175 protein-coding genes, 3 pseudogenes and 1 riboswitch (2 of these 179 cut by a window edge) are annotated in these 230,686 nt (G+C 43.8%); of the genes and pseudogenes, 49 read left to right on the top strand and 129 right to left on the bottom strand.

From position 1 onward, the window contains the following. Nucleotides 1-1,907: the start of a DUF5695 domain-containing protein gene (locus QNO02_RS16170; protein WP_289389307.1), read on the bottom strand. Its footprint begins 5,410 nt before the window's first position; only the first 1,907 of its 7,317 coding nucleotides appear in the window; it begins with the start codon at nt 1,905-1,907; its stop codon lies beyond the left edge, outside the window. 295 nt (nt 1,908-2,202) lie between these two features. Between QNO02_RS16170 and QNO02_RS16165 the strand changes: the two genes are divergently transcribed. Further along, nucleotides 2,203-3,096 (top strand): helix-turn-helix transcriptional regulator, encoded by an 894-nt coding sequence (locus tag QNO02_RS16165; protein WP_091029796.1) that lies wholly within the window; start codon nt 2,203-2,205, stop codon nt 3,094-3,096. Between the two features lie 136 nt (nt 3,097-3,232). Here QNO02_RS16165 and QNO02_RS16160 read toward each other — a convergent pair whose 3' ends face one another. The 5 genes from QNO02_RS16160 to QNO02_RS16140 all read right to left on the bottom strand — a co-directional run bounded on the left by QNO02_RS16160 (nt 3,233) and on the right by QNO02_RS16140 (nt 10,015). Then, nucleotides 3,233-5,218, bottom strand: coding sequence for a glycoside hydrolase family 127 protein (locus QNO02_RS16160; protein WP_289389306.1), 1,986 nt, complete (start codon nt 5,216-5,218; stop codon nt 3,233-3,235). Between the two features lie 616 nt (nt 5,219-5,834). Continuing rightward, nucleotides 5,835-6,818 (bottom strand): family 43 glycosylhydrolase, encoded by a 984-nt coding sequence (locus QNO02_RS16155; RefSeq protein WP_289389305.1) that lies wholly within the window; start codon nt 6,816-6,818, stop codon nt 5,835-5,837. Between the two features lie 28 nt (nt 6,819-6,846). Then, nucleotides 6,847-7,665: a carbohydrate ABC transporter permease gene (locus tag QNO02_RS16150; RefSeq protein WP_397352003.1), complete on the bottom strand. Its 819-nt coding sequence runs from the start codon at nt 7,663-7,665 to the stop codon at nt 6,847-6,849. Between the two features lie 31 nt (nt 7,666-7,696). After that, the gene (locus tag QNO02_RS16145; RefSeq protein WP_062834705.1) at nt 7,697-8,593 is read right to left on the bottom strand and encodes a carbohydrate ABC transporter permease; all 897 of its coding nucleotides are present in this window, start codon (nt 8,591-8,593) and stop codon (nt 7,697-7,699) included. An 84-nt stretch (nt 8,594-8,677) separates the two neighbouring features. Further along, on the bottom strand, nt 8,678-10,015 hold the full coding sequence (locus tag QNO02_RS16140) for an ABC transporter substrate-binding protein (protein ID WP_289389304.1): 1,338 nt from the start codon (nt 10,013-10,015) through the stop codon (nt 8,678-8,680). Between the two features lie 262 nt (nt 10,016-10,277). Here QNO02_RS16140 and QNO02_RS16135 point away from each other — a divergent pair, with 262 nt between their 5' ends. Both QNO02_RS16135 and QNO02_RS16130 read left to right on the top strand, forming a co-directional pair. Next, nucleotides 10,278-11,342: a GntR family transcriptional regulator gene (locus QNO02_RS16135; RefSeq protein WP_289389303.1), complete on the top strand. Its 1,065-nt coding sequence runs from the start codon at nt 10,278-10,280 to the stop codon at nt 11,340-11,342. A gap of 143 nt (nt 11,343-11,485) precedes the next feature. Further along, entirely contained in the window at nt 11,486-11,818 is a 333-nt protein-coding gene (locus tag QNO02_RS16130) for a hypothetical protein (protein ID WP_289389302.1), read from the top strand. A 484-nt stretch (nt 11,819-12,302) separates the two neighbouring features. Here QNO02_RS16130 and ilvD read toward each other — a convergent pair whose 3' ends face one another. From ilvD to QNO02_RS16105, 5 genes are all read right to left on the bottom strand, one after another. Further along, nucleotides 12,303-13,994 (bottom strand): dihydroxy-acid dehydratase, encoded by a 1,692-nt coding sequence (ilvD, locus tag QNO02_RS16125; RefSeq protein WP_133384988.1) that lies wholly within the window; start codon nt 13,992-13,994, stop codon nt 12,303-12,305. A 15-nt stretch (nt 13,995-14,009) separates the two neighbouring features. Continuing rightward, complete coding sequence (locus tag QNO02_RS16120) at nt 14,010-14,675, bottom strand: GntR family transcriptional regulator (protein WP_289389301.1); 666 nt, start codon at nt 14,673-14,675, stop codon at nt 14,010-14,012. 234 nt (nt 14,676-14,909) lie between these two features. Continuing rightward, nucleotides 14,910-16,514, bottom strand: a complete 1,605-nt coding sequence (locus QNO02_RS16115) for an extracellular solute-binding protein (protein WP_289389300.1) — start codon at nt 16,512-16,514, stop codon at nt 14,910-14,912. A 132-nt stretch (nt 16,515-16,646) separates the two neighbouring features. Beyond that, complete coding sequence (locus QNO02_RS16110; RefSeq protein WP_029880772.1) at nt 16,647-17,537, bottom strand: carbohydrate ABC transporter permease; 891 nt, start codon at nt 17,535-17,537, stop codon at nt 16,647-16,649. A 28-nt stretch (nt 17,538-17,565) separates the two neighbouring features. Then, nucleotides 17,566-18,522 (bottom strand): ABC transporter permease, encoded by a 957-nt coding sequence (locus tag QNO02_RS16105; protein ID WP_062322050.1) that lies wholly within the window; start codon nt 18,520-18,522, stop codon nt 17,566-17,568. 223 nt (nt 18,523-18,745) lie between these two features. On the opposite strand from QNO02_RS16105, the gene QNO02_RS16100 reads away from it, so the two are divergent. Further along, on the top strand, nt 18,746-20,503 hold the full coding sequence (locus tag QNO02_RS16100; protein ID WP_289389299.1) for a cache domain-containing sensor histidine kinase: 1,758 nt from the start codon (nt 18,746-18,748) through the stop codon (nt 20,501-20,503). A gap of 68 nt (nt 20,504-20,571) precedes the next feature. Here QNO02_RS16100 and QNO02_RS16095 read toward each other — a convergent pair whose 3' ends face one another. The 9 genes from QNO02_RS16095 to QNO02_RS16055 form a co-directional block, all read right to left on the bottom strand. Continuing rightward, nucleotides 20,572-22,683, bottom strand: coding sequence for an alpha-galactosidase (locus QNO02_RS16095; protein WP_289389298.1), 2,112 nt, complete (start codon nt 22,681-22,683; stop codon nt 20,572-20,574). A gap of 180 nt (nt 22,684-22,863) precedes the next feature. Then, nucleotides 22,864-27,450 (bottom strand): S-layer homology domain-containing protein, encoded by a 4,587-nt coding sequence (locus QNO02_RS16090; RefSeq protein ID WP_289389297.1) that lies wholly within the window; start codon nt 27,448-27,450, stop codon nt 22,864-22,866. A 300-nt stretch (nt 27,451-27,750) separates the two neighbouring features. Beyond that, complete coding sequence (locus tag QNO02_RS16085) at nt 27,751-29,283, bottom strand: response regulator (protein ID WP_289389296.1); 1,533 nt, start codon at nt 29,281-29,283, stop codon at nt 27,751-27,753. Between the two features lie 100 nt (nt 29,284-29,383). Continuing rightward, nucleotides 29,384-31,717 (bottom strand): glycoside hydrolase family 95 protein, encoded by a 2,334-nt coding sequence (locus tag QNO02_RS16080; protein ID WP_289389295.1) that lies wholly within the window; start codon nt 31,715-31,717, stop codon nt 29,384-29,386. A 100-nt stretch (nt 31,718-31,817) separates the two neighbouring features. Next, on the bottom strand, nt 31,818-33,893 hold the full coding sequence (locus QNO02_RS16075; protein WP_289389294.1) for an alpha-galactosidase: 2,076 nt from the start codon (nt 33,891-33,893) through the stop codon (nt 31,818-31,820). A 370-nt stretch (nt 33,894-34,263) separates the two neighbouring features. Continuing rightward, nucleotides 34,264-36,312: a glycoside hydrolase family 16 protein gene (locus tag QNO02_RS16070; protein ID WP_289389293.1), complete on the bottom strand. Its 2,049-nt coding sequence runs from the start codon at nt 36,310-36,312 to the stop codon at nt 34,264-34,266. Nucleotides 36,313-36,513: 201 nt separating this feature from the next. Further along, nucleotides 36,514-38,085, bottom strand: coding sequence for a response regulator transcription factor (locus QNO02_RS16065; RefSeq protein WP_289389291.1), 1,572 nt, complete (start codon nt 38,083-38,085; stop codon nt 36,514-36,516). Nucleotides 38,086-38,088: 3 nt separating this feature from the next. Further along, nucleotides 38,089-39,927 (bottom strand): sensor histidine kinase, encoded by a 1,839-nt coding sequence (locus tag QNO02_RS16060; RefSeq protein ID WP_289389290.1) that lies wholly within the window; start codon nt 39,925-39,927, stop codon nt 38,089-38,091. A 78-nt stretch (nt 39,928-40,005) separates the two neighbouring features. Next, entirely contained in the window at nt 40,006-41,658 is a 1,653-nt protein-coding gene (locus QNO02_RS16055; protein WP_289389289.1) for an extracellular solute-binding protein, read from the bottom strand. A gap of 198 nt (nt 41,659-41,856) precedes the next feature. Between QNO02_RS16055 and QNO02_RS16050 the strand changes: the two genes are divergently transcribed. After that, a complete protein-coding gene (locus QNO02_RS16050; RefSeq protein WP_074095306.1) occupies nt 41,857-42,114 on the top strand; it encodes a GlsB/YeaQ/YmgE family stress response membrane protein in 258 nt (85 codons plus the stop codon). Between the two features lie 248 nt (nt 42,115-42,362). On the opposite strand, the gene QNO02_RS16045 is transcribed toward QNO02_RS16050, so the two are convergent. Both QNO02_RS16045 and QNO02_RS16040 read right to left on the bottom strand, forming a co-directional pair. Beyond that, nucleotides 42,363-42,731 carry a nuclear transport factor 2 family protein gene (locus QNO02_RS16045; RefSeq protein ID WP_289389288.1) on the bottom strand — a complete coding sequence of 123 codons (369 nt, stop codon included), beginning with the start codon at nt 42,729-42,731 and terminating at the stop codon, nt 42,363-42,365. 262 nt (nt 42,732-42,993) lie between these two features. Beyond that, nucleotides 42,994-43,422, bottom strand: coding sequence for a MarR family winged helix-turn-helix transcriptional regulator (locus QNO02_RS16040; RefSeq protein ID WP_091029863.1), 429 nt, complete (start codon nt 43,420-43,422; stop codon nt 42,994-42,996). Nucleotides 43,423-43,588: 166 nt separating this feature from the next. On the opposite strand from QNO02_RS16040, the gene QNO02_RS16035 reads away from it, so the two are divergent. Then, nucleotides 43,589-44,899, top strand: a complete 1,311-nt coding sequence (locus QNO02_RS16035) for an amidohydrolase family protein (RefSeq protein ID WP_289392801.1) — start codon at nt 43,589-43,591, stop codon at nt 44,897-44,899. Nucleotides 44,900-45,032: 133 nt separating this feature from the next. On the opposite strand, the gene QNO02_RS16030 is transcribed toward QNO02_RS16035, so the two are convergent. Beyond that, nucleotides 45,033-45,452 carry an ester cyclase gene (locus QNO02_RS16030; protein WP_091029868.1) on the bottom strand — a complete coding sequence of 140 codons (420 nt, stop codon included), beginning with the start codon at nt 45,450-45,452 and terminating at the stop codon, nt 45,033-45,035. A gap of 518 nt (nt 45,453-45,970) precedes the next feature. Between QNO02_RS16030 and QNO02_RS16025 the strand changes: the two genes are divergently transcribed. After that, nucleotides 45,971-46,327, top strand: coding sequence for a winged helix-turn-helix transcriptional regulator (locus QNO02_RS16025; protein ID WP_036613919.1), 357 nt, complete (start codon nt 45,971-45,973; stop codon nt 46,325-46,327). A 192-nt stretch (nt 46,328-46,519) separates the two neighbouring features. On the opposite strand, the gene QNO02_RS16020 is transcribed toward QNO02_RS16025, so the two are convergent. The 15 genes and pseudogenes from QNO02_RS16020 to QNO02_RS15950 all read right to left on the bottom strand — a co-directional run bounded on the left by QNO02_RS16020 (nt 46,520) and on the right by QNO02_RS15950 (nt 62,625). Then, nucleotides 46,520-47,353, bottom strand: coding sequence for an SPL family radical SAM protein (locus tag QNO02_RS16020; RefSeq protein ID WP_091029871.1), 834 nt, complete (start codon nt 47,351-47,353; stop codon nt 46,520-46,522). A 172-nt stretch (nt 47,354-47,525) separates the two neighbouring features. Further along, a complete protein-coding gene (locus QNO02_RS16015; RefSeq protein WP_289389283.1) occupies nt 47,526-48,653 on the bottom strand; it encodes a Ger(x)C family spore germination protein in 1,128 nt (375 codons plus the stop codon). Then, on the bottom strand, nt 48,650-49,744 hold the full coding sequence (locus QNO02_RS16010; RefSeq protein WP_289389281.1) for a GerAB/ArcD/ProY family transporter: 1,095 nt from the start codon (nt 49,742-49,744) through the stop codon (nt 48,650-48,652). Before QNO02_RS16010 ends, QNO02_RS16015 begins: the two co-directional genes overlap by 4 nt. A 3-nt stretch (nt 49,745-49,747) precedes the next feature. Then, a complete protein-coding gene (locus tag QNO02_RS16005; protein WP_289392800.1) occupies nt 49,748-51,223 on the bottom strand; it encodes a spore germination protein in 1,476 nt (491 codons plus the stop codon). Nucleotides 51,224-51,342: 119 nt separating this feature from the next. Then, nucleotides 51,343-51,711 (bottom strand): YhjD family protein, encoded by a 369-nt coding sequence (locus tag QNO02_RS16000; RefSeq protein ID WP_289389280.1) that lies wholly within the window; start codon nt 51,709-51,711, stop codon nt 51,343-51,345. Between the two features lies 1 nt (nt 51,712). Then, entirely contained in the window at nt 51,713-52,060 is a 348-nt protein-coding gene (locus QNO02_RS15995; protein ID WP_289389279.1) for a YolD-like family protein, read from the bottom strand. Then, a complete protein-coding gene (locus QNO02_RS15990; protein ID WP_502921885.1) occupies nt 52,057-53,274 on the bottom strand; it encodes a DNA polymerase IV in 1,218 nt (405 codons plus the stop codon). The genes QNO02_RS15995 and QNO02_RS15990 overlap by 4 nt, the downstream gene beginning before the upstream one ends. A gap of 366 nt (nt 53,275-53,640) precedes the next feature. Continuing rightward, nucleotides 53,641-54,528 carry an RCC1 domain-containing protein gene (locus QNO02_RS15985; RefSeq protein WP_289392799.1) on the bottom strand — a complete coding sequence of 296 codons (888 nt, stop codon included), beginning with the start codon at nt 54,526-54,528 and terminating at the stop codon, nt 53,641-53,643. Between the two features lie 190 nt (nt 54,529-54,718). Then, on the bottom strand, nt 54,719-56,650 hold the full coding sequence (locus QNO02_RS15980) for a fructose-1,6-bisphosphatase (protein ID WP_133384970.1): 1,932 nt from the start codon (nt 56,648-56,650) through the stop codon (nt 54,719-54,721). Between the two features lie 266 nt (nt 56,651-56,916). Then, nucleotides 56,917-57,633 (bottom strand): class I SAM-dependent DNA methyltransferase, encoded by a 717-nt coding sequence (locus QNO02_RS15975; RefSeq protein ID WP_289389275.1) that lies wholly within the window; start codon nt 57,631-57,633, stop codon nt 56,917-56,919. Nucleotides 57,634-57,699: 66 nt separating this feature from the next. Beyond that, nucleotides 57,700-58,359: pseudogene (locus tag QNO02_RS15970) on the bottom strand (LysR family transcriptional regulator). Between the two features lie 182 nt (nt 58,360-58,541). Next, nucleotides 58,542-59,582: an NADH:flavin oxidoreductase gene (locus QNO02_RS15965; protein ID WP_206105745.1), complete on the bottom strand. Its 1,041-nt coding sequence runs from the start codon at nt 59,580-59,582 to the stop codon at nt 58,542-58,544. 205 nt (nt 59,583-59,787) lie between these two features. Further along, complete coding sequence (locus QNO02_RS15960) at nt 59,788-60,363, bottom strand: TetR/AcrR family transcriptional regulator (RefSeq protein WP_091029895.1); 576 nt, start codon at nt 60,361-60,363, stop codon at nt 59,788-59,790. Nucleotides 60,364-60,459: 96 nt separating this feature from the next. Then, nucleotides 60,460-61,023, bottom strand: coding sequence for a GNAT family N-acetyltransferase (locus tag QNO02_RS15955; protein WP_133384968.1), 564 nt, complete (start codon nt 61,021-61,023; stop codon nt 60,460-60,462). A 1,173-nt stretch (nt 61,024-62,196) separates the two neighbouring features. Beyond that, a complete protein-coding gene (locus QNO02_RS15950) occupies nt 62,197-62,625 on the bottom strand; it encodes a nuclear transport factor 2 family protein (protein ID WP_091029903.1) in 429 nt (142 codons plus the stop codon). Nucleotides 62,626-62,966: 341 nt separating this feature from the next. Between QNO02_RS15950 and QNO02_RS15945 the strand changes: the two genes are divergently transcribed. The 3 genes from QNO02_RS15945 to QNO02_RS15935 are packed head-to-tail and all read left to right on the top strand — an operon-like array spanning nt 62,967 to nt 65,896. Then, entirely contained in the window at nt 62,967-63,929 is a 963-nt protein-coding gene (locus tag QNO02_RS15945; RefSeq protein WP_289389273.1) for a phosphatidylinositol-specific phospholipase C/glycerophosphodiester phosphodiesterase family protein, read from the top strand. Then, complete coding sequence (locus QNO02_RS15940) at nt 63,916-64,614, top strand: response regulator transcription factor (protein ID WP_091029908.1); 699 nt, start codon at nt 63,916-63,918, stop codon at nt 64,612-64,614. Before QNO02_RS15945 ends, QNO02_RS15940 begins: the two co-directional genes overlap by 14 nt. Next, nucleotides 64,589-65,896 (top strand): sensor histidine kinase, encoded by a 1,308-nt coding sequence (locus QNO02_RS15935; protein ID WP_289389271.1) that lies wholly within the window; start codon nt 64,589-64,591, stop codon nt 65,894-65,896. Before QNO02_RS15940 ends, QNO02_RS15935 begins: the two co-directional genes overlap by 26 nt. 123 nt (nt 65,897-66,019) lie before the next feature. Here QNO02_RS15935 and QNO02_RS15930 read toward each other — a convergent pair whose 3' ends face one another. From QNO02_RS15930 to QNO02_RS15920, 3 genes are all read right to left on the bottom strand, one after another. Continuing rightward, nucleotides 66,020-66,724 (bottom strand): hypothetical protein, encoded by a 705-nt coding sequence (locus tag QNO02_RS15930; RefSeq protein ID WP_289389270.1) that lies wholly within the window; start codon nt 66,722-66,724, stop codon nt 66,020-66,022. Nucleotides 66,725-66,849: 125 nt separating this feature from the next. Then, complete coding sequence (locus QNO02_RS15925; RefSeq protein WP_289389268.1) at nt 66,850-68,202, bottom strand: sensor histidine kinase; 1,353 nt, start codon at nt 68,200-68,202, stop codon at nt 66,850-66,852. A gap of 71 nt (nt 68,203-68,273) precedes the next feature. Next, a complete protein-coding gene (locus QNO02_RS15920) occupies nt 68,274-68,981 on the bottom strand; it encodes a response regulator transcription factor (protein WP_091029916.1) in 708 nt (235 codons plus the stop codon). A gap of 157 nt (nt 68,982-69,138) precedes the next feature. Between QNO02_RS15920 and QNO02_RS15915 the strand changes: the two genes are divergently transcribed. Next, on the top strand, nt 69,139-69,396 hold the full coding sequence (locus tag QNO02_RS15915) for a GlsB/YeaQ/YmgE family stress response membrane protein (RefSeq protein WP_091029919.1): 258 nt from the start codon (nt 69,139-69,141) through the stop codon (nt 69,394-69,396). 148 nt (nt 69,397-69,544) lie between these two features. Here the strand turns inward: QNO02_RS15915 and QNO02_RS15910 are convergent, their stop codons facing one another. Further along, the gene (locus QNO02_RS15910; protein WP_289389266.1) at nt 69,545-70,180 is read right to left on the bottom strand and encodes a TetR/AcrR family transcriptional regulator; all 636 of its coding nucleotides are present in this window, start codon (nt 70,178-70,180) and stop codon (nt 69,545-69,547) included. 124 nt (nt 70,181-70,304) lie between these two features. Between QNO02_RS15910 and QNO02_RS15905 the strand changes: the two genes are divergently transcribed. After that, the gene (locus QNO02_RS15905) at nt 70,305-71,873 is read left to right on the top strand and encodes an FAD-dependent monooxygenase (RefSeq protein WP_289389264.1); all 1,569 of its coding nucleotides are present in this window, start codon (nt 70,305-70,307) and stop codon (nt 71,871-71,873) included. Nucleotides 71,874-71,983: 110 nt separating this feature from the next. Here QNO02_RS15905 and QNO02_RS15900 read toward each other — a convergent pair whose 3' ends face one another. From QNO02_RS15900 to QNO02_RS15890, 3 genes are all read right to left on the bottom strand, one after another. Then, nucleotides 71,984-72,724, bottom strand: coding sequence for a pentapeptide repeat-containing protein (locus tag QNO02_RS15900; RefSeq protein ID WP_289392798.1), 741 nt, complete (start codon nt 72,722-72,724; stop codon nt 71,984-71,986). A 106-nt stretch (nt 72,725-72,830) separates the two neighbouring features. Continuing rightward, complete coding sequence (locus QNO02_RS15895; protein ID WP_289389263.1) at nt 72,831-74,459, bottom strand: hypothetical protein; 1,629 nt, start codon at nt 74,457-74,459, stop codon at nt 72,831-72,833. Continuing rightward, nucleotides 74,443-75,189, bottom strand: coding sequence for an ABC transporter ATP-binding protein (locus QNO02_RS15890; RefSeq protein WP_289389261.1), 747 nt, complete (start codon nt 75,187-75,189; stop codon nt 74,443-74,445). Before QNO02_RS15890 ends, QNO02_RS15895 begins: the two co-directional genes overlap by 17 nt. Before the next feature lie 567 nt (nt 75,190-75,756). On the opposite strand from QNO02_RS15890, the gene QNO02_RS15885 reads away from it, so the two are divergent. Next, complete coding sequence (locus QNO02_RS15885) at nt 75,757-77,313, top strand: glycine betaine uptake BCCT transporter (RefSeq protein ID WP_289389260.1); 1,557 nt, start codon at nt 75,757-75,759, stop codon at nt 77,311-77,313. A 206-nt stretch (nt 77,314-77,519) separates the two neighbouring features. Here the strand turns inward: QNO02_RS15885 and QNO02_RS15880 are convergent, their stop codons facing one another. Both QNO02_RS15880 and QNO02_RS15875 read right to left on the bottom strand, forming a co-directional pair. Then, nucleotides 77,520-78,371, bottom strand: a complete 852-nt coding sequence (locus QNO02_RS15880) for an alpha/beta fold hydrolase (protein ID WP_249913567.1) — start codon at nt 78,369-78,371, stop codon at nt 77,520-77,522. A 92-nt stretch (nt 78,372-78,463) separates the two neighbouring features. Further along, nucleotides 78,464-79,516, bottom strand: a complete 1,053-nt coding sequence (locus QNO02_RS15875; RefSeq protein WP_249913566.1) for an NAD(P)H-dependent flavin oxidoreductase — start codon at nt 79,514-79,516, stop codon at nt 78,464-78,466. A gap of 151 nt (nt 79,517-79,667) precedes the next feature. Between QNO02_RS15875 and QNO02_RS15870 the strand changes: the two genes are divergently transcribed. Continuing rightward, nucleotides 79,668-80,549 (top strand): LysR family transcriptional regulator, encoded by an 882-nt coding sequence (locus QNO02_RS15870; protein ID WP_091029940.1) that lies wholly within the window; start codon nt 79,668-79,670, stop codon nt 80,547-80,549. A gap of 227 nt (nt 80,550-80,776) precedes the next feature. Here QNO02_RS15870 and QNO02_RS15865 read toward each other — a convergent pair whose 3' ends face one another. Beyond that, nucleotides 80,777-81,175, bottom strand: a complete 399-nt coding sequence (locus tag QNO02_RS15865; protein ID WP_249913564.1) for a winged helix-turn-helix transcriptional regulator — start codon at nt 81,173-81,175, stop codon at nt 80,777-80,779. 136 nt (nt 81,176-81,311) lie between these two features. On the opposite strand from QNO02_RS15865, the gene QNO02_RS15860 reads away from it, so the two are divergent. Then, on the top strand, nt 81,312-82,346 hold the full coding sequence (locus QNO02_RS15860) for a zinc-binding alcohol dehydrogenase family protein (protein ID WP_091029944.1): 1,035 nt from the start codon (nt 81,312-81,314) through the stop codon (nt 82,344-82,346). 421 nt (nt 82,347-82,767) lie between these two features. Here QNO02_RS15860 and QNO02_RS15855 read toward each other — a convergent pair whose 3' ends face one another. Then, the gene (locus QNO02_RS15855) at nt 82,768-83,286 is read right to left on the bottom strand and encodes a DUF3231 family protein (protein ID WP_133384953.1); all 519 of its coding nucleotides are present in this window, start codon (nt 83,284-83,286) and stop codon (nt 82,768-82,770) included. A gap of 148 nt (nt 83,287-83,434) precedes the next feature. Here QNO02_RS15855 and QNO02_RS15850 point away from each other — a divergent pair, with 148 nt between their 5' ends. Further along, entirely contained in the window at nt 83,435-83,704 is a 270-nt protein-coding gene (locus tag QNO02_RS15850; RefSeq protein WP_289389255.1) for a WGxxGxxG family protein, read from the top strand. A gap of 94 nt (nt 83,705-83,798) precedes the next feature. Here the strand turns inward: QNO02_RS15850 and QNO02_RS15845 are convergent, their stop codons facing one another. Beyond that, complete coding sequence (locus QNO02_RS15845; protein WP_289389254.1) at nt 83,799-84,653, bottom strand: manganese catalase family protein; 855 nt, start codon at nt 84,651-84,653, stop codon at nt 83,799-83,801. Between the two features lie 284 nt (nt 84,654-84,937). On the opposite strand from QNO02_RS15845, the gene QNO02_RS15840 reads away from it, so the two are divergent. Beyond that, a complete protein-coding gene (locus QNO02_RS15840) occupies nt 84,938-85,783 on the top strand; it encodes an MBL fold metallo-hydrolase (protein ID WP_091029950.1) in 846 nt (281 codons plus the stop codon). Between the two features lie 240 nt (nt 85,784-86,023). On the opposite strand, the gene QNO02_RS15835 is transcribed toward QNO02_RS15840, so the two are convergent. From QNO02_RS15835 to QNO02_RS15825, 3 genes are all read right to left on the bottom strand, one after another. Continuing rightward, nucleotides 86,024-86,455 (bottom strand): universal stress protein, encoded by a 432-nt coding sequence (locus QNO02_RS15835; protein WP_091029952.1) that lies wholly within the window; start codon nt 86,453-86,455, stop codon nt 86,024-86,026. Between the two features lie 5 nt (nt 86,456-86,460). Beyond that, the gene (locus QNO02_RS15830; RefSeq protein WP_091029955.1) at nt 86,461-87,693 is read right to left on the bottom strand and encodes a CynX/NimT family MFS transporter; all 1,233 of its coding nucleotides are present in this window, start codon (nt 87,691-87,693) and stop codon (nt 86,461-86,463) included. A gap of 215 nt (nt 87,694-87,908) precedes the next feature. After that, nucleotides 87,909-88,469, bottom strand: a complete 561-nt coding sequence (locus tag QNO02_RS15825) for a helix-turn-helix domain-containing protein (RefSeq protein ID WP_289389252.1) — start codon at nt 88,467-88,469, stop codon at nt 87,909-87,911. Nucleotides 88,470-88,649: 180 nt separating this feature from the next. On the opposite strand from QNO02_RS15825, the gene QNO02_RS15820 reads away from it, so the two are divergent. Next, a complete protein-coding gene (locus QNO02_RS15820) occupies nt 88,650-89,594 on the top strand; it encodes an NAD(P)-dependent oxidoreductase (protein WP_289389251.1) in 945 nt (314 codons plus the stop codon). 31 nt (nt 89,595-89,625) lie between these two features. Here QNO02_RS15820 and QNO02_RS15815 read toward each other — a convergent pair whose 3' ends face one another. Genes QNO02_RS15815 through QNO02_RS15805 form a run of 3 tightly spaced genes read right to left on the bottom strand, consistent with a single transcriptional unit; the run spans nt 89,626 to nt 91,207 of the window. Continuing rightward, nucleotides 89,626-90,111 carry a nitroreductase family protein gene (locus QNO02_RS15815; RefSeq protein WP_289389250.1) on the bottom strand — a complete coding sequence of 162 codons (486 nt, stop codon included), beginning with the start codon at nt 90,109-90,111 and terminating at the stop codon, nt 89,626-89,628. Nucleotides 90,112-90,128: 17 nt separating this feature from the next. Further along, entirely contained in the window at nt 90,129-90,704 is a 576-nt protein-coding gene (locus QNO02_RS15810; RefSeq protein ID WP_289389249.1) for a nitroreductase family protein, read from the bottom strand. A gap of 20 nt (nt 90,705-90,724) precedes the next feature. Continuing rightward, nucleotides 90,725-91,207, bottom strand: coding sequence for a MarR family transcriptional regulator (locus QNO02_RS15805; RefSeq protein WP_017688279.1), 483 nt, complete (start codon nt 91,205-91,207; stop codon nt 90,725-90,727). 385 nt (nt 91,208-91,592) lie between these two features. Between QNO02_RS15805 and arr the strand changes: the two genes are divergently transcribed. Beyond that, nucleotides 91,593-92,009, top strand: a complete 417-nt coding sequence (arr, locus tag QNO02_RS15800) for an NAD(+)--rifampin ADP-ribosyltransferase (protein ID WP_127549338.1) — start codon at nt 91,593-91,595, stop codon at nt 92,007-92,009. 120 nt (nt 92,010-92,129) lie between these two features. Here arr and QNO02_RS15795 read toward each other — a convergent pair whose 3' ends face one another. The 7 genes from QNO02_RS15795 to QNO02_RS15765 all read right to left on the bottom strand — a co-directional run bounded on the left by QNO02_RS15795 (nt 92,130) and on the right by QNO02_RS15765 (nt 103,991). Continuing rightward, nucleotides 92,130-95,933 (bottom strand): GH32 C-terminal domain-containing protein, encoded by a 3,804-nt coding sequence (locus tag QNO02_RS15795; protein WP_289389246.1) that lies wholly within the window; start codon nt 95,931-95,933, stop codon nt 92,130-92,132. A 127-nt stretch (nt 95,934-96,060) separates the two neighbouring features. Beyond that, on the bottom strand, nt 96,061-97,653 hold the full coding sequence (locus QNO02_RS15790) for a glycoside hydrolase family 32 protein (protein ID WP_289389245.1): 1,593 nt from the start codon (nt 97,651-97,653) through the stop codon (nt 96,061-96,063). Between the two features lie 397 nt (nt 97,654-98,050). Further along, nucleotides 98,051-98,200, bottom strand: coding sequence for a hypothetical protein (locus QNO02_RS15785; protein ID WP_164783315.1), 150 nt, complete (start codon nt 98,198-98,200; stop codon nt 98,051-98,053). Between the two features lie 201 nt (nt 98,201-98,401). Further along, nucleotides 98,402-99,484, bottom strand: coding sequence for a nucleotidyltransferase domain-containing protein (locus QNO02_RS15780; protein WP_289389243.1), 1,083 nt, complete (start codon nt 99,482-99,484; stop codon nt 98,402-98,404). A 168-nt stretch (nt 99,485-99,652) separates the two neighbouring features. Then, nucleotides 99,653-99,919 (bottom strand): CD3324 family protein, encoded by a 267-nt coding sequence (locus QNO02_RS15775; protein ID WP_282321276.1) that lies wholly within the window; start codon nt 99,917-99,919, stop codon nt 99,653-99,655. 320 nt (nt 99,920-100,239) lie between these two features. Then, nucleotides 100,240-100,902 carry a thiaminase II gene (gene tenA, locus QNO02_RS15770; protein ID WP_289389240.1) on the bottom strand — a complete coding sequence of 221 codons (663 nt, stop codon included), beginning with the start codon at nt 100,900-100,902 and terminating at the stop codon, nt 100,240-100,242. Nucleotides 100,903-101,014: 112 nt separating this feature from the next. Continuing rightward, nucleotides 101,015-101,112, bottom strand: a riboswitch (TPP riboswitch). 206 nt (nt 101,113-101,318) lie between these two features. Beyond that, nucleotides 101,319-103,991 carry an endo-1,4-beta-xylanase gene (locus tag QNO02_RS15765; RefSeq protein WP_289389239.1) on the bottom strand — a complete coding sequence of 891 codons (2,673 nt, stop codon included), beginning with the start codon at nt 103,989-103,991 and terminating at the stop codon, nt 101,319-101,321. A 396-nt stretch (nt 103,992-104,387) separates the two neighbouring features. Between QNO02_RS15765 and QNO02_RS15760 the strand changes: the two genes are divergently transcribed. Then, nucleotides 104,388-105,608 carry a cytochrome P450 gene (locus QNO02_RS15760; protein WP_047843172.1) on the top strand — a complete coding sequence of 407 codons (1,221 nt, stop codon included), beginning with the start codon at nt 104,388-104,390 and terminating at the stop codon, nt 105,606-105,608. A 71-nt stretch (nt 105,609-105,679) separates the two neighbouring features. Here QNO02_RS15760 and QNO02_RS15755 read toward each other — a convergent pair whose 3' ends face one another. The 6 genes and pseudogenes from QNO02_RS15755 to QNO02_RS15730 form a co-directional block, all read right to left on the bottom strand. Next, a complete protein-coding gene (locus QNO02_RS15755) occupies nt 105,680-107,086 on the bottom strand; it encodes an MFS transporter (RefSeq protein WP_053061566.1) in 1,407 nt (468 codons plus the stop codon). A 288-nt stretch (nt 107,087-107,374) separates the two neighbouring features. Further along, nucleotides 107,375-108,148 carry an SDR family NAD(P)-dependent oxidoreductase gene (locus QNO02_RS15750; RefSeq protein ID WP_047844343.1) on the bottom strand — a complete coding sequence of 258 codons (774 nt, stop codon included), beginning with the start codon at nt 108,146-108,148 and terminating at the stop codon, nt 107,375-107,377. A gap of 440 nt (nt 108,149-108,588) precedes the next feature. Further along, nucleotides 108,589-108,858: pseudogene (locus QNO02_RS15745) on the bottom strand (alpha/beta hydrolase); the annotation flags it as partial. Nucleotides 108,859-109,186: 328 nt separating this feature from the next. Further along, entirely contained in the window at nt 109,187-109,393 is a 207-nt protein-coding gene (locus tag QNO02_RS15740) for a cytochrome P450 (RefSeq protein WP_047843171.1), read from the bottom strand. A gap of 55 nt (nt 109,394-109,448) precedes the next feature. Beyond that, nucleotides 109,449-112,289: an alpha-L-rhamnosidase gene (locus QNO02_RS15735; RefSeq protein ID WP_047843170.1), complete on the bottom strand. Its 2,841-nt coding sequence runs from the start codon at nt 112,287-112,289 to the stop codon at nt 109,449-109,451. 52 nt (nt 112,290-112,341) lie between these two features. Then, nucleotides 112,342-113,988: a type 2 periplasmic-binding domain-containing protein gene (locus QNO02_RS15730; protein ID WP_047843169.1), complete on the bottom strand. Its 1,647-nt coding sequence runs from the start codon at nt 113,986-113,988 to the stop codon at nt 112,342-112,344. 192 nt (nt 113,989-114,180) lie between these two features. Between QNO02_RS15730 and QNO02_RS15725 the strand changes: the two genes are divergently transcribed. Together QNO02_RS15725 and QNO02_RS15720 are read left to right on the top strand one after the other, a co-directional pair. Then, nucleotides 114,181-115,863: a sensor histidine kinase gene (locus QNO02_RS15725; protein ID WP_047843168.1), complete on the top strand. Its 1,683-nt coding sequence runs from the start codon at nt 114,181-114,183 to the stop codon at nt 115,861-115,863. Between the two features lie 60 nt (nt 115,864-115,923). Then, a complete protein-coding gene (locus tag QNO02_RS15720; protein ID WP_082219101.1) occupies nt 115,924-116,574 on the top strand; it encodes a TetR/AcrR family transcriptional regulator in 651 nt (216 codons plus the stop codon). 190 nt (nt 116,575-116,764) lie between these two features. Here QNO02_RS15720 and QNO02_RS15715 read toward each other — a convergent pair whose 3' ends face one another. Then, complete coding sequence (locus tag QNO02_RS15715) at nt 116,765-119,047, bottom strand: beta-glucosidase (RefSeq protein WP_047844342.1); 2,283 nt, start codon at nt 119,045-119,047, stop codon at nt 116,765-116,767. 341 nt (nt 119,048-119,388) lie between these two features. Between QNO02_RS15715 and QNO02_RS15710 the strand changes: the two genes are divergently transcribed. Then, nucleotides 119,389-120,990, top strand: coding sequence for a response regulator transcription factor (locus QNO02_RS15710; protein ID WP_047843166.1), 1,602 nt, complete (start codon nt 119,389-119,391; stop codon nt 120,988-120,990). 324 nt (nt 120,991-121,314) lie between these two features. Then, entirely contained in the window at nt 121,315-121,698 is a 384-nt protein-coding gene (locus QNO02_RS15705; protein ID WP_047843165.1) for a hypothetical protein, read from the top strand. Nucleotides 121,699-121,768: 70 nt separating this feature from the next. Here the strand turns inward: QNO02_RS15705 and QNO02_RS15700 are convergent, their stop codons facing one another. After that, complete coding sequence (locus QNO02_RS15700) at nt 121,769-123,508, bottom strand: ABC-F family ATP-binding cassette domain-containing protein (RefSeq protein WP_047843164.1); 1,740 nt, start codon at nt 123,506-123,508, stop codon at nt 121,769-121,771. A 307-nt stretch (nt 123,509-123,815) separates the two neighbouring features. On the opposite strand from QNO02_RS15700, the gene QNO02_RS15695 reads away from it, so the two are divergent. Continuing rightward, nucleotides 123,816-124,220, top strand: a complete 405-nt coding sequence (locus QNO02_RS15695) for a VOC family protein (RefSeq protein ID WP_047843163.1) — start codon at nt 123,816-123,818, stop codon at nt 124,218-124,220. A gap of 17 nt (nt 124,221-124,237) precedes the next feature. Here QNO02_RS15695 and QNO02_RS15690 read toward each other — a convergent pair whose 3' ends face one another. Beyond that, nucleotides 124,238-125,101: a LysR family transcriptional regulator gene (locus tag QNO02_RS15690; RefSeq protein WP_082219099.1), complete on the bottom strand. Its 864-nt coding sequence runs from the start codon at nt 125,099-125,101 to the stop codon at nt 124,238-124,240. Between the two features lie 151 nt (nt 125,102-125,252). Here QNO02_RS15690 and QNO02_RS15685 point away from each other — a divergent pair, with 151 nt between their 5' ends. The 4 genes from QNO02_RS15685 (at nt 125,253) to QNO02_RS15670 (ending at nt 128,925) form a co-directional block, all read left to right on the top strand. After that, entirely contained in the window at nt 125,253-126,092 is an 840-nt protein-coding gene (locus QNO02_RS15685) for an alpha/beta fold hydrolase (RefSeq protein ID WP_047843161.1), read from the top strand. 283 nt (nt 126,093-126,375) lie between these two features. Next, nucleotides 126,376-128,130, top strand: a complete 1,755-nt coding sequence (locus QNO02_RS15680; protein ID WP_047843160.1) for a methyl-accepting chemotaxis protein — start codon at nt 126,376-126,378, stop codon at nt 128,128-128,130. Between the two features lie 269 nt (nt 128,131-128,399). Beyond that, nucleotides 128,400-128,651, top strand: coding sequence for a (4Fe-4S)-binding protein (locus QNO02_RS15675; protein ID WP_047843159.1), 252 nt, complete (start codon nt 128,400-128,402; stop codon nt 128,649-128,651). Further along, complete coding sequence (locus QNO02_RS15670) at nt 128,644-128,925, top strand: GNAT family N-acetyltransferase (protein WP_047843158.1); 282 nt, start codon at nt 128,644-128,646, stop codon at nt 128,923-128,925. The genes QNO02_RS15675 and QNO02_RS15670 overlap by 8 nt, the downstream gene beginning before the upstream one ends. Before the next feature lie 104 nt (nt 128,926-129,029). Here the strand turns inward: QNO02_RS15670 and QNO02_RS15665 are convergent, their stop codons facing one another. The 8 genes from QNO02_RS15665 to QNO02_RS15630 all read right to left on the bottom strand — a co-directional run bounded on the left by QNO02_RS15665 (nt 129,030) and on the right by QNO02_RS15630 (nt 146,050). Continuing rightward, nucleotides 129,030-130,700 (bottom strand): glycoside hydrolase family 13 protein, encoded by a 1,671-nt coding sequence (locus QNO02_RS15665; RefSeq protein ID WP_047843157.1) that lies wholly within the window; start codon nt 130,698-130,700, stop codon nt 129,030-129,032. Nucleotides 130,701-130,752: 52 nt separating this feature from the next. Next, entirely contained in the window at nt 130,753-132,381 is a 1,629-nt protein-coding gene (locus tag QNO02_RS15660) for a glycoside hydrolase family 13 protein (protein WP_289389231.1), read from the bottom strand. A 22-nt stretch (nt 132,382-132,403) separates the two neighbouring features. Next, nucleotides 132,404-133,297 (bottom strand): carbohydrate ABC transporter permease, encoded by an 894-nt coding sequence (locus QNO02_RS15655; protein WP_100527586.1) that lies wholly within the window; start codon nt 133,295-133,297, stop codon nt 132,404-132,406. Between the two features lie 13 nt (nt 133,298-133,310). Continuing rightward, nucleotides 133,311-134,225 (bottom strand): ABC transporter permease, encoded by a 915-nt coding sequence (locus QNO02_RS15650; protein WP_047843154.1) that lies wholly within the window; start codon nt 134,223-134,225, stop codon nt 133,311-133,313. 61 nt (nt 134,226-134,286) lie between these two features. Next, nucleotides 134,287-136,023 carry a type 2 periplasmic-binding domain-containing protein gene (locus tag QNO02_RS15645; protein ID WP_289389230.1) on the bottom strand — a complete coding sequence of 579 codons (1,737 nt, stop codon included), beginning with the start codon at nt 136,021-136,023 and terminating at the stop codon, nt 134,287-134,289. A gap of 252 nt (nt 136,024-136,275) precedes the next feature. Beyond that, nucleotides 136,276-137,682, bottom strand: a complete 1,407-nt coding sequence (locus QNO02_RS15640; protein ID WP_289389229.1) for a response regulator transcription factor — start codon at nt 137,680-137,682, stop codon at nt 136,276-136,278. Next, nucleotides 137,679-139,391, bottom strand: coding sequence for a sensor histidine kinase (locus tag QNO02_RS15635; protein WP_289389228.1), 1,713 nt, complete (start codon nt 139,389-139,391; stop codon nt 137,679-137,681). The genes QNO02_RS15640 and QNO02_RS15635 overlap by 4 nt, the downstream gene beginning before the upstream one ends. A gap of 275 nt (nt 139,392-139,666) precedes the next feature. Further along, entirely contained in the window at nt 139,667-146,050 is a 6,384-nt protein-coding gene (locus QNO02_RS15630) for a rhamnogalacturonan lyase family protein (protein ID WP_289389227.1), read from the bottom strand. Between the two features lie 208 nt (nt 146,051-146,258). On the opposite strand from QNO02_RS15630, the gene QNO02_RS15625 reads away from it, so the two are divergent. Then, the gene (locus tag QNO02_RS15625) at nt 146,259-147,131 is read left to right on the top strand and encodes an AraC family transcriptional regulator (protein ID WP_289389225.1); all 873 of its coding nucleotides are present in this window, start codon (nt 146,259-146,261) and stop codon (nt 147,129-147,131) included. A gap of 130 nt (nt 147,132-147,261) precedes the next feature. On the opposite strand, the gene QNO02_RS15620 is transcribed toward QNO02_RS15625, so the two are convergent. Continuing rightward, nucleotides 147,262-147,999, bottom strand: a complete 738-nt coding sequence (locus QNO02_RS15620) for an SDR family NAD(P)-dependent oxidoreductase (protein ID WP_036615458.1) — start codon at nt 147,997-147,999, stop codon at nt 147,262-147,264. A gap of 176 nt (nt 148,000-148,175) precedes the next feature. Between QNO02_RS15620 and QNO02_RS15615 the strand changes: the two genes are divergently transcribed. Continuing rightward, complete coding sequence (locus QNO02_RS15615; protein ID WP_047843147.1) at nt 148,176-148,790, top strand: TetR/AcrR family transcriptional regulator; 615 nt, start codon at nt 148,176-148,178, stop codon at nt 148,788-148,790. Nucleotides 148,791-149,075: 285 nt separating this feature from the next. On the opposite strand, the gene QNO02_RS15610 is transcribed toward QNO02_RS15615, so the two are convergent. The 3 genes from QNO02_RS15610 to QNO02_RS15600 form a co-directional block, all read right to left on the bottom strand. After that, the gene (locus QNO02_RS15610; RefSeq protein ID WP_047843146.1) at nt 149,076-149,543 is read right to left on the bottom strand and encodes an Imm26 family immunity protein; all 468 of its coding nucleotides are present in this window, start codon (nt 149,541-149,543) and stop codon (nt 149,076-149,078) included. A gap of 66 nt (nt 149,544-149,609) precedes the next feature. Beyond that, nucleotides 149,610-150,341, bottom strand: coding sequence for a hypothetical protein (locus QNO02_RS15605; protein ID WP_289389222.1), 732 nt, complete (start codon nt 150,339-150,341; stop codon nt 149,610-149,612). 41 nt (nt 150,342-150,382) lie between these two features. Beyond that, nucleotides 150,383-150,685 carry an immunity 53 family protein gene (locus QNO02_RS15600; protein WP_289389221.1) on the bottom strand — a complete coding sequence of 101 codons (303 nt, stop codon included), beginning with the start codon at nt 150,683-150,685 and terminating at the stop codon, nt 150,383-150,385. A gap of 173 nt (nt 150,686-150,858) precedes the next feature. Here QNO02_RS15600 and QNO02_RS15595 point away from each other — a divergent pair, with 173 nt between their 5' ends. Next, nucleotides 150,859-151,215 carry a DUF3221 domain-containing protein gene (locus tag QNO02_RS15595; RefSeq protein WP_127549420.1) on the top strand — a complete coding sequence of 119 codons (357 nt, stop codon included), beginning with the start codon at nt 150,859-150,861 and terminating at the stop codon, nt 151,213-151,215. A 133-nt stretch (nt 151,216-151,348) separates the two neighbouring features. On the opposite strand, the gene QNO02_RS15590 is transcribed toward QNO02_RS15595, so the two are convergent. From QNO02_RS15590 to QNO02_RS15575, 4 genes are all read right to left on the bottom strand, one after another. Further along, complete coding sequence (locus tag QNO02_RS15590) at nt 151,349-153,049, bottom strand: glycoside hydrolase family 43 protein (RefSeq protein ID WP_289389219.1); 1,701 nt, start codon at nt 153,047-153,049, stop codon at nt 151,349-151,351. A 62-nt stretch (nt 153,050-153,111) separates the two neighbouring features. Next, entirely contained in the window at nt 153,112-155,088 is a 1,977-nt protein-coding gene (locus tag QNO02_RS15585) for a YjhG/YagF family D-xylonate dehydratase (protein WP_289389218.1), read from the bottom strand. 16 nt (nt 155,089-155,104) lie between these two features. Next, nucleotides 155,105-156,571 carry an alpha-ketoglutaric semialdehyde dehydrogenase GucD gene (gene gucD / locus QNO02_RS15580; RefSeq protein WP_289389216.1) on the bottom strand — a complete coding sequence of 489 codons (1,467 nt, stop codon included), beginning with the start codon at nt 156,569-156,571 and terminating at the stop codon, nt 155,105-155,107. 21 nt (nt 156,572-156,592) lie between these two features. Next, nucleotides 156,593-157,468, bottom strand: coding sequence for a fumarylacetoacetate hydrolase family protein (locus QNO02_RS15575; protein WP_289389215.1), 876 nt, complete (start codon nt 157,466-157,468; stop codon nt 156,593-156,595). 216 nt (nt 157,469-157,684) lie between these two features. On the opposite strand from QNO02_RS15575, the gene QNO02_RS15570 reads away from it, so the two are divergent. Then, complete coding sequence (locus QNO02_RS15570) at nt 157,685-158,599, top strand: AraC family transcriptional regulator (protein ID WP_289389214.1); 915 nt, start codon at nt 157,685-157,687, stop codon at nt 158,597-158,599. 123 nt (nt 158,600-158,722) lie between these two features. Here the strand turns inward: QNO02_RS15570 and QNO02_RS15565 are convergent, their stop codons facing one another. Further along, entirely contained in the window at nt 158,723-160,144 is a 1,422-nt protein-coding gene (locus tag QNO02_RS15565; RefSeq protein ID WP_289389213.1) for a family 43 glycosylhydrolase, read from the bottom strand. A gap of 135 nt (nt 160,145-160,279) precedes the next feature. Between QNO02_RS15565 and QNO02_RS15560 the strand changes: the two genes are divergently transcribed. Then, entirely contained in the window at nt 160,280-161,086 is an 807-nt protein-coding gene (locus QNO02_RS15560) for a helix-turn-helix transcriptional regulator (protein ID WP_289389212.1), read from the top strand. A gap of 194 nt (nt 161,087-161,280) precedes the next feature. Here QNO02_RS15560 and QNO02_RS15555 read toward each other — a convergent pair whose 3' ends face one another. The 10 genes and pseudogenes from QNO02_RS15555 to QNO02_RS15510 all read right to left on the bottom strand — a co-directional run bounded on the left by QNO02_RS15555 (nt 161,281) and on the right by QNO02_RS15510 (nt 172,720). After that, the gene (locus QNO02_RS15555) at nt 161,281-161,547 is read right to left on the bottom strand and encodes an ROK family protein (protein WP_289389211.1); all 267 of its coding nucleotides are present in this window, start codon (nt 161,545-161,547) and stop codon (nt 161,281-161,283) included. A 133-nt stretch (nt 161,548-161,680) separates the two neighbouring features. Continuing rightward, nucleotides 161,681-162,630: pseudogene (locus QNO02_RS15550) on the bottom strand (alpha/beta hydrolase). A gap of 56 nt (nt 162,631-162,686) precedes the next feature. Beyond that, a complete protein-coding gene (locus QNO02_RS15545) occupies nt 162,687-163,739 on the bottom strand; it encodes an LLM class flavin-dependent oxidoreductase (RefSeq protein WP_289389210.1) in 1,053 nt (350 codons plus the stop codon). Between the two features lie 29 nt (nt 163,740-163,768). Further along, nucleotides 163,769-164,638: an NAD(P)-dependent oxidoreductase gene (locus QNO02_RS15540; protein ID WP_289389209.1), complete on the bottom strand. Its 870-nt coding sequence runs from the start codon at nt 164,636-164,638 to the stop codon at nt 163,769-163,771. 159 nt (nt 164,639-164,797) lie between these two features. Next, nucleotides 164,798-165,382, bottom strand: coding sequence for a TetR/AcrR family transcriptional regulator (locus tag QNO02_RS15535; protein ID WP_289389208.1), 585 nt, complete (start codon nt 165,380-165,382; stop codon nt 164,798-164,800). A gap of 229 nt (nt 165,383-165,611) precedes the next feature. Beyond that, nucleotides 165,612-166,784, bottom strand: coding sequence for an MFS transporter (locus QNO02_RS15530; protein WP_076327522.1), 1,173 nt, complete (start codon nt 166,782-166,784; stop codon nt 165,612-165,614). A gap of 39 nt (nt 166,785-166,823) precedes the next feature. Beyond that, nucleotides 166,824-167,642 (bottom strand): MerR family transcriptional regulator, encoded by an 819-nt coding sequence (locus QNO02_RS15525; protein WP_289392796.1) that lies wholly within the window; start codon nt 167,640-167,642, stop codon nt 166,824-166,826. A gap of 251 nt (nt 167,643-167,893) precedes the next feature. Next, a complete protein-coding gene (locus QNO02_RS15520) occupies nt 167,894-170,362 on the bottom strand; it encodes an FAD-dependent oxidoreductase (RefSeq protein WP_289389207.1) in 2,469 nt (822 codons plus the stop codon). Continuing rightward, nucleotides 170,359-170,673 (bottom strand): ArsR/SmtB family transcription factor, encoded by a 315-nt coding sequence (locus QNO02_RS15515; protein WP_036615511.1) that lies wholly within the window; start codon nt 170,671-170,673, stop codon nt 170,359-170,361. Before QNO02_RS15515 ends, QNO02_RS15520 begins: the two co-directional genes overlap by 4 nt. A gap of 232 nt (nt 170,674-170,905) precedes the next feature. Continuing rightward, nucleotides 170,906-172,720 carry a glycoside hydrolase family 43 protein gene (locus tag QNO02_RS15510; protein ID WP_289389206.1) on the bottom strand — a complete coding sequence of 605 codons (1,815 nt, stop codon included), beginning with the start codon at nt 172,718-172,720 and terminating at the stop codon, nt 170,906-170,908. A 357-nt stretch (nt 172,721-173,077) separates the two neighbouring features. On the opposite strand from QNO02_RS15510, the gene QNO02_RS15505 reads away from it, so the two are divergent. Then, a complete protein-coding gene (locus QNO02_RS15505; RefSeq protein ID WP_289389205.1) occupies nt 173,078-174,436 on the top strand; it encodes an alkaline phosphatase in 1,359 nt (452 codons plus the stop codon). Nucleotides 174,437-174,550: 114 nt separating this feature from the next. Here QNO02_RS15505 and QNO02_RS15500 read toward each other — a convergent pair whose 3' ends face one another. The 4 genes from QNO02_RS15500 to QNO02_RS15485 are packed head-to-tail and all read right to left on the bottom strand — an operon-like array spanning nt 174,551 to nt 179,031. Beyond that, complete coding sequence (locus tag QNO02_RS15500; RefSeq protein WP_047843087.1) at nt 174,551-175,966, bottom strand: 6-phospho-beta-glucosidase; 1,416 nt, start codon at nt 175,964-175,966, stop codon at nt 174,551-174,553. 11 nt (nt 175,967-175,977) lie between these two features. After that, nucleotides 175,978-177,879, bottom strand: coding sequence for a glucose PTS transporter subunit IIA (locus tag QNO02_RS15495; RefSeq protein WP_289389204.1), 1,902 nt, complete (start codon nt 177,877-177,879; stop codon nt 175,978-175,980). A 27-nt stretch (nt 177,880-177,906) separates the two neighbouring features. Continuing rightward, on the bottom strand, nt 177,907-178,461 hold the full coding sequence (locus QNO02_RS15490) for a DJ-1 family glyoxalase III (protein ID WP_036615521.1): 555 nt from the start codon (nt 178,459-178,461) through the stop codon (nt 177,907-177,909). Between the two features lie 12 nt (nt 178,462-178,473). Next, the gene (locus QNO02_RS15485) at nt 178,474-179,031 is read right to left on the bottom strand and encodes a DJ-1 family glyoxalase III (RefSeq protein WP_289389203.1); all 558 of its coding nucleotides are present in this window, start codon (nt 179,029-179,031) and stop codon (nt 178,474-178,476) included. A 232-nt stretch (nt 179,032-179,263) separates the two neighbouring features. On the opposite strand from QNO02_RS15485, the gene QNO02_RS15480 reads away from it, so the two are divergent. The 4 genes from QNO02_RS15480 (at nt 179,264) to QNO02_RS15465 (ending at nt 183,033) form a co-directional block, all read left to right on the top strand. Then, the gene (locus tag QNO02_RS15480) at nt 179,264-180,223 is read left to right on the top strand and encodes a LysR family transcriptional regulator (protein ID WP_289389202.1); all 960 of its coding nucleotides are present in this window, start codon (nt 179,264-179,266) and stop codon (nt 180,221-180,223) included. Between the two features lie 165 nt (nt 180,224-180,388). Continuing rightward, nucleotides 180,389-181,765 (top strand): MmgE/PrpD family protein, encoded by a 1,377-nt coding sequence (locus QNO02_RS15475; RefSeq protein ID WP_289392795.1) that lies wholly within the window; start codon nt 180,389-180,391, stop codon nt 181,763-181,765. 250 nt (nt 181,766-182,015) lie between these two features. Further along, nucleotides 182,016-182,456 carry a CBO0543 family protein gene (locus QNO02_RS15470; protein ID WP_289389201.1) on the top strand — a complete coding sequence of 147 codons (441 nt, stop codon included), beginning with the start codon at nt 182,016-182,018 and terminating at the stop codon, nt 182,454-182,456. Nucleotides 182,457-182,562: 106 nt separating this feature from the next. Further along, nucleotides 182,563-183,033 carry a ferritin family protein gene (locus QNO02_RS15465; protein WP_127548746.1) on the top strand — a complete coding sequence of 157 codons (471 nt, stop codon included), beginning with the start codon at nt 182,563-182,565 and terminating at the stop codon, nt 183,031-183,033. 128 nt (nt 183,034-183,161) lie between these two features. Here QNO02_RS15465 and QNO02_RS15460 read toward each other — a convergent pair whose 3' ends face one another. The 12 genes from QNO02_RS15460 to QNO02_RS15405 form a co-directional block, all read right to left on the bottom strand. After that, nucleotides 183,162-184,049 carry a cation diffusion facilitator family transporter gene (locus QNO02_RS15460; protein WP_289389200.1) on the bottom strand — a complete coding sequence of 296 codons (888 nt, stop codon included), beginning with the start codon at nt 184,047-184,049 and terminating at the stop codon, nt 183,162-183,164. A gap of 329 nt (nt 184,050-184,378) precedes the next feature. Next, entirely contained in the window at nt 184,379-189,451 is a 5,073-nt protein-coding gene (locus QNO02_RS15455) for a golvesin C-terminal-like domain-containing protein (protein ID WP_289389198.1), read from the bottom strand. A gap of 271 nt (nt 189,452-189,722) precedes the next feature. After that, a complete protein-coding gene (locus tag QNO02_RS15450; protein ID WP_289392793.1) occupies nt 189,723-190,931 on the bottom strand; it encodes an SGNH/GDSL hydrolase family protein in 1,209 nt (402 codons plus the stop codon). A gap of 17 nt (nt 190,932-190,948) precedes the next feature. Next, nucleotides 190,949-193,180: an FAD-dependent oxidoreductase gene (locus tag QNO02_RS15445; protein WP_289389197.1), complete on the bottom strand. Its 2,232-nt coding sequence runs from the start codon at nt 193,178-193,180 to the stop codon at nt 190,949-190,951. Between the two features lie 97 nt (nt 193,181-193,277). Next, on the bottom strand, nt 193,278-194,888 hold the full coding sequence (locus tag QNO02_RS15440; protein ID WP_289389195.1) for a response regulator: 1,611 nt from the start codon (nt 194,886-194,888) through the stop codon (nt 193,278-193,280). Continuing rightward, nucleotides 194,888-196,627: a sensor histidine kinase gene (locus QNO02_RS15435; RefSeq protein WP_289389194.1), complete on the bottom strand. Its 1,740-nt coding sequence runs from the start codon at nt 196,625-196,627 to the stop codon at nt 194,888-194,890. The genes QNO02_RS15440 and QNO02_RS15435 overlap by 1 nt, the downstream gene beginning before the upstream one ends. Before the next feature lie 93 nt (nt 196,628-196,720). Further along, nucleotides 196,721-198,307, bottom strand: coding sequence for an extracellular solute-binding protein (locus QNO02_RS15430; protein ID WP_289389192.1), 1,587 nt, complete (start codon nt 198,305-198,307; stop codon nt 196,721-196,723). Nucleotides 198,308-198,372: 65 nt separating this feature from the next. Then, complete coding sequence (locus QNO02_RS15425) at nt 198,373-199,242, bottom strand: carbohydrate ABC transporter permease (RefSeq protein WP_036615551.1); 870 nt, start codon at nt 199,240-199,242, stop codon at nt 198,373-198,375. A gap of 13 nt (nt 199,243-199,255) precedes the next feature. After that, nucleotides 199,256-200,203 (bottom strand): ABC transporter permease, encoded by a 948-nt coding sequence (locus QNO02_RS15420; protein WP_036671347.1) that lies wholly within the window; start codon nt 200,201-200,203, stop codon nt 199,256-199,258. A 199-nt stretch (nt 200,204-200,402) separates the two neighbouring features. Beyond that, entirely contained in the window at nt 200,403-201,158 is a 756-nt protein-coding gene (locus QNO02_RS15415) for a class I SAM-dependent methyltransferase (RefSeq protein WP_289389191.1), read from the bottom strand. A gap of 20 nt (nt 201,159-201,178) precedes the next feature. Continuing rightward, nucleotides 201,179-203,464, bottom strand: coding sequence for a preprotein translocase subunit SecA (locus QNO02_RS15410; protein WP_289389190.1), 2,286 nt, complete (start codon nt 203,462-203,464; stop codon nt 201,179-201,181). Nucleotides 203,465-203,581: 117 nt separating this feature from the next. Continuing rightward, nucleotides 203,582-205,837 carry a copper amine oxidase N-terminal domain-containing protein gene (locus QNO02_RS15405; protein WP_289389189.1) on the bottom strand — a complete coding sequence of 752 codons (2,256 nt, stop codon included), beginning with the start codon at nt 205,835-205,837 and terminating at the stop codon, nt 203,582-203,584. Nucleotides 205,838-206,069: 232 nt separating this feature from the next. Between QNO02_RS15405 and QNO02_RS15400 the strand changes: the two genes are divergently transcribed. Genes QNO02_RS15400 through QNO02_RS15390 form a run of 3 tightly spaced genes read left to right on the top strand, consistent with a single transcriptional unit; the run spans nt 206,070 to nt 209,732 of the window. After that, nucleotides 206,070-207,533: a spore germination protein gene (locus QNO02_RS15400; protein ID WP_047843073.1), complete on the top strand. Its 1,464-nt coding sequence runs from the start codon at nt 206,070-206,072 to the stop codon at nt 207,531-207,533. Next, the gene (locus QNO02_RS15395; RefSeq protein ID WP_289389188.1) at nt 207,526-208,614 is read left to right on the top strand and encodes a GerAB/ArcD/ProY family transporter; all 1,089 of its coding nucleotides are present in this window, start codon (nt 207,526-207,528) and stop codon (nt 208,612-208,614) included. Before QNO02_RS15400 ends, QNO02_RS15395 begins: the two co-directional genes overlap by 8 nt. Further along, nucleotides 208,611-209,732, top strand: a complete 1,122-nt coding sequence (locus tag QNO02_RS15390; RefSeq protein WP_353959065.1) for a Ger(x)C family spore germination protein — start codon at nt 208,611-208,613, stop codon at nt 209,730-209,732. The genes QNO02_RS15395 and QNO02_RS15390 overlap by 4 nt, the downstream gene beginning before the upstream one ends. Nucleotides 209,733-209,826: 94 nt before the next feature. Here the strand turns inward: QNO02_RS15390 and QNO02_RS15385 are convergent, their stop codons facing one another. After that, complete coding sequence (locus tag QNO02_RS15385) at nt 209,827-210,309, bottom strand: GyrI-like domain-containing protein (RefSeq protein WP_289389186.1); 483 nt, start codon at nt 210,307-210,309, stop codon at nt 209,827-209,829. A gap of 105 nt (nt 210,310-210,414) precedes the next feature. Here QNO02_RS15385 and QNO02_RS15380 point away from each other — a divergent pair, with 105 nt between their 5' ends. Beyond that, nucleotides 210,415-211,383: a helix-turn-helix transcriptional regulator gene (locus QNO02_RS15380; RefSeq protein WP_289389184.1), complete on the top strand. Its 969-nt coding sequence runs from the start codon at nt 210,415-210,417 to the stop codon at nt 211,381-211,383. 95 nt (nt 211,384-211,478) lie between these two features. On the opposite strand, the gene QNO02_RS15375 is transcribed toward QNO02_RS15380, so the two are convergent. From QNO02_RS15375 to QNO02_RS15355, 6 genes are all read right to left on the bottom strand, one after another. Then, nucleotides 211,479-212,708, bottom strand: a complete 1,230-nt coding sequence (locus QNO02_RS15375) for a multidrug effflux MFS transporter (RefSeq protein ID WP_289389183.1) — start codon at nt 212,706-212,708, stop codon at nt 211,479-211,481. Nucleotides 212,709-212,846: 138 nt separating this feature from the next. Then, the gene (locus tag QNO02_RS15370; RefSeq protein WP_289389182.1) at nt 212,847-214,067 is read right to left on the bottom strand and encodes a macrolide family glycosyltransferase; all 1,221 of its coding nucleotides are present in this window, start codon (nt 214,065-214,067) and stop codon (nt 212,847-212,849) included. Between the two features lie 70 nt (nt 214,068-214,137). Next, nucleotides 214,138-215,502, bottom strand: coding sequence for an MFS transporter (locus QNO02_RS15365; RefSeq protein WP_289389180.1), 1,365 nt, complete (start codon nt 215,500-215,502; stop codon nt 214,138-214,140). Nucleotides 215,503-215,700: 198 nt separating this feature from the next. Then, nucleotides 215,701-216,093: a HesB/IscA family protein gene (locus QNO02_RS15360; RefSeq protein ID WP_289389178.1), complete on the bottom strand. Its 393-nt coding sequence runs from the start codon at nt 216,091-216,093 to the stop codon at nt 215,701-215,703. Further along, entirely contained in the window at nt 216,083-216,430 is a 348-nt protein-coding gene (locus QNO02_RS30295; RefSeq protein ID WP_353959064.1) for a winged helix-turn-helix transcriptional regulator, read from the bottom strand. The genes QNO02_RS15360 and QNO02_RS30295 overlap by 11 nt, the downstream gene beginning before the upstream one ends. A 12-nt stretch (nt 216,431-216,442) precedes the next feature. Continuing rightward, on the bottom strand, nt 216,443-217,801 hold the full coding sequence (locus tag QNO02_RS15355; protein ID WP_289389177.1) for an MFS transporter: 1,359 nt from the start codon (nt 217,799-217,801) through the stop codon (nt 216,443-216,445). 166 nt (nt 217,802-217,967) lie between these two features. Here QNO02_RS15355 and QNO02_RS15350 point away from each other — a divergent pair, with 166 nt between their 5' ends. Beyond that, nucleotides 217,968-218,627 (top strand): helix-turn-helix transcriptional regulator, encoded by a 660-nt coding sequence (locus QNO02_RS15350; protein WP_289389176.1) that lies wholly within the window; start codon nt 217,968-217,970, stop codon nt 218,625-218,627. Between the two features lie 205 nt (nt 218,628-218,832). Further along, entirely contained in the window at nt 218,833-219,234 is a 402-nt protein-coding gene (locus QNO02_RS15345) for a VOC family protein (protein WP_289389175.1), read from the top strand. 64 nt (nt 219,235-219,298) lie between these two features. On the opposite strand, the gene QNO02_RS15340 is transcribed toward QNO02_RS15345, so the two are convergent. After that, nucleotides 219,299-220,180: an AraC family transcriptional regulator gene (locus QNO02_RS15340; RefSeq protein ID WP_289389174.1), complete on the bottom strand. Its 882-nt coding sequence runs from the start codon at nt 220,178-220,180 to the stop codon at nt 219,299-219,301. A 155-nt stretch (nt 220,181-220,335) separates the two neighbouring features. On the opposite strand from QNO02_RS15340, the gene QNO02_RS15335 reads away from it, so the two are divergent. After that, the gene (locus tag QNO02_RS15335) at nt 220,336-221,268 is read left to right on the top strand and encodes a DMT family transporter (RefSeq protein WP_289389172.1); all 933 of its coding nucleotides are present in this window, start codon (nt 220,336-220,338) and stop codon (nt 221,266-221,268) included. A 36-nt stretch (nt 221,269-221,304) separates the two neighbouring features. Here the strand turns inward: QNO02_RS15335 and QNO02_RS15330 are convergent, their stop codons facing one another. After that, nucleotides 221,305-221,988, bottom strand: coding sequence for a TetR/AcrR family transcriptional regulator C-terminal domain-containing protein (locus tag QNO02_RS15330; protein WP_289389171.1), 684 nt, complete (start codon nt 221,986-221,988; stop codon nt 221,305-221,307). Nucleotides 221,989-222,124: 136 nt separating this feature from the next. Between QNO02_RS15330 and QNO02_RS15325 the strand changes: the two genes are divergently transcribed. Further along, entirely contained in the window at nt 222,125-223,477 is a 1,353-nt protein-coding gene (locus QNO02_RS15325) for an MATE family efflux transporter (RefSeq protein WP_289389170.1), read from the top strand. A gap of 129 nt (nt 223,478-223,606) precedes the next feature. Continuing rightward, complete coding sequence (locus QNO02_RS15320) at nt 223,607-224,758, top strand: glycosyltransferase family 61 protein (RefSeq protein WP_289389169.1); 1,152 nt, start codon at nt 223,607-223,609, stop codon at nt 224,756-224,758. A 111-nt stretch (nt 224,759-224,869) separates the two neighbouring features. On the opposite strand, the gene QNO02_RS15315 is transcribed toward QNO02_RS15320, so the two are convergent. The 5 genes from QNO02_RS15315 to QNO02_RS15295 all read right to left on the bottom strand — a co-directional run bounded on the left by QNO02_RS15315 (nt 224,870) and on the right by QNO02_RS15295 (nt 230,187). Continuing rightward, complete coding sequence (locus QNO02_RS15315) at nt 224,870-225,847, bottom strand: alpha/beta hydrolase (RefSeq protein ID WP_289389168.1); 978 nt, start codon at nt 225,845-225,847, stop codon at nt 224,870-224,872. Between the two features lie 164 nt (nt 225,848-226,011). After that, entirely contained in the window at nt 226,012-227,658 is a 1,647-nt protein-coding gene (locus QNO02_RS15310; RefSeq protein ID WP_289389166.1) for a DUF4179 domain-containing protein, read from the bottom strand. Further along, nucleotides 227,633-228,178, bottom strand: a complete 546-nt coding sequence (locus QNO02_RS15305) for an RNA polymerase sigma factor (RefSeq protein ID WP_289389164.1) — start codon at nt 228,176-228,178, stop codon at nt 227,633-227,635. Before QNO02_RS15305 ends, QNO02_RS15310 begins: the two co-directional genes overlap by 26 nt. Before the next feature lie 218 nt (nt 228,179-228,396). Then, the gene (locus QNO02_RS15300; protein WP_124114804.1) at nt 228,397-229,695 is read right to left on the bottom strand and encodes an NCS2 family permease; all 1,299 of its coding nucleotides are present in this window, start codon (nt 229,693-229,695) and stop codon (nt 228,397-228,399) included. 363 nt (nt 229,696-230,058) lie between these two features. Beyond that, nucleotides 230,059-230,187, bottom strand: a complete 129-nt coding sequence (locus tag QNO02_RS15295) for a DUF6254 family protein (RefSeq protein WP_219845137.1) — start codon at nt 230,185-230,187, stop codon at nt 230,059-230,061. A 181-nt stretch (nt 230,188-230,368) separates the two neighbouring features. Between QNO02_RS15295 and QNO02_RS15290 the strand changes: the two genes are divergently transcribed. Further along, nucleotides 230,369-230,686, top strand: partial view of an aldo/keto reductase gene (locus QNO02_RS15290; protein WP_289389160.1) — the beginning only. The gene runs 534 nt beyond the window's last position; only the first 318 of its 852 coding nucleotides appear in the window; the start codon lies at nt 230,369-230,371; its stop codon lies beyond the right edge, outside the window.

The raw sequence follows: 230,686 nt of genomic DNA, 5'->3' as shown, positions 1-230,686 counted from the left end.
AATCCGGTAGCTTCCATGATTTCGGAGAACGTACGTGTATAAGGTTTATCTTTGTCAGTGTACGCTCCAGAATCTTTCAGCCAGTTCGCAACGATGTAGCTATCCTGCGTATTCTTCATGTATCGTTCCCACATGAAGTCGATCAGGTATGTCTCGATAGAGCGAATTTCATCGGGACTTGGAGCCAGATAGTTCTTCATCGTCATGAAGTTGATGTTGTCATGGCTCCAGTCATCTCCCCAATGGCTTGTATTGAGATCCATGCCGCTTGAAAGATACCAGTCGAAATAGTTCCCGTAGGTGGGACTTTCCGGATCCTTATCCTGTGTTTGCTGGACCATGAATTCGGAATGGGCATCCGAGATTGCATCCAGCTCGGCTAGAACATTGAATTCAAATTGAGTGAATTTATCCACCCATTCGTTGCCGTCCTTCAGCTTATATTCGATACGCACGCTGTTATTGCCGATCGAATCAAACTGAAGCGAATAGATGTGATGCTGTTCCCCATTTAAGATCTTGGTCTCCACAAACTCAACCGACTCGTTGTAGTCAGGGTTTCCGCCAGGCAGTCCACGTCCAGCCCGCGAGTTGTCAACCATTTCCTTTCTGCTCTTCCCAGGCTTGATAACCGGAATATGCGCTTCGTCAAACGGATCATTCTCTGCCACATTTTGAATATCGATGGTTTGTACATCAACGATACTGTCGTCATAGTGCAGGTCTAGCTTGACAGGCATATTGATCGCTGTCTGGAAGCCCGGCACCGCTACTGCATCAATCATGCCTGATTTATATAGGATGGACCGCAGATTGGCTTCACGGTCTTCCATCGAGGTCGAACTGTTATTTGGGCTTTGGGCACTTTCCTGCGGCGTGTTGTCTCCTCCACGGACTGCTGAGAATTTGAACTTATATGTCTTGGACTCATCCGGTCCTAGGACGAGGCTGGAAGCATCAGTGAAGTATCCGCGTCCCGTTTTTTGGATTTCTTTGGAGTGAATATAGAGCACGTTCAGCCCCGGATACCAGCCGCCACTATCTCCTGTCCAGTTCTTAAAGGTGTCTGCAGCACGCCGCTCTCCTGCTTCATGCATCCAATAATCTACATACTCGATTCGAGCGCCGCTCTCCGGCACCGGAGTGAAGAGCATGAAGTTCCCCTCACCACTGGTGCGGATGGCATAAGAATACCCACTGTCAGCACCTGCGAAATTATGCACCGTCACACGGTCATCATAGGTATCGGATAAGGTCTGGTATTTGTTGTTCCAAGGCATCGGCAAGCCGATATCCCCGAATTCGATATACTGATTGCTTTTGTTCTTCACCGTAATTTCCCAAAGCATTGAACCATCATCGGTCTCCATATCAAAAACGGATTTCACATCGAAGCCCTTCATTACCCGCTGGTCTGTAGAATTTAGGTTCTGTCCAATAAAGTTGACTTCTACCTTCTTGCCGTCTGCTGATGCGGTCTTGTTCATATAGGGGTTATCCGGATTAATGGTCGAATATTGTGTAGAGCCACCGGCAGCCAATGTTTTATTGGTATCAACTTCTACAAAGCCGTCCCTGTTATCAGGGAATTGTCCATTGGCACCCGTACGGTAAGAGAAGATCATTCCCCCCATCCATTGGTGCTGAGTACCATTCTGCGGCGATGTAGTATTAGGCAGGACGAAATTGATTGGCTTCCCCTGTTTATTGGTAGGATTGTTGTTGATATAAAGCTCCTCAATCTGACCTAAGTCGCCAACTTTGGCCAACAGGCTGGCGTTGGAGATACCGGTCTTTACCGCAGCCGTCGCGGCCGCAGGCAAAGCGCTAACCTGCAGCGGCAGACTTGAAAATGTCAGGAGCAGCGCGATCATGAGCGGCTTCCACTTCTTCGAAATCATTGTCATTATAACCTCCTGTATATATGTGATCATATCCATTAGGGGTTTAATTCTCTTAAACCGGCAAGTATAGTTTCTTCTACGAAATACCTTTGACCGATCCATCGAAAATGACGTTCATTCTTTCGTCTAAAGTAGAATCTCTAAAGAGTGAAGATTAGGTTCTAAACCTGAATCCGTTGAAGGTTAAAACTGAATTTCGTAAGCGCTTTATTTTCTATGTTACTTGCTGTATCATAAAAAATAAATGCTCGATGCCAACATGAATTTTAAATATTTCAACCTGTTCGGAGGTGCCGGATTGGACTCGCCCATCCTTCATTTCATCACCCCGCCCATTCCCTATTTTATTGATTGCGGCCGTGCTTGTTACGAAGCCGGTGAATATCACATTAGCCGGAGTGACATCGGTGTCTTTGATCTAATTGTTGTTACACGCGGTTCGCTCGCCATTAGCGAGAACGGGACAGAATGGCTTCTGAACCAAGGAGAAGCACTGATCCTTAAGCCGGATGGACATCATTACGGCAGCGCAGCCTGTAAGGCGGAAACGGAAATGATCTGGATTCATTTTCAAACCTTTGGCAGCTGGAGAGAGTCTGCCAACATGGACGAATGTCTCGCCAATCAAGCCGAACTAATTGAGACACATAAGGTGAGCGCATATCTGAACCACTGTGATGTCTGTTCCATCTTCATTCCCAAACATTTGCACATTGCAATCAAAGATATGGAACTTCTGGAGCATTTCTCTCAGCTTGATCAGGAGCCTCAGTCCATGCGCAATTGGAAACGACAGGCGACCTTCCAGCAATTTATGCAGCATCTGGATCTTGGGCTGTCTTCACTGTCAGACGTTGCCGCAATCCGGATTGCCGAGAAAGTTGAACTCTACATCCGCCACAATTACCCGCTACCGATCTCCAATCCGATGCTGCAAAAGGAACTCAACTACCATCCAAACTATCTCGCACGCAGCATGCTGAAAGTGTATGGCATGACACCCATGGAATATCTGCTGCATTACAGAATCGAACAGGCCAAAAAGCTGCTGTTGCAAACCGCCTGGTCCGTTGCTCGCATCGCCGAAGAGATCGGCTTCAATCATGTATCCTACTTCTCTTCCTGTTTCTCGAAAAAAGAGGGCATCTCTCCTTCCAACTTCCGCAGCAAGTTTACCAACTCAGATAAATAAACTGACTCAATCAGAACTGATGCCGTGAAAAAATGTCCGCTCATCAAAGATCGCGTTATCCTACAGCGCGTATTGTGGGTCTATCGCGCGCTGTCCTTTTGCATACTTTTTTACAGCAGCACTAGTAGACTTCTTTTTATTCACTTTCGCGAATCCAAACGCTCATTTCTCCTTCATCCCGATTGGCCCAAGTGAAGTAAGGAATGAACCGAAGCTCGGCAGGCTGTGTATCCCAGTGAACATCACTGCGATACAGATGTATTCCCCAGTCTTCTTGGGATACGATTCTCTGCCCAATAGTTGTAAGAGCCGGAACCCCCAGAGGCATCTGTTCCCCGCTACCGATATGAAACTTGGCATCCCGGGGCAGCTGAATGCGATGCAATCCGCGGCCATTGTCGACTTCTTCGAGACAGTACATAAACGGTCCCCGCTGGATGGCTACTTTTCCGAAAGTGGCTTTGATGTGATCATGCCCTTTCATCCGCAGCAACTCCATAGGGAAGTGAAGTTTAATCTCATCACCGGCTTTCCACGAACGGGTCACTTTTATGTAACCGTATTCAAAAGTAAAACCATCTTGTTCGCTCTTCTCCCCATTAATCCACAGCTCGGGAATCTTGCACCAGTCCGGCTTTCTCAGAGCTATCGTAAACTGCATTCCCTCTGGGGAATCGGGCCGAACGATCAGCTTCACATCTCCAGTGGAGGTATAGTCAGAGTCCATGGTTACGGCTGCTCTCCTACCCTCAAGTGTGAATTCCCCATCCCCTCCGATGTACAATTGTACATACAACGTAGCCTGTTCCACAGCCGGGGTATATACATATTGATCCAATGAGGCAATTAATCGCGCAATGTTCGGCGGACAGCAAGCACAACCAAACCACCCTTGCCGGCGTGTTCGCACGTGGGCATAATTAGGATTCACACGTTGCATCTTCGGATCGACTTCAAGCGGATTCACATAGAAGAAACGTTGACCATCCAGAGACATTCCACTAATCACCGTGTTGTACAGGGCTCGCTCCATAACGTCTGCGTACCGGCTATCCTGCTCCATCTGCAGCATGCGCTTCGCCCAAAAGATCAGGCCAATTGAGGCACAGGTCTCTGCGTAGGCGGTATCTCCAGGCAGATCATAATCGCCTGTAAATGCTTCTTCTTTGGCTGATGAACCAATGCTTCCCGTAATGTACATTCGCTTGCTTACGATGTTGCTCCACAACCGTTCACAGGCTTCTTTCAGCGATGTATCCTCCTTCTTCGCAGCTACATCTGCCATAGCCGCGCACATGTACACCAGTCGAACCGAATGGCCTTCTGCTGTCGACTGCTCCCTAATAGGCAGATGGGACTGGGAGTACGTGTGTCGGTGAACCATATCCAACTCTCCAAAATGTATGGTACGGCCCCTTTTCTCCCATTCCTCTACAAAAAAATGCGGACTCGCTCCCCGCTGATCCAGAAAATAACGGCTCAGTTCCAGATATTTCTCTTCTTTTGTCGTCTCATACAATTTGAAGAGTGCAAGTTCAATCTCCTGATGTCCATCATAACCTGGCAATTGTTCCGGCTCTGTACCAAACACGGTGCCTATATGATCCGCCAGGCGAATAACCACATCCAGCAGCGTGCGTTTGCCCGTGGCATGATAGTACGCTACACCAGCCTCAATCATATGTCCTGCACAATAAAGTTCATGACACTCGGCGAGGTTCGTCCATCGCGCCCCAGGTTCACGCAAGGTGAAGTACGTGTTCAAATAACCATCGGCTTGCTGTGCCCGAGCTATGGTCTCAATAACAGAATCCACGAGGACTTCCAGTTCCGGGTCGGGCTTCGCGGAGAGCAGGTACGAAGCTGCTTCAATCCATTTCGCAACATCGCTATCCTGAAAAACCATGCCATAATGAACGCCCTCTTTATCCCCAGCAGCAATGCGGAAATTCCGAATGGCCCGGCTTGGTTCAGCTCCTTCGATACGGTCATTGAGCGCTTCCCATTGATAAGGAACAACTACGTTGCGGACCAGTTCAATATAATGCGACCAGAATGGATCATTGATTTTATGGCTATAACCTGATATCTGTGGATGGTGCGGGACGTCTGGCTTTGTCATGGGAACCTCTCCTAGTTCTTTTTTGATAAGCTTATTTTACAAATCATTACATCAGGTTGAAATCATCATTTCCAACTGAAATTTACATAATTACAACCTTGTTCATATGCTGACCTTGTAACAAATCAGAAACTTGCCCGTTACAGTTCCTCTCGCTATAAGTGACTCAAAGCCCGTTTTTGTATCTTATCGAGTTGTTTGTCCCATAAGAAATTCGAATACTGTGCAGAATTTATGCTGCCTGTTAAGATTTAAATTACATCTTATTCTTTAGATGTACTTCTTAACGGTAATAGGACAATGTTCTTGTCCATTCCGGCAATCGATAGAAGCTCTTGTCCTTGGCACGGAATAAAACTTGTACCGATAACATAAAAAAAGCCGCCGATCCTATTGATCAGCGACTGTTTTTATTTTTTTTGATATGATTTTCCGGGATAACTGGAGCGGCAATTTTTAAGGCAACTTACCACTACTTGTATTACGGTTCGACGTATTATCTGTTGAACGAAGTCGAAGGCACCCAGTAAGGTGCCTTCGATGTTCTAACTGTCTCTCTTTGGCAAGTTGGATAAACGAACTTAAATCCATCAACCAACCTTGTTGGGACACTCGTTCACTGTACAGAACGTGCAAGTGCTGCAACAGAGCCGCGGAAATCGGGTTTGCCGTCAGCCGTCCACAAAAGCTCCGTCACAAATGTATGGCGATTCGGATCGTACAGCGGATCTCCTATAATGTTCTTGTACGTTCTTGCGTGGAACACAAATAGCGTCTTTTCGTCGACCTCTGACACCATGAAGGAATTATGACCGGGACCATACATTGAGATGCTCTCATCTGTCGAGAGAACCGCTGTTTGCGACTTGCGCCATGAGGTGGCATCGAGCAAATCAGCATCCGCATCGGCTTCAAGCAGGCCCATGCAATAATTGAAATCGGTAGCGCTAGCCGAGTAAGAGAGGAATACCCGATTACCCTTGCGAAGAAATGCCGCGCCTTCGTTCACTTTATAACCAATGATTTCCCAGTCATATTCCGGCAGCGAAATCATCGTTTGCGGTCCAGTCAGCGTCCATGGATTGCTCATTTTGGATATATACAGATTAGAATTACCTTCGATATTCGGATCCTTTTGTGCCCATACGTAATAACGGCTGCCATTATGCTCAAAGGTAGTGGCATCGAGGGCGAAGCTTTCCCATTCGGTACGAACCTGCCCTCTTTCCATCCAACTGCCTTCGAGCGGATTGGTATTTTCATTCTCTAGCACGTACATCCGATGGTCGAACAAGCCTTCATTCGTTTCCGTCGTGTGTGCGGCAGCGAAATACACGTACCATTTGTCATCAATAAAATGCAGTTCGGGTGCCCAAATATTGGCACTAAGGATACCAGTCTCGCGCTTTCTCCAGATCACTACAGGAGTTGATGTAACAAGCCCCTCAAGGTTCTGGGCTCTACGGATTTCAATCCGATCATACTCCGGAACGGATGCTACGAAGTAATAATAACCGTCCGAATGTCGGTAAATAAAAGGATCAGCTCTCTGCTCAATTAATGGTTGAATGACGTGTGAAGCTCGTTGTTGAATTTCCATCTTATCACCTGTTTCATCATAATATATACTACCCCTTAACAGCACCTGCAGTCATACCGTCTATGAAATATTTCTGGAAAGCAATAAATAGTATGAAAATTGGAATGATGGAGAAGAAGGAGCCCACAATCAATAGGTCATAGTTATTGCCATAAGGAGTTAACAACGTTTTCAAACCGATTGGAAGTGTATATTTACTCTGATCTCCGAGCACCATGAATGGCCACAATAGATTATTCCAGCTATTCATACCATTCAGAATGGCCATTGCTGCAAAGGATGGCTTCATAATCGGCATAATTAGTCTGAAATAAATCGCATACTCGTTTGCGCCATCAACCCGCCCAGATTGAATAATCTCTTTGGGTATGCTTCGTAGATACTGCCTGAAGAAAAATATCGTCGCGGCATTGGCTATACCGGGCAGAATGATTGCCGAATAGCTATTCACCATTCCCAAATCATTAATTAGGCTGTACAAAGGAACCAGCAGTATTTCGAAAGGCACCATCATAATGAGCAAAACACATATAAAGAGGAAGTTCTTACCTTTAAAATGATATGCTGCAAAACCATATCCAACAAATGCGCTTACAAAAAGTGTTAAAACCACTTGAACGATTGTTAAAATCATACTGTTCCAAAACCACACAAAATAATCATGTTGTCCAGTAAACAGATAGATGAAATTATCAAAACTCATGATTTCAAAATCCAAACTTAGGTTAAGACCATATCTAACTAATGATTCACCGGGTTTAAAGGAAGATAGGGCCACTGCGTAGAATGGGATCATAATTATAACGAATAGTATAATGAATAAACAAATAATTACTATTCTAGAGATGAAATCACTCCTCGTCTGACTTCTGCCCACTTTAATCCTCCTCCTTTTTGAACATTCCACTAAATTTCAACTGCGTTAAATTGATAACCATAGCAATGACTAACAGAACGATTCCAACTGCAGCTGCGTAACCCAGCTTATTCTGCTCAATCCCTTGTCTATACAGGTATCCAACAATGGTTAAGCCAATATTTTTGGGTGAATTGTTACCGTTAAACATCATCAGGCTCTCGGTAAACATGGCTAAACCTGCATAAACACTAATTGTCGTAACATATACCGTGGTCGGCTTCAATAATGGCATTGTGATCGTTCTAAACTTCTGCCAAGCAGATGCCCCGTCAATTGAAGCAGCCTCATAATACTCATTGTCAATGCTTTTCAATCCGGATAGATAGTAAAGCATATTAACACCTGTCCATCTCCAACATGCGAGGATTAACAGTGCTGCCATACTCCAATTTCCGTCTTTCAAAAATTTAATAGGCTCTATACCAAATAGACCTAGGAAACTATTCATTAATGAACCTTCCATTTCACCGAATGTAAGGCGGAAAATGGTACCCGCAACTGCGACAGAAGTCAATGCAGGGAGAAAGAACGAAGATTTAAAAAATTCTCTTCCCTTCATTAACTTACTGTTGATCATAACGGCGAATAACATAGGAAAAGGAATTAACAGCACTAAGGTTCCTAACATGTACACAACGCTATTTTTAATAGATGTCAAAAACACTTTATCAGTAAGTAATTTCGAATAATTCGCTTCACCAATCCATTTAGGATCCTGTCCTAACATTCTATCTTGAAAGCTCATTACGAATGAATTTACAAGTGGAAAAAACCAGAATATCAAAAATATAAGTATAAATGGCAATACAAAAACATAAGGCGCAACTTTTTGAGAGTATACAAATTTCTTTATCATATTCTCAATCTCCCTTGACTAAGGTTAAACCTGCCGACCACTATACCTGCCGACAGGTTTAATCAAATCATTTACTTATTATATTTATTTCAATTCTTGTTCAATTGCTGCTTGTGCTTCATCCAAAGCTTCCTTCACGTCTTGGCCATCTTCAAAGATAGCATTCAAAGTTACCGTATTGAGTATATTGCCGATGGTTGGTGAGGCTTTAACGGACTTAATCGCTCTAATTTCGTCCTTGATTTCATTCAAAGTATCAAATGCATTTGTTTTAAAGTATTGGACGTATTCATTATCAGGGTTTTTCGTAACTGCATCATCTTTCCATACTTCCATGTTAATTGGGTCAAATCCAAGTGTATTCCAGATTTCAGTAGTAGCTTCTTTCGAAAGCTTAGCAAAAGCTACAAATTCTTTTGCCAACTGAACGTCTTTACCATTCTTAGTAACAACTGTGCCAGTACCGCCTAAGCCAACGGAACGAGGATTACCTTCTTCAAATACAGGCAATGGAGCTATTGCATACTTACCTTTAAGGTCTTTCATTTCGTTTACAAAGCGGGACATGTACCATTCAGGCATCAATGCACTTGCGTAGTTGCCTTTGTTGTATTCGCCTTTTGCTTCTTCTGTGTCGGGTTGTCCGCCAGGGATCGTATGAATAACATTGTTCTTCTGCAGATCGACTAACATTTCATACGCTTTAATCATTTCAGGCGAGTTAACTTTTGGATTACCATTTTCATCTGTAAAATCAGCGTTTTGCTGAGCTAGTAGCAGCGATGCTTGCCACGTAGCTGATGTATCAGCAGTACCTAAGTACTTGCCAGTCTTTTCATAAACCTTGATACCTGCTTGTTTGTAATCTTCCCACGTTTTAATTGTCTTGTAGTCAACACCTGCTTGCTCGAGAATTTCAGTATTGTAGAAAGCAAGCGTCGCACCTACGTGATAATCGAATCCATAAACCTGTTCGGCTTTGGAATAAATCTCGACACGTGAAGGAACAACAACGTCTTTGTATGGTGTAAATACATCATTCAAAGATTCCAGTGGAACGTTGTCACCTTCCAAGAATTTAGGAAATTGACCAAGCTCAATATCCGCGATATCAGGAGCACCTTTTCCGCTTGTAACTGCCAATAAGAGCTTGTTGTGCATATCATCGTAAGGCATAACCGTTACATTCAACTTAATCTGTTTGTCTGGGTTCTGTTGGTTCCATAACCCCAGCATTTTATCCAAATGCTTGCCGTGCAAATCTACGAATGTCCAAAATGATAATTCTGTTGCATTCTCACCGGCATTAGCGCCTAATTGCTGCGTTTCCGTTTTTGAACCGGAAGGATTACCACATGCAGTAAAAACAAGTGACATAATAAGGAGTGTAACGATGGAGATTAAAGCACTACGTTTTTTCATTTGTTCGTCATCCTCTCTTTTTTTGTTATGCATTTGAAAAGTCGGCTGACTAGTTAGTTCTGTTAATTTAAGCGGTTTCAATACACCTTGGCACCACCATCCTTAACATAATTCTAACCTTTCAAAGAAAAGACCCCTTCGCAACAATTTCTCAGATTCCATATTGTAAGCGCTTTACATGCCGTATTATAATATATATGAAATAAGCTTTATATAACCAATTGATTATAAAATCATAAAGTTTATGGGGAGATGCTACTCTTTGAAAAAGCTGGCGCTCTACAAACAAATTCGAGAAAACATTATACAGAAAATTAAATCAGGGCAACTTCGGCCAACGGATCGCATTCCTTCTGAGCAAGAACTAATGGACGAATTCAGAGTAAGTAAAATTACCGTCAAGAACGCCCTAACCCTACTAGCTGACGAAGGATTAATTATACGCGTACAAGGCAAAGGCTCATTCGTCTCTTCTAGTCTTGTTGTTTCTAGTATCAATTTCTCGCCATCCCCATGCAGCGCGTCCTCCATGCCGCTCATTGGCTTCATCATTCCGACGATGAGAACCCGTGTCATTCAGAAGCTCGTTGACTACACGGAACACTTTCTGCAAGAAGCCGGCCTCAGCATGGTACTAAGCATCACGCGCGAGTCCTCCTCTATCGAATCAAACGTCATTCGTACACTAACGGAGCTCGGTGTGAAGGGGCTGATCGTTTTTCCAACAGAAGATGAGAAGTACAACGAATCATTACTGCGTCTGTCGCTCGATAAATTCCCGTGTGTGTTCATCGACCGCTATCTGCGCAACATTGAGACGTACACCATTACATCCGACAATTACGGCGGTGCGTATAAGGCTGTATCCCATTTGCTATCCAAGAGTCACCAGCAGATTGCGCTCATCTCACCTGAAAATGCCAATACAGCCGTCGAGGACCGCACGCTCGGCTTCGAGCAGGCGTACACAGATCAAGGCATCTCGATTGACAAGAGCTTGTGGTGTCACATTCCTCTCGACATTCTACGTAGCGAGCAAGCATTGGACTATGTAAGCAACTTCTTGCAGAACCACAGTGGAATTTCGGCAGCCTTCTCCTTGACTGAAGAAACAGCACGCCTTACATCCGCCGCGATCAGTCTTCTGAACGATCACTCAAATATCGATTTACTATCTTTCGATAATCCACATCTTTCAGGCGTAGCTTATGTGCAGCAAGATGAACAGGAAATGGCACGAACAGCCGTAAAGCTGTTATGTGAACAGATGGAAGATATTTATTCTCCTAAGAACGCCGTCATCCCCGTGGAACTCATCTTCCCTTGACACTAATCTAAACTCAACTCTTTGCTTTTATGTTTAAATCAGGTCTTATTTTTTGTTGTAATGCGCTAAACTGAGATCTGAGGATTTAATTCCAGTCCTATATTTTGCTTTTAAACTTCAATCCTTTTATGGCGTTTATCTCTATGACCTTTGAATTAGAGAATAAAAAAAGATGTCGATCTTTATCAGACCAACATCTTCTAGCTCGCTTTCATCCCAAGAATCCCATCATTACTAAACCATATGTTCATGAAGACGTTGCTGTCGCTTTTGAGAACGTGAAGCGGGATGATGATTATGCCATTAAGCTTGGTTGGACTCACATCATCATCGCGCATCTAATACGCGAAATTGAATTTGAACAAGTACAGCAACTTCCCGTACAGGACTTATCCAAGAAGCTGATGGAATACTTAGCAACACATTTCACCGAACCCATCACCCTAATGCTGGTCAAGAAGCTGGAGATCCTCTAAAGGCTGCAGAATCAGCTTCTAGCATTAAAAATATTTTTATACTGAACAAGTATCTTGACTCTAAAATGGTTATGAGCATATTTGTTTACAAGCGGTACAGCACTAAGCAGATAATCTGCAGTTAATTGTGGGTTTCCAACTCCGTTGTGTAAGGCTGGAACACATGGTATAACAATAAACAAACATGTACTAAGAAAAAAACAGCCAGCGTATAATCAAAAATTCATATGGCAAGGAGTGTATCTATATTCCGTTCCTCAGTTAATATGAGTATAGTCACCGGCAACAAGAACTTGTACCGATAAAACAAAAAAAAGCCGCTAATATAGCGACTTTAATGGGAACATGTCTTATCCCTCGAAATCGTCTAATAAACTCAGTACACAGCCCATTATTAAACAAAAAAAACCCCCTTTAATTTTCAAATAATGAAACTAACGGGGGTATAAAAATTTAATCTTTACAAAAAGTATTCTTTATTTGTTTATTCCATCAAATCTGTTACTGCCCCTTTAGAAGCGGAGGAAACTAATTTAGCATATTTGGCAAGTACACCGGATTTCACTTTCAGTGGCGGTTGTACCCAAGCTTGCGCTCGAGCGGCCAACTCTTCTTCTGGCACTTCAACCTTAATTTCCTGAATGTCGCTATCAATGGTGATAATATCTCCATTTTGGAGCAAAGAGATCGGTCCACCTACTTGTGCCTCAGGGGATACATGGCCGACTACAAATCCATGCGAGCCACCCGAGAACCTACCATCTGTTATGAGAGCAACTTTCCCACCGAGACCTTTCCCTACAATGAGTGCTGTAACGGAAAGCATCTCAGGCATACCTGGTCCACCCTTCGGTCCACAATAGCGTATGACCAATACGTCCCCTTCTTGAATTTCATCATTCATGATCGCTTCTGTCGCTTCATCTTCGCTATCGTACACCTTTGTCGGTCCGGAAAACTGTTGTATCTTCATGCCTGACATTTTGGCAACAGCGCCTTCAGGAGCTAGGTTTCCTCGAAGCACAACCAGTGGTCCATTTGGTTTAAGCGGATTATTGAGTGGACGTATAATCTCTTGATCATTCTGAAGTGGAGCAGCTTCCGCTAAATTCTCCGCCAACGTTTTACCAGTTACGGTGAGGCAATCCCCATGAAGTAATCCCTCAGCGAGCAATAGCTTCATTACCCCGGAAACACCACCAATATCATTCAAATCCTGCATGACATACTGACCACTTGGCTTCAGATCTGCCAAATGAGGAACACGCAAGCGAATTCGTTCAAAATCATCCAAGGTTAAATCCACTTCTACGGAGTGCGCAATAGCTAGCAGATGGAGAAATGCGTTGGTTGATCCCCCTAGAGCCATAACAACGGTGATCGCATTCTCAAATGCTTTCTTCGTCATAATGTCTCTTGGGTAGATTTCCTGTTCAAGAAGTGAGATGACCTGCTTACCGGCTGCTTCGCATTCCAATGCTTTATCCGCTGAGATAGCTGATGTCGAAGAAGAACCAGGCAAACACATACCCATTGCTTCTGCAGCTGCGGCCATCGTATTAGCGGTATACATCCCCCCACAAGCCCCTGGACCTGGACAAACACTGCATTCGACCTTATGCAATTGTTCATCTGTTATTTTTCCATCTTGATATTGCCCAACGGCTTCAAAAGCTGAAACGATATCCACTTTTTTACCGTCGAGATTACCAGGTTGAATGGTTCCTCCATATACATAAACGGAAGGAATATTCATCCGTCCAATAGCCATCAAACATGCAGGCGTATTCTTGTCACACCCACCGATTGCAACAACGCCGTCAAAACGCTCGGCTCCGGTCACAATTTCAATCGAATCAGCTATAGCTTCCCGACTTGGTAGCGAGAACAACATCCCGCCATGCCCCATCGAGATCCCATCAGAAACGGTAATCGTATTAAAAATTAGTGGAGCACCGCCGTTATTACGTGCGCCCTGCTTAGCTTGCACCGCTAAATCATTGATGTGCATATTACACGGTGTTACTTCACTCCACGTACTTGCTATTCCGATCATTGGCTTTTTAAAATCCTCATCTTGAAATCCAACTGCACGCAGCATCGCTCTGTTCGGTACCCGGTTAGCACCTTCACTGATTACCTTGCTTCGAATGCGAAGATCTTTTTTATTTTCCATGTTTCTTCCCTCATTTCAAAGTATTTCGTTCAGTTCCTGCATCGGTCGAATAAAATTTTGTTTCATTAAATTATGGGCATCGTTGCTATTTTTGCCTTCAAAAGCTTTAATAATCTGATCATGTTCTTCAACTGAAGCTAGTGTAGCCGTAATAGGTTGTTTTAAAAATACGTATTTAAATCGCCTAATGTGAATCTGAAGAGATGTATTAAATGTAGCTACATAAGGATTATCTGAGAGCTCCACAATATGATTATGAAATTGCTCATCCACCTCCATAGCCTGATAAACTTGTCCATTTTTAATAGAACTTGCGAATTCCAAATTTATGGATCTTAGTTTCTCGATCTGTTCTGGAACAATAATTTTGGCAGTGATTTCAGCAGCTAAGGCCTGAAGAGCAGCCATTGTTGAATACATCTTAAAAATATCGTTTTTCTCAATATTCGTTACTTTTGTTTCTTTTCCTGGATGCATGGACACGAGGCCTTGAACTTCGAGTAACTGAAATGCCTCCCGAATCGGTGTCCGGCTGACTCCAAGCGATTCAGCCATTTCCGCATCAATAAGCTTTTCACCTGGTTGCAGTGTTCCATCAATGATCCATCGCTGAATCTGAGAAAACGCTCTTTCTTTTGCGGACATACGGACTGGTAAGGAAAAATCTTTAGGAATTGGCATTGTTTTCATCCTCATTACAATTATTCTTATATGCAATATATCGCATACACAATCGAGAAGCAATTATTATTTCATTTTTTACTCACTCCATTAAGGACAAAAAAACATTGCATTGCCGTACCCCATCTATTTTATCCCAATAAAAACCCGTTAATCTCATCAAATCACAGATTAACGGGTTTAAGAAAACTTAGGTTTTTTGATATAAGCGTTTATTTATAAGTTGATTTCCAATTATTTCGAAGACCACAGTTCCATACGCTGAGCATATTTCTCATTAATGATATCTTCCACTTTTTCATCGCCAGCCTTCTTCATATCCTCCAGCATCTTGTCAAATACAGAGTTAGCTTCAGCTTCACTTGGGGCAATAATGGCTCTCGTAATGCTCTGATCCATAATATCCTTCACTTTCTGGGCCGTCAGCGCTTGAGGTGTTCCCCCATCCGGATTCAGGTTGTCATACTGTGCTGTATCCCATACGGAATCGCCCAGACTCTTAATGGCCAGTTCATCCACTTCACTGCGCTGGAATTTAACCGCCATGTCATACGGCTGTCCGTTCGGGTCCAGACCATTTTTGATAAACCATAACCATTTGCGAACGCCGCTTTTCTTCACCGTATCATCCCAATTATCCTTGAAGCTTTGCAGGAATTCAGGTTTCGGTTGTCGCTTGCCATCCACCATGGTGTACTGTTCGCCTTCCTTGCCCCACAGCAGCAAATGCTGTCCTTCATCACTCGCCAGATAATTAAACAGCTTTATCGTTTCTTCCGGGTGTTTGTTGTTTTTGGTAATTGCGATCGCATCCCATCCAAGCGAACTTCTTGGACCAAACGTCGTTTGAGCCGGATCTACACCTGGAGCAACAACTTTGTAAGCAAAGAGTTGATTCTTTTCCCCGCCGTCCTTCTTCAGGGCCGCATTCCCGTTCCCCGGGTCCCAATATGCACCTGGGGTAGCGAATACCGCTCCAGTCGTCAGCTTTTGAATCCAGGTCTGTGTTTTGCTGATCGCAAATTCCTTTTCGATCAGACCTTCTCTATATAAGCGATTCATATATAACAGCATTTCGCGATATTTGGGGTCCTTGACATCATATTGCAGACGTCCGTTGTTGTCATAATACGTTTTTAAGCCCCACATGCCTTTGAATGTTCCCAGATTTGCGCCCATGTTCTCCCCGTTCATCGTCATCGGAATGGACTCTTTGCCATCAATCGTATTGTATTTCTCTTTAAAATTTTTCAGGAGTGATTCGAATTCATCTGTTGTGAGTGGCTGTGAACCATCTGCTTTATCCGGAAGGAACTCTTCCAACAGACTCTGTCTCATCAGCATACCGAAGACCGGATCACTGTCGAGTCCATACCAGTTTGCCAGATAGTAGTTCTTGCCGTCAGTATTACGTGTTTTGGTCAAGGTGTCTCCGTACATTTCTTTCAGATCAGAACCATATTTCTCAATTAACTCATCCAGTGGAATGAATGCCCCGCTTGAAATGTATTTGTCTAAGGAAGCATCTCCCCGGCTCATGACTACCACATCCGGATAGTCCCCACTGGCGAGCATCAGGCTCAGTTTTTCTGTTGGGTTACCTGTTGGCTGTTGGATGGAGATCTCTATGCCCGTCTTTTTGGTAATTTCCTGGGCAACTGCATCGGTAAATGGTTCTCCTTTGGTATTGCCATCAAACCAGGTCAGCGTAATCGGGCCTTGTTCCCCATCTTTACCTGCTGTTTTGTTCTCCCCATCGTTAGAGGAGCAGCCCGCTAACAAACCAACGACTAATGCAGCAGTCATACCCATCGTAATCCATTTTTTTGTCTTTATCATTGACACCCTGATTCCTCCCAATGAATAAATTCCTAAAGTGCATGATCGAGCAATTACAAAACAATCTTGGCCCACCCCCTTTCAGGAGAGGTCGCAGGACGAGTCCGTCCCACAACCGGATCATGGAATCGCTTAACTCTTTACCGCTCCCAAAGTCATACCTTTAACAAAGTACTTTTGCAGGAACGGATACACCATCACGATCGGTAATGTGGCTACCATCGTAGCAGCCATTCGAATGGTATCGCTGGAAACGGCATTTCGTTTGGCCGAGTTGGCCAGCATTTGCGTTTGCGAAATCATGCCACCGGTCTGAAACTGATTTAATATTTTCACGAGCACGGCTTGCAGAGTCTTCAGATCCGAACTATAGGTGAACGCATAGGAATCAAACCACGCATTCCAATGCCCGATCGCTTGAAAAAGTCCCACTGTTGCAAGTACAGGTGTTGTCAGCGGCATCACAATTCGGAAGAAAATGGTCAGATCGTTAGCCCCGTCTACCCTCGCCGATTCTTCAATCTCATGGGGTAGCTGTTCCATGAAGGTACGGACAATGATCATATAGAAGACATTCATCAAACTTGGCAAGATGAACACCGAAAAGGTATCAATCATATTCAGCGCCTTAAGCACCATGTAGAACGGAATCAGTCCGCCACTGAAATACATGGTAAAGATAAAGTACAGGTTCCATCCTTTGCGACCAATTAGATTCCGCCGACTTAGCGGATACGCAAGCATCGTAATGACGAGAACCGATAGCGGTGCGCCAATCAGCGTTCGTTTGACGGTTACCCACAGCCCGTTTAAAATCTCGCTATCTTTCAAAATCTGCTGATAGCTGTCCAAGGTCAGATCTCTGGGCCACAGATAAACGCCGCCTCGCACCGTATCCTCCGCGCTGTTCAATGAAAGAACGAGTATATTCCAAAACGGAAGAAATGTAACCAGTAATACGAGAATAAGAATGAAATATACAATAATTTTGAAAATACGATCCCCGAATCGGTTCAGAATCATTACAAGCGCTCCCCTCTGTCTTTTGTAGTTAGAACAACGCCTGGTCGTTCACTTTTCTGGAAATCCGGTTCACGATAAGGACAAGAATGAAGGCAACAACGGATTTGAACATTCCCACAGCAGCACCATAAGAGAACATGCTGTTTTGTAGTCCGTATTTGTAAGCATAAATATCAATAACTTCGGAGTATTCAAGCACGGTATTATTTTGCAGCAGGTATTGCTGTTCAAATCCTGCATTCAAAATGCCTCCGACCGCGAGAATAGCCAATATGACAATTGTAGGGCGCATGGATGGCAGCGTTATATGCCACATTTGCTTGAATCGGCTGGCTCCGTCCACCCTGGCCGCTTCGTAGAGCTCCGGATTAATGGAAGCGATTGCGGCCAGATACATAATGGCACTGAACCCCATCTCTTTCCACATGTTCGACAATGCGATAATCCACCAGAACAGAGGCCCGTTTTGCAAAAATGCAACTGGTTCTTTGACAATGCCCAGCAGAACCAGAATATTGTTAAGCATTCCATCCGAAGCCAGCAGCGTAATCACAATGTTGGCTGCAATAACCCATGAGATAAAATGCGGCAGATAAGAAACCGTCTGTACAAAACGTTTGAAAAATCCCTGTCTCGCTTCATTCAGTACAAGCGCAAGGATGATTGGCGCAGGAAATCCGAAGAACAGTGTCAGCAAGCTTGTCGCAAGCGTATTACGCATAACCCGATAGAAATCCCCTGTAGTAAAGAAATACTCAAACCACTGGAAACCTACAAATTCGGCATGGAAGAACTGATGTAAGAACGATCCCCCACCCGGCTGATAGTTTGTAAACGCCATATATAGTCCAAACATCGGACCATAGGAAAATAGCAATGTCGCAATGAAGGCAGGAAGCATAAGCACGAATAACCATTTTTGCTCTTTTAGTCTGCTTATCAGATTATTGCTCCTGACTGTTTTGATAGCGCTTACCTTATGCATTAAGTACCCTCCCTTTTTCTATACAGCAGCATGGCCGGCCATATCTTGATTCAACTTCTCTCCTATTCATCATAAATTTGACACGGATTACTCGCCATAGTTGAATTCTCCGAAAGATACCCCTTTTTAAAGATGTTTTTGTGCAAAGAGAGGATTGGATTTCCATATTCACTCTGCTATGATGAACTTTGCAACGAATATTCAGTCAAGAGAGGGCTTCCGGATGCGCCAATTTTATAGAAAATTTATGTACATGCCTTTTGTAAACCTGAGTTTTCGTTCCAAACTGTTTATGGTATTTGTTCTGGTCACGATCATTCCGATGATGCTGTTGGTTTATTTTTCCTATGAGCTCACCAAAACGAAGCTTACTGAGCAGATCTACATCAACATGACAAACTCAACGGCTCAGATTACTAAAAATCTGGAGAACAAACTGGATAGCTACGAACACATTTCCGCCTCCATTTATTTGGATAACCGCCTTGCCAATTACCTCACAAACGAGTATCAGGATGATCCATCTTATCTGGATGTCTATAATTATATTGGCAATCGAATCGACACCGTGATGGCTGCCTACCCTGATTTTGATAGCGCATTCATTTATTCGGATAATCCGTCGCTGCCCAAAGACAATTATTATATCCGGCCGATCACACCGGAAGTTCAGGACACGGAACTGTTTCACAAGCTGCAGCAATCCTATGGGAACATTATTCATCTCTCCACGCCGCAGACAGAGAACGGACCTGCCATGTTTACACTCGCCCGGCTGCTGAACAACAATAGTAATCAGTACCCCTACGGGATGCTGGTCTTTCAAATTTCCGAGTCGGTCATCTATTCTCTCATGGAAAAAGAAGCAGGTGGCAAAGATATTTTTATTATCAATGACAAGGGTATGATTCTGTCTTCAGCGGACAAACAGTTAATCAATACAAGTCTGCCCGAATTGCTTCATCAGAATTTGGACGAGACGCCTTCAGGCAGATTTGATACAACATATCAAGGCGTGAAGGCTCTAGCCGTCTATAACACGCTCAAAAATGGCTGGAGAACGGTGTCCATTTTCCCGTATGACAGTATTATCAAGGATGCTAAATCCCTCTCTCAGCTCATTATCAAAATTTCTCTGGGCTTCATCGGCGTGGCGCTGCTGCTCATCTATATTACTGCTTCGCTGTTTAGCAATCGCATCAGGACGTTAATTCGGATGATTCGGCGGATTGAGCGAGGGGATTTCAACCCTACTCATGAGGAGCAAATGGGCAGTGATGAGATCGGACAGCTTCACTTTGCATTCGAACAGATGACAACTCGGTTGAAAAGTCTGGTTACAGAAGTCTACCAGAAAGAGCTGCAGAGCAAGGAAGCCGAACTGGACCTGCTTCAAGCTCAGATCAATCCTCATTTTCTGTATAATACACTCGGTTCGATCTCTTCTCTGGCCGTGAAGCATCAGGATCCACAGATTCAGGATATGGTTCTTCATCTGGCCAAGTTTTATCGGATATCCCTGAACAAAGGAAAGAGCATCCTGACCATCAATGAGGAGCTGAAACTGACCAAGAGTTATAATGCCATTCAACTTATACGGTTTAAGGGCAAGCTGAACATCATCTACACGATAGATCAATCGATTCTGCCTTACTCGACCGTGAAGCTTGCGCTGCAGCCTTTTGTGGAGAATGCAGTGATTCACGCTCTTTGGAATCAGGATCGGCCTCTAACTATCCATATCAAGGGTGTCATCGAGAACAATAGTATCATCTTATCGGTTATTGACGATGGCATGGGTATGCGGCGAGAGAAGCTTGAGGCTTTGTTTGAAGAGAAAGAAGGACGGGGTTATGGCATTTCAAATGTGGATCGGCGGATTAAGCTGAAATTTGGTGAATACTACGGTGTTAAAGTGTATAGCAAACCTGGTATGGGAACTACCGTACAGATCCGTTTGCCACAAAAAGAGATCCAATAAAAAAGGAGTGCGCTGCAGCCGTTATCGGCCTGCAAAGCACTCCTTTTAAACCGTTCTACAACATCCTATTATACCTGCTCACGAATACGATACACCAGGCTGTCGAAATCGCCGCGCAGAGGCAACTCCACCCCGATGTTCATCAGCGCACGGCCACTGACCGTTAACCCCAGTTCTTCAATGAGATAGGTCTTGTCAGCCTGAAGGCCTGCCAAACGGAGTCTAGGCAACGGTTCACCCAGCTTCTGCGAGTGAAGAAAAGCGAACAGCACATGGTCACTTGCGGCGGCATCACTGTACTGGACAGCAGTAACTCCCTTATGGCGAAGCGAAGTCAGGCGGAATTGTCTGCCGAATTGCACCAGGTGGCGAATGGATTTGTACTGACCGATGAAATCCCCGGACTGTTCAATCCATTCATCACTCCACTCGTTCAGATTGGAGCCGATACCAAGCGTACCCATCATTGCACTGTGGAAACGATACTTCAGCGAGACGTTTCGACCGTTCATTCCTGTAGGTGACTCGGTTACCCAACAGGTCATCATACGTGGTGCGTACGTATACGAGAAGCCTTCCTGAATGCTCAGGCGGTCGAACGCATCCGTGTTATCACTCGGCCAGGACTGATCGGCATAACGGAAGATGCCCAGATCAATCCTTGAGCCGCCTCCTGCGCATGTCTCAAACTCTACATCCGGGAACTTGGCTCGGAGCCGTGCCCAGATATCATAGAGACTCTGGACATGCCTTACCCATACTTCTTTCTGGCGGTTATTGGGGTGACCCTTCATGCCCGGCTCCGTGATCGTCCGGTTCATGTCCCATTTAATGAACTTAATCTCATGATTACCAAGCAGTTCGGTCATAAAATCGATAATGTATTGCTTGACCTCCGGCTTGGAAATGTTCAGCAGCAGCTGATTGCGAAGCTCCGTCCGTCCCCGGGTCTCAAAATGATATACCCAGTCCGGATGTGCTCTATAGAGATCACTATCCGGGTTAACCGACTCCGGCTCCACCCATATGCCGAATTCCATCCCAAGTCCGTGAACCCGGTCAATCAGCTCAACAAGTCCGTTCGGGAACTTCTCTTTGTTCACGTTCCAGTCGCCCAACCCCGCACGGTCGGAATGCCGCTGCCCAAACCAGCCGTCATCCACAACGAATAGTTCCACACCCATTTTGGCTGCCCTTTCGGCAAGTGCCATTTGGTCCTGGGCGTTAACATCGAAATAAGTAGCTTCCCAGGAGTTGTACAGCACTTTTCCGATTTCACTGCGCGGCAGTATGTAATTGTATTGGTACTGATGCAAGCGATGGCTCATGCCGCCAAAGCCCTCAGAGCTGAATCCGCCGACAAAGACAGGCGTCTCAAACGTTTCTCCCACACCCAGCAACCATTCATTGTCAAAATCATGGATGCCACCTGTCACCCTCACATGTGTGAATGGCGTCTTCTCTGCAACAATCTTCCAGTTACCGCTCCAGGCAAGAGCACCAAACCATACCCCACCGCCGCTTTCTGTGGAAAGACCATCATCAATCGCAAACCATGGGTTGGCATGACCGTCCGTGAAACCTCTCCGCGATTCAAGTACCTTTTTTCCCTCTGTCAAAATGGTATTGCGCAGTTGGAATTCACCCGACCATTTCCCCGTAACATGCGTCAGGCGGTAATCCTGGAGATATGGCAAGGTCCAGGCTGCGGATTGCATGCTTTCCAGCACAATATACTCCTGCCCCGTATTTATGATATTGGCATAACGCTCCACCAGGTCGAATTCCGGGATGACCCGATAGACCAGCTGCGTTTCAAGTGCATACACCTGATCCTTCAACGTAATAATCAGCGTCTGTCTGGCATCCTGTTCAATGATCTCGTGACGGTCATACCTAACCTGAAGATCGCGGACACCATCAGGCATGCGCAGTTTCAGAGATGGCTCTGTATAAGATGCGCCTCCCCAGAAGCTGTACTCCTCCACCTCTCCTTCCACTTCCGCGTCAAAAGAGCTGTGGGATTGTAGATGGAGCAAAGGGACACTGTCCTCGATACTCACTGGATCTCCCCAATACAGATGCTGGAGGTGTTCTCTCTCATTAATTCCGAAAATATAGGATGAATGTTGTGTCTGTATTGCAAATATACGCAATTGTTCATGATATTGAATCGTCATGTTTACCCCTTTCAGGTTCCGTGTTTTGGTACCTATATGCTGTGTGTTGTGAACATACATATTATTGTAGGAAGCAGCAGGCGGATTAGCCATATCGCAATCTTACAATCCATAGGGGAAATCATCTGTCATCTCAAAATTATGAAAATAAGGCTGCGATATAATTCGCAGCCTTAAAGCTTACTTCAAAATCAGGTTATAAATGACCTGAGCCGCTTCTGCCCGGGAAGCAATCCCTTTAGGCACAAACTGTCCCTGTCTTTGGCCTTGAACCAGTCCCAATCGGGCTGCATCCTTCACCGAAGCCGTTGCCCATGAAGAAACCTGAGCCATATCTGTAAACAAGATGTCTGTAGAACCAACAGGCGGTACTTTCCCAACATTCCGCTCATAAGCTTTCATCAGCATCACCGTAATTTCTTCACGAGTAATCTGTGCGTCCGGTTGGAAACGGGCTGCGCTTCGGCCGTTTACAATACCAGCTTGGATCGCAATCGAGATGGGTTCCGCGTACCAGGCATCTGTCGCTACATCTGTAAAGTGTACTTCCCCTGCTACAGTCAGTCCCAGGGAATGAACGAGCATAGTGGTGAATTCAGCGCGGGTGACAGCGCGTCCTGGCTCAAATTGATCTACATGTGTGCCTTCAACATAGCCCTTTGCTGCCAACTCCTTGATTACAGTGCTGGCCCAATGATTGGCCGGAACATCGGTAAACGTCCGATCCAGTTCCAGAACGGCATACTTGCTGAAGTGGCTCACTTTAGTCGTTAATACGCCATTCACGTTATCTGATTTGAGAAATTCCAATGTCCCATTTTCGTTAATATAATATATTCCTCCCTGCTTAACGTTGAAGCCTTCAGCCGCTGCCAGGCTCAGCGTAACCGGGTGATTGAACGAAGAAAGTATTTCGGTTGTACCTGATTTGGTTGTTGCCGAAAGGCTGAATTCATAGATTTCTCCCTTAAGGGAAACCGTTGACCAGGAGGATGATTTCACTGCAGCAATGACCTCCTGGGCCTTGCTGCCAAGGGCAAGCATTTTCAAGGAAATCGTACTATCTTCCCGTTGCCCAGCTGGTAGCTTGCTCAACAGCTGTTGGAACAAACTTGCAGGTATTTGTAGGGTTAGCTTTACTGATTTTACTTCCAGTGTATGGTTGCCGAGTTGGCGTAAGACAGCCGATGACAGTTGCAGCTCCTGAGTACCAGCCTCGATGTCTATAACGACTTTCCCTGCCCCACTGTCCACCTTCAGCATATCGGCTGTGATGACCCGTGTTGCTGTATCGTTCTGCGGAGTCGCGCTGTTGCCCGAGTTCCCACTCCCGCTAGTATTACTGTTATTACCATTGTTGCCAGGATTACCTGGATTGCTTGGATTACTTGGGTTGCCTGGATTTTCTGGATTGACTGGTTTTTCGGTCACTTTAACCAATTTCGATTCAGCCGGTCCCAGCGAGATGGACCATGCACCCGTGGCTGACGAAGATTCACCTGTCCACAAGTCTTTTAACGTGTAGGTTTTGGATTCATTCAATCCGGCACGACCCGGATTAATCGTTTTGTTCGCTGAACTATTGGCGCTGTAATTAAATACGGCGAGGTAATAATCATTGCCGTCTTTCAGAACAAACGTATCTGCGGCATTTGCATTCGTATTTCCTTCAAGCGGCTTGAATACTTTGCCTTTCAGCGCCACCTGAAGAACATCCGTGTTATTGTACAATGCTGTCATGTATTCCTGTGCCTTGGGATCGTTCACATCATCGGAATCCATCATCACCGTGCCGGCAATTACACCGGAATTCACCCGGCTGCGGGCTTCCTCCAAGCTTGAAGCACGGCTTAATGCCAAATGATCTGGGTCTGTATAAGAATAGATCGTTCCATTTTGCCAGAAACCATATGTCAATGAATTGAGCATGTACTCCGTCTCATTGATTTTGCCATAGGTGTCACAAGAGATCCGTCTGCTATGCGCATATTGACTTGGAAAGATCGGTGCAATGGACGCACTAATAAACATTTTCCCATCCAATCGCTCTTCGACATAACGCATCCCTTCATTGTAAGCCTGGATTCCTGTCGTCACGGTTGTATCATAATGCTGACCTTCCAGTGAGCCGTGGGTTAGGAAATCCAGTTTGATGAATGTGAATCCAAGTGATTTAAACTTATCCAGAAAATAATTCATGCGCATTTGACTCCCCGGATGTGTCACATCCAGTGCATATGCTCCATCCAGTGTCGGCAGAGGTTTACCCTCAGCATCCTTGAGCACAATATCACCATACGTATATTGCCCGTTGGTGCCATCTACTTTTTGGCTCATATCGTTGCCCCAATACACAAATGGTCCCCAATAGATGCCTGCATGCTGACCATTATCCTTAATGACAGATACGGCTTGGGCAAGCTCAGCATCACTTAGATTGTCCCAGTAGGAATCCATATTAATGAATACATTGCCGTTATTGTTGAACTTCTTAAGATTGTTCTTGAAATAATTGGACACATCTACTACGTTTTGATACGAAAGCCCGCTATCATAAGCTCCCCAGCTATTCCAACCTACTGGAACACCTTGTGGCAGCTCCGGATTCAACGCCAGCGGAGGTGTAATAATCGCATTGGCTTTACCGTATTCTTCAAGTCCTGTACGGTAGTCACTGAAACCACCTACCATAATCAGTGGTGAGGACAGTTCAGTACCAGTCAGGCTGCCATGTGGCTGAGTATCGCGAGTAACGTCACTCGCTGCACCACCATACACAGCAAATTCATTCAGACGATTAGCTGAGCCTTTCCAGTCAATACCGGTCTTCCAGGTGTCATGGGTTACTGAACCGATCACCAGACCGTTACGTGTCGAGTTATTGAATACCGTTGTCATCTCATAGCTGGTATCCGCCCGGTTCATCGTTTGAGATTTGTAGCGAATCCAAGCGTCATTGTCAAATGGCACTGTCAGTACACGATTATCCGAGCTGACGCCGATATCCACACCGCCCGTATTTTTAACCGTAATTGGTGACATGTAATTACTCTGGATCTCTGTATTACTGATGGCGTCCAGACGGTTGAGGAAATACGATTTATCTTCATAAAACCGATAGACCTGCTTCATGGTTGGTTTGCCAGTTGACGTATGAACAAAGCTCAACTCAATGCCTTTGCCGAATCCATCCTGAATCTCCAGCGGTGCTCCACCGCTCGCATGACTCTCATAACCTTTGGTTTCCACAAGACTCTCACCAAGTTTAATGCTGCTGAAAATCCCCCGTATCTTCTGTCCTTCTGCCCAGCTATAGCCGACGAATCCAGTCTGGGTATTATAAGACACTTCGTATTGTCCGTTCGATACCAAAAGACCATGAGTGTAATCAGTCACCGTAATATCCCCGTATCGTTGCGAGTCACCCGGTGTTCCCAGATCGTCATCTCCTTCACCTGGATTTTCGGGTTCTGTCTCTATCGCAGGCTCTACGATAATCCGGTCCAGATCGGGAGAATAGCCATTGTTGTCTGAAAAGGTAATCGTATTCTCGCCTTCAGTTAATGGGAGTGTAAGATCATACGTACCTACCGTATCCCAATCCGGTGTTTTGGGCAGGTCGTGAAACTGCTCTTCCCCGTTATTTGCGCGGACATAGAAACTGCGCGGATCACCGGAAAAATAGGCAACCGTAACACGGTAATTACCTGTCATCGGGGCTATAATCTTATTGAATGTTAAGGAGCTCCCGCCATTCAGATATCCGACCTTTTTGCCACCTGATGCTGAGGGGCTGTCCGTTACACGCGCTTCACCAGTCAGCGTATTGTCCGAATCTTCGGCTTCATAACTAATTGTATACGGAATCACTTCAATTCGGTCCAAATCAGGGGAGTACCAGTCATGATCCGAGAACGTGATGGTATTGACACCCTTATGAAGAGATACCTCCACATCATACGTGCCAATCGTGTCCCAGCTTGCCGTTTTGGGCAGATCAATCATCTCGTCCGTGTCATTGTTCACCTGCATATATACAGGTCGCTGATCACCAGAAATATAAGATATTCGGATCAAATATGTACCATCTGCTGGTACGTTGATATTCGTAAATTGCAGTGAACTGTTTTTGTTCAGATCGGTTACTTTCTTCCCACCCGAACTAATGCTGCTGTCCACCACCTTGGCATTGCCTTTCAAAATATTGTCGGCCGCTTCTGCCTCAATAATTGCACCATGCAAATCTTTCTTCCAGTCGTCTCCGCCTCCTTCCTCTGGAGGACTACTGTCCAAACCGCGGATCACGATCTTGTCGATGTCGGGAGAATACCAGTTGTTGTCATCAATCAGGATTGTGTTGGTTCCAGCGTTCAACGGAAGGGTCACATCATAGGTTCCCACCGTATCCCAGTCGACTGTCTTGGACGGTTCTTCAAATTGTTTCTCCCCGCCGTTCGCACTAATATTGAATGGCCGCGAATCACCTGAAATGTAGTAAACGGAAATTTTATAATATCCTGTTTCACTTACAGTGACATTGTTAAATTGCAAGGAACTGCCTTGGTACATGCCTCCGACCTTTTTGCCGCCTGAAGCTGCCGGGCTATCAGAGATTTGCGCGTTGCCAAGCAAAATATTCCCCGCGGCCTCGGCTTCATAGGTATTCATATCATCGGCGTGAGCTGTTCGGGCGAACTGGCCTCCGCCAACTACCAAGCAAAAAATGATAAAGAACACAAATCCTTTTTTCATCATCCGTCCCAACATAACATGCCTCCATTTTCTAATGATTGAGTTAGATCTCCCTATGCCTATTCCTGCAGTGGTTCACAGCCATTGCCTGTAATCGCTTTCATAAAGAGCTGTTAAATCCCCTCTCTCCTCCTTTCTTTCCTATATGGTTAATTGTAAAAAGGAGGAGGGGGATGTTCCATACCACAATGTTACTATTCATACAGGAAAGCCTCTTTCATTTGCCATATCACAGGTTAGTAAGAGGGAGCCTATTCAAATCATGTTCAAGGAAAACAGAGCATCAATATCATCATTACCAGACAGTCTCTATCGTCACATACTTTTCCTGTATTCGTTGGGTGTTACGCCCTGTGTCTTCAGGAATAGAGAAATAAAATAGGATGTACTCTCATAGCCCACGGTCTGCGCGATATCGTGAATCTTGAGCGAGCCGTCTGCCAGTAGTTCCCTGGCTTTATCCAATCTGATGCGTGTCAGATAATCGTGAATTGTCATCCCTGTTTTGTCCTTAAAAATGGATCTCAAATAGTTCGGTGACAAATAGACCTGATCAGACAGGCTGTTGATGGTAATCGGCTGATTGTAATTCTGGTCGATGAGGGTACGGACCTTGTGAATCAATTTTGCATTTTTGTCCATAAACCGCTCGCCCAGCATGCTCACCGCATCTTCCGCAGTACCGAGAATCAGATCCTCGATCTCATGCAGAGTCAGCGCATTATAGATGGAATGATACAGCTCAGCCCGCTTCGGAACAGGTTTGTGAAGCTGCTCCAGCAGTTCATTCACGAGATCTATCGACCAGTCGCAGATGATTTTTTTCTTGACTCTCAGTGTTGCCAATCCCTCAATATACCCGTGCAGCTTCTGTGCCGCCCATTCAAAATCCAGTCGGTTAATGGAATCGAACCATTCCTTTTGGTCAAAAGGGGGCATATGCTCTGTATAAAACTGATTCGAAACGGTCCCAGCATGAATAATTGTGCCTGTACCTTCATAGAAACGCTCATTCAAGATGGTTCGTGTCTCTTCGTACAGACAGTGAATATGGGATAACGCGGTCTCTTGTCCGCCTACAGCAGCCGTCACCGTAAAATCCAGGGCACTACGGATAGCCTCAGCCAAGTCCTCCCACGCATAATGTCCCGGCTGCTGGGCCGCTTCCATAAATACACCGGTCTCTCCTTCCTTGTAATCCACAAAGATCGCTTTCAGGTTCTTCGCCTTGAAGAAATGATCGAGAAAAGACACCAGACGACCTGTACATTCCTCCAGACTTTGCTGTTCTCCTTCGGCCTCCTTGGGATCGATACTAAACAAGGCCATTGCATATCGGGTGGTCTCAGGTTGCCGGGTTAGACGGCTGAAACTAAAAGCGAGATCCATAGCACGATCCTCATTTTTTTCGTAAGATAACTCCTTCAGGATATTGGCTTTGGCCGCCTCCATGGAACGGTTCTTAATTCCAACTTCGTCACAGCGCTGTTTAACTTTACTGACAACGCTTTCAATTTCGTTTAAATCCAGAGGTTTTAGCATATATCCCACGGCGCCTACGTTGATAGCCGATTTTACATATTGAAATTCATCGTGTCCGGTCAAAAACATCACCTGGATCGAGTCGTAGCTCTCATGTATCTTTCTCGCCAGATCAATACCGTTCATGATCGGCATCTGAACATCGGTAAGAACGATATCAGGCTGGGTGGCCTCAATTTTCTCCATGGCCTCCCTGCCGTTACTCGCCGTTCCCATGATATAGATACCCATCTCTTCCCAACGGATATAATCCCTCATCATCTCAAGTCCCAGTTCTTCATCGTCTACCAAAAAAATACTGTACATCAAAGTCCCCTCCCTTTGTATCTTTCTGTCTCTATTATATGTTTTTCCCTCCGTGGGACCATGGTCCATATAAATGAAAGTTATTTTCAAGTATAGATCGTTATTTTACCAACTGTAGCTCGCTATTGAAATAGTAACTTTCGCCTGCTTCGGCATGAAGGATCGTTCTATGTTTGCCCCAACAAATGGTGAACGTTCCTGCAGAGAAAGTATGAATGTTCGTAGAAATTAACTGTCCGTTCTCCCAAACGATATCAACCTCGGCATTCCCTTTTGCTCTCAGCCCGGTTATCGAGCCTGTGCTCCATGCCTGTGGCAGCGCTGGGAGAAGGTGAATCTCGCCCGCATAACTTTGCAGCAGCATCTCCGCTACGACAGCTGTACCGCCGAAATTTCCATCAACGACAAAAATATTACTCTCTGCTCCAGCAATTCCGGATTTGGAATAGGTGAACAGATTATCGAAGCACAGGCCGCCAATCAAATGTGAGAGGTGTTTATAAGCCGTCTCCCCATCATGCAATCTCGCAAAACCCAGTCCCAACAAAGCAGCTGTAAATTCAACATCCTCCAACTCTTCCTGGACCATGCGGTTCTCCAACGTTATCCGTACTGCCGCACTGAGTTCCGGTGTATGGTCAGGTGTAATCTGATTGTCTGGATATAGCGCATACATATGAGACAAATGCCGATGCTCCGGCTGCGCCTCCTCATAATCCTCAAGCCACTCTTGTAACTGCCCTTTCTTGCCGATCTGTAGAGGTGGAAGCTTGCCAATTGCTTCTTCCAGCTTGCGTCCGAGTTCTTTGTCTTTGTTCAAAAGTTCAACTGAATTAAGACAAAATTCAAAGAGCCTGCGCACCAGCATCTGGTCCATTGTTGTTCCCATAGACAGCTGCTGTACCCCCTCTCTCGAATTATCGGGATAAAAATGATTCTCCGGCGAATTGGAAGGACCCGTCACCAGCCAACCGTTCCGAGGATGCTCACACATGTAATCCAGATAGAAGGCCGCGGATTCTTTAAGTACAGGATAAGCCACATTCTCAAGGAAAACACGATCCTGACTGTACTCATAATGCTCAATCAGGTGTGCAGCCAGCCATAATCCGCCTGTAACGTTCAGCCCCCACGAGGTTTCCCATCCAGGCAGCGTAAAGCCCCATACATTGGAGAAGACATGAGCGACCCATCCGTCGCATCCATACACATGACGAGCCGTTTCCCTGCCCGCCTGTGCCAGATCCTCAACATACCGAAACAACGGAAGATGACTCTTCCCCAGGTTTGTAATCTCTGTAGGGAAATAATTCATCTGAGTATTCACATCAAGGTGATAGTCACAGCTCCAGCCCATTCGGCACGCTTCACCATCATTCCAGATTCCCTGGAGATGGAGTGGCAATGGAGAGTTCTCGCGAGACCCCGCGATGGTCAGATACCTACCATATTGGAAAAACAAGGCGAACAGCTGCGGATCTTCATCTCCACCACTCTGTTCCAACAAACGAATACGCTGATCTGTAGTGAGGCCGGATTTCCCCGTGACCCCGAGCTGAATATCTATCTTGTCAAATTGCTCACAGTAATCGCGGATATGATCCTCTCTCAGTGAGGTATAACCTTTATTTAAAGCTTTCACCAGCGTATAATTGCTCTCTGTTTTCCAATCCGAATCTGTACGACGATAATCCGTGCTTACACTAAAATAAATCCAAGCCTCATCCGCTCCGTTCACGGTCAATCGGTTTCCATCTTTCCTAGCGATTGTCCCCCCGGATACAATCAACTTCAACAGGCCCTTGGCCCATACGCCGCAAGTTCCATCACTATGTACATTTTCCGTTGCCTGTCCTTGGAATTCAAGCGTGTTGTCATCTAAGGCTGCAACCTTGAATGATTCCGTTCCCCCTTCCAAACCTAGCGTAAAGGATACGCCACCAGGAGCTTCGCTCCAAATTCGGGAGGCCAGTATATCATCGGCGTGAGAAGCGAAAACTTCACGTCGAATCGTGGTGTCGTCATCTTTCCAGAACGCCCCAGCCAGTGCATGAGTCAGATCCAGCTCACGTTGGAAGCTTCCAGCTTCATCAGAACCCGGATTCCTCTTCTCAAAATCAATAACAACTTCACATAATCCAAGATGGGTGCCGAAATTACGCTTCTTTGGCTGCAGATGCTGTTTGGCAAGACGATCCCCTTCATCATAATCACCCGAGAAAAAATAGCTGCGCATCTCTTCCAAAGCAGCCTTGCCTCCCGCCGGAGGATACTCCGGGTCAATCTGTCCTGACCAGTAGGTAACCTCGCTCATACTCCACACCTCACGATGCGAAGACGCCATAACCACTGCTCCTATTCTACCATTGCCCAGCGGCAGGCCTTGAGACCAATCCGTAGCAGGAGTTGAATACCATAAAGTAAAATCGTTCATATCATGTCCTCCAGTCCCCAAACAAATAAACGCGCGATCTGTGAGATACAAAAGCGCGCGTTTGACTTTGTTTTTATTTTAAAATCGATCATGGTTCCGCTTAATTATTTGACTCCGATCCGTTTTCCTTCACGGTCAATCTGAAGATTTTGGATTCCGCCGGTTCCAGCGAGACAATAAGCTCTCCAGACGTTTCCCCTTGTGATCCTTCCCACAGATCTTGCACATTGTATAGGGCATTGGCGTTTAGCCCGGCCCGTTTCAGCGAGATGGATTTCTCCGCAGCCTGTGCAGAATCAAAATTGAAGACGGCGAGATAGGAACTCTTTTCTTCCGGCGATTCCAGGACAAACACGTCAGAAGACAGCTTCCCAAAATCGCTTTCAACTGGACGGAAGGTTTTGCCCATACGAGCAACGTTCAAAATCTCCTTGTTACCTAGCCATTCTTTTGCTCGTTCGGCAGCTTCCTCTTTACGGAAGTCATCCCCGAGTAAAAGCACCGTACCGGCAATGACTGAAGCAGTCAGGCGGCTACGTCCTTCATGCCAGCCTGTAGCTTCCTGGTTGAAGCTCTTGTATAACACCGAATGATCCGGATCATTGTAGCGATAGAGCGTATTGCTCATCCACCAGCCGTGTGTCAACGAGTTCAACAGATATTCCGTATCCGCAAGTGTACCGAAGACATCACAGGAAATACGGCGGCTGTGGGCAAAAGCATATGGAAATAATGGAGCGATGGACAAGTTTATGAAAAATGGTCTTCCGATTACTTCTGGCGAGAGTTTATGCTGCAAATAAGACATGCCATAGTGATAAGCTGCTATCCCTGTTGTAATACCCGAATTGTGGTGCTGTCCTTCCAACGAGCCATGCGCCAAGAAATCCAGTTTGATATATTCGAAACCTTCGGAGATGAATTTGTTCGTGAACCAGTCGATTCTTTGCAGGTTGCCAGGATGTGTCGGGTCTATCGCCAGACCACCGTCTACATCTGGCAGAATTTCGCCCTCACTGTCACGCAGCAGAATATCTGCATAGGTGTATTTGCCGTTCGTTCCTTCGACCGCCTGACCGAACTGATCGGGCCCTCCCCAGAAGGCAAATGGAGTCCAGTACGTTCCGGCTCTATGCCCGTTTTGCTGCACCCGGTCCAGCGCATTCTTCATTTCTTCCGGCGTAAAGTTGTCCCAGAACGCATCAAAGTTGATGTATAACGTTTCCTCATTCTCGAATCCAAGCGGTTGTACTTCATTTTTCAGAAAATCGCTGGTCGCTGTATACAAATCATAGTCCAGATCACTCATGGCTGCGGACCAGCTGTTCCATCCAACTGGGACACCGCCCTCCCACGGTAACTGAGCCTCAATCCAGGTATTCGCCTGACCGTAAGCTTCAAGACCTTCACGGTAGTCTTCATAGAACCCGACGAATACCAGGGGGGATTCAACTCTCGTTCCCTTCACATAACCATGAGGCTGGGAATCGCGAGTCAGTTCACTTACGGCACCGCCGTACAGATCAAGTCCCTCGATATGTCCACTTTGTTCGCTTTGCATACGGATCCCTGTTTTCCAAACCTTATGCGTAAGGGAACCCATCACAATTCCCATGCGGCTGTCGGGCGCGAACAAGGCAGTCACCTCGTAACTCTCCACATCCAGTGGCGGCTTGACCACCGTATATCTGACCCATTTGTCGTTATCAAACGGTACGCGCAGAATGCTCGGTTCATCCTGGCCGGATTCTCCACCGATTGATATGGTTTTGGATTGGATCACAGCCATCCGGTTCGCCTTAAGCTCTTCATCCCCGACTATAGCGGTCTGCACCAGTACAACCGGTGAGGATTCATATATATAGAAATGCTGCTCCAGTTGCGGCAGCAACGAGGCTGTATGCAGAACAACCAAGCGGATGCCTTTTCCAAATCCTTCTCGAACAATATCTTCCTGTTCCTTCAGCTCATGGTTCTGATAATGATCCGTGCTGTATTCCCGGCCCTGCCAGCGAAAAGCACTTCGAATGCCCTTCACATGGGAAGAATGCTTGCCGATGCAGGACACTTCACCATTTTCAAGATTGATCTCCAGGCTCACGTGCCCATTTGTAACGCTTACAAGACTAACATTCTGTTGCTGCACTTGTACGGCTGTATCGCTAGTTAGCATCATATGCCTCCTTATTGTTGCATGCTGTGCCCTGAGCGGAGCTGGTTATGTCTCTCCTGCCCAAGTCTGCCCTCATTATAAAGACCGAATAGAGCATTTTCCATGCAACGATCTTCCGATCCATAACGCGATTTAATTCAATTTAATCTTCTAGGGATGGTTGAACCCGGACTGACCGCTGTTACGCCTTTCGCTGTCCGGAATTTATGCTCCGATGAACCAAATTATCAAGTATAAATTTAAACAACCGATTCCCAGGTAGAAATATCGGGAATCGGTCGTAAGCCAATTTTAGAGTATGAGATTTCAGGTTCTCCGGTTTGCCCAGCATCTGTTCCATCTGCTCTTCATTCGCTCTACGCGAAATCGCAAATTACTGTTCTTTATACACGCGTACATAATCCACTTGCATAGTCGCAGGGATATCGGAGGCGTTCGGAGTACGACCACCGTCAAAGTTTCCGCCGATTGCCAAGTTCATAATAAGGTAGAACGGCTCATCGAAAGGTGCATTCGGATTATTCGGTGCAGCTGCGGAATACCACTGCTCGTTAGTGACTTTATAGAAAAACTTGCCGTCTACATACCATTTAATGTTGTCCTCTTCCCAGACTACTGAGTATACATGATAATCATTGGCAAAAGTTTGCCCCGCCGGGAAGTGATAATCACCGCCCGAATACTGGTTCCCTGGCCATTGTCCACCAAAGTGTATGGTACCACTTACTGATCCAGGCAGACGGCCTCTCGCTTCCATAACATCAATTTCTCCTGATGCAGCCCAAGTGCCGTATACCGAATCTTTTGGAAGCATCCATAGTGCTGGCCATACACCATCACCTGTAGGAAGCTTGGCACGAAAATCTACTCTGCCGTACTTCAAGGACAGTTTATCCTTGGTGTTAATCTTTCCTGAAGAATACTGTGCATACCGATTCGGGTCTTGTGGGAAAGATTTGCTGTCGTTCATGGCTTTGATATTCAGCTTTCCGTCCTGTACATATACATTTTGAGTGCTGTTTGTGTAGTGCTGCAGTTCTGCATTTCCCCATCCCCAAGTAGCGGGATCGTTGTTGAGATAATATCCTGTTTCATAGTTCCATTTGCTTGTATCCAGCGTAGTTCCGTTAAATTCATCTTGCCAAATGAGGTTCATGCCCGCGATTGCCGGGTCGGTTGGCGTTCCGATTGAGATATCCTCTTGATCGGATACATCCGGACGCGGGGCATTTGGATTGCCGATGAAGGTATAGTTGACGAAGTTGTTGCCAATATTTCCACCCGTCTGTCCATTCAGCGGATATCCAATACGGATCTGCATATTTTCTTGGATTGGCTGGAACCAAAGACCATAGACATAATCGGCCCAGTAACCCCACTGGTTGGCATCGGACATATTGTTATACCCATTACCGGAGTATACAAATTTGCTCTGGCTGGAGTTACTCAAATCAACCCACTGCCCATTGATGTTAATTTGGTATACAAAATTGCCCAGTTCCTTGGCGATTGGCGCCCCTCCATCAATTTTGGGAAGCGGAACCCCAATGGAACCATTCGCATCTGCTGTGAAAGTTGTTCCTTCGTATGGCGTAATGACATATGAATTTCTTGTAGGTTCATTAAACGTAATGGTATAAACAAGATTAGCCGAAGAAGTCTTTGATTCCAATTTGACATTGATCGACTCCGTTACGTTAAACCAGTACCCACCGCCGCCATCCGTGAATTGACCAAAATTGTGATCGTAGATCCAGCCGCTGGCTGCGTTATTGTCAATATCAATCCAGGTGTTACTGTTTACAGGTTTGACATACACCTTCAAATCATCCGCAACAGCTTCATAAGTGACCGCAGGATTATTGTTGAACGTTGGATATGTAAAGCCTGAACCGCCTGTGAAACTTGCTGTGATTTGTGGACCTTGTGTCGGATTCATCGCTGTGATGGTTGTTTTGTTGATGTTTTGGAATACAAGTTGATACTCCAACTTAACACCATTCGCTTTGGAGTACAGTTGAATCTCGGTTGTTGCGGAGAGGGTGAACCAATAGCCATTGAAGCCGCCATCGCTCCAGTGCCCCCAGTTTTGGTTATAGATATAACCGCCTGCCTGGTCGATATCAACCCAGTTGTTGCCCACTTTTACATTAACGCCTACATCACTGTAAACATCATTCCATGTCGCGGAGCCTCCATTGAACTTAGGCATAACAAATCCGTAGCTGGCCTTGCCAACCCCTGATTTTGAAATAACAGGCCCGTCTGCTGGTGAGAAGTACTCCATTGAGGTTACGGTAGTTCCCGCTGCCTGAACCTTTGAAGCTGGCAGTATGCCAATACTAGCTAGCATCACAACCACAAGAAACATACCGAGTACCTTTTGCATAAACTTTTTTGCCGTAAAGTGAGATGGTTTCATAATTGCCCTCCTTTAATAGAATAATAGCTTCTCCCAATCCATGCGCATTAAGGAAATCGCTTACAAGTGGGAATATCTTTATTCTATCGAATAGGTTAATTTGCTGAAAAGGTACAATTGTTTTTGTGGTATCCCATTTTTTTGGCTTTTGATTCAATTGGCATATTTAACAAGGGAGATGGTCCGTTTGATTATGCTGTTTCATGGTATAGCGTTATAGGAATGAGCTTTGTGCTCTGCCTTCTGCCGCATCATCTGTCGGTACTCTGTGGGTTGGATCTGCATCACAAGTCGGAACGCGCGTGTAAAGCTTTTGTAGCTTTCATAGCCAACCATAGCAGCCACCTCCACAATTTTATGGTCGGTTTCGGCAAGAAGCCGCCGCGCTTTATCCAGACGCACATCTCGTAGGTATTCAGCAAAACCTTTACCAATATTCTTCTTAAACAGATTTGAAAAATAAGCATAATTAAGCGATATATGATTGGATACCATCGCGAGGTCCAGCGGTTTGTGGTAACTCTCGTGTATAAAACGAATGGCTTCATTTAGATCCTGCGAATGGCGATAGCTGCACTTATAGTCATAATATAACTGATTTAGCCGAAGCAGCTGCTGTTGCAGTGCTTGTATATACTCACGCATCCCTGGATAATCAAAGAGGTTACGCAATGATTCAAGGTCAAGCTTTTCTTCCCCCATATAAGGGCGGATAACCCGTTCGTATTCCTCCATCATCTGAATAGTGGCGGCGCAGAGCTGTTGAGTATAGCGAATGGGATAACGTTGCAGCACCTTTTTGTGAAATATTGCAGAAATACCCTTCGTTATTGTTCCACTGTTATCTGTTCCAACCGACTGGAACAGTTCATATAAGTCTTCATAGGGAAGTTGCCACTGCTGTTCCATATGCTCAATATGCGCTGGGAAGATACTGGACTGATCAGGAAACAGGTAACTGTGCCGATAGAGCTCAAGCACTTGGGTATAGCTGTCGGGAAGTTCTTTTAACCCCTGAATCGGGTTAGTCATGGCCGTTATGGTATCGATCTTTCCTTCCTTTAGCGCTGCAGTCAAAACACTTGGATCTATGGACGCATCCACCGCAAGAATCAGGTATGGGCGATGTTGCAGGCAAATACAACCTTGTTTGCCAAACACACGATAAGCAATGGCTTCCATGCTATGGGCGCTGCTGGCTCCGGGCTGGTTCATGCAAACTTCTTCCCGTAGCAGGGCTAGGCGATAATTACGCCATAACGCATCATTTTGTTCCTCAATCTGAAGAATCCATGCGTCATCACTTAACGCACCCTGCATAAACATTCTTAATTCTTTACGATTGGTCTCTTGGGCGAGACGGGATACACGCTGCATATTATGCGTAAGTGCCTGCCGTGTCTGGATCTCTTGCCATACATGCTCCAGGGAATTTTGCAGATCCTCTCGCTTCAAAGGTTTGAGCAAGTAACCCTTTGCCCCAAGCCCGATAGCTTTTTGGGCATATGTAAAATCACGATAACCGCTGATAATGAGGTATTCCACATCCATGTATTCCTCTTTGGATTGAGCCATGAGTGCCAACCCATCCATATCCGGCATCATAATATCGGTAATAACAATATGAATGCAATGCTGCCGCAATAGGCCCAGCGCCTCAATCCCGCTCGCGGCACAGTATATGTTGTTCAGCTCCAGAGGAAATTGATGCAGCATGGCCTGCAGGCCGTCACGAATGTGTTTTTGATCGTCCACAATCAGGATATTAATCATGCTCTACCACCCTCCAAGATTTACATCTTCCCAAGGCAAGCGTATCGTTACGCAGGTATATGCACCTTGCACACTATCAATCCAAAGACCGCAATTCTTGCCATAATGAAGCTGCAATCGCTTATTCACGTTTTCCAAACCAAGTCCGCTCCTGCTAGTAACCATCGGTGTATCCGATTCGCTCCGCAGTACTGCCTGAAGACGGTGTAACATCTCAGGTTCTAACCCCTTTCCGTCATCTCTTATGTTAATGAAAAGCAGATTGTCATTCTCCACAGAAAAGGTAATCTCTATAGTTACCCTGCCGCCTGAAGGTGCCCCGTGATGAACTACATTTTCAACGATGGGCTGCATACACATCTTGGGAATGGTGTAGCGAAGGATCTCCTGAGGAAGATCTGCCGTCATAACGATACTACCGCCTTCCATAAAGTTGATAAATTCAATATAACTTTGGATATTGGCAAGCTCCTCACGAAAAGAAACGGTATCGCTACGCCACTGCATGCTGTAACGTAGCTGGGAGCCCAACGACACCAATGAATTGGCTATAGCAGGCTGCCTCTGTACCTCTGCCACCATACGGATCGATTCCAGGGCGTTATATAAAAAATGAGAATTAATCTGCGAATGCAGGGAGTGCAACTGTGCGTTTTTGGCAATTAACTGTTTATCCACGACCTGTGTCATTAGACGTTTGACCTCATGTAACATTTTATTGTAATTCACCGCCACCTCATCGATTTCATCCCCTCTTTCGTTCTCATCAAGGCCTGTATCAATCATTGCATCCAGCTCGCCTTTCCGTACCTGACGCATGGATACCAGTACGCTGTCCAACCGCCGGAAAATACGCCGCGTCGTTTGGGATACGAGTAGCATAATCAGCAGCAATACACATAATGTAATCGTTACCACAAATGCATACCAACTACGCGGCCCCTTCATCAATGCCTGATGGGAAGCAATATCAACCACATAAGTGTTCAACGGAGCAATGTATCGATACAATGCATAGAAGCTCTGATCTCCCACCTTAACCTGAAGCGGGCTTTCCTGCGGCAATATATCCAGCTGGCGATGAATACTGCCAAGGATCTCCTCCATCCCCTGCCCGTATTTCTCAGAAAACTCATGCTGGGGATTGTAAACATACTCGGGAGGATCGCTTGCGTTCATCAACACCGAAAAGAAGTCTCCCTTGCTCTCCTGGAGCAGGTCGCTGAAAAACATGCTGTGCGGGACTCGCACTTCCATAATACTAGGGCGTTTTTGTTCCTGCCCTTGAAGACGAACCAGACGATAGTAGGATAAAGTGTGTTCACCATCCCTAAAAGAAAATAAACGGTAAGCCGCACCACCTTCGTCCCGAAGCTTTACCCAATAATCCTGCGGCCAAAATTTCTTATAATGATAGATTTCAGGCCAGATTTCATACAAGTTTGGGTTATCGACGTAAAAGCTAAGCTCACTGATCATCGCATTGCTTTGAATGATATTAAGCATTTGCTCAAACTGGTTTTGCTTAAACTTCACCAGACGTAATCCATCTACAAGCATATTGGAATGAATAAAATCCACAAATGACTTTTGAGTGAGGGCTGTATTGGAAGCGTTCTCAATCATGTCCATTCTTCTGCGCAATTGTTCATTCAACCATGAAACGTGGCTGTTGCCCGTTGCCATAGCATCCTTATATAGCTGGGTTTCTTGCATGCGGATATACACAAAGGATATCAAAATAACAGGTATGGCAATCATCAGGCTAAATGCCAGAAACAGCTTTTGGGATATACGGGCATTGCGATAAAGCTTCCTCAATCTCGTTAGCAGGTATTTCATTCTGATGTATTCACCACCTTTGTTATACCATATACCATATATCACCAGTTAGCTGATAGTTAACAATGTAGGGAATGGTTATCTGGCTATCTTGGCTTTCCGCAGTTCCAGTTCATTCTGGCGATATTCCATCACCTGGTTAAAGCCGTAGTTCACACGACGTATCAGAAAATTTTCGAAAATTTTGTCAAAGGCAGCTTCATCCTTCGCTGTAATCAGTTCTGGCAGCACTTCTTCCCAATTCTGAGAAATACGTGACCAGGCTAACGCGATATCGGAATCCCCTATAGGATCTAGTCCCTTATAGATGCTGCTATCGAGATCGGCCTGTTGGTTGGCGAACTCCTCCATTTGCTTAATGGATGGGGCATTCTCTGGTCTCCACTTGTTAACGAAAGCAGGGTTTCGCAGCATCCAGTAGGTATCCATAATGCCATATTCCTTTTCCAGCCTCTCCCTATCCGTGTCATGCAACTGAACCATTGCCGCCGTCAACTGCGGTTTGCCGTTCTTCATCGCCCAGGTTTCACCTTCTTTGCCCAAAAATAAATCCCTTTGGCCTTCTTCGCTGGCCAGATAGGTCAAAAATCGGATGGCCCGTTCAGGGTTTTCCGTGGATTTGCTAATCATCGTAACCATCCAGCCATCCATGCTGCCAGGAAACAGTTTCGCGGATTCTCCCCTGCTGCTCCGGGGTCCATCTACAGCAATATAGTATGAACTCTGATTCGTAAGGACTTCCAATTTTGAATTGAGGTCCGATATGTCTGTCCATTCCCGAATCATCATAAAATATTGGGCCTGGTTGGTTTTTTCCTGCACCTGTGCACTGGAGTCGACCAGAAAATCAACATTAATCAGGCCCTGCTCGTAAGCGGTACGAAATGTTTTCAGCCACTCAATATAATCGGGATCTGTCATTCGATCGTATACTTTACCGTTCTGTTCATGGGGGATCGCAAGCAGATTTTGCAAATATTCGGTCAACCCATAGGATGCATTCCCCTGTGCCCAAAACGGACTGATCAGCTGACCTTTATAAACAGAATATTGATTCTTCAGCAATTGTAATGCATTTAGAAAACCTTTCGGTGTGGTAAGGTCCGGTTTGCCCATCGACTCATACAGATCTTTACGTACGAGAAAGGTTTGGTTCGCTCCCGTCAAGCCGGTTGAACGCATCTGTTCGGGACTGTACGCATCATTGGGGATGACATAGGTATGGCCGTCTTCCTGCCGATACCATTGTAGAGCACCATCACCTGTTACCTTGTAAAAGTAAGGATCATACTGGTTGGCTAGCTCATCCAGGGCATAGATGAGATTACTCTCCCGTAGTTTGTTAACCGCACTCTCCCAGGAGCCGATGGTTATCAAATCTGGCAGACTACCGGTCGTCAACATCCGTGATAACATCTCGCTTGGTTCACCAGTGGATACTTCAAATTCGATATTGACTCCTGTTTTTTGAGTGACATATTTGGAAGTCAGGCTCTCACCCCAAGTGTGCCCGTACCATTCGGCTCCAACGAACCACGTTAGATTCACGGGGGTGGTATCCATCCTCCATGCCGGTTCTTCCAGATTCAGATTAAGGCTCTGTATCTGCTCCGTGAAGTCAGCCTTTGTCGAAGCACCCTTATCTTCCGATTGCTCTGATTCAGAACAAGCAGTCAAGCCTGACATCAGACACATCATCAACAAGGCTAAAATAAAAGGACTTCGAAACATGAACACCTGAGCGCCTCCTTTCTATACTGGCCATCTCCATCCCCATCTGCACCAGCATTCATACTAGTGGTGGTACAACCGATTTTACTACCCTTGGATTAAAATGGAAATGGTTTAGTGGTCGATTCTCAGATGATCCGCAACATTCCCCCTAACGAAACATAACTTGTAATAAATCAATGGAAGGGAGACCAATTCGTGTATCTAATCTGGATACTTATTGTCGGTGGGTTAATTGGCTGGTTAAGCGGAAATCTGATTGGACGGGATGTGCCGGGAGGCGTACTCGGAAATATCATTGCTGGCTTTGTTGGATCATGGTTAGGGTATGAACTGTTGGGACCGAGGGGGCCGGTGGTGGGTGGATTTCATATCATACCCGCGATCGTCGGGTCGATCATTGCTCTCTTGATTTTCTATGCTCTGGCACGCGGTGGAGCGTTCCGAAGACGTTAACAGGCGGAGACGACAAGTTTTTCCCAATTGATTAGATATTGACGTAAAGCTTCTTTCGCCACCTTTGTATAATCTTCTTCACAAAGCATAATTTTCACCCGGTAGTCGAATAAAGCCGCCGATCCTATTGATCGGCGGCCTCCTTTGGTTTTATGGAACATTGTTTCCCGTTAGCTTGATGAATTAAAGTGCAAAATAACGAATACACCTATTCGGTAATAGGAACATGTTCTTGTCCCTCGACATCTTTAATCAATCTTACATGGTCTAAAAGTTTCATGTGTAGCTTCATACTCTTCTATTAATCGGATTTTATTTCCATCAAATCTAATCATTGATATCCCATCAAATGAATAAAGTTGTTTTTCTTTTGCTTTAAAATACCATTCTACAAAAAATAAGGTTTCATTTACTTGATGAATATTTTTAATCTTCCATTTTAAAACAACTTGCTTGAGTAACATTTTTTTGATCCACAAATGGACTTCCTCTATACCCACATACATTGCTCCATAACATTCGCGGTAGATAATATCATCAGAAAAATACATATCTAAAAACGTAAAATCTCTAGTTACCCACATAGAGAAATATTTTTTTATAATTTCTTCTTTCATAAGTTACTCCTCTATTTTTTAATTAAGCGAAGTTCTTGACGAGTGTTTTGAATCTATTATATTAAATGAATTAATTCAGAAAAAAAGAGAATGAATAAACAAGAAAAAAACGAACGACTATAAACTAATTAATGATAATCGTTCATCCTGTGCATGGCAAAATAAACATAAGCCGCCACGTTCAGCCAGCTCCACCCTATCGTAAAACAACCACAAAAAAAGCCAACCAGTACGCCACCGATTACCTCTGCCTGCCCGTCTGTTATATGCGTTCATTAATTTTGATCAGTAATTTCTTTAAGATTTGCTTCTCCTCGTCATTAAGGGCTTGAACGATTTCATCCTCCACTTTTTGAAATGAGTTATTGAAGTCTTCAATTAAGTCAACCGCTTTTGGTAATACATAAATATTTTTTTGCCGTTCATTATTGGCCGGGATTTTACGTTCGATGAAACCTTTTTGCTCTAAACCTTGAAGCATGCTTGTAACGCTTGCCCCACGCAAATGAAACCGATCTGCAAGATCCTTTTGAATAATATGATTGTCTTGATTCTCATAAATATAATCGATTACTTTTCCTTGTTGAGAACTTAATCCTAGCTCTTTTATACTCTCATCCGCTCTTTTCTTTAACTTAAGACCGATAATTTGAAACAAATCCATATAAGGCGTATCTTCTCGGGAATGCATGACCGTCCATCGTCCCCTCTGTAATTGTTAGGAATCTAATTGTAAGTAGCTAAAATATACAGTGATCCCAGTAGGCTTGTCAAACAAAAGTTAGACTATTGACTGTTAGATATCTAACAGTTATACTCCGAAGTGTTGAATCACAAACACATTAGGAGGAGTTATGATGGAGAAATTAAATCAGAATGCTGGGTTAGAAAAAATTACGGCGATTACAAATGTACGAATCTTTGATGGATATCAAATTATTGTTCCCAGACATATTGTCATTAAAGGGGTGTCCATTATTTCAGTGGGCGGAGACATCCCAAGCGACGCAACAATTATCGATGGAGAAAATGCGACATTAATACCTGGTCTGATTGATGCACATGTTCATACCTCAATTGGCGGATTACGAGATGCCTTAAAATTCGGTGTTACAACAGAACTCGAAATGAACGGCGATTTTACTAAAAGAGGGCGCGAAATTCAGCTAAAAAATGTCGATGACATCGCAGACGTCCGATCTGCTGGTACAGCGATTACCGCTCCTGGTGGGCACCCAGATGAATTACTGCCTGATGGAGATGAAATACCTGAATTCGTATTAAAGGAACTAGAGCAGTTATCGGAGGAAGACCGGGAAGCAATGTTGGCCGCTTACGCTCACGATCACGACGAAATACCTCAAGTGACGACGGTTGAAGAAGCGATCAAACATGTGCATACCCAATTGGAGAATGGATCTGACTATATTAAGATCATGATTGAAGAGGGAACGGTTATGGGTGCACCCGGCCTGCCTGTTCTAAGTGATGAGATTCTAAAAACAGCCGTTACTGAAGCCCACAAGTTCGATAAGTTGGTCATTGCCCACGTTTTGACGGCTCTTTCATCGAAAGCAGCCATCGATTTTGGAGTCGACGGTTTGGGCCACTTGTTTATCGACAGACCCGAGTACACGTCCGAATTGGTTAAATCCATAGCTGATTCTGGAGCTTTTGTTACACCGTGCTTGGTTTTGAATTCATCAATTATTGGTAATCCGGCATCGGAATTGGCTAATGATCCACGAGTTCATTCCAAATTAAGTCCGGATTGGATCGATATTTTGAACTCAAGCTTCAATACATTCCCACAAGGCAATATGGAGAACAGCTTTAAAAATGTGATGGATCTTCACCGTGCCGGAGTTGATATTCTTGTAGGGACGGATGTCGCACCGGTACCCGTTCCGAACCTTGGTGGCCTTGCTCATGGAGCCAGTGTTCACCACGAAATGCAGCTGCTGGTGAAGGCTGGGTTCACTCCGATCGAAGCTCTTCAGTCTGCTACTTCCAAACCGGCCCGTTGCTTTGGTCTACATGATCGTGGCCGGATTACCGAAGGTGCTCGTGCTGATCTTATTCTCATAAACGGTGATCCAATCACTAATATTTCAGATACCTTGTCAATCCAATCCGTGTGGTTCAATGGTTCGCAAAAACTAGGCTAAAACTAGTAGATTATATTTCCTAATTGTAAAATCACTAAGAAGAGGGAGTGCAAAATGCATTCCCTCTTCGACTTTAATCTATTTATCCAACTCCCAATTTTTTAGGAACGATGCCCAGATCAATGAGATGTAATTATGCTTTTGGAATTGCCCCTATTTGTTGAAGCAAGCCAAGCATATCGGGTTGACCATACTCTTCAATAATTTGGCCATTAGAGATCCGATAAAAATTCATTGCATTTACTTCGATTTTTTTGCTCGTTGGTGGAAACCCGAGAAACTCTCCGTCTTGTGTGCCCTTCATGACAAAATGAGCTGCTATTAGATCCTCTTCTGCTACCAGCTCCTTAACAGTCCATTGTATATCGGAAAAACCAGATCTCATCATATGAATTATGGAGAGATAACCACTTGGACCATTCATTGGTTCTTTTTGCATAGGTACATAAAAAACAGCATCTGGAGCAATCAACTCTTCAGCAAGTTCTTTGCTTGCCGTATTAATGAAGTTCGTGAAACGATACATCAATTGTTTGTTTTCTGTAATCGTCATATTTAAACCCCTTTCTATTTTCGTGAGCATATGCCTTCACTTAAATTTTATCTCTACTTTAGATAATTGGTAAGTAGGCACCTTAATGTTGCATAGGAACCTTTTTGTAACTATTATTTTATCTTTAGGTTGCAGAGAAGTTATCCCTTGTACAGATTCAAGTAAAGACATGGACACACCTTGTAACCCGGATACTGTATTCATTAGGTCCCATTTCTCGGAACGACCGTATGTAGTTGATAAGGTACCTAATGTAACTCCGATAAGTGTAGAACCCATCAATGCCAATAAACTGATCTTTAAATGCTGTCTCCAAGAATTCAAGAACGTTAACATATGATTCAAAAATATTCACTCAGTTGCATCCATAAACTCTCTTGCAAACTCCCTCCTCCCTTCATTCATTCTCATTTGATTTTTCATCGACAGAATTATAATATAAGCAATGTATTGTTTTGAAAGTAGGCACCTTTTTGTTATATAGGAACCTAATAGTAACTATTGGAGGTGATAATGTAGTGATTTCAAAAAAAGAGTTGCCGTTGTGTCCCGTCGCTACGACAGTTGGATTGATAGGTAACAAGTGGAAGTTATTGGTTATGAGGGATCTTTTGAAGGGAACTCATCGCTTCGGAGAACTTCGTAAAAGTATACCTGAGATCAGTCAAAAGGTTCTCACTGAAAATTTACGTTCTATGGAAGAGGATGGAATTGTCATTCGTACTGTTTTTGCAGAAGTCCCTCCGAGAGTCGAATACAGCTTAAGTGATTTAGGAAATTCACTGAAACCAATTATATTCTCTATGGAAACATGGGGACTCGGGTACCAGAAACTCAATGATGAACTTCCAAACGATATTCATCAGAGTGAATGATGTCAAATTGTTACTCCACGGTCATTTCAAAATAGAATAAATTCCTCTACATCTTCAAGTTAAGTCAATGGAGGACTCATGCGTCCTCCATTGATTCGTAAGAGAAAGTTGATCTTCGAACACCAGTTGCAATATTTCTATTGCATGAAGAAAAATGGGCACGATCCTCATAAAATGAATGGCTAGTTAAAATCAAAATGGATATGCGCTGTTTTTGGATACATGAATTATTTCAGATGGAAACCTCGCCTTAAAATATTTTTCGACTTTCAGATGAATACTTTTCTCGTACCATCTGTCCCAGCCGTTCACATCAAATAATTGTGGCATCCCTAACCGCTCAGATCTCATTCCCATTTGACCATCACCAATCAGTAGCGTATCAATCCAAATTCGATCAGTTATGCCTTGTAACATGTTAGCGAAATTAGGTGAAAAAGGTAGCACAGGGGAGATAGATACTTGTGTATGTATCCCTGCATCATTTATCTTTTTCAAGGCTTTAACTCTTAAATTTATTCCAGGAGCATAGGGCGAAAAAATTCGTTTCACGTCTTCGCGATCTGTCTCGATTGTCATGGAAACCATAATTCTACATTTTTCCTTTAATTTCAGTAGTATATCAAGGTCTCTGGCAACCAGCGGGCTTCTAGTTTGAATTTGAAGTGAATCTGGTGGGTTTTTATCCATTTCTTCCAAGAGGCTTCTTGTAATGCTTGCCCTCTGCTCTACAGGTTGATAAGGATCTGTGGCTGATGACATGAATATACTTATGGGTTTATTTTTACGTCTTAGAAGAGAGACTTCCTTTAGATAGTTTTCTGCTGCATTTTTCTTGACATCCACCCACGATCCCCAAGGGATATCCTTAAACTTTTGAATAGGCATTTCTCTGACGTAACAGTATTCGCAAGCAAATGCACAACCCGTATAGGGATTTAGTGAATGAGTAAAACCAATATCTAGATAACCTTTTACTTCACTTAATATTTTCTTAGACACAATGTCTTTAATTTCAATTGGCATGACGCTACCATCCCCTCAATTACTTTTCAATCTATCATCTTGGCGATCACTTCTCCTCTTGAGTTTTATCTTAAAATTTCTCATGCTACTTGAAAAGTAGGCACATTTTTATTAGATAGGAACCAGAATGTAACTATTGGGTGTTAACAACAAAACAACCGTTTCAACTCGATTATTCTACTGCTCCAGTGGCGCCGATTCGAAGATCAACTTCCACATCAAAATGTGCTCGGGATAGTTCTTTCCCCCAGTCGGCCTGTGCTTCCTTGTATAAGGGATACTGATATGCCCTGGCATAAAACCCATACCCGAAAGGATCGATATTATAATTTTGGCACTTTTTAATAAGCGCCTCCATGCTTTTTTTCATTTCCTTGCTTAATTTATTTGCCATTTCCTCGGAATTCCCCAAAAGCTCAAATTCAAGAAACTTTTCAGTTATGCTGACGATCGACTTCACTTTAATGTTGAATTGAAATCTTCCATTTTCATGAGAGGATTTCGTTTTTACCGATATGTCACCTAAAGAAAAACTCACTTTGTCGATGTTAAATGGCAGTGATTGTTGTAAATCATCAACAGGAAAAGTGAGACTGACCCCTGGTTCAGCTTCATTTTTCAAAATGTGAAGAAGTGATGTCTCCTGATAGGTCAGGGAAGTTTTGTACTCCCCTTTTCGGGATAAAAGAGTTGTTCCTTTTAACATGATTTTATTATTTTCAATCTTGATTTCCGAGATGGAAGGCGTCATCGCTCGATCATACAATTGTCTATGTAGCTCCTGCGCGGTTGTTTTTACCGTAGCTGAACTTTTGCTTCCTGAATCGACAATCGCTTTTATAAATAAAGGTAACGGCGGTTGATCTTTGGCTTGAAAATTGAAAATATCCGCCATAGGACCGTCAAAAGCAATGATGCGGTCGGTAATCGTATTGCGAGGATCGCGGAACATGACATCAAGTACTTTAAACCAATCCTTATATTGAAGCAATTGTTTCCCTACAATGATGACTTGAAAATTACGTCCCGCAAGCGAACCGGGAAATTGGGCATCCTGGTGATTTCTCGACTGTCTTAAACCTTCTGCTATCCCTCCTCCTTCGCGGCTTTTCTTTTGAATGTCTTTACTGAATACAGGGGCAGATATATAATAATGGAGCTTTTTATCTTTGACATCCAATCCAAGAGCCAAAGGAACCGTTGCGTCTTCCAAATTGGTTTTGTCATTGGCGCAACCAGCGAGCGCAGCCAATAAAATACAGGACACACCCGAGATAATGAATTTCCCGACCCATCTCATGTGCGTTGCCCCCCTCCCATCTTTTTGCGGATTGTTACATACAGAAGAACGCCTGCAGGCAGAACAAACTCCATCATAAATCCAATGTAATTGAGTGCGTAGTTTACTTGGGCAGATTCGATAAAGCTGGGCCGATAGAGGAAAAAGCTAATCTCAATGACAATACACCACACTGCAAGATGGTATCTTTCCTGACCTTTTCCTACCAGCGACGCGGAGCACCTCGAGACAAGATACATGGAGGGAATCCATATGCAAGAGAAAACGAACAGATAAAATGCGATAAATACCACTTCTACGCGCTCAATAAACTGAAATTCAATGGACTTCATAATGCTAATCACGGGGTCATTATACTCCCCGATCTCATCAGGACTAAAGTACACGTAACAAATCAGGGTGATTCCCAAGTAAACGATGCAAGTGAGCGTGTTCGAGATGATCATGGCAGGCAATGCTCTTTTTTTGTTTACTAGTTGGGGATAGATGAACAAAACCAGGCCGATGCCGAGCATCGGATAGATCATAAATTGGATGGATGAAAGAACGGGGAACCATCCCTCTTTAAAGATGGGCAATAAATAGAGCCAATGGGCACGACTTAACGTAGACACATAAATGAACGGAATCCATATGGAGAGTATGGTGACTATTTCGCTGTATCGCCCGATGGCCTGAAAGCCATGCTGCGCAATCTGAAATGTGGGGATGAGCAGCAGCAGGACTAGAATATAAATATACGTACTTGGCAATAACCATAATTTAATGACAAGTGAAGCAATCATATAACCGTCATACGCCAGAAGCAAATAATAGGACATAAATATTAAAGCAGCTAATTTTGCTGCCCATACGCCGATAAAACGCTGAATCAAATCGAGTATTGAACTGTTTGGACTATATTTCATCAACTTGACGATCGCTATGGAGGCTAACGTTGCCAGCCCCCAGCCTAAGAAAATGACCATCCAGCCATCTGTTCCCGCATGCCTCGCCAGCTCTCTGGGAATAGACAAAAAAGCAACGCTGATTTGGAAAGAAGAAATAATAAGAATGAATTGAAGCATCGTTACCGGGCGTAATGACTTCATGTTCTATTTATTCTCCTTCCATCCTCTGCTTTTACCCTGTCTTTTTGACTGGCGTGAATTCGTGCTTGCGGGGCGGTTGTTCATCATCCACAACGGTACCCGCAGTAAGGTATCCTTCCAATCCATGGCCCTAAATGGAGCTATAGGTGTGCTATAGGAGGCACCGAGCGAGTTTAATGTTATTAGTCGACCGATGAAGCTCATCATGCCCACCACCAGTCCAACAAACCCGAACCAGGTAGCTAGTATCATCATCATGAACCGCATGATGCGTACAGCTGCCATCATGTCTTGATTGGGAATAATAAAAGATGAAATAGCTGTAAAAGCCACTACGATAACCATTACATTGCTGATCAACCCTGCCTCCACAACTGCCTGACCAATGACAATACCGCCAACGATTCCTACCGTTTGTCCTACTGGAGCTGGAAGGCGAACTCCCGCTTCCCTTAACATCTCAAGTGTTATTTCCATAATAATCGCCTCTACAAATGGCGGGAACGGAACTTGCCCCCGTGACTCACCAAGCGTTAATAGAAGCTTCAAAGGTATAATCTCAAAATGAAACGAAATGACGGCTATAAAAATTCCAGGCAAAAAAATAGCAATGAAAAAGGCAAAGATGCGCAATATTCTGAGGAATGACGAAATGGACCATCTGGAACTGTAATCATCAACTGTCTGAAAAAAAGACATGAACGTAGCTGGCGCAACCAGAACACTTGGCGAACCATCGACTACAACGACACAACGGCCTTGCAGTATTTGAGAAGCTGCCGTATCCGGTCTTTCTGTCGTAATCATTTGGGGAAGCAACGCAAGTGGTTGGTCCTCAATAAATTCAGCCAATTCTCCGGTGTTAATGATGGCATCCACATCAATGGATTGAATCCGTTCTTCCAGTGCTTTAATGATGTCCGGCTGGATCACATCTTCCAAATAAAGCAAAGATACTGGCGTTTGTCCCCGCTGCCCAACAATATACCGCTTCACCTTTAACTCTTTGTCCGCAATATAACGACGGATCATGGCTATATTTTGAGAACCTGTCTCTATAAATCCTTGATGAGCCCCTTTCAGTGAGGGCTCCTGCTGAGGATCCTCAACAGCGCGTTGCGGAAATCCTTTTGTATCTAATGCGTATGCAGTACTTCTTCCTTCAATAAATAACACGCTGTAGCCGAGTATAATGGAAAGTCTGAGCTCTTCCCACTTGGAGTGAGGTTTTACATAACCCACTGTTGTAATGAAATCTCCGGAAGGATTTCCGGTTTCTAGTTGAAGCGGAGCAAGAACATTTTGATTAAGTGACGCTTTATCTGTCAATTCTTCCATATAGATTATAGCGGCTAGTTCTCCGGTCTGTTTTATGCTTAACTTTCGGATGATTAAGTCGGGAGTATTCGTAAAGATTTCTTCAATTCTACCCAAGGATTCGTTCAAACTTTTGGTGATATTTTCCTCTTTTGTGTTCATGGCAGATTGATCATCCACTACCCTTACCTCCCTTCTTACAGCAACATTTCCTTATTATGACGATTATTCTTCTTGATATACATCGCGGCTTGTTCGCAGGTACATCTTATTTTCTATGTTCATTTGAGCAAATCAGTAATATCAACGTTCATATGTTCAGTAAGCATTAAGGTTACATCCACTTTCACTTTGCTCCATAATAATGTCATTTTATGAATGTAACCTCTCACCGAATAATCTACCGTTAAACTCAGCTCAGATCTCACTTCATCTATGATTTTAATATGATGTTCCTTTAGCGTTTGTTTTGATTTGTACATTTCTAAAGCAATTTTCTTTTGGGTACCGTCCAGGTAGTCAACATACACAGATTTCATTTTGAAGTTTGAAGCGTATATTTTATGCTTATCTACCTCCAGAGCACCTAAAAGATAAGGGAGCTCTACCACTCTCTTCACGAGTGAAAGTTCCTCGAAAGTCTGTCGCACTTTACACGCCTCCTTCTTCAAGTTTCACAGCGACCAATTGATCAAAATCGACCCATTCAAATCCATTCTCCATTTCAATTTTGATTTTCTTTCCAAAGGTACTGACTGAAGTGACGATCCCGTGTATATAGCGATTGCCTGACTCAGTAAATATTTCAAAGGTGGCTTGCAATGTATAATTGAGCGACACATCTATATTCTGAGTAATAATCTCCCACTCATCTTCATGGATCAGTGGTTTCGTTTGATAATGAATTTGAGTTCGATGCTGTATAATTCGTTCTTTATGTTGTGGAAGCATCATTCGGCTCGATTCCCATAATCCATTGGCCTCCAGTTTTTTGCTCATTTGTAATGCCCCCCAATTTTAGATGCTCGATCGATCGCTTGACCCGCAGCCGTAATCGAGCTCGCACGTAGAATGGCAATGTCGCCAAAACGATCCTTAATGTCGTCCATCACCTGATCAATGGCCCGTTTCTGCTCTTGATCATTAAAAAAAGATAGTTGATATGTATCCGCGTTGGATAATTGAGAAAGGGATACACCTACACGGCGTACAGGTTGCCCATCCCAGTGCTGATGAAATATGCTTTTGGCTATTTTGCACACATCAACGGTTATGTTTGTTGGATCAGACAGTTTCACCTGTCTGTTAAAACCAGTTGGGTGGTCGAAATCCGCTCCAGATACACTCACGGAAACGACACTCCCCATTAGTCCCTTTTTACGAGCTCTTCTGCACACTTCTGTACAGATATCGAGGATAACTACTTCGATCTCCCAAGCCTCTATGAAATCTCTTGGCAGGGTCATTCCGTTTCCGATATCCTTTTGTGTACTGTGCGTGTTTACGGTTACCGGTGAATTGTCGATTCCATTTGCGACTCTCCAGATGACTTCTCCATTAACCCCCCACTTACTTCTTAGTTTGGAAAGAGGCGTATTCGCCAGGTCTCTAATGGTTCGGATGCCCATCTTCCACAGATGTTTTTCCATTCTGGAGCCTATCCCCCACATATCGCGGATGGGCTTTTCTCCAATGTGGAGGTGTAATTCCTCTTTCTTTAAGTGGAAAATGCCCCCCTCTGCTTTTTTAGCGATCATATCGCAGCACAATTTACTAATGATTTTGTTTTCGCCAATACCAGCTCTTGCATAAACGCCTGTTTCATTATAGATCTTGTCTTGAATTTGCTTGGCCAAATCGACTGGATCATTACCGAATAGATGCATTGATCCTGTAAAATCAGCGAATAATTCGTCTATACTGTACGGTTCAACCAGATCGGTGAACTCCTCAATAATGGACATGATTTGAGTGGATACTTCGATGTATTCTTGCATGTGTGGTCTCACAATGATCAGTTCAGGGCACTTCTGAAGAGACTGCCAGAGTGGTTCCGCGGTAGATACCCCCTTCGCTTTGGCTAGTGGACAAGCAGCAAGGATAATGCCAGAACGTCTTGCTGGATCGCCAGCGACGGCGAGTGGTCTATTTTTGTATTGAGGCATTTTTGCCTTTTCGACTGAAGCATAAAACGACTGCATATCGATGAGCATAATGGTTCGCTGCTTAGCCAACACTGAAATCACTCCTGTACTTTTAAGAACGTATGTTTGTATATATTATAAACCGAACACATGTTCTTTATGCAAGAGGTAAATATTTATATTTAGGCTACGACGAAGTGATGGATTCAAATCATACTAAGTCACACCAGCTTCTCCATCATTTGAACTCCCACCTGTAAACACAGTTTTCATTCTCCTGACTTAAATGCGAAAATACTTGAATATGTAATTAAGGGTGCTATTCAAAAGCCAATGCACAAAAAGCCGCTAAATTAGCGACTTCAATTGGACCATGTTCTTGTCCCGCGACAAATAATAAAAGCAGCCGACATCAGCTGCTGCTTTCTTAGTATTTTATTGTTGGATGCTACTCCATCCGCTTACATCACATTGTCCATAACCATTATCCCCCACAGTAACCATCGTACCATCCGATTTCAGTCCAATCGTATGGGCACACCCCGCCGAAACAGCTCGAATTTCGTGCCAGCCACTTACATCACATTGGTGATGTTTATTCGAACCCACAGCAACCATCGTCCCGTCAGACTTAAGACCAACGGTATGATAACTCCCAGCTGCAACTGCTACAATATCGCGCCAACCGCTTACGTCGCATTCCCCTCCATTATTTCTACCCACAGCCACTACCGTGCCATCCGATCTAAGCCCAACAGTATGAAGATACCCCGCCGAAACAACCAATATGTCGCCCCAGTCGTTTACGCTACATTGGTTATACTTATTGTTACCAACGGCTGTTACCGTTCCGTCTATTTTTAGACCAACTGTATGCCAGTCACCCGTCGTGACCGATACAATATCATGCCAGCTGCTCACGTTGCATTCCCCTTCATTATTTCGCCCCACCGCAACCACGGTGCCATCTGATTTAACCCCAACAGTACGGCACCAACCTGCCGAAACGGTTACTATATCGCGCCATTCGCTTACATTGCATTGGTCATGCGTATTCCAACCGATAGCTGTTACAGTACCATCGGATTTAAGACCAACTGTATGTGCATTACCGGTGTTCGTAGCCATATGAACATTACCAGCCGCAACTGCGACGATATGGCACCAATCGCTTACCTTACATTGACCGTATTTATTATCACCCACAGCTATTACTGTTCCGTCAGATCTAAGAGCAACGGTATGACGACGACCTGCCGCTATGGTACAGTTACGGACCCGTTTCGCCTCAAATACTGCTTCCTTCCGTGAATTGTAGCCCATATCTTCCTCCTCCACCAATTGAAAATCCTCGGTTAGTTCAACTGTAAGTCATAAAGTTTGTTGTTACATCGTACTGTTACAAAAGAAAGGCTCGCACAGACAGGGTATTATTACTTCCCTGCCCAATACGAGCGTCTACGTCAAATTGCACTCAAACGGTTGATCCGGGTGTGTACTTTTAGCAATCGTTTCATTTCATGTAGCGATATTCTAATAGATCCTTCAAGTTTGAGATTTTCCGCAGCAGCTTCTCCCCGACATTGGTTTCCCTCACCAGCTTCCGCTCCAGTTCTTTGTCCACCAATCTTTTTAGAGATAACACGTCTGTTCCGTTACATAACACATCTTCTTTTGAATTAAATTTCTGATGGGCGACGAGCTGCATGCCAAAAGAATTGTACAGCAAGGTATATCCGGCAATGCCCGTTGTGGACTGATAGGCTTTGGAAAAACCGCCGTCAATCACGATCATTTTTCCATTTGCTTTAACAGGGCTCTCTCCACGACTTTCTTTGACTGGCGTATGACCGTTAATGACATGTCCATGATCTGGATTCAAATCAAACTCCTGCAAAATTTTTCGAGTGATCTCTTCATTTTCACGTAAATGGTAGTAAGGGTTCTTTCTCTCCTTATGTGCTTCTTTATCTTGGATAAAATACCGTTCAAAAGTGGTCATTTCTCTCTTTCCAAAGAGCGAGGAACATTCCCCTGTCCAGATGTACCATACCATATCCGTCGCCAGATCTTCTGTCTCTTCCGGATGCGCAAAGGCGTAACGTAAATAATCTTCAAAAACATCAAGCAATTGACGGCCCGCATATGTCTTGTCTTCAATCTGCATTTCTTCCATATTTCCTTCTTCATCCAAAGGAATACAGCCGTGGATTAACAAATTCCCGTTGTATTTTAAATAAAGACTACCCTTTTTCATGAGAAAATTCATATGTCTGGCCATCTTTTCGGAATGCTGAACGGAAAACAGCAGCTTTTCCATCACCTGGCGTTCTTCCTCCAGCAATTGTTCAGGCTTCTGTGGATTTATGGTTGCGAAACAGGTGTTTTCCAGCAGGTACGTTTTACCGCAGATGTTGATTTCATTTTTGTCGTAATCAATCTGCTCCAGCAAAAGTCTTTCAGACATATTAAAGTATGGGCGTCTCTTGATAATCGGGATTTCAAGTTTAAACTGAATCATGGCAATGGCTTGGTGAATTTTGGTGATCTGCAGAATTTCCTGCTCCGATACATGATGGCCAGCCTGTAACTTAGGTCTGAAGGACGGATTGTCTTCATAATATTTCTCCGCCAGGTTTAGCAGTGGGCGCAGATTGATTCCGTATACATCTTCAATGATGTCCAGATTATCGTATCTGGCGCAGATCCGAATAATATTCGCAAGGCAAACCAGAGAACCTGCGTAGGCTCCGATCCAGAGGACATCATGGTTCCCCCACTGTATGTCTACAGAATGGTAGTTGATCAGCGTATCCATAATTTTATCGGGGTACGGCCCCCGGTCATAGATATCTCCAACCACATGAAGATGGTCAACCACCAGGCGCTGTGTCGTATAAGCAAGGCCGATAATGAGATTGTCCGCCTGGCCCAAGGATATAATTTGCCGATATATTTCCTCGTAATAAGGATCCTTATTGTTGGTCGAATCCGTCTTGTATAAAAGCTCTTCTACAATATATACATATTGCTCCGGCAGAGCTTTACGCAATTTTGAGCGTGTATACTTGGAAGAGGCATAAGAAATAAGCTTAAGCATGTGTTCAATTGTTAGTCTATACCACTGGTTCAAAGCCTGTTTATTGCTCATTTCCCCTATAACCAGCTGTATTTTTTCTTCCGGGTAATAAACCAACGCCGCAAAATCATTGATTTCTTGATCCGTCCAAACCTTCCGGAATAATTCTTTGATTTTCTCTTTGACGGTACCCGAACCGTTTCTTAGTACATGCTGAAAAGCCTGGAACTCCCCATGCAAATCACTGACAAAATGCTCGGTTCCCTTCGGGAGATTGGAGATCGCTTCAAGGTTGATGATCTCTGTTATAATTTTTTCTTCGGTATCATATTTCTCGGCCAATAAATCTAGAAACTGCTCATCCAAAACAGATGTCCCCCTTCAAGGAAGTATGGTGTTGTATAGCCGGGTCCAAAAGCTTTAGACCTACATAAAATTACTCTATACTTGGCATTGATTATATGGTAATTATCAGCATCGCCTTCCCCCATCATACTCCAGTTCATCATATATGAACAAATTTCATTGAATGGATTTTGAACGAAACAATGTTTGTAAAAATAAAAAAGCCGCTAAAATAGCGACTTTCAATGGGATCATGTCTTTGTCCCTCGACATTTTTTAACTAACTGCTATTTTACACAATGAAAAATAAACGATCTATTCTCAGAATTTGCTTGTTTGAACTCCCAATCACCATATGTTTCAATTTTTGAAAAACCGATTTGTTTCAGCGACTCATCGAATTCGTCTTGATTTCGAAACCTTAGCTGCATTTTTTCATGAACTAACACTTCGTCTGTTTTTGTGTTTTTTACAATTTCATAGAAAGTGTAAATATCTCCCTCAAACCCTTCATATTCTGTATAAATTTCTAAAGGATCTCCGCTTAGTTTATCTTTAGCTAAGTCAGGAGTTTTGTCCTTCTCCCATTCTTCCCATACTTTTACCAAAGGGTTTCGTGTATCAAAAATAAAGTGACCCCCATTTTTTAGGGATCGGAATACGTCCGAGATTACTCGCTTCCAACTATCATCTGTAAGAAATACCTGTGCAACATTGGCTGTCATAATTACCGCATCATAGGTATTGGTTTGTAAATCCGCACTATCACCTACAATCCAATCCACATTTCCTGAATTATCCTTACTTCTCGCCATTTCAATCGCTTCTTCATTGGGATCTATAGCGGTAATTTTATAACCGCACTGAACAAGATGAGTAGTCCATCTTCCTGTTCCACAGCCCAGGTCAGCTATAAATTCTACTTTTAATCTTTTTAACAATGCAAGGAAAAATTCATCGTCTTTTCCCCAATGGTTAATCTGGTCGTATACTAGTGGAATCATATATAATGTCTACCCACTTTCAACAGCGTTTTACTGTGCTCAACAGTTTGATGTCTCATACATAAACTATACGGTTTTATTTTCATTCTGTGAACCAAAAACTTCCCTGGTTGCTTCTATAAAAGATAACATCATTGGTGAAAGCGACTTGTCTTTATGCCACAACATCTGTGTATACACCCGCAAATCCGGAATTTCCCATGGAAGAACAACAAGTTTCCCGCTTTCAACTTCGGCATCTACAACGATTTCAGGAAGAAAACCGATACCGATTCCCGAGATTGCACACTGTTTAATAGCCTCGGCACTTTGAAACTCTAATTATGTGATGTTATCAATGCCCTCTTTCTCAAATGATCGATCAAACATCGTTCGATATGGACACCCCTTCTCATTTGTCAGGAACACTTCTTCATGGAAATCTTCCAATTGCAGCACAGTTCGTTTGGCGAGTGGGTGATCAGGAGGAGCTAACAATCGGAAATGTTCTTCCAGCAAAGGTTCCACGGAAAGTCCACTCGAACGAATGGGTTCATCCAACATATAAACAATATCCGTGGTTCCCTCAAAGAGCGTTTGCTTGAGTTCTTGGTTCGGCACTGAGCGGAAGATGAGGCGAACACCTAGCTCATCTTCCAATGCTTTAATTTGCATCGTGACGTTGAAAGGAACGTAGCTCAGGACTTCTGCTGCCCGCGTGAAATTCAAAGCAGTGCAATTCTCAATTCCGAAACTGAAACCTCTGCCAGTCTCATTTCTATGGCTTTCATCTTTAATTCTACCGGATAACTCACTCTGGTTGCCATTACAAACACACCTCCAAGATGATCTCCCCTATCTTACGACAAGGTTTCATTCTCTTGAAGGTGTGTTTGATTAATACATATTCCTAATGATTATAACTACAATTAAGTAAGTACAGTCATCGCCTCTCTTGTGAATGGAACCAGATCACCAGTACGTCCTTCTTGAATTTTCTTAGCCCATTCAGGGTCGACTAGAAGAGCACGGCCTACAGCAACCAGATCAAACTCATCATTCTGAAGTCGTTGTACCAATCCCTCTATACCGACGTTACTTGCGCCTTTACCTTCTGTGAACAGACTTGTAAAGTCACCATCAAGACCAATCGATCCAACAGTGATTGTCGGTTTACCAGTCAGTTTTTTGGTCCAACCAGCAAAATTCAGATCAGACCCTTCGAATTCCGGCTCCCAGAAACGGCGTGTGGAGCAGTGGAAGATATCGACTCCAGCTTGAACCAACGGTGCGAGAAGCTGCTCCAGTAATTCCGGTGTTTCAGCCAATTTAGCCTGATAATCATCTGTCTTCCACTGAGATAAACGCAGTACAATAGGGAATTCCGATCCCACTACTTTACGGCAAGCCTCAATCACTTCAACTGCAAAACGTGTGCGAGCCATCATATCTCCACCATAACGATCCGTACGAGAGTTGGTTTTCTCATACAGGAATTGGTCGATCAGATAGCCGTGTGCTCCATGGATTTCAACACCATCGAACCCAACGCGTTTCGCTTCTGAGGCTGCTTTTGCGAATTCTTGAACGATTGTAGCAATCTCAGCTTCCGAATAATCATTAACATGACCTTTGGCTCCCATATGCCAGATCTGTGGAATAATTCGACCGCCAGCTTCATGTACTTCAGATACAACATGTGCCCAACCATTCATTGCAGCTTCGCCATAAAAGTGCGGCACATTGGCTTGATTGGATGCATCCGGATGATTAATTATTGTCCCTTCCGTCACAATCAGCCCCACTGCGTTCTCTGCTCTACGGCGGTAATAGCCCGCAACATTCGAACCCGGGATACCGTCCGGAGAAAATTGACGCGTCATTGGCGCCATCACGATCCGATTGGATAACTTCAAGTGACCTAACTCTATAGGTTGGAACAATGCTTCTACGGATTGAGAATAATTCATAATAACCTCCACATATTTCGTTTTATATAAATTGACCTAGGAGATGTTAAACAGCAACCAGCCTGGTTAACAACTAGATGTTACTTCCAAATGAATCAATACACGATCTTTATCGAAAAGCCCCACCTCCTTCAAGGTTTCGTGGTGTATTGATCCGCCTTCATTTATTTTTGACTTCGTAGTCAAGAATTTCACAAAAAAAAGATCAAGACATGATCATGCCAAATGAAGTACGCAGAACCGTCTCGATCTGTTCACGGGATGAACCAGATTTCTCCATAACTCTCACACCAAGGATGGTGTTATTTAGATAAGATGCAAGCTCTATACTCGTATACCGGTTGGAAATTAACTGTTGTTTCTGGCCACTACTTATGATCTTCTCTAATACCAGTTGAATCTCTTCTGCCATGAGCTCAGCTTCGCGGGTGACCTGCTCGTCATCTGTTCCGAATTCGAGTGATGCATTCACAATTAGACACCCTTGGCAGCCAGTTTCATCGTCTAAAAGGGAATATCGTAAGGTATCCAGTTTATCAACGGGAGACGAATCCAGGGTTTCAATCTCTTTCAGTTTCGCTATAACCTGTTCACGGTAAAGTGCCAACGCCTTCAGGAACAACGATCGCTTGTCTTTAAAAACACAGTACAAACTTTGCTTTTTGACTCCTGTAGTACGCGTAAGGTCCTCATAAGAAGTTGCTTTGAAGCCTTGATTCCAGAATACTTCCATAGACTGGTGTAATACACGATCGACATCAAATTCTCTTGGTCTGCTCATGGGATTAATGTATCAGTTATTGACCATGCAGTCAAGAATTGATCATTTTTCATCCTAATCTCTACGGTAATTTCCTGCAGGTCCATTGAATGCGGTCTAACTCTTCCGGTAAGCAACCTTGTGAAAAGCATTGATATAACGAAACAGTGCTTCACCATCATCAGGCACATGCGTACTTGTATCCATTGGCAGCATCATTGCCTGATACGGCTCTGGCACCATTCTATATTGATGGACATAGGAGGTTAGGATGAACCCGTTGCGTTGCCAGAACTGAATGCGTTCCTGATGAGCCTCCGTTGTCCCGAACTCCGCCTCGATAATCATACCTTTGATCCGGTGTTCCCTTAACGCCCAGGCTCTGAGCTGCTCCAGCATCCAGGTCCCTATGCCCAACCCGCGCAGCTTCTGTTCAACCGCGAGGTAATCGATGATCAGAATGCGGTCCGCAACCTTCCCCTCCAGTCCAGTAACAGCCATCGCAACCACTTCTCCATGATGCACGCCCGTGTGTAAATAACCAATTTTCCGGTCCAGCATACTGCGCAGAATCGCTTTTGTCTTAGCACCGCGTTGAAAAGCCTCATGATAGATTCGCTCCATCCGCGCCCACAATGCTTCATCCCACTCCTCTATAGTCGTAAACTCTAATTCCAGCATTTCATTCGCCTCCAGCTTTAATTCAGATTTATCGTGATCACCCTTCTCTTGCCTGACGATAGGCACTCTACTGCCTAGTTCTTTTATACTTCCTTTGACGAATTCTGCGATTCTGAAGACTGTAGCATGTCTTTAATCTTAAAAGTTTATGTTTTTATCGTTCGCATACCTGGCGTATATTCACAAAATTCATCTATCCTGCCCGTCAGCGTAATAAGCATTAACTTTTAATATCTTCTTTTAGTCTTTTGTCTATATCGAATTATGGAAAGAGGTAAATTAACTACTCCAAGAATAAAAGAAGAGCTAATAGATATCCATTGAGATATTGAAGGATAATTCGGTTTTCCGTCTCCTACAGGTCCTATTTTGGGTTGGTGGCTATCCCACAAAACATATAAGAGACCAACAGCAGGTAACAATATGCAAATTACACTTGCAACTATATGTAACACATACTTGTTCAATCCTACCCCTCCATTTATTGTATTCATGTCTTGAACTCTGTTTATATTATAACGTTAACTAAAACGGGAAATTACACTAACCTGACAATAGTCAACAAAATAAACAAAGCCGCGAAAATGACGACTTCATCATGATAAGTTATTCCATTAAAAGAGTTTTGCTTGCTTCCAGGTTGATTGCTCCTCACTCGTGGTCAATGATAGATTTCATATTTACAATCTTCTGGAGACTGTCATTAATCTGATTTGTAACTTCGTTACCATGATACGTAATCACTTTTTTAATATCTAGCTCTAACAGTTTGGCAATCGACTTCAATGCAAAAGTGGTGGATATATCATCTTGAAGAAGATGTTACGGCAGAACAGATGGATGAGTATTACTATCAGATGGTTAACGAGAAAATCATGTTAGATTAGCACGAAGCTCACTCTACGCTACACACCTAGCCAAGTTATCCAGCCTGACCTATTTTCACCAGAATAAGAAGGTATCTTATTGTTGAGATAAAATAAAAACCGATGGGCATTTACAAATGTAAAGTTCCATCGGTTTCTTTAGTTTTAGGATAGTTCGGTTGAAGGCCACAAATGCTGTGAATCTAAAATATAAGTCGATAAAATTATGCCTACTGATCAAAAAAATGGGTTACTATGTAGCAAACCAGCAATTGTTTCTTACCAAAGACCTAAGTAACAACTACCCTTACGAGAAATATTCATTGTAAGCATCTTCAGTCGTCTGCACGTTCTTCATATACATAATCTTTCCCTCTTCATTTAAACGCATAATATCTATACCTTCTTTGGTGAAAACCGTGCCATCTACTGCTTGACCGCATACTGCCCAGTTAGTTCGATAACTGCCGTCGGGCTGAAGTACCCATGCATCCCACATATGTTTAATGTCTTTGTTGTATTCATAAATAGTCTTAATAACTACTTCGAATCCTGTTCGGCTGCTACCGTTCGAAATAACTTCGACATCCTCCGTAAATAAGGATAACAAGTCCTTCATAGCCCGATCGTCAGTGCGAGATGCATCAAACAAGCGAAAATAATTATTTAACATCGTGATGTTTGCATCGGTTTTCAGAGAGTTAGTAGTATTGCCAGCGGTTGCTGTATTGGACATGTTATTACCTCCTGTATTTTCTATACTGTCTTACGTAGTATAGTTTTAAGTTCGAATATTTTCGAACTGTTTGGCCTGAAAAGAAATATATCACACTTCCCACATAGCTGCAATACATAATTCGAAAATTTTCGAACAATAAAAAAGAGGTTGAAAATGCTAGTATCTATCTTATGAGAACTTTAAGAATCCCTACAGGTTCGGAGAGAGGTCTTCAGAGAAGAAATCTCGTTTGGTAGTGAAATGTACAAACTTCATAAATTCCTTCGTTTTTATACCACTCCTTCTTCATTTGAGTCCTGTAGTATGACTTACATCGGGATAACAAAGGAGCAGAACGAATGAAGAAAACGATGATGTTAAGCTTACTCATAGTCATTACGGCAGGAATGATCTGGTGCAACTGGGGGCTTGTTAGGACAGGTCAGAATCAGCTGGAATCTACAGCTGGCACCAGCGACTGGCAGGAAAATAGGCTTATTGCACATGCATTTGGTGGAGTTAACGGGGCTAGTTACACCAATTCTTATGAGGCATTTATAACCAATTACAATAGAGGGTACCGTTTGTTCGAGGTTGATCTTGTGCAGACGACGGACGGGAAGCTTGTAGCCAGACATGATTGGTCGCAGAGGCTACAGCCGGATTTGGCGGCTCATCGCGGACGAAACGTAACAAGGATTCAATTTGCAAAGTCGCTTATCATGGGAAGATTCCACCCTCTTACACTGCCAGACATACTGCAGCTGATGCAGCAATATCCTGATTTTGACTTAATTGTGGATACGAAAGCAGGCAGCAAAGAGCAAATTCAGCAGCAGTTTGCGCATCTAGTCAATGAGGTTCGACGTACGGATCCTGCACTGCTCAACCGGATTATACCTGAAATTTTCAGCCCGGAAATGTATGACACGGTTATGGGAATCCACCCCTTTCCAAACAAAATATATTCACTTTACAAAACTGGCGCCTCCGCCGAAAGTATTGTAGAATTCGTTAGGGACAAACAACTGACAGCGGTTGCCATGCCTGTATACCGCGTGTATCTAAACCCCAATTTAGTTCCAACACTACATAAGTTTGGGGTGAAAAGTTATGTTCACACCGTCAACAGCAGACCGGTTATGCAGATTCTGTCCAGGTTCGGGGTGCATGGATTTTACACGGATCAGGAAGAATCACCAGAGGAGCTGATGCTTGCAGACGCTCTCCCCGGCCATGTTGAATTTTCTGGATACATGAGTTCCGGATTAGTAAGTATAAGAAATATCGTGATGAAGGTGAGAAATAATGGCTATAAATAACATTCTTGTTGTAGACGATGAACCGGAAATTCGAGAAGCTCTCGTTATTTATTTGAAAAGCGAAGATGTGGATGTATTAACTGCCTCTAACGGATTGGAGGCGCTGGAAATTCTTGAACAAGAAACCATTCATCTTATTATCATGGACAACATGATGCCACAGCTCGATGGAATTAAAACGACATTTAAAATTCGTGAAAACAAAAATATACCGATCATTATGCTTTCCGCCAAGTCAGAAGATAACGACAAGATTTTGGGACTCAACGTTGGGGCTGATGACTATATTACGAAGCCGTTCAATCCTCTAGAGCTGATCGCTAGAGTCCGATCTCAGCTGCGCCGGTTTACGAATTTAGGTTCCTTCCAGTCAAACGGGGATGAGCTCATTCAAGTAAGAGGACTCGTGCTGAACAAAAGCTCGAAGACTGTTGAGATAGATGGAGAGGACGTCAGATTGACCCCGAAAGAATACAAAATTTTGGAGCTGCTGATGGAGAATAAGGGTAGGGTTTTCTCAATCGAAGAGATTTATGAGCGCGTGTGGAATGAACTGATCTTCACTTCAGACAATACGGTTGCCGTACATGTGAGAAACATTCGTGAAAAAATTGAAATCAATCCCAAAGACCCAAAATATTTAAAGGTGGTATGGGGAATTGGATACAAAATCGAGAAAAAATAAAGCCGATCGGAAGGTTCCAATCGACCTTATTGTCATCATTGTCGCCGCGATTTTATGGAGCCTCGTACTCATAAACAGGTATTCATACACGGGGTTGAGTCTGAGCTATTCAACCTCAAGTTACCTCCAGACACTGCTTGCCTTAATTATTCTTTGCCTGCTGGCAAGCAGACTGTTTCTTTATTTTAAGGCACCCCATAGTATGCGTTCCTTCTGGCATGGCAGTCTGCTGATGGATTACTTTCATATTTGGAGAACCGGTCTTAGAGCCAGTTTACAAAACTGGAGACTAACGTTTGGCCTCATCATGATGCTTTTGCTAACCGCGATAGCCGGCATTTGTATTTGGCAGGCAGTCACATATTACGGACAGGGGTGGCTTCTACTTTATTTGTTGCTCTACGTGTTGTTCTTGGTTCCATATATACTTTCCAAGCTTAGAAGATTCATCGCCATTATCAACGGGAGCAAAGAGATTGCCGAAGGGAACATTCAGAACACAATTCAGGATACCGGCAAGGATGATCTATCCAAGCTTGCTGGCTATATTAACAATATGAAAGCCGGGTATCAAAGCGCGCTGGAGAATCAGATGAAGAGCGAACGGTTAAAAACAGAGCTGATTACCAACGTATCACATGATTTGAAAACCCCGCTTACTTCTATTATCAACTATGTTGATTTATTAAAAAAAGAAGATCTGTCTAGTGAGACCACCCGAGCCTATATTGAAACCCTGGACCGGAAGGCGCTACGGATGAAGCTGTTGATAGAAGACCTGTTCGAAATCTCAAAGATGGCCAGCGGTACAGTAGAGCTGGATATTGAGTACGTCGATGTCGCGACCTTGTTGACACAGGCGATTGCCGAGTCCAACACCAGTATGGGACAAGCGTCGCCTGTGATTCGGGAGAGGATTGCGAAATTCCCGATCCATGCACATTTGGATGGCAATAAAATTTGGCGTGTATTCGAAAATTTAATTGGCAATGCGCAGAAATATTCGCTTCCAGGAACCAGAATCTATATTTATTTGGACCAGTCTGAAGATCTGGTATTATTCAAAATACAAAATACTGCTGCTTATGAGATTGATTTTGCTGCGGAAGAGTTGTTCGAACGTTTCAAAAGAGCAGATGAATCTCGCCAGACAGAAGGCTCCGGCCTAGGGATGTCCATTGTGAAAAGTATCGTTGAGCTGCACGGCGGGGAGATCAAAATCGAAATTCATGGTGATCAATTCAACGTTATTATGCATTTGCCCAAGCAGCGCTTAATTTAAAGGTCCTAAAACTACGTTAACCCTCAATGCTCCTTTTCAGGAGTATGAGGGTTAACTTTTCATTGTTATTCAGGTGTTAAAGGTGAATCGTATGAATGGCTTACCAACATCGATTCCTAAATATTAGTCCAGAAGGCTGTAGATCTGAATGCTCTCCACCTTGGCATCCTTGATATGAAACGACATCACATCCACATAATTGGATGGCTCGTAACGGAAGTCATCCTCCTCATCTGGAGCTCCATCACCAAGCAGTTTCCCCTCAGGGTAGGCGTTTTTGAGTGTATCCAGGCTGTCTCCTGCTTTAATGTTTCGGACTGTCGCATACTTGGGGTCTGTGATTTCAATATGAAAGATGGAGTCTTGTTTCCCCTCCGGTATACTGATTGTTTTAATCTCCAGACCAGGATACGTGTACACTTTTTCTGTAAAACCGATTAACGTATCCATGTTTGTTCCATCGTCGGCACTGTACGTATGAGATTTCAGGTTATCCGGTTTACCCAGCATCTGTTCCATCTGATCTTCATTCGCTGAATCCGAAATAGCAATGGTGTGCTCATTATAGACAAAAGCAAGCTCTTTCAGCACCACATTTCCTTCCTTTTCCATCGAACCTTCTTTAATAGCTTCAGTACCCTTTTCTTCCGAATTTTCTGAAGCAGGCGCACTAGCATTTGTTGCTCCTTCACCTTTGCTTTGTTCATTCGCTGTGTTCTGTCCGGTTGCTGGAGATGTAGCATCACTGGACTGACAGCCTGTTAATGCCACCGTTAGTAAAGCACCTAGTACGATAAAACCTGCAGCTTTCTTTGTTAACTTCATCATGATCCCTCCATAAATGTGTGATTTGTTCTTATGAAGTGATTATAAATAAAACATTTGTTAGTCTCATAACAGAAATGTACCAATCTTGTAACGTTACCTATTTAGGCTTGGGTTTAGATGCAGGTCTACGCACGAGGCAAAACAATCGTAACGGTTGTACCTTCCCCGATTTGACTTTCCATGTCGATATATCCATTAAACCGCTCTACAATCTCCTTGCAAATGGAAAGTCCAAGACCTGAACCGTTCGCTGTGCTTGCATTTTTCGCCCGGTAAAAACGTTCCTGCACTCTCTCCAGCTCATCACCCGCGATGCCGATCCCTTGATCACGTATCCGTATAACCACCTCACTTGGCGTATGCTCCATCTCTACTTTAATCTGTGAGTGACTTCCTGAGTATTTGATGGCATTGTCCACAAGGTTGGCGATTGCATGGGACATCAACATTGGATTGACCTCGGCGTAGACTCTTGTCAGACCTCCATCTGCCGATCCTCCCTCCACTTTACTAACTTTGATCTCGATCCCTTTATCCTTAGCCTTGGCTCCCATATTCATTGTGACTTCCTGAATCAGTTCATTCATTTCCGTCTTTTCAACTTCCAGTTCGCTGGAACCAGCTTTGTCGAATCGGGATAGCAATAACAGTTCATTAATCAAGCGCGTCAGCCGATCTGATTCCTGCAACAGATGAGCATAGATTTTTTGCAGTTCCTTGTTCTCAGTCTCCCCTTCAACCAAGTATTGAGAGAAACCACGAATGGCTGCCAAGGGTGTTTTTAACTCGTGAGATACGTTGGAGACAAATTGTTTCTGGTACTGAATGTAATCATGAAGCTGCCGCCCCATGGAATCCAGCCCATCTGCCAGCATGCCCAGCTCATCCTTCCGGTTTAGTTGGACTCTCCGAAACTCCTGTCTAGAGAAACTTTGCGCAGCGCCAAGCAACAGTTTAATCGGCTTGGTTGTGTTGCGGGCAATCCACAGACTGGATAATGTAATCAGTATAATAAATCCGCCTGCGCCGACAAATAGGATATAACGGATTTGATCCATAATTGCATAAAAGTAGGAAATGTCCTCCACGAACTCATACACATAAGCGTTCTCGTAGAATTGATCCTGAATGGGTGTCGCAAAATAAAGCAGATGATTTTCCGTAACGGTGTAGGCATAACTGCCGCTCAGTGCTTTCTCAATATTTTTGTCAAAAATAAGCGGTCTGCCATCATTAATGATGATGCCATCCACAGCCAGGCCCAGCAATTGCTTGGAGCTGTCATAGATACGTACTTCCTTGCCTGAAGCTTTCAGTTTCTCCAGAGCAAGTCTGGCAATTTCCTTCGTCTGGGGCTCTCCTGACGATGACCTATGCTGTGCCAACACCTCACGGAAGGACAACTCCGACAGATCTGCCTTCTCCATCATCTGTTTCTCAATGGTAATGAAGCTGTAGTAATCGATGGCTTTATTCACCGCAAAAATGATGATGCCAAAGGACAGCACGGAGAAAAATAAATAATTCAGCAGTAACCGGGTTGCATACTTCAGGCCTCGCCACCTCCAAGTTGATAGCCAAATCCATAGATCGTCCTGACATACTTCGGTTCGTCCGCGTTATCCTCGAGCTTCTTCCGTAATCTCATGATGGTCATATCCACACTGCGACTGTCTCCCATAAAGTCATATCCCCATCCGATCTGCAGCAGTTCGTCCCGGGTAAAGATTTTTTCTGGCCTTTTCAGTAACGTTTCCAGAATTTTAAACTCTTTGGCCGTTAAAGACACGGGTACACCGTTTTTCAGCACTCTTCGGCTCTCCAGGTCAAAAGTCAGCTCTTCATGAATGATACGTGTCGATTGCACTTCTGTCCCTTCACTTGTGTCCTCCCTGCTCTCGTTTCTTCTCAGAATAACCTTGATCCGAGCGAGCAATTCACGATTGTCAAAGGGTTTGGTCATGTAATCTTCCGCCCCTAGCTCTAGTCCCAACACCTTGTCGATTACCTCATTTTTGGCAGAGAGCATGATCACTGGAATGGCACGCTTTCCGGTTATTTCCTTACACAAGTCATATCCAGAGCAGTCTGGCAGCATCAGATCAAGTACGACTAAATCGGGTTGAAAAGAGTCAAGCAGCTGCAAGCCCGTTTTGCCGTCCTCTGCGGTCTGCACATCGTATTTTTCTCGCCTTAGCACCAGCTCAATTAAATCTCGAATTGCGATTTCATCATCAATGACTAGGATTTTCTTCAACTGTACACCCCTATCTAGCCTTGTTTTCACCAGCTTTAATCAATTATTAACCCATCTTAGCACAGGCGCTTTAGTTTCCTCCACCAACTGGAAGGTGAGGTATATTCCACTCAGCCCAACATAACTTGTAATAAACTCGAAGAAAGGAGAACAATCCATGGATCTGCTCTGGGTACTCATTGTTGGTGGACTTATTGGTTGGTTAAGCGGCAACTTGATTGGGCGGGACGTACCGGGCGGTGTACTTGGGAATGTTATTGCGGGTTTTATCGGTTCCTGGTTAGGAACGGAATTGCTGGGACCAAGGGGACCGGTGATTGGCGGATTTCATATTATTCCAGCCATTGTTGGCTCGATTATTGCCCTATTAATCTTCTTCGCTCTGGCACGCGGCGGAGCCTTCCGAAGACGTTAACCAAGAGAGGCGGAAACCGATACCGTCGTTCATTAGTACAGGATAAACATAAAAGGACCGAAAGCATTCATCGATGGAAGATGAACATTTACGGTCCTTTTTTTATTTTTGAACAAAAACGCAATCCGTATGATGGTTGATTTTCGTTTTAAACGGTACGAGGTGCATAAGCACAAAGAAAGACGCGTACGCCTTCAGTGATGATACGTTTGATTTGTTCCTCTTCCAATGCCTCTGTTTTTCTAGGTTGATTAAATACCAATAAAAACGTTAATGCAGCGAAGTGCTTTGTAGCCATTTCAGGATCGGGCACATGGAGCAATCCGGTATGTCCAAACTCTGTAAACCTCCTGATAATCCCCTCTTCCGTTGCATTATCCAGCCTTTCAAAAAACGAGTCTGGCAGGTTAGCGGCTTCCACCGTAACCAGACGGATCAAAGCCATGTAATCGGACGAACCGTTCGCAGAAGCTACGATTTGTTCGCAAAATAAGATGAGCGCCTGTTTCAGATCCTCGAATTCCAAGAGGTGATCTGAAATTCCTTGCTCAATCATGTCTAGAACCGCCAAACTGGATTCTTCAACAACGGCAAGCAGTAGGTTCTGTTTGTCGCCATAATAATCATAAACTGTCCGTTTGGAAACTCCCGCTTTAGCTGCGACCGCATCAACGCTGGATCGATCAAACCCATCGGAAAGAAACAGGTCTCGTGCTGCCGCAATAATTTTAGCTCGTTTGTCTGTAGAGCCTTTGCGGATTTTCTTGTTTTCCGTATGATCCATTCTTACGTTCCCCCTTATAGGTATACCATCAGAAATTGATTAGAGTTCTGTTTACAAACTACACTGCACGGTGTAGTATAACAAATGTAGCATATCAAATCAATGATCAAGGAGGATTCTATTCATGAATACCAAGCCGTCTTTTGTTGATGTTCTCATTGTTGGGGCCGGACCTACAGGGCTTACACTTGCCTGTGATCTGGCTCGTCGCAACGTCGACCATCGTATTATTGAACGAAGCTCCTTATATAACGTTGCTTCTCGCGCCAAAGGCATCCAGCCTCGCTCGCTTGAAGTCGTCGATGATTTGGAGGCCGTCCACTACATTATTGACACAGGTGTTGTGGATTTGCCTGTTCGTTATTATACCGCAGATGGAAGGAGTGTGGACAAACCGGCTATTACCGTTGCAGCCAGCCCCGAACTTGAAACACCCTATCGTGATCCGGTCTGGATTGCTCAATATGATGTAGAAAAAGCTTTGCGCGACCAATATGCAGTGCTTGGCGGTCAAGTTGAGTTGGGCATGGAAGCTGTAGAGCTTGTTCAGGATGTGGATGGTGTAACGGTAACCGTAAATTCACCACAAGGAGAAGAGAAAATTCGCGCGCGTTATGTCGTCGGCGCTGACGGGGGCAAAAGCAATATCCGCAAGTTTATTCACTTACCGCTGGTTGGGGAAACACATGATCATGAGCGTTGGTATCTTGGCGATGTACGATTGGAAGGGTTAGATCGTGACCATATCCATATCTGGACATCTTCGGAGGGGATGGTTGGGGTGACCCCGCTGCCAAAATCCGATATTTGGCAACTGCAGGCTACAATTCCGCAAGAGATCGAAGAACCAGAGAAACCGTCGTTAGAGGCGTATCAAGCCATGTTTGACCGCCGCGCCGGGGCCGGACGTGTTCGGCTGACGGATGCTTCCTGGCTGTCCATCTACCGGGTCAACGTTCGTATGGTTGAATGTTACCGCAACGGCCGGGTCTTCCTTGCCGGCGATGCTGCTCATGTTCATTCGCCGGCCGGTGGTCAAGGCATGAATACGGGGATGCAGGACGCGTACAATCTCGGCTGGAAGCTGGCGGCTGTGATACGGGGAGCGGACACCTCCTTACTCGACACGTACGATGAGGAGCGCCGCCCAGTGGCTCAAGCCGTGCTTGAGGACAGCACGAAGAAGATGGGAGTGGTCATAGGAACGGCGACTGAAGGCGGAGGATTGTCCCAATCCTTGAGCACCATATCCGACGATCTAACGAGTGGGCTTCTCATTTCCTATCGCTCAAGTTCGCTTACCCGTCGTTCTGCTCGAACCAATGCTACCCGTTCATTTCCTGGGGATCGTGCTCCTAATGCTACGGGCTTGCAAGGCACCGGATTTGCAGGAAGTCTCTTTGACCTATTGCGAGGCCCACACTGGACGCTTTTGGCTTTTGCAAACAGCATCCATCCTTCGCTGAAGAACTTCACCAACAACGAACTCCATATACATTATATCCTGCCATCCAACGTGGAGGGGGCGGCGGAAGGTTTAATAGATACAGCAGGTAATGCCTATCGAATTTACGATGTAACAAGTAAAGAACTTGTATTGATTCGTCCCGACGGATACATTGCAATGCGTACCTCCATTGATGATACTTCATCGATTTCGAATTACTTGAATTCCATTTATCGGGCGAACTGATTTGGACAAGGTCAGCGGGAAATAAGATAAATTCAAGAGGAAATCAAAGAAGGGCAACTTTTGTCACCAAAAGCGGCCCCTCTCCTTTTACTTCAATCCATTTTTTAAATCTACGCAATGTTACAATCCAGACTACTGAAAAATCGTTCAACAAAAACATCACCGTATATTTTCTTCATATGCGCTGTGTTAAAAATATATTGTTCCATAGGCTCAAGCCTGCGCAGACTGCGTACCAGTACTTTCCGATCATCATCAGATAGATTAGGGTCATCGTCTATCTTCGTCAGAGCATTTTTCACACGAGCGGATACCTGTTCAACATACACATGGTTTTTGGATTTTGGCGGAATACATTGCGTCAGGTCACAGCTTACAAAACGAACACCGTCAAGGATGCAGTTTTCAAAATTGGCGATTAGCTTTTGTTTGCCATTTCCCTCAAACGTAATATCCACTAGCTTGCCGGTAAAGGAACAATTGACGATATTCGCCGCTCGTATAATCCGGTCATTGAATCTACATTTAACAAAAGTACAGTCGATAAACGTAGCGTTCTCCAATGTCATCCCTCTCATATCACAGGAGGAAAATTCGCAATTGGTGAAAACAGCCTCGTCTCTGGCAATACCAACAGAGCGCAAGTCGGAACGAATAAATGTACAACGATCAATTGTACTACCGGCAAAAAATCTCGCATTTGTAAGATCGCAGGTATCAAATATAAGATGCTGCAGGTCACAGCTCCAAAATATTGGTGAACCAACATTTGAGTTTATTATGGTCGTTCGGCTTATCGTTTCGTGTTCATACCTGACAATATCAGAAAATAATTCGTTGTTTACTGACATACCAGACTCAAGTCTTCTCATCCCTATCACCCTATCATTTCTTCAGAATCTTTTTCAATTTATAATAACCTTATTTTGGAGTTGAATTCTCTTTGGAATCTACTTCTCATTTCACTCTAAAATTGTTTTGAGCATATTTGGTTACGAGAAGGACAGCACTGGATAGATAGGCTAAAGTCAACACCATGATAACAGCGGTTAATCCCCATAGTGTAGGACCTAGTAACATCGCCACAATAAAACTCAATGAAATAAGGCCGTTTACGAATGAGAAAAGAGGACTATTGGTTTCCAACTCCGTTGTGTAGGGTTGAATTACATAGTATAACAACAGATGATGTATTGAGAAAAATACAGCAAGTGCAATGGTTATAACCCAGATAGGAAGTAGCAAACTTATATCCTGTCCTCCAGTTAATACAAGTATAGATACACTTAGCACAGCTGCTAAACAAGAACCTAACTTTAGATTTATGCTTAATATACTTCTAAATCTTAACAGAAAATGCTGCTTTGCATGCTGGCGATAAAATGGATAGCGCATCAGCGGCTTATCAACATGGTAGAATAGAGCCTTACAAATCTGGCTACCTACTGTCAGATTTAGCATGACCATAATGATTAAAGGTGAGAATCTATCAATTGAATTTAGTGAAAGATGATCTTTGAAAATGAGTACCAACAAAGGTAGGAGTATGCCCATGATCATAATAGCCAATAAACGTCTGTGGAACGGTGCACGGAGGAGAGCGGTATGCCTGGTAACAAAAATTTCGTGTAATTGCTCGTATCCCTTTTTTTCAAATGCGCTCTGCTCGTTGACATGAAGGTTAGACGAGGAAGGCCTGGCAAGATCATGATCTTTTGACTGAACCATTCTCTGTTGAAGATCAGCAATCCGTATTTCTGGATTTAACAATGGATCGGCATGGTTTGTTACTGCGCGCACTGCAGATGTGAGATCTGTATATTTTAGTAAAACATAACCACACATAACCCCGGACAACGATATCAGTGTCATAAGCCATAGTTGATCCAATATCACAGATCCAAATAGAGGAAGGTTTAGTTTTGTGAAGGGAAGGTATGCAAAAGTAAGTGCCAGCAACATGCTCAAACTCGTAGCCCATGTTTTCTGTACAAGAACAATCCCCTTCCATTTAAATAATGCCAAATGTAAAAATTCACATATCAATCGCCAAAAAGTCATCATTCCCACAATCAGCAATGCATGAGGAATTGAAAATTTAAAAAGTACCGCAACCAGAGTCATAGCAATCCCTTGATAGATGAAAAATGTCGTATACCGATAAAATAGCATAGCTCGCATATATTTGGTTGGGTTTATCCGCATAAGTCGGATAGATGTATACTTCATTTTGTTTGATTCCAACACTTTTGCACTCGTTACCCCAGCCATTACGCCACTTATGCAAAAATACATGTGAAGAAGAAGGTTAAAATGCTCCGTACGATTAACATTTTCCGTCCATAAGAGCAAGGGCAATGCAAACATTCCCCCGAAATATAATAAGCTTTCCAATAAACCAGCGACAAATAATAAAATAACCGCAATTGTACCGATGGTACGTTTCGTCCGAAAAGCAGCATAAGTTTGTGCACTGATTAAATTGCCTGCAAACGGTAACTTTTGCGTGAAATAGATTAAACGGTTGACCAGCGTAATCATCTGTAACTGCCACATGCGAGAAAATGTACTAAAGATTCCCGTCATAGGCGTTCTCCTTCGTACTCCCATTTTGGCTTTCATTCCGTAATAATTCAATTACCTGCTCTTCAAAGTCGGGCTGAGTAAGGATTTCGGGTGAAATCTGTGTTAAACTTCCATGATTTAAAATAATTAACTCATCACAAAGATCCGTTGCCAATTGCAATATATGGGTCGAGAAAATTAGGATATGATCTTTTTTTAAATCACGTAACAATTGTTTCATCTCACTCGCAACGATAACATCAAACGAAGTCAAAGGTTCATCCAACAGAATCACTGCAGGTTTTATGAGTAAAAATAACAACATTTGAACTTTATTTTTCATTCCATGCGAGTAATGTTTAATGAGCTTATGTCGGTCATCCTGCGCAATGTGCATCATATCAAAGAGAGCATCAATATTGTTACCTCGTCCTTCAATTACATCTACGTTAACATCGATGAAAAAACGTACAAATTCATATCCCGTCAGAAATTCTGGTAACAGTGGCAGTGAATAAACGTATCCTACATCACCCATTTCCAAGTCACGCGATTTTGATCCGTTGACGAGTTTCATTTTGCCGCCATCTACTTGGATCTCGCCACCTAAACAATTGAATAACGTTGTTTTTCCGGCGCCATTGCGCCCAAAAAGACCATAGATTTTTCCCTTTTCAAATTGAAAACTTAAATTGGTTAATACTTTTTTTTCACCAAAACTCTTCTCTACATTTTGTAAGACCAATTTCATTTATTTGTTCCTCGCTTTCAAACCAATTCATTTTTTGTTTAACTGAGAATTCAATAGTTACATGCATGCCATTTTTCACGTTTTTATTCATATCTAATAATTGTTTAGTTTTCATCCGTATCAATCCCTTCAATTTTTTTGATAAAAGGATAAGAATTAATATCCCTTTAATAGGTGAATCGTCTCACTTGACCAGTATAACTGATCTTGGAAATAGACAATCACTCTAAACTGGTATTCTATTTTGAACGTTATAATTCCTTGTATTTACATATAAAAGTCTATTTGATACAACAAAAAAGCCGCTATAATAGCGACTTTCCATAGGAATTCGTTCTTTTACATAGATAATTATGCTCAGATTCCGGATTAATACAAATATCCTAATAAATCTTGAATCTTTGTCGCTAATTCCCCACTAAAAAAGGGAACGAATAAACCGACGGGTGTTTCATTACATGGCGGTTTGTTTTAATTTATCAACAGCTAGCTTTCCGAAATATTACAGGTCGGACTAGCACATACTAAGACATAGTTGGCTGAAGCTTACATAACGGAGGTCTCATCATGGTATTTACAATCACAATTATCATCGTTGCACTGTTTGCAATATGGGGAGCCGTCGCTCCTGATCAGCTGGCGGATGTGGCTAATGTTGCCTACAACTTCTCTATTCAGAATTTTGGCTGGTTTTATTTGCTAGCGACACTGTTCTTCCTGATCTTTGCTTTCTATCTGGCGTTCAGCCGATTTGGCGGTATTAGGCTTGGGGATGACGATGATGAACCAGAATATTCTACGGTTTCCTGGCTGTCCATGCTGTTTAGCGCTGGTATGGGCATTGGGCTGGTTTTCTGGGGAGTTGCTGAACCGCTGTCCCACTATTTATCTGCCCCTGAGGGGGCGGTACCCGAAACAACGCAAGCAGCCATACTTTCAATGCGGTATTCCTTTTTCCACTGGGGGCTGCATCCTTGGGCTATCTATACCGTCATCGGCCTAGCGCTTGCTTACTTCCAGTTCCGGAAAGGATACAAAGGGCTGATCAGTTCCACCTTTATTCCTCTGATAGGTGAGCGTCTTGCTTCAGGCTGGCTTGGTAAGGTCATTGATATTCTGGCGGTCATTTCCACCATCTTTGGTGTTGCGACCTCGCTTGGATTGGGTGCACTTCAGATCGGCGGAGGTCTGAATCACTTATTCGGTATTCCTAACTCGACTCTGACTCAGGTTGTCATTATCACAGTTGTAACCGTACTGTTTTTAATCTCGGCAACCTCCGGTCTGGATAAAGGTATTAAGATTCTGAGCAACGTCAACCTCGTTATAGCTGTGCTATTGATGTTGTTTGTATTGGTGACTGGACCGACTTCTTTTATATTTGACACATTCACAACAACCTTGGGCAGTTACATGCAGAATATTATTAACATGAGTTTGAGACTGACGCCGTTCTCAAGAGAAACCTGGATTGGAGCATGGACGTTATTTTACTGGGCATGGTGGATCTCATGGGCTCCTTTTGTCGGCACTTTTATCGCAAGGGTATCCAGAGGAAGAACCATAAAGGAATTTGTAATTTACGTCATGGTTATTCCAAGTCTTTTCGGTTTTATCTGGTTCTCCGTCTTCGGCGGAACAGGACTTCACATGGAATTGTTCAATGCCGCTCATCTGGCGGAGGCCGTCATGGAAGATACGACAACCGCTTTATTCCTTATGCTGGAGCAGCTGCCTTTGGGCACAATCGTGGCATTCATCGCCACAATCCTGATCATGATCTTCTTTATTACGTCAGCTGATTCAGCTACCTTTGTACTGGGCATGCTCACTTCAGATGGCAAGTTGGACCCGAGTACAAGAGTGAAATTAACCTGGGGAATCTTGCAGTCCGCCATCGCGGTAGTACTGCTAATCAGCGGGGGGTTAACTGGCCTCCAGACGGCATCCATTGTAACCGCATTGCCGTTCGCTATTGTCCTTATCGGTATGTGTTTCTCCCTGCTCAAGGCTCTAAAGGCTGAGGACAAAGAGCGCCGTCAGAAGGAAAAACGGCAGCGCCAAAAGCTGAAACGACTGCTGGAGGAACAAGAAATCTCGCTGAATGAAATTTCTGGCAGGTAATGTATACTTTTCTCTATAGAAATACTTCTGTAATATGACATCTTTATGCACAAAAGCTGATTATGTAGTTTGCAGCTTTCATGTTTTTGAACTAACCTGCCTTTTAACGTAATGAAGCTGCCGGTCCAATACAGGCAGCTTCATTTTTGTCGTTTATTCAGTTTATTGTTTCACGTTAGTTTAATTCGCTATTCAATACCCAGTTATTAATTATGTTTTTTAAGGAATTGAACCATCATTTTTCCTATTTCCTTAGCGTGTGTTTCTAATGCAAAATGACCCGTATCCAATAAGTGAATCTCTGCATTGGGAAGATCCCTTTTAAAAGCCTCAGCACCTGCAGGTATAAAAGATACATCATTTCTCCCCCAAACAGCTAATAAAGGAGGTTGATATTGCTGAAGATATTGCTGAAACAGTGGATACATTCTCACATTTGTTTGGTAATCGTATATTAAATCCAATTGCTTTTCATCGTTTCCTGGTCGATTCATATAAGCACGATCTAGAGTGTAGCCATCGGGAGAAACCAAATTATTTTTGGTTCCGTCCACATATTGATGTTTAATGGTATCTTGTGCAAAGGCTGTTCGATAACTGTCTCTCTTCTCCAATGTTGGATTCTGCCAATACTCTTCTCTCGCAGCCCACTTTGTCCCCAAGCCCTCACGGTACACGTTACCATTTTGACTTATGATCGCTGTAATATGTTCTGGATTACGCATTGCAATCCGGAAACCAATGGGTGCTCCGTAGTCAAAAACAAATAATGCGTACTTAGTAAGGTTTAGCTTAGCGATAAAACGTTCGATGATATTCGTGATATTATCAAATGTATATTCAAAATCAGTACGTTCAGGTGATGATGAGTTTCCAAACCCTGGGTAATCCGGAGCAATTAAATGAAAGTGCTCTTCTAATACAGGAATTAGTTCCCTAAACATATGACTCGCGCTTGGAAAACCATGTAGTAAAATAAGTACCGGTTTGTCTGCTGATCCCGATTGACGATAAAAGATTTCAATCCCATCTACATCAACTATATGGTAAGTTGTCACGTGTAGTAATCATCTCCTATTTCTAAAAAAATATCTTATAATTTTTTATTCAAAAACTGTTTGATACGGACGGTGCTCATGAAATTAGTGTATTAAATCAAGATTTTTCTAGCATCTGTAACTATTTGGTTAATAATATCGCCTGCTGCTTGATCAGCTGTAAGCATTCTTGTTCCTTGTCCTGCCCAAAGTGCCATATATTCAGCATTATTCTGACGAGCAGAAACATTTCTAATTTCTCGTGTTAAAGTATTCTGTGTAGGAAACCGAAGAGGCTCAATCCGACTCGTTTCCCAGTGTTGTACAAATGTATTTCGAATTACTCGTGCTGGTCTTCCCGAAAATGCGTTTGTGATCACTGTACTTTCCTCAGTACTTTCAAGCAATGCACGTTTATAGACTGGATGTGCGCCCGACTCTGTCGACGTTAGGAATCTTGTTCCCATTTGTACACCTTGTGCGCCTAAAGCAAGTGAGGCTACGAGACCCCTACCATCCATAATTCCACCAGCAGCAAGAACCGGAGTCTCTACGTGATCGACAATCTGTGGCACAAGTGCCATTGTTCCAATATTAGCTCCGGAGGGTCGAGATGACGTATCAAATGACCCGCGATGTCCTCCAGCTTCACTACCCTGAGCAACGATAACGTCACATCCCCGGCTTTCGGCCTGGATCGCCTCATCTACAGTAGTTACTTTATTTATAATCTTGATTCCTAATGATTTGGCTTGTTGCACTTGATAATCAGATAACAGGCCGAAAGTTGAACTAATAACTGGGATCCTTTCCTCTAATAGAACATGAAATTGTTCTTCAAAGTGATCAGGTGTCCATATCTCTTGTTTATCAGGAGATAGTATCCCTAATGATTCACGAATGATGTTCAATTCTTTGTTAACCGCATCAAAGTTTTCATAATTATCTGAACCTACGTTAGAAAAAATATTCACGGCAAAAGGGGCATCCGTTAGCTTCCTAATGGCTTGTATAGCATCCTTTATTTCTTCAGGTGTCATGTAAGCAGCTCCCAAGGTTCCAAGACCGCCTGCATTAGAAACTGCGGACACAAGCTGAACCATATGAGGAATCCCGGCCATACCTGCAAGTACAATGGGATAACGAATATCTAAAAGTTCACACAATTTGTTGGTTAGTTGTATAGAAATGGCTATTCCCTCCTTTATTTATCTTGCTTCATTGTTTAGTTTACATCCGTTCTTTCCATCATGTATAATTCGAAAACATGATCTTATCTATCTTGATTTCAGATACTTTAATTTTAGTGGAGGCTTTATGGACATTCATTTGTTAGAGATTTTTATTCAAGCAGCTCGTGAAGGCAGCATTTCCAAAACAGCCAAAAAGTTAAACTATGCTCAGTCCAATGTCACAAACAAGGTACAGCAATTGGAAGCTGAGCTTCAGACAACATTGTTTTATCGCCATAAAAAAGGAATTACCCTTACTCCTTCTGGAGAAGTTTTGGTATCTTATACCGAAAAGATTTTAAACATGATGGATGAAGCAAGAGCGGCAGTCGGGAATGCTTCTATTCCTTCCGGCCCTCTTACCATTGGTTCTATGGAAACCACAGCAGCGGTTCGGTTACCCACAGTTATTGCTAAATATCATTTAAAATATCCTGCTGTAGACTTTTCTCTTATTACCGGACCAACAGAAAAGCTGGTTCAGGCAGTTCTTCATTATGAACTTCACGGAGCATTTGTCTCTGGACCTATCCAACATCCTGATTTATCACAGGAAAAAGTTTTTGAAGAGACACTTGTACTCGTAACGTCCCCTACACATCCTTGGGTTGATTCTATCCATGAATTACAAAATCATACCATGTTGGTATTCCCTAAAGGATGTACATATCGTGCCAAGCTTAATTCTGTTTTACAAGATGAAGGTTTACTACCCGCCAAACTAATGGAATTCGGAACTCTTGAAACAATTCTTGCTTGTGTAAGTGCAGGGTTAGGGATTACTTTACTTCCATACTCAATAATTGCCGATTATGAGGATCGAGGAAAGGTAATCAGTCATCCACTTCCCGCTAAGCTTTCTTCTGTAACAACCATGTTTGTAAAGCGTAAAGACACCTTAACTACACCGGCATTATCTGCTTTTTTAGTCGAAGTGAATAATAATCTTTCCGAAAAACTTCACTAATCTTAACCAAGTTTTTTTCACAACTTGTATCGAAAAAAGTCGCTAAACCGGCTGTGTATTGCGCCAGTTAAAACTAAACTGCCCGTTATTTAAAACAAAAGCAACCAATCTTAAATGATTGGCTGCTTGTTATTGTGATTAGGATACGTTTCCCGTTAGTTTAATGAGAGTTACAGATTGCAGTTAACTAATTAAAGACTATAAGAAATACATACTCTACTGTTACTTCACATCGAATCCATCATGGATTCAACCACGTTTTCTGTCTGTCTAGAATCAGCACTTGATAAATTTTTGTGTTTTTCTCCCCAGATTTTCATTTCCATAATGATCGGCACTAATGTGCGTCCGAATTCCGATAGCGAATATTCCACTTTGGGAGGAACTTGCGGGTACACTTCACGGTGCACGATCCCGTCTTCTTCAAGCTCTCGAAGCTGTAGAGTCAGCATCCTCTGCGTAATGGTCGGACATATTCTGCGAAACTCATTAAATCGTACGGGACCTTCGATCATATGATACAGAAGTAGACCCTTCCACTTGCCGCCAATGACATCCAACGTATACTCGACGGGACAACCTTCTTCATTCGGGCATTGGCCATATCCCGATTTGCGGTCACGCATGTATTTATCCTCCTCATTTAACAGTATACAAATTGATACTACATCACACTATTGTGCGTACTATTCATGATTGTTAATATACGTTATATTACAACCAGAAAGCAATAAGTGATGTACATTCAAGGAGGAATCGACAATGTCAAACCGACAAATGAAAGCCATCGGCCTGCTGAAGTATTTACCCATTAATCAACCTGAGAGCTTGCTGGACGTTATGATGGATATACCTGAACCTACAGGGAGAGACTTGCTGATCCGAGTCAAAGCCATTTCAGTCAATCCCGTCGACGTCAAAGTGCGCGCTCCCAAAGATCGGACCGAAAACACGCCAAAGGTTCTCGGTTGGGACGTTGCAGGTGTCGTCGAACAAGTTGGACCGGAATCTTCGCTGTTCAAACCCGGCGATGAAGTGTATTATGCCGGTAGCATTGCCCGTCCTGGGGGGAACAGCGAACTTCATCTCGTCGATGAGAGAATCGTCGGTTTTAAACCGGCAACACTGGATTTTGCGCATGCAGCAGCTCTGCCATTAACCGCTATCACCGCTTGGGAAGGATTATTTGATCGTTTGGGCGTGTCTGCTGCCACAGAGCGCAACGAAGGCAAGACGATTTTGATCATCGGCGCTGCGGGCGGTGTTGGTTCCATTGCGACACAACTGGCCAAACACGCTGGTATGACCGTCATAGGCACGGCTTCCCGACCGAAATCGGCTGAGTGGGCTAAAAACATGGGTGCTGACCACATCATCAATCATTACGAAGCATTTCTCCCTCAGCTGAAAGCGCTGGGTTTAGAGCATGTTGATTATATTTTCTGCCTGAATAGTACGGAGAAACATTGGGTCAATATGGCCGAGGCCATTGCTCCCCAAGGGAAAATCTGTTCCATTGTGGAGACGGATGAGCTGCTCGATCTGACCTTGCTGAAAAACAAAAGCGTAACTTTTGCCTGGGAGCTGATGTTCACCAGACCTTTGTTCCAGACTGCGGATATGATTGAACAACACAACCTGTTAAATGAAGTTTCCCGTATGATCGATGAAGGTCGCTTACGCACTACGGTTGCCCAGATCCTTTCTCCCATCAATGCTGCCAATTTGCGTAAAGCACATGCGATACTGGAAGAAGGACGTATGACAGGTAAGATTGTAATTGAGAATTTCGAGTAATAGCTATATTTGTTCCTGCCCTGCTGAATTGCTAATAAGGGTGGGAACGTTTTTTTTCGAGACTAATTTACCTCATAAGAAGTCTTCGCAAATGGATTATATGTCTTCACCTCGCGTCGAGATCTTATCCCTTCGAATTGCTGCCCAAAAACAGCCGACTACGTTGATCGTCCCTAAAATTGAGCTACTATCTTTTCTAACCTGACAATTTGTCTATGTAATCTCTTATGATCTTTGACCTTATAGTAAGAATTATTATCATACTTACTTAAACATTATATTGCCCCCGCTTACCACAGCGGGGGCACAACAAAACCTGTATACGAGGGGTTCCTTTATACAAATGCAAATACAAATACATACTTCTGCACTACAAATTATCTAACGACTTGTCCCATTGAATGTCAGAGTCAGTAGAGATTTAAGCCTCAACTGCTTCTGGTCTCTTCACCTGAAGAGGGGGAGGAATAAGCCACCCTTTTTCTTTGCTCATTTGAAGAATACGAAGGCCTAAAGCCGTTTTAGTAACGTGATATTTCGCAAATAAGGCGCCAATATCCTCTCTAATGGATTGGCCCATAACTTGACTACACGCCACTAATCCCATTGAAGTATCAGAAGCAATACTTGCTGCTATTTCCGGATCCGTAAATCTTGCACCAACAGGAATGTCTTCAAGCTTTACTGGAGGTCTTTCTGGTAATACTGGTGTTGAAGCAATTCCGTTATCTGTCAGCAGGGTATCGCACTCTTTAATTTCTAATTTAGCTTGATCAATTAGTGCATCGAGTATTTTTTTCAGATCCTTATCTCCTGCGTGATTCAAAAAGGCTTGGTAGAAGGAAAGAGCTCCCTTTGCAACCGTTGAACATTGCCATACGCTGAAGATTTCACCATAATGCATAGGTTCATTTTTTGGATTACCACTTAATATTCCCACCATAACAGCTCCTTTTTTATTTTATTTCCCACCAAAAGTATAGTTCCATATTCATGAACAACATATTCAAAAGTAATAAAATACCAATGGAATAAGGAACTGATTTTTGGAGAAATTAACTTAATCACACATACAGGAGGGAATTCTTATGAAGAAAAAAATAACAACTGTTGTTGTATCCATTTGTCTATTAGGTGCCTTGGCTGTTCCTGCATCTGCTCAAGGTGTAAATGAAGCAGCCCAAGATGGACGAGGCATTAACACCTACCAAAACAATAGTTCTAATTATCAAACAAACAGTGTAAGGGCAAATGCGACCGATAACGATAATGATATGGACTGGGGATGGCTGGGTCTACTTGGATTATTAGGTTTAGCGGGAATGCGTAAAAGAGTATCCGATCATTCCACTCGATAACAGGTTATGTTTTTGATCTCCCTACGTCTTTGATGGAAAAAGGAACCCTGGTTTTATGGGTTCCTTTTTTGTTTCTTACCTTTTTACGTTTTATTTAAGTATTTAAATCATGTAAGCCTGGGCTATGCTCATTTGGAAGCTCCGGCATATACGGGAGTGGGAATCCCTGAGGAGGTTCCGTGACTTGTAGCTCACCACCATTACGACTAGGTGTTTGACCGCTGAATACTTCAGCGATTCGTGTATTGTCCAAACGGAAGTTAAATTGGGCATTGTGGAAGCCGAGGTCAACATATTTCTGACACTCTGGATATTTGTTGATATCGTAATTGGGAACAGGAAATACTTTGCCCCAATTTACGCCTAATGTCTCCAGCGCCTTCGCGAATGCATTTTGGTGAGCGTTGTCACGAACGATTAGAAATGCCAAAGTTTCACGGAACGCTTTGTTGTTACTCATTTCATAGATTCGTGTTTTTTGTAATACCCCGGTTGATTCCAGTACAACGTTATCAAGCAGATTGCTTACCAAGTTGCCATGATCATATACATAGTTCCCGAGCCATGGATTACCGGCAGCATCTACAGGTAGGGAACTTTGAGCGCCCATAATATAATGATGTGGGTTGGCATGTTTAATAGCTTCGTCCAGCGGAGCCCCATCAATGCCTGCATTTCCTACTCCCTCGGCTCCAGCTCCGGTCAGCAATTGATTTATTGTTTGTTGTACCAGTTCAACATGACTTAATTCCTCCATAAATACACCACGAATTAAGTCTCTATACTGCTTCTCTTTCCCACGGAAATTACTACTCTGAAAAAAATACTGCATCATAGTTCGCATTTCACCAAATTGTCCGCCAAGGGTTTCCTGTAACACTTTTGCGGCAGCCGGATCGGGCTTGTCCGGGACGATCATGTTGATCAGATCTTCTCGATAAAAAAACATGGTTGTCCTCCATTCAAGTAAATTACAACTTTTAGTATTTAATTCACCCTTGATTTTATGTAAATGTGTGATTAACCAATTGTTGGTACTCTATCATTTGCAGTGTTCCTTTGATTTTCTCCCAATAAGCCGCTTGTATAGCGACATGAATGCAAAATGCGCCTCTATTCTTGTCAATCGACTGTTTTTTACAAATCAACCTGTGGAGTCTGTGGAAGTCGGATAATTTTTAACTTCTGGGTATACTACAGCAAGTCAATTCAACAAATCAAGGAGGATGAGTAATGAATCAAGAATTGAATTACGGTACAGATTACAAGTTCGTCCCCGTAACTTCAGTAGGAAATGGTGTGGGGATTGAAATATTACCTGATTTATTTTGCTACACTATCCAAATCGTCAATATCTGTCTAGTGGGTAAACCGGAATCTGACGAGTTCGTTTTAGTAGATGCGGGAATGCCAAAGTCAGCAAATGAAATAATCTCTGTCATTGAGGAGCGTTTCGGTGTAAACAGCCGCCCCAAAGCGGTAATCTTGACCCATGGACACTTTGATCATGTCGGAGGGGTGATCGAACTTGTCAAACACTGGGGAATTCCGGTTTATGCACATCCGTTGGAGCTCCCCTTCCTCACAGGGGTAAAAAACTACCCGGAACCAGATCCTACAGTTGAAGGTGGTTTGGTAGCGAAGATGTCCCCATCGTTTCCGAATGAACCAATAAACCTTGGAAGCCATGTACAAACGTTACCTCCTGACGGAACTGTACCCCACATGCCAGGATTTAGATGGATTCATACGCCAGGACATTCTCCAGGGCATATTTCTTTGTTTCGGGAAAGTGATGGAGCGTTAATCGCAGGTGATGCTTTCGCTACTGTAAAACAGGAATATATGTATAAAGTATTTACTCAGGAATTGGAGATAAGTGGCCCCCCTCGCTATTTAACAACAGATTGGGAAGCTGCAAAGCATTCTGTTGTTAAACTTGAGAATTTAAAGCCCTTGGTTGCTGTAACTGGCCATGGATTACCCATGTCGGGGAACTTGCTGACAACAAGCCTGAAAAAACTGGTTGATGAGTTTGACCAAATTGCCGTACCGGATTATGGAAAGTATGTTAACTAATTTTGTTCCCTTCGATCATAGTGGTTGAACATCCGATCAAAGCCCTTCTAGTTGCATAAGAAGGGCTTTACTTAGGTTTAGCCGTTTTTTTTTGCGTTATTATAGAATATGGTTTTTCATCTTTAGCGTCAGCATGTGAGCAACTATAGGAATATAGAAACAGCGGCATTGTAGGACACTAATATCCTGGAATGCCGCTGTTTGATTCATACTACAAACGTTCCCCAGTTCCTGGAGGAGTTAATGTACAATGAGGACTGGGCAACTTGATAGCTGTGAAACCTTGTGGCTGACACTTCCAAGCATCATTTCTTTAATGCCCCTTAGCCCACGGCTTCCGATAATAATAAGTTGCTGCTCGGTATCCCTTGCATAATTCAATAGTTCATGCGCAGGATCTCCCTTAAGATGAACAGTTTCCGGGTTAATCCCCGCAGACTTTAATTTAGATTTCGCTTGATGCAACTGTTCCAAACTCTCTTTCTCCATTTCGTTCAGTATGTCTTCCAAAAAATTCTCTGGTACATACGTCATGCCATTTGACACATAATCCTGGCTGACATTAACCAAGGTAACTTGAGTTTGTTTATTTTGGGCTATTTCAACGGTTGCATCAAGGAGTTTGTTCGTTATTTCAGATTTATCAATGGCCACCATAATTTTGTCAAACATAGTTATCACCCTTTCCGTGGCAATTCGTAACCATTTCGACTACCTACAACACGATTACTTGCTGCTCCGATACCAACTATAAAGAGTAACACGGAAGCCCCAAGTAGAATGAAAAGTGGCAGGTTCCAACTATTTGTTGCATCGTGCAGATATCCTATAAGGGCTGGACCGATTGCGGCAAGAAGATATCCGATCGATTGGGCCATGCCAGATAGTTCCGCTGCTTGATGCGCATTTTCAGTGCGTAACCCGAAAAACATCATAGCCAAACTAAAGGCGAAGCCTCCACCAATTCCGAGTATGACGATCCACAACAGAATGACATTAGAACTTCCGTAAAGAAGTCCGAGCGTCCCCGTCAAAAGCAAAATGGTTGTGATGACCACTAACAAACGTTGGTTAGACATACGCCCAGCAATAACAGGAACAATAAAGGTAAATGGAAGCATCGCTAACTGCATGATCGAGAGGTACCATCCAGATTGGTTGGAGTCAATTCCTTGCTGCTTTAAAATTTCAGGCAACCATGCGATCAATACATAGAAAACCATAGACTGTATACCCATGAACAAGGTTACTTGCCAGGCAAGCGGGGATCGCCATACATTCACATCATTACTGACCATTTGTTGACTTGTCTTGGCTGTTTGTTTCGTTTGATTTCTTAATTGGGGTAACCAACAGAGGATCGATACAAAGCTTAGAATCCCCCATACTCCCAATGCTCCCTGCCATTTTAGCCCTGCGTTCATGGCTAGCGGTACACTGATTCCCGATGCGATTGCTCCACATAAATTCATCGAAATGGAGTAAACTCCTGTCATGGAGCCAATTTTATTTGGGAAATCCCTTTTGATTATACTTGGCAATAATACATTACATATGGCAATGGCGAATCCAAGAACTGCTGTTCCAATAAACAGATTAACTGCGCCAGACAAAGATCGTATTACAATACCAACAGTCAAAAAGATTAGGGCAATCAAAATGATACGCTCAACCCCATACCTCCGTCCTAATTTTGGTACAAGAGGCGATAATAAAGCAAAGGCAAGCAAGGGTACCGTTGTGATCAGGCCTGCTAATGTATTTGAAATATGAACGTCATCCCTTATAAAACCCACTAAAGGACCAACTGAGGTTAAGGGAGTACGTAAATTAGCTGCAATAACAATAATGCCGAGAATGATCAGCGCTACAGAGGATGGCACGAATTTATTATTTTGTTTATTCGGCATTCTTCATTTCTCCTTCCTGATTCTTAAGTCTAATATTTGCTTCTTGTTGGCTGAAAAACTTTGCTATAACATCCGCGCGAATAATAAAAGTATAGTATAATATACTTTTATAAACAATAATTATTTTATAACATACTAAAATTGATTAAAAAAATACAACTCTGAATTCCCGTCATGGAATTCGGAGTTGTATTTAATAAGTGGATTTTCGGCTTTTAGAAGCCATACTTTAAGGATATATGGAGCACTGTTTCGCTATTCGTATGATTGGTATAAGCGTGAGGATAATCTGCACGAAAACTGATCGTATCATATTGATTCAATGTGTGAATCTCTCCATTGACTTGTAACTCAATGGAACCCGTCATTACTGTCGCAATTTCAGTTGTATTCACATGATGACCTTCAGGGTAATACGAGCTATTAGGCTGTAAGTATGCCCGACACATTTCAATATCGTTGCTTTTAAAGACGGGTTCAATGATCCAATTTTTTTCATCATTAGAAAACCGCAATCCCTCCCCTGCTCGATACAAACTAACAGGTTTCTCTGATGTGAACAAAGCCAATAGCGGTAAGGATATTCCTTTTGAAATTTTCCATATAATTGCTAAAGTTGGATTTGTCTCGCCACGTTCGATATTCCCCAGAGTAAGCTTGCTTACGCCCGTTAATTCTGATAAGTCGTCTAAGGTCATATTTTTTTCTTTTCTATACTTTTTTAATGCACCGCCGATTTGTAATACAATTTGTTTTGACTCATCGATTTCATCCATTTGATATTCACCTCAACAAAAAAACTATATAGCTAGTATATTGTTTATCTAGATTCTTTTCCATTCCGGTTCAATAGAACTTGATGAGATTTTCTTGATAAAATTGAATTAAAAGGATACAATGACGAGCATCAAACGGTTTTATTCGAAGAATGGTAGCTTATGAAAGGTGGTTTAGCAATGAAGATTCTCATCGTTGGCTATTTTAGCGAGACCTCAAAATCAAATATTGCAAGGTGTTTTCCGCAAGACTGGAACGTTGTAATTGTTCCGCCCGGAAAAGAAATGCTGCATCATATTGAAGATTGCCAGGTAATCATTCCTGAACATATTAAAGTGGACCACAGCCTGCTTTCTAACGCAAAAAAATTAAAATTGGTACAGACGGGTGCAGGATTTGATAATGTGGATGTCCCTGCCTGTACACAGCTCGGCATTTGGGTGGCCAATGCTGCAGGGGTGAATGCACAGGCAGTGGCCGAGCACGTAATGGCACTGATATTGTCTTATTATAAAAACATACCGTTTCTTGATACTTTCATGAAAAACAAGATGGATGAAAATCAATTGGACTATACAGGGAGTGAATTAAAGGGCAAAACGATTGGGATTATCGGTTTGGGTGCTATTGGAAAAAAAGTTGCTGCGTTTTGCAGGGTTTTTGATATGCATGTGCTGGCGTATGCGAGAAATGCCACTGTACAATCGGACGGTTTTGTGAAAATGACGGATTTCGATACTCTTGTAAGCACATCGGATATAGTCAGTGTACATGTACCCTTGAATGAGCAAACCAAACAGCTGATCAACAAAACGGCATTCAAAAAAATGAAAAACACCTCTCTTTTTATCAATACAGCCCGCGGCGGCATTATCAACGAAAGAGACTTAATTGATGCATTAAAAAACGGGGATATTTCAGGCGCATGCCTGGATGTGTTTGAATCTGAACCGCTTCCTATTGATAGTGAGCTCCGGAATCTGGGTAATGTGATACTTACTCCCCATACAGCGGGAATGCCTGATGGTCGGAAATTTCATAAAACAAGATATGATTTCTTTATAAAGAATATAAAACGTGTAGAAAATGGTGAGGAGCCTGAAAGCAAGCTCAATCAGTTATGATGTTTTGGTGCAATAAAAATTGATCGCCACCCTACAGCAGTTCAAAATGAAGTTGAGTCTCAGGTAACTTCGTATTTCCTTTCCACTGATTCGTACCGTATCCCAATTCCAGAACCGCAGCAATGCGCTCGTTACTTAGTACACCAAACATTTCAGTACGGCTCGGGTCGTACATCCAGTCATGCAAGGTACAACGCACACCCAGACTTTGCTCATGAGCCAGCAAGCGGAAATTCTGAATTAGGCAGCAGACAGCTGCAAAGTCCTCTTCCCGCTTATATTGATCCGCCTCTTCCTTCGCCAAGACCAGAAGATACGCAGGGGCCTGGTTCTGTAATCCCTGCATGAAGTCCCCATACTGGTTATCAACAAAGATAAATCGCCACGGCTCTCGGAGGCCATCATTTGGCGCCCATACGGCATGATTGAGCAACTCAAGGATTAGATCCTGCGATACCGGTTGATCCAAAAACTCACTCGGTCCGTCCATGTCTCCTTCCAAATCTGACAATTTCATATTGTTATCCTCCTCTTCTATGTAGATTGTCCTCGCAATACGGTCCACTTCTGCTCGGCTGGTGTCCTTTTCCGACTTCTTGGCGCTTTGTCGTAATACCCTATATGAAGAATACCAACAAATCTTTCATCCTCACGTAAGCCAATTCCATTGAAGAACCCTTCATGCTGAATCATGGACTCTGTATCCCACAACATTCCTAACCCTCGTTCCCAGCCCAGCAGTTGGAAGCTCTGCATCACCCCGCAGGCAGCCGCATAATTACGGTCATTGGTCAGACGATTCGATCCTACAGTCGACATAACAATGACGTGGGCAGGAATATCGGTAAATCTCTTTTTAAAAACATCCAGAAGTTTCCCTGGAATGAGCTTGCCGAGCTTGCTTTGTGACATCTGTTCCAGCATGCAGTCCACCAACCGTTTGCGTGCTTCTGGAGTTCCGGCATATACTACACGCCATGAGCCAGACTCAACAGATGGTTGAAGCCTTATAGCCTTACGCAGTAATGCTACAATTAAATCCTGGTCCACCGGCGTAGAGTTACATTTACGAATACTCCTGCGCTCCCTGATCAATTCCGCCAGACTCATATGCTTCACTCTCCTTCGTTCTATCTGGATTCAATATTTATACTGCTGTCTTGAAGAAATTGATGGATTACTTTTAGCTCCGTTTCCGAATATTTGTCGAGAGTACGATAGAAGCGCTCAGCCTCATGTATATGCAGACGTTCATGCAGTTCAAAGATCTTTTTGCCTTGCGGTGACAACCGGAAATAGCTCTCCTTTTTGTTGTCGTTCATTTTCGTACGTTTGACGAATCCTTCCTCCAGCAGTTTGTTGCCAATTTTGGTGATACTTGCTTTGGACAAATTCATTGCCTCGGCAATACCCGTGTTGTTAATTGGCTCATGCTTGCCTATGCAATCTATCATATGAACCGCGGTCAAATGCTGAGGGATTTTCTCGATGCTTTCTCGCTGGGCGATACTTAGGAAATGCTCGATTTCAGTATCCTTGTGGTTCTCATATACATGTAAAAAACGAATAAATTGGTCATAAAGCAACTGTTTTGTTCGATCTTTTGAGATCATTCTTTGATCGCTCCTTATTTACTTGTAAACAAAAATATTATTTTAAAAATAGAGTTATTCTAAATAAATTCTTATATTTAGTTTACTGGTTAACAATATATCATGAATGATAATGCTTATCAACTATATTCTCTGACATTACAACATTACTTTATAATCCAGGACAGAGACCTGCCTTGAACGGATTATCTTTTAATCTGCTCGTTAGTTAAACAAAAGCAGCCGATCACGCTGATCGGCTGCCTTCTTAAACATGGGTTATTGGATTCAGCATCGTTCTCTCTACTTAAATTATACTGTTATTTTTTATTTTTTTATAGACTGTTTTTTTTGAAATTCCTACACTATACTGCTAAATACAAAACTAAAAAAGAGGTGGATCAGTATGGATGACAAAAAAGTGATCATAGATCAAGGTCCTTTTTTTCATGGTACAAAAGCAGAACTGCAAATTGGTGATTTATTAGAACCACAATTTTTATCAAATTACCAAGAAAAAAATTCGAACCATATATACTTTACTGCAACATTAAATGCTGCCAAATGGGGTGCTGAATTGGCAAGATCTAATGCAAAAGAAAGAATTTACATTGTAGAACCATTAGGAGATTTTGAAAGTGATCCTAACGTAACTGATAAAAAGTTTCCTGGAAATCCAACACGTTCATATCGATCTAAATCGCCACTTAAAATAGTAGCTGAATTAGCTTCATGGGAAAGACACTCTGAAGAAGAGATTAATCACATGATTACATCTTTGAGAAAACTAAGTGAAGAAGGAAAAAATATAATATATGATTGATTCCTCTCGTTAAAAGAAAAAAGTCGCTATAATAGCGACTTGAATAGAACAATGGTCCTGTCCCGCGACACTTCTTTATTGGAATATCTATGAGATACGCCATCATGGAATAAACTTTGATTATTTTACTAATATCCATTTTTGTCGATCAAGTGATGGATTCAGTTCACTTAGGAAAAGTTCGGTCCCATCTTCCGATACTTCTAATGCTTTTTGATGATGAGCTGAAGTAATATGAACGGATCCGTCTTTGTTCTCGTGAAGGACCCAACGCTGGTTGTTGTACCCTAAGTAATGATACAGCTGAAGTTTGTTTTGCCCTATATCCAGATCAAGTGTCTGACCGGCCGTAGTACGAATTGAATACGAACCTGCTTCGTCACCTGTCGGAACAAATACCCACTTCTGGATGGAAGCTGCACTTGCATCATGCAAGGTAACCGGCTCTCCGTTGACAAGGTTAGCTGTGTAAATGGATTTCTGCGTTGCGGCATTTACAAGGCTGGACTTGGTGAGGTTTGCAGCTTCACCGTTGCTGACATTGACGTTCTGATAAGATGCGGAGCCGCCAAATACATTCAGTCCAAAGTGGCCTTCTGCAAAAGTCCCATCCATGATATCTATGACTTTTTGGCTGTCCACGTGAACGACAATATGCGGACCATTCGCTTCTATTTTCACCTTATACGTATGACCTGGCTGAATGAACGTTGGTACTTTTGCAAGAACCTGCCGTTCTTCAAATGCTCCATTGATTTTATAGAACAGACGAATGGCCTTCATGTTAGGGTCTAGATTCAGATAATAACCACTGCGACCATCTTCGCTAGCCCTAAACAAAATAGAACCTGCCCCTCCTGTTTCACCAAGCTTCATGTCTGCTTCATACGTAAAATTCCCAGCCTTCTCTTTGGCAATATAATTCGCATCGCTAAAATATTTACCACGAATCCCATGTTCACTAACTAACCATGAAGCAGCAGACAGATCTTTAGTCCATCCACTCAGGTTTGTCCGGAACTCGCCACCTGAGACTTTAATGAGCACACTACTGGAAGCTTTACCATTCGGAGTAGATACAGTGACTGTGGACTCCCCTTCTTTTTTTGCCTTAATAACTGCATGTGAATTGTCTACCAAGTCTATGGCGATTACGTCGTTATTACTGGAATTCCACTTAAGCGGTTGAACGCCTAAACCTGGTCCATACTCGACCATCGCTTGCAGTGTATCCGACTCGCCTACCCCCAGTTCCCGAACGCTCGTATCCATCTTTATTTGAGCTTTTGAAGGAATGTCCGCATTCCAGACAGATTGAAGTTGATGCACTTTCAAGGAAACAACATTCACATTCCCACCTTTCACGTAAAAACTCATCGCTCTACTAGCAGGATCCGGAAATATTACATCTGAAAAGACGACTTTGCCATTGTTACCAAAGGCTTCAACAGAAGACTCATCCACAAGAATACGCATCTTGATCCGATTATTCTCCATCTGCGTAGGTGCTTCATGTTTCTTACTGAAAAGGTTAGAAAAATCCGTTTCACCGGATGCAGTTCGGTCCACAAACATATGACTATCACTTGCCTTATAACCCACGACCGTCTTCTGATTTGCACCCTCACGAATGTTAAAGCCAAACTCGGTCACTGTGCTGGTTTCAGGGATTTCAATTTCAGCTTCAATTTCGTAAGCACCTGAAATAATACCTTTTAACAGATTCCCGGAAGAAGGGCTCACCGACTTGTTAGAAGCAGAATACAAAGGTTTACGCAGTGATTCCAATTCTTTGATTGGACTTTGCACCATCCGAATTCCATCTTTGGTTGTTACCAATGATACTTCTCTCGGAATGGTTAGTTCACCTTTCCAATTGGACGTTGGGAAAGCGAACGGATAGTCCCAATTCGTCATCCACGCCATCATCACTGTGCGATGATCAGGCATGTTAGTGAAAGACATCGAAGCGTAAAATTCTTTACCAAAATCTGTTCTTAACACCTTACCTGCCGGATTATCGTTCACGAATTTACCATCAGCTGTTAAATGACCGATAAAATACTCGGCATCTGATCCGCCTGTTTTGGGATTCGCTCCTGTACTGATCATCATAACCCACTTTTTCTGTGACGTTCCGTCTACCGGAAGCTGGAACAAATCAGGGCATTCCCATACTCCTCCGCGGACGTAATCCCCATATCCCCAATTATCTGTCAATGTCCAGTCAAGTAAATTCGTTGAAGTATAGAAACGAATATGATCTCCTCCGGACACAACCATAACCCATCGGTTATTCTCATCATCACGGATTACTTTCGGATCGCGGAAATCCCAATTCCCAGCTTCATTTCCGCTCTTACCTGGGTTCTCGATCACAATCGGGCGCTCCTTCGAATACTCCCAAGTACGACCTTGGTCTTTACTGTAAGCTAGACCTATACGCTGGTTCCCATTCGGGCTATCCGGATTAAAGGAAGTATAGTATGCAATAAGGCCCTTGCCTCCTGAATCTCCGAATAAACCAGATGCATTTGTCATATCCGCAACAGCCGACCCAGACCAGACATGTCCGTGATTATTCCAGGGAAGTGCAATCGGAAGCCGTTTCCAGTTCAGCATATCTTTACTTACCGCATGCGCCCATGTTCCTCCATCCTGATGGAAGAGATGATATTCTCCTTCAAAGTAGACAAGTCCATTCGGATCACTCGCTGAACCACGTATTGGCGTGTAGTGATATTGTGGACGATATATCTCATTGTAATATTGGCTCAGTTCCGTCACATAAGTATCCTGAAAGTAAGCCGTCCCCTTTTTTACGACGATTCCGGTACTTCCACTCCTGTAGGTTGAATCTTTCACGTCAATCGCGGCCGTAGTGTATCCGTCCAGGAAGACCTGAATTCGATCTCCCTTTGCCTTGATTTCCACATGATGTTTGGCTCCCATCTGACTCGGATAAGTACGTTGCGAACTTGCAATTACTGTTCCTTTTGTATTCGTCAAACTTACACGGACCTGATCTCCTTCCTTCGTAAGAGTAGCTTCATATCCTTCAGCTCCATCGGTTGAAGATCGAAATGCTAGAGCTACAATAGAATCAGGACGAAGGGTAATATTCCCTTCATACACCATATCAGTCGCATTTTTATTATAGATTTGCTGTGCTTTGCTCCCCTGTTCTACCGTCCCTCTTTTGCCGTTGATATCAGGCTGCCATTTTCCCTTGCTAGAAAGCACCGTCCCCAAATTACCTTTCAGATCGCTCACCACGATGTTCGAAAACAAGGCGGATCCATCCCATACATGGAGTCCAAGCTTTCCGCTTTGATACGAAATGTCTTGAACATCAATTAATGGTTTATATTGATTGCCCCAATATACTTTTAGCGAGGAACCCACTGCCTTCACTTTGAGATGATAGATTTGCCCCATTTCAACAGAAACTTTACGCTCCTCCTTTAATTTCCCATCTCCATTTTTTGCATCTCTTAACCGAATCAGACCTGCTTCCGGAACGATTTGCAGCATGTACGAGCTAAATCCATCCTCATTAGATCGAAACAACAATGTTGCATCCGCCTTCGTATCCCTGATCATGACATCAGCTTCATAGATAAAATCATCGGACACTGTCTCTGAGATGGCCATTACATTTTCTTTAGGCTGTGAAGTCAGCAAGATTCCTTCTGAAGTATCCTCTAATCCACCTTTTCCTTTCACTTGCCAGCCTATCAGATTGGTATTTGATTTGGATGCGCTTTCAAAAATATCAAGCTCCTCCTTTACCTGTTTATTTGTTTCCTGATCAGCAAGTACAGCACTAGCCGCAAATGATTTAGATGTAAAAATCCCGTTTGAAGTCAGAGTTAATCCCGTTGCCATCAGAAGATATATTGCGAATTTAGATTTATCTTTCATTCCATACCCTCTTTTCTAATAATATTGTGAAGTTGGTTCAAATTTAATTGGTTTTGGACAACCAGTTCAGTTTGGTTGCCCAAAACCGCGCAGTAACCATTAAGGGGAATCAAGCCATTACTAAATTCTAAACACTCTGATTCTCCCAAATGCTTACGAGATCATTGATTTGAAGCGACACGACCTTTAGTTCTCCGCCAATGGCATAGAGTTCCAGCCCTCTACTTCCCAAGTCGGGGAAAATCGTGTCTGAAATGATAGTTGTCCCATTGTTGCCAAAGATCTCTACACTTGACCAATCAACATAGATGCTCAACTGTATCCGTCTATGCTCTGGCTTCATAGGGGCCTTGTGTTTTGTAGCAAAATCGGGATGGAAATCAACAGCGTTTGACTTCGTTCGATCGACAAACAACTCCTCATTCAAGACATTATATCCGATGACTGTCTCCTGGTTGGAAGAGGAAGACTTTCGCACCTTGACCCCAAATTCTATTGCATTACCGATTTCGAATTCCGCAATAATTTCCATCTTTGTAGCAGAAACATCAGACAAAACGTTCATATCTGGTTTAATCGTAATGTCTTGTAGAGACAGAATTGATCTTCTAAGTTGATTTAACTCACTTATGGGTGCTTGAATTAAGCGAAGTCCTTCCGAATACGTCCTGAGCTGAATCTCTCGTGGGATGGACATATGGCCACGCCATTCTTTAGAAGGAAGAGTGGAAGCATAACGCCAATTATTCATCCAGCCGACCCAAATCTTTCGCCCATCCTCATTCGGTATACCATCCCAGGTCACGGCCGCGTAAAAGTCAGATCCGTAATCTATCCATTGGATTGTATCGAATGATTCCGATGTTTCATCTAGTGTAAAAACCTTACCATCAAAGTGACCTATAAAATACATCATGCCAGAACCGCCTGCGGGTGGTTCTGAATCGTTTAGATTTACGCCATTTCTATCTCCGACACTTAGTGTCAGAATCCATTTAGTGGTATTAGGGTCCTCATCCACTTGGAGTTTAAAAACATCAGGACATTCAAATATTCCACGATGGATGCCCGGAATATCAGAACCGAAACCGCTTGCAAAAGACCAATCCTTAAGATTCGAAGATGTGTAAAATTCTACACGGTCGCTAACAGCAAGAACCATTACCCAGTTTGAAGATTCTTCATGCCAGAATACCTTTGGGTCTCGAAAGTCTAGCGTCTCCGTGGGGAATAAAACAGGGTTACCTTCATACTTTGTCCAGGTTCGACCATTGTCCTTACTGTAAGCGATGCTTTGAACCTGCGGTTTACCGGGTTGAGCGTTGTTACCATTATTAGTATAAATTGCAACCAATCCTGATCCTGCTTCGTTGAAGAATCCGCTTGTATTGTTCTTGTCGACTACCGCACTTCCCGAAAAGATCGCTCCATCTTCCCCAGGTGAGATGGCTGGTGGAAGTTCATCCCAATGTACTAAATCATTACTTACTGCATGCCCCCAATGCATTCTGCCGAAGTCAGGCTGCGTATCATGGGGAGTATATTGGTAGAAAAGGTGATACTCTCCTTCGTAATAAACCATTCCGTTAGGATCGTTAATCCAATTGCCCTTAGGGGAATAATGTATTTGCGGTCGGTATTCATTTTTATAAATAAAGTTTTCTGGATCTTTGCTGATATTATTTTCACCTGATAGATGTACTTTTTTAATTTTATTCACGCTCCCTTAAGGCTATTTAAGATCTAAAAAAAGTAATATGCATTCCTTATTAACAAAATAAGCCACCTGTTTTCATTTGTCAAAGTATTTTTGTATAAATGAACACTATTTTTTATATATAAATCCTTTTTAGTTTACATTTGCACAATTTATAACTGATTATAGAAAATAACAATTTTTTAGTTAAGTTGATCTAATCATTTCTTTATTATTTCAAACCCATTGGTTTACAAATGTAAAAAAAGGTTGTATCTAAACTTCTCTTTACTTGTTCAGCAAAATATCGTTAGTATTAAACCTAATATTACCGATAAAACAAAAAAAGCCGCTAAAATAGCGACTTCAATAGGAATATGCTCTTGTCTCTTAACATGTTCAAAATAAATTAACGGCTCGCTTATGCTTTAACAACTTCAACCTTTTTATCCCCTGCTGACTTCGCTACCTCTAACGTTGTGTTACCTTGGATAGTGACTATTAGGCCAGTAGCCAGCATAGAAACGATTAAAGCTGCGCTGAGGGCTGTGGAAATTTTCTTCTTGACCATAACCATACCTCCGGTATCTATTATGTTGTGTTATGCGGCTCAAAGAACTATGATGAGCCGGGTGTGACTAGATATTACAATATTTCACTTTTTTGTTGGGTAATCTACCTGGTGATTGTATTATAACGTACTGACAATGATTGTAAAAGGGTTTTTTCCTTGTGTTCAATTCCCGGACTTATTACTACCTGGAACGTAAGGTCAATGATTCATATAATGGGTATATAGTTGCTCGAAGGTTGTAAAATGTTCGACTTTTCTGCCGACCTTATCATACTCTTCTAGATAATCATTCATCACTTCAAGGAGCTTCTCTTTCATAACTGGTAAATTACTTGCATCAAAGTACTGCATAAGATCATATTTCTTGGTTCCTTTCTCCATGGCCATTTCATCAAGATACTCATGTGCTCCAAAGGCTGAAAGAAAGACGTAGGAAGCATCGTTCGTTGTAACACTGTTCAAAATTTTATTACGGTAGTTGCACCACAGTTCTTCGTATGTTCCTCCAAGATTATCAAAGGTCGGAGCCGGTTTAACAATGAAGTTATCACACATCGTGCTATGTAACCGCGTAACGCTATTCAACATATTAAAAGATGTTATTCGAATATCTTCAATGGTATGAGCTTCGATGATTGACATGTATAAGGATTCGAGATCATCTGGAACATAGCGAAACGAGCGTATCTCTTCCAAATATCGCTTGATCCCTCGTTTGATACACGTGTTATTCATACTCACCAAGGCATTGACGAGATTGTACAGAACGCCAGCAGATGCATATCGCACTGAACCGATATCTTCACCAAGCATCGTATCGCTGTATGCTTGCTTAGCCAGATCAATCCATTTATTTGCTCGATTAAGACACACTTCTCCTATCGGATTCGCAAGTGCATCAAGAGCTTTTTGCTGGAAGTTGTTCAATTTCTCCAAATCCTCAGGCTTTGCATAGTAGAGTATTTTCAGGTCGGTTAGGCTCGATACGTTGGGACTCTCCAAGGTGGATTGCTCTTGTATTCTTGAATCCCATGGCGTGCAATAGATGTCATACCCAACATCGTCCAAGATGAAGCAGTCAGATAATTCCCATCCCTTTTCTGTATTATTAATGATAATTAAATCAAGATCGCTCTTCTCGTGAAAGTCCTCGGTGCTAAATGAACCAGTAAGCCCAATAATGGCGATATCATCTAGAAAATCTCTTTTTACGCGTTCAATCACCATGTTAATGAGCAGTTCATTTTTGTCCAGCAGCTTCTTTTTTATGATTTCGTTCATTCGTTACCCCTCTTTGTATGGTCCGGCCGTCCTTTATCACAACAACCTTAACTTGAGTCTATCGATTTAGAGGTGCGGTTACTATGTATAAGATGACTTAAGTCATCTTTGCACGAAATCCGCTAAACCGTCGATACGACGAGTTAGCGGATTTCATTAGTTTCTTGATTAGTTTTTTGTATAGACTATTTTCTTTATGCTTTCGCAGGACAAGAAATACCGATCCTCCAACTCCTCTATCCTGACTCCATTGCGGAATAAGGATTTAATCTCAGCATTTCGAGCAGAGACCCTGCTCTTGCTCTCTGTTTTCTCGCCCCATTTCAGGTGCGCCTCTTTGGGTTTTGGGATATAAACCAATTCCCCTTGAACGTATTCCTGAATGATACGTAACAATTCTTCTGGAAAAATAGACTCGGCTTTTGAATATTTCATGGGCCTCACTCCTTATTTAATAGATCAATAAGGTGCAAAGCCAGTTAGTGGAATATTACGATTCGTCGTTGGCAATGTGATTATTCCCAGACTCTATGCAAAGCATTGCCATATCCTTCACTGGCTTTGCATAGAGCCGTGCATGTAAGAATCCTACTTCGATTGTTTTCAATAGCCTCACCTCCAGAAAATAGATAGTTGCTATTTTCTTATTATATCAGGGCATGTTGTTCAAATGTTTAATCATGTATTTTTGGGCTAACATGTTCTGATTATTCTGTACTCACCTTGATTAGCTGCTCTCTACTTTACCAGTGAACTCAAGACTCCAGCCTCCATGACATCTCCCAAAAATCAAGTTCAAAGCGACTGCACATCACGAAAATATCTTCCATCCGTTGGTACGTTCCCTCGCTACAGCCTTCTAATAGCTTATCCGTTAACGTCACTAGGGATTGATTGTTGCTGTTGTATTCAGAGGAAGCATATCCTGTGATCCACTCTCCGTAAAAAGGATGCTCAGCTGCACCTGGCTTTTGGGCAAGGACTTGACCAATCTCTGCATAGCTCCATGAGCAGGCCAGAATGGATACAAGTACTTCTGCTATGCCACCCGCATGGGAAACAGAGAGCATATAGTTAGTATAGGCTGCATTTTTCAGGGCAGGTTTTACCTGGAAAACATGATCCTCTGTAATTCCTAATCGCTCCATATAAGAACGATGAATTTTCATTTCACCATTCAGGATGTTATCTACGTTTTCACTAAAAAACTGCATCAATTTGGGGTCGTGCGACTTGACGATACCTAGTGCAAATACGCGGGCATAATCGAACAGGTACAAGTAGTCTTGCAGCAAATAATAACGAAATTGTTCGACCGGTAAGGAACCATCTCCGATTCCTTTAACAAAGGGATGCTCAAGACATTCCTTCCACACAGGCTGTGCTGCCTGATATAGTCTCTCTGAAATAGTCAACATGTGTTCCTCCAATTCATAATGTACGTATTTAAAAAAAAAAAACGAAACATCCATAGGATGTTTCGCAGACAAATACACTAAAACAAGGGGGTTCGCATGAGCTACCCAAGTACAGTGTTTCATCGTTGCATCCCTACGTTGGCATTATCCAAATCAGGTAAGGTCGGTTTAACACCCTCTCAGCCGGTTAAGGCTCCCTCGCAAACGGTTGTATGTAGTTGATTACTATCTTATTCCCATAAAAGAAAAAATAACATCAATTTAGTATATCAAGGGCTGTTAAATATAGTCAAGGCAGATTGTATCCTCCCTCATCACCTTCGGTGACGTATGTAAACGATGGAAACCATCACAACAATGGTTGAGTTTCAGCCACTGTTATGATGGTTTCTATTCTTGCAACTACTGCCGATGGTTTAATGCCCGAGTTTGTTCTTTCCGACAAAAGTGAGTATTCCGTACTGGGAAGTATTTCTCCAGCTCTCATTGGTCGTATCATTCCACTTGGCTACGCTCTGCTTACCTCCGCCCTGGTTGTCGTTAATTTGGAGCTCGAAACCGAGAACATTTCCTGCTTTGGGCGTCAATGATTGTAAATGAATTCTGGCTTCTACGAGATATCCTTTATTTGTTTTCTTCACAGCACTTACAAGGCGTCCAGGTGAGGCACCCCCTGCAAAGGTTCCCACATTGTCTGCACTGATTCTGAACTGGGCATCATCATATTGAAAATACGGTGTGCGCTGGTGATTCTCGTCCAGGAAAATCTCAACCGAATCCTGATCCCATGGGTTGATACTATCTGTAATGATGTTTGGATCAGTGACGTCGATCAGCAGGTATAGATACTCACCTGACCACATTGCGCGAGCCACTGCCTCTGCACCTTTGGTCTCATTCAACCGTTTTACTTCAAATGGTACAGCCTTATTCCATAGGGCGTCTTTCTTCCCATCAATCTGAACAATCCCTTGCACAGCTTGTGCAGATTTGGGCATAGGGGTGAGTTGAATCACGCCGTATTTGCTTGTATCTTGTTCCTGAGATTGTGTTCGATCATTCCAGTACAGTGGATTATAAGGTTGTGTCCCACTTGAACCGCCATCAGTCACACGGATATCCAAGCCGGCTTCATATTCTGATCCGACTTGTATACCACCCCATGGAATAGACAATTCAACCTGATATCCGGCGTTTGTCTCGCGTACACGATACGAACGCTGCACCGCGCCCTCAGCTTTGCCCGACCGCTTAATGATTACATGTCGGTCATCTGCTTCATATGAGGTAGTCTTGCCATTATTGAGATCGACAAAGATATCTACTTTGTCATTCACGTCTGCCTTTGCATCCTGAACATCCACAAGGATATACAGATTACTATGATCCCATAAGGTGCGGAAACTGGCTGATTCCGAAGAGTCACCCTTCAGTGGAGTGGACACCGCTTTGTTCCAGAGCGGATCTTGTGACTGTTTTTTGATATCCGGTTTACCCGAAAGTGAGGCGGCTCTCTGTGTCAACACAGGCAAACTGGATTCATCCACGAGTCCCCAGTATGCTTTTTTGGCCTTCAGGGCTGAATCAAACAGCATAGCCTGGTTGTTGTAAGACTTCTCATCTTGGAGTCCCCATAAGGTAACTGAAGAAATGTGGTCTTTGTGTTTTTTGTACAAATCCAACAGTTCCTTATATCGATACGCCTGCTTTACTGCAACTTCATCGGACATCTCTTCACCAAATGGAATTCCGCTATCCACATCCAGTTCCGTGATCTGAATATCCAATCCAAGTTCGGCGAACATGTTGATCGTTTTTTCAATTTCCTTGATGGGCGGGGATTCCAGGTTATAGTGGGATTGCAAACCCACACCATCGATGAGCCCCTTCTCTTTCAGTCGTTTGACCAATCGATACATATGCTCTCTTTTCTCAGGGATTTCCGTGAAGTATTCGTTGTAATATAATTTGGCATCCGGATCGGCTGCACGAGCGAATTCATAGGTTTTCTCAATGTAATCCGGACCGATTATTTCATAAAAGGGACTTTTACGTAAACCGTTGGCATCACCATTGCTATCCGCAATCGCCTCGTTTACCACATCCCAGGCATAGATCTTACCTTTGTATCGGGTCATGACGGTTTCGACATAATCCTGAATCCGGGCAAGCAGTAATTCTCGACTCGCAGGGTTACCCTGAGGATCCTTGAACATCCACTCCGCAGCATCAATATGCCACAACAACGCATGTGCGCGTACGCCCATACCATGCTCCTCAGCGAACTGAACATATTGATCGGCTGCCTCGAACTCATAAACACCTTCGGAAGGAGACATGTACTTCGGTTTCATCTCATAGGTTGCGGTCAAGCTGTTAAAGTGCTTTGTGAGCAGTTGTCCATATGCGCCTTCCAACTGCCAGCGATACACCGCTGCACCAATGGGGAAATCATCTTGATACAGGTCCTCCAGAGACCGAATATCTTCTTCAATCTCCAGTTGCTCGGCCAGAGTAAATGATACATCATCCACATAGAACGATAACGTATCTAGGCTATCTTCAGAGATGTAGGGTGTTTCGATGAACAAATTCAATTCAGTGGGATCATCACTATACTGAAATTTTCCGGTGATTTTGTGCCATGTATTCCATTCTGCTTTGGCAATCTTCACGCTACCGATCGGGTTCCAGCTTTCGGCAGTTGTTTTTTTATATGTGGTGAGCTGTAGTGTTTGATCCGTGGTGGGCTCCTGGGTAAGTCTTACATATGCCGCAATTTCGTACTCTTGGTTACGCTTAAGCAGATCCTTCATGGATAACATCGGTCCATGATAGGAACGCTCACGGTTGGCGACCAGCATACTGGACTGACCTTCGTGTGCCTCCTGCTGTGTCACTGTCAGCCTTTCGTTACCTGTACGTGGAGTCCATCCCTGAAGTGTACCGTCTTCAAAGTTTGTACTCAAATGACCTCCCTCCACTTCCGTAACTGCCTTGGCAGCATGTGAGACATTCGAAAATGGAAGCATGGCGACTATCAGCACAAGAACCAAGGCTGCAATATTCCATTGACGTAACCGTTTCATACAATTCCTCCTCTTGATTGGGTCTAAGTATTTCTGAACGGATTAACATCCAGATAAATAGATTATAGCTCTTTGGATAGCGCTTACATATAACAAATTTCCAATGATTATAATAAAAAGTTATCAATTGGTAATTCACAATGCCCGTCCCGGCCGTTCAGATCACACAATAAATTAGTTAGGAAACACTTTATTCGACATTTTTCTGCATTTTGATATGAAAATGTTTCTTCATCTGTGACCCTAAGAGTATCTCTAAATAATTGATATTCAGTAAAACATTTCATTTAATTGCTAAATAAGTGTGATTTATGGTACCTTTAAAACAAATAATGATAGGTTGGCTATCATTATTTGGAGATTTCCACAAACTACATTAAAGGATGGCGAGGAGACATGCAGACTGATAACAGATCGATCGTTATTCATCAGGTATCTAATTTAGAGACACCTGAAGAACTTTGGAATCCATATGCTTATTATGAGTACATGCTGGAGAATCATCCCATCTATTTTGACGAGAAGCAGCAAGTATGGAATCTGTATCGTTATGATGATGTCAATTCCGTTCTAACAGACTGGAAACGGTTCTCCAGTGTTCGTAAACGGAGTGTATCCCCGGTTCCACCGGTAGTTACCCGAGTGAACATCAATTCTGTTGATCCCCCTGTTCAACGTGATATTAGAAAGTTAGTCTCTAGTGCCTTCACCCCACGTCAGTTAAAAACCTGGGAGCCTCAAATCGCGGCTATCGTTGATGAGTTAATGCTTGAGATGAAGACGAAAGATGATGTGGACATTGTTCGAGACCTAGGGGTTCCACTTCCTGTTACTGTCATTGCCGATCTACTTGGGGTAGAGAGGCAACACCGGGCACAGATCAAAGCCTGGTCTGACATGTTATTTTTCCCCAATGCCACAGGTAATGAGCAGGAGCAGATGAATGCGAAGTATGCGGCTATGCAAGAATTTAACGAATTTTTGCTCCCCATTGTTCAGCAGAAGAGAAAGCATCCTGCCGAGGACATTATTTCCGATCTCACACTTGCCGAGCTGGATGGGGATCAACTAACCGATGAAGAGGTTGTTACCTTTAGCTTGGGCCTCCTTGCTGCTGGGAACGAAACAACGACTAACATGATAAACAGCCTGTTCTACAGTTTTATGTATGATCAACCCGGAATCTATCAGGATATTGCCGCAGATCCAGAACTGATAGAGAATACTGTTGAAGAATCGTTAAGGTATCGTTTTCCCACGACACTTGATCGTGTGGTAGTAGAGGATACAGACATCCTTGGCGTGCCTATGAAAAAAGGAGATGTTATATTAACCTGGCTGGGTGCAGCCAACAATGACCCTAGACATTTTCCCGAACCTTCCCGCTTTGATATCTACCGTCCCAACAGCAATCGTCATCTCTCGTTTGGCAAAGGACCTCACTTTTGTCTGGGCGCTCCATTAGCCAGGCTAGAGGGCCAACTGGTGCTGAGAGGGTTCACGAATCACTTTTCCAATATTACTGCAAAAATCAAATTTGAAGCGGCAAGCCAGCTCTACCCGGGTACACAGACTCTTCAAAACCTGTCAGCCATCGTAACAACCAAGCTTTTTTGAACTAATTTCATCAAATTAAAAGTGCCCTTACACACAAGCGATTGGCTGTGTGTAAGGACACTTAAATCTTGTTATGCCTTTCTTCTATCTTCAAGCTCTCTAATAATCGTTGGATATTCCTTGTCCAGCTTGTTTTTGTAAAGGAATACTACAAGAAGAATGAATACAACAATGGGGACGTATATATTCAACGCGATGATGGCCTGCTTTGCTCCTTCTCCTTGGGTTGTAGCTTGTTCGACATATCCTCCTAGCGCGAGGAACCATCCAATCATTGCTGTGCCAATGGCTGTGCCTACTTTTGAACCGAAACCGATGACACTATTCGTTAAACCAACAAGTCTTTTGTTAAATTTCCATTCGCCGTATTCAATCGTGTCTGTGACCATTGCTCCACCTACTGCCATTAGCGGAATTGTACCAAGCGTTTGGAAGATAGAACAGATCAGACCCAATGTAATGCTCTCGGGAGCGACTAACCGAACGGCTGCTCCGAGGAGTCCGATTAATATACCGCCGAGGGCTGTATTTCGCTTGCCATAACGTTTGATGAATGGTCCGGACAAGGCAAATCCGATAATAACCGGAATCAAACCAATAGCACCCATGATGCCGATCAGGCTTACATTGCCCCAAATATATTTGGCATAATAACTTCCTGCTGCCACGCCCAGAGCAAACAAAATGCTAGCGAGAGCCATTACGAAGAACATATATACCCAGTATTTATTGGCAAAGAGCAATTTCAGTCCTTCACGAATCGGCGTTTTATCCTGAAACATGCCAAGCTCATCCAATTGAACATTGTTGTACTTTTCCCTATTGGACAGGAATGAAATGAAAATCCCGATTGCTGCAACACCAGCAAAAATTGATGCGAGCAACGTCCAGTCACTTCTGCTATTGCCCATTGCTGTAACGATTGGAACAAATGCAACGGCAACAACCATACCTGCCAGATACCCGCTGCTTGAACGGATAATACCCATTAAGGAACGCTCGTAACTGTTACGCGTTGTTAACGCCATCAAACTGTTATATGGAATCGAGGTTGGAGTAAACACCAAAATGTAGAATACAAGATTCGTAATAATCGCATATATAATTTTGCCTGTAGAACTTATATCCGGCACGGAAAACATTAAGAATAATGAGATGAACATTGGAATGGTCATCCATAACAACCAGGGACGAGCTTGCCCATACTTGGTTTTGGTCCGATCCACCAGTACACCCATACCGATGTCTGCAAACGCATCCAAAACTTTGGTAAGCAGCATTACCGTACCGACTACAGCGGCAGACACGCCAACGACATCCGTATAATAATACGTGATCAAACCCAACAATCCACTTGAAATGTTTAACCCGAACTGTCCCATTGAATCGCCAATTAACTTTTTCGTTGGTATTTCCCGGGGTGGCTGAGTCGGCGTATTATCTACTTTAATATGCTGCTCATTCACTGCAACTCCCATAACACTCGCCTCCGTTACTCTTCATGTTGAATTTCTTTCCTCTTCTATACTTTCATTTTATGTCCTGGCACATATAACAGATATAGCGCATTGTTAAGATCAAATAACGCAATCCAAACAGAAGGTATTCCTGCTGTTTGAATGACAAAAAAACTGACTCAGGTATACTGAATCAGTTTTTGGTCCATATGTTTTATGCACGATCCTTATGAATAAAATGAACCGAAATAGATCAGGAATCGGCTTTAAAACCGCTAGAACCATGATCGAAAGACTTGCTGTTACTCCTTAAAGTGTCAACCCACCGTCTGCTACTATGATAGAGCCTGTCATATAACTGGAGCCGTCCGATGCCAGGAATGCTACGAGTTCAGCCAGCTCTTCCGGCTCCGCAAAACGCCCAATTCTCATATTTGGGAATTCTTCGGGCATATAATCGCTTTCTTGTAACATTTGCGGAACAGCTGCGGTCAGCGAAGTGGCTACACCCCCAGGGCAGATAGCATTTACCCGAATGCCCTTTCTGACGTACTCAATCGCTGCTGCTTTTGTCAATCCGGCAACACCGTGTTTACTCGCTGTATAAGCGGCCAGACTGTGCTCAGCTCGAAGCGCCGTGGTTGATGCTGTATTTATCACATGACCGTAACCTTGTTGAACCATCACGTTGAGAGCGTGCTTCATCCCCAGGAAGATCCCCTTCAAGTTGACGTCAATGATACGGGAGAAATTGTTCAGGGATGTTTCATGGAAAGGCTGGAACTTCTGAATGATTCCTGCATTGTTGAACGCGACATCGATTTTACCAAATGTTTCAATTGCTTTTTGAATATAGTTTTCTACATCCTCTTCCTTGGATACATCAGCTTGAACAAAGATGCCCTCGCCATCCTGCTCCTTCACAAGCGCAAGTGTCTCTTCCCCTGTTGTTACATTGTAATCCACCAGAACGAGCTTGGCTCCTCTCGATGCCATCAACACTGCACTAGCTCGGCCAATACCGCTACCAGCGCCTGTGATGGTAATCACTTTGCCTGCAAGCGAATCGGATTTGGTATTCACAGCTTTGCTCGCTTTAGGAGCCTCTGCAGATTCGAAGGTTACGTTAGCAAGATCCGCTTTCAGTGCGGACAAAATGTCTTCTGGCAGATCGACCTGTGGAACGGCTGCGAGTTGATCCAGCGTAAAATGGGAAGCCATTTTGAATGATGGCTCGTTAATGAATTCAGGTAGATGTTTGGTAAGCAATGTTGTTGCTTCATCATTATTCAATAGTTCCGAAATTTTAATGTTTTCATTGTAAGTTGTCATAGTTGTTTCCTCCAAATTTTATTTTGATAGTTTTACTATTATCTTGATATAAATACTATCATTTTGTGTCTTTTTTTGCAATTCGTCATTTTAATAGATTAGGAACGAGCCCGAAAATGGCTAAAGGACTTATTCTGTTTATGCTGTGTTGCCTCCAGTGTTATGTCACCGAAATAGTCTTTAGCCCATCGTTAAGCTGCTTCTGCTCTTCCTCGGTTAACAGGTTCCACGCCTGGAACGGGCTTAGGAAAAATATCACTCATCTCCTCCAGAATACAAGGATAACCAAGAATCATTGCATTAGGCCGAGTGGAACCCATCATCCTCAAAGCTGCAGCAAGATGGCCCCCTGCGGAGAAGCCGCATACCGCTACTTTTTGAGGATCAATTCTCCAGTCCGCACTGTTGGCCCGCTTGCGTGTCAACGCTTCCTCCGCATCGTTCAATGGTTTTGGAAATACAGCATGCTGATTGAGTGAATTTCACAGGATAAAGACTTGATAACCTTCAGCCAAAAATGCCATAGCAAACGGGTTCAGCTTCTCGATCAGAACAAGCTCTATATCCTCCACCTGGAAGCACAAGTACCGCTGGCCGCTTTTTGGTATTTGCCAGCTCGGGTGAAGAATCCAACAGGTAGAGTGGATTGACATGGCCAAAAGGATACTTCTATTGTAGATTTCAAGTGAGACGATCGACTATAACGCGATACAAAGATTGTGTAGCGTAATTCAAGCCCATTGCTAGTCAAAGACAAAGAAAAAACCGCGAAATCGCGGTTAAGTAGGGCTATCCTCTCGTATTATGATTATTGACCTTCCGTGTGATATCAAATGCATCCGGGTCAGCGAACTGATTCTCATCCCGGTTGACTGAGGAAAAGGAAACAAAGAGCATGTCGCCCTTACGGATGTGCTTGCCACCGAATTCGACATCCTCGGTAGCCCAGCGAATATTACTCACCTCAGCAGGCCATCGGTTTGAGATGATTTGCATTTAAAGAAACGTCATCGTGTTTCGTTTTCGTCGTATCTAGGAGCAATGATTTATTCTATACGATTTGAATGGTCTCCAGCTTGAGATCGAGCTGGTCAAGTTCTTCCTCTGGCGTACTGAACGAAGGATAGGTGGATAGATCACGCAAGCTTGCTTCCCCCATCGGGCCAATTGTCCCCGGGTCCAGCGAAGCCAGCACCGGTGAAAGCTCGTGCAGCATACTCCGGCTATGCTCGTTACGAAGCAGTACATTCAGAGGTGTACGGGTGCTTAACGTTTGTTTGTATGGCACGGATGGTACATAAATAAAATCATACGTGCCACTCACCACTTCGATGATCACTTCATCTTCAACCTGAACGACAATCAGGCCTGTATCCGAAAGTGTAATTCCGTTCATCATCACCTGATCAACCACGGCGCGTGGCAGCTTGATCGTTGCTGTTGCATTAAATGGAACAGAGAAGCTTAAATACAGCTTACCTGCTTCATCAAACCTCCATTCACTGCAATAAGTTCCTGCAGCGGTGTCAATGCGACCTTTAGTCCACTGGATTCTGAAATCAGGCATCGGTGCCAGCAGTGCATGGCGGAAGCCAGGTCGATCCTCTACTGGATTGATCCCCGCCATATGACGATACATCCATTCAACAACGGCACCATAGGCATAGTGATTAAGCGAGTTCATACCATTTTCACTGATTGTACCATCTGGCAAAATGGAGTTCCAACGCTCCCAGATTGTTGTTGCTCCCATATTGACCGCATACAGCCAGCTTGGGTAATCATCATTGAGCAGAAGCGTATAGGCGATATCATTGCTTCCATATGCTGATAGAACCCGGTTCAAATACGGCGTACCTACAAAGCCAGTTCTCAAGTGGTTCTGATCCTTGCGTACACGCAAGCGAATAGCTTCTGCAATCCGTGCTTTATGTTGCTCAGGAACGAGATCCATATACAACGCTATAGCGTATGCGGTCTGTGTATCTACTGCCAGACGTCCATTCGCAGTAAAGTATTCCTTCACAATTGCAGCTCTAACCTCTTGCGCCAACTGGTCATAGGATGCGGCAAGATCATGATGTCCAAGTACTTTGGCAGCCTTGGCTACGATATCTGAAGAATAGGCATAGTAGGCTGAGGCAATAAAGTAATTATCTGTTCCCCCCATTGGAGAGTTCGGATCATCCCCATCTAGCGCAAGCCAGTCACCAAAGTGAAAACCTATCGCCCATAAACGTGTACTACCGGATTCGTCATCCGAACGCTTGATGTAATCTACCCATGTCTTCATGCTGTCAAACTGCTGCTCCAGAATGGATGGGTCCCCGGAATGCAGATACGTGTTCCACGGAATAATGGTTGCCGCATCTCCCCAGGCGCTGGACCCTCCGCCCTGCACACGTCCAACCGGAATGACCATCGGAACCATACCGTTCCGATCCTCTTGTTCCATCCACAGATCATATCCATACTTGTTAAAAAAGGCATACGTATCCATATTGTAATTTGCTGTACCGGAGAATACCTGTGCATCCCCTGTCCAGCCCATGCGCTCATCGCGCTGTGGACAATCGGTAGGGGTATCTAGGAAGTTTCCCTTTTGCCCCCAGAGTGCATTTTCGAACAAACGATTCACGCCAGCATGACTGGTTTCTAAATACCCGGTACGTTCCATATCCGAGTAAACCACACAGCCTGTGAAGTCATTCAGATCCAGTTCGCCTGCCCAGCCTTCAACCTTAACATATCGGAAACCGTAAAATGTGAAATACGGACGCACAATAGCTTCTTCACCGTTTGCTGTATAGATGTACTCCGCCTTAGCCGAGCGAAGGTTCTCCCGGTAGAAATTGCCTTTCTGCAACAATTCGCCATATTGCAAATGGATGACCGTTCCGCTTGGTGCCGTAGTACGGAATTGCAGCCAGCCTACCATATTCTGGCCCATATCAATGACCGTTTCTCCCGCAGGCGTGGTCAAAATTTCGATCGGCTTCAAGGTTTCCTTGATCACGACCGGAAGACTTTTTCTTGCTTGTAAAAGCTCATACCCCATTTCACTTTCCCGAACTGGATAAATCTCAGTCACGTCCAGCGTGGCATCATAGATTTCTCCATCATAGATGTTACCATCCACCACATTCGAGCGGGTGGCATGCCAGGACAGATCTGAAGGGACAACAACTTCTGTTCCATCCGTATACGTAATCACCAGCTCGGACAGCAATGCAAAATGATCACCATACAAATTGGCAGTGGTATCTCCTTCAAAACCAAACCGTCCCTTATACCAGCCATTCCCCAAACGGACATCTATCGCGTTGGACCCTTCTTGCAGCAGGTCGGTAATATCGTAGGTTTGATACTGAAGCCATTTGTGATAGGCATTATAATGAGGGGCCAAGTACTCATCCCCAGCCTTGACTCCGTTTAGTTCCAATTCGTATACTCCCAAACCACAGATGTACGCCCGTGCTTTGGCGATGGGACCTTTGACTTCGAACGTTTTCTGGAGGACTGGATGAATCGTCGGTTCCAGTTCAGGTGTAATCCACTTTGCTGTCCATGGTTCATCCTGCTTCGCCGTTTCAAACCAGGCCGTTTCACTGGTCGCCTTTTCCCCAAGCTCATTCCATAATCGAACTCTCCAGAAGTAACGCGTCCGTGCAACCAGTTCCAGATCCGGTGAATACGCGAGCGAATCCATATCCTCTGTTATTCCGCTATCAAATACAAGCTCTGCAAAAGATTCATCCAGTGCAATTTCTACCTGTGCGGCGATCTGTGTTGTCGCTGTCGTATCCGTAACGGTATAAGAAAAGGTTGGCTTGGTTACCGCAAAACCGAGCGGATTAGTGATGTGATTTGTTTTCATATGAGTAATGTTCATCGATGAAACCTCCCCTTGTCGATTACCTTTCGGAACGTTTAACCATCCTGCTTTAAGGCCGAGTCTGCGCCGATTGGTACCATTCATTCACTTCTTCCGTGATTTTTCTTCCGCCTGAATCCATCCATTTTTTCACGAACTCATCAAAAATGGCGAGTGGCTCCTCTCCATAAATAATGGAGTTGAAGGTGTCCAGTTCCATTTTTTGCAAATAAGTGTTTCGAGCTTGCATTGTTTTTGTCGGGGGCCCCTGAAACAGATTGACTCGATCAATCTGCCGCTGCCTGGTCTCTACAACATTTGCCTTCATAATGGGATACTGCTTCTCATCCTTAGGGTCAATTCCCATACTGAACAAAATGGCGCGATCATGAGAGCTCAGCCCTTCTCGCTTGCCCATTTTCAGAAGAGCTGCTCTGAATCGGGAAGGGTAACTCGCATATTGTCCCATGAGGGTATATTTGAACGTTATCACTTTCCCCCCGGGAATATCGCGGCTGTCACTATCCACCGAACCATCCGGGTTCAGTACATAATCATATCCATTCTGATAGGCACTCAGATACAACGGATTATTCGTCACCGTAGCCTCATACAGATAGTTCTGATACTTAAAAAAAGCCTGCAAGGCTTCTTCAGAAATGTTTGCGCTGATCATTAAAGCCCCGCTGTAAGAGTTTCCTTTGAATCTCGCTGTGGTTCCGTCCATTCCTGCAGGAATCGGATAAGGCACAAACTCAGCCTTCGGATCCTTTTCATTAAGTTGTTGCAGCGGATAATCTCCAAACCAGCGTGGACCAGCTACCATGCCAACTTTGCCATCAAGGATATTTTTATTGACCTGATTGAAGTCCTGCAGAGCTATGTTATTGCTCACATATCCTTTTTTCTTCCAGTCTTGCAGTTTTGCCAGTGCGGTTTTGATCTGAGGCTGGATACTTCCGTACACGAGATTGCCCTGTACATTCTTGCTCCATATACTTGGAATCGCTCCATACGCACCAAATACCCAGGATATGTCTCCGATAGGCGAGGCCAGATACTGGTCCTTGATTGCAAAATCAATACCGTAGGTATTCTGTACGCCATCACCGTCTGGATCATCATAGGTAAAGGCCTTCATTACACTTTCCAGTTCGTCAAGATTGCTTGGTGCCTTCAGGTTCAGATAATCTAGCCAATCCTTGCGAATCCAAAGTACGGACTGCGAGGCTTGCTCCGTAATGATCGGAATCGCCATCCGTTTCCCGTCAATCTCAAAAGGCTTCCATGCTTCTGGCACTTCAGCCATAGCCGCTTTCCAAGTGGATGATGCATATCGATCAAAGGCTTGTCCAGCGTCCAACAGTTTGCCTGAGATCATAAATCCATTGACTGTGTCCATGACATTGGATGAGAACACGTCAGGTAACGTATTGTCAGCAGAGAGCATTAATCGAAGCTTCATATCATAGTCATCGACAGGAGCACTCCATTGGGTCCGAATATCCACGCCAAGCGTTTCTCTGGCCCAACGGATATGTACATTATCGGCAGCAGTTTCGCCATTTTTGTAGATGGTGGTTGGATCATTCATTTTGACTGTTGTTACGATCACACCTGTTTTTACAGGCATAGGCTCTTGTGCTTTACCACTGCATGCGGCGGTAAACAGAATCAAACAAGCAACAGAAAGAGACAGGTATATTTTGCTACTCATGTGCGAAATGCACTCCTTCATCTAATTCATCTTCATCATATCGTGCCAGTTATACAGTCGAAATAACGCTTTTTCAACATTAGATAATTCATTCTTAACCTTCATCTATATTACATTCCAAATCACTTGTATTTCATCCAATGCCAGCCTACAATAAGGTGAATTTACATCGTTGGCAGGAGGCGTTAAGGGTTGAAAAAGAAATACAGGACCTTTATGAACATAGTGGCCATCACGCTGATTATGCTTGTCGCCGTCCTGGTCATGTATACCTTCTCGGTTCAATCCAGTCTGGATACCGTTCAAAAGGATATTGAAACCAACAATCTCAATCGAGTGCAGTTTGTCGTTAACTCACTCGATCAGAGCATAAATCGGCTGAATATGTTATCCATCTCCATGGAAACGGACAATTCTATTGCACTGCTGCGATCCATTGACGTGATGAGTTCCTTTGAGCAGGTACAGTTGATTCAAAATGTTGCTGTGAGAGTCAATTTGCAAAGTTTGTCCGAGGGATGGAATAACAAAATATCGGTCTACTCGGTTCTGTTGAATCAATGGATCATTTCTTCGGAGTTAGATATGAAGACTCCCTCTGTAGATTCACTGAAATCAGGCTGGAACTATGATGCAGCTACAGCTAAATATTATAAATACAAGGTCAGTCCACAGATCATTATTCGGTTGGAGTTCCCGCGCAGCAATCTGGAGGATATAGTTGAGAACTCACATCAGAGCGAGAATGAGACGTTATTCTATAAACCGGACGAGCAATTGATTACTCGCAAAGAGGCTAATTCCATTACCCCTCTCATCATGAAGGAGCTAACCGGTCATCTACAACCATCCTCCGGTACAGAAACCGTTTCGGTTAACGGAGCCCAGTACATTGTCAATTATGTGTACTCTCATCAGCTCGGTTGGTATTTAATTGATTTTATGCCTCTTGATAAAGCGTTACAGCCTATACGAATGACCCAATTCTGGTTTTACTCTGCCTGTGTCATGCTGTTTATGGCGGGGGTCACGATTATTGTTGTTCTTTTCCGCAAGGTACAGATCCCCATACTTGCTCTGTTAAAAGGTGTTCGTCTTTTGAAGCATGGCGACTTCTCTTATCGTATTCAGCGGCAGAGCGGTAATGAATTTGATTACTTATATGGTCAATTCAACGACATGGCCGGACAGATTGAGGATTTGATTGAAAAGGTATACAAGGAAAAAATCGTAGCTCGTGAAGCGGTGCTGAAACAGCTACAAGCCCAGATTAATCCTCACTTTTTATATAATTGTCTCTTTTTCATTAATAATATGACAAGATTGGGCAATGAGGAAGCGGTTACTGCCATGACCCAGAACTTGGCTGAATATTTCAGGTACACCACACGCCTTGACGAGCCGATGACCTGTTTGGAAAAAGAGTTGGGTATCGTTCGCAATTACCTTGAGATACAGAGCTTACGCATGGACCGTCTCTCTTATCAGATTGAGCTACCGGACGAGCTAAGATCTGTCCCGATTCCCAAACTACTCATTCAGCCTTTGGTGGAAAACAGCATCATCCATGGCATAGAAGCCAAGTGGGATTCCGGTTCCATTCATATCACCGTTGAGCGCACGGAACACGGGCTCTGTATTGTGGTTGACGACGACGGGAAAGGCATGACGGAGGAAGAAATTAATGCACTTAAGGCCAGAATATCCGAGCCGCCTGTGGACACGATGGGATGTGCACTCTGGAATATTGCGGAGCGTCTGCGCATTCAGGACGCTACCCATTCGGGTATCCAGTTTGAACAGAGTCCCCTTGGAGGCATGCGTGTCCGATTAAACTGGTCGCTCGCCAATTGGCAGAATGAATCCTTACGTTGACAGAAAAGAGTCTAGTTTGATAGCATAGTTTGAGTTCATTCCAACAAGGAGGTTTTTACAATAGAACCCCGTCAAAGGCTTCAACAAGAGCGCAGTGACCTCAAAACAAGAAGACGAGCAGCTATAATTGAAGCAGCTAAAATTGCTTTTTTGAATAAAGGCTTCGAGCAAGCGACCATGCAGGATATTGCGGACGAGGCAGTACTAGGCGTGGCCACAATTTTTCGCTACTTTCCGCGGAAAGAGCAGCTTATTGTTGCTGTAGCTTCAGATATTGTTCAGTCCGAGGTTCTGGTATTCTCCGATATTATCAGAGGTGAAGGCACCTGCTACGACAAGCTTGGCCGCCTTTTCGACTCGTTAGTTTTTTTCCAGCAGGTAGAAAGCCAGCGAAGTTCCAAATTAATAGAAGCTTTTGAGTGTTACGTCGCAATGTCCAAGTCCCCGTTGGAGGATATCGAGATGTATCATTCTAACTACCAACAGATTATTATGCTTTGTGCAGAGCTGGCTGAGCTTGGTCAAAAGGATGGATCTGTTCGTAACGATGCTAATGTGGTTGAAACGATTAACACGATGATTAATGTCTTTGGCAACTTCTCCAAAAAAACAGCGATGCTCAATGGCATTGAAGCCTTCCAAACAAAAGTGGACGAAGCCGAGCAATTTAATATCCTTAAGAACATATTTTTGGATCATCTCAAGTCCTGAATAGCGGTTCCGATTTTAAGATATAACTGATAGCTGTGCTATGAGGACCGCTGTGAGATCAGATGGAGCAGCCCTCTCGATGATGTGTACATCCTGAATACATCTTATAACATCCTTAGATGGAAAACGCCTATAAGTCATGACTTATAGGCGTTTTTGAGCGTTTTATAGTTGAAGCAGAAGTTTGATTTTACTGACGAACAGCCGCATTTAATCCAGCAAGCAACTGGGAAAGAGTTTCCTCCGTGAAAGCCCCTCCCGTAAACGGAATCAACGAACGAAGCGGCATGTATTTCATGGTTGCCTGAATCATTTCGGAGGATATCGCATCGGATTGTGCCTCTTCCGTTCCCTCTGGAACCAGTCCCTGTAATTGACTCATGACAGCCATCGTTTTTGGATTGGCGAGCAGCTCACCCAGCGTTGTATTACGGTCAAAGGTAGGTACTGGCCCGGTTGTTGTGGACTCCACGTTGACCGTCTGTTGCAGGAGAATGGAACGAGAGGATGAGCCAATCAAAATATCATAGGAACCGCTCTCTACATGCCAGTCCTTCAAATCAACATTATAATAGGCAAAGCTGCGTTTATCCAGTGTGAAGGAAACGCTGCCCTCAGCGTCCGGCTCCAGTCCGATTTTGGCAAATCCCTTCAATTCCTTGTCCGGACGACTTACTACGGTTTGCTGATCCCGCACATACAATTGCACAACCTCTTGACCGTAACGAGTGCCTGTGTTTCGAATCGTAACAGTTACCGTAACCCGATCCGTATCCTTGAACTGTGTATCGTTCAGATTCAGACCGGTATATTCAAACTGTGTATAGCTCAATCCGTAACCAAACGGGAACAACGGTTCAATGCCCTTACGATCATAGTAACGATAACCAACATATATGCCTTCACGGTATTCCACACGATCTCCGTCCCCGGGGAAAAACAGAGCCGAAGGGTTATGATGCACCGATTGCGGGAACGTTTCCGCCAGCTTACCGCTTGGGTTTGTTTCTCCGAACAACAGATCCGCCATGGCTCCTCCAGTTGCCTGACCGCCCAGATAAGCCTCAAGTACTCCCTTCACATCATCAAGCCATGGCATCACAATCGGTGATCCATTGCTTAATACGACAACAAGGTTAGGCTGCTCTGAGGCAACGGCTTTGATTAGCGCCGATTGGTTAGCGGGGATGTCCATGTGAGACCGGTCATATCCTTCCGATTCATAGCGGTCAGGCAGACCAATGAACAGCACAGCGACTTCCGCTGCCTTGGCCGCCTCGACGGCTTCCTTCATCAATAGCGGGTCACTTTCATCTGAAGCAAGCTTGTAGCCCTCAGCATAAGTCACCGATGCATCCGCTTCAGCAAGTAAAACCATCTGTTCATAAGGGTTATCCAGTTGAGTAGGATGGATATGCGAACTGCCGCCGCCCTGATATCTGACCTTCTGACCTAGCTCTCCGATAACGGCAATGCGGCTATTCTTGCTCAGCGGAAGAATATCGTCCTCGTTTTTCAACAAAACCATTGTTTCTCCTGCTACCTCTCTGGCAATCTGATGATGCTGCTCAGAATCAAAGGTTGCTTCTGGACGTTTATGCTCTGCCGTCTTGAAAATAACAGCTAACAACCTCTCCACGGATTGATCAAGCTTTTCTTCGGATAACTCGCCGCCATTCACCGCCTCCACAATTTTACGTGGTCCTTCTCCGTTGGAAGAAGGCATTTCCAGTCCAAGTCCCGCGGCGATGCTGGCTGCGATCTCATTCACTGCGGACCAGTCTGTCACAACAAAGCCCTCATGTCCCCATTCTTTCTTCAGAATGGTATTCAACAAATATTCATTCTCCGACGCATACGTTCCATTCACTCTATTGTAAGAAGACATTACTGTCCATGGCTGCGCTTGCTTGACCGCCTTCTCAAACCCGGTAAGATAGATTTCTCTTAACGTCCGCTCGTCGACCACCGCATCGGTAGTCATTCGGCGATGCTCCTGATTGTTCACTGCAAAATGCTTAAGTGAGGTTCCCACACCCTGGCTTTGCACACCTGAAATATGAGATGCTGCCAGTTCACCCGTCAGGTAAGGGTCCTCTGAGAAATATTCGAAGTTGCGCCCGCATAACGGGGAACGCTTGATGTTCGCCCCTGGGCCGAGCAGAATGGCGACATCCTCCGCTTGCGCCTCTTTACCAATTGTTTCTCCGACAAGTTGAACGAGATCCCGGTTCCAGGAGCTGGCCAACCCAACCGCCGATGGAAAACAAGTGGAGGGAACACTTCCATTCAGTCCCAAATGGTCGGCATCACCTGCTTGCTTGCGTAATCCATGAGGACCATCAGTCATCATAATGGATGGAATATCCAAACGTTCTATAGCATGCGTTGTCCAAAAGCTGCTACCTGAGCATAGTGTTGCCTTTTCGTTTAAAGTTAACTGTTTCACGATTTGCTTGATATCACGATTCATCATCCAGACACTCCTTCATCTATCGGCAGGTATCCTTGACATGCAAAACGGTTATGTAAGGTCCCGCATAATATTGTTTTAGTTCTCTTTTTAATAATACTGTCTCGTTGAATGACATGAAATAGCGCTTTCTTAATGTGATATAACGCAATCTGAATACAAAGAAAGCTTTCATGCCTCGCAAGCCATATGCAGCGGTAATCCGCATAGGTATTTCTGAACATCTGTATCGTTTTCTTAAGATTTGAGGTGAGCCAAGGCGGCATCCATTGAAATGATAGTTCGGCCATCATACAATACAATAAGTGTTGTAACAGCTTGTCTATAGAGGGGGAATTAGCTTGTACGGTTTATTAATAGTGGATGACGAGAAATCGGTTGTTGATAGTCTCGCGCTGACAATTCCCTGGGAAGATTATGGCATCCAGGAAGTGCATAGAGCTTACTCGGCTGCGGAGGCTCTCGATATCGCTTCCAAATACGCTGTTGATATCATGATTACCGATATTCGTATGCCCGAGATGGATGGTTTGGAGCTTATTTTGGAGATTCGGCGATTCTCCAGTAAAATTAGATGTATTATTTTGTCTGGTCACGATGAGTTTGAATATGCCCAAAAAGCAATTCAGTATCAGGCTGCTAATTATCTGCTGAAGCCGATAAATACCGATGAGCTCATCCAAGCTGTAACAAAGGCTATCGCCAATATTGAGCACGAATGGGAACGCATCAGTTCATTTCAGCAAATTCAGCATGCTCTTCACGCCAATATGCCCTTGTTGCGCAATCAGCTGCTCAAGGAACTTCTTCAGAACAAAGCCATGAGCCATCAGATTTTGGCCGGGCGTCTCAGCATGCTGGAGATTCCCTTTGCGTCCTCTGACCCCTTTATTATGATGGTCATTCGGATGGAGGAAGAATTTTCCGGTTATGATCTTCGGTCATTATCCTTGCTCGAATATGCTGTAACCAATATAGCCGAAGAAGTGTTTCAGCATCCGTTCAAGCTGTGGCATTGCATTACAGAGCAGGGATATCTGGTATTTCTGATCAAAAACAGTGATCTGCATGCACTCGATTCAGTCGACTCCCACGCGGTCAGACTGCAAAACAATGTGCAAAAATTTTTAAAGGGAGCCATCTCCATTTGTCTGAGTAAAGAGCAATTCTTCCCTGACCACCTCTCCGATCTATATTTAGCCTCCGTGTCAGCCATCAATCGGAATGTGGGCAGCAACAAAAGCTATTTTATTACGCTGGACAAAAAGGATGCGGATTCCCATGAACAGCAAAACCTAATTAATTTGTATGAGCCACCCTTGCTCCCTAACTTGCTGGAATCAGGTAATTGGGATGAGGCCATAAGCAAAATTTCCAGAATTCTTTTCTTGAACGAAGTTGGCAAAGAACTGTCCCACGATCAATTGTTTACAGTACTACTCTACCTGTCTTCCACATTCTCGATTTCACTAAAATCGCAGGACACGACGGTTGAGGAAATGCTTGGGGAGGAGTTCGAATTTTTGCTTCGGAAAAAAAGCCAGTTATCCGGCCAACGCATATATAGCTGGGCAGAGAAAATGATTAATCAGCGACGCAAGCAGGCCTCCAATCAGCTGATGAATGCGCACGAACAAATTACGTCTAAAGTGAGAACATACATTCAGGAGCATTTGGCAGAAGGTATCTCCCTTCAGGTCATTGCCGATTATATCGGCCTGCACCCCGTTTACCTGTCCAAGGTGTACAAAACGGTCACTGGAGAAACGATTGGTGATTATTTGTACAGCTTACGTATGAACAGAGCATCTTACCTGTTATTGAACTCAGACCTCAAAATTGCAGATGTCAGCAAGGCGCTTGGTTTTTTGGCTCCGCCGCATTTTATAAAAATATTCAAAAAGCATTATGGTTGCACACCACAGGACTTTCGCACTCGTTAACGAAATGAATGGAAAAAAAAGGTCTTGGCCTATCGCTCATTTTAAAAGGAGAATGCACCGGGATTGCTCCCAGTGCATTTTTGCAGTTCGTATAAATCTATTATGGCTTCACCGTAGTTTTGTCCAATTTTCCCAAAACATGAAAGAAACTCACTACTCGGACATGCCCAAGGATAAACGGTCGCAGCTTGAGCTTGTCTTTATTTTGAATATCCGCCTGACAAGGCCATGACCAAATTAGCAGCCTTTTATAGGCTTTCACCCATTCCCCTGCTCAATTGCCTACATACAATACATTAGACTAATGAACAGGAGTGATGTGATATGACATTTTTACCTCCTTTTGGACCTGGTGGAGGATTTGGCGGACCTGGGGGTCCCGGAGGACCAGGAGGACCCGGCGGATTTCCTGGTCCGCCATCGTTCCCCGGGGGTGGAGGCGGCGGACCACAAGGCGTGCAGGCACCTACCGGACCGCCACCATCATTCATTCCACAGCAACCCGCTTCGTTATATGCGGTAGATCCAAGAGCCATATCCGGCTGTTTGTTTCGCTACACATATATTTGGCCGGATCGTGGTCCCGGCTTCTGGATGTACCCGGTATTTGTCGGTAGAAATTCGGTGGCTGGCTTCCGCTGGAATGGCTTCTTCTGGCTATACACCGGCATTGATCTGCAGCGAATCAGCTCGTTTAGCTGTTTCTAGAAGTAAATCCCCCTGTATGCGGATTAATCCACATACAGGGGGATTTAGATTTATGGAATATTCACCTTGTCTAAAGCAACTTAATCAGCTTTTCTAGCTCATCAACCAAACTTTTTGCAAGTTCAAAATTAGTATCTTTTAAAGCCAATTCAATTTTCATTTCAACAGACTTTTTCTTTTGTTCATTTTCTAGATAGTTTTCATCAAAATGACTCGCATAAATCATCTGTCTGAATTCTTCTATACTCATTTTACTAATCGTTCTGTCCTCAATAATTAAAACATAATCCATACCATTTACAACCGAATAAAAATCATGAGAAATCATGATAATCGCACCTTTGTAGTCTTCAATGGCTTTCTCCAATGCGATTTGTGTATAGATATCCAAATGGCTTGTTGGTTCATCCAGGAGCAATACGTTGGCTTGACTGGCAGAAACTTTAGCCAATTGAAGCATGTTTTTTTCACCGCCAGACAATGATTCAATCTTTTGATCAAGGATTTCTCCTTCAAAGCCATAGTTTGGAAGATACGATCTAATTTCATCATACGTTTGAAACCCGGAATCTATGAATTCATTTAGGATGGTATTCGAATCCTTTAACATTTCGCCTTGAACCTGAGATAAATAGGCCACTTTAACATCGGTATCTATTTCAATGGAATCCTGATTATTTTTAAAGATTTCTCGGAGTAAAGTCGTTTTCCCGGTACCGTTAGGACCGATCAGGGCTACTTTATCTGTCGATTTGATCTCAAAGTTCACATTTTCCAAAAGCAACTCGTCAAAGGAAACGCTATAGTTATTGACGTTAACTACAACGGTGTCTTCCATTTCCTTATCGATCCCAAAACGGATATTTGGCTGTTTGATATCGACAAAGGGTTCTTTTATTCGACGTGCTTCCAATCTCTCTTGAAACTTGACTCTGGCTTTTAACGCTCTGCCTCTCGAGGCTTCCGAATTATATGTGGCGATCTCTCTAAGATTGTCGATGATGTGATCGTATCTCTCAATTTCTTCAGCTTCTGCAACCGCGATTTCTTGCAGTTCGATCTTAGACTGAAGCAGTGAGAAGTTATAATCGATATATCGCCCGTCAAACTCCTGGAGCTCTGTGTTTTCTAGGTGTATGATTTTGTTGAAACAATGATTCAACAGATACCGGTTGTGTGTAACGACCAGCAGCATTCCCTTGTGGGAGTTAATCAATTTTTTAAGCGCGTTCAGGTTTTCAAAGTCTAGAAATACATCGGGTTCGTCCATAATCATGAAGTCTGGACGATTCAGCATTTCCTTCATCACTTGAATAAGTTTGAATTCCCCGCCGCTTATGGCGGATATACTAAGATCTTTGAGCTTCATGAGGTTGGCAAGGTTTAACTGCTTATTGATGTTTTTTTCGAAATTATCACCATCCATCGCCTCGAAGGCATCCAAAGCCAATTGAAGCTTTTCCATCAGGGAATCCATATCCGATGTGGTGGCCATCTCCGCATAAATCGCTGTAATTTCATCTTGTATCTTGATGAATTCTTCTGCGATATATTCAAAAACGGTCATTTCTTTTGTTTTGTCTACTTGCAAAAACTGACTCACATACCCGATTCTGCAATCAGGGTCTATCTCTAACCTGCCCTCGAACAAATATCGTTCCGGATCCATCAGGATATCGATCAGTGTACTTTTTCCACTTCCGCTTGTTCCGATAAAAGCACAATGTTGTGCCTCTTCAAACGTAAATGAAATGTTTTTATATAGTTCCTTTTGTGGAAATGAGAAGGATAAGTTTTCAACTTTTATCATAGTGTTACCTTTCTTTACAACTAAATTGGTGGCTAGTATTAAATATATTGTCGAACACAGACTTTTAGAGTAACACTGTTTACCACCAAGTACAATCGATTTTTAGCACTTACCCTCACTTTGAAACTCTAATACGTTCTATAGAATGATGGCTAGTGGACGGTGGTTTCTTCGTAAAACACTACTGACATACTGTTGTCAGTAGTGTATTTGTATAGTTGGAGTAAGCAATTGTAAAGGAGTAGAAGTAAATGCGAAGTGTTTTTGGTCCAAAATGTATTACTTATTATAGGAAGGATGATATCTCGTGAATTTTGCTTCTTTGCGTATCATTACTGATGACGTGGATCGTCTCGTCGAGTTCTATGAGAAAATCACGGGTGTTTCGGCGGAACGCCCTGCACCTGTCTTTGCCGAACTCGTTATGCCATCGTGCACTCTAGCGATCGGCCACTCCCAGACGGTGCAACTATTTGGCGCTGGTTCCGCTGTGGCAGCCAACAATCGTACTGTCATTATTGAGTTCCACGTCCACGATGTTGATGCCGAATACGAGCGCTTGAAGCCGTTTGTTGATGAGTGGGTAAAGGAACCTAGCACAATGCCGTGGGGGAATCGTGCTGTGCTGTTTCGTGATCCTGACGGTAATCTGGTTAATCTCTTCACGCCGGTGACCGAGGAAGCAATCCAACGGTTCAGTGGTAGGCTATAAAGGACGGTTGAAATGAGCTACCAGAGGGCGGCATGCTTTCTAACGATCTCAATAAAAGCTTCTACTTGGGGAGAGATCCACTTGTTTTTGGGATACAGCAACTGCGTAGCTAGATTTTGTTTGTACTGCTGACCTGAAAGTTTTTCTTCCTTCAGCTCCTTCTCTACCGTAATTCGAGGTAACAAGGATATGCCCATACCGCTCAATATCGACTGTTTCACAGCTTCAATACTCCAGAATTCAATATTGGAAGTAATCCCAATCTGATACTCTTCAATGCATTGTTCAAACAATGTGCGATAACCGCAACCTCTTTCGGTAAAAAGTAAATTGCTTCGTACAATGTCCCGTTGTAGCTCAAATGAATTGGGGTACAGCAGCATCATGGGCTCCTCAGCCAATTTCTCACTGTACAGATTGGGATCATGCACCTCTGTCCCCAACATGAAGGAAATATCACTTTTACCTTGCATCAAATTCTCTTTATAATGTACGGAATCTAATTGGTGCCACTCGATATTGACATGAGGATGCAATTTTTTGAACTCTTCAATAATAGGTGGAAAACGATAGATCAACAACGTTTCCCCAATACTGATCACGATATTACCTGTTAATTCACCTTGTGCAACAGTCACTTCCTTAATCATATGATAAAGCTCAAGCATTTTTTGGGCATGTGGCAACAATTTTTTCCCGGTCTCCGTTAAAATAACCCGCTTACCAATTCGATCAAATAAAGGGTAGTTAATCTCCTCTTCCAACGCCTTAATATGCAATGTAATTGTAGATTGCGCGTATCCAAGATGTTCAGCAGCTTTGGTAAATCCCTCGTGTTCCACAATTGCAATAAATGTGACCAGATGACGTATTTCCATCATTGGCTCCCTTCTTTGTAACATCATTAAAACTGATCGTTTACATATAAACTATCAATTTAACTAATGTAAAGCAATCGTTTATATTCAATGTAGCTCATTAAGAGCCCATTTCATTTTTAATCTCAATCGTTTATGGAAGGGAGTAATCACTATGCAAACAGTAGCAACGTCATCCATCTTGATTAATGGATATCGAATCGCTTATGAGCAATACGGAGAAGGCTCTCCCATATGGCTCCTTCACGGAACACCCTCTTATAGCTATGAATGGAGAAAAGTAATACCCGCGCTGGTTCAAAAAGGGTATAAAGTCTACGTACATGACCTTCTTGGATATGGAGCATCCGAAAGACCACTCGAAGCAGATACTTCTGTGGCAACACAATATACGCTGTTTAGTCAGCTTTTAGACGAACTCGGAATGGATCGTTTACATGTCGCAGCCCACGATCTAGGTGGAATTGTCGGAGTCCAACTGGCCTTGGAACAGCCTGAACGTGTACAATCGCTTACGTTACTCAACATGCCCAGCTATGATTCGTGGCCCTCACCAACCTGGAAGAAAATTATTGAAGAACAGCTTGAACAGGTTGAACAAATGCCCCGTGCAGATTTTGATATCATGCTAAAGAAACAATTACCCATGGCAGTGTATAATAAAGAGCTTATGACTGGCGATACACTGGATGCATATCTGGAACCCCATACAGGTTCATTGGGCAAAGCCTCTTTTTTCTCCCATCAGGTAGCTCACTATAATGCAAAATATACTGAATCCTATGGAACAGATTTACCCAAGCTGAAGGTTCCCGTTCAAATTTTATGGGGGGAAGAAGATGAATGGCAGCCCCTCGCTTATGCAAAGAGGCTTGTCCAGGATATTCCCCATGCCTGCCTGCATGTCATTCCCAAAGCAGGTCATTTCGTTATGGAAGATGAACCTGGGCAATGTTCCGATTATATCGACCGTTTCTGCAATGAGCATCCATGAGTATATTTGTATATTGAACAGAATGTCTTAGAGAAAAATTAAGCGTTCCACTGGCATAAAGCTGGTGGAGCTTTTTTTGGTTAATGACAACGTTTCTTGATGCAAGACGTAACTTCTACATTCGGGTTGAGTGCACTGGTACTACAAATGATCATATTCTCCTACGTATATGTATATACAAATTTAGTGTTAGTCTTCATTTCCCCCTTCAATATTACGATAAATAGTATGGGGTTATACGAATAACCATATTTACTTTATTACATCCAAGGGGGAACCGTACGTGAGACAGACTCGCAAAAAAAAGATGGATTTAAGGTTCAAACTGTATTTGATTATTCTGGTTCCGCTACTGGCCATGGGCGGTCTAATCATATGGGCCACCATCGACTCCAGTGAAAATGCATCATTAATGACCATGCAGCATAACAATCAGCAGCTGGCTGTGAATACCGCCTCTCAACTAGGTCAGGAGTCGGAATTAATTAAGACATTATCTTCTACTGCTTCAGAGGAGAGCAACGAATATAAAAGTCTTAGGGACGAACTCGTTAAAGTTAGGCTTCAATCGGGAGCCTTGTATGTTTATATGTATAACAAAACTTCGGACGGGTGGATTTACACCGTGGATGGAGCGAATTGGGACGATACGGAATATAGTCCTTACGGCACTGCAATGGAATTCAATCCCCAGATTCAGGAACGCTTGTTACGCGGTGAAGTCGTCACAACAGGCATTGTAGATGATCCAACCTGGGGACAGCTATTGTCCTCCTTTACACCAATCAAGGATTCGCAAGGTGCTGTCATTGGCTATCTGGGCATTGATATTTCTGCTGGAGCAGTGAATCAAGTCTCCGCGACATCTGTGAATAATGCTTATCAGACCATTATCCCGATTTTTGTGGTTGTACTGATTCTTTCTTTGGTCATGATGTTATTCGTAGTACGAGGTATTCTTAGACAAGTACGCGATATTAAGTCAAGTCTCGAGCAGGTTGCTGATGGGAATCTCAAAGTCGTATCCACACACATGTCCAATGATCAACTCGGTGACATTAGTGATTTGATTAACATCATGGTTGCCCAATTGACGAACATTCTGATGGGAATACAGCAAGGTTCAAATACATTACAGCAGTCATCAAAAGATATTTCGGAAACCGCTCAGACAAACCAGCGTCAGAGCGAAGAACTTTCCAGAGCGATCGAGGAAATTGCCATAGGTTCAATGAAACAGGCTGAAGAGACAGAACACTCCGTCCAGCATTCAGAGAATCTCGGCAAAATAATGGATGAAGTAGGTTCATATGTGAAACAGTTTACTTATACTTCAGAGCAGCTATCTTCTGTTCAAGTACAAGTTACACGTGAACATGAGGTTCTGCTTGAGAAGGGCCGAGAGAATGCCAAGCGTGTTGAGCATCAACAGGATATTTCCAGGTCTCTGACGACTCAATCCGAACTCGCTTCCTCTATTAGCGGTCAGATTCACAACATTTTAAAACAAACTCAAATACTATCCCTGAATGCTTCAATTGAAGCAGCCCGGGCTGGAGAAGCGGGTAAAGGCTTTGCAGTCGTTGCTGGGGAAATGGGACAGCTCGCTCAACAATCCGAACGTTCGATCCAGGAGATTGATGAGATCCTGGGTTCATTTGTTCAAGAGATACATCGGATGGGCAGTCATTTTGATGCGAATATGGTAGCTGTTAAGGAACAGGAGAAACAAATCGCTGATTGTCTCCAGGCATTTGGACAGGTTAGCCGCTTATCGACCGAAGTGCATGAGTTGGCTCAGAGTTTGGACAGCCGGACGATGGATATGCACTCTATTCGTCAGGAGTTGGAACAGAATCTCAGTTATATTGCTTCCGCAACCGAGGAAACTTCAGCCATGGCCGAAGAAGTCACGGCTAGTGCTGTGGAGCAGCAGCGATCGGCAAACGAACTGTCGAACATCTCCGGGGAACTCGCTGGTCTTGCAGGCAACCTCAAATCATATTCCGATCAATTTCAGATCGAAGTCACTAAATAAGTTCCCAAACTCCATTAAAGGTGTTGTTAGATGACAACTTAGAATCGCCGGAAATATAACTTTCTTGGAGCGTTAATTTTTCGGAGGACTCAGGGTTATGATCAGCATATAAAATGACCGTGTTCTTGTCCTGTGTCACGTTGACTTATTAACGATTCCTCATTTATAATTCGGACATTAAGGGCTAGGCAGACATGGCTTACCATGGATGCCTAGGGTATCGATCTGTAAACAAACTCAAACTTAACAGTGAAAGATGTGAATGCACTATGGTTAAAGAGAAATTATATTATGGTAAAGATATCGAGGTTATGTTTAATTCGGATGTTTGCATTCATTCCGGTATTTGCGTAAAGGGCCTCCCTGCTGTTTTTGATTTAAGCAAGCGTCCTTGGGTTGATCCTGATGGTGACACTTCGGAGGCCATTGCCCAGCATATTGACACATGTCCAAGCGGAGCATTGACGTATAAGCTTCTGGACGGTGAATATTCAACAAAGAAAGAGGATGAACATGCATAACGTAGAACATGAACCTGCCAATAAAAGATTTCTTATTCAAGATAACGGTGACATTGCTGCGGTGATGACCTATGTAATCTCGAGTACAGAGCTATACATCATTGATCACACATTGGTGGAAAATGCTTACCGAGGACAAGGGCTTGGCGATGAACTTATCAAAGCGATGGTAGAATACGCGCGGGAAAACGGTATTAAGATTTTACCTCTATGTCCGTTTGCCAAGGGACGTTTCGATCGTATCTCTGAATACGCGGATGTTCTCCATCAATAAAACGAGTATTCGCAGCTAATTTTCATGTGGTTACACAACAATAGAAGGCGCCTATATCATTTTCTGAATGATATAGGCGCCTTTTTCTTTTTACGTATCCTACTTTACTTTACTATATCGCTTAATCCAACAATAGTTTCAAACGGTCGCAACACCAGTGGCAGCAAGCCATTCTCATAGTTGGTAAGCCAGATCTCTGAGAAGTTGAGGCCGAGTTCTTCTTCCCCAAGCTGCACAATATCTTCAGAAAGATTGATTACTACCAGCACCTGTTGGTCTGCCAGTGTGCGTGTATATGCATATACACTCGGATGATCCGGCATAAGGAGCTCATAGATCCCATAAGTCAGCGTATCGTGCTCTTTTCGCAGCTGAATCATTTGTTTATAAAATTGAAGAATAGAACGTGGTTCCTGGAGTTGTTTCTCTACATTAATATTGATGTAATTGTCATTCACCTTCAGCCATGGTGTTCCACTGGTAAACCCGGCCTCTTTGGCCGAAGACCACTGCATCGGTGTTCTGGAGTTATCGCGACTCGAAGCCCAGATGATGTTCATGATCTCCTCATGCGACATCCCCTCTTCGCGTTTGATCTGATATAAATTCCGATCGGCTATGTCGTTATAATCCGCTATGGAAGGGTAAGCCACGTTTGTCATGCCTATCTCTTGCCCCTGATATATGAAAGGTGTGCCTTGCATGAAAAAGTACATGGCTCCAAGTGCTGTGGCACTTTCATACCAATACTCCGTATCATTTCCCCAAGATGAAACTTTGCGAGGCTGATCGTGATTTTCAATAAACAAAGCATTCCAGCCGACGCCTTCCAGTGATTTTTGCCACTTGGTCAAGACGTTTTTCAATTTGGGAACATCCAGTTGCCTGTCTGTACTGTTTTTCCAAAGGTCCAGGTGTTCGAATTGAAAGACCATATTAAATTTCCCTCTGACTTCACAGATCCAATCCAGCAGATCTTCTTGGTCCTCTACCTTAACTCCATTTGCTTCCCCAACAGTCACGACGTCATATCTGGATAATGTGTTCTCTTTCATTTCTTGCAGATAACTCTGGATTCCCTTGACATTCATATGTTTTTCAAAAGAGGAGATGTATTTGACGCCTTCTCTTATTGGCATGTCCAAGAGACCCTCTTCTTTGTGAATATGGCTGATTGCATCCACACGAAAACCATCAATCCCTTTATCCAGCCACCAATTCATCATTTCATATATGGATTTCCGAACTTCTTTATTTGCCCAATTCAAGTCTGGTTGTTTTTTGGAGAACAGATGGAGATAGTACTGTCCGGAGACTTCATCATATTCCCAAGCAGAACCGCCAAAGATGCTCTCCCAGTTGTTCGGTTCGTCCCCATTCTTCCCATCTTTCCAGATGTACCAATCCCGTTTGGGATTATCCAGTGAAGCTCTGGATTCAATAAACCACGGGTGTTCGTCACTTGTATGATTGATCACCAAGTCCATAATGAGTTTCATGCCGCGAAGATGAACTTCATTCAGTAATTGATCAAATTCCGCCATCGTGCCGAATTCATCCATAATGGAACAGTAATCGCTGATGTCATACCCATTATCGTCGTTAGGTGAATTATACATCGGACAGATCCATATCAGATCAATACCGAGATCTTGAATATAATCCAGTTTTGAAATGATCCCCTTAATGTCGCCAATGCCATCCCCGTTGGAATCCATAAAACTTCTCGGATAGATTTGATAAGCTACTGCTTCTTTCCACCATACTCTTTTCATTGAATACAATCCTTCTTTCTTGAGAACTGAACATTATATAACGTATTATGCTTTAATCATGGATAAGGTACATTCTGGCTTCATATGGACGTAATTCGCTCTCCGAGAGTTCACCTGTATAGTTAGCTACCAAAAGCTGATGAGAACCTGTTAATTGCTCCTGAAGCGGAAGTTCAGTCGTATATCCTTGGAAATTGCATACCACAAGAATTGTCGTACTATTCAACGTTCGGGTATAAGCAAACACGTCTGGGTTCTCTGGAAAGATCAACTCATAATCACCATATACAATGACTTCATGATCTTTTCTGAGTTGGATTAACTTCCGGTAATAATGGAATATGGATTCAGGGTTATTCAAACTTTCCTCGGCATGGATCTGCTTATAATTTGGATTCACCTTAATCCAAGGTTCCACTTGTGTAAAACCCGAGTTATCGGAAGTATCCCATTGCATAGGTGTGCGTGCATTATCGCGGCCCTTGGCGTAGATCGACTCCATCACGCTTTGTTCAGGATAACCTTTCTCCATTCTTTCCTTATAAAAGTTGAGCAATTCAATATCCCGATAATCCTCGATCGCATATTGAACATTCGTCATACCCAGCTCTTCACCTTGATATATGTAAGGCGTACCTTGCATGCCATGAAGAAGGGTAGCCAACATTTTAGCCGATTCAACTCTGAATTCTCCATCATTTCCCCAACGAGATACGATACGTGGCAAGTCATGGTTGTTCCAGAATAGACTGTTCCAGGCATCACCCTTGAGCTCCGTCTGCCACTTGGACAGCACTTTTTTTAATGCCATCACATTCAAAGGTTTAAGATCCCACTTTCCTTTGCCTTCTTGTTCATCCAAGCTGATGTGTTCAAATTGGAAGACCATTGAAAACTCACTGCCGTCTGGATTGCTGTACAGTTTGGCGATTTCCGGAGTGGCGCCCCATGTTTCTCCAACGGTTAGCAGGTCTTCCGCTTTTTGAAACGTCTCCTTGCTCAGTTCCCTGATATATTTATGCAAATTAGGTCCGTTTCCCGTAATCTTCAAATCCGGTTCTTTACCGATTAAGTCGATCACGTCAAGGCGAAAACCACCCACACCCTTGTCGATCCACCAATTAATCATGTTATATATCTCCTGCCGGACTTTGGGGTTTTCCCAGTTGAGATCAGGCTGTTTTACGGAAAAGAGATGCAAATAATATTGCCCGATCTCAGGCACCCATTCCCAGGCTGAACCACCAAAGGTGGACCCCAAGTCGTTTGGAGGCGTCCCTTCCACGCCATCTCTCCAGACGTAGTAGTCATGGTACGGATTGTCTTTGCCTTTTTTGGCTTCTAGAAACCAGGGGTGTTCATCCGAAGTGTGGTTCAACACCAAATCCATGATGATTCGAATGTCTCGTTTCCCGGCCTCCTGAATTAATGTTTCCATATCTTCTAAAGACCCAAACATCGGATCAATGTCCTGATAATCTGAAATATCATATCCGTAATCATCTTGAGGAGACTTGCAAACGGGTGATAACCAGATCGCACCGATGCCGAGTTGCTGCAAATAATCCAATCGGGACACAATGCCCTTCAAGTCTCCGATGCCATCCCCGTTTCGATCTTGAAAGCTGCGTGGATATATCTGATATACAACGGTTTCTTTCCACCATTTTTTATTTTCCATGTTCCATTCAACCTCTCTAATGTTATTCTTTGACCGATCCTACGACAATGCCCGTCACAAAGTATTTTTGCAGCAGCGGATAAATCAGCAATAGCGGGATAACAGCGACTACGATTTTGGCTGCATTCAGGTTTTTGTTCGATATTTCAGTCAAGTTACTAAGTTCGCTGGAATTTGTGCCGGCTTGAAGTAAATCGGCAATATTCACGTTAAGGGACTGAATATAGGTCATTAGCGGGTAATTGCTCACTTTGGTCATATAGATCAACCCGCCGAAAAAGTCATTCCATGTACCCACGATACTGAATAAGGCGACTGTCGCCAGTGCAGGAATGGATACAGGAACATACACTTTGAACAAGACCTGAAGCGGATTGGCCCCATCGATGAATGCTGCTTCTTCAAGCGCTTTAGGTACAGCGGAGAAGAAATTCATCACGAGAATGACACTGAATATCGGGACAGCGCCTGGCAGAACAAGTGCCCAGATCGTATTCAGCATATCCAGGTTTTTGATCAGCAGGTAACTGGGAATCATGCCTCCACTGAACAACATGGCAAAAATCATGATATTCATATAAATGTTTCTGCCTTTAAAATCTCTTTTTGATTTGGATAGCGGATACGCCATTAAAATAATCAGAATCATGTTGAGCACAAGAGCTAGCGCAACACGTAGAACGGATATACCAAAGGAGCGCCAGAACTGTGCATCTTCGATAATTTTGGTATACGCTGCTGTTGTGAAATTAACTGGAACGAGACCTACTGCGTTCGCGGATACTGCCTCGCTGCTGCTGAATGAAATGGCGACGATATTCCATAACGGAAGAAGGCAGACCAATGCCAGCATGATGACGATGGCATAGATGGCAAACCGGCCAATTCGATCTTTTAAGTTTGCAGAATAGGACACAGGTTTGGCCTCCTTAGAATATTTTTCGGTCCGTATATTTTTTGGCCAACTGGTTGGCAGACATGAGCAAAACAATACCGATAACGGACTTGAACAAACCAACAGCTGTACCGAAGCTATACTGTCGCCCAACGAGACCGATCCGATAGACATAAGTATCCAGAATGTCGCCTGACTCGTAGACAACCGGGTTATACAGATTATAGACTTGGTCGAAACCGGCGCTCAAAATGTTGGTCAGACTCATTACGCCCATGAGCAGAATAATAGGCAGCATGCCTGGCAATGTAATATGCCACACTTTTCTCCACCAACTTGCTCCATCCATTCCTGCCGCTTCATACAGACCGGGATCAATGGACGTAATTGCAGCCAGATAGACGATAGAACTGTAACCAAACTCTTTCCATACGTCTGTACCGATAATCAGTGGCTGGAACCAGGTGTTGCTGCCAAGGAAATTAATATTTTCGAGGCCAAAGAACGCTAACATTTGATTCACAATGCCATCCAAACTGAACATGTTGACAACAACCGATGCCAGTACAACCCAGGATAGAAAGTGTGGCAGATAAACAATCGTCTGCACGGATTTTTTAACGTATTTGATGCGAATTTCATTTAATAAAACGGAAAAAATGATGGCCATCATCGTTCCGAGCAGAATCTTGCCAATCGCAATCACCAACGTATTGCTGACGACCTGCGCGATATCCGGCAGCTTGAACATATACATAAAATGCTTCAGGCCTACAAATTCGGAGCCAAACATGCCCTTGGCCGGTATATAGTCCTGAAACGCCGTAATGATACCGACCATTGGAACATAGCTGAATACAAGCAAAAACAAAATGCCCGGAAGCATCATCATATGGTACATGGCACCTGGGCCGAGCCGCCCTCGCGCTTTCCAATTCCCCTGTTTCATGGATGAACCCCTTTTCTGAAGAAAGGCTGCGTATCGCAGCCCTGCTACTGTTCATGGATGTTTATTTTTTCGATGCGATCTCGTCTTCAATTTCCTGAATGACTTGATCACCACCTTGTTTCTTCCAGTTACTCACGAATGTATCGAAGTAATCGAGCGGTTCTGAACCCGTTACGATTTTGATAAACGACTCCTGCTCCAGCTTTGTCAGATTGGCCCACGTCTGTTTCATGCTTGGTGTAGTGCCAGAGAAAGCAGGTGTCATCCATACAAATTTGTTTTCTTGTGTCAGTTTGTCGATTAGTCCCACTCCGTTGATCCGCGAATGATATTTGGACCAAGCAGTCACATCATCCGTATCCATGTCGCTCAAATAGGTTTTGATGCTTCCGATATTGTTCTTCGATTCGGTTGTGCGAACCTCATCCAGGCTGATCTCTCCTTTAATCCCGCGAACAACGTCAGAGTAATCATCCAGTAGCGATGTAGCCGAATTGACTTCGATATTGAACGGTCTCGTTGAACCGTCTACCCCGGTCTCCTGATACTTGGCAGCTTCCGGCATGGTTGCTGCGGCATTTTTATCATTGGCCAGTTTATCGTAGAACAGGTTTACAATTTTAACGGCCAGTTCAGGGTGCTCATAACCTTTTCTCACCACGATAAACTGATTGGATGGATTGGCATGCGCCACGTTGACCTTGCCGTTTGCATCCTCCAGCGTATAAGCCGAAAATTTCGCATTTTTATCCATCTGTTTTGCACTGATCAGTCCCCAGTCAGGGATATGCCACGGTCCAAAGGCGATACCGCTTTGGCCATTGGCGTAGAGTGCAGTAATATCATCAAACGTGCGGGTTCCAAATTGCGGGTCAATGATGCCATTCTTGAACCAATCCGCCATGGTGCCCAGCATTTTCTTCGTTTCTTCTGTCGTGGAACCATACACGATTTTGCCATCTTCACCATTCATCCAATATTGCGGGAAGGCTCCCTCGGTTGAGGCCACACCCAGCATCGTATAAGCAGAGCCATTATAATCAGTTGTATTCATCGTGTTCACAAATGGAATACCTACCGGGTTCCCGGATTGGCCAGGATCTCTTTTCAGGAATTCCAGCGCTGTTTTCTCCACTTCATCCAGTGAAAGGGCACCGTCTCCGTCTGCATCCAGTTGAATCCCCAGCAGATCCAGCCAATCTTGACGAACCCAAACCATCGTTGGTGCGGAATCCAGGGAAGTCGCCGGAAGTCCCATCAAACGTCCATCAATCGTTGCATTGTCTAATGCTCGGCCGTCGTAGGAATCGTACATTTGCTTGATATTATCCGTGGCATATTGATCATAAATGGCGGTCAGATCCTCAATCAGATCGTTATCCACCAGTTCTTTCAGTTCATCTTTGGAATCAACACGCATCATGTCAGGCAATTCCCCGGATGCGATGGCAAGCGATACTTGACGACTATAATCTTCACCATTGGCTTCAAATTGATCTGTAATCTGAGCGTTAAACGTGTCTTTGACCAGCCGAGTATATGCGTTGTTCTCATAGGTATCACCAGCCGGCAGTTTTGGATTGGCTGTGGTTACCCGTCCCATGGTTACGGTAATTTCGTCTTTATAGGCACTGAACGGATCTCCAGGCGTTACCTCATATTTGCCTGCTTCCTCTGCAGTAGGAGGATTGGAAGTGCCTCCACATGCCGCTAGGGCTGCAACCATCAAGGCGGACATGGACAGCACGGCCAGACGCTTTGTCACGCGTTTGCTTTTCATAGACCATTTTGTTCTCATCTAGTTCGATTCCCCTTTATTCTGATGTTCAACATATTTGTTTACGCTTTCATTATAAATTGAAGTGAAGGCCAATCGAGATAGGGATTACACGTCCGTTTGGATAGAGAAATGGTTACAGTTTTCAGTCCGTATGATGAAGTATGGTTAACTTGTGATCATTTACCCTACCTACTGACTAACATTTGTCTATCTACCCCTCTTCTCGATCAAAAACAAAAGCCGGCAGCTCCTAAAACAGGAGACTGTCGGCTATTTATTTCCTCTACCTAGCTGCCGATATTCGCTTGGCAGAAGACCTGTCAGTTCGCGGAAAATCCGGCTGAAATATTTTTCATCCGTATAACCCACTCGCTCCGCAATCCAGAAAATCGTATTATTCGTATTGAGCAAGTACTCTTTGGATTTCTCCACCCGGATGAAGCGGGAGTACTCATTAAAGGTTTTCCCCATCAGATCTTTGAAACATTGACTGAAATAACTTCGGCTGATATTGAGTTGTTGGGAGAGACCTGAAGCTGTATAGGCCTGTTCCAAATCCTGCTGCACGATCATCACCGCTTTTTTCACGGCATCGATGATTTCCTGTGAGTACGAAGTCTGTTCATCAGCCTTTCGAATGCTTGCAGCAGTCTGTTTGATCCATTCTTCAACCTCGTACCAAGACTCGAAAGAATGGATCATCGAGATTCTTCCAAGCGTAGTTTGGGCAAAAATACGGTTCCACTCCATTAAGATCGAGTACAGCAATCCCATCAACTGACCTTTATGTAATCGTAAGGATATAAACTGGTCAATGAGTTGGTTATAGTAACTGTCGTGGTGGGTCCATGGGGTTTGGAACCAACTTTGTTTAATCCGGTCAAGGTCCTCATCCTGCGGTTCTTTTGAACACGTATCTTCCTCATTCATCGAAACGGCAATGACTTGGTTATTGGGGTTGTAAACATAGAATAAAGACGTCTCTGTATAATTCATAATCCAGTTTTTGATTTGCGACCATGTTCGCTCTTGTACATCAGACAAAACCAACAACGTACACTGGGGAACTTGATGCAGGGATTCTCTCAATTGATGAAATAGTTGATCCTCTTCGGACGGAGGTGCAGCCCACATGCAGCTATTACGCTCAACCTCCCATCTTATCTCATCTTCATGCGCAGTTAGCTCCATTGGCCATTTATGCTCTGATTTCCGATCTTGTGAAACAAGAGCATACACATTTCGATAATGGAAATTGATTTCATTCTGTGCAGGCATCTTTCTTATTGTGCTTGTCAACCCGTTAATTCGGGTATGAATCCGTTGCAGAACATGTTCGAATTGCTCTTTCTCCAGCTGCACTTTGGCTATATAATCGATGGCTCCGAGTCTTAGCGCTTCCTGGATATAATCGAAATCCTGATGCAGTGTTAACACAACGATATGAAGTTCGGGATAGAGCTGCCTCGCAGCTCGCATCAGTTCGATCCCTGACATGACGGGCATCGCAAGATCCGTTAGCATCAGATCGACCGGTTGGGTTTTCAGAAAATCCAGTGCTTTCAACCCGTTGCTTGCTTCTCCTACAACCTCCATGTCGAACTCGTCCCATGGCATCGCAGAGCTAATACCTTTGCGTACCAGCTTATCATCATCTACAATCAATACCTTAATCATGCCGAGATATCTTCTCCTTTAATAGGCAATACGAGCAGTATGCTTGTCCCTGTTCCCAATTCACTCTCGATCACCAGTTGTGCTTGGTCCCCGTACTGTGCCTTTAACATGCGGTGAACATAATTGAGTCCGATGCCCATCCCTACTTTTTGTTGTTCAGCCTCACGATTGTTCAGCAGATTATGAATGGTTTCCTCAGTCATACCTGCGCCATTATCTTGTATCATAATGTTCAACGTTGAAGTGCATGTCACTTCAATCTGAATAAAACCTTCGTCACTTAATCCATGATATAACGAATTTTCAACCAGCGGTTGCAGAATAAAGCGGGGCACAGGAATTTGAAGTACTTGTTCATCTGCAGTAATGCGGACGTCAAATTCAAAGTCATAGCGAATTTGCTGCAAAATTAGATACTGTCTTAGGGCATCGATCTCCTCTTCCATGGTGGATACTTGCCCTAATTTGCCTAGATTGTAATAGAGCAGCTTGTTCAATGACTGCACCAGCTTGTCGATCTCCCCTTGTCCGTTCATGACGGCCAGCCAGTGCACTGTATCGAGCGTATTCATTAGAAAGTGCGGGTTGATCTGATAGAGCAGCTTTTCCACTTCCAGGTCTGCACGAATCTTCTCTTTCTGCTGTACTTCCGTGAAGAGGTCACCAATCTGATGCTGCATATTCGAAAATTCACCCAACAGAAAATCAAATTCGGGAATCTGAGTGCGAGCTCGGCTCACTGTCCTTTGTGGATTTTTGGACATCCCGTTGATCTCCGAATGGAACAGACCGAGTGGTTTGTACACCATCTTCCACAGGAGCCAAGCGAGAAACACGGTAAAGCCGAGGAAAAATAAAGCGACCAGCAAAATTTGAAGCAACCACTGGTTTTTCTCCTGTTGATATTTAGACTGCGAAATGACCGATACGACACTCCATTTCTGTGAGGAATCCTCCTTAAACCAGTGATACCCGCGGGATATTCCGTCCTTGGCAGGATCGACCGTTAAGCTGGTGAAATTCTCCCCTACCTTCATGGCTTCCGGTATTTCGCTGTACACAATGTTGCCTTCACCATCCAGGATGAGATGAGATAATGCGCCGTTGTATTGATTGTAGCCCAAGATATCTTGAGTGAGGCGAAAGCCTGATTCTACGTAAATGAACACGTCGTTCCTCTCGGATAGTTGCACTTTGCGCATAGCAGACAGAACGAGTTGATCATCAAATCGGTTCATACTCATATGGGGGCCATAGTACTTAATGCCATAGGTTTGGAAGAGCACAGGCAGAGACTCAGGAGAGAAACGATCCTTAATCGGAAAGTTGCCGAACTGAGTAGTACCTTCTTTTTGAAAGTAATATAGGGTCAATCCGATATTAGGATTGGTGAAGGTCACAACACTTAACTCGTTCTTTAATTCGTCCCTGGCCTCAATCAGTTCGAAGATATCGGAGGACGGATTCAAGAATTCATCCATTCTTTTGCCTAAAGTCCCCCTGTAAGATAGTTGTTGCGTAACGTGATTCAGATTGGTGATGGAGTTCTCCAATGAGGATGTCACCTGCTGTAAATTGCTACGGATACCATCATCGATCTTATTTGCGAAAATGGAGTCGATCGTATAATAAGAAATCGCAAATATACTGATAAAGGGGATAAACGCACTGAGAAAGAACAGTAAAAAGATTCTTTTTTTAAGTGTCATGGGAACCTATTCTCCTTCTGAAAATGAAACAGCAAGCCTCCTGCATATGGAAGCTTGCTCTGAATATACATTCAAGCGGACAGGCTGTCTGTATCCTGTCCAAGTCCAATTTCCTTTCATCATTATAGATTGATATTCAAATAAGTCAAACGCTTTCATACTGTACGCATATAAAAAGTGCTACTCCTCAAAATGATGAGGAATAGCACTTTTATATGCGTACCTTACTTCAGTTGTAATTACTTCTTGTTAATGGAATGCTCAAACATTTCAGTCTACTCTCGTACCGTCACATTTAATTTGTGTGATCTGGTTTCCCCTGAAGAATTACGAAGTACAGCTTCATACTCGTAGATTCCAGGTACTCTTCCAGAGATTGAGGTAACCGCAGACTGTGCACCAGGCGAATGAGATTGCAGCGATTGTGTGTCAATCGATACACCATTTTCGTAAAGTTCGTATTCGGTTGCGTTTGTTCCCCACCACAGATTCATGGTGACATTATAGTTGCCGTCACCGTCCCAGTTGTCGTTCGACAGAACAGCTTGCCCCGGGGAAGCATCCGTGACGATGACTGTTAGTGGAACACTCATGGTTGAACCCAGTGCATTGATTAATTCTCCAGTATAGATATAGGTGCCGTTTTTCTTTCCAGTAATATCAACTTGAACAGATTGGGCGGACGGGGATTGATCGACCAGAGAAATTTCCTTAATCAGTTCACCATTCTCATACAGCTTGAACTGATTACCGTTATTCCCCCACCACAGACTCATCGTGATTGTATAGTCTCCGTCTTTGAGCCCCGTGTCGTAACCATTATTATCAGATAACACCGGAGTGCCTGGGGCACCGTTTGCAAGTGGCGTTGTCTGATGGAGCCATTCCTCCCACTTAATCAGCACACTTGTCTGCTCATCCGTAAATACGGTTCCTCTAACTGCTTGAACGTCATTAGCGTAGGCTGCAAGCAATTGACGCGCTTTTGCTCCTTCACGATCGTTTGCTGCCTGTTTGGCCTGCTGTAACGTGTTTGTGAGCTGATCAGCAAGAATGCTGGCATTAGGATCGATCGATTCATCAGCAAAGGTGTTGGTCAGATTAATCAGGCTGTCGAATGTAGTAATAACTGCAAAACTATATTCTACCGTCTGTTCCCACCCAGCCAAATCGGAGACGGTTGCCGTAACCTGGTTCAGTCCGGGTTCCAGTGTATACGCAGGAGTGTCGAGAAGCACACCCTCTGGTTCTTCTACACCGGATACCGAATCGGAGGCTGTATAGCCAATTTCCACCTGCTGATCAATGGTGTATTCGGTTTGACCATGAATTTCAATGGTTGGAGGTACGAGATCAATGGATATGGACAAAGACTGTTCACTCTCTTTGTTACCGTCAACATCGACGCTCCAGTAGGTGATGGTATGTGTTCCTTCTTCAGTTAGGGTCAACTGTGTGCTGCTCACCGTTTCGCCACCATTAATTTGATAATAGGTCCCTTCGATATCGGAATCTTCATCGCTTGCTGTGAAGGTTACTTGTGCAGGAGAAGTATACCAGCCGTTCTGCAATTCTCCTTCCACAGTTGCCGTAGTATGCGGGGCCTTCTGCTCCGGAGATTCTCCTTCCAACGTAACAAAATCAGATAAAGGTATATTCAATTCCTTCACAAGGCGTGCTACGAGTTCAGACACCTTGATTGCACCGTTCATTTGCAAATGTGTATTGTCTTCCGTTGTGCCTACCCACATGAATATCGATTTGGTTCCTTCTGTGCCAAGCTCCTGGAAATGCTCCCAACTGGCTTGGTTCAGATCGATGATAAGCGTTTCCGTTTCCTGCGCCGTTTCTTTCATCGCCTGTACGTATTCCGGGAAGCTTTTATTCAGCACCTCTCCGGTAAAATCACGACGGTTCACTGGTGTGACCAGAACCGGAATCGCACCTCTCTGCAGAGCACCGTTAATGTATTCTTTCAGATATACCTTAAATTGCTCTGGTGTAAGATAACGCTCTGGACGTGAAGGTGTGGAATCGTTATGAGACCACTGCATGAATAGATAATCGCCTTCTTGAATGTCGAGTAAAATATCGTTGAGATATCCACCGACCAGGAAGGTCTTACTGCTCAAACCTCCAACTGCCCGGTTATCAATACTGACTTCATTTGGATCAAAATATTCACCCAACGTTTCTCCCCAGCCCGCTTGCGGACGATAGTTTTCCGCGTAATTGGCTACAGTGGAATCGCTGGCCAAATAAATAACTGGTTTATCACTTGCACTGTGATCTGGCAGTCGCTCCAGCTTCAGCGCATTGATCTTCGGTGCATTTCCGGTAAAGTTGAAGTTAAAGACCCCATCAATCAGGGCAACGTCATACGTGATTTCTTTGAATTCGCCCTTGGCAATGCTTGTAAGCGCCAGCTTTGTCATTTGCTCTACAACCACATTTGCGCTGGTTGATTCCTCCGCATCCCCGATGGTCATCGTTACCCGGTAATTCGCCGGCTCCATTTCCGCCAGGAAAGAGGTACCGTTTACTCGTGTGAAATCTTCCTTGAGCAAATCTCCGGTTCCCCGGTTCTCATCTTTGGTCAGCGCAGTATCAGCAAAGCCGTACCCATTGCCTTCAATGTACGCTCTTTTGGCATCTACCTTGATGTATCCGTCGGCTGCGCCGCCAGAACCAAAGTCAAATTTGTATTCACTTATCTCTTCGTTTGGTTCACTTGTCAATGAATCCTTCGCAACAGTTAACATGTTAAACGTATGGTCAACTTTAGCCTGCGTGGCTTCCGTATTAAATATAGCTTCCGCAGCTGCCAAAGCCCGGTTCACCACGGCCTTCGATGCATCTGTATATTCCGACAGATCAATTGCTTTGATCTCATCGTATAGAGCGATTAAGGCCGTCTGATCGCCACTCTCTGAAGAGAGCTGAGTGCCTTCAATCCGCACGTTATCGATCTGGGTAGTCCAGTTCAACGTGCCTCCACCGCCTTTTCTCGTTCCCAGGAACCGCATGGATCTGACGTTGTCCGCATATGCTGCGGAACTCAGCGAGATATCTGCAATCGTTTGGGTAACTGTCGGATCGGCTATGTTCGTTAATGTCAGATCCAATGTTTTCTCGGCAAAATTAACGGTTGCATCCACATTGACCCACTGGTTCTTGGAAATATCTGTAGCCGTTCCCCCTTCGGGTATGGCTGTATCCCCTGTGCCGTAGTCTGGGTTATATGCACCGACAAAATAATGAATTTTGGTGCTTCCGGTTTTGGTATACAGCGTGAACAGGGCATTTTCGTTTGAATCCTGTATTGTGAGATGACCTTCTGATGGATAGGCACTCACATTACCGGACTGCCAGTCAAAGTTCACGTTCACCTGATCGCCGTTTACGGCATCGAACAGACGGAATACCTTGGCCCGATTGCCCGATCCGGAACCCGCGACGGACAGTACCTTATTTCCGGACTGGTCAACAACGGTTCCCGTCATGGTTCCTGCAATACCCGTGGCATTGACCATCGCATATTGGTAGTTGGCAGCGTCGCCTTCAAAATCCTCCTCATATAGCTGGGCTTCCGGCTCTGGCTCTGGCTCGGAAATATCCGGGTCGATGACCAGTGATGAAATGCTCAGCTCCATGTCTTTGACTGCACCAGCAACGAGTCCGGCAATTTTCTGTGCACCATAGCTGCTGAAATGGGTATTATCGTTGATTCCATTCGGGTATTTTGGAAATTCACCCGGATTAGCATATAGGAATACTTTTTCCGTAGCGGTATTACCAATTTTGTCGTAGTACGCAATACTTAACTTGCTCAGATCAATCAGCGGCACGTCCTGCTCTTCAGCCACTTCTTTGGCAGCCTGAACATATGCCGGGAAGCTGACGTTGAATTCCTGAGTCACCGTATTGAAATCTCTGCGCCCAACCGGAGTGAGCAATACTGGTGTAGCACCGCGCTGTTTGGCACCGTTTACATAACGAGTTAAGTAGATCTTATAGTCTTCTGGTGACGCGTACCGGTCCGGTATCCCTGCACTGGCGTCGTTATGACCAAAGGAAATGAAGAAGAAGTCCCCCGGCTTAATTCGCTGCAGGATCGTATCGAGACGACCGTCTACCATAAAGGATTTACTGCTTCGGCCACCGATCGCATCGTTCACGACGACTGCCCCATTGGAGAAATAACGTCCGAACTGCTGGCCCCATCCTTCTTGAGGAGCCTGCGCTTCACTGTAAGATTGCATGGTTGAATCACCAGCCATATAGATCGTTGTTGCCGCACCAGCCGCTTTCTCTGGGTATTTCTCGATGCTGACGTCTTGGATGTCTATGGCTGTACCCGTGAAGAGAAGATCGAGCTGTCCATCCACCAATGCAACATCATAGGAATACTCCAGTGGTGCTCCTGCTGTCACATTGGTTAAGGCGAGCTTCTGGACGAATTCGGATTTGACTCCAACGTTCGAGTCATTTGCATCATTGCCCAATCGCAGCGTCACCTTATAGTTTGCATTTGGCAGGTCAACAGCAAATGTCGTACCTGTAGCGACCGAGACCTGATTTGCCCCTACCCTAACACCACTTGTATCCTTGAAGCCGTATCCCGGATCTTGTGCGTAGAGCGTATCCTGTATGTTCGTACTTCCTGACGCAGTCTCTGTACCGAAATTAAAGCGGTAGACCGGCTCCAGCATTTCAGCTTCGCGGGTCAGAGTCAGATCGGCTTTAGGGAATGCTGTAGCTTCCGCTCCAAGATAAAAGCCGGTATGAGGCGGCTGGTTGTAGGCTACATTTTGCCAGGCTACGCCAAGTCGATATACAGGGTCCTGCATCAGCGTAGGGATGCGATAGTCTGAAGGAATGGTCGTTGTGTAGAGACGATACTCCGAACTATCTTCGCTCCGCAGCAGAAGCTCCTCACGCCAGTCGCCCAGAATGTCCGCCTGAAGTGCCGGATTGCCTTTGGTATGGTTGTTCGTTAACGTACCGGTCGCCCGGAAGATTTCATTCAGCTTTTTGTTTTGGTAATCCCACTTATAGATGAGTGGAATACCTTTGGCTGTGCTATTATCCCACTCATGGTCCAACAGCTCCCGCTGAAGATCTCCATCCCACCAGATGGCGAAATTGGCGGTTTTGGGCCCTTCGTCCACAGTGTAGATAGCCTCTCCTGCTGCAGAATAGGTATTGGTTACAGGTACACTTTGCCCGTTGGTAACGGTCGTGGCCCATGATTCGTAACCTGGATAGTTCGGATCAATGTCCGCCGACATCCCGCGACCGGTGTCAAAACCTGTTTTCTCACCCCAGAGGATTTCACCTGTTGCCGCATCGCGCATCTCCAGACCGTATGCCGCATCAGAATGCTCATGCACGCTTACGACCTGATAGCCCTCCCGGTTCGGATCGAGCTGGCCGGCGTGCATGGCGTCACCGTGGCCGAGTCCGGTGCTGTACAGCAAGCTGCCGTCATCATCAATGGCCAAGGCGCCAAACATAATTTCGTCCTTGCCGTCCTTGTCGACATCCAGCACACTTAGATTATGGTTGCCCTGTGATTGATATTGTGATCCTGCTTCGTTTGTGTCGAACGTCCAGCGTTTGACGAGTTCCCCGCCAACATAATCATAAGCAACAAGCACTGTGCGGGTATAATAACCCCGGCTCATCACGACACTTGGCTTCGTACCGTCCAGATAAGCGATGGCGCCAAGGAAACGGTCTACACGGTTGCCATAGCCGTCACCCCAATCACTGACGTTGCCTCTTGGAGGATCATAGTTCACGGTAGATACAGCCGCGCCAGTCTCACCGTTAAACAGCGTGAGATATTCTGGACCTGAGAGTATGTATCCGCCGTCGTTGCGATAATCCTTCGTGCCGTCACCAATGACCGTGCCTTGGCCGTCCTTTGTGCCGTCCGCCGTCTTGACAACAACCTCAGCCTTTCCGTTGCCATCGAGGTCATACACCATTAACTGCGTATAATGCGCTCCGGCGCGGATGTTGACTCCCAGGTCAATCCTCCACAGCTTGGTGCCATCCAGTTTGATGGCATCGATATAGACATTCCCCGTATAACCCGCCTGCGAATTGTCCTTGGAATTGCTTGGACTCCACAGGAAGACAATTTCATACTCGCCATCCCCGTCCAAGTCAGCTACGGAAGCATCTCCAGCATAATAGGAGTACGTTCCGCCATCCTTAGTCCGACCATCGGCCGGTTTATCGAGCGGAATAGGTAGATAATCGTTATGCCAGACCGATACAACCTCCGGTTGCATTTGCTCTTTGCCTGCAATAACGGTGGAGATCTGATATTGCGAACTGTCGAAACCAGTGGTGTCCACGTAGTTTGTCACATCGCTTATGGGCGATGTGTTCACTTTGGTTCCATTTTTATATATATTAAAAGCGATATCATCTGGATCGTTGTTTAAATACCTCCAGCTTAAAAAAACGCCGTTGTCTACAAGAACCGCAACCAAACCCCGGTTAAGATACTCAGCTTGGCGACCCGGCTGGCTGCTTGATGACTCTGCACGTATCGGCGCCGGAGGAACAGCCAGTGAAATAATCATAAGGAGTGCTAAAAAAGATACAAACATCGATTTCTGGATGGAAACAGTTCTTCGGATCATTCGATTAACTCCCCCTTATCTAAAAATTCATTTTTAGAATCATCAGTTCGATCCTGCCCTGCTTGTTGTCATATGAACACAATTTACAGCCACCTCCTTTTTATGTTACCGCTTACATTTATCTTACAGGTCTAAAAAAAGACAGACAATCTAAAAAATGTGACGTATTATATAAGATAATTGACTTTTTTAGGAAGGAGATGAAACGATGGTTCATACGGTTTCTTATGCTTTTCGTAATGACGATACATCAATCATGACACTGGACTCTATTGGATGGCAGATCGTTTCTAGCGAGGAATATCGTTGTCCAAGTGATGATAGACCGGACCCGGGGCATGTCGTTTTTCAATACACACTTAATGGCCAGGGTTATCTGGATATTGACAATCAAACGCTCCCTTTACCGAAGGGACATGCCCTACTTGTCAAAATTGCAGGAGAACATTGCTATTACTATAAACAAGAGAACAACGAGCCATGGGAATTTATATGGATCAACATTCGCGGGGATGAAGCTAACCGAATTTGGGATATGATGCATGATAATGAGGGACATGTCATTCGACGAAACGCGGACTCTCCCTTGATTCAAGAGTTATGGCAAATTATCAATTTGATTCATCAAGAGAAGGTTACGGACAAGTATCGCTTGTCCATGCAAATCTATCGGTGGTTGCTTATCCTGGTACAGACGAGTCGGGATGCGGAGAAGGATATCGGTGCCCTATCCATAACAACGATTGAGAAATGTAAAAAGTTCATCCGAGAGAATTATGCATCTCCATTGACGTTGGATCTTCTAGCCAGCCATTGCGATATCAATAAACACTACTTGTGCAGGTTATTTCAGAAATCCGAGAAAACATCACCGCTAGCCTATCTCAAAGACAGACGCATTGAGGTTGCAATCCGACTACTCCGCACAACGGAACTTCCGATTTCTCAAATTGGTCAACAATGCGGGTTTGAGAGTCCCAGCTATTTCGGCAAAGTTTTCCGTCAATATATGTCCATGTCGCCCAAAGAATATCGCTTGAATAAGTTAGTGTTTCCTTATGAGGCCATCTATTACGAATAGCTAAAATCGCTGTTTGCTAGTTGTCCTTGAATTGGGAACTGCTCTTATACCAATACAATATAAAAAAAGCCGCTAGAATAGCGACTTTTAATGGAACTATGTTCTTTGTGTGCTTCGATAATTGCTACACTTATTGAGCGGTGTATCCTCCATCTATGATCAGGCTATTTCCTGTCATATATGAAGAATCGTCGCTAGCCAGGAACAGAACGGCTTTTGCCATCTCATCTGCTTGACCCAGACGTTTCATTGGTGTTGCCGCAGAAAGTGCTTGTTTGCTCTCTTCCGGGATAATCGGTGTATCGATGAAGCCAGGGCAAAGGGAGTTCACCCGAATATTCTGCTCAGCATACTCCAGTGCGAGCGAACGAGTCAGGTTCACAACGCCGCCTTTAGCTGCATTGTAGGCTGCAGAGCCAGGTGAACCAACCCATCCGTACATGGACGCCGTGTTGACGATTGTACCTCCACCAATTTTGAGCATTTCGCGAATCGCTTCACGTGCAACCAAGAATACGCCGTCCAGGTCAACATTGACTGTATTGCGCCATTCGGTATAATCAAGCTCATGCGTAGGATGAACACGTCCGATTCCCGCATTGTTGAATACGATATCGACTTGACCAAATGCTTCTACGGTTTGTTTGAAAATCTCAGAAACCTCTTCTTCACTTGTTATGTTTGCTTTAATAAAGAGAGCTTCTGCTTTAAGCGCTTTCAGTTCCTGCTCAAACGCCTTACCTTTTTCTTCATTCAGATCCACCAAGACCACTTTAGCTCCTTCGGAAACGAATAAGCGAGCTGTCGCTGCACCAATCCCGGATGCTCCTCCTGTGATGACTGCAACTTTATCTTGAAGTTTGCCCATGAATAAATCCCCCAGTATAATATTTTGAATAGCGCCTATATAAATAGTGCTATATGATGTTTACAAAACTAATTCTATGCTTAAAATTGTAACAATCCAATCATTAAGATGTGACCAAGTGTCTACCTCGTAGACACTTTATAAAACTATGTCTATATTTATAGGAGTTTTTTTGAATGAATAATGAACTTATTGTGACATCTCAACATCGTAATCGAACCAAGGAGCACCTAAAAACTGCTCTGATTCAACTCATTAAGAAAAAAGGATTCCATGGTGTTTCTGTCAAAGACATCGTTGATCAGGCGGGTTATAATCGTAGCACGTTTTATTTACACTACCAGGATAAATATATTCTCGCCGAAGAGTTGTTGAGTATGACACTCGAAGGATTGAGGGGCGCAGTAGGCAAACCTTATTGGCACGGTCAAAAGGTTTCAACAAACAAGCTGGATGCCGAATCTTTTCAAATCGTGGATTATATCTACGAGCACCGTGATTTCTTCGAACTGATTCAATACGATGATACGTTACCCGGTCTACATACAGGCTTTCCGCAAACCATACTCAAAATCTATCAGGAGCAATTTGTCTTTGAGACGATCAACAACTCCCCAGTTAATATGGACTATTTCAAGTACTATACCGCCTACGGTTTTTTTGGACTATTAAATAATTGGATATTAAGCGGATATCGTGAATCACGTGAGGCATTTATCAAAAACGTGATTGATCTCACCAAAACGCATATTCACTCTTTTCATTATGTCGGTAACACGTTTGAATCTTGATCTCAAGTAAGTTGATTTGTGAACATCACGATGAACGATATGTCTGCTTTAGATAACAGGCTAGTTGCAGATGGAGCAGATGCTCCTGATTACTCAGGGACATGCCCAGACACCAACAGGACGCAAAATCACAAGGGGATTTAAAGCATAAATAAAAACGGGCATGTCATTTACACGAGAGGAATGAAATCCTCAAGATAAATGCATGCCTAAGTGAAAATTAATTAGATACAAGCCCAAGCGGTAAACGGACTATGTCCTTTTCTCTAGACCATTGAACATAGACTACTCTATATAAATTAAATCATTATAATACGGGTCCCATTCTCCAGTTACAAATCTAGCAATGACTGCTTTTTCTAAACTAACAGGTGACCAAGATTCCAGTTCGGAGGCAACTTCAATCTGTGAAGCACTGGGAGTTTCAGTCACAATATCACCCTTATGATCTACCAATGTATATCCATCTTCAGTTTCCTCTTTGTACATGGGAAATGTCATCCTAGGTATTGGAGCATTACCAATCACTTTCCAGATACCATCTTCAATCCTGGAGTTTACAGTCTGTATTAAGAAAATGATTGGTTTAGTAGTGATCTCACTTACTGTTGGGTGTTCCATTGATATCAAATCAAATACAATCATACAATCTGATATTCTTCCTTCAGAAACAACTTGTCCATAACAATTCCAATCCTGATTTAGTTTTATTGAGAAGACATCTCCTATCTTAACCGAAACTCTTTTTTTCATTATTTTATCCTTTACTATTTCTTTTTTATTCGACCTATTCTTCTAAGTGGAATTTTTAACAGCGTATTAATATTTCAGGGTTGCAGAGTGCCTTTCAGTACCTGTTTTATTAATTAAAGCAACTTCAAAATCAGATACCCATGTAAGTTCACCTAGATGTTCAGCATAGGCGAATTCATCTGGTTGTTCTGATATGACCTTCTCTACAAGTACTTGCGTACCATCACGTTGTAAAATAGATAGGAATATATCCATGCTATCTACATTATGATGACATAGGACTCTAGCATTGTACTTCTTATTAGGGCTCTTTACATCCTTTTTCCAAGTCCATTCATTTACATAATCTAACTCCTCTATTTGCAAAGCTATCTCCCTAAATGGATCAATATCCCAATTATTACGTAGAGCAAGTTTCTCTATGCCTTCCATTAGCAGGCGAAGCGTAGCCTTTTTTTTCTCCAACTCATTTTTTTCACTAAAGTCATTCAAACTAAATTGGATCGGTACCGAACACACACCAGAATCGTTAACAATACGTTCATCCGTAATGTTTTCTACACATTCTATTATGACTTTCCAACAATCTTTCGTTTTGTATTTCCCCAACAGACGTTCATACATCGCTGTAATACAGCGAGTTTCCAAACTAAAAGAGCGTCTTTTCCATTTCCAATTCAACGCATAATCTAATTTTGTTGCTTCGTTGTACTCACATTTTTGTTTTTTTATTATAGATTCAATATTTTCATCATCTACAATATACGGTAAATCCAAATCAAATTCTTTTAGATACATCCGGTTCTCTCCTTAGATTACTCCCGATGGTTAGTGCATTATTAACGTCTATCCAAACTTGAAGCCCAATTTTTGAAGCAATTAAGCATTTCTTCTAAATTTTTTGCTCCCCCTGCACTGTGAAACACTCCATCTCTCACGATACAGTAGAACCAATCTTCTTCATTTCTCTCTTCTTCAATCGAATCAAATGGCACATCTTCTAAATAGGTATCCGTCAAATCGATTTCGACAGACCAACCAGGATTATCCACCGTATCAATTCGCACACCGTATGAATGCTCCCAATCACCGTCACAGTTTTCATAATACCAGCTTTGAATCCATTTTAGGATATCCATCATCGTGACCTCTTTTTTTGTTTTTTCTACTCTAGGGACTTATTATTTAAAGGAATTCTCATGCCATGTTGCATACTTTTTTCGTATGAATTACCTTATAGTAATAATTTGCTTTTTTTACGTAGGGTATACTAAAAAACAAGGGGAAAACTTTATTTCAAATCAAGGAGGTCATTATGAAAAAAATAATATTGTTTATCTTCATTAGTATGATTATACTTTCGGGCTGTTCTAACAAGGATGAGAAAGAGAATTATCCAGTTTTCGAGGGCACTGTAGTATTTAAAACAGATGAAAATGACAAGTACAAATTTCTTGTTCTTCAAAATGTAAGTAAGGAAGACCTGGAGAATGGAAATCTTGAGGATTTTATAGAATTAGCACAAGACCAGGAAGGTTCGTATTATTTGGTCAATAGAGAAACATATGAAACAATTGAGGTAGGGCAAAGAGTAAGAATTACTACTGGCTTTGACCAACTAGAACCCTCGCCACCCATTAGAACCGTTGTGAGTATTGAAAAAATAGGCTGAGAATTCTTCGATTGTTTAAAACGATAAAAAGACCTTAACGTTTCAAAGCAAACGTAAGGTCTTTTTATCTTATTGGTTTTAAGAGTTCGGAGTTAAATCTCGTACGGATAAATCCGACCGGCCTCTCCTCTCATTAGCCCTCCCGAAATTCATTCAAATCAATGCTAAGGCTTTTAAGGTTTTTAATCATCTCTACGCCGTCAAAGGTAAGGCTCTCCATTTCCGTTTCCAATACACCAGCTACATGCTTTGTTTCTTTATATTTAAAGTAATCAAAATCGGCATGTTTTCGGGTTCCACCTAGATCCTGCACACAAAGACCGATATAGGTTCCCGTAAACCGGATATACTCCGGAGATTCATCGGACAGATGTGTGATATCAACCCACTCGCCTGCTGTATTCCAAGATGAATCAGTATTTAACGCATAATAAAAGCGGGCGCGATCTTGATCCACCACAACCTTTAAACGGAGCGTGCTCACCAACTCTAGCGGAATATCCTCCAGCAGTTCGTCGTATACCCCGTATTTGGACTGAATGATCCCCAGGCAGAGCCCTTTCTCCTCATGATAAGTTACACGTAAGTAGAGATAGTCCTGGGTATCGTAGTACAAAATCAATCCGGCCATTTGCTGTGGATGGTCCGGCGCAAATTCAAGACACGTCTCGGCTTCACACTTCAAGGCCTGAAGTCTCCGTGCGATCATGCTTTGCCTGTGCGTTGAACTCATCGACTCCATGCCGTGCAATCGTATGTAACCGGGACGTTCCGTCAAGCTGAGCCAAGTCGAATCGGGTGGAATGCGAAGTGTATTCCAATCATGCCGAAGCTCAAAGTGATCAAAGTCATCCATTTCAGCAATCGGCTCAAACGGATGGGACGGGATCATCGGTGCAGGCACCTGAACCTCCGGATATCGGTCACCGCTCGCAAGTCTCAGCCAGCCGTCCTCACTCCACGTACATGGCTGAAGTGCGGTCTCACGTCCAAGAATGCAATATTTGTGCTGAACGGGTCGTCCGACCAGATGAGCCATGTACCATTCGCCGGTATGCGTTTCGACCAGACTACCGTGGCCTGCCTTTTGCAGAGCTAAATCCGGTCTGCCGTATGAAGTGAGGATCGGATTGGCAGGATCGACCTCATAAGGACCTTGTAACGTACGGGAACGTGCTGAGGTAACCGCATGCTCATAACCGGTTCCACCTTCAGCCGTAATGAGATAATAATAGTCCTTGTGTTTATACAGGTGGGGTGCTTCGGTCAGGCCTAATTCTGTTCCCTTAAATATGTTCATGGCCGGTCCGATCAGCTTATGTTCCTGGACGGAATATTCCTGAAGAACGATGCCTGCAAACCGATTTTTGCCCTTACGGTGATCCCATATCATATTGACCAGCCATTTACGTCCGTCTTCATCATGAAACAGGGAAGGATCAAAACCGCTACTGTTCAGATACACCGGATCGGACCAAGGGCCCTCGATATCCGTTGCTGTCACAAGGTAATTGTGGGTATCTTTAAAAGCGCCTACCCGGCTTTTGACATCGGTGTAGATCAGGTAAAACACACCGTTGTTGTAACTAAGACAGGGTGCCCATACGCCTCCGGAATTAATGTTGCCCTCCATGTTCAACTGCGTTACACGAGTCAGCGGAGAAGCGATGGGCCGCCAATGAACCAGATCCCGGGAATGGTGAATCCGTACACCAGGGAACCATTCAAAGGTGGAAGTGGCGATATAATAATCCTCCCCTGCTCGGCAGATGGACGGATCGGGATGGAAACCGGGAAGGATGGGATTGGTGATCATTTTCTTGATCTTATTCATGGAAGAAACCTCCGGTATGAAAGTAATGATCTGTACAACAGCAGATTCACGAAAGGTAGATATCAGTACCAGCCTAGCGCTTTTTTGCCGGCTTCCAGGGCGGTTATGATCCGCTCGACATCATATACATTCCCTCTCCAAGTCCCACCGCTGACCGATTGCAATGCAGCCCAGAGCTTTGTATCATCCGGCAAAGCCTCATCAGGCCTCATATCTGGATGAAAGGGCCTTTGTGCCAGGATGAGAGCACCTTCCTCCGGTGAAAACTCCAATTCGCCTTCTCCGACAAAGTTAATGCTACCCTCCAGCGTGTTACGATCAACCGCGATGTCAATCAGGTCTCCGTTCCGCAGCTTGCCAATCGGTCCGCCTGCCAGCGCTTCGGGGCCAACATGACCAATACATGCTCCGGTGGAAACACCGGAGAACCGGGCATCCGTAATTAGTGAAACGTATTTGCCAAAAGGCAAATGTTTAAGCGCAGATGTAAGCTGGTACGTCTCCTCCATTCCAGTTCCCGATGGACCTCGCCCGAGAAGCACAACAACGTCGCCAGCCAGAATACCTCCGGTCTTAATCGCATGGATCGCCTCACGTTCAGTGGTAAAAACCTTTGCTCTGCCACGATGACGATATACGCCATGTTCATCCAATACAGCAGGATCAATAGAGGTGGATTTGATGACAGAACCTTCTGGAGCGATATTCCCGGTTGGAAATGTTACAGTCGATGAGATTCCAAGCCGCTGAGCGTGCTCTACACTCATGATGACACTGTCTGGATCGATGCCGTCCTGCTCTTCTAACTGCTTCCGCATGAGAAGACGGCGTTCCGACGATTCCCACCAGTCCAGTACCTGACCCAATGAAGTACCTGTAACCGTTGGTACAGACTCATCCAACAGACCAAGCTGTCTGAGGTGTAGCATGACCTCCGGTACACCTCCTGCCTGAAAGACACGTATGGTCGGATAAAAGATCGGTCCATTTGGCAGGGCGCTAACCAGCCTTGGAACATTTTTGTTGACCTGTATCCAGTCCTGTACCGTGGGTACGGTTAAACCGGCGGCATGGGCAATCGCCGGTATGTGAAGAAGCAGATTGGTCGATCCGCCAAACGCAGCATGAACGGTCATCGCATTGCGAATGGATGCATCAGTGACAATGTTTGCCATCCTCATCCCCTTTGACTCCATATGGATGAGTGCACGTGACGATTGGCGCGCCATTTCAAACCAGATGGGCTGCCCGGAAGGTGCAAGCGCGGCATGTGGCACTGTCATACCCAGTGCCTCTGCTACAACCTGGGCCGTAGCCGCGGTACCTAGAAACTGACAGCCTCCTCCCGGTGTAGCACAAGCTCGACATCCTAAATCCGAAGCCATTTCCAGAGAAAGTTCCCCGTTGACGTACCGTGCACCGATGGTCTGAATTTTACCGGCATCCTCTCCATCGGTAGGCGGAAGTGTGACGCCACCGGGAACGATTACACCAGGCAATTGCGGCATGCCGGCAAGTGCGAGCATCATCGCTGGAAGACCTTTGTCACAAGTGGCGACACCAAGTACGCCTTTACGAGTTGGCAGCGAGCGAATCAGTCTGCGAAATACCATAGCGGCATCGTTCCGGTACGGAAGCGAGTCAAACATGCCGGTTGTCCCCTGTGATCTGCCGTCACACGGGTCGCTGACATATCCAGCAAACGGGATTCCTCCCCGGCTTGACAGTTCTTCTGCGGCAGCCTTCATCAGCAGGCCGACCTCCCAGTGGCCGGTATGGTAACCGAGTGCTGCCGGGCTGCCGTCTTCATTGCGTATGCCACCTTGTGTACTCAAGATCAGAAATTGTTTTCCGTTCAATTCCCCGGGCTTCCAGCCCATTCCAACATTCTGGGACATGCCGAACAAGTCGCCGCTTGGAGCATTCCGCAGCAAATCATCCGTTAAAGGCAGACGTCCGGTAGCCCCTGGAGCATGTGCTATGATATCGAAGCAGTTGGACGCGGTCTCTCCCATAATCGACGTAATCTGTTCGTACATGATAGCCTCCCACAGTTTATGACTTCACAAAGACCGTTTTGATGGCCGTGAAAAACTCGATAGCCGCTTGCCCCTGTTCTCTGGAGTGTGAACTTGACATCTTCATTCCGCCAAACGGAGCCTGCAGCTCTACGCCGGCTGTTTCTGCATTAATTCTGACCAGTCCTGCATCCATGTCCCGGATGAAAGACAACATGGCTCCGACGTTCTGTGTATAGATGGAAGCACTCAAGCCATAATCGCTATCATTAGCCGCTTCGATCGCTTCCTCCAGGGAATCTACCGCAATCAAGGCCAGAACCGGGCCAAAGATTTCTTCCCGGGCGATGGACATATGGGATTCGACCCCTTCGAATACGGTCGGCTGCACATAGAATCCCTCTTCCAGTCCCGGACCGTCCCCTCTTTTTCCGCCAGTGAGCAGAACGGCACCTTCATCTTGGCCTTTTTGAATATAACTCAGCACGGTATTGAGCTGTCCTTCGCTTGCACATGGACCCATCCAGCTTCCAGAAGACATGCCGTCACCCAGCCGAATTTCCTGGATTTGCGAGAGCAGCTTTTCTTTGAAGGCATCGTATACTTTTCGTTCAATAATGACCTTGCTGGTGGCCGTACATTTTTGCCCGGTCGATTTCAACCCACCGCTGATCGTGGCTTCCACAGCCAAATCCAGGTCAGCGTCAGCCGCGATAATAATCGGGTTTTTCCCACCCATTTCAAGTTGATACTTGGCCCCACGTGCCAGTGCTGCGCCGCCGACCCGTTTGCCCACTTCATTGGAACCTGTGAACGTTATTCCGCCCACATCCGGATGCTCAGCAAGTGCAGATCCGATCACTGAGCCTCTGCCGCATACCAGATTAAGAACGCCTGCCGGAATGCCCGCCTCTTCAAAACACTCCATTACTTTAGCCGCAGTGACCGCAGTTTCCTGAGCAGGCTTCAACACAACCGTATTGCCGTAAATCAAGGCCGGAGCCGTTTTCCAAATCGGAATGGCTACTGGGAAATTCCAAGGAGCAATAACCCCTACAACGCCAAGGGGTACGCGGGTCGTAAACATCAGCGCTTCGCTATCCGTTGATGGAATGACATCACCGGTTTTTCGCATGCCTTCTCCGGCGTAATACCTTAAGATCGCGACACCGCGCAGTGTCTCTCCTTTGGCTTCAGGGAGTGTTTTGCCCATTTCTCTGGTCATCGCCTCTGCAACTTCATCGACCCGGCGTTCCAGCACATTGGCTGCTTGAAATAGATAGTTTCCGCGTTCTGCGCCCGATAACCTCCGCCAATCTTTTGCTGCTTCCTTCGCGGCTGCAACAGCCCGGTTCAGATCCTCTACGCCTGAGGTGGGTACGTAGCCAACTACCTCCTTCCGATTCGCCGGGTTGATGCTCGGTTCGGTTTCACCGGATGTCGCCTTCACCCATTCTCCGTTAATGTAATTGCTGTATGTCTGCTCTACCTGAAATGTGGTCATCGCATTCATCCTCCTTGTGCATTAGTTTGAAATGACTGGATTAATAAGTGTCCCGATATCGCTAATGGATATTTCAATGCGGTCCCCTGGTGCAAGTGTAAAATCATTAGGGGGCACAATGCTTGTGCCTGTCAATAACACCGTACCGTCAAAGAGATCGTTATCTCTAGCCAGAAAGGAGACCAGCTCATCAAGTTTTCGGTTTAACTCACTTGTGCTTGCCTCGCTTTTGACAACTATTTCACCTTCACGATATATTTCGCAGACGATGCTGAAAGCATATGGATTCTGCACCGTTTCCGCTAGACGAATGGCCGGACCTATGGAGCAGGAATTGCGCCACATTTTTGCTTGCGGCAGATACAGCGGGTTTTCCCCTTCAATATCGCGGCAGCTCATGTCATTGCCAACGATGTATCCCACAATGCTGCCATCCGCGGCAAGCACCAACCCCAGCTCAGGCTCCGGGATCTGCCAATTGGAATCGCTGCGAAGCGTGACAGGCTCATTGGGCCCGACGGTGCGGGCTGCTGTAGATTTAAAAAAGATCTCCGGCCTTTCGGCATCGTAAACTTTATCGTAAAAGGTCTTTGCATCCAGCTTGCCTTCCGTCGCTTCATAATTTCGTGCTTCCCGGCTGCGCTGATAAGTCACACCCGCCGCCCATACTTCCGGAGCTTCCAATGGAGTAATTAGATGTAAGGAAGTCCAATCGTCAGTTAACTTGTTTAACGGTTTAAAAGCGCTTTCAACAAGTTGAACTGGAGAAATCCCCTGCTTTCTTGCTTGATGGATCAAAGTCATAAAATCTGCTTGTGGCAAACGATACGCTTGTTCATCATCCGTAACGGCTGCCAGCCACTTCTGTTGTCCGTCCAGAAATCGAATAATTCTCATTCAAGCTTGCCTCCATTTTTCCCCATCGGGTTGATAATACTACCATAGCACCCGCTATGGTTCATGACGATGTTCTAATCACTCCGACGATTTACCCTTTTCACGCATTTTTTTTCTGTTAAGATGAGGTTAGATCCATTAAACTAAGATAATTTACGAGGACAATCCGATGACAGGATGTTGGTATATAGAATAGTACAAGGGGGTTGGTTTGCTGTGACCAAGCTTTCGGATGCTGTGTATTTAGGTCGTCTGCCCGATGTTCGCATGTCTTTTCAATTATTGGGGCTGCATGCAAGAAAAGTAGATTCCAGCTGGACTTATCCGTCTCATGAACATTCAATGTACGAAGTGCACTGGATGATGGACGGGCAGATGAACATGGTTGTCAACGGGCAGTCTTATCGTCAGTCGGTTGGTGACCTTCTGTTCATCCGGCCTGGTATGACCCACTCTTGCACCGGAGCCGGACCGGAGGGGTTTACTTATTTTTCTGTGCATTTCAGCATACACGATACATCCTTTTGCAGAGAACTTAACCGTTGCAAAGACATCTATTATCCGGCAAATTCGAATTTGGCTCTGGGGCTCTCCCCTTCCCTGTCTACTTTGTATGGTCTGTCCACAGAGCATTTGTCTAGCTCACTATCTTCCTCCAAACAAATGAAGGTACATGCGGCCGTGTTTGAACTGCTCGGTTCCCTGGTCGGTCAGTTATCTCAGCAAGCATCCGTTACGTTGTCGAGAAAAGAAACTATTGCCCATCAGATTGCTGAGCACATTGAGGATTCGGTAAGATATATCCATCTTCACGGGGAAATTCAGGAGAGCGATCGAACCTGGATTCAGGACATTGCCAAGTCGCTGAGCATTAGCCCGTCACAGGTTAATCGTATTTTTCGGCAGGTATACGGCATCGCTCCACGCAAGTTTCTATCCGAAACCCTTCTGAACGAAGCGCAGCGGCTGTTAAAGCAAACCGACTTGAACATAGACCATATTGCGATGATGCTGGGGTATAAGACCAATGCGCATTTTAGTCGCCAATTCAAGCGGTGGACAGGCATCGCGCCAAGCGAATATCGCAGCCATTCGCAGCAGGCTGGAGGAGCCAACGTTGCGGATGACTAAAAGTTTAATCATAACCCCCCCCAATTGTCTGAGCCGCATAGGCTGATCGGTCAACAAAACAGCTACTGGATGACCAGCAGCTGCTTTGTTTTGTCTGGATTGCTCAGATCATGTGTTTGAGGATTACGCTAAAATAAATGATGCAAGGCTTGCACTTCCAGAACCTCTGTACGTAAAATACAAAGCCTGTATACCATCCGGAATGGTCATCTCGACTGAATAGGGTTTCCAATGATTGGTGAAATGTACCGGGATTATACCCAGGACAGGACCGTTCCATGCGGTTTTGACCTCAAATACCCCGTGACAATAACCCCGTACCTTGATCGAGACCTGGCGAATTCCTCGGCAATCAAAGTATTTAAAACCTGCCGTTGCGGATTCAACCATATTGGCGATATATCCGACTTCTTCATCACCGTCTCTACCATCCTGGGTGATCTTTGGAAAGCGGCTGTCCAACCAGGCTCCTGCCCCGAAACCTCCAGTGTACTTCTGATCATCTTTGGTCAAAAGATTACATGCAATATATGCGGGGTACTCGCCTTTTCCTTCAAGCGCTCTCCCACTTGGACCAGAGGAGGTCATTTCCACCTGAGGAATGCTGCCGTCCTCTTCAAAAGATATCTTCTCAATACAGCCCTGCCGGTTGAATGCGTCCCCATTGGTATGACGGTGATAGAAGACATACCAGTCTCCGTTGATCTCCACAATGCTGCCATGGTTATTGCCTCCATAATACATGGGTTTGTCAGCAGGTTTGTAGGAGTCGATATGGAGATCACAGTTGCTTACGATGACGCCCTGATATGTAAATCCTTTATTTGGAAATCGACTGGTGGCATAACATAATTCATGCATAACGATGGAGGAATACACCAGATAGTAGGTATCACCTCTCTTCCGAATGGAAGGCGCCTCAAAAAATTCATGGCCCTCATAACCGCTGCCCTCACTGTAAGGCTCGCTCGGTGCTACGAATATGGGTTCTTCCACAATCGTCAGCATATCCGGACCTAGCATCGTGGCCATCGCGCCATGTCTTGATTGGTCTCCGGCCGCACAGAAGCCGGTATACAGATAAGTGTGCTGTCCTTCAGTCATCACGCCGGGATCGAACTGGGGCTCGTCCCCTTCTCTTTCGCCCAGACGAGTGCCGTCGTCATATTGTACATAACCATAGAATTCATATTTACCGGCAGGTGCATCACATACAGCCACCGAAACAACGGGTACCTTATCCAGCACATAATACAGATAATACCGCCCATCGGGACCCAGCGTAACATCTGGTGCATACAAACACATATGGCCATTCGGATTCAGCGGGTCATCTGTTTTTCGGTAGATCACCCCTTCATTTCTCCAATTCCCAAGGTCATTCACGGGTGCAGACCAGCATACATAATCGTTCAGACAGAAGGCATGTCCGTTAAAACGGTCATGTGAACCATACACATACACTCTTTCATTGAATACATAAGGCTCACTATCAGGTACGTACTCCCAGGATGGAAGATATGGGTTGAACCCCTGCTTGTTCATTCCAGCTACACTCCTCATATAATTGTAATAGTACATTCGTTCTATGAAATAAAGATAACTCTCGTATAATAGAAAATAGCTTAAGTAGTGTATGGGTTATTCTTTTCTACAACTTAAAGATAAAGGGGAAGAACCATGACATCTATTTTTTACGTTGAATGTGACGCGGTGCATCAGAATCATTTTGTTTTTGATATCCCGGAAGGGCATGATGCCTGGTTATTAGTCATTACACAGACCCCTGCCCAGTTTTGGGTTGATGGACAACTTAAGGAATACCCGGCTCATTGTGCTGTACTTTTCAAACCGTATCAAAAAATATATTATCGGGCTTGTTCAGAGCGCTATATAAATGATTGGATTCGTTTTGAAAGTGATGAACCGTTTGTAACCGCCTCCCTTCCGCCAGGCACACCTTTCCCGCTGGATGATCCGGAATACTGTCATAAGCTGTTCCAATTGCTTGTTGCAGAGCATTCCTTTCAGAACGATTACCGGGAATCATCGATCAATTGCTTGCTGCGAACCTTGTTCAATAAATTGCTTGAGTCTTGTGTCCAAGAGGATATTAGTCCTCAGCACTATCCTCTGTTGAAGCTTCGAACGGCAATTCATAACCATCCCAGCCATCCTTGGACCATATCGGAAATGGCGAAGATCATAAACGTCAGCCCGGGGTACCTGCAGTTGATGTACAAGAAATCGTTTGGCCTCTCGTGTATGGAGGATGTTATTCATAGCAGAATACGTTTGGCCAAAGAATATCTCAGACATCATTTGTATACGGTTGCAGAGATTGCCGATCGATGCGGTTACCGTAATGTCGAGCATTTTTGCAGGCAGTTCAAACAAATGACCGGTTCCTCGCCCAAACAGTTTCATAAACGACGTGAAGGTGTCCCGGCTGACTTAACAGAGTTGGGATATAAATCTCACTTTTAAGGGGGATGTACTTAGATCAATGGAAAAATTCCCACTCTGTCCAATAGGCGTTTACATACTTTAGCCATTTAATCGGTATAAACGTCATCGAGGTTGTTAGCGTTCTCTGCTGTCATTTTAAGTTAAGGTTTTAGACTGTATGATGCAATGACATATTCTCAAGCATGATTGATCAATTATCATATTGTGATACCTTATAATGGCATCTTATTTTTTGCATATGCAGCCGCGCCGATCATTCCTGCTTGCCCACCTAACTTTGCTTGTACGATAGGACATACAACGGATGAGAGATGCAATGCATGATTTTTAACCGTGTCACGTACTGTATTCAGCAAGCGGTCACCGGCTGCCGACATTCCTTCACCAACAATAATCACTTCTGGATTGAATAGATTGATTACATTGGAAAGACCAAATCCAAGAGTCTTCCTGATTGGAATCCTGGAGCTTAACCCCATTTCGAACTTTTTGGATTATTTATCTATACTTATATCTCCAAACAAAAGAAGTCACTAATTTAGTGACTTCTTCTGACATAAAGTTTCCTATTATAAATTTTCTTTAACTTAAAAGGTTCTGATTCATCAATCCTTAATTAAGGGTTCTATTGGGATGAAGAGCACGAGCCATTGCATCCATATAACCCTTAACAGTACTTTGACTCACTTCTGTTTCTGGAGCAAGAATTTCGAAAAGGTGGAAGCAACCTGGATAGAGGTGAAATTCTACATCCACACCTGCTTGTGCTAATCGTGCCACATACTCCATCGTCTCGTCTCGGAATAGATCGAGCTGACCTACACAAGTATAGGCTGGTGGCAATCCGGCCAAGCTCTCTGCTCTCGAAGGTATTGCATAAGAAGAACTTCCACTGATATCGTTCTCCTCACCAAGGTACATATTCCAAGCAGCCACGTTGTCCGTTCGGTTCCAGATTGAACCCTCTTCTGTAATCTCATGACTAGATGGCGTGATGTTACGATTATCTAACATCGGATACAATGGCATTTGGAAGATAATAGACGGACCTCCTTTATCACGTGCCATCAGCGCGAGTGCTGCTGTCAGTCCTCCGCCACCGCTAGCACCGGCAATCGCAACCCGATTCACATCAATGCCAAGCATTGCTGCTTCCTCCGTCATCCAAACCAATCCAGCATAACAATCTTCAATCCCCGCAGGATAAGGGTGCTCAGGAGCGAGCCTATAATCGACTGATACGACAATACATTCTGCTGTCTGAACAAAACGTTCGCACAATTTGTCGTCCATATCTGGATGTCCTAACACGTACCCACCCCCATGAATCCATAACATGGCTGGTAGTAAATCATTCGTTCGGCTGGCTCATAAATTTTGACCAGCATCTCACCTCCATCCCTCGGAATTTTCCGGCTAGTTGTGTTTACATGCTCTGATTTTTTCACCGATGCAGCCGATACTAAGTTTCTGCTCCACTCTAAATTTTTCTCCAATTCAAACCCTGGAAATTGTGAATATACCTCTCTTAATTCTGGTAATATACGTGTCTCAATACTCATGATAATTCCTCCAAATATAATAATGAATTCGTTCATTTATGTTTTTTAGTTAATCCTTATCTCATTTCAGCTTCCCACTTGGAAATTTCCTCTCGTACTCGCGGTGCAACCTCTTTACCGAGCAGTTCTATAGCCTGCATTACCAACTCATGTGGCATCGTGCTTAAGGGAACATACATCATGAAACGTGTAATTCCTACATGCTTGCGCAGATGAATAATTTTTTGAGCAACTGTTTCCGGATCCCCTACATACAACGCACCATCAGAGCTGCGGGCAGCGTCATAGCTGGAACGATCGTAATATGCCCACCCCCGCTCTTTGCCGAGTTTATTCATGCCGTACTGAGTGGACGGGAAAAAGAGTTCTGCGGCTTTTTCCGTATCTTCTGCAACAAATCCGATAGAATGTGAACCTACCCGAAGCTGTGATACATCATGACCAGCATGAGTTGCCGCCTTTTTATACAGTTCTACAAGTGGCGCAAATTTCGTTGGATTACCACCGATAATTGCCAGAACTAGTGGCAGACCTAGAATTCCAGCACGTATGGCAGACTCCTGAGTACCTCCGCTACCAATCCATACAGGTATAGAATTCTGAACAGGCCGCGGGTATACCCCCAGATTATGTATCGCTGGTCGATGGCCTCCACTCCAAGTTACTTTCTCGGATTCCCGTAATTTAAGAAGCAGTTCAATGTTTTCATTAAATAAATCCTCGTAGTCATGCAGGTTATAACCAAACAGTGGAAAGGACTCAATGAAGGAACCTCGACCCGCTATAATCTCGGCACGTCCATTGGAGAGACCGTCAAGCGTGGCAAAATCCTGAAACACACGGACAGGATCTGCTGAAGATAGGACCGTCACAGCACTTGTCAATCGAATCCGTTTTGTGAGGGGCGCCGCAGCGGACAACACCATTGCTGGTGAAGATGCGGCATAATCATCACGATGATGCTCACCTATGCCAAACACATCAAGTCCTACCTGATCTGCAAGGACGATTTCTTCCACGACTTCTCGCAATCGCTGTGCGTGACTCATCACAACTCCGGTCTTAGTATCAGGCTTTGTTTCTACGAATGAAGTAACACCTATTTCCATAATTAATCTCTCCTTATATTTTTCTTTCCTTAAGAGGAATGCTCAAGACAACGGATTAAAGCCGTCCAATCCAACTCACCATAACCATGGGTAATACCTTCAGAGAGGTGTTGATGAATAAGCTGACCTAAAGGGAGTGGAGCTTGAACTGACTTGGCTGCCTCGATAGCTAATGCAACATCCTTTAACCCGAGCTTCATTTTAAAACCGGCTGGTTCAAATCGCTGTTCGGTCATGATCGCTCCATAGTTCTGATATACCGGAGATTGAAAAAGAGCATTCACAACATCCATATATCGGGACGGCTTAATGCCGTGCTTTTCAACCATGAGCTGCGCTTCCGACAATGCTTCCAGCATTGAAGCAATTAGAAAGTTAACGCCTATTTTGACAATGTTACCTTCTTCGCCATGATCCCCAATCTCAAATATCTCTTGACCTAGTACTGTTAACATGGGAAGTACTCGTTGTCTTGCATGTTCCGGACCAGCTAAAATAATGCGCAATGTAGCTGCTTTAGCCGCATCCGGGCGCCCCATTACGGTGGCAGACACAAAGTGCTGGTGTCTCTCTACATGCAAAGCGGATAATTTCCTAGCCAGATCTACGCTGATTGTACTGGCAGATACGTGAATTCCATTTTCAGATAATCCGTTCAGAACTCCATTTGGTCCCTCAACAATTTCTCTCAATGCAGCATCATCAGATAACATGGTAATTACAAGATTGCTTTCTTTCGCTGCCTCTAGTGGTGTTTGGACATACCGTGCTCCCTGTTTTATTAATGGTTCAGCTTTTTCAGGGGTCCGATTAAAGATGACTACGTCATAACCCGCTTTCAACAGGTTTTGTGCCATTGGAAGGCCCATATTTCCAAGTCCAATAAACGATACCTTCATTGGTTGCATCTCCTTCTTGTTGATGGATTGTTTCAATAACGGAATGAATGTTCCAGAATGATCAAAAAAATTATGGTTTTACAGATACTCTTCAAATGGAACCTTCAAAATATGAGAAACACAATAACGGAACAATCATTCCAATATTGCTAAAAAAAATTATATCCCTGCAATTACAAAGCTAATCATCTCTTTTGCACGTTCTGGATTTTGACCTGTTTTGGCCATAATATTTATGCTTTGATGTAAATTCAGCAATAAATAAGACACTGTTTTGATATCTGTTGTTTTATCTATCTCTTCTGATTGTTGGCCCTTCTCCAAAAGCTCACAAAATGCTTGTTCCAACTCCGAAAAACTAGTCTGTATCAAGACATTTACCTGTTCATCTGATGACTCCAATGTTGTAGCTGTATTTGTTACAAAACATCCGCCCGGTAGGCTGGTATCGTATGCTGAAGCAATATGATACTCAAAAAATTGAAGAATTCCATCTTTAACGTTTGATGCTTGTTCAAGAATGGTCTGCTTATTGGAACTCCCTTTTTTATAATGCTCCAGGGCATCTCTGTACAAGGTTTGCTTGTCGGAAAACGTATCATAAAGGCTGGATCGGCTAATGCCCATCACTTCTAGTAAATCCGGTATGCTAGCAGCCTCGTATCCTTTTTTCCAAAACAACAGCATCGCTTGGTGCAACGCTTGATTTTTGTCAAATTCTTTAGTCCTGGCGATAAGTAACACCTCCCGTTTCAGAAATATAACATATCTGAACTGATCAGTCCAGAAAAGAATTTTGCCGGTTGTTAATCGTTATTAAAAATTTATCCATTGAATAATATATGAGCATATTTTACATCTAACTCCAAAAATATTAACTTTGTTATACACCAAAAAGATCTCTTGAGCAGTGAATGCTGAAGAGATCCTCTTTTTATTTTACTCATAAGCAAGAATTTACCCATCACTGAAATTACACTGGATCTGGAGTTCCAGTCCTGCTTCTCGATTTCTTAAATAGCAGTATGGCAAGAAGTAAAGCAATTCCTACAGCTCCAAACCCCAACCAATTTAAATACAGGACAGATGTACGACTGATCACAATCCCACCTAATCCAGATCCTAGTGCAAAACCAAATTGGATAAATGACGTATTTACGCTAAGGGCAATGTCGGGATTACGAGGTGCCAGTGTAACCAGATATAGTTGCTGGGCCGGAGATATGCTCCACGTTGCTAACATAAAAATCATTAAAACCAAGATTAATATCATAAGATTAACTCCAGCTAGAGCAAACAAAAGAAGAGTTATGCCTTGTAACAGAAGGCCTAGACAAATTGTAAACTTTGATCCCTTTGCATCTGCCAATTGTCCGCCCACTTTTGATCCGACAAAGCTGCAAATTCCCGCGAGAAACAGAACACCGCTTATTTCAGTCATAGAAAGAGTGGATGTAGCTTGCAAGAAAGGCGTAATATACGTGAACAGTGTCGAATAGCCGCCGATATACAATAATGTAATAAGCAAGGCAGTCAGAATGAGTGGATTTTTTAAAATGGAGAGCTGCATTTTGAGCGTGATCTTTTCTTCCTCTTTGATTGCCGGAACCTTTTTGTAGATAATAAGTAATGGAAGAACACTTAACAATCCAATGAATATAAATAGAACTCTCCATCCAAACATTTCACTAAAAAATGTGCCCAATGGGACACCGAGCACTAGCGAACTGCTTAGCCCCATCAAAATGATGCCGATGGCATTGCCCCTTTTTTCTTTTTCAACCAGTCGTGTCGATACGGCCATCGCTACTACGGTAGCCACTCCTCCGCTAGCCCCTTGAATAATTCGCACCCATAGTAAAGTTTCATAAGAAAGGTCAACAAGCATAAGTCCGTTGCTGGCAATAAACACACTGAGGGCGGACAACAGTAACTTCTTGCGATCCATATTTATTGTAATTGCAATGAGAATCGGAGCGATAATGGCCGCTGCCAGAGCGAATACAGTCACCAGTAAACCCACTTCGGAAGTAGATACGCTCAAGTCTGAGGCGATCATTTCAATGACTCCTGTAATAATGTATTCAAGGGTTCCAATCAGAAAAACAGCCAATGCCAAGATATATATAATCCATTTATTTTTCACTTTAATCCACTCCGTCTTCTTCAGTTATCTATTCTTCAGTTATCTATTTAGTATTGGGATTTGTATTTCTATAAACTGTACATCTTGTTCTTGAGATAAGGGTAAGTATAACTCCCTACCAGCTCCGTTCTCCTTGATCTGATAGTTATTATTCTCAATCCATGTAGCTAGATGAACACAGGCTTTACAGGCAAAGGTGGCATTGGAACGATAAGCTATGGTGGCCATCATGGGCTCGGCAGGAAGAGTCCGCAGTTGAAATGGGTCGGGAGGTGATCGCAGCTCACAGTTTAAGAAGTAACCTATTTCAAACTCGAACTCTTCCTCTTGTCCTGCGATTTCTTTCCACAAAACAACCTGAGGTCCGTCGATCAGTTGGCGCATTTCTTTTGTTAATGATTGATCAAACTGATGAAATAAACTCGGGATATCCTCTTCCCTCCCACACCCTGTCTGAAAAAGAAACTGCCGAGCACCCTCCTCTTTGATTCGAATTTCTTGTCCAGTTTCGACGTGCCCCTCTTCCTCTATAAGCTGCATGCGTTCCTCAATCCGGACGAGTTTGGCTTGTTCCGTATCGATAACCTGCTGAATTTCGCTTCTTTTTAGCTTAAACATGCCTTGAATATTCTCCAATGTAATATGCTCCTGTAACAGCTGTGTGATTTGTGGCAACGTGAACCCCAATTCTTTATAAATGAAGATTCGGTTAAGCTCGAGAAGCTGATCTGCGGAATAGTAACGGTAACCCGTATCGTGATCTACCTTTCTCGGCTTAAGTATGCCAATCTGGTCATAATAACGCAGTGTTTTTAATGAGACTCTACTTAGCTTGGAAAACGCACTGATTTTGAACAACATATCATCTCCAATCTTTTAACATAATGTGAGTATATAGTTTCCCGTACAGGGGAAAGTCAAGGGTGTATATGCTTCTCATTTGCCTAGCTAAATCAATCACCGTCCTTGTCATCACTCTATGTTGCTGTTATGGGTAAGTCAAAGAAGCGTTTTTGAATGAAACGTTCATTATTTTTGAACAAAAAAATGCCACGCATGGTGGCATCCTTTCGGTACGCATTCAAATATCCTGCTCAGCATTACTTTTTTTAAATAAACAGATTATGATTGGCTTGTGATGCTTGTCCAAGATAGTAACCGACACCACCAATTTTGACTTGGTCTATTAATTCTTCACGCTGAATTCCCATTAAATCCATGGACATTTGACAGGCAACGATCTCTACTCCTTGAGCAATTGCGCTCTCAATCAATTCTTCCAACGAAGGCACATGATGTTTTTTCATCAAACCACGGATCATTTTCGGGCCTGCTCCGAGCATATTCATTTTGGACATGCCAAGCCTCTGGCTGCCGCGAGGTAACATCATATCAAACATACGACCGATCATAGTTTTGGATAACTTCTGCGGTTGCGGCTTACGAATAATACTCAATCCCCAAAACGTGAAAAACAGGGTTACTTTCCGTCCACTGGCTGCTGCGCCATTTGCAATAATGAGTGAAGCAATCGCTTTATCCAGATCACCACTGAAAACAACCATCGTGCTGGCAGGATCGCTGATTGGGGTATTTGATCCGGGTTGTGCCGTATTTTTAACAATGACAGACTCAATTGTACCGCCTTTCAGTCTTTCCAACTGCAAGATTGTGGAACCCGACATTGTGGCCCATGCTTTGACATCTTCATAGAATCCTGGATCGGAAGCTTTCACGCGAAGGGTTTCTCCGTTCGAGAGTTGATCCATTTTCTGCTTAACCTGAATTAGCGGACCAGGACAACTTAATCCGCATACGTTCAACTCATGATCAATACGCTGCGGCTGTGTTGAGGGAGTGGGAATAGACTCCTTTTCCTTATCGTCCACCGCAGGATCATGATGATCTTGTTTTACAGCAGTAAATGGAGCAGGCTTAAACTGGGCTTGACGGTATGTTTTATAACCACCACTCAAGTTTTTTACACTAAAACCATGCTGGCGCAAAATTTGCGAAGCTGTATAACCACGTAAGCCGACTTGACAGTATAGCCAGATTTCTTTGGATGGGTCTAATTCATCTAAACGTTGACGAAGCTCATCAACTGGAATAGAGATTGAGTCCGGAATATGACCATTTTGATGCTCAATTTCACTGCGAACATCCAGAAGTATCGACTGCCCCGGCTGACGATCAGCCAGTTGATTATAGGTGAACGTCTGAACACGTCCAGTGATCATATTCTCTGCTGCATATCCAACCATATTTACGGGATCTTTGGCAGAAGAATAAGGTGGTGCGTAACTCAGTTCAAGCTCTGTCAAATCCCGTACATGTCCTCCGAAATGAATGGCTACAGCAATATCATCAATTCGTTTATCCACTCCATCATAACCGACTGCTTGTGCGCCCAAAATTTTACCTTCCGGAGTAAACAGCAGTTTAAGAGTAATTGCGCTTGAACCTGGATAATACGATGCATGAGAAGCAGGGTGTACGATAACGGTTTGATAGTCCACGCCAAGACGCTGTAGTGTTTTTTCATTACTGCCTGTCGTAGTTGCGGTCATTCCAAATACTTTGATAATGGACGTACCTTGTGTTCCTCTATAGGTAGAAGGAAGCCCTGCGATACGGTCGGCAACAATACGGCCTTGTTTGTTGGCAGGTCCGGCAAGTGGTATCGTTGCCTTCGTACCATGAATGGTTTCCGTTACTTCGATGGCATCCCCAACAGCATAGATATGTGGCACACTACTTTCCAAGGCTTCATTTACGATAATATGTCCACGTGCACCCAGCGAAACGCCGCTATCTTTCAAAAAATAGGTGTCCGGCATTACGCCTATCGCAAGAATAACCATGTCAGCTGTCAACACATGACCATCGGCAAGTTCAACCCCTATGCCCTGCTCCAGGGAATGAAATCCCTGAACACGTTTGGAAAACAGCAGGTTTACACCATGATTCTCCATTTCCTGTGCTAATGCGGCTGCTAACTCGGTATCATAGGGTGTGAGTACTTGTGCGTTCCCCTCAATCAGCGTTACATCCAGACCAGCTTCCTTTAAATTCTCAGCCATTTCCACACCTATAAATCCACCGCCTATGACAATCGAAGACTTGTTGTTAGACGAACTTACTTGGTCTTTGATCCGATCAATATCTGGAATACTTCGTACGGTATATATTAGTGGATTGTCCTTACCCGGCAGATCGGGAATGATCGGTTTTGCACCTGGTGACAATATCAACTCGTCATAGCTTTCTTCATATGCACCGCGCTCCTGGGATTGTATCTTAACCACTCGCTTCTGCGAATCAATAGCTACGACCTCACTTCTTGTACGCACATCGATACGAAAGCGATCTGCCATCCCTTTTGGCGTTTGCACCAGCAGACGCTCTCGATCATCGATTGTGCCACCTATATAATAAGGTAAACCACAATTGGCAAATGAAATGTAGGGCCCTTTCTCAAAGATAATAATCTCGGCATGTTCATCCAGACGGCGAAGACGTGCAGCTGCAGATGCACCTCCAGCTACACCGCCAACAATGAGTACTTTTTTGCTCATGATTCACAATCATCCTTTTCAAATAAAGTTTTGATAATCTGTTCAACCCGTTGATCGGCAAGCACATAGTTCACTTCAAGACCATTCCGCTCCGTAGCAACAATACCTGCACTACGAAGTTTCTGGAGGTGTTGTGAGACTGTTGATTGGGGAAGATCCAGACATTCCTGCATATAAGAAACATTACATTTTTTTTTCATCATCAGTCCGCGCACAATGCATAAACGAATGGGGTGAGACAGAGCTTTCAGCAGATTAGCTGGTTCATCGAACTGTTTAATGTTATTGCTGTCAAAAGCGGGAGTGTTCAAAAGTATTCCTCCTAAATCGTTATATCGTAATAATACGATTTATTGATTCTCCTGTCAAATGTATTCTGGAGTTAATGCGTTTAATAAGTTCCATACACGCTCAACCCTACTGTTTTGGCTTGTTCCAGGTGGATGATAAAAATGCCTGCCAAAACCGCTAAAAGCGACATTTGACAGGCAATCATGCTGTATCAGTTCTTCATATAATAGCGATTTAACTGAAGGTCTTTTATTAGAGTATAACAGGCTGAATCAGTCCGTCCTTACCAAAAAGAAGCGGGTCCATACATATTTCGCGGTGATACCCCTTTCCAGAGGAAAATCTAGATAGTGGGGTGACAAAACGGTGATAGGCAATCTGGTATTGACCTGTTTCGGAATCATTAAATATACAGTGATGACCTGTGCCCAGTATGCCCTTCTCCACATTTTTGCTCAGGATTGGGTATCGATAGGTAATTGGACCATATAATTGCTCTGCCGTACCATAATTCACATGATAGTCTTCGCTACCTGTGTCATCACAGGACCATGTAAAGTGGTATAGTCCACCCTGCTTCAACACGGTTACCGCCTCACGAAAATCATGCAAGCCCGCCAGATTGCTCATTGTGTCCTCAACGACACTTATCATGTCTTCACCAAGCTCCACAATAGCACCATGTCCATTGCCAAATAGCAGATACGGTCTTCCATCATCTTCGACATAGATGGAGGGATCAATAGCTTGGCCCATAGTAATGCCCAGACGTTTCAATTGCTCCATTGTGATTAAAGGCTGCGACTCGGCCAGAAATGGACCAATCGGTGTATCTGCTACAGCAACGCCAATGGCACTCTCGTCGTTCAGCATTTTGCCACAGAAATAAAAATAGAACTTTTCGTTACGGCTGGCAATTGCCGGTGCCCAGGCATTACCGGTTGCCCAAGCTACATCCTCTGTTCCCAGATCAAGGATCACGCCTTCGTCTTGCCAATGCTTCAGGTCTGAAGAAGAAAACACCTTAAACTGTGTACCCGACCACCCCTCGAAGCCATCTGTTGTTGGATACATATAGTAGCGATCCCCAAACTGTGCGACATCAGGATCGGCATATTGTCCGGGAAGCACCTGATGACCATCCCCAAAAGCCGCGAGAAGCCGGCTGCACTCCTCAGCTGTGATTGGCAGGACACTTCCATGCCGCTTCTGAGTTGATCCCATATCAAAATCACCATCAGGGACGATTCGGAATTCTCCACTTCCCAGATCCGTAGTCAGCAGAGGAAGATAACCCTTGCCTTCAGCAAATCGATCAACAATCAGGCACCATTCCTCCCTGTCATTGAATTTAAAGATTTGAGGTCCCTCCACTCCTGCCATAGCCTCCAGTACCGGGGCTTGCAGCGTAACAAACGCCTCTTTGTCGAGAGAGTCTCCTTTTTCTACCCGTATGTTTTTGGTTGTTTCATCCTTGGAGTATCGATAATAAGATCCATCCGCAGGAAGAATCGTTGTATCTATAATGTGATTATCCCGTTCAATGTATTTTTCCGATGCAGAAAACGTACGAAAGTCTTTTGTGCGAGCGCTATATATTTTTTGCTTTCGTTCTTGCTCCTGAGGTTCCTGCGTCGCAGAAGCCCAGAATACAAGAAACTCATCTGCCATTTCATCATACACAGCTTCTGGTGCCCAGACACATCCAGCGCCCTCAACACCTAGTGTAACGTTCCATGGGGATGACCAGTTTACGAGATCGCTGGATTCCCATACAATTACGTCACGGCTCCCGGCATTAACGGCTTGAGACCATCCTTTGCCGCTTGCGATGCGGAGATCCGTAGCAATCAGATAAAATTTATTATCCTTGACTGAACGAACCAGAAACGGGTCCCGTACCCCCTTTTCTCCAAGGTCGGAAAACAGCACAGGTGATCCGCCATTAAGGTCCTTCCAGTGAAGACCATCCTCGCTATAAGAGAAATAAACCTGCTCTCCATCTGGTTGTTCGCCAATAAAATGTACAAAGAGATACCCATCATAATTTGGAGTTGTTTTGGTCAATGGTAAAGAGCCTCCTGAAAATGAAATTGATTGTATACTAACAGTAATATAAAAATGAAAGCGTTCTACTTATGTTGTATCATACTTCAAAAACAGCGGAATGAGTATATTTTGTAATCTCGTATGTAGAAGATCATGTGAATCTTTCGCAGGAAATATATTGCCCTGATTGGAATGTTTGACTTGCTCCTCATGCAAAGAAATTAAAGTTATCGCCGTATTTGTTTATTTTACCTCAAGTATACAAAGTTCTTGGTGTTCATTTACATATAAATGCTAATCTTTTTAATGATGAACAAATGAATATAGATTCATGCATTCATTTTTGTTGTTGAGATATTACGAGGAGGAATCATTGTGAAATTATCCAAAAGAGTATTACCAGCGGTAGCGCTGACTCTGGCTGTATCGGCTTCTACTCTCTTGTCTGCAGGACAAGCAAGTGCGGTTCAAGCTGTAAGTGTGGAGAAAAAACAAATCAAGAACATCATCTTCCTCATTGGGGATGGCATGGGGACCTCTTATACTTCCGCCTACCGTTATATGAAAGATGATCCTTCGACGAAGGGCATGGATAAAACCGTATTCGACCCTTATCTGGTTGGAGCACAAATGACCTATCCGGATGATGATAAACAAAATGTGACGGATTCCGCTTCTGCAGCAACGGCAATGTCGGCAGGTGTAAAAACCTACAATGCGGCCATTGCGGTTGACCCTGAGCAGAAGGAAGTCAAAACCGTACTTGAGCAGGCAAAAGAAAACGGGAAAGCCACCGGACTCGTGGCTACATCGGAGATCACTCATGCCACACCAGCTGCATTTGGTGCCCATGATATCAGTCGAAAAAATATGGATGCTATTGCGGACGATTATTATGATGAGTTGATTAATGGCAAGCATAAGGTGGATGTACTTCTGGGTGGAGGGAAATCCAATTTTGTACGCGAGGGTCGTGATCTGACGAAGGAGTTCCAGAAGGCCGGATTCAGCTATGTGACGGATCGTTCCTCTCTCCTTGCAGATAAGAATCAACAAGTTCTTGGACTGTTTGCGGACGGAGGGCTGGACAAGTTGATTGATCGTACTGCTGCAACTCCATCATTAGCTGAGATGACCAATACAGCGATTGATCGCCTCAGTTCGAACGACAAAGGATTCTTTCTAATGGTCGAAGGCAGCCAGATCGACTGGGCAGGACATGATAATGATATCGTTGGTGCGATGAGTGAAATGGACGATTTCGCAGCAGCATTTCAGGCAGCTATTGATTTTGCCAAAAAAGACGGTGAAACACTTGTCGTAGCTACTGCCGACCACTCCACAGGTGGACTTACGCTTGGAAAAGACGGAGAATACAACTTCTTCGTAGACCCGATCAAAGCTGCACTACGTACACCTGACTTCATGGCAGCACAAATTGCAAAAGGTGCTTCGGTTGAAGAAACACTGAAAAGTTATCTGAAACTGGAGTTGAAACCTGAAGAGATTCAATCGGTGAAAGAAGCAGCCAAAAGTGCGGATGTAACAAAAATTGATAATGCCATTGAAGCGATTATTGATAACCGTTCATTTACCGGCTGGACAACAGGTGGACATACAGGTGAAGATGTTCCGGTCTATGCCTACGGTCCGGCAAGTCATCGCTTCGCCGGTTTGATCGACAACACAGATAATGCCAAGATCATATTTGATATTCTCAGTAAGCACCAGTAAAAAAAATCCCTAATAAATTTCGGTAAAACTTTGAAAAAGCTTAAGCCCTTGTCTCCAGTTGTTGCCGATGGAGACAAGGGCTTTTAATTGATCATTCGTGTACTTGACGAAGTGTTATATTATCTTCCCTTGACTTTTAATACATTCTTTATACCAGTAGAAAGAATCTTTTTTAACTCGCTTTAATGAACCCTTCCCATCATTGTCTTTATCGACATAGATTAAGCCATATCTCTTTTTCATCTCTCCTGTTCCGGCACTGACAAGGTCAATGCAACCCCAAGGAGTGTAACCTATCACTTCGACCCCGTCTTCCAGAATGGCTTTTTTCATCTCACTCACATGCTGTCTAAGGTAATCAATCCGATACGGATCATGCACTGACCCATCCTCTTCGAGCGTATCCACTGCGCCTAAACCATTCTCTACAATAAATAGCGGGATCTGATACTTATCATACAGCCAGTTTAATGTAATCCGGAGACCTACCGGATCAATTTGCCATCCCCATTCACTGGCAGGCAAGAGCGGATTTTTATAACCGCTTATTTCATTCCCCTCACTCTTGTCCTGATCGGTTGGATTAGCCATAACGACAGAGCTGGAGTAATAACTGAATCCGATATAATCTACGGTTCCTTCTCTCAGAATCAATTCATCCTCAGGAGCAGTTTCAATTTCTAATTGATGCTGCTTCAGGAACCCATAATATGAGCGTGGATATTTGCCTCTGACATGTACATCGAGAAAGAAGTAAGCTTGTTGAAGTTTTTTGACCTGGGCAAGCACATCATCAGGGTCGCATGTAGCTGCGTATGATGTTGGATGAAGGAACATGCCGCCGATCATAAAGTCCGGGTTGATCTCTTTACCAAGCTTGACTGCTTTGGCACTGGCTATCAGCATATAATGCGCAGCCTGGTACATGGTCTGAAGTTTGTTTTCCCCATCGTTCCACTGAATGCCTCCCGGCTTCCATGGCTTGCGCACAATCATATTGATTTCGTTAAACGTCATCCAGTACTTAACCTTTGTCCGATATCTGGTGTAGACTGCTTCGCAGAAGTTTAAATAAAAGTCAATCAATTTACGATTGCGCCATCCCCCATATTCCGTCACTAGATGATATGGCATTTCGAAGTGAGATATGGTGACTACTGGCTGAATCCCGTATGCCAAACAGGTGTCAAACAAGTCATCATAGAATTGCAGACCTTCCTCATTCGGTTCCGTCTCATCTCCGTTTGGAAATATCCGTGTCCACGCGATGCTGGTTCGAAAGCATTTGAATCCCATCTCATGAAACAACTGAATATCTTCCTTGTATCTTGTATAAAAATCACTAGCCTGATGACTAGGGTAATATACATTCTCCTCAATTCCCTGTGTAATTCTTCGCTCCAAGCCATGTGTTGCTGCTGTCATGACATCTGCAACACTGACTCCTTTGCCGCGCTCATTCCATCCACCTTCTAACTGGTTGGCCGCTGCAGCGCCTCCCCAAAGAAAGTCTTCAGATAATTTACTCATATTTACCACCTCTAAGCGTGAATGCGTAACAGTGCTTCGTTTTGGACAACCCGATCCTCAGCAATCTGCTCAACACTCTGATATTCAAAAGTATTCGATATAATGATGGGCACGACCGTATCAAATCCTGCTGCCCGAATAGCTTCATGATCATATTCGATCAGCAGATCTCCTTGCTTAATCACCTGATCCTGCTGCACATAAGCTGTGAAATGCTTTCCTTTCAACTTGACGGTGTTAATCCCTACGTGAACAAGCATCTCCACTCCTTCATTCGACATCAGTCCAATGGCATGTTTGGTTGGGAACAGCGATACAACTTTACCGTCAAATGGCGCGTATACTTTGCCATCGATTGATTCAACTGCAGCACCGCTCCCCAGAGCAAAGATGGGATCGTCGATTTCAGTTATATTTTTAACTATCCCGTTAATCGGAGAGCCAATGATTAGTGTTCCGGTTGGTCGAGTCAAAGCATGGGATTCTGAGGTCGACGTAATCACATTAGCGGCAGCAGAACCATCTGTTCCATTGCCAACACTTGCAGTAACTGGAGCTGGAATCTCTTCTTCAATTCCCCAGATCAAGACGGCAACCAGTGCAAGCGTAATGCTGATTGCTACCCCGATAATGATGTGTATATAACTGTCAGCGATATAGGTTGGCAAGGCCAGGATACCTGGCAGAATCAGAGCCGTTGCTCCTCCACCCCAGAAATTGATGTAAGCTGCTCCGATACCTCCTGCAAGCATCGCACAGATAAATGGGCGCTTGTACTTAAGGTTGAATCCGAAGATAGCCGGTTCGGTAATACCAAACATCGCCGTTACACCACTGGATAGAGCACTGGATTTGCTCGCTTTATGTTTCAATAAGAGGAATACACCAATACATGCCCCGGCTTGAGCCAGATTTCCAGTCAAGTTTGCAGGTGAAATTACCGAGTATCCATATTCAGCAATCAGCTGGCTGTTAATTGGAGTAATCGCGTAATGCATGCCAAATATAATTAGAAGGGGTCTGAATGTTCCAAATAAAAATGCACCAATGACGCCATTCACCGTATACAAATACGTTACAATTTGAGCAACTCCACTGCCGAAGTAGGTTCCTAAAGGTCCGAAAACAATTAATCCAAGTGGAACCATAATGAACAACACAATCATCGGCACAAACAAAATTTTAAACATATCGGGTATTCGCTTATTAACAAATCGGTAGACGAAGCTCATCACCCAAACCGAAATAATAATCGGAATGATCGTTGATTTATAGTTCACGAGCAATAATGGAAGGCCGAAAAAGCTTAAACTGGTAACACCCGTCTCTGCCACTTTTGCTGCACCTTCCATAATGGTGGGATACATGTAAGCCCCGGCAAGGGCCACAGCCAGATATTCGTTGGTTTTGAACTTCTTGGCCGCGCTGACTGCAAGGAAGAAGGGGAAAAAATAGAAAATAAGATCGCTAATCAGACTAAAGGTTTGGTACGCACCACTTGTTGTCTCAAGAAGATTCATTGTCGTCAGGATTGCAAGCACAGACTTCACCATACCGCACCCAATCAACACTGGAATGACTGGCCCGAATATACCTGCCACCGTTTCCACGACTCGGGAAATCACATTCTTTTTTTGTTGTACTGCTTTCACTTCAATGTCCTGATTTTCCAAGTCAAGCTTTTCACTTACTGCGTCAAAAACGCTTTTCACTTTTGCGCCAATGATGATCTGTAACTGACCGCTGTTAAACTGGGCTCGCAAGACACCTTCCAGTCGATCAAGCGCTTTCAAGTTAACCTGAGACTCATCTTTTACGTTGAATCTCAATCTGGTTGCACAATGCGTGGCATACGTAATATTATCCTGTCCAATGTTAGCGATAATCTCCTTAGCCAATTCCTCTGTTTTCATATGATTCCCCCGCCCTCTTAGCTGTCTTTACTTGCCTCCGGCAAAGTTGTATAACATCTTTTCACGTAGGCCTGATGTATCTTTGCCGAAGATTTCTGCAATTTTGTATGCAAATGGATAAGGTGTTGCAGGCCCTTGGCTTGTAACGAGATTCTGGTCAGCTACGACGACTTCATCCTTGAAGATGCCGCCAATCAATTTCTCAGCGTACCCTACATAACCTGTTACCTGTTTGCCCTCAATGACCTTTGCATCGGACAGTACCACCGTACCGGAACACATTGCGCCAATGTACTTATTGTTCTGATTGAAGTACTGCACCATGTCAATCACATCCGGATTTTCCTTCAGGTTTTGTCCACCTGGGCGGCCTCCCGGCAGAACGATCATGTCATACTGCTTTACTTCTTCGCCAAAAGGTTTGTCTGCTTCTACAAAGATGCCGTGCATGCCCTTAACCAGCTTATCGCCAAAATAAAACGTGTCACAGGTTAATCCAGCTCTTCTCAAAATATCAACAATCGTCAGCGTTTCTCCCTCTTCGTAACCTTCCGCCATCAACACTGCTACTTTATTCGTCATTTCAGTTCCCTCCTATTCAGCATCAAATGCATTGAAATATACCATACGATTTTTGACAGCCATACTGTCTCCGCCTAAGGCATCCACTAATGCAAAAGCGAAAGCATAAGACGTCGCGGGGCCGCGGCTTGTAATCAGATTTCCATCTTTAACAACAATATCTTCTTTAAAAGTACCGCTGGTTTCAATTTTCTGATCATAACCTACATAAGCTGTGAAATTTTTGTTCTCCAACACACCTGCTTTGGCTAGTGCAAGAGGTGCCGCACACATGGCTGCTACATATTTGCCGGACTGATTCATTTCCTGAATAAGTTGAATTACACGGTCATCATCACGAAGATTAGCGGCCCCAGGCATTCCTCCAGGGAGTACAATCATATCGTAGGTTTTAGCATCTTCACTGATGAGCGCATCAGCCTTGACCAAGATGTCATGACTACCACGAACCATTTCACCCGCTGTACTAATCATGTGACATTCGATATGTGCTCTTCTCAAAATATCAACAATCGTCAGGGTCTCACTTTCTTCAAATCCTTCTGCTAATAGAACTGCAACTTTACTCACGCACATAACCTCCTGTTAATTATATTTTGGAGCAGACATTTGCATATTGCTCACGCTTACACCGCTATGGACATCGTGAATACATTCATAATTTATCATAGATATTCGCAACCCCAAAGCACATTTAGATTGCTTGTATGTAACTAATAGTTGCAGTATGATGAACTTTAACCGTGTTGCATCTATAGTGTTTACATCAGAGTCACACAGAAGATTACCTCAGGAGGTATGCATGCTTAATAACTATAAATATTTTTTGGTTCTGTCCGAAGAGTTAAACATTTCCAATGCAGCGAAACGACTATATATTTCCCATCAATCACTCAGCAAATACCTAAAAAGCTTGGAAGAAAAACATGGTGTTGCGTTCTTCGAAAGAAAACCTAAAATTGCGCTGACAGCAGCGGGGAGAATTATGCAAGATACGCTTCGTCAAATTGAGCTGCTGGATCAAAACATGGAGAATCAACTTACTGATCTTAAAGAGGATAAGTCAGGCACGATTCATTTTGGCATTACCGAAGGCCGCTATCCCATTATCGTGCCGAAATTATTAAAAGAGTTTTATGCCCTGCATCCCAAAGTGGAGCTTAAAATTCATCGTACAACCTCACCGCAAATGCAGGAGATGGTGTTAAACAATTCACTGGATCTGTTTCTCTCGGGTGTGGACAATATCGTAACGCAAAATGTAAAGTATGAAACGATTCTGCTTGAGCAGATGTACATGGTAATCTCGGACAATTTGCTCAAGCAGTATTTCCCTGATCAATATCCCGAGTGCATCGAAACATTTAATCAGGGTGCGGATTTGAGTCTGTTTCAACATGTCCCCTTTGTTCTGAATAAGAAAAACTTCAATTCCCGTATTTTGCTCGATAAACATCTCTCTGAACGTAACATATCCCTGCATTGTATTAACGAATTGACGCAACCGGATATCCATCACCTTTTGTGTGCTGAGGATTACGCGGCCAGTTTTTCATTAACGATGTATCTTTCAGGGATTCATGCATTGAATGAGTCTAATCATACGAATTCTCACCTTCATGTATTTCCAATCGCTGATTTTTCTTATCTTCACCCGCTTGCATTGATCTATCACAAATCTAAAATTTTCCCCTCTTACGTAGAGGATTTGAAAAAAATAGTCAAACGTTATTGCACCCCTTCATTGCATCAAAGCAATTGAATCATATTGGCGCGTTCAATTACTTATGTGCATACAAAAGTTGAGTTAGTGCAGTTAACTTGTGCTTGAGTTCAACATCATGCCAACTTTATATTTTTGTTATGTAAACTTCCCGTGTATTTGCGGATTGAAGTCAAAATAACGAGGTGAACTGTTGTGAATCATATGATTGTAGAACTTGCCAACTACATAACCCGTCTTCAATATGAGGATCTCTCAGAGAGGGCTATCGAAGTAGGTAAACAGGTAATACTGGACTCTTACGGTAATATGGTATTTGGTCGATACTCTGAAACAAGTGAACGTATTTTGGAATACGCAAGATTGGCAGACTCTATTATTAAAAATGAAGACTTGGTCTCATTGATTGGTGAACAGGATGTCCGCACTAGCACAGATCATGCTGTCTTCATTCATACCATGATGGCACGTTGTGCAGACCTGGATGACGGCTATCGCCACGCCATGGGCCACCCTGGATCTGTGCTTGTTCCGCTCCTGCTAAGTATGGCTCAGCTTCACCGAAACGATGGCAAACAGATGATCACCGCCATTGTTGCGGCTTATGACGTATATGCTCGGTTAGGCGAAGCGATCAATCCATTTATGTACCGGGAAAGAGGATTTGATGCTACCGGGGTATGCGGCGCTGTCGCAGCAGCGGCCTTGGTAAGTAAATTAACAAATGCAGATGCCAAGCAGACCAAGGATGCGATGGGGATTGCTTCTCTGTTCACAGGAGGTTTGATTGAATATCAGAATGATGGAACTTCAGGAAAAATTTTATGCAGTGGCTGGGCGGCATTGACCGGATTAAGGGCCGTGAGACTGGCATCCTGTGGTTTCACGGGTCCTGATGAAGCTTTGGAAGGAAAATATGGATTCTTCCAGGCCTTCAAAGGAACAAGCGGGCATTGTGACACAAGTCATGTGCTGGAAGGACTGGGAACTGATTTTAAAGTGACTGACATTTATTTCAAACGTCATGCCTGCCAGCGTGGATTACACGCCACTCTGGATGCTATGTTGGAACTTCGTGAAGACTATAGTTTAACACCATCCAAGATCAAGTCTGTTGATGTGAGGACCTCTTCATTTGTATATCGTCTGACAAATCCTAAGCCCAAGACCGCAATCGGAGCACAGGCCAGCACACAATTCACTTCAGCCGTGGCTCTCAAATACGGTCGTATGGACTCAGAGGAATTAATATTCAATAGCTTCACCGATCCAGAGGTTCAGGAACTGGTGCAAAAAATTACAGTAACCCTGGATGATGAAGTGCAGCAATATCTGGCTGATCATCCAACTCATTTTTGCGCTGCCCATGTTGTTATAACAACCCATGATGGCAATATATATGAACGGTGGATGCCTGTACCTCTAGGCGATATGGAAACTCCGTTTGGCTGGAATATGCTTGAACAGAAATTCAATCGATTTCTTGCAGGCACACCTTTTGATGGAAACAAACAAGAACAATTCGAGTTTATTCGTAATCTGGAACATATGAATCATGTGGATAAGCTGCTCCGTTTCTAAACGAATTTAAACTGCATTAATGTAAGTTTACTAAATGCGCTAAAAAAGGTCGCTTACCCTTGTTGGATAAGCGGCCTTTTTAACGTTTGGACTCACACATGCCTATTTCGAATTTGCTAATATGCATTATATCCCATGGAGTTGGTTAACTTATACAACACCACTTGTATTGAAGTGAGAGAAATCCGATAAATGCTGATGCGGCTTATAGTGAAACTACAGAAGTAACAAAGCTTTGGAGGAAAATGGCATGTTAGGAAACATTCTGTTGGGTATGGTCATTCCCATTATATTGGGTGTATGGATTCTGCGTCGGAACTTTACAATCCTTATTCTATATTATCCACTTGGTGTGGCTATTTCAGCATCCATCAACAATATCGGGTTTAATTACTTCTGGAATATTCTGCCGAATACTCATAATCAATCCTTGGCTGCTCTTCCAATGGATCTTGGAGTCTATCCGATCGCTGGTTGCCTGATGATGTATATGATTTCAGAAAAAGGCACCAAGCCATGGTTGGCGATTCTTGTTGCATCATTGTCGCTGACATTAATCGAATGGGTTGCCAAAATGATGGGGCATGTCATCTATTTTAATGGATGGAACATAATTTGGACCTTTGTGTCATACCTCCTGCCATTTGTTCTTGCTTATGGTTACAGTAAACTATTGAGGTATACGAAGTGAAGTTTTACTGAAGCTTTCCACTAATAAGGCAGGACAGATGATATGGGTTAACGCTGATGGGCATACGTGCATATCTTAACTCATATTTGTCTTGGAGGGATTCGTAATGTATGTGGCATATCCTTATGGTTACAGGTACACTTTTACTCCGGTATGGGCAACATCATCAGCCGAAGCACTTGAATTAATCAAAACGGCTGTGCAAGGAGAACGAAACGATGAGGTGTTCTATGATTCACTGATTCAGTTGTCACCCGATGCCAATCAGGCTGCCATCATCACGAGCATCCGCAATGATGAACGAGGACATAATCAAATGTTCCGCCAAATGTACAAGGATCTGACAGGTCAAGAGATTTCGGGCGTAAGCAGTGAGCCAGTTGAGACGGTCACCTCTTATCTCGCCGGACTGCAAAAGGCGTTTCAGGGTGAATTGGCCGCCGTGGAAAAGTATAGAAAAATATGGTTTGGTCTCCCTTATGGCATATATAAAGACACGGTTTGGGGAATCATCCTGGACGAACAGAAACATGCGGATAAATATAACAATCTGATTACCTACAATTTGCCGAGATAGTCATGTATGGGATGAAAAACGTGCGTATTCTTTTAAAAATGAACAATTGAAAGCAGTAAAAAACCAGTGAATGAGTAAAGCTCACTGGTTTTTTTGCTTTGCTGAGTCTCACTGATATAAACTTGCTATCAAATGCACTCTTCCAACGTATCAGGTTCCACATGAACGTGAACGGTGTATACGTCATGTTCCTCCATTAACTCGTTCTCCACGTCTGTACAGATATCGTGTGCTTGTTGAAGGTCCAGCTCAGCATCAACTGTTATGACAACGTCTACTACAACGTTATTGCCATAGTTCCGCGCTCTCACGTCTTTAACTGTCTCTACGCTGTCAATTCCGGCAATCGTTTTTTTGTACTCCTGAATCAGTTCAACATCAAAACCATCCGTCAGATGATGTGTGGCTTCCTTGAAAATGTCCCAAGCGGTCTTGCAGATCAGGAAACCTACAATGACAGCCGTTACAGGGTCCAGCCATGGGAGGCCGAACTGGGAACCCACGATCCCAATGACCGTACCGGTGCTCACCCAGGCATCGGAGATATTATCTCGAGCTGCAGCCATGACTGCCTGACTTTTAATACGGGAAGCAAGTCTCTTGTTATAGCGATAGACCAGATACATGACAACCGCGCAGAAAATGCCTGTGTACGCAGCGATGATATCCGGAGATTCATGTGTACCCTGAAACACAGAACCAATGGCTTGAAACAGTACTTGTAAACCTACTGCCATCATAATGAAAGAAGCAACAAGTGACGCAACGGTCTCTGCTCTCCAGTGACCATATGTATGATCTGTGTCTGCTGGGCGTTGGGCAAGCTTCAAACCGATCAGTACAGCTATTGAGGCCACAATATCGGTGGCATTGTTTAATCCATCCGCCTTGAGTGCTTCTGATCCGGCCATATTGCCAACGATCAGTTTTAATACGGTCAAACATATGTAGGCGATAATGCTGATGATAGCTCCGCGCTCCCCCAGCTTTAGATTATCGTATTTAAGTTGATCCACATGATATCCTCCTGCAATCTTTAATTCAAGCACGTGTATGATGGTACCATTGAAGATTTGTGTGGGTCTAGAGAAACGTTTTGAGTGTGACGAAACATAATCTGAACGCGGCAATTTTTTTACAAGAATCCAAAAAAGTTGGATTTGGCAAACTTAAGTGATTAATGGGTGGTAAGAGGAAGGTGGCCGACTGCCTTCCCTTGTAACCACACTTTCGTGCACTTAGACAAAAAGAGCCAAATGGATCGTTATGATCCACTCGGCTCTTAGCGTTATTTTACAATAATTTGTATAACATCACTTACCGTTGTTCCACTTCCATTCATAATTCACTGCTCTGATTCAGAAAGTGTCGGTTCAACTGGCGCTTCATTGGCAAGCTGCTCCGAATCATCGGAATGCCGTTCGAACATAACTGCGTCAACCCTCGTATAGATCATATCCGCAGGAAGCGTTGGCGGGTCTACCGTTGTAGGCGTAACCCTGGTTAATCGAACATACTCGCTACCGTCGCCCGTAAAGTCGAACGTCCCCAGATTAACCCAACCCGATGAGCCGACCGTTGCATCGATATAGGTGACCTCGGTACCCGCTTTATGTTTCACTTCCACTTTGACATTGTTATCGTTTGCCGTCGTATGGACGAGTTTGTAGATCGAGACCGTATATTTCCCCTCTGGGAACTGGCCTTTCCACGTTGCTGATGAGCCTTGAACTGTTGAATAGCGGGATTTAACCCCAATTTTGTATCCGGCTAAATTGCTTTGGCTCCACGACCCTTCCGTCGTGTATAACCCCGTTGTATTTGTACTATCGACGATAATCGTTAGGTCCCTGATCGTGATATTCAAAGGCGGTGTGGTTAAGGTCACTCCGTCAATCGTAACAGTAGCCCATACCTCAATGTGATCCGTGTCTCCATCAAGATTAAGAAGGGTCAACACCCCACTGCTATTCACTTCAGCCAGATCCGTACGATCAACGAAATACTGCACATCGGCCTGTGTAAGATCACCGACCAAACCGTTATCCAAATAACCTGTTACGCTCAGTTGTGCGGTTTGAGTCATCTGCAGCTCGCTGCGATCGGACAGGATCACAGCAGACTCCAATTGCGGTATCTGGTTCGCGTCCACCCACATGATCGAATCGGCAACGACCCTGGACTTGTTGGCCTTGTTGGTTAGTTCCACGTACCCGCTATCACCTGCAGCAAAAGGATAATCCCCTAGGTGCACCCAAGTACCATTCGCCGTTGTCTCATCAACGGTAACCGTCTCGGAGCCCCCGTTATAATAAACGGTAAATGAGGCATTTGTAGCCCAATTTTCACTCGTTGCAGTGATTTGCGGAATCTTGTAATACACACTGTAAGTGACACTTTCCGGCAGCTCAGGCCGCCATCTCATTTTGCTTGTCGCTGTGCCAGCTGTAGATTTGGCATACACATAGTTATCATAGTAATAGTTGTCAGCCGTCGTATCCCTTATCCAGACGCCTTCTGTCTCCGCCTCCGTATTATCCACGATGATGGATGAACTATCCTGCCCATCGGGTTGGACTGGAGTTTCCGTTACCTGATCAGGCAGATAAAGTGTACGCTTGTTGGTCTGTTTCCCGTCCGATTCCACGTAATACGTAAAGGTTTGGGATAAATCATCCACTCGTATAGACCATTCCATCGGGTATATCGTATCGGGTATGGTCGTATACGTAGCTCCGCCATCCAATGAATAATGGATTGTCGCTGGTTTTGTCGTTTTGGCCTGCACATAAGCATCATAGACCGTTTCGTCGGGCTTAACCATCAGCATGCCTTTAACCGCATCAATTGGACTGTGGATGTCGAAAAAATAGCTTGCATCCGATGTATCAGCCGTTCTAACCTGATGCAGCGGTACATCAATATCGAGTCCCTCGACAATGATCGCGGTGATTCCCTTGCCTGAAACCGTAGCTTGAATGATTCCGCCACTCATTACCGTTTGCTCTGGTGTGCCATTGTCGCGGATGATCGTTACGGTATAATCCTGTGCCGGGTTGAATCCAATGATCTGTTCATTCAATTCAATCGGAGTCTGAACTTCTTCAGACGATGCATTGCTTAATCCGATGTAGAATTTATCCCCGCTCTCACCCGTTATCCAATTCAATTGAGGATGGTTGGTCTTAATAATCCCCTTAGGCATCCAGAGCCAAACGTCCGAATTACCATAAAATTGACCTGGTTTATTCCCATAGAGGTGATATTTGAACCATAAAAAATTCGTTTCAAATACGGAAGGAAACGTAATGCTCCCGTTTGATTTCAATGATTGTTCGCTAATCAAATAATCCATCGTTTGCCCGAGTTGCCCAGGGATATGGTGATAATAGATGGATGTAGCCCCGCTTGGGCCTTCCAGAGGAAAGTCCGGTTCAAGTTGGCTAACGGCGAACCCTTTATAATAATAACCTGGATAACTGGAATATCGTCCAATAACCGCATTATGAGCAATATCCTGCAGCAGTTTATCCCCTGTATAGAGCGACAATCTCAGCATGAACGGAGCTTCCTGAGCATTCATCCGATAATAGCCGGTTGTACTTCCTGCTTCAAACGTCAATCCGCTCGGTGAAATAAGCCAACGCTCCGCTTGAACACCTCCGGCAATATCTTCGGGAAGCTTGAGTCTTGGATATTGAAATTTACCACTTTCCGGCCAATGGAACGACTCGGCGTAATTATATGTCTCCGGCTGAGGAATCGTAACGTTACCTTCAGGAACTGGACGAGCAACGAACATTGTTGCATAGCGTTTGGCTTCCTTATAGGCGGCATCCAAGTATTTGGGATCCTGAGTTTCCTCATATAGCTCCAAGATCTCCATCCACAGCTTGCTATAATAATAAATGAACTCATTTTTGCTCACATCGAGGGATGCAGGCGTATCGATATGTTGCGTGATATAACTGTCGGCTGCATCCTTCGCAGCTTGCAAATACTGTGCATCTCCCGTCATCCGATACATCATCAGGGGCTGAATGACAGGCCCGCGGTCTTTCTGATCCGGGTCACGTACGAGGTATTCTTCCTGTGCCAGCGCCCCAATACCAGCTGTAGTGCCCATCATCTGATTAACAGCCGCTACGCTTGAAACATCAAATGGCAGAGTAGCCATTTTCCATAAGGAAGGCACACCGTATACTTTCTTCTGCGTTGGCGACCAACCAATACCATTTCGCGATACGCCATACTGGACGGACGGCAGTGCTCTCGTATCGTATAGCTGGTCATCCCCAGTTAAATAATAAGCTCCCAAAAGAACTGCATTTGAGCTTGTTCGGACGCTATCCTCGTTTTCGATATCTATAAAACCCTTGGCACGGCTCCACCACCCGCTGGGTGATGGGACATAATTAACAGAGTCGTCCCCTTGCGGCTCAATTTTAAGGAGATCAATCATATTAAACATCGCGTCAGTAAGCGACTGATCTGACACATTTTCCCGGTATGCCGAATAATCGTACTCATTGCGAAGAATATCCACGTAGGACTCATATAGATTGCTTTTTTGAGCGATTAGCCCCATATGAAATTGATACGTGCTTTCTGCGGTCATTTGCGAATAAGTCCCTAATTGAGGCGCATACAGGATGGGCTGCACGCTGCCTTCGTTGTTAACCAGGCTCATGCCAAGCCGTTGTTTCGTCACGCCTCCCGTCGGTTCAAATTCAACCGGAAGCTCTGTCGTAGGTACAAATACGCCATAGGTCAATGGATTTCCCGCACCATCATTTTTCTCAACCAGGCTCATCGGAGCGCTCAGCTCTCTTAAACTTGTTGATTCCACTGTACCTACCATTTTGGCATGTGACCGGAATCCATTTAACACTTCATTGATGCCCGAGACTGCCTCTGTTGTGAAGGACTGATATCCAATCACATAATTGCCGTCGCGGCGAGGCGTAAAGGCAAAAGAAACATCTGGTTTATCCCCTGCCATGGACCAGTTCACTTCAAAATCGTAATCACTGCCATGCGTAGAATCGGTTAATACCGCCGTCTGGCTGTCGGGAAAATGGACCCCGTCGAATGTAATCCAGCGTTTGTTCATCGTATCATAGTAATTGGTTCGGCTCCCCGCATTCCCGTCCAATAAAACCCATTGCTCCTCAAGTCGTTCTGATTCATTATTGATTGGAACCCAGTTCCCTGTCTCCGTGTTTTTGTAGAACATGTCACGAACGATGGATTTGCCTCCATCCCATACTGCCTCATGGAAGGTTGCTTTGTAGTTCGCATTTTCGATGCTGCCTTTCTCTGTGTAACTAAGATTTGCTAAGGTACGGCTCCTTAGTGGGGGGAGCGGTGGCTCTTGTTGAAGGATATTCCCCTCGAACTTGACTGCATCAGCCCGCGTAATAATTGTACCCGTAGAAGGCTGTGTTCGAGTCAGCCTGACAAATTCGCTATCATCACCACTAAACTCATACTCCCCCAGATCCACCCAACCAACCGATGGACCTGAAGAAGGTCTTAGATCCATAAACTTGACATCTGTTATCCCGTTATGAACAATCTCAATTTTCACATTACTGTCTGCTTTATCCGCCCAATCCAGCTTATAGAACGATATCCTCGCAGTCCCTGCTTCCAAGCGTGGATTCCAGGTGATGCTTCTACCTACAGCGTCTGTAAATTTGGAACTGGAATTATTGTATCCCTTCACTCCAGCGCTTGTGCTCCAATATGGAGCGGAGAATCCGTTATTAGCGTTGCCGGAATCAACCGTAACGACATGATCAATTGTGAGGCTCCCATCATCAATTATGATTGTCTTATGTGGCTCTTTCTGCGTTATATTCCCTTCGAACTTGACCGCATCCGCGCGTGTAAGGATCGTGTTTGTGGTGCCGGTAGAACGGGTCAATTGAACGAATTCTTCACCAACTCCAGAAAAATAGTACTCTCCCAAATCAACCCACCCTGCTGGAGCGCCAGATGAGGGTCTTAGATCCATAAAGACTACATCCGTTGTTCCATTATGAACAATTTCGATTTTTACATTGCTATCAGCCTTATCCGCCCAATCCAGCTTATAGAACGATATTTTCGCGGTTCCTTCTTCCAAGCGTGGATTCCATGTTATCGTTCTGCCTGCTGTACTCGTATATTTGGTGCTGGAAAGATCATACCCCTTCACCCCTGTGCTTGTAGTCCAATTTGGAGCCGCATATCCATTGTTCTCGTTACCCGCATCAGGTGTCACAACATCATTGATCTTGATACTCCCGTCATCGATGATAATCGTCTGATAAGGTAAGGTCTCCGCATAAGCGGTCCTTATTCCGATCAGGCTGGAAGGAACTACGACCGTCAACATGAAAACGATGAAGAAAAACAGCTTCCTTTTGACCATACAATTCACAGCCTCTCCTCATAATGATAACGCTTCCATAAATGTGTTGCCTTCTGCTCTAATGATCGTAAAAAAGCACTTAACCTTCCCCTTCTGCCTAATCCCGCTCTGTCGTTTTTATCTTAGCATGTTAGATTACAGTGAAATTTCTTTCATTTTAAGAATTTCTTATACGATTTTAAGTAAAAAAAGAAACCTACATCCTAATTGATTGCTCAGTTGCAGTCAGATAGAATATAGGTCTTCCAAGTGTCCCAAGTGAATCCATCAATTATAATGGCGGCTGCACCAATAACAATTTTCCAAGCTGAATGACCGTTTGATCATACCAAGCTGGATGCTGCCTAATATGCTCCATACTTCGTTCATTGCCACTTGTCTCAAACACGGCCGCTTTGTCAGTTTTCTCGTGATCGATCTCGAAGCGAACTGTATGTTTCCCATTTGGTAGTTCCGGCAAGAAAACATATTGATTTCTATTATGATCGTTGTAGGGTGTGAATCGATCAACAAGGAAGGGTTCCCCTCCATCCACCGACACCTTCAATCTGCCAGAATCCGGCCCCCCGATATCAAATAGCCCGATGTGGGTACCCTCAAACTCCACTGTGATCGCCTCTCCGGGATCAACTGCTCGCCATAGACCTTGGAACAACCAATCATACTCACGCACTAAAGGAAAATCATCAGGGGTCATGTAAGACCACCCTGCGGAAAAATGAGTAAGACGATCCAGTGGCAGCATGGTTGCATACTCCCAAGGATTGGACGGGACCAAGGGGTCCTGCGGCAAGTGATGTTCGACTTTTCCCACGTGATCTCGAAGTTCTCTGATTTTCTCAAACGACCGGGTGATTGTATCGGTGTAAATCTGATGTCCTTTGGGGATCGTTGGATGGATCGAATCATGCGTGAAAATAACGGCTCCGGGGATGGATACGTCTGCCCTTGAAGTAAAAATAAGCTTTCCATCCGAAACCAATTGACTGACCGCTACGCCCAGATGAATCGAAGGAATGCCGTAATAGTCGGCGACTTCCTCTTGCATAAGAGCGCCCTTCTGGTATTCGCCGGATTGAAATGAGGTCAAATCCCGCTCCTTGATCGTATATACAAACAGGATATCGATAAACCGGCTGCGCTTGCGAATCTGTCGGACAATGCCTTCGATCCGCGCCTTGGATTCGGGCACTCCGCCATCGTTGCCAACGAATTCAACAAATACGAGATCAGGCTGATGACGAAGCACATCTGTCTCTAAACGGGCGCAGCCGAGGTCCGATCCTGTCCCATCAATGCCTGCGTTCACAGCGTGGATATCGGCATGGGGATATTGCCCTCGCAGCCAATCCGCCGTCATGACCCTATATCCTTTCGAACGTGTATTACTACCGCCGAAATAAACGATGGTCACGGTTTCACCATTTTCCAACTTCTGAATGACATTAGGTAGCCCTCTTCGTGGGAAAAATTCCTTCATCACGACTTCACCCGCCCTCACTTAGCGTTATTAGGAGCATAAAGTTTTACAGCAAACACTTCATAATAAGGCGAACCATACGTTGCACAGAAATCAAACCGGATGTGGGTTACACCTTGTGCAAACACCTGATGTTTGTTCAACGAAAGATAATTCCCACGGACTTTAATTTCACTCTCGCTTCCATCTTCCAAAGTTAAAGTCACATCATAATCTTGAATCAACGACTCGATTGGATCATCGAAATGCTCCAAATTCAGCTGCGAATTGAAAACAAGATGGATTTCATCCAGATTCTTGGGGCTTGCAAAACCAAATTCCAACCATTCCTGTCCTTCCGTACGTTCCGAAATCCAGCTGTTCGGCAGACCATAAGGTCTGGAGAAGCCGTTGACGACATTCGCGGGATTATACATATCCTGGAATGGTAGCAGATCCTTGAAGCAAATGCTCTTATTAAGTTTCTTCAGCCTGGATGGCTCTTCCGGTCTATAAAGGAAGCTCACCGCTCCAGTCATTTTCCCTTCATTGCCATACACGGCAAGGCTCGCCGCACCTTCCAATACGATGTAGATTTTGTCGTCTTCTGGCTTCTTGCAGTTGAGGTCCAGTGTAATCCAGTCATCGTGACCCGCTGAAATCACCAAGTTGTAGCCCTTCAGCTCGCTGGTGGGAATATAGTTTTCCTTTCGATCCCCACCAAACAGCTTCACTTGCAACGTTTCCGAATGCTCGGATCTATTTTTGATTTTGATCTGCACGCTTTCAACCACGGGTGTCTGAATCGGCAAGACCAAACATAACGCTTTCTCCAAGGAGATCTCTTCGGTTGTATGAAGTTGTTCATAGCTTCGCTGAGACGAGGCACGAATCGTTAATCCGTCTGCGAAATAAGGATCTAACGGCTCTTGAAGCCCTACAATCGTTTGCCCGTCTCGAAGCAACTGCGCCTGAAGCTCACCCATATGCGCTTTGACGATGGCCGCAGGGTCTGTATCATATTTTACGCATAACGCAGCAGCCGTTCCTACCGCCTGCCCCATACAACCACAAGTTGCCATCACCCTTGTAGACCCAAAAGCCACATGAGTAGCGCTTATATTACGGCCAGCGAACATGAGATTAGGAATATTGCGTGAAAATAAGCTGCGAAAAGGGATATTATACAATCCCGGCACAAAGTTCCACGCGGTAGCCGGCCCTTCATCGTAGATGCCTTTATTTGCATGCAGATCCATATACCAACCTCCGACGGATACCGCATCTTCGAAATGAGTCTCTTCTGTAAGATCGTTCTGAGACAGCATGTGTTCCCCTATAAAACGTCTCGACTCCCGCTTTCCCGGAATCGGGCATACATAATCCAGGATAAGGTTGTCTACATCATCAAACTCACCGCTATTTTTGATATAATCCCATATCCCGTATACCAATTTCCGCAGTTCCAATGCGATGTCTTCATTATTCTTGATAATATCCATATGTCCGCCGTATTCCAGCCACCACAATCCGCCAAGCCCGTTGATTTTCCTTGGAAAAGATCGATGATTTAATCCTTTTCTGATACTATCAAAAAACTCCAGCTTCGTAATATCATACGCAAAGCCTGGCCTTTTGTAAGGAACGGAATAGTTTACGTCACGGGCTTGAAACAGAATCGTATCACCCATCGTGTAATGATCTGCCACTTCTGGAGCGAGCTCCTCCTGGTATTCATGCTTCGCCTCTCTTCCCCATCGGAAGTGAGCACCTGCTTGGTATCCAACAATTCCATCACCGGAGCAATCGATATAGGTTGGGCTTTCAAAACGAAATTTTCTTTCGGAAGCCAATTGAAGGCCCTCCACCCATTGAATTCTGCCGTTCTCCATGCCCGTTTCATGCACACATGTATTCAGAAATAGAGAAATGTTGGGTTCATCATAAACCATGTCAAGCAAGACCGTATCCGAAAGTGAAAGCATAAGCTTTTTGTTGTATAACGGATTATAATGAAAGATCTTCAGTTTAAGTTCTTCCACCAACCCGCCTTCGCGAGCATAATAGGATGGACTGTTTCCGAGATATGCCGACCCGTTAATGTGAACTCTGACCTCGCTGCTCGCATTTCCACCCAGAACTGGCCGATCATTGATAAGTGAAACCAGCAACCCTTGGCGTGCGGCAGCAATGGCAGCACATATCCCGGCAATTCCTCCACCAATGACGGTTACATCTGATTTCATAAGCTCCATTTTGATAACCTCCATGATTAGATGCTCCTATCATGGTAATGGTTTTGACCCTTTTTTTTTTACAGGATTTCGCGAAAAAATCATACATTTTTTTGTATCCTTATTTGAATTCCTACCGTGTCATTTTTATCCGGTATTGCTTAGGTGTATCCCCCGTATATTCTTTAAAAAGTTTGCAAAAGTACCCTTCATTGACGATGCCTACTTCCTCGCACAATTCCAATAATGAATAATCTCGAACGTTTAACAACTCGAGGGCGAGATGGATTTTTTTACGGTTAATGTAGCTGATCACGCCTTCGTTCATTGTTTTTTTGAATAAGCTACTAAAATACGATGGTGCTAAATTCACTTCCTCGGCAATTGCCTCCAACGTTAAACGTTGTTTCAGGTTTGTCTCTATATAATGCATTGCACTCATAATTTCTGCACGATGTAATAGTTGGCCCGCATGCACGTATTCGAATGTGAAGTCGCCAATATAGGCGAGTTGCTCCTGAAAAGCCATAAATTCCATGGGGAAGTCTGGAACTTCCGTGGCCATCTTATTCCCCGATTTAAATTTCACGGTAATGTCTCTGTACAAATCTCTAATCATTGGCGCCATGATAGACTTGTGAATTTTATGGTCCGTAACAAATTGCGACAGATCGGCAAGTGCATTGTCCAGCTCTTCCTTGGAAATCTTCCTCTTCAGGCGTATAAGAAAATCAGCAAGCTTCTGCTGAAAATCTGCTTTTTTGTCATTATGGTATTGGAACCGATGCATCGGTGTTTTTACGACTTTTTCGGTATGATAATAGAAATCCTCACTCACATTTTCAGCTTCCGTGTACGCCTGTTTGATCGATTCCCAGCCTCGATGCGGACTTCCAAAAGCGACAGATACCCTTTTATTCAAATATTGATGCAAATGAGAGATGATCTGCCCTCCCAAAGATAAACAAGCATATTCCGATTCCATATCACTGCGGTTATTTTCCCAAGATAAAAAGCCAATAAAACGATTATCGGACAGATCCGCAGCTACGCCACTGCTACCATTCATCACCGTTTCTTCGATGATATTTGTTATCGCATATTTCAAGATGTTTTGATCTGCGGCCGCGTATTCGTTTCGGAAACTTTCGTACGTATTCATCTCAACGATGAAGCAGCAATAGTTGGCTTGAAAAAAATGAAACTGCATGCGATTGGCAAAATCCGATGCCCGATGAGAAGGGATTTCGCCTCGGATTAATTCGTTAAAAAATTGCTTGCGGACTCTATATTTATTTTCAAGCACGGATACGTTTAACGAGTGAAATTCCGCCTCTTTTTTCTCAAACTCATTTAAAATTCCGGCTGCCTTATCCAACGCTCGATTCAAATCCGCTTCCCTCAGTGGAACCTTTACAATGTACTCCAATACGTTGGCTTGAATCGCTCGTTGAGCGTATTCGAAGGATGAATAGGCGGTCAGAAGTATGTATTGGGTATGGGGGAGCTCCGCCTTGAGCTGCTCAATCATGGAGATTCCGTCCATTCGCGGCATTACAATATCGGATATGACGATATCCGGTTTAAGTTTTATGATCTCCTCGATCCCATTCAGCCCATTATTCGCTTTGCCCACCAGAACAAATCGTCGATCCCTATGAGAGAGTTCATTAAAAAACAATTCCAATCGCTGAATGATCAGGTCTTCATCGTCAACAATGAAGCAGGTATAGTCTCTCCCCATTATGCATCTCCTTTTGGCAATTCTGCCGGGAATACAGCGCGTATACGGGTTATTTCCTTAGGTATGCTAATGATATCCAGCCCGAATTGATCTCCGTAGTGGAGTCTTATTCGCCCATGAATATTATTCAGTCCGATTCTTTTCCTTTTTACTTCCTCTTCACTCGGTTCTGAGATTAAAATATGTTTTATTTTATCAGCTGGAATTCCCTCTCCTTGATCAATAACTTCGATGATGACGATGCCGTCCTCCCTGTACGCATGAATCGTAATAGGGCCCTCAATTCCCCCTCCGTTATAACCATGGAAGATACTATTCTCCACAAGGGGCTGTAACAGCATTCGGAAAACTAGAAAATCCATCAGTCCTGCTTCGATATCTTCAATCAAGTGGAAGTTTCGGTTATACCGAATGTTCTGGATCTCGATATAGTCCGCTACATTGCGTAATTCCTGGCGTAGGGAAACCTTCTCAGAAGCATCGTCTATCCCATATTCCAATAATGAAATGAGCGATCCGATCACCACATCTACTTTCTCTATTTGTCCGAGACGTATCACATTGCTGATTGAACCAAGTGTGTTATACAGAAAATGTGGGTTTATTTGAGACTGTAACACCTGGATTTCCAGCTTCCGCTCAAGTTCATTATGAAGCTCGGCCCGGCGAATCAGTTCCACAATTTGCTGTAACATACGATCGAATGCTCGTGAAAGATCGCCAAACTCATCGTTTCGATTAATCGTAACTGTTGTTGTAAGGATACCTTGTTCCACCTGCTTCATTTTTGTTTTGAGCGTATAGAGTGGTTTTCTTATATATTTGGCAACCAAAAAAGAAATGAACAAACTTAAAAGAAGACCTGCAGCGAGCAGCTCGAGGTAATAGGTTTCCAATCTGGACAACGCTGCTTTTAAGCGTGATTCATCGTTGATCGAGATGATGGTCCAGTTGAATTTCTCCGTTGGTTTTTTCAAAAGGGAGACCGGAATACCATCGTTGGTAGACAGTTGAAGGTTTGTTTCCGTCGTATCCAGAATTTCTTCCGCTGACGTCTCTCCGATCGAAAAAGAATGATCTTGAATATTCAGAGGTCCTTTATTTTCAGAAAATCCGGCAATGATCTTACCTGACGCAGTGATCAGAGCCAGATTCATTTGTTCCTGTTTATTAATCTTGAACAAGGTTTCTTCAATGGCATTTAGATCCAAATCAACCGCAATGGCCATAGGAAACGGAGCACCGTTCAGATATCGAACCATCGTAACGGTCCAGCCAGAATACTTCGATTTGTAAGGTTCACTAACAAAGGTAGTCCTTCTATTTTTGTCAGCCGCATCAAATAAAGGTGCTCTTTCAGATAAAGGTTCATCGAATATTCGAGTAGGTGTACTTCCACCCAGAATGGATAAATCACTTTTGATCAAATAAATATTACTGACATAAATACTGTTGAGTTCATACAGCTCCCTTAATTGCTTTTTAATCACTTCGGTATTGTTAATGTTGGCTTTCACTGATGTTTCAACTGAGAAGAGAATCGTCTGGAAAGAGGAAAAATTAACGGTAAAATACTGGTCAACCTTGTCTAATATTTGATTGGTGTAAAAAATGTCATTGGTTCTTATTTCCTTTTGGACATAGCGATAAGACAATTGGCTTATCAAGATGATGCAGCCTAATACAAAGGCAAACACGATAAAAAATAATTTTAAAGGCAAGCTGATTCTTCTTCGCATCCATCATCTTCCTTTTAGTCCCGTTTTAAACTAAGAATAGCATATGCTAATAAAGAGAGGGGCTACGAATAGCCACTCTCTCTTCGTTTATTTTTACTTGATAAGGCCGGCTTCTTTAAATTGCTGGATTGCTGTTTCCTTATATTTCTGCATGTCAAACTTGGTATCCAGCGTCTGAAGGAAATTGTCCCAGTTGGAAAGAGGCTCTTTGCCCGTCATAAATTTAACCAAGCTTTCATTAATGAAACGTGTGCGGTCAGCATCCAAGGTATCGCTAGGGTCAGGGGTCAATAAATTTCCGGGCAGCGTTGGCCCCACATATTGCTGATTGTCCTTGAAAGCTTCCGCCGTCTTCGGATTCTGGAAGCTGAAGTACTCTGCATCATCACCACGGCGTGGCATTCTATAATGATCGACCCACAGGTACTTCTCTTTCATTTCCTTTGATAATTCGGAGGTTTTATTTTTGATCTTGCCGTCTACGACATCCCAATGAATCCCTTTGATTCCGTATGCAAAGTTCGGATAGGCTTCCTCATCCGTAAAGAGATAATTCAGCATGGATAAGATCCGAATGATTTTTTCCTCGTCTGCTTTTGCGGATATGGCCCATGAATTACCCTGGAATGATTTTCTCTCTACAATTTGATCCCCGTAAGGACCTTTCATCGGAGGAATAACGATCCATTCCGGCACCTCGCCACTAATTTCTTTCATTTTCTGCTGATAATCCGGCTCCAGTCTGCGAGCATCTCTGATCATGAAGCCAACTCTACCCTTAAACATCTTTTGGTCCAACAGATCAGGCGAATTCATCGTTACCCAGTCCGGGTCAACCACCTTGGCTGCCATCATTTTATTAATGTAAGCAAGCGCCTCTTTCATTTTGGGATCGATAAACAGAAATACCGGTTCATTATCTTTTATCTCAACGGCTGAAGGAGGATTGACGCCAAACATCCACATCAAGCTATCAAAGCCATAGGTTTGCAGATTACCTTCTTTATTCATACCGCCGATGAATCCGTACGTATCGTTTTTGCCATTCCCGTCCGGATCTTTCTCTGTAAAGGCTTTCATAACTTCGAACAACTCATCAGGTGTCGTTGGTACCTCCATATTCAGCTTTTTCAGCCAATCGTTGCGGATGAAGAAGCTTCGACTGATACCGTTTACATTATCATAACCTGGAACTCCAATCGTTTTTCCTTGATAGGACATCGCCTCCCATGAGTCGGTGCCAAACCGTTTCTGTAGTTCAGGGAATTGGTCCATATACGCTGTCAAATCCGCAAGAACTCCTTGGTCGTAATATTGCGCAAGATCAGCACGACTTTTCAAGAAGATCAGGTCTGGAATATCCCCGCCTGCAATGAGTGTATTCAGTTTGGTTGTTGCTTGACCAGCCTGAGGAATCATCATCTCCAAGTCGATGTTCATCTCTTCTTCCAACATTTGGCGTTGAATATCTTCATCACGTGGAGGTACCGGAGCAGCGGCATTAAAAGTGCCTTGGTTAAACATTGAGATTTTCATTTTGGTTGCAAACTGGCCAGACTGGCCTTGCGAATTACTCGAAGTTGTCGATGTAACTTCTTCATTCCCCCCACATCCTGACAAAAGCGTTCCAAGTCCTAAGATTGCCGATAGAATAGCAAATGAAATCTTTTTACGCTGCATATTGACCTCTCCTTTGCTTGTATATTATCACGGTTTCCCCGTAATAAGTTAGGTTGGAACACCTTTTATCCTTTAACGGATCCCAGGAGTACACCTTTGGTAAAATGCTTTTGCAAAAATGGATAAACGATCAATATCGGGACTGTAGTTACAACTACTGTAGCCATCTGCACAGCGAACGTACTGACAGCCCCTGAATTGGCGAGCGAATCAGCGCTTTGAGTTGCGACGTTAAGCAGGATGTTGCGCAAAATCACTTGAAGTGGCATGTAGTTGGAATCATTGATATATACAATAGCATCAAAATAACTGTTCCAATGCCCGACTGCGTAAAATAAGGAAATGGTGGACAGGACGGGTAAGGACAGGGGTAAAATGATCCGCCATAACGTCTGAAGTTCACTGGCACCGTCTACCCTCGCTGATTCCTCAATTTCACCAGGTAATTGTTCAAAAAAACCTTTGATGATCACCAGATTAAATGCACTAATGAGATTTGGAATAATCAATACCCAAGGACTGTTTAACAATCCCAAAGAGCGGATTAGTAAATAAGTCGGAATTAATCCCCCACTGAACATCATGGTAAACACAATGAAGAGTAAAAACGGACTTCTTCCGGGCAAATATTTTTTGGATAGCGGGTAGGCCGCGATCACCGTAAAAAACACATTTAACGCAGTGCCTACAATTGTTCGAAATAACGTAATTTTATACGCCTGCCAGATCCCATGAGAAATGAATACTTCTTTATAGGCCAGAAAGGTAAAGGATTCTGGTATAATCACAATCCCTCTTCTTAATACTTCCGATTCTGGTGTTACGGAGACAGCAACCACATATAGAAAGGGCAGCACGCACAGTAGGGATAATATAATAAGAACTACATAAACGACGGTTTGCCAGACTTTTTCCCCGATTGTCATATGGATCATTCTAAAGACCACCTCACCAGATTTGCCCATCGAATTTTTTGGCGAGCTTATTCGCTGCCAACACTAAAGCAAATCCGATGACAGCTTTAAACAATCCTACAGCCGTAGCCAAGCCAATCTTAAGACGTTCCAACCCTTCGCGGTATACCCATGTGTCGATAATATCGATCTTCTCCTGGTTAAAGGTGTTGGCAAACATGAATATTTGGTCAAAACCCGCATCCAGGATATGGCTTAATTTAAGAATCAGCATCAGAATAATGACTCCTCGAATACCGGGTAACGTGATATGCCAGAGCTGTCTCCATTTGGATGCACCATCCATTCGAGCCGCTTCATACAAGCTTGGATCGATTCCTGCCAAGGCGGCAAGGTACAAAATCGCCCCCCATCCAATATCCTTCCATACTTCAGATAAGATGATCAGCATTCTGCCCCAGGCAGGTTCCGTTAGAAACGAGATGGGTTCAACACCGAAATCCTTCAAAATCATGTTAAAGAGACCGTCGCCTGGGGCTAGTAATGCTACCATAATTCCATACACAATGACCCATGATAGAAAATGAGGCAAATAAGTGATCGTCTGTACGATTTTCTTAAACCATTGGCTATACACTTCATTGAGGAGTAAAGCAAGCACGATGGGCGCGGAGAAACCGAACAATAGCTTATACAGCGATATAACAATCGTATTTTTCATGATGTCCCAGAAATAAACGCCGTTCATAAAATCCGTAAAATTTTTGAATCCCACCCATGGGCTATCCCATAGTCCCAAAGCCAGGTTGTAGTTTTTAAAAGCAATCATAATTCCCGCCATAGGAATGTATTTGAATACCGCAAAGTAAATTAAAGCTGGTAATAAGAGAGCATACATCACTTTGTGCTTTTGTATCGTCCTTATCCATGTCTTTCGCTTTTTGGAGATGGGAATGGCGTCCGCTGCCAATTTTGCTTGCATTTCATCACCTCGTCTTTGTTTGTATTTGTATAATAGCACCCGCCTATCGGATAAATTTCTGAAATATCAAGAATTTCTTATAAGATTTTAAGGAAGTGTGCCTGGGCTCGTTCCAACAGCTAATTCCGGCAGGTGAGACAAGAACTTTTCTACTAAAATAAAAAAAAGCCGCTATAATAGCGACTTTCAAATGCCGTATTTATACTTCTCCCCAAAAAATCTCAGTTTCATAATCGAATTCAACAAGACCATTTTGATTATTTTTATCAAATAAATTCCGTAGTTCTGTCATCATTGGATCGTAATTTGCATGCCCGGGTACAGGGCTGTAAGAAGATGATAACAACCGGCCCTTCAATCCCTCGAAATCGAACTCCTGACTCATTTTGAATCGCATTTCATGCATTGAACCTTCCTTGAAAAAAGAGAGCAATATCGCCTGAGAAATATTTTTATGATTAACTTTTTCGTAGTCAGTTCCATATGTATGGAGCAGTTGATTGTACTCTTCACGAAATGGAGTACCGTTAGTAAGACGTGAATTCCAGATGAGTATTACTCTCCCACCTGGCCGTAGAATTCTGCGGAACTCGATTTGGGCTGCGGAGCGATCAAACCAGTGAAATGCCTGAGCACAGACAATAAAATCAACCGACTGATCAGGTAATCCAGTAGACTCAGCAGAACCTGATGTACTCTGAAATTTCGGATTACTTTCTAACATTTGCTCGGCGGCTTCCCGCATTGCCTGATTTGGCTCGACTGCGACTACATAGCTTCCACGTTCCAGAAGTAGTTTTGAAATGATGCCAGTGCCTGAACCGATGTCTGCTGTATTACTGCTCGCACGTAAACCAACGACGTCGTTCAAATAGTCAATAGCCTCTTTTGGATAACTCGGGCGGTATTTCAAATACGAATCGACCCGGCTCGAAAACCGTTCTCTATTGTTCATCGATCGTCACGCTCCCATCACTATTTTGACATCCTATATACTGGCTTCAGTAATAGCTTCAAAATCTTACTGCCCCAAAAAGCAAATACCGTCGTTCCGGTCCATGAGCTGCGCTTATCTTGGCTGTATTGATCGTTGATCATATAGGTTCGAGTCGAAATAGGACTCTTCAGACCGAACTGTTCCCATTTCTCGGGATCATTCGAACCTCCAAGTTTTCTAAGCATATTTGCCGACTCATGATCTATTTTAGCCGGAATTTGCTCGAATGCTTGGGTGATTTGCGTATGAAACTCGTCGATTGGGTTACGACTGGTAATGCTCTCGAGATGAATGCTTTCACGAATGTAAGAAACGTATGCCAGATGGTCAGCCCAGAACTCGTCGATATAAAAAAGCCGTACACGCCGCTCCGATGGACTCATCAGTCTCTCAGCTTTCAAAATTCCGAACCGTTCTTCATATAGAATTCGCCTCTGATCCTCCACCATATCCGAATAACAGTTCAATTCCCGCTGAATATCGAAGTTTTGACCTATAATAACGCGCTGGATATGCTCGATTTTGCTGTGAAGCGCCGGATCATCAAGAACCTCGTCCTGATTTGGGGCGCGAAACAGTTTATGAATGCCAAAGCGAAGCATCAACTCGTCCTCCAGGCTAATATAAAATACGGAAGACCCAGGGTCACCTTGGCGGCCGCAACGTCCGCGCAACTGGTCGTCAATCCGCATGCTTTCGTTCACATATGTACCTATCACGTATAATCCGCCCAGTTTGGCAACCACTTCTGCCTGTGCGGGATTACCGCCGCCGAGACGAATGTCGACGCCGCGCCCTGCCATATTCGTAGATACCGTTACCGCGCCTATTTCTCCCGCTTTAGCGATGATTTCGGCTTCTTTTGCATCGTTTTTTGCATTCAGAACCTGGCAAGGTACGCCAGCAACGGAAAGCGCCTCCGCGAGCATATCAGATTCCTCGACGCTTGACGTACCAATAAGAATGGGGCGTCCTACCCTATGGACGGAAGAGATTTCTTGTACAAGCGCCTTATATTTGGCTTCTTTATGGGTGTAAATTCGGTGTTTGTGGTCGATCCGTATGTTTGGCTGGTTTGGCGGTATTTGCACGACTTGCAGCGCATAGATATCCTCAAATTCCATTGCTGAAGCATGCGCCGTAGCCGTCATTCCGCAAATTCCCGAATACAGGCTAATAAAATGTTGAATGGTGATCGTGCCGAGAATTCTCCCACCTGCCTTCCACTGCAACCCTTCTTTTGCCACCAGCGCAGCTTGCAGCCCGTCCGGCAAATACCTGTTTTCGGCCACACGACCTGTATGTTCTTCGATTAGCTCGATTACACCGTCCCTGACGATGTAATCGACGTCTTTTTTTAATAACGATTCCACATGCAGCGCACAATTCAATGACGTTAACCAATGACTGTTATGGCTATCGTACAGATTGCCGCATCCCAGCAGCAACTCTGCTTTTGCAGCACCCGCTTCATTCAAGTAAACGTTTCGTTGGAACTCGTCAAAATCGTAATGCTCTCCTGGCTGCAGCTGCCGGGCCACTTCTGCGAAAAGAACGCCATCACTTTTGGAAGCACTCGAATCGCCACTAATGACTAACGGCACTCGTGCTTCATCAAGAAGCAATGAATCTGCTTCGTCGACGATGACGTAATGGAAAGGACGATGCACGGTATCAGCTTCATTAAATGCGATTGTGTCGCGCAAATAATCGAACCCTGCTTCTTTAGCTGTAACATAGGTTATGTCCTTGGCGTAAGCTTCCCGTTTCTCGAACAGGCTCATGCCCGCTTGAACCGAGCTTACCGTTAACCCGAGGAAGCGATAGATCGTTCCCATCCACGCTGCATCTCGATTTGCCAAGTAGTCGTTAAAAGTAAGCACATGAACGCCTTTGCCTGTCAAAGCGTTGAGATAAACAGGCATAACAGCAGAGAGTGTTTTTCCTTCACCGGTATGCTGCTCGATCAAAAATCTTTCGTGCAAAGCGATAGCAGCCATAATCTGGACATCATACGGCTGTAATCCGAGTGTTCTCTTCGCAGCCTCGCAGACTAAAGCATAAGCATCAACAAGCAGTTCATCCAAAGGCGTGCCTGATCTTGCTTCTTCTTGCAGCCGAAGCGATTCCGCTTGCAGGCGCTGATCGTCCCAAGTTTCCAAATTACGTTTCCTTATAAGTACCACTCTGTCTCGATAATCTTTCAACAAACGCCGGGTATCGCGCTCTTTAAGTTCACGTATCAACTTGACGACTACATTCATCGGAATTTGATTCCTCCTTAGTAGAAATAAGTTGTGAAAAGAAAAGACTCCATATGGAGTCTTTTCTGTAAATGATTAACGTGCCACTCAAACTATTCGTTATAAGAGAAACCTACATTACTTCTCCGATGGGAGTGGTGTAAAGAGCAGATTCACCGGCAGGTTGCTTCCCGGCGCGGCAGAGAATAGAATCGTTACGCTCTCTCCAGTTAACCCGGTGCGGTAAAGAACGCTTTGTTCACTTGAATTGGCAACCGCAACGTTACCATCGGCAATCGATACCAACTGATTGTTCACTAGAGCTACTCCGGAGTACTTCCCTCCACGAGGGTTAAAGGAGATAAGCGTACGCGGTGCAACATTGGTCAGCGTGATTTTGTACAATACGCCAAAATTACCCGCATTGGATGCGTCTGTGTATGCCATCGGATCTGTTCCTACCAGATTGGGATCGCTTGAATTGTCACCAAGTGGCAGACGGGCAGGTTTGATTCCCACGTGCTCATCGTACTTTATAACGCGAGTCGCATTCGGGTACGTACCCCGGTTGTGCACTCCGTCACGATCAAGCACAGGTAGCAATGGCAGAGCCTCGAACGGATCTTTATTTTCTTCCACCAGGATAACGTTATAGTCTAAGGAATAATCGCTATAAGCGTCCGAATAGAGAGAGATGACTTGTCCTTCTTTCATCGGCGTTTTATTAAGTTCGGTCAAAATGAGTTTGCTTTCTCCAGGTTGAAGGTACTCTTTCTTTTGATCCGCTCCAGTCTGAATCGACTTGAACCATTTATCAATAGACAATTTCCCAGCTACGGTAGCATACGGAGTAGGTCCGGCAAAGCCCATATTCTGTTGTTCAAATACTGCCGGATTTGGGTTGTTATTGGTTGCAATCACATACATTTTTACTCTTTTGCCTGTATTGTTCACGTGGTGAATCATGAAACGGGTCTGCCCCAAAGATGATTCTTTATATACAATGCCTTCCGTATTCACAGTTTCCGGACTGTTACTGCGGATCAGCAAACTTGGCTCATCCATGTACGTATAAGGCACTTTCTCCATCGTAGTCACTTCGCCGCCGTTAAAGGTGAATTTCTGTCCTACCGGCGTGAAGAGTAAATTGAAGTCGGTAAATGAATATAAGGTCTCATTGGTTATGGTGATGACTTTGGAGTACGTGTTCGTAGCACCGTGATTGTCAGTAACTGTAAGTGTCACCGTTTTTGGACCCGGTTCAAAGAACGCAAGTGAATTGTTCTCCCACGCCGCTTTAACAATATTATTTTCATCATCTGTACTTTGGTCTGTGTATGTTATTTTTTCGCCCATTTTATACTCTTCTTTATCCGTGGCGAACATGGCTACAGGAGGAAGATTAGGAGCCAAAACTTCAATCGTAGTTGAATAGGGATCGCTCCATTGACCATTGGAATCCTGTACTTGATATGAAATCGTATATGTACCTGCTTGATCAAATGAATCCTGGCGACCAGTCCAGCGTTCGTCAACGATATCCATTCCATTAGGTGAACTGGAAGAAGTCACGTAGTCTACTTGATCACCCGCAAAAATTTCCTTTTGGGAAATGGTAAAGCTTGCAACAGGTTTTGTATTAAGATTCAACACAACCGTTTTAGCCGACTGATTCACTTTATAGGTGATGTTCAGAGCTTGAGTAATGGAAGTTAACGGCACCATGAATGTACTTTTTTGCTGATAAGCAGGGCCTTTCATCGTTCTGGTCTCTCCATTTACCGTATAGTCCTTGCTGTTAGTTTTGAATCGGAGTTCATCCTCACCACTAATAATGATGGTTTCCTTGGTTTTGTTATCGTATTTGACGCCATATCCCACACGGTCAACCAACGCACGGATTGCAACATAGGATACACCGTTTTTTACAGCCATTGGCTGTCCAGCAAGATACGTTTTTCCATCCTGCTCCATTTTGTTGCTATTCATGTACAACGTCAGATTTCCACCTGCTACTGCAGGAGACGTCCCATCAACGGATGGTTGCTCTATCTGAGCAGGCGTAGCTGGCGTTTCAACCTTCTCAGGGGTCTCTCCCCCATCCAATGCAGGTTTCTCGCTGTCTGTTTTAGGTGTTGCCTCAGTGCCGGTTGAGGTTTGAGTGTCCTTGGCTTCAGTGGGCGGAGTATTGATAGATTTGTTATTGCTCTCCGTCTTCACTTCACGCTCTGCAATCGGCTGCTCTTGCTGTAACACCTCAACTGATTCTACATTGGCTGTGTTTACTGACGTGGTGTCACCTTGCGGTGCTGATTGCGCACTCACAGAACCAACTGCAAATGCTTGAAAAACGGCTAAAGCGGTAAAAATGGATAATTTCTTCTTCATATTCATGTGTTGTCTTTGGCTCCTTCTACTCTCTAGTAATGTATAACCCCTCAAAAAGTCATAATATTAGACGCTAGATTTAGGAAAAAGTTTCTAATTGAATTGTAAATTATGGATTTTTGTGCAACTATTTTTTCAATGTTTGGTTATAAGTTCTTTGAATAAGAAGCGTCTATTGCATAATAGTCTTGATTTTGCACAAGATAATCCATGTCGCATTTTATAAAGAGGTGGATCAATGACCCCAACCAATCAGGCTTTTTCTGAATTAAAAATGAATATTTCTTATGTTGAACAGTCCCTCTACTGTACTGATGATTTGAAACAACAACAGCTTCTACTTAATGGTGTTCAGAGTGTGCTTCTCTATATCGATTCACTTGTAGATCAGGAGATCATTCAAACACATGTCTTAACAGCACTGAATGGCCAAGCTCATTCGGAAATCTACCCATCGTTCACCACTTTAGAAAGTCGAAAAGATACGGATCTGCAACGTGGAATAGATTCACTTATTCAAGGGAAATGTCTTTACATAATCGACGGGCACCCGGAGTTTTACATTCTTTCTACCGAGAAAATGTATGTCCGAAGCACAACCGAACCGGAGAATGAAGGCGTTATTCGAGGGCCGCACAATGGATTCGTAGAGCAGCTTTCGGTTAATTTGAATCTGATCCGTAGACAAATTATTAGTCCATCCTTAATCGTTCGATATTTTAACGTCGGCGAGAAGACACATACCAAAATTGCAGTTGTATATCTTCAAGACTTGGCCAATCCGGAGTTAGTGAACGAAGTAAAAGAGCGAATCACGTCCATATCTTCAGATATGGTGCTCGCTCCAGGTTTTATTGAAGAGTTTATGGAGGATAACCCCTTCTCTCTGTTTCCCCAGCAGCTCAATACAGAAAGACCTGACCGGGTTATTGCCAACTTGATGGAAGGACGTGTCGCCATACTTGCCGAAGGAAGTCCTTCAGCTCTTATTGCTCCAGTTACGTTTTTTGCTTTTTATCAAAGTCCGGATGATTATCATGGTCGCTGGATTGTCAGTTCCTTTTTACGTTTAATTCGCATGATGAGTTTTGTCATTGCTTTTACATTACCTGCTGTTTATATTGCAACCATCTCTTTTCACTCCGCCATTTTACCGATCGAACTGGCACACACGATCAAGAAATCATTACAGAACATCCCCTTTCCTGCACTTGTAGAGGCAATGTTACTTGAACTGATCTTTGAAGTATTAAGAGAAGCCGGGGTCCGACTTCCCAGCCGTGTGGGCCAGACCATCGGCATCGTTGGCGGTTTGGTTATCGGAGATGCTATCGTTCGTGCGGGGCTTGTATCCTATACAATGATTATTGTGGTTTCACTAACCGCTATCTCGTCGTTTTTGGTGCCTTCGCATGAGATGAGTTCGGCAGTCCGTATTCTCCGCTTTCCAATGATGATTGGAGCGGCGCTTTTTGGATATATCGGCATCGCATTTGGTCTGGTGATTCTAACCATTCACCTCTGTAAGATGGAAAACTTCGGATCGCCTTATTTTGCTCCAGTGGCCCCTTTCCGATTAGCTGACATGAAGGATGTATGGATTCGATTTCCCATCTGGGCGCTTCGCGGGCGTCCTCATGATGCCCGCCCGCAGCGGCTGAATCAGCAGAAGTTCTCTAGGAGTTGGAAAAAACGTGAATAAGGAAACAACAATCACTCGGGGACAACTATTCTTGCTCATTTTGAAATTTGAGATCGGTGTAGATATTCTGTCCCTCCCTTACCGTATACACCTTATCTCTAAAGGCGGAGGATGGATTTCTGTTTTTCTTGGAGGGTTCCTGATCCAACTTGTCATACTGTTGTGCTGGCTTTTGATGCGAAGATTCCCGAGTTCATCCATTTATGACATTGTAACGCTGATTACGGGGAAATGGATTGGCAAGTTGCTGATCATTGCCTACGTTGGATATTTCCTGTTAATGGGTACTTCTGTCCTGGTGAACGCCTACGGTGTGATTAACCGCTGGATGCTGCAGGATACGCCGCGTTGGGCTATATTAGCCCTCTTTTTATTCAGCAGTATCTATTTGGTTCGGCAAAAATTACGAATCATTGCCCGAGTACTTGTACTCATCTCCTTTTTGGTCTTGCCCATGATGGTATTGATCAGTTATGGACTCAAGGAGATCAATCTGTTATATCTTTTGCCTTTAACCGAAGCAGGATGGTCCAATATCATTAGTGGATCAACCGAAACATTAATGGCCATGTTCGGATTCGAGTTTTTTCTCGTTGTGTTTCCTATGGTTGAAGGTAGCAGCGGTGGCAAACTCAAGTCTGTTGCTTTAGCAAGTGCTGTAGTCGTGGTGTTGTACGCATTCACCGTGTTCATTTGTTCAACGGCGTTCAGCCCCCAGCAACTTGACCTAATGCCTGAACCGGTCATTTATCTGCTCCGCTCGATCCCACTCGGGACAATGGATCGGGCCGATTTCCTGTTCCTCCCTATCTGGTTAATTTCAATTTTCGGGGCCATATGTGGTTATTACTATACGGCATCCTATGGTATAAGTTATCTCTTCAAACAAAAACACCATAAAAAAGCTGTGCCTTATGTCGTTCTTGCTTCTTGTGTAATTGCCTATCTGCCACAACAGCGGGAAAAACTGGAGTTGATTAGTACGATAGCCAACAGATCGGCTTACTTTTTTCTCATGATCCTGCCTCTGCTACTGTTGGTTCTATCTTATATAATGAAACGAAAAGAGAAGATGTTATGAGTAAACTAGGAAAAATCCTTGTCCTGCCAATCCTGCTTATGGTGATGACGGGATGCTGGGATCAGGATAGTTTGAAAGATGCCAGACTGGCTAATGCTTCAGCGTATGATATCACTTCAGAGGGTGAAATTAAACAGACGCTTGAAATTGTCGATGATTCTGAGAGTCAACAAGGGACCAGCGGTAATGAAGTCCACTCAGGTACCGGGAGATCCGTCCGACAAAGCACGGATAGAATTCGCGCTAAAGTGACGGGTGATATCCGTTTCTTCAAATATGGGATGATCTTATACGGCAACAAACTCGCACAAAATGATATCTACCCCTACTTGGATGTCTTATATCGGGAACCTGATTACCCGACCTCACATGTGAAAATTGCGATTGTGGATGGAGAGGCCGGCGATTTGTTACACCAAAAAAGAGTGGGCAGCATATTGATTGGTGAGTTTATAACGAAAAAAATTAAGAGTTTGGAGGAATTATGCATTTTTCCTGAAATGACGCTGGAAACCCTTCTCCCACCCATGCTGGATCCGGGACAGGACTTTACGTTGCCTTATCTATTTAAGAATGGAGAGGAAATTGATGCGCGAGGAATCGCTCTTTTTCACGGGCAAAGGTTCAGTGGGAGTCTTAATATCGAACAGGCTCCCCTTTACGTTATTATGAGTGGTAAATGGAATAAAACAGCGCGATTTGTCAAAAAGATTCATCCTGGTCCTTCCAATAATCCACGGAACTATATCACTTACGAAGCGAATACCAAAAAAATCAAACGTAAACTCGCGGTAAAGGTTGCACATGATAGCCAAATTGATGTGAATCTCCATATCGAACTTCCAGTAACTATTGTTGAGTATGCAATGAATCACCTTCAGGAAAAGGAAACGATTGAACGTCTGAACCGCAAGTTATCCGATGTCATGACTCAGGACGCAGAACTAATTATCAAGACACTTCAGCAAAGTGGTTGTGATTCCTTCGGTATTGGCAGACATTTAATAGCCCATCACCCGGACTTGTGGAAAAGCTTAGACTGGAATCAACAGTATGCGCAAGTTCGTTTTCACCCGGAAATAAAGGTTACAATAGTCGGCAGCGGCGTTTTAAATTAATAACATGCTGTCGTGCAATTGGAAAAGCTCTCTTCCATTTGGAAGAGAGCTTTATCCTTCATATTCAACTCAAAAGTCTTCAGATCTCCACGTCTTATCCATTCCTTACAACAGGTATCCACATTTCACCATATACCAAACCGTTTTTCTCTCCCATTTCAACTGTTGTATTCGGACCGCCAACATAGGCATAATCCTTTTCTACGGGGAGGGCTTGACCAAAGGCAATGCCAGTAAGCATATTACTGAGCGCATCAGCCGTCTCTGCTTCACCCTTCACAACAAGGTATTCTCCCTTAGGAAATTGGATTACTCTCGTTGCTTCTGGCAGAGATTGTTCTGTCAAAACGCCAGCATAATGCATCATCTTGTTATTCACTGCTTCGTTTACAGCAAAAATGTAGTCATTAGTAGCTAGGGACTTTAATGTGTCCAGGCTTCCATCCTCTTTCACAGTGGACCAAAAATCCGCCTTCTCCTTGCTGATGCCAGCATAGTCTGTGTAGTCGCTTTTAAGCTCTGTTCCAATACCTAAAACGATAAAACTGTCTTTTTCTTCGAAATGATAATTACTCATGGTTTACACCGTCCTCTTTAAATTTTCAATTGATTTGTGTTTTCACTTGATAGGTTTATAATAACCTTAAATCATGTCAGAATATGATACTGTTTAGGGGGCCCAATGAAGAAAGTTGAACGCATAAATATCATCACGCGGTATATCAATAACCGTGCACATTTTACCATCTCTGAAATCATGCGAGAATTTAACATTTCTCGTTCAACAGCCATTCGAGATATCAGAGAAATTGAAGCCATGGGAATGCCACTTGTCGCTGAAGTTGGGCGGGACGGGGGTTATTTTGTCATGAACAACTCCCTCCTGCCCACGGTCCGGTTTACCGATAATGAAATCAAAGCGTTATTCATTGCCTTTATGGCGACTAGAAATCAACAACTTCCTTATCTGAAGAGTCGTCAATCTTTGGCTGAAAAATTATTGGGCCTTATCTCAGAAAATCAGCAAGATGACCTTGTGCATTTGAATCAAATATTGCTATTTGAAGGGACCAATCCCCATAATCCAGACTTACTTGATCTGTCAGACCTGCCTCACCCTACCTTGGAAAAACTCATCCAAATTCTGCTTATAGAACGTTATTTGTTAGTTACTGTCCAAGAAGAGAAGAAAACAAAGTCCTATCCTATCGTTCTCTTGCACCTTCATCATCAAAAAGGACATTGGATCATTGAAGGTTTTGACTTGGAGGAAGAAAAAAGACGAATTGTATCAGTGGACAACCTCATCCATGTCGAAGCATACCCGACGAAAAAAGGAGTGAGTACAAAAAAGATTGTAGAAAAACTAAAACGAAATACACAGGAAGAGGTCATCAACCTTGTCCTGGAACTTGGCCCAAAAGCGATTGCTCAATATAAAAAGTACCATCCTTTAAAATTTTCAATTGCCTATACGAATCCGTACCAAACGACAGCCCTCCTAAAGGCATTTGTGAATGTTCATAACTCAGACGAATTAACCGAAATCACCAATTGGTTGCTTTTTCTAGGTGAAGATATCAAGGTTAAGGAAATTCCGGAAGAAGTCCTGAATGCCGTACAAGAGAGAATAAGTTTATTCTGCCCTTAAACCAAAAAAAGCCGCTATCGCAGCGACTTGTGATGGAATCATATTCATATTCATTCATGTCTCACGCTAATGCTTGGCGAGCTGTTCCTTCTTTACTAAAAGTCAGCATTAGACTGGGCATGATTAGGTGTATGCTGCGAGATTTTTTTAACGAGTAAAAAATAAGTTACAATCGCAATAATACTGGTCATTAATAAAGTGAGTCCTAACGGGACGGCAGTGTCCTCACCTGCGATCCCGACCAGAGGAGCAACCAGTGCACCGAGAAGAAAAGGAACAACTCCGAGCAGTGCTGCTGCACTTCCCGCCATCTTAGCTTGACTCTCCATGGCAAGCGGGAATGCCGCTGTAGACGTAATGCCGATCGAGCAAACAAAAAAGAACAACGGAATGACCAAAGCGAAAAGCGGACCGTGAACCAGAGTCACCACCAAGGCAGCAACACTTGCTATTAAAGCAAGCCATAGTCCCGATAATAGAAGTGTCTGCTCAGGTATACGTTTGGCCAATCGACCCACGATTTGAGATCCGATGATCAAGCTGATGCCGTTCGAAGCAAACAATATAGCAAATACCGTGGGTGTGACTCCATATATATTTTGGTAAATAAATGGTGTTCCCGCCACATAAGCAAAGACCCCTGCCGTCATGATTCCCTGTGCCAGCATGTAACCAACAAATTTGCGATCACGCAGAAGCATTCTGTAATTACCCAATTGCTGTTTGAAGTCAGGAACCATACGTCTTTCGACGGGGTGTGTTTCTTTTAAGCTCCACTTTGTCATGATTAATAAGAAAATCCCCAGAAATGAAAGAGAGATAAATACACCAACCCATGTTGTGAAGGAAAGAATGCCACTTCCCGCGATCGGTGCTGCCAAAGGCCCCAAATTCCCTACAAGCAACAGCAAAGAGAAAAATTTAGTGAGTTCATGTCCACTATATAAATCTCTAGCTATCGCACGGGAAATGACAATTCCAGCGGATGCCGCAAATCCTTGCGTGAAACGAAACAATATCAATAGTCCGATATTCGGAGCAAAGGCACATGCCAAGGAGCAAATGATGTAGGCAGCCATGCAGATCAACAATGGTCTACGTCTACCGTACGCGTCACTCAAAGGACCCATAACAAGTTGTCCTACACCTAGTCCTAATAAACAAGCAGTAAGACTAAATTGTACAAGGGATGCCGTTGTATTCATATTTTGTGCAATCTCCGGAAAAGCCGGTAAATACATATCAATCGTAAATGGACCTAATGTAGAAAATAAACCTAGTAGTATTGCGAGTCCAAAAACATTCCAATTCGTGCTCTTCGCCATAATAAATAAAATCTCCAATTCCTTATATAATTTGCAAGCCTAATCGGAGTATAAGACATAGAGTTAACTGTAGGTCAAGTCTTAAGACCATTAAAACCAAAAAAAGCCGCTTATTAAGCGACTTTGAATGGAAAACCATTAAATTGTGTAACTTTTCCGATCTGAACCCATATGACTCATAATCATTTCGGCAGCTCGCTTGTAACCGCCTGCCTGCCTTAAAGATTCACCAATGAGGTAAGCCTGCCGTCTATAAAGTGAATTGTGTAGTACTTCTGTTAATGCCTCTCTCAAATTAGTTGCACTGAGGTTATGTTTATTTAAAGTAATACCCGCGCCGAGCTCCTGTACCCGATTGGCGACAAGAGGCTGATCCGATGTTAATGGAATCATCACCATCGGAACGTTGTAATATAACGCCTCACTTGTGCTGTTCATTCCAGCATGTGTAATAAAAACATCGGTATGCTGCAGCATGTCCAACTGGGCAATGTATGGCTTGACGATAAAATTAGGAGGTATTTGATCAGCCAGTGACCCCATATCCGTGTATTTTCCTGAAGATAAAACAACATTCACGGGTAGAACCCCTAATGCTTCAAAGCAAAGCTGATAGAAATCCAAATTCTTATTTAAGATCGTACCCATAGCAATGTACACGGTTTGCGGGTACCGTTCACGAAGCAGCTCAAACGAGAAGGTTGGAGCATCTTGACGTGTTATGATCGAAGGACCCGTGAAAATAAAACGATCATCCAGCTTTTCTGCCTGCGGCTGAAAATAACGGCTGGTGTACACGAGCTTTAACTGACCTGTATGCGCCGGAATCTCTTCCATGGCTGGAATACTCACTTGAAACTCTTCTGCTAACTCCGTTGTAATCTTCATTGTAGCCTCATAAAGCTCCTTCGTCTCCATCTCATTCAGAACTGAGCTAGACCCCAGAGGCTCCACAAAAGCAAAGGACGCAATCGAGCACACCGCAGGAATTCCCAGTTTTTCTGCAAGAATAGTCCCTCCCCATCCCATCAGGGAATCAAAGATCATATAATCAAACTTTTGATCCTCGACCACCTTCAGCACATTGGGGATGATCCTCCGAATAATACTTACCATCATATAAATGAACTGATACGGATGCTTGTATTCCTGGGGTTTCAACACCGGATCATGAGAGAAGGCATCTTGTGGAAACGGATAGGTAATGATCTGGGCACCGGTTTGTTCAATTCGGGAACGGTACTCCTCCGTGCACACATAGATGACTTCCTCACCATTGTCTATCAACTGAGTAACTAATCCTAACGATGGATTCACATGTCCTTCAGCTGGAGTAATGACTACTAATACACGTGCCATCTTACCCACCTCCCAATGCAATTAGTCCCCCCGTTCTTCGTGATGTATTTAGCGACGCGGTCGTCATCCGTTACATGGAGATGTTATCCTTCACTTGGTTGATTGGATGATGTTCTTGATGAACGAGTTTGGTAATTCGTAGTGATGCTAAGAAACTTAACAAGACCCAAAGTAATTGCAGTGTTAACACGATCAAAACACCTGTCGATATGCCCCACTGTAACGTTTCGGACAAGGCAATCAGAGCGCCACCAACGCCAATGCTTACTCCCATATAGAAGGAATCCACAAATTGCAGATTCGCGGACATTTCGCCCTCTTTCCTGGGCAAGGCATGTTGTAAAGCAATGGCTGCCGTTGTAGGGTTGGCCAAACCAACACCAAACCCTGTAATCATTTGTGAGAGAAGGATGAGTATAATCCCGCCGTCCGTCAAAATAAGAGCCAGGATCACAAGTGCAGTTCCAACGATCATAATCCCAATGCCCGTCATGACCCTACCCTTTCGGGCACGACCTTGATCTCGTGCATCAAGCTTGGCTTGCAACCACGCTGCGGCGGACCAGCTCAGGGAGCCTGCTGCTACAATGAGGCCAGCAAGGTCAGCTGATAACCCCTTCACTTCGGTTAGTGCCAAGATCACAAAACTTTCCGTTGTAAAATAACAAGCAACATATAGCCCTCTCGAAACCAAAGTAGCAGGCAATCCTTTTTTTACCGAAAAAGTGCCCACAGGCAGCAATTTACGCATTGGTGTGATCATGACGACTAATCCACCCAAAGTGAGTACGATACCTTTCCAATCGGTAATCATACCAAGTCCTGTGAGTAATAGCCCCGTTCCAACGGCAAGCAGAATCGCATACATAATCTTTGAGTCGGTTGCTCGCGCTGGACCTGTGAGATCTTGCTGAAGCTGCAAATTACGGAAAGAACGGAATGTGAGACTCAACGCTATTCCGATCAAGGGTAAAACAATCCAGAAAACATATCGCCACGAGATGTAGGAAGCAATAAGGCCTGCTGCATAAGGTCCGATTAAGGTAGGCAGGACAAATGCCATAGAGAATGCGGCCAGGATTTGAGTACGAAGTGTATCTGGATAATGTAACGTCACACAGGTATAAACACATGTGATCAGGGCCCCCGCTCCAAAACCTTGAAGGGCTCTTCCGGCAATAAGCATGTGCATATCGAAAGAGACAGCGGAGACTACAGTTCCTAACACAAAAACACTAAAAGATATCAGCATGGATGTAAAAACGCCGCGCTTGTCAATCTGCTGACCCATAACCAAAGTTCCAATGAGCTGAGATAACAAAAATGCGCTGAAGATCCAACCGTATAAATGAATGCCCTCTAAACTTTGTGCCATTTTAGCGGCAATCGTTGTGATAGCCAGTCCTTCGAAAGCTACGGTTGACAGAACCAGCATAATCCCAATTGTAGGCGCCCTGTACTGAGCATCAAAAATCCCAATCTGATTGTTGTTTGTCTTCTACACCTCCATAACTTGATGGATAATATGGTAAAATAAACCTTTAAATTCTTCCTGAATATACATCAAGTTTCATACTTTGTAAATTTAGATGTTTAAAAAGTAAGATCATGATTTAGAATAGAATTCCCATGTTCAATAGGAGATTTTGCTTGAAAATATGCCATTTTGATCACATTTTTTCACTTCACCACGATGATTGGCCATTCTAAAACTGGCCCCGCATCCACACGAAACTTTGGCATTTGGATTATTCATGGTGAATCCACCTAACATTCCGCTCTCTTCATAGTCAATCTCAAGACCATCAATATATGGAATACTATTTGCGTGAACCAATATCTTAAATTGCTTTTTATTTAACACAATGTCTTCTTCTGCCTGCTGTTCATCCACGATAAGGGTATAAGATAAACCACTGCATCCCCCTTCATCAACGCCTACTCTAAGGAAGGCATTTTGGATATCCGCACTTGATAAGATCTCAACGATTTTGTCCGATGCTGTATCACTGACCTCAATAATCATCTTTATTCCTCCCGGTGGTATCATTTTGAAATTTGGTATCCCAGTCCATTAGACAGGGTATGAATGTCGCAAGAGCAGCTCCTTTTGGCGTAAGTTCATAAATAATTTGTGTAGGGAGTGTCAGTATTGTTCTTTTGACCAAATGATCATGTTGAAGACCCTTTAAACGTCTGGAGAGGATCATTTCGGAAATGGAAGGAATACTTTCGAATATTTCACCGAATCTCTTCGGGCCTTGAGACAGAGCACATAAAATATGGATCGTCCATTTCGTCCCGATGATGCGATAAGCTGTAAATAGTTTATTCGGATCTTCAGTGAACAATGGTCTGTACACCCACTTTCTTACTCATCCGCGTGGTGAGATCCGAGTGCTGGCAATGATACTCGTGACGATCAACAAGAGATGGAAACCCATGGCTACAATTAAGCCGGATTGAAGTGACATCCCGCCTGCCTGACACACGACAAGAATGGAACCACCAATGCCAATCACTACGCCAGGTGTAAAAGAATCTGCAAATTGCAGATTGGCTGAGGTTTGGCCCACACCTTCTTCCCCCGTTTGAGAAAATGCGACAACACCGCTAATCGGATGCGCCAATCCAATACCAACTCCTGCAATGATCTGACCAATAACTGCAATGGTTACGGTCACAACAGGTACCCAAAATACGATGGCAATCCCTATCGCAAGCAGCAATACCCCCAGAATGATTCTCATATGACGTCCACTGCCCTGATCTGCCGCATCCCATCGTCCTTGCAGATACGCAATGATACACCAACTTAATGCAGCACTCGCGACAATTAATCCGGCCTGTGAAGGTGTAATTCCTTTCACGTCGATTAGAGCTAATACCAGGAAATTTTGTGTGCTGGTATAGGCAGCAAAGAACAACCCACGTGTTGCCAGAATTGCTGGCATACCTCTTCGCAAGGTAAGTGTTCCCTTCGGGAGCAATTTACGGAGCGGAAATAACATCAATACCAGGCCAATCACGACTAAAACAAATCCCATAATGCTCGGTAACATACTTAGACCAACCAGGAAGATCCCTGTACCTAACGTTAAGAGTAACGCCATCCAAGTGGATGAAGATCCGCTCTCCCCTCCCGTCTTCTGCACTTTTAATTTCCTGAAGGCAGGTAAACTGAGCAACGCTGAAACCACCAGCACGGGTAAGATCCCCCAGAAAACAAAGCGCCAGGACCACTGATCTGCGATAAGACCGGCTACATATGGACCAAGCATGGACGGAAGAACATAGGCAGTACCAAAGGCTCCAAGAATTTTGGCACGTAACTCATCCGGGTAACTTAAGGATATAGCCGTATACACACAAGTCATCATAGCTCCGGCACCCAAACCCTGCAGAGCCCGTGATCCTATCATGGTATACATATCGCCTGCGGTTGCGGCAGCGATCAGCCCTAAGATAAACAACAGAAGTGCAAAAGTGAACGGTGCTGCAGGTCCTCTTTTATCAATGATCCGACCGACGACCAGCGTCCCGATAATCTGCGCAAGCAGATAGGTACTGAATATCCACCCGAACAGGCTAAGACCGTTTAAGTCACCAGCAATTGAAGGAGCAATGGTGGTGACGGATAGACCTTCAAATCCAACGGCCATCACTGACAAAATAATTCCTATGGACAATGCAAAATAACGCGGGCTGAAAATACTTTGATGATTAGACGACATGAAATGTGACCTCCAAGAAAATTGGTATGTATACATCGTATCCGGATACTTAGTAAACATTTTTGTTTATAATGTCTAAGCTACAGTTCGACTTTGACTTTGTCAACATTTTTGTTTAAAATGTAGTTATTCATGTAGATTCAGTTGCGTCACAAGGAGGTGCACCATGAGCGGAAATCAAACTAAAAAGGATGTCTCGACCAGTACCCGGAGAGCAATTATTAATTTGTTAAAAGAGCGCGGAGGAATGGATGTTGTCACTCTCTCCTCTCAGTTTTCGTTATCCGGAATGGCTATTCGTCAACATCTAAATGCGCTAAAAGGAGAAGGATTGGTTACCACTGTGGAAGAGGCCCGTCCCATGGGTCGACCCACCAAGTTATGGATATTAACTCCCGCCGCTAATCGTTTTTTCCCAAGTGGATATTCCGATTTATCCGTCAGCCTCATCAGTTCGATGAAAGAAGCTTTTGGTACTGAAGGGCTGGAGAAGCTGTTGGATGTTCGAAATAAAAATATGCAAGAACAATATCTTCAGCATCTTGGCGATGCATCAGGAGTTAGAGAGAGATTGGAGAAATTGGCCGAAATTCGTACAAATGAAGGTTATATGGCCGAGGTTAAGGAGCAAGATGATGGCAGTCTCCTATTCATTGAGAAGCATTGTCCGATCTGTGAAGCGGCCGCGGTATGTACTGGGTTATGCAAGAATGAGTTACATTTATTCAAAACGGTTCTAGGCGATAATGTTCATATTGAACGGGGAGAATACATTCTAGCCGGAGGAAGAAACTGCGTATACAGCGTTAGGCAAAATAAGCCATGACCACAAGAGCAACCTCATTGGAGATTGCTCTTTTGTTTTGGATTCTGAACTGATTAGAACGATTCGGATTTCATTTCTCTAAATCATCCTTCATTATATTAGTTATTTCTAACTCTCACATAATCGTATATACCCGATTATGTAATTTTGAATTTAGGTAGAGTATAGTAAGAGTGTCGAAAATATACTCTAGGAGGCTACTGCCATGTCACAAAAAATCTGGATGAACCTGCCGGTGAAAGATGTTGTGAAATCCACTACCTTTTTCAATGAGATTGGATTCCATGGGGAGAATGTTGGCAACGAGAGAGCTCAGCTTGTCATAGGCTCAACAACGATTCTCCTGTTTCCGGACGCAACATTTGAGAAATTTACAGGTGCCAAAACCGCAGATACTTCCCATAGCGCAGAAGTGATATTTTCCATTGGTGCTGACAGCAGAGAAGAAGTTGATGCTTTTATTGAAAAAGTCGAGTTAGCTGGAGGAACCATCTTTGGCAAGCCGGGTGAAATAGACGGCTGGATGTACGGCGCGGGATTTGCCGACCTGGACGGTCACCGCTGGAACCTGCTATACATGGATGAGAGCAAAATGCCTAAGAACTAATATTAAAACGCCGGTCCTTGTTTAAGGTCACTGGCGTTTTTCTATAGTCTCTGTTATCTCAGTATCATCTTCTTGAGTTGCGAAACTCTTTTGGTGTTTTTTCCTCGTGCTTTTTAAAAGACTGAATAAAGTGGTTCACGTGATTAAAGCCTACTTTCTGAGCGATCTCGGTTATTGAATCATTTGTTGATGTTAAGAGAACTTTACTCTTATTAATCCGATATTTGATTAGATACTCGTATGGCGTCATATGAGCCGTTTTCTTAAAACATCTGGTGCACTCTGAAATGCTCAAATGCGCAACATCAGCAATCTCACGAAGTGTAACCGGATGAGCGTAATTTTGGTGAATGAAACTGAGCATTAATTGTAGTCTTTCCTGCTGACGCTTCTCGCTTCTTGGGGTTTCCTCGGAAGGGATCGAAATGTTGGATATCAATATAAACCATAGTTGTACCGTTTTAATTGAAATTTCATATTGCCATCCCCATGTTTTCTCTGAATTAAACATCTCCCTCATTGCCCAAAGCATGTCTAATATCTGCGTTTCCCACTCCGAATCTCTTCTAATCACGAGCGAAACCAAAGAAGAATTCGTATAAGGAAGTACATAATTTTTTTCCATTGCACTGTCTACATGAAAGGCCAATAGCTTTTCGGGAAAATTGAAACTAACATATTCACCATCATGTGTCAGCTCTGTTGTGATATGAAGAATTCTCTTGTTGATCAGGATCGCCTGACCCGTTTCCAATGTATGATCAATTCCATTTATCTGAATAACCAGCTTCCCTTTTGTGACTAAAGTGATCTGTAGATCCTCGTGCCAATGCAGATCGTTGAACCCTCTGCCTTCGGGGATGCTTGTATGACGTGTATGTGTGTACATGATATAAGGAAACGAAAGATCGGAATACAAAATATCCTCATAAAGTTGCTTCACCATGCTATGAACTTCCTTTCTTTGACGATATATCTATAATAAAGAGTGATTTAATTGCACGAAATTCTCAAAAATAATGATATTATTATATCAAATCTTTGACTTATCACAAGAGCCTGTGCACAGACGACCGGATAAGAACTTTTGGAGGCTTATATGTGAAAGAAACTAAATCATCGCTGCTTTTTCATCCTTATGTATTGCTGTTTATTGCCATTTTGTCGGTATCCGTCTCTTCAATCATGATTAAATCTTCGGATACTCCCACCGCCATAGCCGGTATGTACAGGTTGTATATATCAGCCATTATTATGCTTCCGTTTATCCCGTGGAAAACGATCCGATTCTTAAAAATGAATTCAAAGGATTGGAGCACCGTTTTTCTGGCTGGCCTCCTACTAGGTCTATATTTCTTGTTTTGGATGGAATCGCTGGTGTATACTTCAGTGGCCAGTTCCATGGTCATTCTGGCGCTGCAACCTTTGTTTGTGATGATCGGGTCATACTTTATGTTTAAGGAAAGAGCGAGTATACGTACCATTCTATGTTTGATTACCGCCCTATTCGGTTCGGTGATTATCGCCTGGGGTGATATAGGCGTTTCAAGAGAGGCTCTGATCGGTGACGCGCTGTCACTGGTAGGAACCATTCTGGTGTCGGCGTATATGCTGGTGGGACAGAAAGTGAGTCGGAAAATCGACGCGAATATATATAGTGTTGTTGTTTTTATTATTGCCGGAAGTGTCCTTTTGGTCTACAGTTTATTGAATAACTTTTCTTTAATCAATTACGAATCATCCGATTGGCTGTATTTCCTCCTACTTGCGATCATACCCACCATTTTTGGTCAGTACATTTTCAATCTGCTGCTCAAATCCATTGGTGCAACAACGGTTTCTGTAGGCATTATCGGTGAACCCGTTTTGGCCATTATGCTGGCTTATCTATTGTTGGGAGAAACCATCTCTGCTTTTCAATTTATAGGCGGATTAATTACGTTGTCAGGCATGCTGATGTACTTTGCCCTGAAATCCTACAATATCCAACGGCCTAAGTTCCTTCGCTTCAATCGATTCAGGAAATTAGGATAAAATGAACGTGCTGATTAAGAAGAAACCCACCGGAGTTTAATTCTCGGTGGGTTTCTTTATCACTTGTTCAATTCCCAACAAAATCAGCTTCAAGCCAAACTCGAAAGCTCCGTCGGTTCCCATCACCTCAAACATACCGTTCTTATACATCCTGCTGAACAGACCAGCTTCCTTCTCACTCATAGAATCCAGAAGATGTATCATCTCTTCACCCTGAAGTGCTTCCTGGTCCTTAAGGACGGCTGATATATTGCGCTGATGCTGATAATCGTCCAGTACGAAATAGAATACATAGTTGACCAGTGTAAGAACGGCCTGTAATTTCTGCTCTTGCTCTAGTGGTGTTGATTCCATGCAGAGCAACATGCGGTTGGTGAAGCGGATCATGTCCGGCTCGTGGGGAAGCGTCATCATCATGAGCTGTGTGGAGCACGGGTATCTGCTGAGCACACTCCGTACCGTCACCGCAAGCCCCTCCATCTGCTCCTTCCAGTCCCCTTCAGTGTGAAACTCGTCCAGAATAATTTTAGATATCTGGTTGGCGAGACGCTGGTACAGTGTCTGCTTGCTCTTAAAGTACCAGTATAGAGATGGAGCCTGAATTCCCAGTTTGTCTGCCAATCGTCTCATGCTGAATTTCTCGATGCCCTCTTCTCCAAGAAGCTCCCACGAAATTTCCAAAATCTTATCTTCCGAAATCTGAGGCTGTTGTTTTTTCATCGGTATCCGCCCTTTTATCTAACAGTGTAAGTTTGCGCTTTACAGGTTCATAAGTTCATGATAACATCTAACACTGTAAGGTTCAATCTAACGGTGTTAGATTGGATCAATATTAACGAAGAAAGTAGTGACCCACATGGATGCAGAAAACCTCCATTACTTTGAAAAAGCACCAATCGCCAAAGCCGTAGCTCACTTTGCTGTCCCAATGATGCTAGGCACGTCAATGAGTGTTATTTACTCCATCTTGAATGCCTATTTCCTTGGCACATTGGGTAATACGGCAATGTTAACTGCACTCGCACTAACTTTACCGTTATTTGCGGTTATTATGGCGTTAGGCAACTTAATTGGTATAGGTAGCGGTACATTCATCTCTCGTTTGCTGGGAGAGAAAAAAGTCGATGATTTGAAGCATGTATCTTCATTCGCCTTTTACAGTAGTTTAGTTCTCGGAATTATTGTGATGGCCGTTGGGCTCCCGCTGATCGAACCAATCGTTCATGGGCTGGGGGCAACGCCAGAGTCCTTTGGATTTACGAAAGAGTATGTCACGATTATGCTTATTGGTTCACCCTTCGTCATCTTATTCTTCACGCTGGAGAATATCGTGCGCTCAGAAGGTTCAGCAATCACCTCAATGATTGGTATGATTCTCAGTGTTGTTATAAATATTATCCTCGATGCGCTATTCATTTTTGTCTTCCATTGGGGTGTGATCGGGGTTGCATCTGCTACTGTTATCTCCAACTTGGTTGCGAGTACATTTTACGCTTTCCATATGAGTTATAAGAGTCAATTCTTAACCATCTCCTTGAAATGGTTCAAGGTGACCAAGGACATCCTGAGCAATGTATTGAAAATTGGAGTTCCCGTCTTTGTTATGAGTGTCTTCTTGGGTGCAATGTCGCTTATTCTTAATCTTTTTCTTGTTGAATATGGAGATCAGGCTGTTGCGGGGTATGGAATCTCATCACGTTTATTGCAATTTCCTGAGTTTATTCTGATGGGTTTGTGCGAGGGAGTTGTGCCGTTGATTGCCTTCTCATTCACAGCGAACAAAATACGCATGAAACAAACCATTGGATTCACGATCAAATCTATTTTGGCGTTAGCCGTCCTGTTTGGGGTTGTCGTCTATCTGATCTCTGACCACTTGATTGGTTTATTTACGACTGACCCTCAATTAATTGAAATGGGTAGCTACATTCTCCATGTGACCTTCTTATCCTTGTTTATTACAGGAATGACTTCTTTGTTTATGGGGATCTTCCAAGCAACAGCCCAAGGAACCGCGGCGTTTGTTATGTCCATCATTCAAGGGATTACACTAATTCCTGTCTTGTATATCGCTAATCAAATGAACGGCTTTCATGGAGTGATCTGGTCGCTCGTTATTGCGGATGCCGTGGCGTTCCTAGTTGGGGCCATCATGTTATATGCTTTGCGGACAAAATTGCAGCCGGATCTGGAACATTTGGCACAGTAATTTCGCAAATAGTTTTCAGAAAAATAACACTGCCCCAAGTTTGCTACCTATTTTCCCATCTTCGTCTCCTTTGATCGCTGTTTGCATAAATTAGCATCATAAGTAACAAGGGTCTTGGAGGGACGAACAATGAATGAAATATGCAAAAATGTTAAATCGACAGACACCAATCCGAATAAGTTCGGTTTTTATAGAGACATTATGGAATGGATTACTTCCGTTTCTCCCGGCGGCGAAGAAAAACTTGACCCTTTTGATTTTGGCGGAGCCGCTGAATTCAAGCTCCCCAAAACCCTTGAACCGGAGATTCACCGTTATTTGATGCCTTATACCCTGCAACCTCAAGGTGGGTATATTGCATATATATCGAATGGGCATGTTTGGGGAACATCAGGTGCTATCCTGGCATCCGACGGAAAACTGATCTTCGACCTTTCCCCGGAATATGATGCACGACAGAATAGAATGATGACATTGGAAGAACACCCCGCTTTGCATCGCGAGATTTCTCCAGAACCTCGACGTATCCAGGGGACTTCTGCCGTTTTAACTTTTTGCGGAAGTCATAATTATTTTCATTGGTTATATGATGTTTTGCCACGACTGGGTATGCTTCGGATGCTGAATATTCCTTTTGAATCTCTGGTCATGAATCCGAACCCTCATGGTACTTTTGTGAAAGAAACGTTAGCAATGTTTGGCGTCTCGGATTCGGCCGTGATCCGTACTAGAGATGATCTGGAAATTCAGGCCGATCGGTTGGTTGTGCCTTCCCTGATGATGAATTCCCACTATCCGCCTTGGGCCACAACGATCCTTCGGACATTTACGCTACCCGGACGCGACACAACACTCCATTCTCCCGTTCGCATTTTCATATCTCGGTGCAAAGCCTCTGCCCGACGAATAGCTAATGAAGATGAAGTCATCCGCCGTTTAGAGGCGTACGGATTTATTCCAGTTTGCCTGGAGGATTGGACCATACCCCAACAAGTCCAGCTTTTTGCTTCCGCAAAAGCAATCGTTTCACCCCATGGAGCCGGACTGGCCAATCTTGCTTTTTGTACGAAGGGAACTCGTGTTGTCGAAATTTTTCATATCCGGCATGTTGTACCTACTTACTGGATGATCAGTAACCATAATCAACTTGATTATTACATGATGTATGGGCAAGAAGACGGGACAACACAGGAGCGTTTTCCGGGGTTGGAGGACTTCTACGTGGATCTGGATCGGCTGGAACAGACGCTTCGTTTAGCTGGACTAACTGAACATAGCTAAGTTTCTACACCAAATCTAAAGGATGATCATATGTGTTTTAACTTGTTGGCTGTTCTGATAACAAAAAAACCACGGCACCAAGTTTGGCACCGCAGTATAAGGATCATTATGCTATTGGATTTGTTTCATGTAAGATTTGAATTCCTCGGCGATTTCTTTGTATTTCGTATGATGCAGGTAATGTGAACCTTCCATTGGGATCATTTTGCCCTGCGCGGATTGTTTCACTTGCTCCTCATGCAGCGGAATCCACTGCGGATTTTTCTCGTTATTGGAAAGAACAAAGAGAAGTACTGGCAGATCACGAGGATACGTGAGTTTTTCTCCATTTTTGAAATTGGAACCCAGATGTTTAAGCTCATCTACTAATGTCGGATTTGTCGAGACTTGATTCGAAATCAATTTCATCTGTTCTTTGGTATGTTCATCGTATGCAAGTGATGCATATGAATCACCACTCACTTTATTGAGTACTCTCATTAAGCCTGATTTTTGAAGGAATTTCATTAAGTTCAAAGGTAATTTAACATCCATGCCAGGTTGATTCGGAACACTGCTATCGATCCCCACAAAAGCAGAAACTTCATCCGGATACGTGTTCACATAAGTCGCCGCGTACAGTCCCGTGATGGAATGCCCCATCAGAATATAACGATCTATACCGAGCTGCTGTACAGCTTCATGAATTTCACTAACAATATTCTCGGTGGTTCTCTCCGTTTCGGTTTGGTCACTTAACCCATAACCGAAAGGCTCAATCGCCACAACTTTGTAATCAGAAGTTAATTCATCGATTAACAATTTGAAATCAAGTACTGGTGACGGGGTTCCTTGTCCGGGAAGTAGCACGATGGTTTGTTCGCCGCTGCCTTGAATGGACACATTCATATTCTTCCCATCAACATTGACATATTGGCCGTACGATTCGATTTTCTTTTTCTCGGCCCCATTACTTATCGTATGAACGACAAACGTGATGCCCATGAACAGCACCAGCGCGCCGACAATACCACCTATAATTTTTAACCATAAGTTCCGTTTTTTACGGCCCTTAGTCCCCGTTGTTGTTACTTCCACTGTTTTTTCCAAATCAATCTTCTCCTGTCCTTTATATCTGCAGAGCCGCTCTTGCGACATAGATATAGTGTAACCATGGAAGATGTCCCCTTCATGACGGGAATATGAACGGAGTATGAACAAGCAAAAATTATGTTGAGTCGCATAGACTACTGTGCATGTCACATTTCTTGATTTTATAACGATTTACCAGTAAGTGATACTCGAAGTTCCTTCTCCTGTGACCTGGTTGTATAGTTCCAAACGTATAGCTCTAAATCTGATTTCTTAAAATCTTTATACACGTCCATATGTTTGTTCCCTAACTCTGAGAAAAAGTGGGGTACTAAGTAATGTTTTTCTTCTCCTTCAAGGAAGTAGGTTTGGTTAACCCCTCCAAATGTATTATCCGGGCTTTCTGACTCTACGTACAGATTACCGTCCTTGATATAATAGGTCCAGATGATAGGAAACCCTTCGTAATCGCTCGCAATAGTTTTCGGTTCAGTGGATATATCAGTTAGATGAATGGATGCACGACTACCTGCATGTTCATCTACCCTTTTCTTTGCGATTAAAGTCATTGGTTTGTCTACTAATGACTTAACATCCATGAGAAAATTGGATTGTTCAAAGCGCAATTCTGTTTGATTTGCATTCATTTTTCCATCAAACGATATCAAGCCATCCATGACCTTGCCGTCCACTTGAAGTTGATAAGTCCGGTACGGCAATCTGAAATATTCTTCATCATGATCGATCGTTAAGCGAATTTGTGTTGGTGTTACTACCATACCACTTATGCTTGCCTCATAAGGTAAAGAATGTAATGGAATATTTAGTTCTTTTTTAAAGGTGCCTGTATCCATTTCTTGACGAGATAAGAGTAGATTCAGGTTCCATGTGCCTTCTGTCCGTTGTTTTTCATGAGTGTATGTGAAGGTGAAGCGATCCCCTTCTTTGAACTGCTGCTCGTTATACATTTGTCTGCTGAAATAGTCACCGGATACTCCCTCCATGCCATACTCAGGATTCTCCGTTTCTTTAATAACCTCTTGTTGAGTATCATAAGCTCTGATTCCAGCCCAAGATTGTTCCTTCACCTCAGAATTAGAGAAGGTAACCTCAGAATTAATCATGATTTCGCCTTTAGCATATTTGAAGGACTGTACTTCTATTTTGTCGATCCCATTCTTTTGTATATTAAACTGCTGCGTACTTGATTCTTTAGGATCAAGACGAATCTCTTGCTCAAGGTCTTCTAAGTAAAGAACATCAGAAATGGAGAACTGAAGATCTGATTGTTTCTCTTGCATAACCCAGTCTGTCTCAAAATATCCCTGATAAACGCCTTGTTCAGCATTCCATTTCTGATAATAGTGCCCTTCAATAGGTTGCCCATTACTGTCTTTTAAGAGCATTTGATTATATCTGATTTCTTGTTTCTCAGTTTCCAATTCTGGCTTGATTGTGTATAGTAACACGGTCCGGTTATCATCCACAAATGCATTATGCACCGTTAATGTAACTCCGTGGGCTGTTACGCTTTGTTCAATGAGCTGGCCATAACCAGCTTTAAGGGCCGACTCAATCCCTGATTTATTGGACAAGACATCGCTCCAATCATATTGTAAGGCTGCATATACAGGAGTGGCCATGACGGCTAAGGAAATACCCAGGACAATAGCTGCCTTCGTTTTCTGCCTTTGGGGTCTGTTATGAACATCATTAACTACTCGCAATTCTCCCGTTTGAATGCTATTAAACATCTTTTCAAAGTCTGGATACTCCACCTGTTCTGAGTGTATCAAATGATTCTTAACCTTGTATTCTACTGACTTCATAAGTGTTATCTCCTTTCATGTTAACTTTTTCGTAGAATTCAATTTTTTTTCGCATTAGCTTTAGAGCTTTGTATAATCTCGTTCGAACTGTCCCTTGTCGAATGTTTAAAGTCTCTGCAATTTCAGCTACGGAAAGATCACCAATATATCGGAGAGTCACGACACTGAGAAGCTTGTCCGGCAATTTCTGGAGCTGCTGCTCTAGTTCAGCAAAGGAAAGCTTAGCCATAACAGTAGTGTCAACCGGATCATTAGATAACACTTCTTGTTTATGCAGTAACTGCATTTTGTTTTGCTTCTCGCCCTTAACTTTGTTTCTTCTAATAATATTCAGACATTGATTCATGGCAATACGCATGATCCAGGTCCTTAGATGTGACACATTTCTCCAGTCTTGGCGGAACACGACAACAAAAACATCATGGCATACATCTTCTGCATCCTGCACGTTTTTGAGCATATACAGACATGTGCGATATACGTCTTTGTTGTACGTATGGAATAGTTCATGCTCGGTCACTTCCGGCACTCCTTTCTTGTTGGGATATAATATAGACAAAGCAGAGTCGGAATTTATTCACTTTTTCTTTGAGTAGTTGTACTTTGATTACAATAATCATCTGTTTAACGGAAATAAAGCAGCTGCCACTCGGCAACTGCTCCTTTCATAGCGGTTTTTGATACAAAAAAGGAGAACTGCCATTACACAAGCAGTTCTCCTTAGGATAAGACAGTTTCTTAGTGGTCCAGGAACACAAGCTGAATGAAGAACAATACCGCAAAAATGTAGAAGATTGGATGAACATCTTTACCTTTTCCACGAAGCAGCTTAAGTACCGGATAAAAGATGAAACCTACGCCGATGCCTGTCGCGATACTATGCGTCAATGGAGTAAGGATGATAATCAGGAAGGCAGGAAATGCTTCTTCGAGATCATCCCATTTGATTTTGCTGATAACGTTAATCATAAAGTATCCAACAATGATCAGTGCCGGAGAAGTGATCGCCGGAATGCTTGATATTACACTTACGATCGGTGTGAAGAACAAGGTCAGCGCAAGCAGCACACTTACCGTTACCGCGGTCAGTCCCGTTCGTCCTCCTGCAGCTACCCCTGTGCTGGATTCGATGTAAGCCGATGTTGGGCTTGTTCCGAGCAAAGCGCCTGAGGTTGTTCCTACGGCATCTGCCAATAATGCGCCACGCGAGCGTGGAAATTTACCATCCTTAAGCAATCCTGCTTGTTCAGCAACGCCGAGCATCGTGCCCGTCGTATCAAACAGTGTGATCAGGAGGAACGTAAATATGATCGTATACAAACCATTCGAGAATACACCTGCCAGATCCAGTTGCAAAGCCGTTGACGCGAGGCCATGCGGCATGGATACAATCGATTCCGGCATTTGGAATAGTCCCATGATCCAGGCAAGTATCGCTGTTACCACCATTCCGATGAACAGGTAACCTTTCACATTGTAAGCCATCAGCACAACGGTAATAATCAATCCGATAATGGTCAGATAAGCCATTGGCTCAGCCAAGTTTCCGATCGTAATCAAATTCGATTCTGAATCGGCAATAATCCCGGCATTTTGCAGACCTACCGTTGTAATAAACAATCCGATCCCTGCGGTTATGGCATGTTTTAAGCTAGCAGGAATTGCATCTAGCAACATGTAACGGAATGAAGTCAGTGATAAAATAATAAACAAAATCCCTGCTATAAATACGGCTCCCAGTGCAACCTGCCAAGACACGCCATATCCGGCAACTACGCTATAGGCAAAGAATGCATTCAGGCCCATACCCGGCGCAATGACGATTGGATAATTGGACCATATTCCCATAATCAGAGTTCCCACAATACTTGCCAGTACCGTTGCTATGAATACTCCGTTAAAGTCCATGCCTGTGCTGCTGAGTATTCCTGGGTTTACGATAACTATGTATACCATTGTGAAAAATGTTGTAACCCCTGCGATAATTTCTGTGGGGATGCTCGTGCCTCGTTCTTTAAGTTTGAACCATTTGTCCATGGTAAAGCCAGCCTCCAACTTTCAAATTATACTCCAAAGCTAAAAACAAAAAATCCTAATCTTCATATAGGATTGTAATATTGTCGCTCCTATATTCGTTGTTAGGATTTAAAGATTCAACAGCTAAGCTCTAAACTAAACATAAAGATACTCACATCTGTTTTCAACCTGAAGTCCATTTCGTATTCTAATTAAAATCACATGCAATGTCAATGAATTAACGATTTGTTCACAGTTATTTACGAACTATACAGACATTATATCTTACGTTCATTCGTTTTTAGAATAAAGTATGTACGTATGGCTCAATGTCTGCAATATATGAAGAAAGACTGCCAGCAATGTTCACTGACAGTCTTTTGCTTAATTCGTAGTAGGTTTCTCTTCATATTCGCTGGATAATTCTTTAAGCGATTTGATTTTGCCATGGGGATGCTGTTCTTGCTTTCGTGACTTCCAGGCAGCTTCTTTTCGTTTCTTCTGGTCAGCCATACAAGATATCCTCCTCTGGAAACTGAGATGTATACTACTTCTTTATGATGTCATTCCTGGACAACTTTATTCTGCATGCATAGCTAATAAGAGAATTAGGCAAGCATATAAGACAAATTAGATATCGGTTTTTAGAGCAGGAATGCAATAATATAGACATGCCACAACTGGAGGTTAATATATGCAAAAAGTAATTTTAAATAATGGTGTTGAGATGCCTATTCTCGGCTTTGGTGTGTTTCAGATTGCAGATGCAAACGAATGTGAACAAAGTGTTATGGATGCCATATCGGCTGGGTATCGTCTCATTGATACAGCTGCCTCTTATCTAAACGAGGAAGCTGTAGGCAGAGCGATTAAACGCAGTGCCGTGGCTAGAGAAGAATTATTTGTCACGACAAAACTTTGGGTTCAGGATACGGGTTATGAACGTACCAAACAAGCATTTGAAAAATCCTTGGAACGATTGCAATTGGACTATTTGGATTTATATTTAATT

Source organism: Paenibacillus sp. PK1-4R (assembly GCF_030369595.1).
GTDB lineage: Bacteria > Bacillota > Bacilli > Paenibacillales > Paenibacillaceae > Paenibacillus.
Note: the sequence above shows the minus strand (reverse complement) of the source record. Positions and strands in the feature narration are given on the sequence as shown.

What these genes read in the sequence shown, in the direction of transcription:
- QNO02_RS15625 (WP_289389225.1), top strand. Translation starts at nt 146,259, where the DNA reads ATGGTTCATACGGTTTCTTATGCTTTTCGTAATGACGATACATCAATC.
- QNO02_RS15560 (WP_289389212.1), top strand. Translation starts at nt 160,280, where the DNA reads ATGACATCTATTTTTTACGTTGAATGTGACGCGGTGCATCAGAATCAT.
- QNO02_RS15840 (WP_091029950.1), top strand. Translation starts at nt 84,938, where the DNA reads ATGAATCAAGAATTGAATTACGGTACAGATTACAAGTTCGTCCCCGTA.
- QNO02_RS16040 (WP_091029863.1), bottom strand. Translation starts at nt 43,422, where the DNA reads ATGCATTCCCGAGAAGATACGCCTTATATGGATTTGTTTCAAATTATC.
- QNO02_RS15820 (WP_289389251.1), top strand. Translation starts at nt 88,650, where the DNA reads ATGAAGATTCTCATCGTTGGCTATTTTAGCGAGACCTCAAAATCAAAT.
- QNO02_RS16130 (WP_289389302.1), top strand. Translation starts at nt 11,486, where the DNA reads ATGACCTTTGAATTAGAGAATAAAAAAAGATGTCGATCTTTATCAGAC.
- QNO02_RS15555 (WP_289389211.1), bottom strand. Translation starts at nt 161,547, where the DNA reads ATGGGGTTAAGCTCCAGGATTCCAATCAGGAAGACTCTTGGATTTGGT.
- QNO02_RS15825 (WP_289389252.1), bottom strand. Translation starts at nt 88,469, where the DNA reads ATGGATGAAATCGATGAGTCAAAACAAATTGTATTACAAATCGGCGGT.
- QNO02_RS15475 (WP_289392795.1), top strand. Translation starts at nt 180,389, where the DNA reads ATGATTGTAGAACTTGCCAACTACATAACCCGTCTTCAATATGAGGAT.
- QNO02_RS15975 (WP_289389275.1), bottom strand. Translation starts at nt 57,633, where the DNA reads ATGATTCCACTAGTATACGACCAGATTAACCATTGGGGAAAAGACGAT.
- gucD (WP_289389216.1), bottom strand. Translation starts at nt 156,571, where the DNA reads ATGACCACATTTCAGGTAGAGCAGACATACAGCAATTACATTAACGGA.
- QNO02_RS15455 (WP_289389198.1), bottom strand. Translation starts at nt 189,451, where the DNA reads ATGGTCAAAAGGAAGCTGTTTTTCTTCATCGTTTTCATGTTGACGGTC.
- QNO02_RS15490 (WP_036615521.1), bottom strand. Translation starts at nt 178,461, where the DNA reads ATGACGAATAAAGTAGCAGTGTTGATGGCGGAAGGTTACGAAGAGGGA.
- QNO02_RS15605 (WP_289389222.1), bottom strand. Translation starts at nt 150,341, where the DNA reads ATGTATCTAAAAGAATTTGATTTGGATTTACCGTATATTGTAGATGAT.
- QNO02_RS16070 (WP_289389293.1), bottom strand. Translation starts at nt 36,312, where the DNA reads ATGAAACCATCTCACTTTACGGCAAAAAAGTTTATGCAAAAGGTACTC.
- QNO02_RS15520 (WP_289389207.1), bottom strand. Translation starts at nt 170,362, where the DNA reads ATGAGCAAAAAAGTACTCATTGTTGGCGGTGTAGCTGGAGGTGCATCT.
- QNO02_RS15905 (WP_289389264.1), top strand. Translation starts at nt 70,305, where the DNA reads ATGAATACCAAGCCGTCTTTTGTTGATGTTCTCATTGTTGGGGCCGGA.
- QNO02_RS15910 (WP_289389266.1), bottom strand. Translation starts at nt 70,180, where the DNA reads ATGGATCATACGGAAAACAAGAAAATCCGCAAAGGCTCTACAGACAAA.
- QNO02_RS15850 (WP_289389255.1), top strand. Translation starts at nt 83,435, where the DNA reads ATGAAGAAAAAAATAACAACTGTTGTTGTATCCATTTGTCTATTAGGT.
- QNO02_RS15575 (WP_289389215.1), bottom strand. Translation starts at nt 157,468, where the DNA reads ATGAGAATTATTCGATTTCTGGACGGACAACAGAAGTGGCTGGCAGCC.
- QNO02_RS15810 (WP_289389249.1), bottom strand. Translation starts at nt 90,704, where the DNA reads ATGAGTCTGGCGGAATTGATCAGGGAGCGCAGGAGTATTCGTAAATGT.
- QNO02_RS16160 (WP_289389306.1), bottom strand. Translation starts at nt 5,218, where the DNA reads ATGACAAAGCCAGACGTCCCGCACCATCCACAGATATCAGGTTATAGC.
- QNO02_RS15990 (WP_502921885.1), bottom strand. Translation starts at nt 53,274, where the DNA reads ATGCTCATCGATATGCAGTCGTTTTATGCTTCAGTCGAAAAGGCAAAA.
- QNO02_RS15440 (WP_289389195.1), bottom strand. Translation starts at nt 194,888, where the DNA reads ATGGGGAGAGACTATACCTGCTTCATTGTTGACGATGAAGACCTGATC.
- QNO02_RS15640 (WP_289389229.1), bottom strand. Translation starts at nt 137,682, where the DNA reads ATGATTAAGGTATTGATTGTAGATGATGATAAGCTGGTACGCAAAGGT.
- QNO02_RS16030 (WP_091029868.1), bottom strand. Translation starts at nt 45,452, where the DNA reads ATGACGATTACAGAAAACAAACAATTGATGTATCGTTTCACGAACTTC.
- QNO02_RS16075 (WP_289389294.1), bottom strand. Translation starts at nt 33,893, where the DNA reads ATGATGCTAACTAGCGATACAGCCGTACAAGTGCAGCAACAGAATGTT.
- QNO02_RS15410 (WP_289389190.1), bottom strand. Translation starts at nt 203,464, where the DNA reads ATGAATGTAGTCGTCAAGTTGATACGTGAACTTAAAGAGCGCGATACC.
- QNO02_RS15430 (WP_289389192.1), bottom strand. Translation starts at nt 198,307, where the DNA reads ATGCAGCGTAAAAAGATTTCATTTGCTATTCTATCGGCAATCTTAGGA.
- QNO02_RS15885 (WP_289389260.1), top strand. Translation starts at nt 75,757, where the DNA reads ATGGTATTTACAATCACAATTATCATCGTTGCACTGTTTGCAATATGG.
- QNO02_RS16055 (WP_289389289.1), bottom strand. Translation starts at nt 41,658, where the DNA reads ATGTTTCGAAGTCCTTTTATTTTAGCCTTGTTGATGATGTGTCTGATG.
- QNO02_RS15540 (WP_289389209.1), bottom strand. Translation starts at nt 164,638, where the DNA reads ATGAAGGTATCGTTTATTGGACTTGGAAATATGGGCCTTCCAATGGCA.
- QNO02_RS15735 (WP_047843170.1), bottom strand. Translation starts at nt 112,289, where the DNA reads ATGAACATTACTCATATGAAAACAAATCACATCACTAATCCGCTCGGT.
- QNO02_RS15890 (WP_289389261.1), bottom strand. Translation starts at nt 75,189, where the DNA reads ATGAAATTGGTCTTACAAAATGTAGAGAAGAGTTTTGGTGAAAAAAAA.
- QNO02_RS15715 (WP_047844342.1), bottom strand. Translation starts at nt 119,047, where the DNA reads ATGAATCGTGATATCAAGCAAATCGTGAAACAGTTAACTTTAAACGAA.
- QNO02_RS15330 (WP_289389171.1), bottom strand. Translation starts at nt 221,988, where the DNA reads ATGAAAAAACAACAGCCTCAGATTTCGGAAGATAAGATTTTGGAAATT.
- QNO02_RS16115 (WP_289389300.1), bottom strand. Translation starts at nt 16,514, where the DNA reads ATGATAAAGACAAAAAAATGGATTACGATGGGTATGACTGCTGCATTA.
- QNO02_RS15375 (WP_289389183.1), bottom strand. Translation starts at nt 212,708, where the DNA reads ATGGCGAAGAGCACGAATTGGAATGTTTTTGGACTCGCAATACTACTA.
- QNO02_RS15385 (WP_289389186.1), bottom strand. Translation starts at nt 210,309, where the DNA reads ATGAGTAATTATCATTTCGAAGAAAAAGACAGTTTTATCGTTTTAGGT.
- QNO02_RS15590 (WP_289389219.1), bottom strand. Translation starts at nt 153,049, where the DNA reads ATGAATAAGATCAAGAAAATGATCACCAATCCCATCCTTCCCGGTTTC.
- QNO02_RS15370 (WP_289389182.1), bottom strand. Translation starts at nt 214,067, where the DNA reads ATGGCACGTGTATTAGTAGTCATTACTCCAGCTGAAGGACATGTGAAT.
- QNO02_RS15345 (WP_289389175.1), top strand. Translation starts at nt 218,833, where the DNA reads ATGTCACAAAAAATCTGGATGAACCTGCCGGTGAAAGATGTTGTGAAA.
- QNO02_RS15960 (WP_091029895.1), bottom strand. Translation starts at nt 60,363, where the DNA reads ATGAGCAGACCAAGAGAATTTGATGTCGATCGTGTATTACACCAGTCT.
- QNO02_RS15355 (WP_289389177.1), bottom strand. Translation starts at nt 217,801, where the DNA reads ATGTCGTCTAATCATCAAAGTATTTTCAGCCCGCGTTATTTTGCATTG.
- QNO02_RS15675 (WP_047843159.1), top strand. Translation starts at nt 128,400, where the DNA reads ATGGTTAAAGAGAAATTATATTATGGTAAAGATATCGAGGTTATGTTT.
- QNO02_RS15755 (WP_053061566.1), bottom strand. Translation starts at nt 107,086, where the DNA reads ATGGGAGTTGCAGTGAATGAGCAGCATATTAAAGTAGATAATACGCCG.
- QNO02_RS15300 (WP_124114804.1), bottom strand. Translation starts at nt 229,695, where the DNA reads ATGGACAAATGGTTCAAACTTAAAGAACGAGGCACGAGCATCCCCACA.
- QNO02_RS15730 (WP_047843169.1), bottom strand. Translation starts at nt 113,988, where the DNA reads ATGAGTAGCAAAATATACCTGTCTCTTTCTGTTGCTTGTTTGATTCTG.
- QNO02_RS15405 (WP_289389189.1), bottom strand. Translation starts at nt 205,837, where the DNA reads ATGAATATGAAGAAGAAATTATCCATTTTTACCGCTTTAGCCGTTTTT.
- QNO02_RS15665 (WP_047843157.1), bottom strand. Translation starts at nt 130,700, where the DNA reads ATGAAAAGAGTATGGTGGAAAGAAGCAGTAGCTTATCAAATCTATCCG.
- QNO02_RS16005 (WP_289392800.1), bottom strand. Translation starts at nt 51,223, where the DNA reads ATGAACACAAAAGAGGAAAATATCACCAAAAGTTTGAACGAATCCTTG.
- QNO02_RS15965 (WP_206105745.1), bottom strand. Translation starts at nt 59,582, where the DNA reads ATGAATTATTCTCAATCCGTAGAAGCATTGTTCCAACCTATAGAGTTA.
- QNO02_RS15915 (WP_091029919.1), top strand. Translation starts at nt 69,139, where the DNA reads ATGGATCTGCTCTGGGTACTCATTGTTGGTGGACTTATTGGTTGGTTA.
- QNO02_RS15435 (WP_289389194.1), bottom strand. Translation starts at nt 196,627, where the DNA reads ATGCGAAGAAGAATCAGCTTGCCTTTAAAATTATTTTTTATCGTGTTT.
- QNO02_RS16065 (WP_289389291.1), bottom strand. Translation starts at nt 38,085, where the DNA reads ATGATTAATATCCTGATTGTGGACGATCAAAAACACATTCGTGACGGC.
- QNO02_RS15670 (WP_047843158.1), top strand. Translation starts at nt 128,644, where the DNA reads ATGCATAACGTAGAACATGAACCTGCCAATAAAAGATTTCTTATTCAA.
- QNO02_RS16085 (WP_289389296.1), bottom strand. Translation starts at nt 29,283, where the DNA reads ATGTACAGTATTTTTTTGGTAGACGATGAAGAACTGGGACTTGAGATG.
- ilvD (WP_133384988.1), bottom strand. Translation starts at nt 13,994, where the DNA reads ATGGAAAATAAAAAAGATCTTCGCATTCGAAGCAAGGTAATCAGTGAA.
- QNO02_RS15400 (WP_047843073.1), top strand. Translation starts at nt 206,070, where the DNA reads ATGACCCCAACCAATCAGGCTTTTTCTGAATTAAAAATGAATATTTCT.
- QNO02_RS15450 (WP_289392793.1), bottom strand. Translation starts at nt 190,931, where the DNA reads ATGAAGGAATTTTTCCCACGAAGAGGGCTACCTAATGTCATTCAGAAG.
- QNO02_RS15940 (WP_091029908.1), top strand. Translation starts at nt 63,916, where the DNA reads ATGGCTATAAATAACATTCTTGTTGTAGACGATGAACCGGAAATTCGA.
- QNO02_RS16155 (WP_289389305.1), bottom strand. Translation starts at nt 6,818, where the DNA reads ATGGAAATTCAACAACGAGCTTCACACGTCATTCAACCATTAATTGAG.
- QNO02_RS15310 (WP_289389166.1), bottom strand. Translation starts at nt 227,658, where the DNA reads ATGAAGTCAGTAGAATACAAGGTTAAGAATCATTTGATACACTCAGAA.
- QNO02_RS15610 (WP_047843146.1), bottom strand. Translation starts at nt 149,543, where the DNA reads ATGAAAAAAAGAGTTTCGGTTAAGATAGGAGATGTCTTCTCAATAAAA.
- QNO02_RS15340 (WP_289389174.1), bottom strand. Translation starts at nt 220,180, where the DNA reads ATGGTGAAGCAACTTTATGAGGATATTTTGTATTCCGATCTTTCGTTT.
- QNO02_RS15780 (WP_289389243.1), bottom strand. Translation starts at nt 99,484, where the DNA reads ATGAACGAAATCATAAAAAAGAAGCTGCTGGACAAAAATGAACTGCTC.
- QNO02_RS15545 (WP_289389210.1), bottom strand. Translation starts at nt 163,739, where the DNA reads ATGGAAATAGGTGTTACTTCATTCGTAGAAACAAAGCCTGATACTAAG.
- QNO02_RS15630 (WP_289389227.1), bottom strand. Translation starts at nt 146,050, where the DNA reads ATGATCCGAAGAACTGTTTCCATCCAGAAATCGATGTTTGTATCTTTT.
- QNO02_RS16010 (WP_289389281.1), bottom strand. Translation starts at nt 49,744, where the DNA reads ATGAAGTCATTACGCCCGGTAACGATGCTTCAATTCATTCTTATTATT.
- QNO02_RS15565 (WP_289389213.1), bottom strand. Translation starts at nt 160,144, where the DNA reads ATGAACAAGCAGGGGTTCAACCCATATCTTCCATCCTGGGAGTACGTA.
- QNO02_RS16020 (WP_091029871.1), bottom strand. Translation starts at nt 47,353, where the DNA reads ATGCCAATTGAAATTAAAGACATTGTGTCTAAGAAAATATTAAGTGAA.
- QNO02_RS15420 (WP_036671347.1), bottom strand. Translation starts at nt 200,203, where the DNA reads ATGCAAGCAAAATTGGCAGCGGACGCCATTCCCATCTCCAAAAAGCGA.
- QNO02_RS16110 (WP_029880772.1), bottom strand. Translation starts at nt 17,537, where the DNA reads ATGATTCTGAACCGATTCGGGGATCGTATTTTCAAAATTATTGTATAT.
- QNO02_RS15895 (WP_289389263.1), bottom strand. Translation starts at nt 74,459, where the DNA reads ATGACGGGAATCTTTAGTACATTTTCTCGCATGTGGCAGTTACAGATG.
- QNO02_RS16015 (WP_289389283.1), bottom strand. Translation starts at nt 48,653, where the DNA reads ATGAGATGGGTCGGGAAATTCATTATCTCGGGTGTGTCCTGTATTTTA.
- QNO02_RS16035 (WP_289392801.1), top strand. Translation starts at nt 43,589, where the DNA reads ATGGAGAAATTAAATCAGAATGCTGGGTTAGAAAAAATTACGGCGATT.
- QNO02_RS15480 (WP_289389202.1), top strand. Translation starts at nt 179,264, where the DNA reads ATGCTTAATAACTATAAATATTTTTTGGTTCTGTCCGAAGAGTTAAAC.
- QNO02_RS15985 (WP_289392799.1), bottom strand. Translation starts at nt 54,528, where the DNA reads ATGGGCTACAATTCACGGAAGGAAGCAGTATTTGAGGCGAAACGGGTC.
- QNO02_RS16090 (WP_289389297.1), bottom strand. Translation starts at nt 27,450, where the DNA reads ATGTTGGGACGGATGATGAAAAAAGGATTTGTGTTCTTTATCATTTTT.
- QNO02_RS15600 (WP_289389221.1), bottom strand. Translation starts at nt 150,685, where the DNA reads ATGATGGATATCCTAAAATGGATTCAAAGCTGGTATTATGAAAACTGT.
- arr (WP_127549338.1), top strand. Translation starts at nt 91,593, where the DNA reads ATGGATGACAAAAAAGTGATCATAGATCAAGGTCCTTTTTTTCATGGT.
- QNO02_RS16105 (WP_062322050.1), bottom strand. Translation starts at nt 18,522, where the DNA reads ATGCATAAGGTAAGCGCTATCAAAACAGTCAGGAGCAATAATCTGATA.
- QNO02_RS16100 (WP_289389299.1), top strand. Translation starts at nt 18,746, where the DNA reads ATGCGCCAATTTTATAGAAAATTTATGTACATGCCTTTTGTAAACCTG.
- QNO02_RS15900 (WP_289392798.1), bottom strand. Translation starts at nt 72,724, where the DNA reads ATGTCAGTAAACAACGAATTATTTTCTGATATTGTCAGGTATGAACAC.
- QNO02_RS15865 (WP_249913564.1), bottom strand. Translation starts at nt 81,175, where the DNA reads ATGCGTGACCGCAAATCGGGATATGGCCAATGCCCGAATGAAGAAGGT.
- QNO02_RS15470 (WP_289389201.1), top strand. Translation starts at nt 182,016, where the DNA reads ATGTTAGGAAACATTCTGTTGGGTATGGTCATTCCCATTATATTGGGT.
- QNO02_RS15635 (WP_289389228.1), bottom strand. Translation starts at nt 139,391, where the DNA reads ATGACACTTAAAAAAAGAATCTTTTTACTGTTCTTTCTCAGTGCGTTT.
- QNO02_RS15830 (WP_091029955.1), bottom strand. Translation starts at nt 87,693, where the DNA reads ATGCCGAATAAACAAAATAATAAATTCGTGCCATCCTCTGTAGCGCTG.
- QNO02_RS15785 (WP_164783315.1), bottom strand. Translation starts at nt 98,200, where the DNA reads ATGGTCAAGAAGAAAATTTCCACAGCCCTCAGCGCAGCTTTAATCGTT.
- tenA (WP_289389240.1), bottom strand. Translation starts at nt 100,902, where the DNA reads ATGTTGACTATTTCAGAGAGACTATATCAGGCAGCACAGCCTGTGTGG.
- QNO02_RS15620 (WP_036615458.1), bottom strand. Translation starts at nt 147,999, where the DNA reads ATGGGCAAACTTCAAGATAAAGTTGCAGTCATCACAGGAGGAGCATCC.
- QNO02_RS15660 (WP_289389231.1), bottom strand. Translation starts at nt 132,381, where the DNA reads ATGGAAAATAAAAAATGGTGGAAAGAAACCGTTGTATATCAGATATAT.
- QNO02_RS16095 (WP_289389298.1), bottom strand. Translation starts at nt 22,683, where the DNA reads ATGACGATTCAATATCATGAACAATTGCGTATATTTGCAATACAGACA.
- QNO02_RS16120 (WP_289389301.1), bottom strand. Translation starts at nt 14,675, where the DNA reads ATGCCAATTCCTAAAGATTTTTCCTTACCAGTCCGTATGTCCGCAAAA.
- QNO02_RS15795 (WP_289389246.1), bottom strand. Translation starts at nt 95,933, where the DNA reads ATGAAAGATAAATCTAAATTCGCAATATATCTTCTGATGGCAACGGGA.
- QNO02_RS15690 (WP_082219099.1), bottom strand. Translation starts at nt 125,101, where the DNA reads ATGATGGAAATACGTCATCTGGTCACATTTATTGCAATTGTGGAACAC.
- QNO02_RS15350 (WP_289389176.1), top strand. Translation starts at nt 217,968, where the DNA reads ATGAGCGGAAATCAAACTAAAAAGGATGTCTCGACCAGTACCCGGAGA.
- QNO02_RS15585 (WP_289389218.1), bottom strand. Translation starts at nt 155,088, where the DNA reads ATGTACGAACAGATTACGTCGATTATGGGAGAGACCGCGTCCAACTGC.
- QNO02_RS15775 (WP_282321276.1), bottom strand. Translation starts at nt 99,919, where the DNA reads ATGAAATATTCAAAAGCCGAGTCTATTTTTCCAGAAGAATTGTTACGT.
- QNO02_RS15740 (WP_047843171.1), bottom strand. Translation starts at nt 109,393, where the DNA reads ATGCAAATCATCTCAAACCGATGGCCTGCTGAGGTGAGTAATATTCGC.
- QNO02_RS15295 (WP_219845137.1), bottom strand. Translation starts at nt 230,187, where the DNA reads ATGGCTGACCAGAAGAAACGAAAAGAAGCTGCCTGGAAGTCACGAAAG.
- QNO02_RS16060 (WP_289389290.1), bottom strand. Translation starts at nt 39,927, where the DNA reads ATGAAATACCTGCTAACGAGATTGAGGAAGCTTTATCGCAATGCCCGT.
- QNO02_RS15445 (WP_289389197.1), bottom strand. Translation starts at nt 193,180, where the DNA reads ATGGAGGTTATCAAAATGGAGCTTATGAAATCAGATGTAACCGTCATT.
- QNO02_RS15835 (WP_091029952.1), bottom strand. Translation starts at nt 86,455, where the DNA reads ATGTTTGACAAAATTATGGTGGCCATTGATAAATCTGAAATAACGAAC.
- QNO02_RS15700 (WP_047843164.1), bottom strand. Translation starts at nt 123,508, where the DNA reads ATGATAAAAGTTGAAAACTTATCCTTCTCATTTCCACAAAAGGAACTA.
- QNO02_RS15365 (WP_289389180.1), bottom strand. Translation starts at nt 215,502, where the DNA reads ATGCTGGTTCTGTCAACCGTAGCTTTCGAAGGACTGGCTATCACAACG.
- QNO02_RS15595 (WP_127549420.1), top strand. Translation starts at nt 150,859, where the DNA reads ATGAAAAAAATAATATTGTTTATCTTCATTAGTATGATTATACTTTCG.
- QNO02_RS15425 (WP_036615551.1), bottom strand. Translation starts at nt 199,242, where the DNA reads ATGATCCATATGACAATCGGGGAAAAAGTCTGGCAAACCGTCGTTTAT.
- QNO02_RS15930 (WP_289389270.1), bottom strand. Translation starts at nt 66,724, where the DNA reads ATGATGAAGTTAACAAAGAAAGCTGCAGGTTTTATCGTACTAGGTGCT.
- QNO02_RS16145 (WP_062834705.1), bottom strand. Translation starts at nt 8,593, where the DNA reads ATGATAAAGAAATTTGTATACTCTCAAAAAGTTGCGCCTTATGTTTTT.
- QNO02_RS15945 (WP_289389273.1), top strand. Translation starts at nt 62,967, where the DNA reads ATGAAGAAAACGATGATGTTAAGCTTACTCATAGTCATTACGGCAGGA.
- QNO02_RS15705 (WP_047843165.1), top strand. Translation starts at nt 121,315, where the DNA reads ATGACATTTTTACCTCCTTTTGGACCTGGTGGAGGATTTGGCGGACCT.
- QNO02_RS15500 (WP_047843087.1), bottom strand. Translation starts at nt 175,966, where the DNA reads ATGAGTAAATTATCTGAAGACTTTCTTTGGGGAGGCGCTGCAGCGGCC.
- QNO02_RS16140 (WP_289389304.1), bottom strand. Translation starts at nt 10,015, where the DNA reads ATGAAAAAACGTAGTGCTTTAATCTCCATCGTTACACTCCTTATTATG.
- QNO02_RS15645 (WP_289389230.1), bottom strand. Translation starts at nt 136,023, where the DNA reads ATGAGAACAAAATGGTCTATGAAAAGCAAACGCGTGACAAAGCGTCTG.
- QNO02_RS15325 (WP_289389170.1), top strand. Translation starts at nt 222,125, where the DNA reads ATGGATGCAGAAAACCTCCATTACTTTGAAAAAGCACCAATCGCCAAA.
- QNO02_RS16080 (WP_289389295.1), bottom strand. Translation starts at nt 31,717, where the DNA reads ATGAACGATTTTACTTTATGGTATTCAACTCCTGCTACGGATTGGTCT.
- QNO02_RS15685 (WP_047843161.1), top strand. Translation starts at nt 125,253, where the DNA reads ATGCAAACAGTAGCAACGTCATCCATCTTGATTAATGGATATCGAATC.
- QNO02_RS15815 (WP_289389250.1), bottom strand. Translation starts at nt 90,111, where the DNA reads ATGAAATTGTCAGATTTGGAAGGAGACATGGACGGACCGAGTGAGTTT.
- QNO02_RS15415 (WP_289389191.1), bottom strand. Translation starts at nt 201,158, where the DNA reads ATGAACAATAGAGAACGGTTTTCGAGCCGGGTCGATTCGTATTTGAAA.
- QNO02_RS15320 (WP_289389169.1), top strand. Translation starts at nt 223,607, where the DNA reads ATGAATGAAATATGCAAAAATGTTAAATCGACAGACACCAATCCGAAT.
- QNO02_RS15760 (WP_047843172.1), top strand. Translation starts at nt 104,388, where the DNA reads ATGCAGACTGATAACAGATCGATCGTTATTCATCAGGTATCTAATTTA.
- QNO02_RS15995 (WP_289389279.1), bottom strand. Translation starts at nt 52,060, where the DNA reads ATGAGCAAAAAACTGGAGGCCAATGGATTATGGGAATCGAGCCGAATG.
- QNO02_RS15950 (WP_091029903.1), bottom strand. Translation starts at nt 62,625, where the DNA reads ATGTCCAATACAGCAACCGCTGGCAATACTACTAACTCTCTGAAAACC.
- QNO02_RS15805 (WP_017688279.1), bottom strand. Translation starts at nt 91,207, where the DNA reads ATGATCTCAAAAGATCGAACAAAACAGTTGCTTTATGACCAATTTATT.
- QNO02_RS15955 (WP_133384968.1), bottom strand. Translation starts at nt 61,023, where the DNA reads ATGCTGGAATTAGAGTTTACGACTATAGAGGAGTGGGATGAAGCATTG.
- QNO02_RS15615 (WP_047843147.1), top strand. Translation starts at nt 148,176, where the DNA reads ATGAATAATGAACTTATTGTGACATCTCAACATCGTAATCGAACCAAG.
- QNO02_RS16045 (WP_289389288.1), bottom strand. Translation starts at nt 42,731, where the DNA reads ATGAAAGAAGAAATTATAAAAAAATATTTCTCTATGTGGGTAACTAGA.
- QNO02_RS15765 (WP_289389239.1), bottom strand. Translation starts at nt 103,991, where the DNA reads ATGAAACGGTTACGTCAATGGAATATTGCAGCCTTGGTTCTTGTGCTG.
- QNO02_RS15465 (WP_127548746.1), top strand. Translation starts at nt 182,563, where the DNA reads ATGTATGTGGCATATCCTTATGGTTACAGGTACACTTTTACTCCGGTA.
- QNO02_RS15870 (WP_091029940.1), top strand. Translation starts at nt 79,668, where the DNA reads ATGGACATTCATTTGTTAGAGATTTTTATTCAAGCAGCTCGTGAAGGC.
- QNO02_RS15360 (WP_289389178.1), bottom strand. Translation starts at nt 216,093, where the DNA reads ATGATTATTGAGGTCAGTGATACAGCATCGGACAAAATCGTTGAGATC.
- QNO02_RS15845 (WP_289389254.1), bottom strand. Translation starts at nt 84,653, where the DNA reads ATGTTTTTTTATCGAGAAGATCTGATCAACATGATCGTCCCGGACAAG.
- QNO02_RS15390 (WP_353959065.1), top strand. Translation starts at nt 208,611, where the DNA reads ATGAGTAAACTAGGAAAAATCCTTGTCCTGCCAATCCTGCTTATGGTG.
- QNO02_RS15495 (WP_289389204.1), bottom strand. Translation starts at nt 177,879, where the DNA reads ATGAAAACAGAGGAATTGGCTAAGGAGATTATCGCTAACATTGGACAG.
- QNO02_RS15860 (WP_091029944.1), top strand. Translation starts at nt 81,312, where the DNA reads ATGTCAAACCGACAAATGAAAGCCATCGGCCTGCTGAAGTATTTACCC.
- QNO02_RS15380 (WP_289389184.1), top strand. Translation starts at nt 210,415, where the DNA reads ATGAAGAAAGTTGAACGCATAAATATCATCACGCGGTATATCAATAAC.
- QNO02_RS15650 (WP_047843154.1), bottom strand. Translation starts at nt 134,225, where the DNA reads ATGAAACAGGGGAATTGGAAAGCGCGAGGGCGGCTCGGCCCAGGTGCC.